158 protein-coding genes, 2 tRNA genes, 1 other RNA gene and 1 pseudogene are annotated in these 172431 nt (G+C 59.3%); 71 read left to right on the plus strand and 91 right to left on the minus strand.

All coding sequences use genetic code 11. The annotated features are described in order from the left end of the window. Positions 1-369 precede the first annotated feature (369 nt). Complete coding sequence (locus tag BMY73_RS10995) at positions 370-2769, plus strand: penicillin acylase family protein (protein WP_092407077.1); 2400 nt, start codon at positions 370-372, stop codon at positions 2767-2769. A gap of 269 nt (positions 2770-3038) precedes the next feature. Here BMY73_RS10995 and BMY73_RS11000 read toward each other — a convergent pair whose 3' ends face one another. From BMY73_RS11000 to BMY73_RS11035, 8 genes are all read right to left on the minus strand, one after another. Then, positions 3039-3929: an ABC transporter permease subunit gene (locus BMY73_RS11000; protein ID WP_092407079.1), complete on the minus strand. Its 891-nt coding sequence runs from the start codon at positions 3927-3929 to the stop codon at positions 3039-3041. Continuing rightward, complete coding sequence (locus BMY73_RS11005) at positions 3926-4846, minus strand: ABC transporter permease subunit (protein ID WP_062379374.1); 921 nt, start codon at positions 4844-4846, stop codon at positions 3926-3928. The genes BMY73_RS11000 and BMY73_RS11005 overlap by 4 nt, the downstream gene beginning before the upstream one ends. Continuing rightward, entirely contained in the window at positions 4843-5985 is a 1143-nt protein-coding gene (potA, locus tag BMY73_RS11010) for a polyamine ABC transporter ATP-binding protein (protein ID WP_062379376.1), read from the minus strand. Before potA ends, BMY73_RS11005 begins: the two co-directional genes overlap by 4 nt. A 55-nt stretch (positions 5986-6040) precedes the next feature. Then, positions 6041-7135 carry a polyamine ABC transporter substrate-binding protein gene (locus BMY73_RS11015; protein ID WP_062379378.1) on the minus strand — a complete coding sequence of 365 codons (1095 nt, stop codon included), beginning with the start codon at positions 7133-7135 and terminating at the stop codon, positions 6041-6043. Positions 7136-7444: 309 nt separating this feature from the next. Further along, on the minus strand, positions 7445-8542 hold the full coding sequence (locus BMY73_RS11020; protein WP_062379380.1) for a polyamine ABC transporter substrate-binding protein: 1098 nt from the start codon (positions 8540-8542) through the stop codon (positions 7445-7447). A gap of 185 nt (positions 8543-8727) precedes the next feature. After that, complete coding sequence (locus BMY73_RS11025) at positions 8728-10092, minus strand: aspartate aminotransferase family protein (protein WP_062379381.1); 1365 nt, start codon at positions 10090-10092, stop codon at positions 8728-8730. 72 nt (positions 10093-10164) lie between these two features. Beyond that, positions 10165-11523 carry a glutamine synthetase family protein gene (locus BMY73_RS11030; protein WP_062379383.1) on the minus strand — a complete coding sequence of 453 codons (1359 nt, stop codon included), beginning with the start codon at positions 11521-11523 and terminating at the stop codon, positions 10165-10167. A 42-nt stretch (positions 11524-11565) separates the two neighbouring features. Continuing rightward, the gene (locus BMY73_RS11035) at positions 11566-12360 is read right to left on the minus strand and encodes a gamma-glutamyl-gamma-aminobutyrate hydrolase family protein (RefSeq protein WP_062379385.1); all 795 of its coding nucleotides are present in this window, start codon (positions 12358-12360) and stop codon (positions 11566-11568) included. A 277-nt stretch (positions 12361-12637) separates the two neighbouring features. Here BMY73_RS11035 and BMY73_RS11040 point away from each other — a divergent pair, with 277 nt between their 5' ends. Further along, positions 12638-14014 carry a glutamine synthetase family protein gene (locus BMY73_RS11040; RefSeq protein WP_062379386.1) on the plus strand — a complete coding sequence of 459 codons (1377 nt, stop codon included), beginning with the start codon at positions 12638-12640 and terminating at the stop codon, positions 14012-14014. A gap of 129 nt (positions 14015-14143) precedes the next feature. After that, positions 14144-14782 (plus strand): TetR/AcrR family transcriptional regulator, encoded by a 639-nt coding sequence (locus BMY73_RS11045; RefSeq protein WP_092407081.1) that lies wholly within the window; start codon positions 14144-14146, stop codon positions 14780-14782. 94 nt (positions 14783-14876) lie between these two features. Here BMY73_RS11045 and BMY73_RS11050 read toward each other — a convergent pair whose 3' ends face one another. The 7 genes from BMY73_RS11050 to BMY73_RS11080 all read right to left on the minus strand — a co-directional run bounded on the left by BMY73_RS11050 (position 14877) and on the right by BMY73_RS11080 (position 21651). Further along, positions 14877-15092, minus strand: a complete 216-nt coding sequence (locus BMY73_RS11050) for a TOBE domain-containing protein (protein ID WP_062379390.1) — start codon at positions 15090-15092, stop codon at positions 14877-14879. Between the two features lie 50 nt (positions 15093-15142). Continuing rightward, complete coding sequence (gene ssuB / locus BMY73_RS11055) at positions 15143-15952, minus strand: aliphatic sulfonates ABC transporter ATP-binding protein (RefSeq protein ID WP_092407083.1); 810 nt, start codon at positions 15950-15952, stop codon at positions 15143-15145. Then, positions 15949-16737, minus strand: coding sequence for an aliphatic sulfonate ABC transporter permease SsuC (gene ssuC, locus BMY73_RS11060; RefSeq protein ID WP_092407085.1), 789 nt, complete (start codon positions 16735-16737; stop codon positions 15949-15951). Before ssuC ends, ssuB begins: the two co-directional genes overlap by 4 nt. Before the next feature lie 27 nt (positions 16738-16764). Then, the gene (locus BMY73_RS11065; protein ID WP_092407086.1) at positions 16765-17730 is read right to left on the minus strand and encodes a sulfonate ABC transporter substrate-binding protein; all 966 of its coding nucleotides are present in this window, start codon (positions 17728-17730) and stop codon (positions 16765-16767) included. Between the two features lie 262 nt (positions 17731-17992). Continuing rightward, the gene (locus BMY73_RS11070) at positions 17993-18631 is read right to left on the minus strand and encodes a peroxiredoxin (RefSeq protein ID WP_062379400.1); all 639 of its coding nucleotides are present in this window, start codon (positions 18629-18631) and stop codon (positions 17993-17995) included. A 150-nt stretch (positions 18632-18781) separates the two neighbouring features. Then, positions 18782-20161, minus strand: coding sequence for an OprD family porin (locus BMY73_RS11075; protein ID WP_092407088.1), 1380 nt, complete (start codon positions 20159-20161; stop codon positions 18782-18784). A gap of 1049 nt (positions 20162-21210) precedes the next feature. Beyond that, on the minus strand, positions 21211-21651 hold the full coding sequence (locus tag BMY73_RS11080) for a hypothetical protein (protein WP_092407090.1): 441 nt from the start codon (positions 21649-21651) through the stop codon (positions 21211-21213). Here BMY73_RS11080 and trmL point away from each other — a divergent pair. Beyond that, positions 21650-22105, plus strand: coding sequence for a tRNA (uridine(34)/cytosine(34)/5-carboxymethylaminomethyluridine(34)-2'-O)-methyltransferase TrmL (gene trmL / locus BMY73_RS11085; protein ID WP_062379405.1), 456 nt, complete (start codon positions 21650-21652; stop codon positions 22103-22105). The two genes, BMY73_RS11080 and trmL, sit on opposite strands and share 2 nt — an antisense overlap. Before the next feature lie 290 nt (positions 22106-22395). On the opposite strand, the gene secB is transcribed toward trmL, so the two are convergent. From secB to BMY73_RS11100, 3 genes are read right to left on the minus strand one after another with little or no spacing between them, the layout of a single operon-like run. Further along, entirely contained in the window at positions 22396-22881 is a 486-nt protein-coding gene (secB, locus tag BMY73_RS11090) for a protein-export chaperone SecB (protein WP_074758056.1), read from the minus strand. Positions 22882-22926: 45 nt separating this feature from the next. Then, a complete protein-coding gene (gene grxC / locus BMY73_RS11095; protein WP_062379408.1) occupies positions 22927-23181 on the minus strand; it encodes a glutaredoxin 3 in 255 nt (84 codons plus the stop codon). 1 nt (position 23182) lies between these two features. Continuing rightward, a complete protein-coding gene (locus BMY73_RS11100; protein ID WP_062379410.1) occupies positions 23183-23596 on the minus strand; it encodes a rhodanese-like domain-containing protein in 414 nt (137 codons plus the stop codon). Between the two features lie 145 nt (positions 23597-23741). Between BMY73_RS11100 and gpmI the strand changes: the two genes are divergently transcribed. The 4 genes from gpmI (at position 23742) to BMY73_RS11120 (ending at position 28903) form a co-directional block, all read left to right on the plus strand. Then, positions 23742-25277: a 2,3-bisphosphoglycerate-independent phosphoglycerate mutase gene (gene gpmI / locus BMY73_RS11105; protein WP_092407092.1), complete on the plus strand. Its 1536-nt coding sequence runs from the start codon at positions 23742-23744 to the stop codon at positions 25275-25277. 139 nt (positions 25278-25416) lie between these two features. Continuing rightward, complete coding sequence (locus BMY73_RS11110) at positions 25417-26727, plus strand: murein hydrolase activator EnvC family protein (RefSeq protein WP_092407094.1); 1311 nt, start codon at positions 25417-25419, stop codon at positions 26725-26727. Positions 26728-26757: 30 nt separating this feature from the next. Next, the gene (locus BMY73_RS11115) at positions 26758-28089 is read left to right on the plus strand and encodes a S41 family peptidase (protein WP_062379415.1); all 1332 of its coding nucleotides are present in this window, start codon (positions 26758-26760) and stop codon (positions 28087-28089) included. A 40-nt stretch (positions 28090-28129) separates the two neighbouring features. After that, complete coding sequence (locus tag BMY73_RS11120) at positions 28130-28903, plus strand: divergent polysaccharide deacetylase family protein (RefSeq protein WP_371914970.1); 774 nt, start codon at positions 28130-28132, stop codon at positions 28901-28903. 202 nt (positions 28904-29105) lie between these two features. Here the strand turns inward: BMY73_RS11120 and BMY73_RS11125 are convergent, their stop codons facing one another. The 7 genes from BMY73_RS11125 to BMY73_RS11155 form a co-directional block, all read right to left on the minus strand. After that, complete coding sequence (locus tag BMY73_RS11125) at positions 29106-29861, minus strand: substrate-binding periplasmic protein (RefSeq protein WP_092407098.1); 756 nt, start codon at positions 29859-29861, stop codon at positions 29106-29108. 283 nt (positions 29862-30144) lie between these two features. Further along, positions 30145-30915 carry an imidazole glycerol phosphate synthase subunit HisF gene (hisF, locus tag BMY73_RS11130; RefSeq protein ID WP_062379423.1) on the minus strand — a complete coding sequence of 257 codons (771 nt, stop codon included), beginning with the start codon at positions 30913-30915 and terminating at the stop codon, positions 30145-30147. Between the two features lie 117 nt (positions 30916-31032). After that, on the minus strand, positions 31033-31770 hold the full coding sequence (hisA, locus tag BMY73_RS11135) for a 1-(5-phosphoribosyl)-5-[(5-phosphoribosylamino)methylideneamino]imidazole-4-carboxamide isomerase (RefSeq protein WP_062379424.1): 738 nt from the start codon (positions 31768-31770) through the stop codon (positions 31033-31035). 89 nt (positions 31771-31859) lie between these two features. Continuing rightward, the gene (locus tag BMY73_RS11140; RefSeq protein WP_062379425.1) at positions 31860-32117 is read right to left on the minus strand and encodes a DUF2164 domain-containing protein; all 258 of its coding nucleotides are present in this window, start codon (positions 32115-32117) and stop codon (positions 31860-31862) included. Next, positions 32117-32755, minus strand: a complete 639-nt coding sequence (gene hisH / locus BMY73_RS11145; RefSeq protein WP_062379427.1) for an imidazole glycerol phosphate synthase subunit HisH — start codon at positions 32753-32755, stop codon at positions 32117-32119. Before hisH ends, BMY73_RS11140 begins: the two co-directional genes overlap by 1 nt. Further along, complete coding sequence (hisB, locus tag BMY73_RS11150) at positions 32755-33348, minus strand: imidazoleglycerol-phosphate dehydratase HisB (RefSeq protein ID WP_062379429.1); 594 nt, start codon at positions 33346-33348, stop codon at positions 32755-32757. Before hisB ends, hisH begins: the two co-directional genes overlap by 1 nt. Positions 33349-33670: 322 nt before the next feature. Next, positions 33671-35332 carry an OFA family MFS transporter gene (locus tag BMY73_RS11155; RefSeq protein WP_062379431.1) on the minus strand — a complete coding sequence of 554 codons (1662 nt, stop codon included), beginning with the start codon at positions 35330-35332 and terminating at the stop codon, positions 33671-33673. A 322-nt stretch (positions 35333-35654) separates the two neighbouring features. On the opposite strand from BMY73_RS11155, the gene BMY73_RS11160 reads away from it, so the two are divergent. The 6 genes from BMY73_RS11160 to BMY73_RS11185 all read left to right on the plus strand — a co-directional run bounded on the left by BMY73_RS11160 (position 35655) and on the right by BMY73_RS11185 (position 40881). Next, positions 35655-37892: an AsmA family protein gene (locus BMY73_RS11160; protein WP_092407100.1), complete on the plus strand. Its 2238-nt coding sequence runs from the start codon at positions 35655-35657 to the stop codon at positions 37890-37892. 193 nt (positions 37893-38085) lie between these two features. After that, positions 38086-39153: an A/G-specific adenine glycosylase gene (gene mutY / locus BMY73_RS11165; RefSeq protein ID WP_092407102.1), complete on the plus strand. Its 1068-nt coding sequence runs from the start codon at positions 38086-38088 to the stop codon at positions 39151-39153. Continuing rightward, complete coding sequence (locus BMY73_RS11170; protein ID WP_062379437.1) at positions 39150-39422, plus strand: oxidative damage protection protein; 273 nt, start codon at positions 39150-39152, stop codon at positions 39420-39422. The genes mutY and BMY73_RS11170 overlap by 4 nt, the downstream gene beginning before the upstream one ends. A gap of 102 nt (positions 39423-39524) precedes the next feature. Next, positions 39525-39600: transfer RNA gene (locus BMY73_RS11175), tRNA-Phe, on the plus strand. Between the two features lie 156 nt (positions 39601-39756). Next, positions 39757-40248 (plus strand): hypothetical protein, encoded by a 492-nt coding sequence (locus BMY73_RS11180; protein ID WP_062379447.1) that lies wholly within the window; start codon positions 39757-39759, stop codon positions 40246-40248. A 90-nt stretch (positions 40249-40338) separates the two neighbouring features. Further along, positions 40339-40881 (plus strand): cytochrome b, encoded by a 543-nt coding sequence (locus BMY73_RS11185; RefSeq protein WP_175500169.1) that lies wholly within the window; start codon positions 40339-40341, stop codon positions 40879-40881. Positions 40882-40955: 74 nt separating this feature from the next. Here BMY73_RS11185 and gabP read toward each other — a convergent pair whose 3' ends face one another. Next, positions 40956-42347 (minus strand): GABA permease, encoded by a 1392-nt coding sequence (gabP, locus tag BMY73_RS11190; protein ID WP_092407104.1) that lies wholly within the window; start codon positions 42345-42347, stop codon positions 40956-40958. Between the two features lie 413 nt (positions 42348-42760). Between gabP and BMY73_RS11195 the strand changes: the two genes are divergently transcribed. The 8 genes from BMY73_RS11195 (at position 42761) to BMY73_RS11235 (ending at position 52690) form a co-directional block, all read left to right on the plus strand. Beyond that, positions 42761-43534 (plus strand): ABC transporter ATP-binding protein, encoded by a 774-nt coding sequence (locus tag BMY73_RS11195; protein ID WP_062379450.1) that lies wholly within the window; start codon positions 42761-42763, stop codon positions 43532-43534. A 13-nt stretch (positions 43535-43547) separates the two neighbouring features. Next, the gene (locus tag BMY73_RS11200; protein WP_062379452.1) at positions 43548-44312 is read left to right on the plus strand and encodes an ABC transporter substrate-binding protein; all 765 of its coding nucleotides are present in this window, start codon (positions 43548-43550) and stop codon (positions 44310-44312) included. Positions 44313-44380: 68 nt separating this feature from the next. Next, on the plus strand, positions 44381-45076 hold the full coding sequence (locus BMY73_RS11205; protein ID WP_062379454.1) for an ABC transporter permease: 696 nt from the start codon (positions 44381-44383) through the stop codon (positions 45074-45076). Continuing rightward, positions 45073-45762, plus strand: a complete 690-nt coding sequence (locus tag BMY73_RS11210) for an ABC transporter permease (RefSeq protein ID WP_062379456.1) — start codon at positions 45073-45075, stop codon at positions 45760-45762. The genes BMY73_RS11205 and BMY73_RS11210 overlap by 4 nt, the downstream gene beginning before the upstream one ends. A 190-nt stretch (positions 45763-45952) precedes the next feature. Further along, positions 45953-47158: a methyltransferase gene (locus BMY73_RS11215; protein ID WP_092407106.1), complete on the plus strand. Its 1206-nt coding sequence runs from the start codon at positions 45953-45955 to the stop codon at positions 47156-47158. A gap of 296 nt (positions 47159-47454) precedes the next feature. Beyond that, positions 47455-47530, plus strand: a tRNA-Thr gene (locus BMY73_RS11220). Positions 47531-49538: 2008 nt separating this feature from the next. Beyond that, entirely contained in the window at positions 49539-51911 is a 2373-nt protein-coding gene (locus BMY73_RS11230; RefSeq protein WP_092407108.1) for a TOTE conflict system archaeo-eukaryotic primase domain-containing protein, read from the plus strand. A gap of 263 nt (positions 51912-52174) precedes the next feature. Then, positions 52175-52690, plus strand: coding sequence for a potassium channel family protein (locus BMY73_RS11235; protein ID WP_092407110.1), 516 nt, complete (start codon positions 52175-52177; stop codon positions 52688-52690). A gap of 729 nt (positions 52691-53419) precedes the next feature. On the opposite strand, the gene BMY73_RS11240 is transcribed toward BMY73_RS11235, so the two are convergent. The 3 genes from BMY73_RS11240 to BMY73_RS11250 form a co-directional block, all read right to left on the minus strand. Then, positions 53420-54160 carry a hypothetical protein gene (locus BMY73_RS11240; RefSeq protein WP_092407112.1) on the minus strand — a complete coding sequence of 247 codons (741 nt, stop codon included), beginning with the start codon at positions 54158-54160 and terminating at the stop codon, positions 53420-53422. A gap of 66 nt (positions 54161-54226) precedes the next feature. After that, positions 54227-54862, minus strand: a complete 636-nt coding sequence (locus tag BMY73_RS11245; protein WP_092407114.1) for a DUF2335 domain-containing protein — start codon at positions 54860-54862, stop codon at positions 54227-54229. After that, positions 54837-55115, minus strand: a complete 279-nt coding sequence (locus BMY73_RS11250; RefSeq protein WP_139214203.1) for a hypothetical protein — start codon at positions 55113-55115, stop codon at positions 54837-54839. Before BMY73_RS11250 ends, BMY73_RS11245 begins: the two co-directional genes overlap by 26 nt. Positions 55116-56237: 1122 nt before the next feature. Here BMY73_RS11250 and BMY73_RS11255 point away from each other — a divergent pair. Continuing rightward, a complete protein-coding gene (locus tag BMY73_RS11255) occupies positions 56238-56558 on the plus strand; it encodes a DUF6124 family protein (RefSeq protein ID WP_062379469.1) in 321 nt (106 codons plus the stop codon). Positions 56559-56637: 79 nt separating this feature from the next. On the opposite strand, the gene BMY73_RS11260 is transcribed toward BMY73_RS11255, so the two are convergent. The 4 genes from BMY73_RS11260 to BMY73_RS11275 form a co-directional block, all read right to left on the minus strand. Further along, on the minus strand, positions 56638-57975 hold the full coding sequence (locus BMY73_RS11260; protein ID WP_092407118.1) for an MFS transporter: 1338 nt from the start codon (positions 57973-57975) through the stop codon (positions 56638-56640). Positions 57976-58080: 105 nt separating this feature from the next. Continuing rightward, a complete protein-coding gene (locus BMY73_RS11265) occupies positions 58081-59019 on the minus strand; it encodes a hydroxymethylglutaryl-CoA lyase (protein ID WP_092407120.1) in 939 nt (312 codons plus the stop codon). Then, entirely contained in the window at positions 59016-60209 is a 1194-nt protein-coding gene (locus BMY73_RS11270) for a CaiB/BaiF CoA transferase family protein (protein ID WP_092407122.1), read from the minus strand. The genes BMY73_RS11265 and BMY73_RS11270 overlap by 4 nt, the downstream gene beginning before the upstream one ends. Before the next feature lie 108 nt (positions 60210-60317). Then, positions 60318-61229, minus strand: a complete 912-nt coding sequence (locus BMY73_RS11275) for a LysR family transcriptional regulator (RefSeq protein WP_092407124.1) — start codon at positions 61227-61229, stop codon at positions 60318-60320. 249 nt (positions 61230-61478) lie between these two features. Between BMY73_RS11275 and BMY73_RS11280 the strand changes: the two genes are divergently transcribed. Then, positions 61479-61799 (plus strand): hypothetical protein, encoded by a 321-nt coding sequence (locus BMY73_RS11280; RefSeq protein ID WP_092407126.1) that lies wholly within the window; start codon positions 61479-61481, stop codon positions 61797-61799. A 149-nt stretch (positions 61800-61948) separates the two neighbouring features. Then, positions 61949-62698, plus strand: coding sequence for a substrate-binding periplasmic protein (locus tag BMY73_RS11285; protein ID WP_092407128.1), 750 nt, complete (start codon positions 61949-61951; stop codon positions 62696-62698). A gap of 416 nt (positions 62699-63114) precedes the next feature. Here BMY73_RS11285 and BMY73_RS11290 read toward each other — a convergent pair whose 3' ends face one another. The 6 genes from BMY73_RS11290 to BMY73_RS11320 all read right to left on the minus strand — a co-directional run bounded on the left by BMY73_RS11290 (position 63115) and on the right by BMY73_RS11320 (position 71504). Next, entirely contained in the window at positions 63115-64074 is a 960-nt protein-coding gene (locus tag BMY73_RS11290) for a quinone oxidoreductase family protein (protein WP_062379483.1), read from the minus strand. 40 nt (positions 64075-64114) lie between these two features. Next, complete coding sequence (locus BMY73_RS11295) at positions 64115-64288, minus strand: DUF1427 family protein (RefSeq protein ID WP_092407130.1); 174 nt, start codon at positions 64286-64288, stop codon at positions 64115-64117. Positions 64289-64422: 134 nt separating this feature from the next. Continuing rightward, a complete protein-coding gene (locus BMY73_RS11300) occupies positions 64423-65199 on the minus strand; it encodes an AraC family transcriptional regulator (RefSeq protein WP_092407132.1) in 777 nt (258 codons plus the stop codon). A gap of 122 nt (positions 65200-65321) precedes the next feature. After that, positions 65322-66590, minus strand: a complete 1269-nt coding sequence (locus BMY73_RS11305; protein ID WP_092407240.1) for an OprD family porin — start codon at positions 66588-66590, stop codon at positions 65322-65324. Between the two features lie 642 nt (positions 66591-67232). Then, entirely contained in the window at positions 67233-68339 is a 1107-nt protein-coding gene (gene aguA, locus BMY73_RS11315) for an agmatine deiminase (RefSeq protein ID WP_062379489.1), read from the minus strand. A 246-nt stretch (positions 68340-68585) separates the two neighbouring features. Beyond that, positions 68586-71504 carry an aminotransferase gene (locus tag BMY73_RS11320; RefSeq protein ID WP_092407135.1) on the minus strand — a complete coding sequence of 973 codons (2919 nt, stop codon included), beginning with the start codon at positions 71502-71504 and terminating at the stop codon, positions 68586-68588. Between the two features lie 280 nt (positions 71505-71784). Here BMY73_RS11320 and rfbB point away from each other — a divergent pair, with 280 nt between their 5' ends. The 7 genes from rfbB to BMY73_RS11355 all read left to right on the plus strand — a co-directional run bounded on the left by rfbB (position 71785) and on the right by BMY73_RS11355 (position 79000). Further along, positions 71785-72864: a dTDP-glucose 4,6-dehydratase gene (gene rfbB, locus BMY73_RS11325; RefSeq protein ID WP_062379493.1), complete on the plus strand. Its 1080-nt coding sequence runs from the start codon at positions 71785-71787 to the stop codon at positions 72862-72864. Next, positions 72861-73736: a glucose-1-phosphate thymidylyltransferase RfbA gene (gene rfbA / locus BMY73_RS11330; protein WP_062379495.1), complete on the plus strand. Its 876-nt coding sequence runs from the start codon at positions 72861-72863 to the stop codon at positions 73734-73736. The genes rfbB and rfbA overlap by 4 nt, the downstream gene beginning before the upstream one ends. Further along, positions 73733-74278 (plus strand): dTDP-4-dehydrorhamnose 3,5-epimerase, encoded by a 546-nt coding sequence (gene rfbC, locus BMY73_RS11335; RefSeq protein ID WP_092407137.1) that lies wholly within the window; start codon positions 73733-73735, stop codon positions 74276-74278. The genes rfbA and rfbC overlap by 4 nt, the downstream gene beginning before the upstream one ends. Continuing rightward, positions 74275-75156, plus strand: coding sequence for a dTDP-4-dehydrorhamnose reductase (rfbD, locus tag BMY73_RS11340; protein WP_092407140.1), 882 nt, complete (start codon positions 74275-74277; stop codon positions 75154-75156). Before rfbC ends, rfbD begins: the two co-directional genes overlap by 4 nt. A gap of 205 nt (positions 75157-75361) precedes the next feature. Beyond that, positions 75362-77173 (plus strand): sensor histidine kinase, encoded by a 1812-nt coding sequence (locus tag BMY73_RS11345; protein ID WP_062379692.1) that lies wholly within the window; start codon positions 75362-75364, stop codon positions 77171-77173. After that, on the plus strand, positions 77170-78549 hold the full coding sequence (locus BMY73_RS11350; protein WP_092407142.1) for a sigma-54-dependent transcriptional regulator: 1380 nt from the start codon (positions 77170-77172) through the stop codon (positions 78547-78549). Before BMY73_RS11345 ends, BMY73_RS11350 begins: the two co-directional genes overlap by 4 nt. Beyond that, positions 78536-79000 (plus strand): YiiD C-terminal domain-containing protein, encoded by a 465-nt coding sequence (locus tag BMY73_RS11355; protein WP_092407144.1) that lies wholly within the window; start codon positions 78536-78538, stop codon positions 78998-79000. Before BMY73_RS11350 ends, BMY73_RS11355 begins: the two co-directional genes overlap by 14 nt. Before the next feature lie 324 nt (positions 79001-79324). Here BMY73_RS11355 and cysQ read toward each other — a convergent pair whose 3' ends face one another. Next, positions 79325-80167, minus strand: coding sequence for a 3'(2'),5'-bisphosphate nucleotidase CysQ (gene cysQ, locus BMY73_RS11360; RefSeq protein WP_092407146.1), 843 nt, complete (start codon positions 80165-80167; stop codon positions 79325-79327). After that, entirely contained in the window at positions 80164-80730 is a 567-nt protein-coding gene (gene nudE, locus BMY73_RS11365) for an ADP compounds hydrolase NudE (protein WP_092407148.1), read from the minus strand. The genes cysQ and nudE overlap by 4 nt, the downstream gene beginning before the upstream one ends. Before the next feature lie 96 nt (positions 80731-80826). Between nudE and yrfG the strand changes: the two genes are divergently transcribed. Next, entirely contained in the window at positions 80827-81489 is a 663-nt protein-coding gene (gene yrfG / locus BMY73_RS11370) for a GMP/IMP nucleotidase (RefSeq protein ID WP_092407150.1), read from the plus strand. 113 nt (positions 81490-81602) lie between these two features. Here yrfG and lysM read toward each other — a convergent pair whose 3' ends face one another. Continuing rightward, positions 81603-82043: a peptidoglycan-binding protein LysM gene (lysM, locus tag BMY73_RS11375; RefSeq protein WP_092407152.1), complete on the minus strand. Its 441-nt coding sequence runs from the start codon at positions 82041-82043 to the stop codon at positions 81603-81605. A 165-nt stretch (positions 82044-82208) separates the two neighbouring features. On the opposite strand from lysM, the gene BMY73_RS11380 reads away from it, so the two are divergent. The 4 genes from BMY73_RS11380 to BMY73_RS11395 all read left to right on the plus strand — a co-directional run bounded on the left by BMY73_RS11380 (position 82209) and on the right by BMY73_RS11395 (position 87043). Continuing rightward, on the plus strand, positions 82209-83096 hold the full coding sequence (locus tag BMY73_RS11380) for a LysR family transcriptional regulator (RefSeq protein WP_062379512.1): 888 nt from the start codon (positions 82209-82211) through the stop codon (positions 83094-83096). Positions 83097-83191: 95 nt separating this feature from the next. Beyond that, positions 83192-84031, plus strand: a complete 840-nt coding sequence (fdhD, locus tag BMY73_RS11385) for a formate dehydrogenase accessory sulfurtransferase FdhD (RefSeq protein WP_092407154.1) — start codon at positions 83192-83194, stop codon at positions 84029-84031. Positions 84032-84033: 2 nt separating this feature from the next. Next, positions 84034-86364, plus strand: coding sequence for an FdhF/YdeP family oxidoreductase (locus BMY73_RS11390; protein ID WP_175500171.1), 2331 nt, complete (start codon positions 84034-84036; stop codon positions 86362-86364). Positions 86365-86569: 205 nt separating this feature from the next. Continuing rightward, the gene (locus tag BMY73_RS11395; RefSeq protein WP_062379517.1) at positions 86570-87043 is read left to right on the plus strand and encodes a glycine zipper domain-containing protein; all 474 of its coding nucleotides are present in this window, start codon (positions 86570-86572) and stop codon (positions 87041-87043) included. Between the two features lie 55 nt (positions 87044-87098). On the opposite strand, the gene BMY73_RS11400 is transcribed toward BMY73_RS11395, so the two are convergent. Next, positions 87099-87530, minus strand: coding sequence for an acyl-CoA thioesterase (locus tag BMY73_RS11400; protein ID WP_062379519.1), 432 nt, complete (start codon positions 87528-87530; stop codon positions 87099-87101). A 51-nt stretch (positions 87531-87581) separates the two neighbouring features. Next, a complete protein-coding gene (locus BMY73_RS11405; RefSeq protein WP_062379521.1) occupies positions 87582-89507 on the minus strand; it encodes a RecQ family ATP-dependent DNA helicase in 1926 nt (641 codons plus the stop codon). Between the two features lie 242 nt (positions 89508-89749). On the opposite strand from BMY73_RS11405, the gene BMY73_RS11410 reads away from it, so the two are divergent. The 3 genes from BMY73_RS11410 (at position 89750) to BMY73_RS11420 (ending at position 92757) form a co-directional block, all read left to right on the plus strand. Next, on the plus strand, positions 89750-90562 hold the full coding sequence (locus BMY73_RS11410) for a hypothetical protein (protein ID WP_092407158.1): 813 nt from the start codon (positions 89750-89752) through the stop codon (positions 90560-90562). A gap of 113 nt (positions 90563-90675) precedes the next feature. Next, complete coding sequence (locus tag BMY73_RS11415; RefSeq protein ID WP_062379525.1) at positions 90676-91809, plus strand: hypothetical protein; 1134 nt, start codon at positions 90676-90678, stop codon at positions 91807-91809. Positions 91810-92040: 231 nt separating this feature from the next. Next, positions 92041-92757, plus strand: coding sequence for a hypothetical protein (locus BMY73_RS11420; protein ID WP_092407160.1), 717 nt, complete (start codon positions 92041-92043; stop codon positions 92755-92757). A gap of 464 nt (positions 92758-93221) precedes the next feature. Here BMY73_RS11420 and BMY73_RS11425 read toward each other — a convergent pair whose 3' ends face one another. Both BMY73_RS11425 and hslO read right to left on the minus strand, forming a co-directional pair. Then, the gene (locus BMY73_RS11425) at positions 93222-94763 is read right to left on the minus strand and encodes a phosphoenolpyruvate carboxykinase (protein WP_092407162.1); all 1542 of its coding nucleotides are present in this window, start codon (positions 94761-94763) and stop codon (positions 93222-93224) included. A gap of 203 nt (positions 94764-94966) precedes the next feature. Continuing rightward, positions 94967-95869 carry an Hsp33 family molecular chaperone HslO gene (gene hslO, locus BMY73_RS11430; RefSeq protein ID WP_092407164.1) on the minus strand — a complete coding sequence of 301 codons (903 nt, stop codon included), beginning with the start codon at positions 95867-95869 and terminating at the stop codon, positions 94967-94969. A gap of 99 nt (positions 95870-95968) precedes the next feature. Here hslO and BMY73_RS11435 point away from each other — a divergent pair, with 99 nt between their 5' ends. Then, on the plus strand, positions 95969-96778 hold the full coding sequence (locus tag BMY73_RS11435) for a phosphatase PAP2 family protein (protein WP_092407166.1): 810 nt from the start codon (positions 95969-95971) through the stop codon (positions 96776-96778). A gap of 86 nt (positions 96779-96864) precedes the next feature. Here the strand turns inward: BMY73_RS11435 and BMY73_RS11440 are convergent, their stop codons facing one another. Continuing rightward, a complete protein-coding gene (locus BMY73_RS11440) occupies positions 96865-97266 on the minus strand; it encodes an RNA-binding S4 domain-containing protein (RefSeq protein ID WP_062379534.1) in 402 nt (133 codons plus the stop codon). A gap of 353 nt (positions 97267-97619) precedes the next feature. Between BMY73_RS11440 and BMY73_RS11445 the strand changes: the two genes are divergently transcribed. Continuing rightward, a complete protein-coding gene (locus BMY73_RS11445; protein WP_175500172.1) occupies positions 97620-98075 on the plus strand; it encodes a retropepsin-like aspartic endopeptidase RimB in 456 nt (151 codons plus the stop codon). After that, positions 98072-98977, plus strand: a complete 906-nt coding sequence (gene rimK / locus BMY73_RS11450; RefSeq protein WP_074757922.1) for a 30S ribosomal protein S6--L-glutamate ligase — start codon at positions 98072-98074, stop codon at positions 98975-98977. Before BMY73_RS11445 ends, rimK begins: the two co-directional genes overlap by 4 nt. Positions 98978-99113: 136 nt before the next feature. Here the strand turns inward: rimK and BMY73_RS11455 are convergent, their stop codons facing one another. Both BMY73_RS11455 and ompR read right to left on the minus strand, forming a co-directional pair. After that, positions 99114-100427 (minus strand): ATP-binding protein, encoded by a 1314-nt coding sequence (locus BMY73_RS11455; protein WP_062379539.1) that lies wholly within the window; start codon positions 100425-100427, stop codon positions 99114-99116. 165 nt (positions 100428-100592) lie between these two features. Beyond that, on the minus strand, positions 100593-101333 hold the full coding sequence (ompR, locus tag BMY73_RS11460) for an osmolarity response regulator transcription factor OmpR (RefSeq protein ID WP_062379541.1): 741 nt from the start codon (positions 101331-101333) through the stop codon (positions 100593-100595). A 279-nt stretch (positions 101334-101612) separates the two neighbouring features. Between ompR and BMY73_RS11465 the strand changes: the two genes are divergently transcribed. From BMY73_RS11465 to gshA, 3 genes are all read left to right on the plus strand, one after another. Beyond that, complete coding sequence (locus BMY73_RS11465) at positions 101613-103937, plus strand: Tex family protein (RefSeq protein WP_092407170.1); 2325 nt, start codon at positions 101613-101615, stop codon at positions 103935-103937. Then, a complete protein-coding gene (locus BMY73_RS11470) occupies positions 103937-104320 on the plus strand; it encodes a PaaI family thioesterase (protein WP_062379545.1) in 384 nt (127 codons plus the stop codon). Before BMY73_RS11465 ends, BMY73_RS11470 begins: the two co-directional genes overlap by 1 nt. A 211-nt stretch (positions 104321-104531) precedes the next feature. Further along, positions 104532-106118 carry a glutamate--cysteine ligase gene (gene gshA, locus BMY73_RS11475; RefSeq protein ID WP_062379547.1) on the plus strand — a complete coding sequence of 529 codons (1587 nt, stop codon included), beginning with the start codon at positions 104532-104534 and terminating at the stop codon, positions 106116-106118. A gap of 104 nt (positions 106119-106222) precedes the next feature. On the opposite strand, the gene argA is transcribed toward gshA, so the two are convergent. After that, positions 106223-107521 (minus strand): amino-acid N-acetyltransferase, encoded by a 1299-nt coding sequence (argA, locus tag BMY73_RS11480; RefSeq protein ID WP_062379549.1) that lies wholly within the window; start codon positions 107519-107521, stop codon positions 106223-106225. Between the two features lie 114 nt (positions 107522-107635). Continuing rightward, positions 107636-108784 (minus strand): acetylornithine deacetylase, encoded by a 1149-nt coding sequence (argE, locus tag BMY73_RS11485; RefSeq protein ID WP_092407174.1) that lies wholly within the window; start codon positions 108782-108784, stop codon positions 107636-107638. A 166-nt stretch (positions 108785-108950) separates the two neighbouring features. On the opposite strand from argE, the gene BMY73_RS11490 reads away from it, so the two are divergent. Beyond that, positions 108951-110318: a CYTH domain-containing protein gene (locus BMY73_RS11490; RefSeq protein ID WP_092407176.1), complete on the plus strand. Its 1368-nt coding sequence runs from the start codon at positions 108951-108953 to the stop codon at positions 110316-110318. A 154-nt stretch (positions 110319-110472) separates the two neighbouring features. On the opposite strand, the gene BMY73_RS11495 is transcribed toward BMY73_RS11490, so the two are convergent. Beyond that, a complete protein-coding gene (locus BMY73_RS11495) occupies positions 110473-110943 on the minus strand; it encodes an Lrp/AsnC family transcriptional regulator (protein ID WP_092407178.1) in 471 nt (156 codons plus the stop codon). A gap of 162 nt (positions 110944-111105) precedes the next feature. On the opposite strand from BMY73_RS11495, the gene BMY73_RS11500 reads away from it, so the two are divergent. Both BMY73_RS11500 and BMY73_RS11505 read left to right on the plus strand, forming a co-directional pair. Continuing rightward, a complete protein-coding gene (locus BMY73_RS11500) occupies positions 111106-111453 on the plus strand; it encodes a hypothetical protein (protein ID WP_062379557.1) in 348 nt (115 codons plus the stop codon). Between the two features lie 111 nt (positions 111454-111564). Further along, a complete protein-coding gene (locus tag BMY73_RS11505) occupies positions 111565-113349 on the plus strand; it encodes a type IV pilus assembly ATPase TfpB (RefSeq protein WP_092407180.1) in 1785 nt (594 codons plus the stop codon). Positions 113350-113466: 117 nt separating this feature from the next. Here the strand turns inward: BMY73_RS11505 and BMY73_RS11510 are convergent, their stop codons facing one another. Further along, a complete protein-coding gene (locus BMY73_RS11510) occupies positions 113467-114516 on the minus strand; it encodes an L-idonate 5-dehydrogenase (RefSeq protein WP_062379561.1) in 1050 nt (349 codons plus the stop codon). A gap of 14 nt (positions 114517-114530) precedes the next feature. Then, complete coding sequence (locus tag BMY73_RS11515) at positions 114531-115301, minus strand: glucose 1-dehydrogenase (protein ID WP_062379562.1); 771 nt, start codon at positions 115299-115301, stop codon at positions 114531-114533. 163 nt (positions 115302-115464) lie between these two features. On the opposite strand from BMY73_RS11515, the gene BMY73_RS11520 reads away from it, so the two are divergent. From BMY73_RS11520 to BMY73_RS11535, 4 genes are all read left to right on the plus strand, one after another. After that, positions 115465-116346 (plus strand): LysR substrate-binding domain-containing protein, encoded by an 882-nt coding sequence (locus tag BMY73_RS11520; protein WP_062379564.1) that lies wholly within the window; start codon positions 115465-115467, stop codon positions 116344-116346. A gap of 83 nt (positions 116347-116429) precedes the next feature. Next, the gene (locus BMY73_RS11525; protein ID WP_062379566.1) at positions 116430-117383 is read left to right on the plus strand and encodes an SPFH domain-containing protein; all 954 of its coding nucleotides are present in this window, start codon (positions 116430-116432) and stop codon (positions 117381-117383) included. Positions 117384-117386: 3 nt separating this feature from the next. Beyond that, positions 117387-117833, plus strand: coding sequence for an NfeD family protein (locus BMY73_RS11530; RefSeq protein ID WP_062379568.1), 447 nt, complete (start codon positions 117387-117389; stop codon positions 117831-117833). Between the two features lie 125 nt (positions 117834-117958). Next, positions 117959-118276, plus strand: a complete 318-nt coding sequence (locus BMY73_RS11535; RefSeq protein ID WP_062379569.1) for a DUF2388 domain-containing protein — start codon at positions 117959-117961, stop codon at positions 118274-118276. Positions 118277-118416: 140 nt separating this feature from the next. Here the strand turns inward: BMY73_RS11535 and gcvH are convergent, their stop codons facing one another. The 8 genes from gcvH to BMY73_RS11575 all read right to left on the minus strand — a co-directional run bounded on the left by gcvH (position 118417) and on the right by BMY73_RS11575 (position 127516). Beyond that, complete coding sequence (gcvH, locus tag BMY73_RS11540; protein ID WP_062379571.1) at positions 118417-118800, minus strand: glycine cleavage system protein GcvH; 384 nt, start codon at positions 118798-118800, stop codon at positions 118417-118419. 52 nt (positions 118801-118852) lie between these two features. Then, the gene (gcvT, locus tag BMY73_RS11545) at positions 118853-119935 is read right to left on the minus strand and encodes a glycine cleavage system aminomethyltransferase GcvT (protein WP_092407182.1); all 1083 of its coding nucleotides are present in this window, start codon (positions 119933-119935) and stop codon (positions 118853-118855) included. 155 nt (positions 119936-120090) lie between these two features. Continuing rightward, entirely contained in the window at positions 120091-121707 is a 1617-nt protein-coding gene (locus BMY73_RS11550) for an ABC transporter permease (protein ID WP_092407184.1), read from the minus strand. Between the two features lie 151 nt (positions 121708-121858). Continuing rightward, positions 121859-122860, minus strand: a complete 1002-nt coding sequence (locus BMY73_RS11555; RefSeq protein WP_092407186.1) for an extracellular solute-binding protein — start codon at positions 122858-122860, stop codon at positions 121859-121861. A gap of 234 nt (positions 122861-123094) precedes the next feature. Further along, positions 123095-124315, minus strand: coding sequence for a 2-octaprenyl-3-methyl-6-methoxy-1,4-benzoquinol hydroxylase (locus BMY73_RS11560; protein WP_092407188.1), 1221 nt, complete (start codon positions 124313-124315; stop codon positions 123095-123097). Positions 124316-124364: 49 nt separating this feature from the next. After that, a complete protein-coding gene (ubiH, locus tag BMY73_RS11565) occupies positions 124365-125552 on the minus strand; it encodes a 2-octaprenyl-6-methoxyphenyl hydroxylase (protein WP_062379581.1) in 1188 nt (395 codons plus the stop codon). Then, positions 125549-126883 (minus strand): Xaa-Pro aminopeptidase, encoded by a 1335-nt coding sequence (pepP, locus tag BMY73_RS11570; RefSeq protein WP_062379583.1) that lies wholly within the window; start codon positions 126881-126883, stop codon positions 125549-125551. The genes ubiH and pepP overlap by 4 nt, the downstream gene beginning before the upstream one ends. 81 nt (positions 126884-126964) lie before the next feature. Then, on the minus strand, positions 126965-127516 hold the full coding sequence (locus tag BMY73_RS11575; protein ID WP_062379585.1) for a YecA/YgfB family protein: 552 nt from the start codon (positions 127514-127516) through the stop codon (positions 126965-126967). A gap of 149 nt (positions 127517-127665) precedes the next feature. Here BMY73_RS11575 and BMY73_RS11580 point away from each other — a divergent pair, with 149 nt between their 5' ends. The 4 genes from BMY73_RS11580 (at position 127666) to BMY73_RS11595 (ending at position 129139) form a co-directional block, all read left to right on the plus strand. Then, entirely contained in the window at positions 127666-127875 is a 210-nt protein-coding gene (locus tag BMY73_RS11580; protein WP_062379587.1) for a TIGR02449 family protein, read from the plus strand. After that, positions 127872-128192 carry a cell division protein ZapA gene (locus BMY73_RS11585; RefSeq protein WP_062379590.1) on the plus strand — a complete coding sequence of 107 codons (321 nt, stop codon included), beginning with the start codon at positions 127872-127874 and terminating at the stop codon, positions 128190-128192. The genes BMY73_RS11580 and BMY73_RS11585 overlap by 4 nt, the downstream gene beginning before the upstream one ends. Positions 128193-128223: 31 nt before the next feature. After that, a non-coding RNA gene (gene ssrS / locus BMY73_RS11590) (6S RNA) lies at positions 128224-128402 on the plus strand. 110 nt (positions 128403-128512) lie between these two features. Further along, the gene (locus tag BMY73_RS11595) at positions 128513-129139 is read left to right on the plus strand and encodes a 5-formyltetrahydrofolate cyclo-ligase (RefSeq protein ID WP_062379592.1); all 627 of its coding nucleotides are present in this window, start codon (positions 128513-128515) and stop codon (positions 129137-129139) included. Between the two features lie 123 nt (positions 129140-129262). On the opposite strand, the gene BMY73_RS11600 is transcribed toward BMY73_RS11595, so the two are convergent. Continuing rightward, complete coding sequence (locus BMY73_RS11600) at positions 129263-129412, minus strand: hypothetical protein (RefSeq protein ID WP_092407190.1); 150 nt, start codon at positions 129410-129412, stop codon at positions 129263-129265. Between the two features lie 196 nt (positions 129413-129608). Between BMY73_RS11600 and BMY73_RS11605 the strand changes: the two genes are divergently transcribed. Then, complete coding sequence (locus BMY73_RS11605; protein ID WP_092407192.1) at positions 129609-130058, plus strand: EVE domain-containing protein; 450 nt, start codon at positions 129609-129611, stop codon at positions 130056-130058. Between the two features lie 113 nt (positions 130059-130171). Here the strand turns inward: BMY73_RS11605 and BMY73_RS11610 are convergent, their stop codons facing one another. Further along, the gene (locus tag BMY73_RS11610; protein ID WP_062379595.1) at positions 130172-130585 is read right to left on the minus strand and encodes a flagellar basal body-associated protein FliL; all 414 of its coding nucleotides are present in this window, start codon (positions 130583-130585) and stop codon (positions 130172-130174) included. A 135-nt stretch (positions 130586-130720) separates the two neighbouring features. Between BMY73_RS11610 and BMY73_RS11615 the strand changes: the two genes are divergently transcribed. Continuing rightward, positions 130721-131698, plus strand: coding sequence for an NADPH:quinone oxidoreductase family protein (locus tag BMY73_RS11615; RefSeq protein ID WP_092407194.1), 978 nt, complete (start codon positions 130721-130723; stop codon positions 131696-131698). Positions 131699-131802: 104 nt separating this feature from the next. Here BMY73_RS11615 and BMY73_RS11620 read toward each other — a convergent pair whose 3' ends face one another. Both BMY73_RS11620 and BMY73_RS28310 read right to left on the minus strand, forming a co-directional pair. Next, positions 131803-132339, minus strand: a complete 537-nt coding sequence (locus tag BMY73_RS11620) for a CbrC family protein (RefSeq protein WP_062379598.1) — start codon at positions 132337-132339, stop codon at positions 131803-131805. After that, the gene (locus tag BMY73_RS28310; protein ID WP_175500170.1) at positions 132336-132713 is read right to left on the minus strand and encodes a TonB family protein; all 378 of its coding nucleotides are present in this window, start codon (positions 132711-132713) and stop codon (positions 132336-132338) included. The genes BMY73_RS11620 and BMY73_RS28310 overlap by 4 nt, the downstream gene beginning before the upstream one ends. Before the next feature lie 288 nt (positions 132714-133001). On the opposite strand from BMY73_RS28310, the gene glpT reads away from it, so the two are divergent. Continuing rightward, entirely contained in the window at positions 133002-134351 is a 1350-nt protein-coding gene (gene glpT / locus BMY73_RS11630; protein WP_092407196.1) for a glycerol-3-phosphate transporter, read from the plus strand. A gap of 80 nt (positions 134352-134431) precedes the next feature. On the opposite strand, the gene BMY73_RS11635 is transcribed toward glpT, so the two are convergent. The 8 genes from BMY73_RS11635 to BMY73_RS11670 form a co-directional block, all read right to left on the minus strand. Further along, on the minus strand, positions 134432-134626 hold the full coding sequence (locus tag BMY73_RS11635) for a type II toxin-antitoxin system RelB family antitoxin (protein ID WP_092407198.1): 195 nt from the start codon (positions 134624-134626) through the stop codon (positions 134432-134434). 76 nt (positions 134627-134702) lie between these two features. Further along, positions 134703-135377 carry a gamma-glutamylcyclotransferase gene (locus BMY73_RS11640; RefSeq protein WP_062379605.1) on the minus strand — a complete coding sequence of 225 codons (675 nt, stop codon included), beginning with the start codon at positions 135375-135377 and terminating at the stop codon, positions 134703-134705. A 185-nt stretch (positions 135378-135562) separates the two neighbouring features. After that, positions 135563-136531: a CDP-6-deoxy-delta-3,4-glucoseen reductase gene (locus BMY73_RS11645; protein ID WP_092407200.1), complete on the minus strand. Its 969-nt coding sequence runs from the start codon at positions 136529-136531 to the stop codon at positions 135563-135565. Then, positions 136531-137997, minus strand: a complete 1467-nt coding sequence (gene ubiD / locus BMY73_RS11650) for a 4-hydroxy-3-polyprenylbenzoate decarboxylase (RefSeq protein ID WP_092407202.1) — start codon at positions 137995-137997, stop codon at positions 136531-136533. Before ubiD ends, BMY73_RS11645 begins: the two co-directional genes overlap by 1 nt. 73 nt (positions 137998-138070) lie before the next feature. Next, positions 138071-140035 carry an acyltransferase family protein gene (locus tag BMY73_RS11655; RefSeq protein WP_092407204.1) on the minus strand — a complete coding sequence of 655 codons (1965 nt, stop codon included), beginning with the start codon at positions 140033-140035 and terminating at the stop codon, positions 138071-138073. 89 nt (positions 140036-140124) lie between these two features. After that, positions 140125-141384, minus strand: coding sequence for a transcription termination factor Rho (gene rho / locus BMY73_RS11660; RefSeq protein WP_027979976.1), 1260 nt, complete (start codon positions 141382-141384; stop codon positions 140125-140127). Between the two features lie 227 nt (positions 141385-141611). Next, positions 141612-141941, minus strand: a complete 330-nt coding sequence (gene trxA, locus BMY73_RS11665) for a thioredoxin TrxA (RefSeq protein WP_062379612.1) — start codon at positions 141939-141941, stop codon at positions 141612-141614. A 477-nt stretch (positions 141942-142418) separates the two neighbouring features. Beyond that, positions 142419-143123, minus strand: a complete 705-nt coding sequence (locus tag BMY73_RS11670; protein ID WP_062379614.1) for a FadR/GntR family transcriptional regulator — start codon at positions 143121-143123, stop codon at positions 142419-142421. 256 nt (positions 143124-143379) lie between these two features. On the opposite strand from BMY73_RS11670, the gene BMY73_RS11675 reads away from it, so the two are divergent. From BMY73_RS11675 to ppx, 5 genes are all read left to right on the plus strand, one after another. Then, on the plus strand, positions 143380-144165 hold the full coding sequence (locus BMY73_RS11675; protein WP_092407206.1) for a transporter substrate-binding domain-containing protein: 786 nt from the start codon (positions 143380-143382) through the stop codon (positions 144163-144165). 28 nt (positions 144166-144193) lie between these two features. Further along, complete coding sequence (locus BMY73_RS11680) at positions 144194-144859, plus strand: amino acid ABC transporter permease (RefSeq protein WP_062379617.1); 666 nt, start codon at positions 144194-144196, stop codon at positions 144857-144859. Continuing rightward, complete coding sequence (locus BMY73_RS11685; protein WP_175500173.1) at positions 144856-145506, plus strand: amino acid ABC transporter permease; 651 nt, start codon at positions 144856-144858, stop codon at positions 145504-145506. Before BMY73_RS11680 ends, BMY73_RS11685 begins: the two co-directional genes overlap by 4 nt. Next, positions 145493-146227, plus strand: coding sequence for an amino acid ABC transporter ATP-binding protein (locus BMY73_RS11690; protein ID WP_062379619.1), 735 nt, complete (start codon positions 145493-145495; stop codon positions 146225-146227). Before BMY73_RS11685 ends, BMY73_RS11690 begins: the two co-directional genes overlap by 14 nt. Before the next feature lie 656 nt (positions 146228-146883). Next, the gene (gene ppx / locus BMY73_RS11700) at positions 146884-148386 is read left to right on the plus strand and encodes an exopolyphosphatase (RefSeq protein ID WP_092407212.1); all 1503 of its coding nucleotides are present in this window, start codon (positions 146884-146886) and stop codon (positions 148384-148386) included. Here ppx and ppk1 read toward each other — a convergent pair. Beyond that, positions 148373-150595, minus strand: a complete 2223-nt coding sequence (ppk1, locus tag BMY73_RS11705) for a polyphosphate kinase 1 (protein ID WP_092407214.1) — start codon at positions 150593-150595, stop codon at positions 148373-148375. The genes ppx and ppk1 overlap by 14 nt on opposite strands. 648 nt (positions 150596-151243) lie before the next feature. On the opposite strand from ppk1, the gene BMY73_RS11710 reads away from it, so the two are divergent. Continuing rightward, entirely contained in the window at positions 151244-151864 is a 621-nt protein-coding gene (locus BMY73_RS11710; RefSeq protein ID WP_238591758.1) for a DedA family protein, read from the plus strand. Positions 151865-151887: 23 nt separating this feature from the next. Here BMY73_RS11710 and BMY73_RS28575 read toward each other — a convergent pair. Beyond that, positions 151888-152100, minus strand: a pseudogene (locus BMY73_RS28575) (hypothetical protein); the annotation flags it as partial. 156 nt (positions 152101-152256) lie between these two features. On the opposite strand from BMY73_RS28575, the gene elbB reads away from it, so the two are divergent. After that, positions 152257-152937: an isoprenoid biosynthesis glyoxalase ElbB gene (gene elbB / locus BMY73_RS11720; protein WP_092407216.1), complete on the plus strand. Its 681-nt coding sequence runs from the start codon at positions 152257-152259 to the stop codon at positions 152935-152937. Positions 152938-152944: 7 nt separating this feature from the next. Here the strand turns inward: elbB and BMY73_RS11725 are convergent, their stop codons facing one another. The 5 genes from BMY73_RS11725 to BMY73_RS11745 all read right to left on the minus strand — a co-directional run bounded on the left by BMY73_RS11725 (position 152945) and on the right by BMY73_RS11745 (position 158740). Then, on the minus strand, positions 152945-153397 hold the full coding sequence (locus BMY73_RS11725; RefSeq protein ID WP_092407218.1) for a YaiI/YqxD family protein: 453 nt from the start codon (positions 153395-153397) through the stop codon (positions 152945-152947). 39 nt (positions 153398-153436) lie between these two features. After that, on the minus strand, positions 153437-155332 hold the full coding sequence (locus BMY73_RS11730) for a cytochrome c/FTR1 family iron permease (protein WP_092407220.1): 1896 nt from the start codon (positions 155330-155332) through the stop codon (positions 153437-153439). Positions 155333-155491: 159 nt separating this feature from the next. Next, positions 155492-156118, minus strand: coding sequence for a LysE family transporter (locus BMY73_RS11735; RefSeq protein ID WP_092407222.1), 627 nt, complete (start codon positions 156116-156118; stop codon positions 155492-155494). Between the two features lie 109 nt (positions 156119-156227). Continuing rightward, complete coding sequence (locus BMY73_RS11740; protein ID WP_092407224.1) at positions 156228-156830, minus strand: mechanosensitive ion channel family protein; 603 nt, start codon at positions 156828-156830, stop codon at positions 156228-156230. Then, positions 156830-158740 (minus strand): ATP-binding cassette domain-containing protein, encoded by a 1911-nt coding sequence (locus BMY73_RS11745; RefSeq protein ID WP_092407226.1) that lies wholly within the window; start codon positions 158738-158740, stop codon positions 156830-156832. Before BMY73_RS11745 ends, BMY73_RS11740 begins: the two co-directional genes overlap by 1 nt. 46 nt (positions 158741-158786) lie before the next feature. Here BMY73_RS11745 and BMY73_RS11750 point away from each other — a divergent pair, with 46 nt between their 5' ends. After that, positions 158787-159254 carry a TIGR02444 family protein gene (locus tag BMY73_RS11750; protein ID WP_062379640.1) on the plus strand — a complete coding sequence of 156 codons (468 nt, stop codon included), beginning with the start codon at positions 158787-158789 and terminating at the stop codon, positions 159252-159254. Here BMY73_RS11750 and BMY73_RS11755 read toward each other — a convergent pair. Then, positions 159251-160327, minus strand: a complete 1077-nt coding sequence (locus tag BMY73_RS11755) for an AlgP family protein (protein WP_092407228.1) — start codon at positions 160325-160327, stop codon at positions 159251-159253. The two genes, BMY73_RS11750 and BMY73_RS11755, sit on opposite strands and share 4 nt — an antisense overlap. A gap of 181 nt (positions 160328-160508) precedes the next feature. On the opposite strand from BMY73_RS11755, the gene BMY73_RS11760 reads away from it, so the two are divergent. After that, positions 160509-161186 carry an FKBP-type peptidyl-prolyl cis-trans isomerase gene (locus BMY73_RS11760; RefSeq protein ID WP_062379645.1) on the plus strand — a complete coding sequence of 226 codons (678 nt, stop codon included), beginning with the start codon at positions 160509-160511 and terminating at the stop codon, positions 161184-161186. A 63-nt stretch (positions 161187-161249) separates the two neighbouring features. Here the strand turns inward: BMY73_RS11760 and BMY73_RS11765 are convergent, their stop codons facing one another. From BMY73_RS11765 to BMY73_RS11795, 8 genes are all read right to left on the minus strand, one after another. Further along, positions 161250-161708 (minus strand): Rsd/AlgQ family anti-sigma factor, encoded by a 459-nt coding sequence (locus tag BMY73_RS11765; protein ID WP_062379647.1) that lies wholly within the window; start codon positions 161706-161708, stop codon positions 161250-161252. A 183-nt stretch (positions 161709-161891) separates the two neighbouring features. Next, a complete protein-coding gene (locus BMY73_RS11770; protein ID WP_092407230.1) occupies positions 161892-162419 on the minus strand; it encodes a disulfide bond formation protein B in 528 nt (175 codons plus the stop codon). Positions 162420-162667: 248 nt separating this feature from the next. Further along, the gene (locus BMY73_RS11775) at positions 162668-163915 is read right to left on the minus strand and encodes a heme biosynthesis HemY N-terminal domain-containing protein (RefSeq protein WP_062379651.1); all 1248 of its coding nucleotides are present in this window, start codon (positions 163913-163915) and stop codon (positions 162668-162670) included. After that, a complete protein-coding gene (locus BMY73_RS28580) occupies positions 163912-165054 on the minus strand; it encodes a uroporphyrinogen-III C-methyltransferase (RefSeq protein ID WP_256571170.1) in 1143 nt (380 codons plus the stop codon). The genes BMY73_RS11775 and BMY73_RS28580 overlap by 4 nt, the downstream gene beginning before the upstream one ends. A gap of 51 nt (positions 165055-165105) precedes the next feature. Next, the gene (locus BMY73_RS28585; protein WP_062379655.1) at positions 165106-165879 is read right to left on the minus strand and encodes a uroporphyrinogen-III synthase; all 774 of its coding nucleotides are present in this window, start codon (positions 165877-165879) and stop codon (positions 165106-165108) included. Beyond that, entirely contained in the window at positions 165876-166817 is a 942-nt protein-coding gene (gene hemC / locus BMY73_RS11785) for a hydroxymethylbilane synthase (RefSeq protein ID WP_062379657.1), read from the minus strand. The genes BMY73_RS28585 and hemC overlap by 4 nt, the downstream gene beginning before the upstream one ends. Positions 166818-167275: 458 nt before the next feature. Further along, positions 167276-168022, minus strand: coding sequence for a LytR/AlgR family response regulator transcription factor (locus tag BMY73_RS11790; protein ID WP_062379658.1), 747 nt, complete (start codon positions 168020-168022; stop codon positions 167276-167278). Then, positions 168019-169098, minus strand: a complete 1080-nt coding sequence (locus BMY73_RS11795; protein ID WP_092407232.1) for a sensor histidine kinase — start codon at positions 169096-169098, stop codon at positions 168019-168021. The genes BMY73_RS11790 and BMY73_RS11795 overlap by 4 nt, the downstream gene beginning before the upstream one ends. A gap of 157 nt (positions 169099-169255) precedes the next feature. Here BMY73_RS11795 and argH point away from each other — a divergent pair, with 157 nt between their 5' ends. After that, positions 169256-170650 carry an argininosuccinate lyase gene (gene argH, locus BMY73_RS11800; protein ID WP_092407234.1) on the plus strand — a complete coding sequence of 465 codons (1395 nt, stop codon included), beginning with the start codon at positions 169256-169258 and terminating at the stop codon, positions 170648-170650. A gap of 62 nt (positions 170651-170712) precedes the next feature. Here argH and BMY73_RS11805 read toward each other — a convergent pair whose 3' ends face one another. Further along, positions 170713-171381: a glutathione S-transferase family protein gene (locus BMY73_RS11805; protein WP_092407236.1), complete on the minus strand. Its 669-nt coding sequence runs from the start codon at positions 171379-171381 to the stop codon at positions 170713-170715. Between the two features lie 183 nt (positions 171382-171564). Here BMY73_RS11805 and BMY73_RS11810 point away from each other — a divergent pair, with 183 nt between their 5' ends. Beyond that, complete coding sequence (locus BMY73_RS11810) at positions 171565-171858, plus strand: hypothetical protein (RefSeq protein ID WP_062379664.1); 294 nt, start codon at positions 171565-171567, stop codon at positions 171856-171858. Positions 171859-172431: the final 573 nt, after the last annotated feature.

Raw genomic sequence — 172431 nt, forward strand, 5'->3', positions numbered from 1 at the left:
TTTTGATCGTTCCCACGCTCCGCGTGGTAAAGCAGCGACTGACGCTCTGCGTCAACGTGGACGCGGAGCGTCCTGGCAGGCATTCCCACGCAGAGCGTTGGAACGATCCTAAATCGTCTGCACCCCACCCGCGATTGTTGTAGCCGCCGGGGTGGCGCTCCACCTTGTCCCGCGATCTGCCGCGCAGCGGTAGCGAAATCAGGCGACTCGGTTGTACCTGATACACCGCATGCACCGGACTTGCTGCCGGTTCCCGGCAGATCGCGGGCAAGCGCGCTCCTACACCATCTGCTGTCCTCGCCACCTACCCAGCGCCGCGCCGATTCTGTAGCCTGCGAAACCTTCTCAATCACCTTTTGAGCCCTCTGGATGAAACGCAGCCTTTCCGTCATCGCTTTGCTGGTCGTTCTGATCGCTGGCGGCGGCGCCTGGTATATCCACAGCAAACAACCCGTGCGCAACGGCGAGCTGGCGCTGAACAGCCTCAAGGCACCTGTCAGCGTGCGTTATGACGAACGCGGCGTGCCGCACATCAAGGCCGAAAATCAGGACGACCTGTACCGCGCGCTGGGTTATGTACATGCGCAGGATCGCCTGTTCCAGATGGAGATCCTGCGCAGGCTCGCCCGTGGCGAACTGGCGGAAATCCTCGGTCCGAAGCTGGTGAACACCGACAAACTGTTCCGCAGCCTGCGCATTCGCGAGCATGCCGACGAATATGTGGCGCGTCAGGACAGGAACACCCCTGCCTGGAAAGCCCTGCAAGCCTATCTGGATGGCGTAAACCAGTTTCAGGCGACTCACCCCAAACCCGTCGAATTCGACGTGCTGGGCATCGACAAGCGGCCTTTCACCGCAGAAGACACCCTGAGCATTGGCGGCTACCTGGCTTACAGCTTCGCGGCGGCGTTTCGTACCGAACCGCTGCTGACCTATGTGCGCGATCAACTCGGGCCGGAGTACCTGAAAGTCTTCGATCTGGACTGGCAACCCCAAGGCGCGTTGGGCCAAGGACCTGCGCTGAGCAGCAAGGATTGGAAAGGTCTGGGCGATCTGGCCTTGCTCAGCCAGCAAGCCCTTGAGAACGCAGGCCTGCCACAATTCGAGGGCAGCAACGCATGGGCGGTGTCAGGCAGTCGCACGCAGAGCGGCAAGCCGTTGTTGGCGGGCGATCCGCACATCCGATTTTCGGTACCCGCGGTCTGGTACGAAGCGCAGCTGTCCGCTCCCGGCTTCGAGTTGTACGGACACTTCCAGGCGCTTAACCCGTTCGCGCTACTGGGCCATAACATGGATTTCGGCTGGAGCCTGACCATGTTCCAGAACGACGACGTCGACCTGATTGCCGAGAAGGTCAACCCCGAGAATTCCAATCAGGTCTGGTACCACGGTGCCTGGGCGGACATGACCTCGCGGCCCGAGCAAATCAAGGTCAAAGGCGAATCGCCGGTCACCTTCATGCTGCGCCAGTCGCCCCACGGCCCGATCGTCAATGACGTGCTGAGCGCCAGCGGCAGTCAGGAACACGCCGACACACCCGTTGCCATGTGGTGGTCGTTTCTTGAATCCGAGAACCCGATTCTGCAAGGCTTTTACGAGGCCAACCGCGCCAACACGCTGGACAAGATGCGCAGCGCCGCCGAGAAGATCCAGTCACCCGGCTTGAACATCGTCTACGCCAACGCCAACGGTGATATCGGTTGGTGGGCAGCCGCTCAGTTGCCCAAGCGTCCGGCAGGGGTAAACCCGACTTTCCTCCTCGACGGCAGCACAGGCCAGGCCGACAAGGACGGTTTCTATCCGTTCAGCGCCAACCCGCAGGAGGAAAACCCGGCGCGTGGCTATATCGTGTCGGCCAACTTCCAGCCCGTGTCGCCGACGGGGATGGAAATTCCGGGTTATTACAACCTCGCCGAACGCGGTCGCCAGTTGAACAAGCAGTTGAGTGACCCACGGGTGAAGTGGAATCTGGAAAACAGCCAGGCGCTGCAATTGGGCACCCGGACCGACTATGCCGAGCAGATTCTCAAACCATTGATTCCTGTGCTGCGCCGGGTGATCAGCGATCCGGAAGAGCACGACCTGATCGAACGTCTGGCCGCCTGGAAAGGTGATTACCCAGTCGATTCGGTAGGCGCGACGCTGTTCAACCAGTTCCTCTTCAACCTCAGCGACCAGACCTTCCGGGACGAGCTGGGCGACGGGCTGTTCGCGACCCTGCTCTCAACGCGCGTAATCGACATGGCGCTTCCAAGACTGGCCGCCGATGCCCATTCACCCTGGTGGAACAATCGCAACTCACCCGAACCGGAAGGTCGCGACAATACCGTGAAAGTGGCATGGCATGCAGCGGTGTCTCATTTGAAGTCGCTGTACGGGCTGAACCCAAACGAATGGACTTGGGGCAAGGCCCACACACTGACCCACGAACATCCGCTGGGCCGTCAACCGCCGCTGGACATGCTGTTCAACGTCGGCCCGTTTGCCGCGCCCGGAACCCATGAAGTGCCGAATAACCTGTCGGCAAGCATCGCCACTGCTCCGTGGCCTGTGACCTATGGACCGTCGACACGCCGCCTGATCGACTTCGCCGACCCGGCCCATGCGCTGGGCATCAACCCGGTCGGGCAAAGCGGCGTGCTGTTCGACAAGCACTACGCCGATCAGGCACAGCGCTACATCACCGGCCAGTACGTGCCGGAGCGGTTCAGCGAGGGGGATGTGGCGGGGAACAGCAAAGAGGTGTTGCGCCTGGTGCCGAGTCACTGACGACAAAACCTGACCGTGTGATCGTTCCCACGCTCCGCGTAACGATCACTCCCACAGGGTACGTGCTGTGATCGCATTCACAGGATTTGCTGCCGGTCCCCGGCAGATCGCGGGACAAGCCACGCTCCTACAGGGTCAACACAGTTGTGATCGTTCCCACGCTCCGCGTGGGAACGCTGCCCCGGACGCTCCGCGTCTATCCAGCAGTGACGCAGAGCGTCAGCGGATACGTCCCCACGCAGAGCGTGGGGACGATCAATGCCGCAGGTTTAAACTGACTCAACCACCTGAGCACGGCGCACATCCGGCTGTTTCCAGCCATCCGCAGCCGCTTCTTCGATGGCTTGCTGGATCGCTTTCCTGCGTTTCTCTTCTGCGCGACGGCTGAAGAACCACACCAGGAAGGTCGCGATCGACACCGCCAGCAGAATCAGGCTGGCAATGGCATTGATCTCAGGCTTCACGCCCAGACGCACGGCCGAGAACACTTCCATCGGCAAGGTCGTCGAGCCGGGGCCTGACACGAAGCTGGCCAACACCAGGTCATCCAGCGACAGCGCGAAGGACATCATCGCGCCCGCCGCCAGTGACGGCGCGATCATCGGGATGGTGATCAGGAAGAACACCTTCCAGGGTCGCGCCCCCAGATCCATGGCCGCTTCTTCGATGGACATGTCGAGTTCGCGCAGCCGGGCCGACACCACCACCGCTACGTATGCGGCACAGAACGTTGTGTGAGCGATCCAGATGGTCACGATGCCGCGCTCCTGCGGCCAGCCAATCAACTGCGCCATCGCCACGAACAGCAGCAACAGCGACAGACCGGTGATCACCTCAGGCATAACCAGTGGCGCGGTGACCAGGCCACCGAAGAAGGTCTTGCCCTTGAAGCGCGTGATGCGCGTCAGGACAAACGCTGCCATGGTGCCCAGTGCAACCGCCGCAACCGAGGTGTAGCAGGCGATTTCCAGCGAACGAGCCACTGCGCTCATCAGTTGGGTGTTGTCGAGCAGCCCGACGTACCACTTCACCGACCAGCCACCCCAGACCGTCACCAGCTTGGAGGCGTTGAACGAATAGATCACCAGGATGACCATGGGCGCGTAGATGAACACCAGCCCCAGTACCAGCATCAGGTTCGAGAATCGGAAGCCTCTCATGCTTTGCCCTCCAGTTCTTTGGCCTGGCTACGGTTGAACAGAATGATCGGCACGATCAGGATCAACAGCATCACCACCGCCAGCGAAGACGCCACCGGCCAGTCGCGGTTGTTGAAGAACTCTGTCCACAAGACCCTACCGATCATCAGCGTATCGGGTCCGCCCAGCAATTCAGGGATGACGAACTCACCCACCACCGGAATGAAGACCAGCATGCAGCCGGCAATGATGCCGTTTTTCGACAGTGGTACGGTGATCTTCCAGAAGCTGTTGAAGGTGCTAGACCCCAGGTCCGATGCGGCTTCCAGCAAGCTTGGATCGTGCTTCACCAGGTTGGCGTACAGCGGCAGAATCATGAATGGCAGATACGAGTACACCACGCCGATGTAAACCGCCAGGTTAGTGTTGAGGATCTGCAACGGCTCCTGAATCACGCCCAGCCACATCAGGAACGCATTGAGCAGGCCGTTATTGCTGAGGATGCCCATCCACGCATACACGCGGATCAGGATGGCCGTCCAGGTCGGCATCATGATCAGCAGCAACAGCACCGTCTGCATTTCCTTACGCGCAATGGAGATACCGTAGGCCATCGGATAGCCGATCAACAGGCACAGCAACGTACTGAAGAAGGCCATCTTCAAGGAGCCCAAGTACGCCGAGATGTATAGGTCGTCCCCGGTCAACAGTGCGTAGTTGGCAAAGTTGAGCACGATGTCGAGTTTCTGCTCGGCGTACGTGAAGATCTCGGTGTACGGCGGAATCGCGACATCGGCCTCAGCGAAGCTGATCTTGATGACGATCAGAAACGGCAGCGCGAAAAACAGGAAAAGCCAGAGGAAGGGCACCCCGATGACCGCCTGACGGCCATTGGGTGTTATTCGGTTGAGCGCTCGTTTGATTTTTCGAATTTTCATGACCGCAGTACCACGCCGCTGTCGTCTTCCCACCAGACGAACACTTCGTCATCCCAGGTCGGACGCGCGCCCCGGCGTTCGGCGTTGGCAACGAAGGACTGAACCAGCTTGCCGCACGCCAACTGCACGTAGAACACCGAGTGACCGCCCAGATAAGCGATGTCGTGGACCTTGCCGCGCGACCAGTTGTATTCGTAGGCTGGCTGCTCGGTGGTAATCAGCAGTTTTTCCGGGCGAATGGCGTAGGTGATGTGCTTGTCTTCCACCGAGGTACTGATCCCGTGGCCGACGTAGATATCGCGCTCCAGCTCAGGGCTGCGAATCAGCGCATGACCTTCCATGTCCTCGATGACTTCACCGTCGAACAGGTTGACGTTGCCGATGAACTCACAGACCAGACGGCTGGTGGGTGTTTCGTAGATGTCGACCGGGCTGCCGATCTGGGCAATCCACCCCAGGTGCATGATCGCGATGCGCTGGGCCATGGTCATGGCCTCTTCCTGGTCGTGGGTCACCATCACGCATGTCACGCCGACGCGCTCGATGATTTCAACCAGTTCCAGCTGCATTTGCGAACGCAGCTTCTTGTCCAGCGCACCCATCGGTTCGTCGAGCAACAGCAGCTTGGGTTTCTTGGCCAGCGACCGCGCCAGCGCCACCCGCTGACGTTGACCGCCGGACAGTTGGTGCGGTTTGCGCTTGGCGTACTGGGTCATCTGCACCAGCTTGAGCATCTCGGCCACGCGCGCGTCGATCTCCGCCTTGGGCAACTTGTCCTGCTGCAGACCAAAGGCGATGTTTTGCGCCACGGTCATGTGCGGGAACAGCGCATAGGACTGGAACATCATGTTGATCGGACGTTCGTACGGCGGCATGTCGGTGATGTCGACGCCATCGAGGAAAATGCGCCCCTCGGTCGGCCGCTCGAAACCGGCCAACATACGCAAGAGCGTCGACTTGCCTGAACCGGAACCGCCAAGCAGGGCGAAGATTTCACCCTTGTTGATCTGCAGAGACACATCGTCCACAGCAACCGTCTCATCGAACTTTTTCGTGACCCGATCGATTTTGACCAGCACCTGCTTAGGTTGCTGACCACCCTCAAGGGCTTTTTTGTAGGCGCCGGAGGCAACTGCCATGGGTGAAACTCCCAACTGTTCTTGCTCCCGGCCAATACGGCCGGGCGCCAGGTCTTTATTTACCGGATTTGATCTTGGTCCAGCTGCGGGTCATCACACGCTGAATTTTCGGCGGTAACTCGGAGTTGACGTACAGGCGCGCCTGCACTTCCTTCGAGGGATACACCGCCTCGTCGTTGCGAATGTCCTGATCCATCAGCTCGCCCGAAGCCGGGTTCGGGTTGGCGTAACCCACCTGGTCACTGATCTTGGCGATCACATCAGGCTTGAGGATGTAGTTGATGAAGGCATGGGCCGCCTTGACGTCGGGGGCGTCGGCCGGAATCGCCAGCATGTCGAACCACAGGTTGCCGCCCTCTTTCGGAATCGAGTACGCGATGTTCACGCCCTTGCCCGCCTCTTCGGCACGTGCTTTGGCCTGGAACACATCACCGGAGAAACCGGCAGCGATACAGATGTCTCCGTTGGCGAGGTCCGTAATGTATTTGGAGGAATTGAAGTAGGTGACGTAAGGACGGACCTTCAGCAGCTTGTCTTCGGCCTTCTTGTAATCTTTCTCGTCGGTGCTGTTGGGGTTCAGCCCCATGTAGTTCAGCACGGCCGGCATCATTTCATCCGCCGAGTCGAGGAAGGCGACACCGCACGTCTTCAGCTTCTTGATGTTCTCGGGCTCGAACAGCACAGCCCAGGAATCGATCTTGTCGACGCCCAGCACTTCCTTGATCTTGTCGACGTTGTAACCGATGCCGTTAGTGCCCCACAGATAAGGGACGGCGTACTGATTGCCGGGATCGTTCTTCTCCAGGCGCTTCATCAGCTCGGGATCGAGGTTGGCGTAATTGGGGAGTTGCGATTTGTCGAGCTTCTGAAACGCGCCGGCCTTGATCTGCTTGCCAAGGAAGTGGTTGGACGGCACGACGACGTCATAGCCGGTGTGTCCCGCCAGCAGCTTGCCCTCCAGCGTTTCATTGGAGTCGAACACGTCGTATTGGGTCTTGATCCCGGTGGCGGATTCAAAATCCGCCAGGGTCGTCGTCCCGATGTAATCGGACCAGTTATAAATGCGGACGGTAGAGTCCGCGTAAGCGCCGACGGCAAGCGTCAGGCCGGCTCCCAGTAGCAAGCCCTTGGAAAATAAAGAAATAGACACGTGTACAGTCCTTTTTTAGTAGGTGGGCCTGTTGCCCGTGCCGATGACAGTAACGACTGCCTGTGACAATTCCGGCGCGCAACTTACCTTCGATAAACCCTGCTCGCAAAAAAAACTTTTCTGACTCGTATGTCGCTGCCGCTGACACCGGGCCGCGGACCGCGGCCGGTGTGCGGTGAACATTGATCCTGTGGGAGCGAGCTTTGTCAGGGCGGCACTCCGACGAATGCCGGGTTTCAAACGACAGACGCTCGCCTGATGGAACACCCTCTTTGCGAGCAAGCTCGCTCCCACAGTGCCTGACCAGGCTTACTTGCCCGATTTGATGTTGGTCCAGGCGCGAGTCATTTCACGCTGGGTCGCTGCGGGCAGATCTGCGATCGCATACAGCTTGGCCAGAACATCGGCTGGCGGATAAACGCCTGGGTCAGACGTGATGTCTTTGTCGACGAACTCGGTCGCCGCCGCGTTACCGTTCGGGAAGTGAACGGCGTTGGTGATTTCAGCCATGACTTTAGGCTGCAGCAGGAAGTTCATGAACTTGTAGGCGCCTTCGACGTTTTCGGCGTCTTTAGGAATGGCGACCATGTCATAGAAGCTGCCAGCACCCTCTTTCGGGATGTTGTAGCTGACCTTGACCTTGCCACCCGCTTCTTCAGCACGCGCCTTGGCCTGATAGATGTCGCCCGAGTAACCCACGGCTACGCAGATGTTGCCGTTGGCCAGGTCCGAGATGTACTTGGACGAGTGGAAGTAAGTGATCGAAGGACGAATTTTCAGGAAAAGATCCTGAGCTTTCTTGATGTCTTCTTTCTTCTGGGTGTCGGTTGGCAAGCCAAGGTAATGCAGCGCTACCGGCAGCATCTCGGTCGGCGAATCCAGGAAACTCACGCCGCAGGCTTTCAGCTTGGCGATGTTTTCAGGCTTGAGCAGCAGGTCCCAGGAGTTGACCGGTGCATCGGCGCCCAGCGCAGCCTTGACCTTGTCCGGGTTGAAGCCGATACCGATCGAGCCCCACATGTAAGGGAAAGCGTGCTTGTTGTCCGGGTCGCTGATCGATACGGCCTTGAGCAGCTTCTCGTTCAGATTTTTGTAGTTGGACAGTTTGGACTTGTCCAGCTCCTGATACACACCGGCCTTGATCTGTTTGGCCAGGAAGTTGTTCGACGGAACGACGATGTCGTAGCCGGACTTGCCGGCCAGCAATTTGGCTTCCAGGGTCTCGTTGCTGTCGAAGACGTCATACACCACTTTGATGCCTGATTCCTTTTCGAAATCGGCAATGGTGTTCGGCGCGATGTAATCGGACCAGTTGTAGACATGCAGAACTTTATCATCAGCGTGCGCAGCGACAGACACTGCGCCCATCAGGGACAACGCGAGAAGGGTTTTGCCAAATTTCTTCATTCGTACAGCTCCAATGTTTTATGTTAGCGGCGACTAAAACAACCGTTAGTCTGGCAATTTCCTGGGCGGGCTTACAAGCAGACTGCCTGCCTTATTGCATACCTTTCAAAGATTTCATCTGCACACCAACACATCGAACCCTGCAGGGTGCGCCTTCAACCCGGCGCACGCCCGCCGCGACCACTTCAGCTCTGCAACGCCTCAAGGGTCAGGTCCAGGCATTTGCGCGCTTTTTCCACCAACTCGTCGATCTCCGCGAAGCTGATCACCAACGGCGGCGAAATGATCATCGTGTCACCCACCGCACGCATGATCAGTCCGTTATTGAAGCAGAACGTTCGGCAAATCATGCCCGCGCCTCGACCGACGTAACGCTCGCGAGTGGCTTTGTCTTTCACCAGCTCGATGGCGCCCAGCATGCCGACACCCCGAACTTCACCCACCAACGGATGATCGCTCAACTCACGCAAACGCTTCTGCAAGTATGGTGCCGTTTCCGATTTCACACGTTCGACAATCTTTTCGTCACGCAGGATGCGGATGTTTTCCAGACCGACCGCTGCCGCCACCGGATGGCCCGAATAGGTAAAGCCGTGGTTGAAGTCGCCGCCTTCGTTCAACACCTTCACCACCTCATCGCGCACAATCACACCGCCCATGGGGATGTAGCCCGAGGTCAGGCCTTTGGCGATGGTCATCAGGTCAGGCTTGAGGTCGTAGAAATCGCTACCGAACCACTCACCGGTACGACCAAAGCCACAAATCACCTCATCGGCGACAAACAGGATGTCGTACCGGGCGAGGATCTCTTTGATCTTCGGCCAGTAGGTATCAGGCGGAACGATCACACCGCCCGCGCCCTGAATCGGCTCGGCGATAAAGGCGGCCACGTTGTCTTCACCGACTTCGAGGATTTTCTTTTCCAGTTGCTCGGCCGCCCAGACGCCGAACGCTTCCGGGGTCATGTCGCCCCCTTCGCCGAACCAGTATGGCTGCGGGATGTGAACGATGCCCGGAATCGGCAGGTCGCCCTGCTCATGCATGTACGTCATGCCGCCCAGACTGGCGCCCGCGACCGTGGAGCCGTGGTAGCCGTTGATGCGGCTGATGATGACCTTCTTGTCTGGCTTGCCTTTGACCGCCCAGTAGTGACGCACCATTCGCAGCACAGTGTCGTTGCCTTCGGAGCCGGAACCGGTGAAAAACACATGGTTCATGCCTTCAGGGGCAATGTCGGAAATCGCCTTGGCGAGTTGCAACGCTGGCGGGTGAGCGGTCTGAAAAAACAGGTTGTAATACGGCAGTTCGCGCATCTGTTTGCTGGCTGCATCGGCCAGTTCGTCACGACCGTAACCGATGGCGACGCACCACAGACCCGCCATGCCGTCGAGGATCTTGTTGCCTTCGCTGTCCCACAGATAAACGCCCTTGGCGTGAGTGATAATGCGGGGGCCTTTCTCTTTGAGCTGCTTGAAGTCGCTGAACGGCGCCAGATGATGATCGCTGCTGAGCGCTTGCCATTCGCGGGTTTGCGGGTTGTTGGAACTCATGAACCACTCCATTGACGGATATCGCGTGTCAGGCGCCGCGGACCTCGCAAGGCCTGCGCGGCGCCTGGGGCTTCAGACGGCGAACAGCAGGAATTCCCGCTCCCACGAACTGATCACACGCTTGAAGTTTTCGTGCTCGGCGCGCTTGACCGCGACGTAACCGGTGATGAATTTTTGCCCGAGGTACTTTTCGATGGTCTTGCTGTTTTCCATCCGCTCAAGGGCGTCTTCGATGGTCAATGGCAAGCGCAGGTTGCGACGCTCATAACCCCGGCCCACGACAGGCGCGCTCGGATTGATGCCTTCGACCATGCCGATGAAACCGCACAGCAGGCTCGCAGCAATCGCCAGATAGGGATTGGCATCGGCGCCCGGCAGACGGTTTTCCACACGGCGGTTCTGCGGGCCGGCATCCGGTACGCGCAGGCCGACGGTGCGGTTTTCTTCGCCCCACTCCACGTTCACCGGCGCCGAGGTGTCCGGCAGGAAGCGGCGAAACGAGTTGACGTTAGGTGCGAAGAGCGGCAGCAGCTCGGGAATGAGTTTCTGCAGGCCGCCAATGTGCTGCAGGAACAACTGACTCATGGTGCCGTCTTCGTTGGAGAAGATGTTCTTGCCGGTTTCGATGTCGACGATGCTCTGGTGCAAGTGCATGGCGCTGCCCGGCTCACCGGTCATGGGCTTGGCCATAAAGGTCGCCGCTACGTCATGCTTGAGCGCGGCTTCGCGCATGGTGCGCTTGAACACCAGGATCTGATCGGCCAGCGACAGCGCATCGCCGTGACGGAAGTTGATTTCCATCTGTGCGGTGCCGTCTTCGTGGATCAACGTATCGAGGTCCAGGTTCTGCAGCTCGCACCAGTCGTAGACGTCTTCGAAGAGCGGGTCGAACTCGTTGGCGGCTTCAATAGAGAAAGACTGACGACCTGTCTCCGGGCGGCCCGAGCGCCCCACTGGCGGTTGCAACGGATAATCCGGGTCGTCGCTGCGCTTGGTGAGATAGAACTCCATTTCCGGCGCCACGATGGGCTGCCAGCCTTGATCGGCATAGAGTTTGAGTACTTTTTTCAATACGTTGCGCGGCGACAGCTCGATGGGGTTGCCTTGCTTGTCGTAGGTGTCATGGATCACCTGCGCAGTAGGCTCGATGGCCCAGGGCACCAGATACACCGCGTTCTGGTCAGGACGGCAAAACATGTCGATGTCCGCGGGGTCCAGCAACTCGTAATAAATGTCGTCTTCGACATAGTCCCCGGTCACGGTCTGGAGCAGTACGCTTTCCGGCAAGCGCATGCCCTTTTCGGCAATGAACTTGTTGGTCGGAGAGATCTTGCCGCGCGTGATACCGGTGAGGTCGGAGATCATGCACTCGACTTCGGTAATCCTGTGTTCTTTCAACCAATCGGTGAGCTGGTCGAGGTTGGTACTCATAAATACCTCAGGGGTTCATTGTCCTGACGGCCATCGTAGTCATCAGGCGTTTTTCGACGCATCGGCGTCGCGTTGTGTTGCACGTTTTCGACAGGCATCGCCAAAAGCCTGGAAGATTGAAAGATAGTCGGGGTTTTGCATGACCTGCCACTCCGGATGCCACTGAACGCCCAATGCGAATACATCAGCTGTAGCAAAAGGCGCGCCTGCGGGAACCGAAATCGCTTCAATCAGGCCGTCCGGCGCCGTCGCTTCCACGCGCAGACCAGGCGCGAGACGCTCGACACCCTGACCATGAATTGAATTGACACGAATTTCTTCTGACAACCCGAATCCCGCCAGCATGCCGCCCGGTTCGATGTGCATCGCATGACTGGGAGCGTACTGAGTTTCCACGGGTTCGTTGTCTGGCTCACGGTGATCCATGAAGGCGCCCGTCTCGTGAACCTTCTGATGCAGACTGCCGCCAAACGCTACGTTCAGCTCCTGAAAACCACGGCAAATACCCAGCACGGGCACGCCCGCAGCCACAGCGGCACGAATAAGGGGTAAGGTGGTGTGGTCGCGTGCAGGATCATGAGCAGTTCCCGGCGCGCTGGCCGGACCACTATAGTGATAGGGTTCGACGTTGGATGGAGAACCGGTGAAGAGCAAGCCATCGACCGCCGAGAGTATGTCGGCTGGATCGATCAGCTCTGCCAGTGACGGCAGAATCAGCGGCAGGCCCTTGGCAGCGACGGCGACTGCGCGGACGTATTTGTCACCACTGATGTGATAGGCATGCGAGCCGATTTGCTGAGTGCAGGCGGTGACGCCGATCAGCGGAAGGCGAGACATGTGACCCCCGGTATTGTTGCTGTTTTGGGTTGCGACCGAGCTTAGCCTTGTTCATTTTTTTACACAACAGCGCCGTAAAAAATAAAACACGCCCTGCTCAAGGTCGCAGTTCTAACGACTTCCAGGCGTCTAAATCCGCCCTAAAGTGCGGCAAAAATGGGCTCACGGCGCCCTTTTAGGGCAAAACAGAGCTCTCTTGACTTCATCTGGGCTTTCGGATTGACTGAACCCCGTAATGCTCGATGATTGATATTTTCAACAACAAAGGTGTTGCATCATGTCGGTACCCCCGCGTGCCGTTCAGCTCAACGAAGCGAACGCGTTCCTTAAGGAACATCCTGAGGTTCTATACGTTGACCTTCTGATTGCAGATATGAATGGAGTGGTGCGCGGCAAGCGCATTGAACGCACCAGTCTCCATAAGGTTTACGAAAAAGGCATTAACCTCCCAGCTTCTCTTTTCGCACTGGATATCAATGGCTCGACGGTGGAAAGCACCGGCCTTGGCCTGGACATCGGTGACGCTGACCGAATCTGTTATCCGATCCCTGACACTCTCTGCAACGAACCGTGGCAGAAGCGTCCTACCGCACAACTGCTGATGACCATGCACGAACTGGAGGGCGATCCGTTCTTCGCCGATCCTCGTGAGGTGCTACGCCAGGTGGTCAGCAAGTTCGACGAGATGGGCCTGACCATCTGCGCCGCATTCGAACTTGAGTTCTACCTGATCGATCAGGAGAACGTGAACGGCCGACCACAGCCGCCGCGCTCGCCGATTTCCGGGAAACGCCCGCACTCGACACAGGTCTACCTGATCGACGACCTCGACGAATACGTCGATTGCCTCCAGGACATTCTGGAAGGTGCGAAAGAGCAAGGCATCCCTGCCGACGCGATCGTCAAGGAAAGTGCTCCGGCGCAGTTCGAAGTGAATCTGCACCACACTGCTGACGCATTGAAGGCCTGCGATTATGCGGTCCTGCTCAAGCGACTGATCAAGAACATCGCCTACGACCATGAGATGGACACCACCTTCATGGCCAAGCCGTATCCAGGCCAGGCGGGTAACGGTCTGCACGTCCACATCTCGATCCTGGATCGCGATGGCAAAAACATCTTCACCAGTGAGGATCCCGAGCAGAACGCCGCATTACGTCATGCGATCGGCGGTGTGCTCGAGACCCTACCGGCGCAGATGGCGTTCCTTTGCCCGAACGTCAACTCGTATCGCCGGTTCGGTGCTCAGTTCTACGTACCAAACTCGCCTACCTGGGGTCTGGACAACCGGACAGTGGCCGTTCGTGTGCCTACCGGTACCGCGGATGCCGTGCGGATCGAACACCGCGTTGCCGGTGCAGACGCCAACCCTTACCTCTTGATGGCATCGGTGCTCGCGGGCATCCACCACGGTCTGACCAACAAGGTCGAGCCGGGGCCACCTGTCGAAGGCAACTCTTACGAGCAGCATGAGCAAAGCCTGCCAAACAACTTGCGCGATGCGTTGCGCGAGCTGGACGACAGCGAAATCATGGCCAAGTACATCGATCCGAAGTACATCGATATCTTTGTCGCCTGCAAGGAAAGTGAGCTGGAAGAGTTCGAACATTCCATCTCCGACCTCGAATACAACTGGTATCTGCACACGGTCTGACGGTGTGTGAAATAAAAAGAACGCCCCCAACCGCATGGCTGGGGGCGTTTTTTATTTTAGACGGCGCAGTTCATCCGAGCCTTGAAACCTCGCGTACAATGCGCGGACTTTCGCCTGCGAGACGCTTCAATGACCCGCCCCGCCACACCCCGCAAACCCCGTGCGCGCAGTCAGGCCCGGATCGATTCGATCCTTGATGCCGCGCGTACGCTGTTGGCGTCGGATGGGGTGGCGAGTCTGTCGATCTATAGCGTCGCCGAGCGCGCTGGGATCCCGCCCTCCTCGGTCTATCACTTCTTTGCCAGCGTCCCGGCGTTGCTGGAAGGACTGACCGCCGACGTTCACGCAGCGTTTCGCGAGAGTCTGCAACAGCCCATCGATCATGCGCAGCTCACGTCCTGGCATGACCTCTCGCGCCTGGTCGAGGCGCGCATGCTCACGATCTACAGCGAAGACGCCGCCGCTCGGCAGTTGATCCTGGCTCAGCACGGCCTGACCGAAGTCACTCAGGCAGACCGCCAGCACGACGTCGAACTGGGCAACCTCATGCACGCGCTGTTCGCCAAGCACTTCCAGCTGCCGGCCTTGCCAGACGACATCGAAGTGTTCGCCCTCGCCCTCGAACTCGCCGACCGCGTTTATGCACGCTCGATACAACTGCACGATGCGATCACGCCACGCATGGCAGAAGAAGGGCAGCGCGTGTTCGACGCTTATCTTGGCCTTTACCTGCCGCCGTTCCTCCCGAAGCGATCAATCGAGCAGTAACGCCGACAGCTCCCGGCAAGCCGGCTGACCAAATCGGACACAGCAAAAAGCCCCGAAGGGCTCGCACCCTTCGGGGTTGTTCACAACGCATCGATCACAACTTGGCGATCGACACCTCGGTGGATTTCACGAAGGCGATGACTTCGCTGCCGACCACCAGCTCAAGCTCTTTCACCGAACGGGTGGTGATCACCGAAGTGACGATGCCGGACGCGGTCTGTACGTCGATTTCCGACAGTACGTCGCCGGTGACGATTTCCTTGATGGTGCCTTTGAACTGGTTACGAACGTTGATGGCTTTGATAGTCATGACAGGTCTTCCTTTGAGTGCTCAGTCCAGACGCAACATTGCGCCTGGATTCAGTTGGCCCAGCGCAGCTGCGTGGGCAGGGGTGATGTCGGTTCAGGTTCGGGCGGACTGCCTGGCAGCGACAGCACGCGGTTAAGGACTTCGGTTTCCAGCGCGGCGAGCCGATGTGAACCACGCGCACGCGGTCGAGCCAGATCGACCTGCAAATCAAGCCCGATGCGGCCCTCTTCGATCAGCAAGACTCGGTCGGCAATCGCCACTGCCTCGCTGACATCGTGCGTCACCAACAACACCGTGAAGCCGTGCTTGCGCCAGAGATTTTCGATCAGCTGCTGCATCTCGATGCGGGTCAAGGCATCGAGCGCGCCCAGCGGCTCGTCCAGCAGCAACAGTCGCGGTTGGTGAATCAACGCACGCGCCAGCGCCACACGTTGTTTCTGGCCGCCTGACAACGACGCAGGCCACTCATCGGCACGCTCGGCCAGACCGACGGCTTCCAGTGCCTCCAGCGCTTTGCCACGCCAGTCTCCGCTAAGGCCCAGCCCGATGTTGTCGATGATCTTTTTCCACGGCAGCAGGCGTGCTTCCTGGAACATCAATCGTGTGTCTTCTCGTGCATCGGCCAGCGACGCCGACCCGGCCAGTAACTGACCGCTTGAGGGCTGATCAAGGCCTGCAAGCAAGCGCAGCAGGGTACTTTTACCGCAACCGCTGCGACCGACTACGGCCACGAACTGCCCGGCCGGAATGTGCAGGTCGATGTCCTTGAGGACTTCCCGCGAGCCAAAGGTTTTCTTCAGCTTGCGCACTTGCAGGGGAATGCCGCGCAGCAGGTTTGCCGGTTGTTGAAGGGTGCTCATCGCGCACCACCTTTTGCCCCTTGATACGCCGGGTGCCAACGCAGGCAGACCCGTTCCAGCCCACGCGCGGCAAGGTCCGCCAGTTTGCCGAGCACGGCGTACAACACGATCGCCAGCACCACCACGTCCGTCTGCAGAAACTCCCTGGCGTTCATCGCCAGATAGCCGATGCCGGAGCTGGCGGAGATGGTTTCAGCCACGATCAGCGTCAACCACATGAAGCCCAGCGCGAAGCGCACACCGACCAGAATCGAAGGCATCGCACCCGGCAAAATGACGTGCCAGAACAGCGCGAACCCCGACAGACCATAACTGCGCGACATCTCCACCAAGGCGGGATCGATGTTGCGAATCCCGTGATACGTATTCAGATAAATCGGGAACAGCGTGCCCAACGCCACCAGAAAAATCTTGGCGCTTTCATCGATGCCGAACCACAGGATGACCAGCGGGATCAGCGCCAGATGCGGCACGTTGCGAATCATCTGCACGGAGCTGTCGAGCAGGCATTCGCCCCATTTCGACAAGCCCGTGATAAACCCCAGGATCAGGCCGATGCCGCCACCGATGGCAAAGCCGATACCGGCGCGCCAGCCACTGATTGCCAGATGGGTCCAGATGTCGCCACTGCGTACCAGCGTCACACCGGCTTCGATCACCGCACTCGGCGCTGGCAGGATGCGGGTTGACAGCCAACCGGCGCTGACCGCCAGTTGCCAGATCGCCAGCAACAAAACCGGTAGCAGCCAGGGCGCCAGTTTGTGGGTTACGCTTTCCACGCTCATGGAGTTGTCTCCTCCCAAGGCCGAGGCTTACTGCGCTTTCGCAACAGCAGCGGGTGGCGTCCAGATCACATCGGCGATGCTGAGCGGTTTGGGGATCAGCTTGAGCTGGTAAAACGTGTCGGCGATCTTCTGTTGCGCCGCGACGGTTTCAGGCGTGATGAACAGCGCGCCGTAACCTTGTCGGTTAACCGAAGTCCGCGTGATGTCTTCCGGCAAGCCCAGCAACGGAGCGACCTGTCTGGTGACCTCTTCCGGATTGGCCTTGGACCACTCACCCACCGCGCGAACCTCTTCGACCAGGGTCTGAATCACGTTCGGATGCTGCTTCGCATAGGGCCTGGTCGCCAGATAGAACTGGTTGTTATCGACAATGCCTTTGCCATCACGCAGCGTGCGTGCCTGCAACTGTTGCTCGGCGGCCGCCTGGTACGGGTCCCAGATCACCCATGCATCGACACTGCCGCGCTCGAAGGCGGCCCGCGCGTCGGCGGGCGGCAGAAAGACGGTCTGGATGTCGGTGTATTTCAGGCCGGCTTCTTCCAGCGCCCTCACCAGCAGGTAGTGAACGTTTGAGCCTTTGTTGAGGACGACTTTCTTGCCTTTCAGGTCTTTGACCGACGTGATCGGCGAGTCCTTGGGCACCAGAATCGCTTCGCTGGTCGGCGCCGGCGGCTCGGACGCCACGTAGAGCAGATCAGCGCCTGCCGCCTGAGCGAAAACGGGAGGTGTCTCGCCGGTCACACCGAAGTCGATGGAGCCGACATTCAAGCCTTCCAGCAGTTGAGGTCCGCCTGGAAATTCGGTCCATTGAACCTGCACGCCCTGCTCTGCCAGTTTCTTTTCCAGCGACCCCTTGGCCTTGAGCAGCACCAGCGTGCCGTACTTCTGATAACCGATGCGCAAGGTATCGGCTTGAGCTTGCGTTAGGACGCCGAAAGACACCGCCGCAACAAACAGAGCGACCAGGCCTCGACGCAAAATGACAGTGCGCATCGCACGCTCCTTTGCTGAGTAGCTAACAGGTGGCACCTGCTTGTCCGATAGCGAACGAGTAAGGTGTTTGGGGGATTCATTGCTGGCTATAAATCGCCAGGACGGAGAGACCATAACAGGCGGCTGTTATTCACTAAAATCATATTTATTCATTTGGTTAGCACCGAATCGAATATCAAGTGTCTCGCCGATTGACCCTGAAGTGCTCCCCAAAAAAAGGGGCCGATAAATCGGCCCGAATGTCGTGGTTGAAAGCGAGGTATCAGCGATTGGGCTGCGGCGTCAGGCGCAGGTAAGGCGTGACGGCTGTATAGCCTTTTGGAAAGCGTTCCTTGATCTCGGCCTCGTCTTTGATCGAAGGCACGATCACCACGTCTTCACCGTCCTTCCAGTTCGCAGGCGTCGCCACTTTGTAGTTGTCGGTCAGTTGCAGCGAATCGATCACCCGAAGGATCTCGTGGAAGTTGCGACCGGTGCTGGCAGGGTAGGTAATGGTCAGGCGCACTTTCTTGTTCGGGTCGATCACGAACAATGAGCGCACGGTCAGCGTTTCGCTGGCGTTGGGATGAATCAGGTCATACAGCTCCGACACCTTGCGATCCGCGTCCGCCAGGATCGGAAAGTTAACGATCGTGTTCTGGGTGGAGTTGATGTCGTCGATCCATTTGATGTGCGAGTCGACCGGATCCACCGACAGCGCGATGGCTTTCACGTTGCGCTTGTCAAACTCATCCTTGAGCTTCGCGGTGAAGCCCAATTCGGTGGTGCAGACCGGCGTGAAATCGGCGGGATGGGAAAACAGCACCGCCCATTTGCCGTCCAGCCACTCGTGAAACTTGATGCGCCCTTCGCTCGAATCCTGCTCGAAGTCCGGGGCGATATCGCCGAGTTTCAGTCCCATGCAATCGTGCTCCTTTGGTGTGAGTTATCGGCCTACTGTGCATGCCGATGCCTCAAAACTGAAGGAACGAATGGTGATGATCCTCATCGTTTCAGGCATAAAAAAACCCCGCCGAAGCGGGGTTCTTTTTAACTCAACAACTCAACACACTTACTTGAATGCGTAGGTGTAGTTGAGGATAACGCGAGTCTGGTCGACGTTCTGCTGCAGCGGGTACAGATCGGAATCCGAACGCAGGTTCGCACGACGTACAGTCACACCGAAGCCTTTCAGGAAGCTATCCTGGAAGACGTAGTCGATACGCATGTCGCGTTCCCACTCGGAGCCGCGTGCACCCGTAGCGCTGGTACGGATCTGGTCACCGTGCAGGTAAGCGATCGCAGCTTTCAGGCCAGGAACGCCAACGCGTGCGAAGTCGTACGAGTACTGACCAAACTTGGTCTTCTCACCGGCGCGGGTGAAGTTGGTGATCATGCTGTCGGTGAACAGGTAAACGGAGTTACCACCTTCACCTTCGTTACGACCACGGCCGTCAACTACGCTGCCGTTGTTGATGATCGGCATGGCGCCGCTGTCGCTCGAGGACTGGTAACCCAGCATGAAGGCGTGGCCACCCAGGGTATAGGTGAACATCGCGGTCCACAGATCGTTGTCGATCTCGCCGGTATCGCTACCGGTACCCGAATAACCGTTGCCGGTCAGACGGTAGCCAACGTTGTTGGACTGGCCGTTCTTGCCATCGGAAGTGCTGTGGAAGTAACGCAGGTCGGTTTTGAACGACTGGTCTTCACCGATTGGCAGAACATGCAGCAAACCGAAGAAGTGCTGGTTGTAATAGTCTTCCAGGTTGGCGTAGTAGTACTGCAGGGTCAGGTCTTTGGTGAGCTTGTAGTCAGCACCGGCGAACTGGAAGTTGTTGGAGCCCTTGGTACCACCCGAAACCGACAGGTTGTCGTAGTTGGTGGAGGCACGGCCAGCAGCCTTGGTCAGCTTACCTGCAGTCAGGGTCAGGTTGTCGATGTCCTTGGAAGTGACGATCCCACCTTCAAAGGTTTGCGGCAGCAGACGACCGTCGTTCGATACCAGGATCGGCAGGTTTGGCTGCAGAGCGTTACCGATTTTCAGCTCGGTCTTGGAGATCTTCGCTTTGACGTTGGCACCTGCGCGAGCCCAGTTGTGCTCTGGAGTGCCGTCGGAGCTGGTTGGCGAAACGGTGTTCGCAGTGCTGCCGTTGGCGGCGCGGTTATCGATACCACCGCTCAGGTTGATACCGTACATACCTTGCACGTCGAGACCGAAGCCTACGGTGCCAGGGGTGTAACCCGAGATGAAGTTGAACAGGAAGCCCTGAGTGGTCTGACGCTGATCCTGACCTTTAGCACCGCTCGCAGACGGCTCACGTGGGTCTTGTTCGAAGTAAAGAGTACGGGAACTGAGGGTTGCCTTGCTGTCTTCCAGGAAACCAGCTGCACCAGCCTGAGTGGCCATTACACCTGCGTACACGGCCAAGGCCAGGGTGGATTTCTTCATTGTGTTTCGCTCCTCTTGAATCTAATTTTTGTAGTTCCTCGGTACTGAGACCTAAGGCTCAAGACCGCGGATGCGCGATTAGCGCTGGACCCGACTCAGAGAGTCAATGGCCCCCAGACTAATTGACTAGACCGCGTTTACAGCTGGCTGCAAGGTAAGGGAAATCCTTTAAACCTAAAACGACTTTTTAGACCTGCTTTTATGCTAAGCAGTTATATGTCACAAGCCGTTTCAGCCGTCCGTTGCGGAGTGTATCGGCGTCTTTACCTAATTCCCAAAAAATATTTCTGCGCCGTTCGTCAGATCGTTCCGTTTTGGCACATCGTACGACTGGAACTTGACTACCGAGTCACGGTCGTCGTGCGAAACAGCATGAGCATTCCAGTTATAACTCTTTGAAAGCAATGAAATTAATTAGCGCGTAGACGCGATTGTTACTGTTGTCACCCTGCTCGCGGTCGGTTTTTTATCTAGCCGACGAACAGGCTCATCAGTTAACTGGCGAAACGTGCCGGCGCGATTTCGTGGCCGAAGTCTGCTGACAATCCCCTGTCGCCGCTGCTGGCTCGGCCGTACACATGCGGAACGAAAGTAGCGACAGCTCTCGCAGGCGGACCGATCCTATTTACAGATTGTGACAATTCGATGAAAGGTCACCGGTCCGCCGCCATTTCTCTCCGCTGATGCCCTCAAGCGACCCCGTTCAAGCAGTAATTCTTCCAAGGGTTCGTCAGCACGACGCAGCTTCCACAAATCGGTAGCAGGTTCGCATCGGGTTCGGTCGTGCATCACTTTGGTCACTCGCGACCCAAAAATGCGCAAATAGCGTGCAAAACTGATCAATAAACACCCAAACGTGAACGTTGATCCGAACGACCTACATCACGCCTGTTTCTTGAGAGCGCCCGGTTAGCGCTTTAAACCGGGGCCTTACGAGATGTCTTCACCTTTCCTACCGAGAATTCTCAAAACTGGCACGCAGGCTGCAATAGGTTAAGCATCACCAGTTTTGGGGACCTTGGTACAGGCAGGCCGGGGATTCCCCTCTTTTATTCCTCTCGGAGACTCACCTCGAGTCTCCAGCGCCCGTCCAGCGTTGCGCCGTGCCACTCACCGCGCAATGGACGGGTCGCCAGCAGGTTCAGCAACAATCCCTTATCGCTTTTCTGCACCCTCCAGCGCACATCTCGACCGTTGAGCTTCAGTTCGCCCCGTTGCGCTTCGCCTGTTGCGTTGAACAGCAGCGCCACAGCGCCGTCAACGATTTCGCCGTGCAACTGTGGCTCACGGTTGAACCACACCGCCACGCCATTGGGCAACGCCTCGATCCGCTGCAGCGCTATGGGGTCCGGCGTGGTCAGACGGCCGATCATCAGCCCGACCATGACCCCGAAAATCGCAATCGACCCCAAAAACCGTGGCCATAGCTTCGGCCGCGGATCCTCTTCGGGGGTAGAATGCACCCCGCCCTTATGTTCGGAGCCGTGCATGTTTCACGTGATCCTTTTTCAACCAGAAATTCCGCCGAATACCGGCAACATCATCAGGCTCTGCGCCAACAGCGGCTGCAGCCTGCATTTGATCGAGCCACTGGGCTTCGAGCTGGATGACAAACGCCTGCGTCGTGCCGGCCTCGATTACCACGAGTACGCCACCCTGCATCGCCACGCCGATCTTGCCAGTTGCCTGGAAAGCATCGGTCATCCCCGCCTGTTCGCTTTTACCACGAAGGGCTCGAAACCTTTCCATGATGTGGCGTTTCAGGAGGGCGACGCCTTTGTGTTCGGCCCGGAAAGCCGTGGTTTGCCACCCGAAGTCCTGGACCCGCTGTCGAGCGAGCAACGCCTGCGCCTGCCCATGCGTGAAGGCTGCCGCAGCCTGAACCTGTCGAACACCGTGGCGGTGGCCGTTTACGAAGGCTGGCGGCAGCTGGGTTTTAAATAACCCTTCCGGCGCAGGATCGCTACACGGATGCCCTGCGGGCCTGATCGCGAGCAAGCTCACTCCTACACCGATCGCATCCACACCTGTAGGAGCGTGGCTTGTCCCGCGATCTGCCGGGCACCGGCAGCAAATGCAGCGACCACGGTATTTTTGGTACACCGCACATCACACGAATTTACGACGGGTTCCCCGCCGATCGCGGGACAAGCCACGCTCCTACAGCTCTTAGCGTCCGCCCATACAAAAAAAGCGCCCATCACAGGCGCTTTTTTTCATTCAGGCCGCAAGGCTTACTGAACGGTCGGCGTTTCGCCGGATTCCTGCATACGCTGCAGCTCTTGGGCGTAAAGGGCATCGAAGTTCACCGGGGCCAGCATCAGCGCAGGGAACGAGCCACGGACAACCAGGCTGTCGATGGTTTCACGGGCATACGGGAACAGGATGTTCGGGCAGAACGCACCCAGGGTGTGGCTCATCGACGCCGCGTCCAGCCCCTTGATCAGGAAGATACCGGCTTGCTGGACTTCAGCGATGAAGGCAATTTCTTCGCCGTTCTTCACTTCGACCGACAGGGTCAGCACGACTTCGTAGAAGTCATTTTCCAGCTGCTTCTGACGGGTGTTCAGGTCCAGGCTCACGCTTGGGGTCCATTCCTGACGGAAGATCGCCGGGCTTTTTGGCGCTTCGAAGGACAGGTCACGAACGTAGATGCGTTGCAGGGAGAACTGTGGTGCTTCTTCGTTGGAAGTGGCGCCGTTATTCGTTTGATCGGTCATCTCAGATCCTTCTTACTTTTAAGGTCTTGTGCGTAGGGTTCGAATTCAGGCGCTCAACAGTGCGTCGAGCTTGCCAGCGCGCTCCAGGGCGAACAGGTCGTCGCAGCCACCGACATGGACCGAGCCGATCCAGATCTGAGGCACCGACGTGCGGCCAGCCTTTTTGGTCATTTCAGCGCGAATCTGTGGCTTGCCATCGACCTTGATCTCCTCGAAGTCGACGTTCTTGCTCTCGAGCAGGTACTTGGCGCGCGAGCAGTAAGGGCAATAATCGCTGGAGTAGACGACGACTTCAGCCATTTCACTTCACCAGCGGCAGGTTGTCGCCGCGCCACGACGAAACGCCACCGGACAGCTTGGCAGCGGTGAAACCGGCCTTGAGCAACTCGCTGGCCACGTGCCCTGCGTGCTGGCCGGCGGCATCGACGATGATCAGGGTCTTGGATTTGTACTTCTCAAGCTCCGAAGTACGGGACATGACCTTGTCCTGCGGGAAGTTCAGGGCGCCGACGATATGACCGGTGGCATAGTCCTTCTTCGGACGCACATCGATGACCACCGCCTCGTCACGATTGACCAGCGCAGTCAGTTCACCGGTGCTCAGGCTTTTGCCGCCCTTGTTCAATTCTGTCGCGATCAGCAGTGCCAGCAGGATGACGAAAGCGCCAGAGATCAAATAGTGATTCGTGGCAAATGCAATCAGGTGATCAACCATCATTAGGTTCCAGGGCGTTAAAATGTCGGCCAGTATACACAGCACCCAAGGTCGGCCAAAGCCCGTACGGCAGTGACGCCGTCTGAACTTGTCCCTAAACTGTCGATCTTTTCTCTACTTCATCTTTTCACCAAGAGTGGGATTCATGACTACCACGCCTAAACCTTTGGTTCTGATCATCCTGGACGGCTTCGGTCACAGCGACAGCCACGACGGCAATGCGGTCTACGAAGCGAAGATGCCGGTCTTCGATCGCCTCTACAAGACCATGCCCAACGGCCTGATCTCGGGTTCGGGAATGGATGTCGGTCTGCCAGACGGCCAGATGGGCAACTCCGAAGTCGGCCACATGAACCTGGGCGCGGGCCGCGTCGTGTATCAGGACTTCACGCGCGTGACCAAAGCGATCCGCGACGGTGAGTTCTTCGAAAACCCGACGATCTGCGCAGCCGTGGACAAGGCCGTGGGCGCTGGCAAGGCCGTGCACATCATGGGCCTGCTGTCCGATGGCGGCGTCCACAGCCACGAAGACCACCTGGTGGCGATGGTTGAACTGGCCGTCAAACGTGGCGCCGAGAAGATCTACCTGCACGCTTTCCTGGATGGCCGCGATACGCCGCCACGCAGCGCGCATCAGTACCTCGACACCATGGAAACCGCCTACAAGCGTCTGGGCAAAGGCCGCACCGCAACGATCATTGGCCGCTACTTCGCCATGGACCGCGACAACCGCTGGGACCGTGTCGAATCCGCCTACAACCTGATTGTCGACGGCACCTCCGAATTTCACGCTGACAACGCCAAGGCCGCGCTGGACGCCGCTTACGCGCGCGACGAAAACGACGAATTCGTCAAAGCCACGAGCATCGGCGAAAAGGTCAAGGTCGAAGACGGCGACGCCGTCGTGTTCATGAACTTCCGCGCCGACCGCGCCCGTGAGCTGACCCGTGTGTTCGTCGAAGACGATTTCAAGGACTTCGCCCGCGCCCGTCAGCCAAAACTCGCTGGCTTCGTGATGCTGACTCAGTACGCCGCCACCCTTCCGGCGCCGGCTGCGTTCACCAAAGAAGGCCTGCACAATGTGCTGGGCGAGTACCTGGCGAACAACGGCAAAACCCAGTTGCGTATCGCCGAAACCGAGAAATATGCGCACGTCACCTTCTTCTTCTCGGGTGGCCGTGAAGAGCCGTTCCCTGGCGAAGAGCGCATCCTGATCCCGTCGCCGAAAGTCGCGACCTACGACCTGCAGCCAGAAATGAGCGCGCCGGAGGTCACCGACAAAATCGTGGACGCCATTGAAAACCAGCGTTTTGATGTGATCGTGGTCAACTACGCCAACGGTGACATGGTCGGTCACAGCGGCATCATGGAAGCCGCGATCAAGGCCGTTGAGTGCCTGGACGTGTGCGTTGGCCGCATCACCGAGGCGCTGGAGAAGGTCGGTGGCGAGGCCCTGATCACCGCTGACCACGGCAACGTCGAGCAGATGACCGACGAGAAGACTCACCAGCCGCATACCGCGCACACCACTGAGCCAGTGCCTTTCATCTATGTCGGCAAGCGTGACCTGAAGGTCCGCGAAGGCGGCGTCCTGGCGGACGTGGCTCCAACCATGCTGACGCTGTTGGGCATGGACATTCCGAAAGAAATGACCGGCACTTCGATTCTGGTTGCCAAATAAGCCGTCGCAACCGGCCTGCCGTTAACCGGCAGGCCGGTTTTTGTATGAAATGTCTGAAAGCGCGGCCCTTTGAGCGTTTTTTTTGCAGCCACTGCCGGGCATACTAAGCCCGTCTTCACTCCTGGTATCGCCCAACTCCATGCTTCGCGCCCTGATCGCCCTCGCTTTGATTTGTCTGCTCAATCCGGCTTTTGCCGACGACGAGCGCGCACAAACCCAAAAACAGCTGGATGCCACGCGTCAGGACATTACCGAACTGAAGAAGGCGCTGAGCCAACTCCAAGAGGAAAAGTCCGGCGTTCAGAAAGATCTGCGCTCAACCGAAACCGAAATGGGCAAGCTGGAAAAGCAGGTGGAGGCCCTGCAGAAAGAACTAAAAAAGAGTGAAACCGAGCTTCAACGGCTCGATGGAGAGAAAAAAAAACTCCAAAGCGCACGCGCTGAACAGCAACGCCTGATCGCGATCCAGGCCCGCGCCGCCTATCAGAGCGGGCGTCAGGAATACCTTAAACTGCTGCTCAATCAGCAGAACCCCGAGAAATTCGCGCGTACCCTCACCTATTACGACTACCTGAGCAAGGCCCGCCTGGAGCAGTTGCGCAGCTTCAACGAAACGTTGCGCCAATTGGCCGAAGTCGAAAAAGACATCGACCTGCAACAGGCCCAGCTCCTGGTGCAGAAGAGCTCGCTGGATGACCAGAAAGCACAGCTCGACACCGTTCGCCAGCAACGCCAGGTGGCGTTGGCCAAGCTAAATCAGGACTACAAGGCTCGCGACCAGAAACTCCAGGCTCGCCAGCAAGATCAGGCAGACCTGACTAAAGTCCTCAAAACCATTGAAGAAACCCTTGCGCGGCAAGCCCGCGAGGCCGAAGAGGCGCGTCAGAAGGCGCTACTGGCTCAGCAGGAAGCCGAAAAACGCCAGCGCGAGCAAGAAGCGCTGGCCAAAAGCCGCGGAAAAGACGACAGCAATGAGGCACCGCGTCGCCCCACCAAAGCACCCGGCGCACTGGTTTCCAGCGCCGGTCAGTCGTATGGCGGACCTTTTGACCAGGCAAAGGGAAAACTTCCTTGGCCTGTTGATGGTCGATTGTTGGCGCGTTTCGGTGAAACCCGCGGCGATGACGAGCGAACCAAGTGGGATGGCGTGCTGATCAGCGCTGCCGCGGGCAGTCAGGTACACGCTGTGCATGGTGGTCGTGTGGTCTTCGCCGACTGGTTGCGAGGCGCCGGGCTGCTGGTCATTCTCGACCACGGCAACGGTTATTTGAGTCTGTACGGTCACAACCAGAGTCTGTTGAAGGAAGCTGGGGACGTTGTAAAAGCCGGAGAAGCAATCTCCACCGTCGGCAACAGTGGTGGCGGTCAGGACACTCCGGCGCTGTATTTCGCTATTCGTCAGCAGGGTCGCCCTAGTGATCCGGCCCAATGGTGTCGCTCTCAAGGATAAGTCGACACCTCACTCAGGAGTTCGTAAGACATGCTGTTTTCGTCCCGCCTCACCTCGCTGGCCCTGACTATCGCCGTGGTTATCGGCGCGCCTCTCGCGCAGGCAGCCGGTGCCGCCCCCGCTGCGGCGCCTGCTGCTTCCGCACCTGCCAATGCCGCGAACATCAAGGCGCCGTTGCCGCTTGATGAACTGCGCACCTTTGCCGAGGTGATGGACCGGATCAAAGCCGCGTATGTCGAGCCGGTCGATGACAAGACCCTGCTGGAAAACGCCATCAAGGGCATGCTCAGCAACCTCGATCCGCACTCTGCCTACCTGGGCCCTGAAGACTTTCAGGAGCTGCAGGAAAGCACCAGCGGCGAGTTCGGCGGGCTGGGCATCGAGGTCGGCGTAGAGGACGGCTTTATAAAGGTCGTCTCTCCGATCGACGACACACCGGCTTCCAAGGCGGGCATCGAAGCCGGCGACCTGATCGTCAAGATCAACGGCGCGCCGACCCAGGGCCAGACCATGCAGGAAGCGGTCGACAAGATGCGCGGCAAGATCGGCGAGAAGATCACCCTGACGCTGGTGCGCGACGGCGGCAACCCGTTCGACGTGACGCTGGCCCGCGCGACCATTCAGGTCAAGAGCGTGAAGTCGCAGATGCTTGAGCCTGGCTACGGCTATATCCGTATCACTCAGTTCCAGGTCAAGACCGGTGAAGAAGTCGGCAAGGCGCTGGCCAAGCTGCGCAAGGAAAACGGCAAGAAGATGAACGGCCTGATCCTCGACCTGCGCAACAACCCGGGCGGTGTGTTGCAGGCAGCGGTCGAAGTGGCTGACCACTTCCTGACCAAGGGCCTGATCGTCTACACCAAGGGCCGCATCGCGAACTCCGAACTGCGCTTCTCGGCAGACCCGGCGGACGCCAGCGAAGGCGTGCCACTGGTGGTGTTGATCAACGGCGGCAGCGCCTCGGCTTCCGAGATCGTCGCCGGCGCCTTGCAAGATCAGAAACGCGGCATCCTGATGGGCACCGATTCGTTCGGCAAGGGTTCCGTGCAGACCGTTCTGCCGCTGGCCAACGACCGTGCGCTGAAGCTCACCACGGCGCTGTACTACACGCCGAACGGCCGTTCGATTCAGGCGCAAGGCATCAACCCGGACATCGAAGTCAAACGAGCCAAGGTCACCACAGAGGCCGATGGCGAGAACTACAAAGAGGCCGACCTGCTCGGCCACCTGGGCAACGGCAACGGCGGCGCGGACAAACCGACCACCAAGTCCAAAGCGGGTAAAGCGCGTCCGCAGGACGACGACTACCAGTTGAACCAGGCCCTCAGTCTGCTCAAGGGATTGAGTGTCACACGCGGCAATTGATATGCGCTTCCGGTTGACCGGGCTCGTCAGGGCCCTTGCAATGATGACGCTCGTTCTGACGGATGCCGCACACGCGGCCTCCGTCGAACCCTCGCAAACCGACGGCAAAGTGCCGAAGGTCGCCTACATCAGTCTGATCATCGATGACCTCGGGCAAAGTCCTCAAAAGGACAGCCGTGCGCTGGCCCTACCCGGCCCGGTGACGCTGGCGATCATGCCGGACACCCCGCACGCCACCGAATTCGCGCGTCAGGCCCACAAGGCTGGCAAGACGGTGATGCTGCACATGCCCATGGACCCAGCCACCGGGCCTTACGCCTGGCGTCCGGACCTTCCGCTGACGGAGCTCGAATCGCGGCTCAATGCGGCGCTGTTGAAAGTGCCGTATGCGGCAGGCATCAACAACCACGAAGGCAGTCGCATGACCGCCGAGCCTGAGGCGATGAGCTGGCTGGTGGGCGAGCTTCAGCGTCGGCATCTGTTTCTGGTCGACAGCCGCACGAGCGCCAAGACCGTCGCCGCAGCCGAGGCTCAGAAAATCGGCCTGGCCAGTCTTTCCCGGGATGTGTTTCTGGACGACGAGCGCACCGCAGAGGCCATCAGCGGTCAGCTACAAAGCGCAATCAAGCTGGCGCACAAACAAGGCACGGCGGTGATGATCGGCCATCCGTACCCGGTGACCATGGAAGTGCTGGAGCGTGAGTTGCCCAAGCTCAAGGCTCAAGGCATCGACTGGATCGAGCTTCGCCACATGATCAGCCTGCGCGGCAATCAGGCAATGGGCGGTCACGGGAAGAATGGGGTTTATCGGTAGATCTACCGGCTTACACGGCCCCCTTTAGCAGCAGTCCGAGGTTACGAGGGCCGCGAAGAGGCCGGTACATTCGATAAATCCCCAGCGCCTGACACCCCGCATTCGCGACCCTCGTAACCTCGGATTGCTCCTACAAGGGATAAGCGACTTCCTGGAATTGCACCTACAGGGGATAGGCGATGTCAGGGTCGGCCCCAACAGGTCATAGGTATTTACCCAAAATGCTGTCCACCGTCCCTTCCTTGCGTAACTGATCCAGCGCGGTCTGCAGCTTATTCACCACCTCATCCGGGGTATCCTTGTTCAGCGCCAGGAACAACTCGGCGCTGTTGAAGCGCAGCACGGTTTTCAATCCGGTCACGCCCTCTTGCCGCGCCAGATAACGCCCGGCCGGGTCGCCCGTGGCCCAGAGGTCGATCTGCCCGTCGACCAGCTTCTTGGCGTTGTCCTTGTCGCTGAGTACCAGAATCGGATTCAAGCCCTGACGCCCCAGCTCTTCGGCTATTGCATCACCTTTGTAGGCGCCGATCCTGTACTGACGCGCGTCGTCCAGGGTATTCAACTGAATCGGGCTGTCGGCTTTGCCCAGCATGATCCAGTCATCCGGCCCGATAGGACCGACCCATTTGAAGAGCTTCTCGCGCTCAGGCAACCGCGCAGTCACGAATACGCCGTAACCGGGTTTCTCCAGCGCAAGTTTGTAAATGCGGTCCCATGGGAAGCGCAGCGTCATGTTGTAGCCGATACCGGCACGCTTGAAGGTTGCGCGAACGATTTCGACGGCAATGCCCTGAATATTGCTTTCCTGGGCGAAGTTCTTGCCATCGACGGCCATGTTGTAGGGCGGGAAATTCTCAGTGAGCAGCACCATCGAATACGCCGGCGCATCACCAGCCCGGGCCGTCCCTGTCAGCAATGTGGCAATGCTGATCAGCGCAAGAAAAACACCTTTGAACATATCCCTGGCACCCGATCCTGACGACGGCAAGAGAGTGCCGGTAACACAGGGCGTTGTCCAGTTCGGGAAAGGGAGGAGTCGCTTTCAGGACAGAAGTGTCTCGAAGCGTCTGGGACGGGCAGTTCAGCGGCTCGATCGTCCCCCCATGATCGTTCCCACGCTCTGCGTGGGCATGCAGACAGGACGCTCCGCGTCCCTGTGATGCAGAGCGTCACGCGAGTCACTCCCACGCAGAGCGTGGGAGCGATCATCACTTCCACAGATGAGGGGCTTGCATCAGCTATCAGCGAATCACAATGCCTTGTTTGGCCATGAACGCCTTGGCTTCCGGCACGGTGTATTCACCGAAGTGAAAAATGCTCGCGGCCAGAACGGCGCTCGCGTGGCCTTCGAGCACACCGTCAGCCAGATGCTGCAGGTTGCCCACACCACCCGATGCGATAACCGGAATCCCCAGCGCATCGCTGATTGCACGGGTCACACCCAGATCGAAGCCGTTTTTCATGCCATCCTGATCCATGCTGGTCAGCAGAATCTCACCGGCACCCAGGCCTTCCATCTTCTTGGCCCACATCACCGCATCCAGACCGGTTGGCTTGCGACCGCCGTGGGTGAAGATCTCCCAGCGCGGTTCTTCACCCGGCCCGGACACCTTCTTGGCGTCGATCGCCACGACAATGCACTGCGAGCCAAAACGCGCGGCCGCTTCACCCACGAATTCAGGGTTGAAGACCGCAGCAGTGTTGATGGACACCTTGTCGGCACCGGCATTGAGCAGGTTACGAATGTCCTGCACCGTCCGAACGCCGCCGCCCACCGTCAGCGGGATAAACACCTGACTGGCCATGCGCTCCACGGTGTGCAACGTCGTGTCACGGCCATCGACACTGGCAGTGATGTCGAGAAAGGTAATCTCGTCGGCACCCTGCTCGTCATAGCGACGGGCGATCTCCACGGGATCGCCAGCGTCACGAATGTTCTCGAACTTGACGCCCTTGACCACGCGACCGTTGTCGACATCGAGGCAAGGGATGATGCGTTTGGCGAGGGCCATGGGCCTTATCTCCGAAAGTTTGGACACCTGAAGGAGCGCGCTTGCCCGCGAAAGCGTTCTACCTGTGACAGATGCATACCTGACCGGTTTTATCGCGAGCAAGCGCGCTCCTACAATTCAGATCGAGTACTGATCACAGAACGCCTGGGCTTCAGCCACATCCAGCGTGCCTTCATAGATCGCACGCCCGGTGATTGCGCCAATGATGCCCGGCGCTTTCGCGTCCAGCAGCGCCTTAATGTCGCCCAGGTTGTGGATGCCGCCAGAGGCAATGACCGGAATCTTCGTCGCAGCTGCCAACGCCGCGGTGAACGGGACGTTGCAGCCCTGCATCATGCCGTCTTTGGCGATGTCGGTATAAACGATGGCCGAGACGCCGTCCGCTTCGAAACGCTTGGCCAGGTCGATCACCTGAACGGAGCTGACCTCAGCCCAGCCGTCGGTGGCGACGAAGCCATCCTTGGCGTCCAGACCGACGATCACCTTGCCCGGAAACGCGCGGCAGGCCTCGGCGACGAACTCAGGCTCCTTGACCGCCTTGGTGCCAATGATTACGTAGCTCACGCCGGCTTTGACGTAGTGCTCGATGGTTTCCAGCGAGCGGATGCCGCCGCCGATCTGGATCGGCAGATTCGGATAACGTTTCGCAATGGCCGTGACCACCTCACCGTTGACCGGCTGGCCTTCGAACGCGCCGTTCAGATCGACCAGATGCAGACGACGGCAACCGCCTTCAACCCACTTGGCAGCCATGCTCACCGGATCGTCGGAGAACACCGTGGAATCTTCCATGCGACCCTGACGAAGGCGCACGCAGGCACCGTCTTTGAGGTCGATAGCGGGAATAATCAGCATGAGCTTTTCCTTCGTCAAAGAGCTGCGCGCTGCAAGCGGTAAGCTGCGAGCAGATACGCGTCAATCATTCTTGCAGCTTGAAGCCGCCTTTAATTTTTCTCGAGCGCCCAGACATCGCTTTCGATGCTTTCGAAGCGCTCTTTCAAGTGCGCCTGAACATCGAAAATCGCCCGGTTGTAATAGTGCGGCGCAATTTCACGGGAGAACAATTCAAGGATTTCAGCCGCTTCGAAGGAACCCAGGTCCAGTTCGAAGCGGTCTTCCATGAACCGCTTGATCTTGAGACACGCCTCACTCTCCTGCTCGGGAGTGAGGGTCAGGATCGGCGGTTTGTTCTTCTTGCTCATTACCAGCGGCCGTCCCACGCAGCGAAGTTCTGCAGCAGTTGCAGGCCATGGGTGTGGCTCTTCTCCGGGTGAAACTGCACGGCAAAACGCGAGCCATCAGCCAGTGCCGCCGCGAAATCGCGACCATAGTGACCACGACCAACGATCTGCCGAGGGTTCGGCGAGTCGATGTAATAACTGTGCACGAAGTAGAACCGCGCCTTGTCCGGAATGTTATGCCACAGCGGGTGATCCACGGCCTGCGTCACTTCGTTCCAGCCCATGTGCGGGACTTTGAGGTGTTGCCCGTCTTCGTGAAGGTCCTTGCCGAAAAATCGCACCTGACCGGGAAAGACACCGATGCAGTCGACGCCATCGTTCTCTTCGCTGCGGTCCATCAGCGCCTGCATGCCGACGCAGATGCCAAGGAACGGACGGTCCTGGCTAACCTCACGCACCAGCGCATCGAAACCCAGGCGACGGATTTCAGCCATGCAGTCGCGGATCGCGCCGACACCGGGAAACACGACCCGGTCGGCTTCACGAATCACGTCGGCGTCGCTGGTGATCAGTACACGGCCAGCGCCGACGTGTTCAAGGGCCTTGGCCACCGAATGCAGGTTGCCCATGCCGTAGTCAATAACGGCGACCGTCTGCATTACAGCACGCCCTTGGTCGAAGGCATCTGGCCGGCCATGCGGTCGTCCAGCTCGACGGCCATGCGCAGCGCGCGGCCGAACGCCTTGAACACGGTTTCGATCTGGTGGTGGGTGTTGTGACCGCGCAGGTTGTCGATGTGCAGCGTGACGTTCGCGTGGTTGACGAAGCCCTGGAAGAACTCCTGGAACAGGTCCACGTCGAAGCCACCCACGGTGGCGCGGGTGTACGGCACATGCATCTGCAAGCCAGGACGACCGGAGAAGTCGATGACCACGCGCGACAGCGCTTCGTCCAGCGGGACATAGGCGTGGCCGTACCGACGGATGCCCTTTTTGTCGCCAATGGCTTTGCTGAAAGCCTGACCCAAGGTGATACCGACGTCCTCCACCGTGTGGTGGTCGTCAATATGCAGGTCGCCTTTGCTTTCGATATCCAGATCGATCAGCCCGTGACGGGCGATCTGGTCGAGCATGTGTTCAAGAAAAGGAACGCCGATATCGAATCGGGCCTTTCCGGTGCCATCCAGGTTGATCGAGGCTTTGATCTGGGTTTCCAGGGTGTCGCGCTCGACGAACGCCTTACGTTCGGCCATCACCAGCTCCGCAAAATCATTGGGCGAAAAGGCGGACATTATAGGCGTGTAGGAGGGAAACAGAAACACGAGACGTGTTATGGCGGACGGGGGGGGGTAATGCGCCGAGGCGCTAGACATGTCTGCACAAGCAAGGACAGGACAACACAGAACCCTGTAGGAGCGCGCTTGCCCGCGATGGCGGCGTGTCAGTTCACAGATGCATCACAGACAAACCGTAATCGCGGGCAAGCGCGCTCCTACAGGAGATGCGGCGGCGCTGCGATTCAGGCCGCCTCTGTGCGGTATCAGCCTGAAGAGTCAGGCCAACACCGAAAGCGGCTTAGTGAAACAACACCGCTGTTTTCTGCAGGGTGATCCACACGCCCCACGCCAGCGGAATGCCCACGGCCAGCCAGGCCAGGATCGCCAGAGGCTTGGTGCCTGCGTCCGCTTTCCACTCAAGGGAAGTGGTGTGGTCGGCGCCAGCGTCGTGACCAATGGCCTGTTCCGCCTTCAATTCCGCGTCGGTCATGAAGTACTTGTCGGCCACCGGGCGCACCAGCAGGTTGCAGATGAAGCCCAGCACCAGCAGACCGGCGAGGATGTACAGCGTGATGTCGTAAGCGTCGGCACGTGCAACGCCGTGGCTCAGTTGATATTCACGCAGGTAGTTCACCAGCACCGGACCCAGCACGCCAGCCGCAGCCCACGCGGTCAGCAGACGACCGTGGATCGCACCGACCATCTGTGTACCGAACAGGTCAGCCAGATACGCCGGAACGGTCGCGAAGCCGCCGCCGTACATCGACAGCACGACGCAGAACGCTGCAACGAACAGCGCAACGCTGCCCAGGTGGCTCAACGTCGGCACCGATGCGTAAAGCAGGAAGCCCAGCGCAAAGAACACGAAATACGTGGCTTTACGGCCGATGTAGTCCGAGAACGACGCCCAGAAGAAGCGGCCACCAATGTTGAACAGGCTCAGCAGACCGGTGAAGCCGGCTGCGATGGCAGCAATAGCGGCCAGTTGCGAAGCATCCAGCTGACCAAACGCCTGATCGGTGCCCAGCAGCTTGCCGCCGAACACTTCCTGCAGCAAAGGCGAAGCCATGCCGAGGATCCCGATGCCCGCCGAAACGTTCAGGCACAGCACCAGCCACACCAGACGGAATTGCGGGGTTTTCCACGCAACGCTGACGTGTACGTGGCGGTTGGTGATCATCGCGCTGTTGGTTTTCTTCGCAGGAGCGGTCCAGCCCTCAGGTTTCCAGCCGGTTGGCGGAACGCGGTACGCCAGAGCGCCACCGATCATGAAGACGAAGTAAATCGCGGCCATGGCGACGAAGCTTTGCCATACGCCCACGCTGTCAGGCGTTGCGAAATGGCTCATCAACGCGGTCGCCAGTGGAGCACCGACCATCGCGCCGCCGCCGAAACCCATGATCGCCATGCCGGTCGCCATGCCGCGCTTGTCCGGGAACCACTTGATCAGGGTCGAAACAGGCGAGATGTAACCCAGGCCCAGACCGATACCACCGATCACACCCGAACCAATCCACATCAGCCAGATCTGGTGGGTGTAGACACCCAGCGCCGAGAGCATCAGACCGCCACACCAGCACAGGGCCGAGACGACGCCGGCTTTACGAGGACCGGCGTGTTCCAGCCAGCCGCCCCAGATGGCCGCCGAGCAACCCAGGAAGATGAAGAACAGGGTGTAGATCCAGCCGAGCATGGAGATCGGCCAGTCGCAACTGGACGAGAAGACTTGCTCGAAAAACCCCATGTCCGGAGCGCAGGCAACGGCCGTCTTGATGCCGATCGCCTTGGAAAGCGGCAACCAGAACACTGAGAAGCCGTACGCCATACCGATACACAGGTGAATCGCCAGTGCAGCCGGTGGAACCATCCAGCGGTTGAAGCCACGCTTGGCGATAATGCGTTCTTTGGACAAGAACGCAGGCTGAGCGAAGGAACCGCCCAGAGCAGTGCTTGTAGTCATCTTATGTTTTGCCCCTATTTATAGTTGTGTCCCGCAAGAACAACGGCATTGATTCCGCCACTCCTCTTCATGCACGCAAGCATCGGGAGTTTTATCGGCAGAAAGCCTCATTACGTGACATTTCGACGCAGCATGACCCGCGAAGGGCGAAAGATTACCATTTGACACGCCAAAGAAAGCAATCTGCTACTACCTTTTTTATGCCGTCTGTCACTGTACGAACGCCTCTACGGCACCTGTGACTATCCAGGGCCCGATGCCTGCCTGAGAGCGCTATACTCGCGGGCTAAATTTTGAACGACTCGATTACAAGGACTCGCCCATGAAAGCGTTCGGCAAAATCCTGGGACTATTCATTCTCGGGCTGTTGCTGATCATCGTGGCTCTCGGCTTTGCCCTGACCCATCTGTTTGATCCCAACGATTACAAAGACGAGATTCGTAAACTGGTCCGCGAAAGGGCCCACGTCGAGCTGACGCTCAACGGCGACATTGGCTGGAGCCTGTTCCCCTGGCTTGGCCTGGAGCTGCACGACGCCAGTGTCGCCACGCTGACCGAGCCGTCAAAACCGTTTGCCGACTTGCAGATGCTGGGCCTCTCGGTCCGCGTGCTGCCCTTGCTGCGCAAAGAAGTGCAGATGAGTGACGTGCGGGTTGAAGGGCTCAATCTGATGCTCACCCGAGACGAAAACGGTCACGGCAACTGGGAGGACATCGGCAAGGTGCCTGCCACTGCGGCCAGTCCCGCGCAGCCTCCCGTGGCTCAGTCCTCCCCGGACACCCCGGCGGACGCCGCGACCGCCAAGCCGGACAAGGCCTGGCAACCGCTCAAACTGGACATCGACAGCCTGACCGTGAACAACGCACGCGTGGACTTCAACGATGTGCAGAAAACCCGGCAGTTCACCGCCGAGAGCATTCAACTGAGCACCGGTCCGATCCACAACGCCACTGACATTCCGGTCAAGCTGACCGCCTTCCTCAGCACCAACCAGCCCGTGATCCGCACCAAGACGGAACTGACCGGCAAGCTGCGGTTCGACCGCGCGCTCAAGCGTTATCAGTTCGACGACATGCGCTTCTCGGGCGAAGCGGCAGGCGATCCGCTGCAAGGCAAGACCCTGACGTTCTCGGCGCAAGGTCAGCTGCTGGCCGACATGTCGGCCAACGTCGCCGAGTGGACCAACCTCAAGTTTTCCGCCAATCAGCTGCGCGCCCTGGGCGAGTTGCATGTACGCGACCTGGACAAGGCACCTCAACTGAGCGGCGGCATTTCCATCGCCCAGTTCAACCTGCGTGAGTTCCTCGACAGCGTCGGCCAGACCGCGCCAAGCCTGGGCGACAACAGCCTGACCCGACTGGAAATGGTCAGCCGTATCGCGGCGACGCAAAACAGTGTCTCGCTGGACGACCTCACACTGCGCCTTGATGACAGCACCTTCACCGGCCGAGTCGCCGTCGACGATTTCGCCAGGCAGTCCCTGCGCCTTCAGTTGAAGGCCGATACGTTTGACGCGGACCGTTATCGCCCGCCACAGAGCGAACAGGCCAAGGCCGCAGGCGCTGCGCGCAAAACCGAAGTTCAGGGCAACGAAGCCGAAGCCATGGCGGCGTCCGGGACCAGTCCGCTGCCTAATCAGCCGACACAAGTAGCATGGAGCGACACCCGGCTGCTGCCGCTGGAGCGCATGCGCAAGCTCGATGTCGACGCCGATCTGAGTTTCGGCAAGCTGACCGTCGAGAAACTGCCGATCCAGAACGCAGCGCTCAAAACCTCGGCGCTGGACGGCGTGATCAAGGTCGACAGCCTGCGCGGTGACCTCTACAACGGCAACTTCGAAGTCAAAGGCAATCTGGACGTGCGCCCGGATGTCCCGCTGGCCAGCGTGCAGACCCACATCGTCAAGGTGCCGGTCGAGCGTTTCATCCAGAGCCAGGGCACCACGCCTCCGCTGCGCGGCCTGCTGAATCTGAACAGTGACGTCACCGCCAAGGGCAATAGCGAGAAAGCGCTGGTCGAAAGCCTCAACGGCACCGCCAGCTTCGCGCTCAACGACGGCGTGCTGGTCAACGCCAACCTTGAACAGCAGCTGTGCCGTGGTATCTCGACGCTGAACCGCAAGACGCTGAGCGGGGAGCCGCGCGGCAAAGACACGCCGTTCCAGCAGCTCAACGGCAACCTGGTGTTCCGTAATGGCGTGGCGAGCAACCCTGACCTGAAAGTCCGCACGCCGGGCCTCACGGTCAACGGCGATGGCGACATCGACCTGCGCGTGCTGGGCATGAACTACCGGGTCGGCGTGATCATCGAAGGCGACAAGAGCGACATGCCGGACCCGGCCTGTGAAGTGAACCCGCGCTTTGTCGGCATCGAATGGCCGATCCTCTGCCGTGGTCCACTGGAGCTGGGTGCCAAGGCCTGCCGTCTGGATAACGAAGGTCTCGGCAAGGTGGCAGCGAAACTCGCCACTGACCGCATTGGCGACAAGATCGACGAAAAGCTGGGCGACAAGGTCAGTCCTGAACTCAAAGACGCCATCAAGGGATTGTTCAAGCGGTAACCGTCGGCTGCCAGTCCCGGACTGGCAAAACGACACAACATCTGTGGGAGCTGCCGGAGGTTACGACGGTGGCGAATGCGGTGTATCCATCACCTGATTCGGTGCAGACATACCGCATTCGCCGGCAAGCCGGCGCCCACAGAGATAGAGGGCAAACCTGCCTCAACCCTTTTCCCTGAACACCGGAACCATGATGCAACCCGAGCAGTTCTCCTCTGCGGTCCTCGACTGGTACGACCGCCACGGCCGTCACGACCTTCCCTGGCAACGCGACATCACGCCTTATCGCGTCTGGGTGTCGGAAATCATGCTGCAACAAACCCAGGTCAGCACCGTGTTGAGTTACTTCGACCGGTTCATGGAAGCGCTGCCCACCGTCCAGGCCCTGGCGGAAGCGCCGGAAGACGAAGTCCTGCACCTGTGGACTGGCCTGGGTTATTACACTCGCGCCCGCAACCTGCAAAAAGCCGCGAAAATCGTCGTCGCCGAACACGGTGGCGAGTTCCCGCGCGACGTCGAAAAGCTCACCGGGCTGCCCGGCATTGGGCTTTCAACGGCAGGCGCCATCGCCAGCATCAGCATGGGCATTCGGGCGCCGATCCTCGACGGCAACGTCAAACGCGTGCTGGCGCGCTTTACTGCCCAAGAGGGTTATCCGGGGGAGCCGAAGGTCGCGAAGCAAATGTGGGCGACTGCAGAACGCTTCACGCCTCACAGCCGGGTCAATCACTACACGCAAGCGATGATGGACCTGGGTGCCACGCTCTGCACGCGCAGCAAGCCCAGCTGCCTGCTATGTCCGCTGGAACGCGGCTGCGAAGCGCACATGCTCGGTCAGGAAACGCGCTACCCGATCCCCAAGCCGCGCAAGACCGTCCCGCAAAAGCGCACCTTGATGCCGATATTCGCCAACCACCAGGGCGAGATCCTGCTTTACCGTCGCCCATCGACCGGCTTGTGGGGCGGTCTCTGGAGCTTGCCGGAGCTGGACGAATTCGATGACATGCAGCATCTGGCCGATCAGCATGCGCTGGAAATGGGCGAGCATCAGGCAATGCCCGGATTGATCCACACGTTCAGCCATTTTCAACTGACCATCGAGCCCTGGCTGGTCCGGGTCGAGGAGTCCGCCCATCACGTGGCCGAGGACGACTGGCTCTGGTATAACCTCGCCACCCCGCCACGCCTGGGCCTCGCCGCCCCGGTGAAGAAGCTGCTGAAACACGCAGCCGACGTATTGAACGCAGGAGAGTCGTCATGACCCGCACCGTAATGTGCCGCAAGTACAAAGAAGAACTGCCCGGCCTGGACCGCCCACCGTATCCAGGCGCCAAAGGCGAAGACATCTACAACCACGTTTCCCAGAAAGCCTGGGCCGACTGGCAGAAACACCAGACACTGCTGATCAACGAGCGCCGTCTGAACATGATGAACGCCGAGGATCGCAAGTTCCTGCAGACCGAGATGGACAAGTACCTCTCCGGCGAGGAATACGCAAAGGCCGAAGGCTACGTTCCACCGGCCGAATAACCCTTTGCAGACGGTGTTCGTCGTAAGCGGAGGAAATAATTCAAATTTTTTTCCACAACACGCTTGACGACCTCCTGAAAAACACGTCTAATGCGCCCCGTTGCCCAGATAGCTCAGTCGGTAGAGCAGGGGATTGAAAATCCCCGTGTCGGCGGTTCGATTCCGTCTCTGGGCACCAAAATACCGAAAAACCCCTGCATCGAAAGATTCAGGGGTTTTTTATTGGCTACGATTTTTCGGGACAATCCCGCCCGGCTGCCCTTGGTAAATGCCAGCGGCTGCGATTCAATAGCCCACCGCCAAACCACCCTCGCCTGCAAAAGGACCGACGCGCATGGCCTCCCCAGACAAACAGCAAAAACGCGCCCAGCGGGCCAAAGCGAAGGCCAAGCAGAACCGCTCCGGCAAGGGCAAGCCAAGCCCGGTCCATCCGGTGCTGAATCATCCGTCCGTGAATGAGCCGTTCGACGATGTGTTCCTCGACCTGAGCAAATTCGACTTCAAGGACATCATGGAGAACGGCTTCGAGCCAGCCGACTACGACGACCTGTTCCAGGCGATGAAGGCCGCAGAGTCGATCAGCCTGCTGGCCATGTGTGTCGTGTTCCTGCAATACCCGGTGCTGGAGCTGGTGATCGCCGAGGAAGAAGAAGACCCGGCCACCGATTTCCTGATGGCTTTGCTGATCGTCTACCGCGGAATTTTCCACGACGAAGAAGAGGACGTGACCGTCGAATGGCTGGGCAGCGACGAATTCCAGGACGCCTACAACCTGGCCTCCGACATCCTTCAGCGTAAAAACGCTCGCGACGCTGGTCGGCGGTAACACACCAGTTTTAATTTGCATGACGCGGGTCAAGACGGTAGCTTTGCGCCACTACGAGAATGCAACTCCTTCTCAATAAAGGCTTCCGTTTTGACTGACCTTCACTCCCCTTCGCCCGCGACCTCGGCGCTCGAAGCGAACGCTTACTCCAAACCCCGAATTGTCCTGCACTGGCTTTCCGCTGCAGTCATCCTGTGGGCGACCTTCAGCGGCTTCGGCGTGGTGCTGCTCGACCCCAACCATCCGCTGCGCCAATGGGTCGAGTCGTTCAATCCGCAACTGACCAGCCTCTTCATCCCGTTCTTCGTCTGGCGCTTGTGGCTGGCTCTGCGCGCCGAACCGCGCCCCTCACGCAAACCACAGGAAAGGCTGGCCCACGCTGCCCACATGGGCATCTATGCAGCGGTATCGGGCGTCCTCATCACAGGCGTCTTGATGATGACCCACCCGGTCACGCTCCTGGCGTTCTTAACCCTGCCACAGCTGATTCACTCGAAGATCGCGCTGCTGGAACTGCATGACCTGCATCACATCCTGTGCGCGGTTTTGGCGGGACTGGTGGCGCTGCATCTGGCGGCAGTGGTGATGCATCACGTGCGAGGGAAGTCGGTGCTGGGGCGGATGATCAATTAGCTAAAAAAACGGCCACCCTCATCGCTAAGGGCAGCCGCCTTTCATCTCGCCAGCAGAGCCGACTCAATCACCTATCAATTGAGCGCAACCTTTCCTGCTTTTACCGCTTTGCGGCGGCTAGATACGATCAAGCCCGCTGAGACGACGAGGATGCTGAGCAGGCCGGTCGCGATGATTTCCATGCGGTGGCCTTCCTGGAACAGCATGATGGTCAGCACGGCGACGATGAACGCGATCACCGCCCAGGTCAGACCCGGGAACAGCCACATGCGGAAGTCGATCGGCTCGCCTGCGGACTCACGCTTGCGGCGCATGCGCAGTTGCGAAACGGCGATCACCAGGTACACCAGCAGCGCAATTGCGCCGGAACTGGCCAGCAGGAAGTCGAACACGGCAGCCGGGGCGACGTAGTTGGCGAACACGGCGGCAAACGCCGCGCCGGTCGACAGCAACACAGCCCAGTAAGGCGTACCGGCTTTGCTGGTGCGCTGCGAGACAGCAGGCGCGTCCCCACGCTTGCCGAGAGAGAACAGCATGCGTGAAGCGGTGTAGAGCGCCGAGTTCAGGCAACTGGTTACCGCAACCAGCACGACCAGATCCACGATCAGCTTGGCGTTCGGAATCCCCATCAGGTCGAGCACGGTCTGGTAAGAACCGATGTCGGCCAGACGGCTGTCGTTCCATGGCACCAGCGCCACGACCAGAAAGATCGATACCAGATAGAACAGGCAGATCCGCCAGATCACCGAGTTGGTGGCTTTGGTGATTTGCTGTCCCGGATTCTTCGATTCTGCCGCCGCAATCGTGACGATCTCGGTGCCCATGAACGAGAACATGGTGGTCAGCATGGCAGCCAGTACAGCGCCCATCCCGTTCGGCAGGAAGCCCTGCGTGTCATACAGATGGCTGACGCCGCTGACCTGACTGTTCGGCAGCAGACCAAACACCGCCGCGACGCCCAGCACCACGAAACCAATGATCGCCAGGACCTTGATCAGCGCGAACCAGAACTCGAATTCGCCGTAGTTCTTCACGCTGAACAGGTTGGTCGCGGTGAGCAACAAGGTGATGACCAGCGTGAACGCCCAGATCGCAATGTTCGGGAACCAGGCATGAAGGATGGTGGCGGCAGCGTTGGCTTCCAGCGGAATCACCAGCACCCAGAACCACCAGTACAACCAGCCGATGGTAAAGCCCGCCCAGTGACCGATCGCCCGGTCGGCGTAGGTGGAAAACGATCCAGTGTCCGGCGAAGCAACGGCCATCTCGGCCAGCATGCGCATCACGAGGACCACCAGCGTACCGGCCGCGGCGTAGGCCAGCAGCACGGCCGGGCCGGCTTCGGCGATGGCGTGGCCAGAACCGACGAAAAGACCCGCGCCAATAACACCTGCAATCGACAGCATGGTGATATGCCGCGATTTAAGTCCTTGATCGAGATTTGAAGCGATTTCGGTACTGCTCATGAAAGCAACCTTTGAGGATTTTGTACGAATCAGGCCTGTTTGTGATGTTTCGTAAAAAGATCACAACGGTCCTGTTATTTATTTTTTACGCAAGAACTACGCCAAAATATTTCAAAAGCGACGTCGCGCGTGGATAGGCCTGCTCTACAGCCGCTCAGTAAGTCTCTGAGGCAAATAGCATTTCGCCATTCACGTAGGAAATGTTACCGAGCGGAACAGGATAAAGACGTTCGACTGCACCGAAAATACACAGAGGCGACTCATTAGCACCAAATAAGCGCACTGAAATGACCTTTGATCGCAGCGATGGCCGAAATACCCTTCCCGACGGCGTTTAAAGCTGGCACCATCGCGCCCTTTTTGCGCACGCCCGCCTGATCGCGGGTGAGATCCAACGACATTGAGGAGCCCACATGGCTGAGGCCACGCCCGCCCTGGAAATCCGCAACCTGCATAAACGCTACGGTCAGCTGGAGGTGCTTAAGGGCATTTCGCTGAGCGCGCGGGATGGCGACGTGATTTCAATTCTGGGCTCATCCGGCTCCGGCAAATCCACGCTGCTGCGCTGCATCAATCTGCTGGAAAACCCGCATCAGGGCCAGATTCTGGTTGCCGGTGAAGAACTCAAGCTTAAAGCCACCCGCAAAGGTGAACTGATCGCAGCCGACAACCGTCAGATCAATCGGCTGCGCAGCGAGATCGGTTTCGTTTTCCAGAACTTCAACCTTTGGCCTCACATGAGCGTGCTCGATAACATCATCGAGGCACCACGCCGTGTGCTCGGCAAGACCAAGGCCGAGGCCAGCGAAATGGCGGAAGCCCTGCTCGCCAAGGTCGGGATCGCGGACAAACGCCACGTCTATCCGGCGCAACTGTCGGGCGGTCAGCAACAACGTGCTGCCATCGCGCGCACGTTGGCGATGCAGCCCAAAGTCATCCTGTTCGACGAACCGACTTCAGCGCTGGACCCGGAGATGGTGCAAGAAGTGCTTGGTGTGATTCGGGGTCTGGCCGAAGAAGGCCGGACCCTGTTGATGGTGACCCACGAAATGAATTTCGCCCGGCAGGTGTCCAGTGAAGTGGTCTTTCTGCATCAAGGGCTGGTAGAAGAACAAGGATCGCCGCAGCAGGTCTTCGATGACCCGCAATCGGCGCGCTGCAAACAATTCATGTCCAGCAATCGCTAACGGAGCAACATCGATGCAGACCCTGAAAACATTCCTGTTGGCCGCCGCCGCTACCCTGGCCGTCGTCACCGGTGCTTTTGCTGACGACACCCTGAAAATGGGCGTTGAAGGCGCCTACCCGCCGTTCAACAACAAGGACGCCAGCGGTCAGGTCGTGGGCTTCGACGTCGAAATCGGCAACGCCTTGTGCGCGAAGATGAAGGTCACCTGTGAAGTCGTGACGTCCGACTGGGACGGCATCATCCCGGCCCTGAACGCGCAGAAGTTCGACTTCCTGATCTCCTCGATGTCGATTACGGAAGAGCGCAAGCAGGCGGTCGACTTCACCAACCCGTACTACTCGAACAAGCTGCAGTTCATAGCCCCCAAAGCGACCAACCTCGGTGCGGACAACGAGTCCATCAAGCAAGCGCTGACCGGCAAAACCATCGGCGCACAGCGCGCAACACTGGCCGGCACCTGGCTGGAAGACAACTGGGGCGATGCCGTGACCGTCAAGCTCTACGATTCGCAGGAGAATGCCTTCCTCGACCTGGCGTCCGGTCGCGTCGACGCGCTGCTGGGTGACAAATACGCCAGCTATGAGTGGCTGAAAAGCAAAGAAGGCCAAAACTTCGAATTCAAGGGCGAGCCATTGCCGGGTGACGACAAGATCGGCATTGCCGTGCGCAAAGGCGACCCGCTGCGCGAGAAGCTGAACGAAGCACTGAAAGAAATCATCGCCGACGGCACCTACAAGAAGATCAACGACAAGTACTTCCCGTTCAGCATCCTCTGATCTGCCTGACCGACACCGCCGCATCGTCTCCCTGGGCGGCGGTGTCAGTCCTCTGACCAAGCAAAGCCATGAACCTCGATCTACAAGGATTCGGCCCTGCCCTCGCGGCGGGCGTGCTGATGACGATCCAACTCGCGCTGTCGGCCCTGTGCCTGGGCCTCGTCCTCGGACTGCTCGGCGCGCTGGCCAAGACCTCACCGCATCGAACCCTGCAATGGCTGGGCGGTACTTACTCGACGCTGGTGCGCGGCATTCCTGAATTGCTGTGGGTGCTGCTGATCTATTTCGGCACGGTCAGCAGCATGCGCGCCATCGGCCATCTGTTCGGCATCCCCAATCTGTCGCTCAGCGCGTTCGCGGCAGGCGTCATCGCGCTCGGCCTGTGCTTCGGCGCGTACGCCACTGAAGTGTTCCGTGGCGCCATGCTGGCGATCCCCAAAGGTCATCGCGAAGCGGGGCTGGCGCTGGGCATGTCGCGTTCGCGGATCTTCATCAAGCTGGTCATGCCGCAGATGTGGCGCATTGCGCTGCCGGGGCTGGGGAATCTGTTCATGATTCTGATGAAGGACACCGCACTGGTGTCGGTGATCGGCCTTGAAGAAGTCATGCGTCACGCGCAGATCGCCGTCACCACCACCAAACAGCCTTTTACCTTCTATATGGTCGCGGCCTTCCTGTACCTGGCCATGACCGCGCTGTCGATGGTCGGGCTGGCGTGGCTGGAAAAACGGGCATCGATCGGATTCGTCAGGAGCGCATCATGAGTTGGGAATTCGCCCTCAAGTGGCTGCCCAAACTGCTACAGGGCGCCACGCTGACGCTGGAGTTGGTCGCCATCGCCGTCGTGGCTGGCCTGATACTGGCGATCCCGATGGGCATCGCACGCGCGTCGCGCAATCCCTACGTACGCGCCCTGCCCTACGCGTACATCTTCTTCTTTCGCGGCACGCCGTTGTTGGTCCAGCTGTTCGTGGTCTATTACGGCCTGGCGCAGTTCGAGGTCGTCACCCAAGGCCCACTGTGGCCCTATCTGCGTGAGCCGTTCTTCTGCGCCGCGCTGACCATGACCCTGCACACCACGGCCTACATCGCCGAAATCCTGCGCGGCGCAATCCAGGCCGTGCCGCCGGGCGAAATCGAAGCGGCCCGCGCGCTCGGCATGTCCAGAGGCACGGCACTGATCTACATCATCCTGCCCCGCGCCGCGCGCATCGGCCTGCCCGCTTACAGCAATGAAGTCATCCTGATGCTCAAGGCCAGCGCCCTGGCGAGCACCGTCACGCTGCTGGACATCACTGGCATGGCCCGCACCATCAACGCACGGACCTACATGCCCGAACAGACATTCCTGCTGGCGGGGCTGATCTACCTCGTGATGTCCTTCGTGCTGGTGCAAGGCTTCAAACTGCTGGAGCGTTACTTGCGGGTGGATGCGAGTCAGGGTCGTTAATCGATCAGCCGTAGGGTGTAGCCGTATGACCTGTCCTCGGCTGCATCCTCGGCAGCCACACCCCCACCGCTGAAACTCAACACAGCCCCGTGGGAGCGAGCTTGCTCTGGGCCGCATCCGGAACGAAGACTGACGTCCAGACACCAAAGCCCGTAAGCTTCCCCAACATCCAAAAACCGCCGCCCATCCAATGCCACTCCACCCCGCCAACCTACAGTCCCGCTTCCTCGCCCTCGACGCCTTCCTGCTCGAGTATCAGGACCTGTGGCGGCCAAAACCCTTCACCCATCGCCATCTGCCATGGGAAGCGCAACACCCCGAGTTATCCTCCTGGCTGCGTCAGCGCTCTTTAGATGAGGCGGAAGCCGCCCACAACCACCCCGAACACCTCGACGCCCCACAGCCCTTCGCAGCCATCGCCCGGCAATCCAAAGCCCTGAGCGAGATCGACGCCCTACCCCGCATCGACCTGGAAAGTGTGTCATCACGCATGAGCGTCGACGTCCCCGGCCGCAAATGGCAACAGATCGAAGCCTTCGCCAGCAGCCTCAGCTTCAAAGATACCCCGACACACTGGCTCGACTGGTGCGCCGGCAAAGGCCACCTCGGCCGCCGACTCGCGCACAACGGCCAGGCCCTCACCTGCCTTGAATACGATGCAAAACTGGTCCAGGCAGGCGAACAACTCAGCCACAAAATCGGCATCAGCGCCCAGCACCTGCATCAGGACGTCATGGCCACCGATGCCGCCGCCCGGCTAAACGCCAACCACACCCCGGTCGCCCTGCACGCCTGCGGCGATCTGCACGTGCGCCTCATGCGATTGGCCAGCGACGCCCACTGCCAAAGCATGGCCATCGCCCCGTGCTGCTATAACCGCACCGCCAGCGATCACTACCAACCGTTGTCCAGCGAAGGCCTGGCATCGTCGCTTCAACTGTCACTCGACGACCTCGGCCTCCCCCTGAGCGAAACCGTCACCGCAGGCGCCCGCGTCCGTCGCCAGCGCGACACCTCCATGGCCCGCCGCCTCGCCTTCGACCTGCTGCAACGCCAACTGCGCGGCATCGACGACTACCTGCCCACACCTTCACTGCCCAGCGCCTGGCTCGACAAACCCTTCGCCGACTACTGCCGCGACCTCGCCGAACTCAAACACCTGCCCCCACCCGGCACACAGGATTGGCTCGCACTCGAAGCCAGCGGATGGCAACGCCTCGCCGAAGTCCGCAACCTCGAACTGCTGCGCAACCTCTTCCGCCGCCCCCTCGAACTCTGGCTCATCCTCGACCGCGCGCTCTACCTCCAACAGCGCGATTACCACGTCCGCATCGGCACCTTCTGCGACAGCCACATCACCCCCCGCAACCTCCTCATCCTCGCCGAACGAAAATGACGCACCTGAAGCACACTACCCTGTGGATAACTCTGTTGACGAAATCCCACCGAACCTACAGAAAACGCGCCTCACAAACGACTTAACAAATTGTTCACTTTTTATACAGGTGTTAAATTTTCGACAAATCAGTAGCTTGCGAACCAATGAGAACCGTTCCACAAATGAACCGCTTATCGCCTTGCGGTAGGGCCCATTGTGAATAACGGTCATCGCGTTCCGACATAAGCAACGCAAAAAAAGTGAAATTAAGGCTTTACTCGACAGACCAAATCCCTATAATCAGCGCCCACAACGCCGGTATAGCTCAGTTGGTAGAGCAACTGACTTGTAATCAGTAGGTCCCGGGTTCGACTCCTGGTGCCGGCACCAAACATCAAAGCCCCGCTATGCGGGGCTTTGGCGTTTCTGGAGTGTCCGTTTACGGAATCGATACATCCCCACCACGTCCATAAAGTGTCCACACGTCCGTTGAGCACCCGATTTAACCGCTTCTGAATCGCTTCTCCCGAGAGAATCGCGCTTGGGGCGACGCGAGAACTCACCTTTCGCAAAGAAAAAGCGTTCGAAAACTCCTTACCCCCTCCCGCCGACGGGCTTTGCGTCTCTTTTTTGGCAAATACGGGTGGCGTTGCAATCCGAGCGCTAGGCCAAGCCGGCCGGGGGCCTCAGCAGGACAATGGCACTTGCACGGAATGAAAAGTAATGCGCTCTATGGAAATAAACAGGGGCCGGGACCGTTAGTACTCAGCCAGTAGTAGAGCTGTAAGCAGACCGATTTCACGGGGACTACAGCCAGGAAAACTCATTAAATGACGTATTTTCCTGGCTAGGCTTATAGAAATCATGAACCCCCAACTTGGGGGCTTATGACAACGTTAGGAAGGCTCTGCCGTCCCGGCAAATAGGAGCTGAAAAGCGAAAGACAGTGGTATTGCGATTTCAGAATTCTACAGTGAGCTTCGGATGACCTCAGAGCAGGTCTGCCCGTGAGGTGAAACGTACGTGCGACCCTAGGGCTTTGCCTGAATCAAAGAAAGGGCCATTTGGTTTTGAGCCAACCATGCCGCTGAGACGCTGCACCGACTCTCCACAAGGCTACAGATTTTATGGAAATCATCCTGGAGGTTACGAGTAAAGATCGGCTCATGGTGGGCTATGCGATTTCTGAGCTTTCGGATTTGCTCCAACTCGTTGTATATCTCCTGCCGAAGCTGACCTATTGCTTTACCCTTCTGAAGATTCGGAAGAACTCGCAACAGATGGGGCCCCCATAATCGACCATCGTACCGACTCGTGAACATTTTTTGCCAGAATACGAACTTCAATTCAGGGATTACTTTACCCGCAGAGCCAGCTCCTCGGCGTGCGTTTTGAAGATCCTTCAACGGGCTATAGCCTGTCCTAGGATCTGGTAGGCTCCTCTCAAATCCGGGGGACCAAGGCCAGCGAGCGCCATATTGAGCCTCTATCGCGTTCGCAACCGCGTTCCGTACGACTACTTCACAGAGATGAAGTGGTGCCAAAAGCGCACCGGAAACTTGGGCGTTCCACGCGTATAGAGTCAACGCGGAAATGTCTTCATCGCCTTTCCGGCCAGTGGCCCCTTCATACGTCGCGAGACGAGCTGCTGACAGGGCTTCCCTTACTGCTTGAACCACGATTTGAGTTGACACCAATATCATCTTTCCCTAGATTGATCTCACTAGCCACGGGACTTGTTGGTGCAAACCTCCCCCCGAGGACAGATGATAGTAAAAACCCACCTTCCGAGGTGGGTTTTTTTTGCCCTCCTTTTCAAGAGCTCCCAACGCGTTTCATGCGGGCTCGTACCAACCCAAATATAGGTTATCCCAAGCTGAATCCACTCGCTTCCGAGGAAGGTTCGGTGGTCGAAGGGCGCATGCGAGTGTCCACAAACTGGTATGCGTCCGGCCAAGTCATCTACCTAACCCCGCAAGGCCACAAGAAGGTGTCCACTTAAATTTAAGTGGGCAACAGGGGCAGGAGCAAGCACCTCGATCCACGCATTGATAAAGAAACGAACTCACAAATCAGCCATGAGCTGGGACACGGTCAAATCGACGTGGTATCGGGTACATCGTTAGTTGTGTATGAATAAACCATTCGATATGGATTTCATTGGCTGGGGCAATGACTGAAGCACATTCCAGACGAGGTCGTCACGTCCGCCAGACCAAGGCTATTTTCTGAGCGCTGGAACCGAGATAATCCATCAAGGATTTGATTGGGATGAGGGCGGGCGTCTTGAGCACCTGAACCTAGCCTCTTTTGTTTGATAACCTCCATGCTTTACTGATGGACTGAGGGTGGTAGCTCAAGGCTACAGGCTTCATCTGAGACGTAGAGGCTGGAGGCGGTGAAAGACACTAATCTGGTAGCGAAGCTAAGGGCTGAGAATGCAAGATTGACTGCCTTGCTGGATGCTCATGGCATCGAATGGCGCCCGCCTGCTGAGCCGGTCAAGATAGCGATTGCCCAAGCAGAACACTCTCGGCAACTCAATACTGATGGAAAGCTTGCCCTATTCCGAAGCTTGTTTCGTGGTAGGACGGACGTTTATCCCATTCGCTGGGAAAGCAAAACAGGCAAATCAGGATACACACCCGCTTGCGCAAACGAATGGAGGCCTGGAGTTTGTGAGAAGCCCCGAATTAAATGTGGCGACTGCGGTAACCGCCAGCTTCTTCCGCTGACCGATGAGGTGGTCTATCGCCATCTGGCGGGCGAAGTGGTCGCAGGTATCTACCCCCTACTCTCTGATGACACTTGTTATTTTTTGGCGGTCGACTTCGATGAGGCCGAATGGCGTGATGATTCCAAAGCTTTTGTTCAGTCATGCCATGAGCTAAACGTCCCGGTGGCACTGGAAGTATCGCGATCGGGCCAAGGGGCTCATGGCTGGATCTTCTTTGAACGTAATGTTCCTGCCTGCGAGGCGCGCCGCCTCGGTGCCGCAATCATCAGTCATGCCTGTGAACGCACCCGGCAGTTGGCGCTCAGCTCCTATGATCGACTGTTTCCAAACCAGGACTATATGCCCAAAGGCGGCTTTGGGAATCTCATCGCGCTCCCTTTGCAAAAGCGAGCCAGAGCCCAGAACAATACTGTATTTGTAGACGACTCGCTTGAGCCTCACCCTGATCAATGGGGCTTCTTGGCATCGATTCAACGCATGAGTCCACAAGATATCCAGCCCGTAATTATCCAGGCGATGGGTAATCGGGACCCTTTAGGGGTCGCCTATGTCGATGACGAAGGTGATGCAGAACCTTGGAAAGACCGTGAATCGAGATCACGTAAATTGACATGCCCGTTGCCTGCTGCTGTCAACGTCACGCTGGCTAACTTAATTTACTTTGAAAAGTCGGAATTGCCACAGCCATTGTCGAACCAGCTTATCCGGCTCGCTGCCTTTCAAAATCCTGAGTTCTACAAAGCTCAGGCCATGCGCATGTCAGTGTGGAACAAGCCAAGGATAATCGGCAGTGCCCAGAACTTCCCCAAACATATTGCGTTACCACGTGGCTGTCTGGATGCTGCGCTGGAGCTTTTAGAGGAAAGCGGGATTACCTCTATTCTTAAAGACGAACGCTTTGCCGGCGACTCTATCGATGTCAGCTTTCTCGGAACCCTACGTTCTGACCAGGAGACTGCCGTCAGCGCAATGCTGAGTCATGACACCGGTATCCTCTGCGCACCGACAGCCTTCGGTAAAACGGTGAGTGCTGCTGCGTTGATTGCAGCACGCGGCATTAACACTCTGGTACTTGTACATCGAACGGAACTGTTAAGGCAGTGGCAAGAACGATTGCAGGCGTTCCTGGGAGTAGGGAATGGTGTCGTTGGTACTCTCGGGGGCGGAAAAGCGAAGCTCACAGGCATTATCGACATTGCCGTAATGCAGTCGTTATCGCGAAAAGGCGAGATCAGCGATCAGGTAAAAAACTACGGCCAAATCATCGTTGATGAGTGTCATCACCTATCAGCAGTGTCATTCGAGGCTCTTCTGAGAAGCGCGACCGCGCGGTACGTACTGGGGCTCACTGCAACCCCAGTGCGCCGAGATGGGCAGCAGCCCATTATTTTCATGCAATGTGGACCGATTCGACATTCTGCTGCTCGACCTGCGAGTGCGCCCCATGACCTATCTGTCGTACCTCGATTGCTGCCCAAACCAATAGTGGTCCCCGACGGGCTTGGGATACAGGACGTTTTTCGGCGTTTAGCCGACGACTCTGAGCGGACAGCCAGAATCGTCTCGGAGATTGAGCTTGCGTACAACGAGGGTAGAAAAATTCTAGTACTAACGGAGCGGACGGAACATGTGGATGCCCTTGAATTAGAATTGAAGCAGCGTGTGCATAACCTTTTCACGCTTCATGGGCGATTGCCTAAGAAACAGCGGATTTCCCGTATGCATGAGCTTGAGTCCCTTCCACCCGATGCTCCACGAGTGCTGTTGGCAACGGGAAAACTAGTAGGTGAAGGCTTCGATCATCCGCCGCTGGACACGCTGGTGCTGGCAATGCCCATCTCATGGAAGGGAATCCTTCAGCAATATGCGGGGCGGTTGCATCGATCACACGCCGATAAGGCCGACGTGCGAGTCATCGACTTTGTTGACGAGGGTAACGTTGCGCTGCTGCGGATGTGGAATAAGCGCCAAGCGGGTTACAAAGCGATGGGCTACCGCATGGCTGATTCACAGGCAACCATGAAACTACTCTAACGCTAATGTGGTAGAGGTTTGCCACATCAACGGCCCCAGTTTCATCGACGACTCTCCTAGAGATAACGCTGGTAAAAACAGCGTCCCCCTATTAGCTGCCCATCCTGACCGACCACATTATTGCTACCCGCTCGCCTAATCGGGCTGGGCCAATAAATGGTTTCCTCGGAATTTTACCCAGCGAATACTCGGAATCACCCTCAAGCGAATCCTGTCGCCGCCGATACTGAGGTTACACTTTGATAACAGGATCCAATTTCTCAATGGAAAGTCTTGCGAAAACGCTTTGTAAACCCGAGGCTCGGCACCTCATGATGTCTTTCTTACCGGCCCTCGTCGTTATCGTGTTGAGCTTTTTATTAAGCGATTTGTTCAACCATGGTTTCCTGGTAGCGGTAGACATCATTGCTATATTAATTAGTTACGCCTTCGGAGCCCATACGATCTATAAGAATATTGAATTCGATTCAAATCAGATACCTTTAGGTGCGGTGCTGTATGTGGTCCTGGCTGCTATGTATATTATGTTTTACTCGATGCTCTATGGCCTCTTCGATCTCGCCTCACCAAGTTCCGAGATGAACATTCGCAGCCTCAACATGACTGATTCCATTTACTTTTCAACGGCAACATTTACCACTCTGGGCTTCGGCGACTTCTTGCCAAACAGCACCGCAGGTAAATGGACAGTCATAACTCAATCCATTCTCGGCACAGTCCACACGGTTTTTTTCGTCTTGATTTTTCTGCGCAATGGGCAACCTACACGTGTAGCGTGAAATCACCCGCTGCCTGGTAAAAGGATCAACGCTCTATGACCCACCTCTTAAAGGTGCGGTTCATGGAGCGCTTTCGAAGAAAACCAATGTGATGAGCACCGTTGTCCGTCTCTCCACTCCACTTGCTTGATGCAAAAAGCTCATAACTGCCGGACAGGTTCTAAATATTTCCTGCGAGCTGTACTGGACTTCTGCGTAAATCAAATCTACGCCATGACTAGGGGGTAACACGGGGCCGTTCGTGGAAAGATGCAACTGCCGCTCAAATATCACCTGTGCCTAATACTTTACATAACCACCAACGAGTATTAGAGCCCCAAAAAAAAGGCACATAGCCAACCATTTCACGAATAGTATTCGCCACAACCCGGCCAGAAAGTCTCGGACCTCTGCGAGATTTACAACACCTTTCTTATGAGAAATACCAGGCATCATAAGAACCATGATTAGAAAGCCGTTACGGATAACTTTTCCTATCAAACCTGCTTGAGAGTAGGTATCTATGTTGGCTTGTGTTCAAAAACCTATGCGTGGCTGCGCCAAGCCCTTTAGTGTTTTCCACAAGCCTCGAAAGTAGGAGACTTCGAGTCCTTGCTACGTTGGAACTGCACACCGCGAATTTAAAATTAGTCGTAGATCCCAACATTTAAATGCAGAGTTCTTGGGCCCCTTACGTAGATCCATCCGCTAAATAAAATTCGTATATTTCCGACTACAATAAAACGACAATCATAAGCCGATATCACAACTCCTTCCCTCTCGGGAGTTAACTTCCAAGTCCTGAGATGGCTCAACCATTGAAAACTTCATTTTTTCGCCACACGTAGCCAACAGATACTTACCATTAACGCTTCCAATCAGAATAAAAAGCTTTCCATCTTTCGACTCTGCCAAGGAAGCATCTCCTTGCGTCCCCTTCAGTCTATTAATCGAGTTTTCACCGAGTAGACCATCAGAAAGCAAGCAGATAAATATGAAGCCAGACACGAACGCAAATGCACCACTGCGCCTAGCATTACCTTCATGTACAATTCTAATTCCTGCCGCAAAAAAGCAGCCAGAAAACACATAAAATAGCGAATAACCTAGCGTAATCAGTTTACCTTGGTCTACTTTATAAATCCCCTTTGCGTCCAGCACTGCAAATATAAGATTTGCGATCATTATAATTACACCGACAACCGAAACTAGCCGATATAAAACACCTCCTTTAAATCCACATAAATACCACAACGCCCCTACTGCAGTGGAAAGTAATAATGGGTAGAACCCTTGAACAGCAAAATCTTGAAAACTATGAAAATCCAAAACCCACGCAGCATCAAGACGAATATAAACTATCGCAGTTTTAATGAACCCAACTATATAAGCCAAAAATACGAATATCGCTCCGGCGCTTGCTAGCCTAGAGATTCCATCGATTGCTGCTACAACATGGGTGTTTTCATCAGCCATAGCAAGCTTTCCCATAACTACTCACCTTACGCGCAGGCTGTATGCAGGATATGACCGAAGCGACTCCTAACCTAGGGATGATTATTTTTTTGCAGGATCTTCTGGGCTTGCTTCATTTGTGCTCGAATTAGCATCACCAACCTCATCCGACCCACTTGTAGCGCGTTGTCGCGTTACGAAAACGCCAGCCAACCCCACAAGAGTTCCGCCAGCAAGCACCCCAGCGGTGGTAGCGAACCCTAAAGCAACCATATAGAAGCTTAAAGCTATCACGCTCAGCGAAAGGATCGTCCCAAAGATCTGCCCCCGAAAGTCGCGGGTTTTGACGTGTTCGAGCGTGTTATTGCGAAAATCACCGAACCGGGACGATATCTCATGCCTGTGAGCTTGCTCGCGCTCAGCCATAGCAACGATTCGCTCGGCAACCCCAGGAAGACAGTCCTCATACTCACGGAGTTGGCGTGGGGATGGAAGTGGACCACGATGGCGCTCACGCTGCATAGTCATAGCGGACATGACGACTCTCGCAACCGCAGCTTTGGTTTCTGGCTGCTCAAGCAGTTCACCGAGCACACTTCCATCCGCCTCAAGGGCCGAATCCACGACCTCCTTCACTTCTGTTTCAAGGTCAGCATCAGCGATGGCTTTAGCCAAAAAATCCGCCCTCCCTTCGTCACAGTCGAAGTCGTCTTCAGGCTCGTGCTTTGGTGGTTCCATCTTCCTGTTTCATCCGTGCTTTAACCACATCTTTCCAGCGTTTATTCGCTGAGAGTTGAGCCATCTCAGGCTCGTCCTGGAAATAACCAAAGGCTTTTGAGAAATCGGACCCAATCATCTCGGCGTCGCAGCTCAAAGCTTCTGTATCGCGCGCCAGCGTGTCTCGCCCGTGGGCGAAATTGGAGACAAAAACCTCCCGAAAGCCACGGTTCTTAAGCTCTACAGGATCGCCACAAGACAAGGCGAAGCGCATCAGCCTCTCCATTTCTTGCTCGATAGTAGCGGTACGGCCTACCTCGAGTATCGAGGTTACCGCATCTAGGCTCATGGAAAATTTCGATTTAGGTTTCACATTGGTTGCCTCAGGGGAAGCGATGACTCAAGTCTTTCCAATCGGAGCCTCTTTATACACTGACGCTCAGCCAGTGCATAGAACACCCCTGATAGGCTTTTTACAACTGGGAGGATAGCACCAGACTGCAGCTACGCCACCCACCACCATATGATGTGGATATTGAGCGGACAGGCTCTAGATGTAGGGTTCTAGGGGCGTCAGGTGCATTCATGCAGCACCTTGGTGTTCAATATTTGTTGCATCATGCGACGTACAATTAAGCTTAACATCTATGTCCTGCTCGTCTTTTTCTTAATGTTCCTCGTGCATTAGAGACTCTTACTTATAATTTTTTGTGCTAAAGAAACCGAAATATGATCACGTGGTTCTTGAGCAACTCCATCCATCAATACCTGCCAAACCATCGCTGCGACCCCTTTCGACATAAGATTAGCCAAACATCCCACGCTGCCAATACGCTTCACCAACAATAGCAACCGGTGCACCCGCTTCTCGCAACGCCACTGCTCGTTAACGATGCTCCCTCACCCCAGTAAGAGGGAGAAGCTTGAAGCGTTTGCCGATCACTGAACACTCGAAGCCTCCGAGGGCCGTGTAAGGTGATTCCGAAACGCTCGCTGCTCATTTCTTACAACCGGACACGCTGTGCGTTGTTCACTTATTGAGCCCCTACATCCTCAACCAGACACATTCCTCCACAAAAACAAACCAGATCCTGTAGGACGCTTCTGAATTTAGCCGCTATCCTCCCCGGCGCGTTGCGACTGCTTGGATCACGGCATAACCTCCTCCCGTCGCTGAGTTCAGCGACCGGTTTTGACAGACCGAATCCACTAAGAAGCAACACTCGCTAATAGGCCTGCTGATAACTGATCCGCAGGCTGCTCTATGGCGGCTGTATGTGGGGCACACTCGTGTGCGCCAGGTTTCTTGGTGACTGGTCTGTCAACCCGCCTACAGCCGCCACCCACTTCGTTTGACAGCGAAGCGTGGCAGCTCCACTCACCAAGGAATGTAGCCATGATCAGATCCACCCCACACCCACCCGAAATCCCCGTCACCAAAGCCACGCCCTTCAGAGTCAATCTCGGCAATCTCAGCCTCTTCCGCGTTCAGCCTGAAATCCGGGTAGACGATGCCCTCGCCCTCGCGTCCGAATACCTGTCGTGCGCGGCAGCGACGGCGTATGAAGCCGCCGATAACAGCCCGTTGGAGTTCCGGCCATTGGCGCGGGCGGTGGTGCATCAGATCGAGGCGGCGAAGGCCTTGGTGGAAGCGTCGATTGCGGGGCTGGATAACGGGGCGCAGGGCGCTCCCGAGCGCGCAGGGCCATGTTGTTGACCGGTTAGCCGTTGCCAGCGGCGCAGTTGAAATCGCAACCGCTGGCAAGGTTTACGCCTGACGTGTCTAGAGGAGCGGATCAGCCCTCACTCTTATCCAGCGTCCGCAACTTCTGCGGCAAGCCCCACATCAACAGCCCCGCCGCGATCACGCTGGTGACGCCGATCACGTAGAGCGCGGGGGTGGTGCTGCCGGTGATGTCTTTGATGTGCCCGACCATCACGGGGCTGACGATGCCGCCGAACTGACCGAGGGTGTTGATCAGGGCGATGCCGCCTGCGGCACCTGCGCCTGCACCGGCGAGGAGTTTGGGTGGCAGGGTCCAGAACGCGGGGATGGAGGCGACGATGCCGCCGCCGAGCATGGCCAGGGAGAGGATGAGCATGCTGGTGTGTTGGGCGAAGATGCCGGCACTGAAGAAGCCGATGGCGCCCAGGACCACGAGGCCGCAGACGAATTTGCGTCGTTCGCCGCTGGCGTCGGAGAGGCGACCGACGACGACCATGCTGATGGCCCCGCAGATGTAGGGAATGGCGGTGAGCAAACCGATGATGACCGGGCTTTCGACGCCGGCGCTGCGGATCAGCTGCGGCGCCCAGAAGTTGAGGCCGTAGGACGCGACCTGGATCAGGAAGTAGATCAGGCCGAGCATCAGAAAGCCGGGCATTTTCAGGGCGGTGAGCAGCGAGCCGCCATGTTTGTTGGGCTCGTGCTGAGCGATGCGACTGGACAGGTAGGTCTTCTCGTCATCGGTCAGCCAGTGGGCGTCGGCGACGCGGTCTTTGAGCAGTTTGAGAACGGCGAAGCCCAGTGCGACGCACGGCAGGCCGCCGAGCAGGAACAGCCAGTGCCAGCCGCGCATGTGCATCACGCCGTCCATGCCGCCGAGCACCAGGCCGGAGATCGGCGCGCCGAGCAACCCTGCGAAAGCCGAGGCCAGGAACAGGGTGGAGGTGATACGACCGCGGTAGGTCTGCGGGAACCAGAGCGTCAGGTAGAACAGCACGCCCGGTGCGAAACCGGCTTCCATGGCGCCGATGATGAAGCGCAGCACGTAGAACTGCCATTCGGCGGTGACGAAGACCATGAGCGCCGTGGCGACGCCCCAGGAAATCATGATGCGGGCGATCCAGCGGCGTGCGCCGACCTTGTACAGCATGATGTTGCTCGGCACTTCGAACAGCACATAACCGATCACGAACAGGCTCGCGCCCAGGCCGTAAGCGGTGTCGCTCAGGCTCAGGTCGGCTTGCAGCTGAAACTTGGCAAAACTGATGTTGATGCGGTCGAAAAACGCAAACAGGTAGCAGACCATGATCAGCGGCATCAGGCGCCACGCGACTTTGCGGATCAGCGCCTTTTCAGCGCTTACAACCTCGGCGAGGCTGCTGTTCGGGGTCAGAACAGAGATTGTCATTGCGGTTACTCCAGTGGGACTTCCCAGGGGGAGCCCTATTGTTTTTGTTGTCTGGACGAACATCCGCGAGCGGTGTGTTCGTACGGGGTTGCGGCGTTTCGGAATTCAGGTCGGCAGGTTCTCCGGCGCGGGATGCAGGTCGCAGTTGCGGCCGGCCTTGGCCACTTGCCCCGGCATGTCATGGCCGAGCAGCGCGGGCAGGCGACGAGACATCGCGAGCAAGTGCGGCAGGTCGATGCCGGTGTCGATGCCCATTTCTTCGCACATGTTCACCAGATCTTCGGTGCAGATGTTGCCCGATGCACCCGGTGCGAACGGGCATCCACCCAGCCCGCCGAGCGAGGCATCGAAGCGCCGCGCGCCTGCTTCGTAGGCCGCCAGTACGTTGCTCAGGCCCAGGCCACGGGTGTTGTGAAAGTGCAGGGTCAAGGCCGATGCGGGAATGCGGGTCAGCACGCGCTGCACCAGTCGGTGGACCTGGCGCGGGTTGGCCATGCCGGTGGTGTCGGCAAGGGAAATGCCCTGCATGCCCAGTTCGAGATACGCGTCGACGATCTGCAACACGCGGTCTTCATCGATCTTGCCTTCGAACGGGCAGCCGAACGTGGTGGCGATGGAGCCATTGAGAGAAACCGGGTGGCCAGCGGCGAACGACACCACATCGGCAAAGGCGGTCAGCGACTGCTCGCAACGCATGCGCATGTTCGCCAGGTTGTGGGTCTGACTGGCGGACATCACCAGGTTCAGCTCATCGGCACCGGCGTCAATCGCACGTTGCGCGCCGCGCAGGTTGGGGATCAGGGCGACGTAGATCACGCCCGGATGGCGCTTGATGCCACGGAACACGTCGTCGCCGTCGCGCAGTGCCGGAATCGCCTTGGGGGAAACAAAAGAGCCGGCTTCGATACGGCTGAAACCGGCGAGAGAAAGCTGGTCGATCAGCGCGATCTTGTCAGGCGTATCGACCCAGGTCGGCTCGATCTGCAGACCGTCGCGCGGCGAGACTTCCTGAACGATCAGGCGCTCGGAGAAATCGGTAATCATTGCACCACCCCATTCGTTTTGAGTTGCGCGATATCGGCGGCGGTCATGCCCAGATCGCCGAGGACGCTGTCGGTGTGCTGCCCCAGCGCAGGCCCTTGCCAGCTCACCGAGCCAGGTGTTTCGGACAGCTTGGGGACGATGCCGGGCATTTTGACGTGCGTGCCGCCCGGCAACTGGGCGTCGAGAATCATCTCGCGCGCCTGGTAATGAGGATCCGCCACGATGTCGGCAACGTTGTAGATGCGGCCCGCGGGCACTTCGGCCTGCTCCAGCGCCTGCAACACGTCGTTGATCGGCAGACTGGACGTCCAGGCGCTGATCGCGGCATCGAGCATTTCGCTCTGTGCAGCCCGGCCGTCGTTAAACGCAAACTCGGGCGCCTCACCCAGATCAGGACGGCCGATGGCTTGCATCAGGCGCTTGAAAATCGGGTCGCTGTTGCCGGCGATCACCACGTACGCGCCATCGGCGGTCGGGTAGGTGTTGGACGGCGCGATGCCGGGCAAGGCGCCACCGCTGCGCTCACGCACATGGCCGAGCATGTCGTACTCGGGCACCAGGCTTTCCATGAGGTTGAAGACGCTCTCGACCAACGACACGTCGACGATCTGCCCGTCGCCTTGCCCGGTTTTTACGCGCAGCAAGGACATCAGCGCGCCCATCACGGCGTGCATGGAGGCCAGCGAGTCACCGAGGCTGACGCCGACGCGTGCAGGCGGAGAACCCGGCGTGCCGGTGGTGTAACGAATGCCGCCCATGGCCTCGCCGATGGCGCCGAACCCTGGTCGATCTCGATAAGGACCGGACTGACCGTATCCGGAAATGCGCACCAGCGTGAGTTTGGGGTTCAGGGCGTGCAGAACGTCCCAGCCCAGGCCGAGTTTTTCCAGCGCGCCGGGGCGCAGGTTTTCAATCAGCACGTCGGCGCTTTCAGCCAGACGTTTGACGATCTCGATGCCTTCGGGGGATTTGAGGTTCAGCGAAAGGGATTTCTTGTTGCGAGATTGCAGGTACCACCACAGCGACGTGCCCTCGTGCAGCTTTCGCCATTTACGAAGAGGGTCGCCCTGCCCCATCGATTCGATCTTGATCACCTCGGCGCCGAACTCGCCCATCAGGCGTGCGGCGAAGGGCGCTGCGATCAGTGTGCCGATTTCAATCACGCGCACACCGTTCAGGGGGCCTGTCATAGCGGATACCTCAAGTGTTTCTTGGAATTTGCGTCCAAGACTAGAGGACCCGCGTCCGGCAAATCCAACCGTATGTTGGCAAGTAGTGTTCGCGAAACGCGAACGCTCTTATTGAAGGTGTCTGCGCAGGTGGTCGAAGAGCAACAGGCTGACCGGCGACAGGGCCGTTGTGTCGCGCACGACCAGTATCAAGGTGCGCTGTGCCCATGAATCGCTCAATGAAACGGCTGTGAGCCCTAACGGCGAGCCCAGCAATTCGAAGGCTTTACGTGGCAGTACACCAATGCCCATGTTCGCCTGAATCATCCGGCACATGGCGTCGAAACCCGGCACGTGAATCCGCACGCGCAGCGGTATGCCGTGGGATCGGGCGGCGGTGTGGGTACGCATGTTGATGGAACTGGCCGCGTGCAGGCCGATATGGTCGCTGCCCAGCGTGTCCTCGAACGCCACGTGATCCCGCCCGGCCAGCGGATGATCGGGACGCATCACCACGACCAGCTCGTCGCGACGATAAGGCACGCTGTACAGGCCCTGGACGTCGGTGTCTTCCGAGCAGATGCCGATGTCGGCGACGCCATCGATCAGGCCCTGCACCACGCCCGCGCTGGGCCGTTCCTCGAGGTCGACCTTTACCCGTTCGTGGTCGGAGGTGAACTCGTGAAGGTCTTCGGGAAGGAACTGAATGATCGCCGAGAGGTTAGCGAGCATGCGCACGTATCCGCGCATGCCTTGCAGGTGCTCGTCGAGTTCGAGGCCCATTTTTTCCAGGTCGAACAACATGCGACGAGCGTGATGCAGCAGTGTTTCACCCGCGGCGGTCAGCACCATGCCTTTTGCGTTGCGCACGAACAGGCCGATGCCCAGCACTTCCTCCAGCTCCATCAACCGCTTGCTTGCCGCCGACGTTGCGATGGCTTCACGGGCGGCCGCGCGGGTCAGGGTGCCTTCTTCGTAGACCGCGACGAACAGCTTGAGGGTGATCAGATCAAGGCGGCGAATGAGGTTTTTGTGCAGCATGGAATGATCTCAGCGACTGAGCGTGGGCAAGAATACACGCAAACCGACCCGTGAACGTCCGTCTGCTGGTTTGTCCAATGGCTGCACGACGCAGGTTAGCGCCTCGTCCGGCCGCGTTCAGATGGAGAAACAGCCAGCCCCCTCCCCGATCCCGTCGCCTTCGAGTAACGTATAGCGATGTCCGACGGACCATCGCCTCCTCATCAGGCGACAGAGACCCGCAACCGAAACACGATAGAAGGCCCCACCGTGCACAATGTCCGCTTGATCAAATACGTCTGGACCCATCAAACCCCCGAAATTTCATCGGAGTGGTCGAAGTTTCTGCTTGAAGTCGAGCTACCGTTCGTCCCTTTTCACGGCTTGAACATCCAGCTCCCCGATCAGCGCGCCTGGCGCATCCGTGACGTTGAATGGAACGTGGAAGAGCAGACCTTCCGTTGCCACATCGAGGATCAGTTCATGAACCTGCTGGATGTTGACGACTCGTACGAAGACTGGATCGATACGCTGCTCGAATGCGGCTGGGAACTGAGCGGGCGCTACACCAATGAGCACAACAACACCTGATTCAAGGGTTTTGTTGATTGAGGATTTCAGGGAAGCAAGCAGGATGCTGTACCTTCTCCCGCAACATCGCGAACGGCTCCCAGACTGATTGATGAGCCAGACCAGAGGCTTGCGCTGACAGGCCCTGTATTACCTTGAGCATTACTGCCATGAAATGGATTTCCGGTTTGACCTGTTGCGCGATTGTCGCGTGCTGCGCGTGGGCGTCCGCCACGTTTGCGGCAACGACCGTCGATTTTTACTTCCCCGAAGCACCACCGCTGACGATGGCCAATCAGGGTGACGAGCATGGCATCGTGGGCGACATCGCACTCAAGGCGATCGCGCTGGCCGGGTATTCACCCAACATCGTTTCCCCACCCTGGCCCCGCGCGCAACGGGAGGTCTCCACCGGCAAGAACATGCTGATCGCACCGCTGAGCCGCACGCAGAGTCGGGAAGACAATTTCACCTGGATTGCTCCGGTGATGACGATGGACCGCACGTTTTTCAGCCTGGATCAGCGCGTTGAAAGCTTCGATGAGGCCAAAAAAACCTTCAAGCTGATCGCCGTAGGCATCGGCAGCGCGCAAGAGACGCGCCTGCGCGAGGAAGGCTTTCCGGCCTCCCAGATTTACCCGTTGAAAATTGGCGAAAACCCGGCGCAGATGCTGCTCAAAGGCCGCGTCGATGCCTGGTTCAACGGCGTGCCGGAGACGCGATACATCTGGAAGCAGCTCAGTGACCGGCCACTGGTGATGAGTCGCGTAGTGATGACCGCCAATCTGTACCTGGCCTGCTCCAAAACCTGCGACCCCCACATGGTCGATCGCCTGCAAGCCGCAATCGACACGCTTCAGGCAAACGGAACCGCGGACAAGGTCGAGGCAGGGTATTTGAAGGATTTACCGGAGTGGTGAAGCGGGCTTGTATGTGACCCACAACCTGCAGGAGTGAGCCTGGTCTGGGCGGCATTCCGACGAATGCGGTGGGCCGGCAACATCAACGGTGAATGACCCACCGCATCGCGGCCCTCGTAACCTCGGACGGCTCCTACAGTGACCGGGGTGAAGCACGAACGTGTATCCAGACCACAGACCCGTTGATGCACAAACCTGTGGCCAGACCTCAGATCTGTTGATGCACAAACCTATGGCCAGACCTCAGACCTGTGGGAGCCGGCTTGCTGGCGAATGCGGTGGGTCAGCAACATCAAGGTGACTGATACACCGCATTCGCGGCCCTCGTAACCTCGGACGGCTCCTACAAGGTTCGCCTTCATGCCTGGAGGCTTGTGCTGCACCTGCAGGGTCCTCGGTGTGTCGGGGGATTGCTTTCAGGGCAGCAAAATCACCTTGTCTGCGCCGCCCTGATTCACTTCGGCGTAACGCGCCGGGCCGTTTTCAATGGGCGATTCGATCAGGCCAGTCGGCAACGGGAGGGTGCCGTCGTCGAACAACTTGCCGAACTGTTCCAGCATTCGGGCACAGGCTTCGACGCCGTAGAGCAGGGAGTTGATGCCCACCACCGAGCCACCTTTGCGATAAAGCGCCAGTGCGGGTAATTGCACGTGGCCGTCGACCGGAGCGGCGATGATCGCGATGCGTCCGAAGGGCGCGAGGGCCTGAACCGAGGCGGGAAGCCAGAAGCCGGTGGTGTCGAAAATAACGTCCGCGCCGCCCGCAAATATGGCGTTGACCTGCCCCGCGAGTTCTTCAGCTTTGCCCAGCAGAATCGCCTGGAAACCCTGAGCCTGCAGTGCCTCGACCTGCTCCGGACGACGCACTGCCGCCAGTACCTGCGCGCCGCGCACCTTGGCCAGTGCGATCGCAGCGCTGCCGACCGCGCCGTTAGCCCCGATCACCACCAAACGTGTATTCGCATCGACGAGGCTGCGTTCAAGGGCGTCCCACGCCGTGGTGTAAGGCACGCCGAGGCTGGCGGCCTGCACGAAACTCAAGGATTTGGGCTTGAGCGCGACGCCTTTGGCCGAGAGGGTGATGTACCCGGCATGAGAGCCGTTGCGCGAGAAGCCGATCTGGTTGCCGGTGCCCCAGACCTCCTGGCCGACCAGCGCCTGCGGCCCTTCAACCACCACACCCGCGAAATCACGGCCTGGCACGCGAGGCACCGTGGTGTACGGGAAACGCCCGAGCACGTTTTTGACATCGCTGGGGTTCAAGCCGGCGGCTTTGATCTGTACCAACACCTCACCTTCTGCGGGCACGGGCGTTGGCAGCTCGACGACTTCCAGCGCAGCCAGGTCGCCGGTTCGGGAAAATTGCAGTGCTTTCATAAAGTCAGATCCAGGTCTCAGAGAGGGAAATTCGTACGAATCAAGAGATCAGGTTGGCAATCAACTGACGCCCCATGGGCCAAAGTTTTTCGCCAGCCTGCATGCCCAGCAGGCCGACCAGCGCCACCAAAGGCGGTGCAGGCGAACGGAAGTCGAGTGCGCCGTAAAACAGCCCGACGGCGATGCCGATAGCGAGGGAAATGAGGTAGCTCATGGTGAACTCCGGAAATCTGCGGCGTGTGGCACGATTGCGACACGGCGGCGTTAAGCGATGACCAGAGTGTAGGGAGAGGCCGGAAAAGCTACCGGCCAAGTACTTCTGAATTTCGGACAGGCTGACGGTTGCGCCTAGTTCGCCTGCTCGCCGAGGGGGTATTGCGATGGCGCCACGCCCAACTCGCGGCGGAACATGTCGCTGAAGCTGCTGGGCGAATACCCCATCGAACGGGCGATGGCGCTGACCGGCACGCCCTGAATGATCTCGGCCACCGCCGTCGCCAGTTGCACCTGTCGCCGCCATTCCGCGAATCCCATGCCCAGTACGCCCTGAAACAGCCGGGAAAGGGTGCGCACGCTAGCGCCGGCGTTTTCAGCATGTTGTTCGAACGGAACGTCGATAGAAGGCTCGATCATCACCGCCTGACACAGGTTCATCAGCCGACGATCGCTGTCATCGGGCATCGGCACCTTCAGCAGCGAACGCTTGGCCTTCTTGAGTTCGAGCAACGCCAGATTGACGAGCGCGCCGTAGTAGTCGGAATCCTTGTCCTGCTCGGCGACCAGGTTCACGATCAGCTCGCGCAGCAGGCGGGCAACTTCGAAGACCTGGACCGTGCCCTCCAGCGTCTCGGCCAGCGCCGGGCGCAGGTAGATATTGCGCATCTCCAGATCCGACACCACGCGAATGCCGTGAGGAACACCGGGCGGCAGCCAGACCGCACGCTGCGGCGGAACCACCAGCGCCTCGTTCGGCGTCTCGACCCACATCACGCCCGACATCGCATACAGCACCTGTCCCCAGTCGTGCTGGTGCGGCTCGATGTACAAGCCACGCGGGTACGTGCGGGACAATGGCTGCACCGGGACAGCGGTATCGGAGAGGTCAGGCGGAGCGGCAAGGGCCATGGAAGTGACCGGTCGGGTTTGAGTTCGGCCATGTTAACGGAATACCGGCAGGGGAAACAAAAACGCCCCAATCTCTCGACCAGGGCGTGTTTCTGCAGCGTCAGCTCAACCGTGATTCAACATCAGAAGACGTTGATCGGGTAGTCGATGAAGATACGGGTTTCGTTACCACCGACGTTGTACTGATCAACATCGTTGGACACGCGCAACCACGAGTTGCGCAGGCGCAGGGACAAGTCCTTGGCAGGGCCGCTTTGTACGACGTAGCTCAGTTGGCTGAACAGCTCGCGCTCTTCGCCACGACCACGATCGGTGCCGTCGTCGATGTTATCACCGCGTACGTAGGCCACTTTGTAGCTCAGACCCGGCGTCACGACGGTCGACAAGTTGACCCCGTAGCCCAACTGCCAGGAACGCTCGTCCTTGCCGTTGAAGTCAGACCAGTACGAGTTGGCCAGGTAGATGCTGTTTCCGCCATCGCCGGTACCGCCGTTGTTACGGTAGCCGCCATAGGCGTAGCCGGTCTCGCCGGTGCTGCGCTGATGGGCCAGGGTGAAGGAGTGAATGCCGACGGCCCAGGTCGCCGCCAGGCTCCAGATCTTGTTGTCACGCGCGTCGTTGACCGCAAAATCCTTGTCCAGCCTGGTTTTGTAGCCGTTGAAGTCGAACGTCAGCGACTGGTCTTTTGGCAGCGCCCAGACATAGTTCAGGTTCACGTACTGCTTCTTCAGCACGTCTTCGTCGTCGGAGGAGTAGTACGCACCGCTGAAGGCGTCGGTGAATTTGTACGCGGCACCCCAGACGTTGATGCTTTTCAGGTCGCCGCTGTCACGGCCTTCGGCACTCTTGCGGGTCTGGGCGGTGAAACGGCCGGCCACCAGCTTGAGGTCCTTGATCTCTTCGGAGGTGATCATGGTGCCGGTGTAGCTCTCAGGCAGCAGACGCGAGTTGTCGTAACTCAGCACCGGCAGCTCGGGCATCATGTCGCCGTACTTCAGGACAGTGTTGGACACGCGGAATTTGACCGCGCCGCCGAAACGCTGCAGGTCGTCGGCGGCGTTACCGCTGTCACCCTGTTTGAAAAAGTCGATACCGCCCGCGCCGCTCTTACCCTTGCCACCGTCCAGACGAACAGCATACAAACCGAACGCGTCGACACCGACACCCACGGTGCCCTGGGTGAAGCCGGACGCATAGTTGGCCATGAACGCCTGACCCCATTCAGAGCGGTCTTCAGGGCCATTCTTGTAGTCGCGATTGATGTAGGCGTTGCGCAGATTGACCTTCAGGCTGCTGTCTTCGACGAAGCCCTGGGCGTCTGCCTGGCCGTCCGCCATGGCGTGAGTGGCGGCGATGATGCCCAGAGTGAGCAGGCCGATACGCTGTTTCATCTTGTTGTCCTTGTTGAGCAGATTGATCGCGCGCTGTGGCAAATACCCGGGCAGGTAATTGCGTCTTCCGAATCTGATGGCAGTTTCGGAAGCCCGCACGAAATCATCGCAGTGGACTACTGATGCACGTACATGGCGCGTGGCCACAGGCGGTGGAGGCGCGAATGCTATCCCCGGCCCAAAGGAGTGTCAATTTGACGAAAGCCAAAACGACGCGCGCAGAGCCTCCCCAGACCTGGGAGAGGCAAACTCATCAGTTGTGAAGTATGGCCAACAGCGCTTCTATCTCGGCGTCATTGATCAAGCCGCATGGATAACGCTGAGTCAGCAGCGCGCGGTAGTCTGGGTTTTGCTGCTCCTGTGGGCGTGGAGCCTGGGTTATCCGTAACCAGTCCGCCATTATCTGCCGTGCTTCACTGCTGGCAGACAAACCTCGAGTCACACGTGACTCATACACTGCGTTCATAGGGATAACCTCGTGTGTCCTGAACTGCGAAATCTAACCAGCTTTTGTTACAGACGGAGGAAGGGGTAACCATTTAGCACGCCCTGCGCGCGGTATCGCCAGGTAAAGGTGAAAACGCTACCCACAAAAAAGCCCATCGTCCGATGGGCTTTCAAGACAGCAAGAAGCGAACCAACTCAGCGACGGTGTGGCGCCGGTTGTTGTTGGGTCAGGCAGTGAATATTACCGCCGCCCAGCAGCAGCTCACGGCCGGGCACCATGACCACCTCATGCTCCGGGAACAGACGCTGAAGGATCTCGCGAGCGGTTTCGTCGAGCGGATCGTTGAAACTCGGCGCGATGATGCCGCCGTTGACGATCAGGAAGTTCACATAGGAACCGGCGAGGCGCACCGAAGGGTTGCGCTCCTGGCTGCCGTGCACCTGATCAACGCCAGCGCACTCTTCTTCCGTGGCGAACAGCGGGCCGGGAATCGGCATCTTATGGACGACGAACGGCCGCCCTTTGGCATCGCGAGCATTCTCCAGCACGCCCATCGCCGCCTGGCAGCGGGGGAAGTTGGGATCTTTCGGGTCGTCGGTCCAGGCCAGCAGCACTTCACCCGGGCGCACGTAGCAGCAGAAGTTATCCACATGCCCGTCGGTTTCGTCGTTGTACAGACCGTCCGGCAACCAGATGATCTTCTCGACAGACAAGTGATCGCGCAGCACGGCTTCGATTTCTTCACGGGACAAGTGCGGATTGCGGTTGCGATTGAGCAGGCATTCTTCCGTGGTGATCAGCGTGCCTTCACCGTCAACATGGATCGACCCGCCTTCCAGCACGAAGCCTTCAGTGACGTAGCGCGGGCAACGTTCGATTTCCAGCACTTTGCTGGCCAGGGCGGAATCCAGGTTCCACGGCGAATACAGGCCGCCATCGAATCCACCCCAGGCATTGAACGCCCAGTCCACGCCGCGCACTTCGCCCTGATCGTTGATGACAAAGGTCGGGCCAGTGTCGCGCACCCAGGCGTCGTTGTTGCTGATCTCGACGACACGGATATTCGGCACGTCCAGCCGGGCACGGGCGTTGTCGAACTGTGCCGCCGAGACAGCGACGGTCACCGGCTCGAAACGCGCGATCGCCTTGGCGACGGCAACGTGCGCGGTCTGCACCGGCTTGCCGCCCAGACGCCAGTTGTCAGGGCGCTCTGGCCAGACCATCCAGGTCTGGGTTTGCGGCGCCCATTCAGCGGGCATGTAGAAGCCATCGGCGCGCGGTGTGCTCTTGAGCGTGGTCATGACAATCAGGACTCCAGTGAACCGTCGAGGGTTTTCAATGCGCCATATCACCCTGAAAGGTGAGCGGTGACAATCGGGCCGTCTTTATAGCCGATAAAAATCGGTGTTAGAAGCCTTAAAATCTTAAAAGCTGATAGGAGGCCCTAATTTAGTCGATATTAATCTGGGCCTATGCGTTCTTGCCGCTGCAGAATGGTGGGGTGAGCTTGCCCACCCGCACACATCAATGAGCGACAGAAAGCGCCGTCAGCCCTCCAGCTCGCTCAACACCTTCGATACCTGATCGACAAAGAAGTCGACACTGCGTCGCGAGGTAACCATCGGCGGCTTGATCTTGAGGATATTCAGGTAATCGCCGGTGGGCTGCATGAAGATGCCCAGCTCGCGCAGACGCTCGCACAGGTAGGTGGTTTCTTCCGTAGCAGGCTCCAGCGTCTCGCGATTGCGCACCAGCTCAAGTCCCAGATAGAAGCCGGAGCCATGAGCCGCGCCAACCAGTGGATGTTTATCGATCAGCGCCAGCAGCCGTTCCTTGAAGTAACCGCCGACCAAACGGGTGTTTTCCCAGAGCCGTTCTTCTTCCATGACGTCCAGCACCGCCATGCCGATCCGGCAGCTGACCGGGCTGCCGCCAGAAGACGAGAAGAAATAACCCTCAGCTTCCAGCGCTTCGGCGATTTCCCTGCGTGTGATGACTGCCCCCAGCGGATGCCCGTTGCCCATGCCCTTGGCCATGGTAATGATGTCCGGCACCACGCCCTGCTCTTCAAAACCCCAGAAGTAATGGCCCAGGCGGCCGTACCCGACCTGCACTTCATCAGCGATGCACACGCCGCCCTGGGCGCGGACCTTCTGATACACCTGTTGCAAGTAACCCGGCGGCAGCGAAATGCCGCCCGCGTTGCCGTACACCGGCTCGCAAATGAATCCGGCGAGCTGACGGCCCTGTTCGGCCAGTCGAGCCAGATGTGCATCCACGCTCTTCAGGTAGAACGGTGTGCTGTCCTCCCCACGCGCTTCGCCACGGTAGGTGTTCGGCGCCACAACCGGATGCACCCATTCAGGACGCGTGCTGAGCGCTTGCGGGTTGTCTGCGATGGACGTCGAGATCGCGTCGGTCGCCACCGACCAGCCGTGATAAGCCTCAAGCACGCTCAGGACATCTCGCCCGCCGCTGTAGGCCCATGCCAGACGAATCGCCAGATCGTTCGCTTCGGTCCCGCTGTTGACCAAAAAAACCCGATCCATGCCCTCAGGCGCGAGCTTGAGCAGACGCTCGGAGAACTCGGCAACGGCGGCATAATGGAAGCGCGAGTTGGTGTTGAGCAGCGACCACTGTCTGGCCGCCACCTGCGCCATGCGAGGATGACCGTGCCCAAGCACGGCTACGTTGTTGAGCATGTCCAGGTACGAGCGGCCCTGCATGTCGATCAAATGGTTGCGCCAGCCGCGCTCGATCTGCGGCGGCGCCTGGTAATAGTGTTTCTGCGAGCGGGCAAAACTGGCGTCGCGGCGCGCGAGCAGGTGTGCGGCGTCCTGCAAAGGCGGCGCGTCGCAATCGAAGCCCAGCAGACTCCGGGGCGATGGACACAGACTGCGCCATGCTGCAGCGCGCGAGGGTGTACAGAACAATGGCGGGCTGACGTCCGGCTCCGAACACAACTGCACAATCAGCGAACCACCGCCCTGCCCGATCACGTCACCGGCGGCAAACTCCACGCCGGAGTCAAAATCCGAGCGCACACCCCACACACGCAGGTTGGACTCCTCGCCCACCAGCATCAGCGCACCATCGGCGGTGTGGCGCAACGAGCCATGGAACGGGGCGTGCACAGCGGTGCCATGAGGGATGATCACTTCAACATGCAGCGCAAAAGTGTCCGGTTCACGAGCGCTGTCGGGCAGGGTTCTCGACAGCCGGTATTCACCGTATCGGCTCGCCGCCAGGCCGTGTGCGTGAGCGGTCTCGTTGAGCAACTGCTCGTCAATATCGCTTTGCTCCCAGTTCCCCGCATCGAAATGCTCACTGAGCACGCCCAGGTCCACCATCGTGAATGCCTGCCCGCTCAGGCTTGGCAATAGGGGCGAACAGGGCCCTGCAGGGGCTGGCTCTTCAAGCAGGCCGACGGCGTCTAGAATCGCTGCCTCCATCAGCGCCATCGGCACAGAGGTCGCGACGTCAAAGATGTTCCATTCGCTGGCAAGGTTGGCCTGGATATAGGTGTTGTCGGGCTCGATGCTGGCTTGCTGCTCGCTGCTGAGCACCAGTACGGCGGAGCGCGCGACGATCAGCGGCCACAATGCTTGCAACTCTTGCGGCTGCAGGGGGTTGATGGCGTGATACGCCTTGATCGCGGGCAGGATGTACAAGGGATCGCCCTCGGCGTGGTGCAGCAACGCGGCGCATGTCACCGACAAATCGGCGATGCGCCAGGTGCGCACCAGATCACCGAAGTCGATCAAGCCCTGCAACTGCCACATGGCATGTTCGTCGCGCGCCCAGACAACGTTGTATTCGGTGATATCCATGTGGATCGCCTGCACCGGTAGCGCGGCGATCAGCGGCAGCAAATGCGCGTGAGCCTGCTGCGCAGCCTCGGCGATACAGTCGCGTTTCTCGGCGTCGTCGATCACCGGCAGCAAATGTTTGATCAGTGCGCTCGCATGACGCGGATCCCACTGCAGGATGCGCTCAAGCCCCGGATGCTCGAAGTTCGCCAACGCCACATCGACCTGGGCGCAAAGCTCGGCCAACCCGACCATCACGTGCCGGCTCAGATGCTCGACATGAGCCATCGACTGACCTTCGATAAACTCCAGCAAACGTACATGCACGGGATGACCGTCGACCTCCACGGACAACAGATCCTGGCCGTTCAGGGCGCTCATCACGCCCGGAACCCGAACGTTTGACTGACCGCCCAGGTGTCGCAACGCTGCGTGTTGGGCGTCCAGCTCGGCCGTCGCGTAGTCACCGTGGCAGATCTTCAACACATAGCGCCGACCGTCGCCGCCATCGACAAGAAAGTTGCGGTCCTGGTGGCTGCCCAGCTCTTTCAAGGAGCCCGCCAGCCCATAAAGCGTCGATAGCAACTCGGCAGCGTCATTCATGCTGATTTCCGGGCAAGGCAGACTGGATCGACGAATCAAGGTGGCGAGCGGCATGTTGGAAAGCCCCAAGGACAAGGATGGACGCGCACTATCGCCAGTTGCTGGCTGCATAAGCAACCCCGGCAGCATGCGAGTAAAGAATTTCAAGGAATGACCGACAGATAGCGTATTCGTTAAGCAAATGAAACAGTCGCGACGGTTTTATGACGCTTCAAGGGTCTGGCCATCAATTAATTTCATGGCCTCTGGGCGGTTTGTGCCTTGCGCCTGTCACCGACCCGCCACAAGCTATGCTTCGTTATCTTGTCGTCCATCCAGGGAAGAAGGTTTAGCCATGCGAATACTTGTCACCGGTGGCGCCGGTTTTATCGGTTCTGCGCTGATCCGCCATTTGATCAACAACACCGACCACGACGTACTGAATTTCGACAAGTTGACCTACGCAGGCAACCTCGAATCACTGCAGAGTATCGTCACCAATACCCGTTACGAATTCGTGCAGCAGGACATCGTCGATCAGGCCGCCGTCAGTAAGGTGCTCGCCCGCTTCAAGCCCGATGCGATCATGCACTTGGCAGCCGAGTCTCACGTAGACCGCTCTATCGATGGACCCGGCGAGTTCATCCAGACCAACATCGTCGGGACCTACAGCCTGCTGGAAGCGACTCGTGGCTACTGGCAAACCTTGCCGGAAGCCGAACGTACTGCGTTCCGCTTCCATCACATCTCCACCGACGAAGTGTACGGCGACCTGCATGGCGTCGATGATCTGTTCACCGAAACCACGCCGTATGCCCCCAGCTCGCCGTATTCCGCCAGCAAGGCAGCATCCGACCACCTGGTCCGTGCGTGGCAACGTACCTATGGTTTGCCGGTCGTCGTGACCAACTGCTCCAACAACTATGGGCCGTTTCACTTCCCGGAAAAACTCATCCCGTTGGTCATCCTCAATGCACTGGCCGGAAAACCGCTGCCTGTTTATGGCAACGGCCTGCAAGTGCGTGACTGGTTGTTCGTGGAAGACCACGCCCGCGCATTGCTCAAGGTCGTGACCGAGGGCAAGGTCGGCGAGACGTACAACATCGGTGGCCACAACGAGCAGAAAAACATCGACGTGGTGCGCGGCATCTGCGCGTTGCTCGAAGAGCTGGCGCCGGAGCAGCGCAAGGGCGTGTCCCACTACGCGGACCTCATCACTTACGTGACAGACCGTCCGGGCCACGACATGCGCTACGCCATCGACGCCAGCAAGATCGAGCGCGAGCTCGGCTGGAAGCCGGAAGAAACCTTTGAATCAGGACTGCGCAAAACCGTGCAGTGGTATCTCGACAATCTGGAGTGGTGCCGTCACGTGAAGGACGGCAGCTACCAGGGCGAACGACTGGGCACCAACGTGAAGGATCTGATCGCATGACTAAAGGAATTGTACTGGCGGGCGGCTCAGGCACTCGCTTGCACCCCATTACGCTCGGCGTCTCCAAGCAACTGCTGCCGATCTACGACAAACCGATGATCTACTACCCGATCTCGGTGCTGATGCTGGCAGGCGTCAAAGACATCCTGATCATCTCCACTCCGCTGGACCTGCCCCAATACCGGGCTCTGCTCGGCGATGGCAGTCAGTTCGGCGTGCACTTCCATTACGCGGAGCAGCCCAAACCGGACGGCCTGGCGCAAGCATTCCTGATTGGCGAAAGCTTCATCGGTGATGACTCCGTGTGCCTGATCCTGGGCGACAACATCTTCCACGGTCAGCACTTCAGCGATCAGCTCAAGCGCGCAGCGAGCCATCCATCCGGTGCGACGGTATTCGGGTACTGGGTCAAGGATCCAGAACGGTTCGGCGTGGTTGATTTCGACGAGAACGGCCAGGCGCTGTCGATCGAGGAAAAACCCAAGTCACCGAAGTCCAGCTACGCGGTGACCGGCCTGTACTTCTACGACAATGAAGTCGTGCGGATCGCCAAGGACGTCAAGCCTTCGCCACGCGGCGAGCTTGAAATTACCGACGTCAACAACGCTTATCTCAAACGCGGCGATCTGCGCGTCGAACGTTTCGGACGGGGCTTTGCCTGGCTCGACACCGGGACGCACGACAGCCTGCTGGATGCCTCGCAATACGTGCAGACCATCGAACATCGCCAAGGCCTCAAAGTCGCGTGCCTCGAAGAGATCGCCTACCAGAATGGCTGGATCGACAAGACTCACTTGCTGACACGTGCTGACTATTTCGGCAAGACAGGCTACGGTCAGTACCTGTTCAAAATTGCAGGGGAAAGCCAGTGAATGTGATCGAGAGCGAGTTGCCTGAAGTCCTCATCCTCGAACCGAAGGTATTCGGTGATGAACGTGGCTTCTTCTACGAAAGCTTTAACGCCAGGACGTTTGCCGAAAAAACCGGGATCAGCGCTCAGTTCGTGCAGGACAACCACTCACGCTCGCAAAAGGGCGTGCTGCGGGGCCTGCATTATCAGATCGAAAACGCCCAGGGCAAACTCGTGCGCGTGACCGCAGGCAGCGTGCTCGACATCGCGGTCGATATCCGCCGCAGTTCACCGCATTTCGGCAAGTGGTTCGGCCTGGAGCTGTCCGCGCAAAACGCCAGGCAGCTGTGGATTCCGCCGGGTTTCGCTCACGGTTTCGTCGTACTGAGCGACTACGCCGAATTTCTCTACAAAACCACTGACTACTACACCCCCTCGGCCGAGCGCTGCATTCGCTGGGACGATCCAGAGCTGGCCATCAACTGGGGGTTGAGCGAGCCGCCAACGCTGTCCGCCAAGGATCAAGTCGGCAAGCTGCTCAAAGACGCGGATCTGTTTCCATGAGCCGACCGCTGCGCATTTTGATCAGCGGCCAGCACGGCCAGGTGTCTCAAGCACTGCAGCAGAGCCTCAAAGGGCTTGGCGAACTCATCGTGCTGGGGCGCGACCAGATGGATCTCGGTCACCCTGAGTCGATCCGGCCTGCCGTGGACGAGATCCGGCCGGACCTGATCATCAACGCCGCCGCGCACACGGCTGTCGATCAGGCTGAAAGCGAGCCTGAGCTGGCCTATGCCATCAACGCGACGTCTCCTGGTGTGTTCGCCGAGGAAGCGTCGCGGTTGGGCATTCCGTTGATTCATTACTCCACCGATTACGTCTTCGATGGCAGCAAGGACGGATTGTGGACGGAGACGGACACGCCCAACCCTTTGGGCGTTTACGGCAGCAGCAAACTGGCCGGAGAACAAGCAATCACGGCGACGGGTGCGCAGGCACTGATCCTGCGCACCAGTTGGGTGTACTCGCTGACCGGTCGCAACTTCCTGCTGACCATGCAACGCCTGCTGCAAGAGCGCGAAAAGCTGACCATTGTTGCCGATCAGATTGGCGCGCCGACCTGGGCAGGCACCATTGCGCAGAGCACACGCGCACTGATCGAGCGCTGGCGAGAAGGCCAGCCAGGTCAATGGGGTGTTTATCACCTGACCGCCAGTGGCGAAACCTCCTGGTTCGGCTTTGCCCAAGCCATTGGTCAGGAACTGATCAAAGCAGGCAAACCCTGCGCGACCCTGGAGCCGATTCCTTCCAGCGCCTATCCGACCCCGGCCAGACGTCCGCTCAACTCCCGCCTTGACTGCAGTCGTCTGCAACGTGAGTGGGGTGTCAGCCAGCCAGACTGGCACGAAGCAATGCTGGAGTGCTTAGCTCAGCAGCGGTAGGCATAATGGGCTGACTCGATGCTGAGCGGCCCCGGTCTGAATCACTGCATCGTCTGAATTGACGCCTTCGCGAGCAAGCTCACTCCTACAGGGCGTTACTACATCCGCCTCTGTGGGAGTTAGCTTGCTCGCGAAGAGGCCGGCGCAGACGACCATGTTCCGCAGACCTCACGCAGGCATCGCAACGGACCCACCGGGCGATTTCATGACCAGTTCCTCTCTTCCTCGTCGCCCTCGTTGGCGCAGCCTCGCATTGCTGGCATTGATTCTGGCGCCACTGCTGTGGCCGCTCGAACGCCTGGCGGAGCACTACTACCGCAATGAACTGCTGAGCCAGAACCGTCAGACGCTGGACCTGTACGTCGCCAACTTGCTGGGGACCTTGCACCGCTACGAAACCCTGCCGCAGATCCTTGGCGATCTGCCCGGTCTGCGCGCGACCCTGGCCAACCCTCAGGACGCCGCAGCCCAGAGCAACGCTAACCAGTTGCTGATGAACATCGCGCGGCAGACCGGTGCCGAAGTCATTTACCTGATGGCGCCCAACGGCGACACGCTCGCCGCGTCGAACTGGGACAAGCGCGACAGCTTCGTCGGGCGCAATTTTGCGTTTCGACCTTATTTCAGCAACGCGATGGCGGGCAACCTCGGGCGCTTCTTCGGCCTGGGCACAACGTCAGCCAAACGGGGTTATTTCTTCGCCGCCGCCGTGCGCGAGGGCAGTACTGTCATTGGTGTGTTGGTGGTCAAGGTCGACCTGGACCTGACCGAAACCCTGTGGGGCAAGACGCCTGAACAACTGTTGGTCACCGACCACAATGGCGTGGTGATCCTGACCTCCAATCCGAACTGGCGTTTCCGTGCGACGCGCCCGCTCAGCGAGGAAGAGAAGCAGGCCATCGTCGCCATCCAGCCCTACCCGACCCGTGATCCGCGCCCCTTGCAGCTGGATGACAATGGCTGGCTGACCCAGACGCAACACATCGACGAAACCGGCTGGAGCGTCAGCATCCTGGCCCCTCAGGTGCTGGTTTCGCGTCCGGTGCGCACTGTCGTCGCCGTCGGCGGCGCCACCTTGCTGGTGGTGATGCTGTTGCTGGGTATCCTGATGCAGCGGCGGCGTCATTACCTGGACCGCATTAATTTCGAGGGCAAGGCGCGGCGGGAACTGGAAGTGCGGGTGGTCGAACGTACGGCTGATCTGGAGGGGCTGAACCGACGGCTGCGCCAGGAAGTGCTGGAGCGTGAACATGCGCAGCAGGAACTGTTCCGCGCACAGGACGAACTGGTTCAGGCCGGGAAATTGTCAGCGCTGGGCACCATGTCGGCCAGCATCAGCCATGAGCTCAATCAGCCGCTCGCGGCCATCCGCAGTTACGCCGAAAACGCCGAAGTCTTGCTCGATCATCAGCGCATCGATGACGCACGGGGCAATCTCAAGCTGATCAGCGAACTGACCGGACGCATGGCGTCGATCATCGCGCACCTGCGTGCCTTCGCCCGTCGTGATCGCCATGCGCCGGAGAGCGTGGCGCTGCAACCGGCCCTGGACGATGCGCTGGCCCTGCTCGCCAAGCGTCGCAGGGCGATGGAGGTCGAGCTGATTCGCGACCTTCCGGACGCCACGCTGTGGGTTCAGGCGGGCGAAACACGGTTGCGCCAGGTACTGGGCAACCTGCTGGCGAACGCACTGGATGCACTGACCGAAAAAGGCCCGCCGCGCAAATTGTGGATCAGTGCCGAACACAACGCCGAGGGCGTCAATCTGTACATTCGCGACAACGGACCGGGCTTCTCACGTGAGGCGCTGGAGCATGCACGCGAACCGTTTTTCACCACCAAGACCCGCACGCAAGGGTTGGGCCTTGGCCTGGCGATCTGCGATACCCTGATGCGCGCCCTGGGCGGCGAACTGCTGTTCGCCAATCACCCCGAAGGCGGCGCCCTGTTGACGCTGCGAATGCGCACAGGCGCCTCAGGGGTCAATCTTCAACCGCCAGAGGACCTATCTGCATGACCACGGACACCGCCATCGACAGCCGGATTCAGGTTGTGCTGATCGACGACGACCCGCATCTGCGTCAGGCGCTGAGCCAGACACTGGATCTGGCCGGACTGAAAATCCTTCCATTGAGCGACGCCACCGGTCTGCAGGCACGCATCGAGCGCGACTGGCCGGGTGTGATCGTCAGCGATATCCGCATGCCCGGCATCGACGGGCTCGAACTGCTGAACCAGTTGCACGCTCAAGACCCTGAATTGCCGGTGCTGTTGATCACCGGTCACGGCGATGTGCCGCTGGCGGTACAGGCCATGCGCGCGGGCGCTTACGATTTCCTTGAAAAACCGTTCGCCAGCGATGCGTTGCTTGATAGCGTGCGACGTGCCCTGGCGCTGCGCCAACTGGTGCTGGACAACCGAAGCCTGCGCCTTGAACTCAGTGATCGTCAGCAATTGAGCACGCGTCTGGTCGGGTTATCGGCCCCGATCCAGCGCTTGCGCGATCAGATTGGCGCACTGGCGGCGACCAAAGCCGACGTGTTGATTCTGGGCGAAACCGGCGCAGGCAAGGAAGTCGTTGCCCGCGCACTGCATGATCTGTCCAATCGCCGGGCCGGGCCGTTCGTGGCCATCAATGCCGGCGCGCTGGCGGAATCGGTCGTGGAGAGCGAGCTGTTCGGGCACGAACCCGGCGCGTTCACGGGCGCGCAAAAGCGGCGCATCGGCAAGTTCGAGTTCGCCAACGGCGGCACGCTGTTTCTCGATGAGATCGAGAGCATGAGCATGGACGTGCAGGTCAAACTGCTGCGCCTGTTGCAGGAGCGTGTCGTGGAGCGTCTGGGCGGAAACCAGCAGATTCCGCTGGATATCCGGGTCATCGCGGCGACCAAGGAAGATCTGCGTCACGCGGCCGATCAGGGCCGGTTTCGCGCCGACTTGTATTACCGGTTGAACGTGGCGCCATTGCGCATTCCTCCGCTACGCGAGCGTGGCGAGGATGCGCTGGTGCTGTTCCAGCACTTCGCCGACGCCGCGAGCCTGCGCCATGGGCTGCCTCGCCATGAACTGCAGCCCGGCCATCGGGCGATGCTGCTGCGCCACACGTGGCCAGGCAACGTGCGTGAACTTCAGAACGCCGCCGAACGTTTCGCGCTGGGCCTCGAACTGGAACTGGAAGGCGCCGCCCACGCGAACATGCCGTCGTCGAGCGGCGGCCTCAGCGAACAGGTCGAAGCCTTCGAGCGCGCGCTGATCGCCGCTGAACTCACACGTCCTCACAGTTCGGTCCGCAGCCTCGCTGAAGCGCTCGGTGTGCCCCGCAAAACCCTGCACGACAAACTCCGCAAACATGGCCTGAATTTCAGCGGGGGTGGTTCCGATGACAACGAATGACTCAACCTCGCAAATGCTGGAAGACGTCCTGCATCAGGACATTCCCCTGACCCGCGACATGGGCATCAAGGTCGTCAGCTGGCACGACCGCTCGCTGCGCCTGCACCTGCCGCTTGAGCCCAACATCAACCACAAGAGCACGCTGTTTGGTGGCAGCCTGTATTGCGGCGCCGTGCTGGCAGGTTGGGGCTGGTTGTATCTGCGCTTGAAGGAAGCCGGGATCGACGACGGCCACATCGTCATTCATGAAGGTCAGATCAGCTATCCCCTGCCCGTCAAACGCGACGGCGTGGCGATCTGCGATGCGCCGGATGAGGCGACCTGGGACAAGTTCCTGAGGATGTACCAACGCCGCGGTCGTGCGCGGCTGGCGTTGAATACCCGGATCGTCGCCGAAGGCTCGGAAGATTCAGCAGTGGAGTTCGTGGGGCAATACGTGCTGCACCACTAAAACCAGACGTAGGTCACCGCCCCTGTAGGAGCGCGCTTGCCCGCGATCGGCTGCGAAGCAGTCGCCAATCCGGCAATTGCGGTATTTCTGGATGATCGCGACTGCCTCTTTTGCTGCCGCTTCGCGCCAGATCGCGGGACAAGCCACGCTCCCACGCCCTCCGGGCAGAAGCAGAGTCGCGATGGCCCCAGGATTGCGATCCAACGGTACACCGCCCGCTTCAATTTTCGCCGAGACGGTAGGAGCGTGGCTTGTCCCGCGATCTGGCGCGAAGCGGCAGTAAACCCTACCAACGCGATCAGCCTGATGCACCGCCATTGCCGCTTACGCCTTGGCTAGATCAATCAACGCATCACGCCAAGTGGCCTCGGCCGGCAGCGCCAGAAAGAACCCATTAAGCAGCGATTCCCGCGCCGGATAGTCAAACGTTTCGCCGGCCAGATTCAGCACCACGCCACCCGCGCCTTCCAGCACGCCTTGCGCGGCGGCCGTGTCCCACTGCGAAGTCGGCGCCAGACGGGGATAGCAATCGGCAGCCCCCTCGGCCAACAGGCAAAACTTCAACGAACTGCCGATGTTGGTCAGTTGCAATTCACCCACCACTGCGGACAATCCGGCGAGCAGTTTTTCCTGCTCCGGGCTTGAATGACGACGACTGGCCACCACCGTGAACGACTTGTCAGTTGCCGGTGCGCTGCGAACGCTGATCGGCATGATGTGAGCAGCATCGTCACTGCGCCACGCACCCAGACCCGCCCCACCGAAGTAACAGCGATTATTGGTCGGCATCGACACCACGCCGAACACCACACGACCGTTTTCGATCAGCGCGACGTTGACGGTGAACTCTTCGCTGCCGGAAATGAACTCCTTGGTGCCGTCCAGAGGGTCGACCAGCCACCAGCGCCGCCATTGACTGCGTTCGCTCAGCGGAATGTTGGCGTCCTCTTCAGACAGGATGTGAATACTTGGGTCCAGCGCCTTCAAACCTGCAACCAGCAGCTCGTGAGCCGCAATGTCAGCCGCCGTGACAGGCGAGTCGTCTGACTTTGCTGTGACCTCAACGCCCGAGCGCCAGAACGGCAGGATGGCTTCCCCGGCGCGGCGACACAGGTCGATCACCGGTGCGAGCAATGGGTGCGGGAGGTCTGTAAATACGTCGGTCATGGCTGGAATGCTCCGCGCTGAGTCAACAGGTCACGTGCCAGATACAGCGCGGCCAGGGCCCGGCCTTCCGAAAATTGAGGGTGTTGAACGAGGCTGGAAAGCTCGCGCAAGTTGATCTTGTCCACTCGCATCGGCTCAGGCTCATCGCCCGGCAAACGCTCTTCATACAGGTCGGTCGCCAGCACCACCTGGATCTTCTGGCTCATGTAGCCGGGCGACAGCGACAGCTCCGTCAGGTGTTCAAGCTGGCGTGCCCCATAACCGGCCTCCTCCTTGAGTTCACGGTTGGCAGCTGCCAGCACATCTTCGCCGGGCTCGACGAGGCCTTTGGGCAGGGACAACTCATACTCGTCCGTGCCGCCGCAATACTCTTCCACCAACACCGCGTGTTCGGCATCGAGCATCGCGACGATCATCACCGCGCCATAGCCATTGCCGCGTCCGACCAGACGCTCATACACACGCTCCACGCCGTTGGAAAAGCGCAACTGCACTTCTTCAACGCGGAACAGACGGCTGCTTGCGACGATTTCGCGGGCAAGTACGGTGGGTTTCTGGCGCATGACGAGCTCCTTGGCGTAGACGGGGTACTATACCGTGGCTTTTCCGAATGTCTTTGTCGGAAAGCCCAGTGACTTCTTCATCGCCGAGAGACCCGTATGCCTTCTTTGCCCTGGCGCGACATCGACACCGTTCTGCTGGATATGGACGGAACGCTGCTCGATCTGCACTTCGACAACCATTTCTGGCTGGAGCACCTGCCCCAACGCTATGCCGAACTGCACGGTGTCAGCCGCGCCATGGCGCACATGGAATTGATGCCGCTGTTCGAGAAAAACGCCGGCACGCTGAACTGGTATTGCACGGACTTCTGGAGCGCAGAGCTGAAACTCTCGGTGAAAGACCTGAAGGTCGAAATCGCGCACTTGATCGCCTTGCGCCCGGATGCCGAGACGTTCCTGGCCGCCGTGAAACAGGCCGGCAAGCGCGTGATCATGATCACCAACGCCCACCGCGACTCACTCTCGTTGAAAATGGAGCGTCTGCAACTGGCGCCTTATTTCGAGCGGTTGATCAGCTCTCACGACTACGGTTACCCCAAGGAAAACCCGCAGTTCTGGGATGCCCTGCACGCCGACATCGCGTTTGATCCCGCACGCAGCCTGTTCATCGACGATACCTTGCCGATCCTGCGCAGCGCGGGACATTTCGGAGTCAGACATTTGCTCGCGGTACGTGAGCCCGACAGCAAGAAAGGGCCCAAGGATACGGAGGAGTTTGCGGCGCTGGAGGATTATCGGGAGTTGATTGCAGGGCTGTAGATTTTTATCAAATGGACCGACGCCATCGCGGGCAAGCGCGCTCCTACAGAGATCGCAGTCCTTTGTAGGAGCGCGCTTGCCCGCGAAGACGTACATTCAGGCGACGATAATCCTCACTCCGGAATGCGCAAGGTCTGTCCTGGATAAATCTTGTCCGGGTGCGACAACATCGGCTTGTTCGCTTCGAAGATCTTGTTGTACTGGTTCGCGTGGCCATAGACCGCCAACGAAATCGCACTCAGCGTGTCACCCTTTTTGACGACGACGAATCTGGCCGCAGCGATGGCCGGTCCGGTGACAGTCATCTGATCATCCACACTCCCGACACCCTCGATATTGCCGGCGGCGAGAATGATTTTTTCCTTCTCTTCCTGACTGGCTACCTCGCCCGTCAGCGTGACCTTGTCGCCCTCCACCGTCGCCTGAACGTTTGGGTTTCCAAGACCGACTTTTGCGATGTGCTCCTTCAACTGCTCGCCAGCATTCGCGTTGCCCGGCGTAAGAAGGTCGATGAGTTTTTCACCTGCTTCTTTGACGAAACTTAAAAGGCTCATAACCCGTTCTCCCTGCGTTTTTTGTGATATCCGAACTCCAACCATAGCCGTGTCGCGCAAACCGCTCCAGGCATCCGACCAATGACCCCTTCGGCGCTCAACGTCCCATGCGTCATCCTGTCGCGCTAGAATCGCCGGGCCTGCCCTGTGCCTTGCGGAGTGACAATGGACATCAAACAGCTGAAATTCCTGATCGCCCTCGACGAAACCCGTCACTTCGGGCAGGCGGCTGCGCGTTGCCATATCACGCAACCCACGCTGTCCATGCGTTTGCGCAGCCTCGAAGAGGAGCTGGACCTGCCATTGGTCAATCGGGGCCAGCGATTCGAAGGGTTTACGGCGCCGGGTGAGCGCGTATTGGCCTGGGCACGCACCGTATTGGCGGCCTATGACGGCCTGCAAGCCGAAGCCGCCGCCTGTCGCGGGCACCTGGTCGGTACGTTGCGTCTGGGCGTGGTTCCGCTGTCGAACTTCGACCCGTTGCCCTTGCTGCAGCGCCTGCACGCTGCTCACCCGAACATGCGCTTTGAACTGTCCTCACTCAGCTCCGAGCAGATCCTCGATCAACTGGCGAGCAATCGGCTGGACCTGGGCGTCTCGTACCTGGATCGCCTCGACACGGAACGCTTCGATTCCCACGAGCTGGCTGAAACCCGCATGGGCCTGATGTACGACCAGCGCCATTTCAGCTTTGGCGACGAGCCTTTGAGCTGGGAAAGCCTGATCGAACTGCCGCTCGGGCTGCTGACCAGCGGCATGCACTTTCGCCAGTCCATCGACCACAACTTCCACAGCCGCGGGCTACAGCCTCAACCGCTGATCCAGACCGACGCGGTGCATCAACTGCTGCAAGCGGTTTACGGCGGGTTCTGTTGCGCGATCATGCCGCTGGACGGCGGACTGGAAACGCTGACCGAGCATCTGCGCCTGCAACCCATTGAGCAGGCCCAGACACTCGCCCGTCTCGGACTGATCATGCGCCGCGCCGCACCGCGTTCAGCCTTGGCCGAGGCCTGCTTTGGCCTCTATCAGAAAATGATCGAGCCATCTTGATCGACGTCATCTATCAGGGCATCAGTACTAGCGATTAGACGTTATCCGACCAGAGGCCTAGGCTTAGGGTCTGAAAACTCTGCCGGTACTTCCCGATGCATTCCAAGCACACGGAGAGCACGGCGCCCGCAAAACAACTGCCCGCGCCTGCCGCAAGCCAGTCTTACAGCTACTCGAACCTGGAACACGACACCTGCGAACCTAACGTGCTCGCCGAAGAAGTGGCGTTGGCCATTGCCTATAACGGCATCAGCCAGGCCGTGATGCTGGTGACGCCCACCGATCTGGAGGACTTCATTGTCGGCTTCAGTATCGGCAGCGGCATCATCGAATCCCCTGACGAGATTTACGACATCAAGCTGGGCGGCTGCGGCTCTGCGCAAACCGCAGAAGTCGAAATTGCCAGTCGCGCCTTCTGGAACCTCAAGACCCAGCGTCGACAACTGGCAGGCACCAGCGGCTGCGGGCTGTGTGGCGTGGAAGCCGTGGAGCAGGCCCTGCCCGAACTGAATGTCCTGCCCGGCGCGCCGTTGCCGCCCGCCGAATGGCTGAAAGGCCTGCGTGAGCGCATGAGCGAATTTCAACCGCTGGGCGAACACTGCGGTGCCGTCCATGCGGCGATGTTCATGAACGATCAGGGCGAATTGCTGATGGGCCGCGAAGACATTGGCCGCCACAACGCACTCGACAAGCTGATCGGCGCCTTGATTCGCCAGAGCATCCCGACCTCGGGCGGTCTGGCGATCGTGACCAGCCGCTGCAGCCTCGAACTGATTCAGAAAGTCCTGCGTGCCGGCATACAAACCCTGGTCAGCCTGTCCTCGCCCACGGGCCTGGCGCTGCAATGGGCCCGCCGTCACAACCTCAACCTCATTCATCTGCCTAAACACAGTGCGCCGCGGGTCTACAGCCCTGCCTTGGAGAAAAAAGCGTGAGCATGCACAAACAAGCCGACAAAACCCCCGTTCCGCGCTACAAGCCCTACAAGGGTCCGGCCGGTGGATGGGGCGCGCTGATCAGCGTTACACAAGCCTGGCTGACCAGCGACAACGCGCTGAAGAATTTGCGCGCGATGCTCAAGACCAACCAGAACGGCGGCTTCGACTGCCCGGGCTGCGCCTGGGGTGACTCGCCGGAAAGCGGCATGGTCAAGTTCTGCGAAAACGGCGCCAAGGCGGTCAACTGGGAAGCCACCAAGCGCCGCGTCGATCCGTCGTTCTTCGCCCGTTACAGCGTCAGTTCCCTGCTGGAACAAAGTGACTACTGGCTGGAATACCAGGGTCGTCTGACCGAGCCGATGGTGTATGACGCCGACTCCGATCGCTATAAGCCGATCGCCTGGGACGATGCGTTCGCGCTGATCGCCAGACACCTCAACAACCTGCCAAGCCCGAACATGGCCGAGTTCTACACCTCGGGTCGGGCCAGCAACGAAGCGGCGTACCTGTACCAGCTGTTCGTGCGCGCCTATGGCACCAACAACTTTCCGGACTGCTCGAACATGTGCCACGAAGCCAGCGGCGTTGCCCTGTCTCAAAGCGTGGGCGTCGGCAAAGGCACGGTGACCTTCGACGACTTCGAACATGCCGACGCGATTTTCGTATTGGGTCAGAACCCGGGCACCAACCACCCGCGCATGCTCGAACCCCTGCGTGAAGCCGTTCAACGCGGTGCCCAGGTAGTGTGCGTCAACCCGTTGAAAGAGCGTGGCCTGGAACGCTTCCAGCACCCGCAACACCCGCTGGAAATGCTCAGCAACGGCTCCGAACCGACCAACACCGCTTACTTCCGCCCGGCACTGGGTGGCGACATGGCGCTGCTGCGGGGCATGGCCAAGTTTCTGCTGCAATGGGAACGCGAAGCACAGGCCAAGGGCGAACCGGCCATGTTCGATCACGCATTCATCAATGAACACACCAACGGTGTGCTGGATTACCTGGCGAAAGTCGACGAGACCTCCTGGGAGTTCATCATCGAGCAGTCCGGCTTGCCGCTGGAGGACATTGAACGCGCTGCGCGCATGTACGCCAAAGGCAAGAACGTGATCATGTGCTGGGCGATGGGCATCACCCAACATCGTCACTCGGTGCCGACCATTCAGGAAGTCGCCAACCTGATGCTGCTGCGCGGCAACATCGGCAAACCGGGCGCGGGGCTGTGCCCGGTGCGCGGCCACAGTAACGTGCAGGGCGACCGCACCATGGGCATCAACGAGCGCCCACCGGCGTTCTTCCTGGATGCCCTGGAAAAACGTTTCCAGTTCAAAGTGCCTCGCGAGAACGGCCACAACGTCGTCGAAGCGATTCACGCCATGCTCGAAGGCCGCTCGAAAGTCTTCATTGGCCTGGGCGGCAACTTCGCCCAAGCCACCCCAGACAGCCCACGCACCTTTGAAGCACTGCGCAATTGCGACCTGACCGTGCAGATCAGCACCAAGCTCAATCGCAGTCATCTGACCCACGGCAAGGAAGCGCTGATACTGCCGTGCTTCGGTCGCACCGACATCGACATCCAGGCCGAGGGCCCGCAAGCGGTGACCGTGGAAGACTCCTTCAGCATGGTTCACGCCTCCAACGGCCAGCTCAAGCCGCTGTCCCGTCACATGCGTTCGGAGCCAGCGATTCTGGCCGGCATCGCCAACGCGACGCTCGGCAAGCAACCGGTGGACTGGCTGTGGCTGGTGGAAGATTACAGCCGCATTCGCGACCTGATCGCGGACACCATTCCGGCGTTCAAGGACTTCAATGAGAAGATCAAGAACCCGGGCGGTTTCTACCTGGGCAACACTGCGGGTTCACGCAAGTGGAACACGCCGAGTGCGCGCGCCAACTTCAAGTCCAACCTGTTGCCGAGCGACCTGCTCCACGAAAGCATCCGGGGGACAGGCATCGTGCCGGACCTGATCATGCAATCCATGCGTTCCCATGATCAGTACAACACCACCATCTATGGCCTGGACGACCGTTATCGCGGCGTGAAAGGCCAGCGTGACGTGCTCTTCCTCAACGAAGCCGACATCGTTCGTCTGGGCTTCGTCCCAGGTCAGAAAGCGGACATCGTGTCGATCTGGGGCGATGAGATCGAACGCCGGGTCAAAGGCTTCACGTTGCTGCCTTTCGATATTCCCGCCGGCCAGGCCGCAGCCTACTACCCGGAGGTCAACCCCTTGGTGCCGCTGGAAAGCGTGGGCGACGGTAGCCACACACCCACGTCGAAATTCGTGGCCATCAAGCTGGAGCGGTACAGCGAAACGGCTCGGATTATCTAAGCACCCAGAGACGACAAAAAAAGGCCCGAATCGCGTGATTCGGGCCTTTGTGAAGTAACGTCAGACTGGTCAAATGGCCATAAGTTCCCGACTGAAAACAATAACTTAGTGATTTGTATACAACTCGTGTTATTCGTCGGATTTCGATTGTGACATTTTCTTCATAATTGCAGGATCGCGTCGTCATCCCTATGAGCATCCATATATGAAGTATTCCTCGATTCTGTTGTTGTCCCTCTCCCTGGCCACCGGTTTCGCCTCTGCTGGCGACAACGTGACGGCCGGTGTGGGCGGCGCATTGGGTGGGGTACTGGGTTCGGTTGTTGGCCAGCAAATCGGCGGCAGCACCGGATCCGCGATTGGCGCGGGACTTGGTGGCGCGGCGGGTGGTGCAGTCGGTGCAAACCGTCACAACCGTACCGAAGCAGCCATCGGCGGTGGCCTTGGCGCAGCAGGCGGTAACGTCATCGGCCGAAGCGTCGGCGGCAGCACCGGCAGCCTGGTCGGCGCGGCAGCAGGCGGTGGCGCTGGCGGCGCGCTGGGTAACTATATGGGCGAGCAAAGCCGTCGTGACGACGATTACCGCCGTGGCTACCGTGGCGACCGTCGTGATTACCGCCATGGTCATGGCCCCCGTCATCACGATCACGGCCGTCATCGCGGCTGGCGTCATCGCTGATATTCAGCGCAATATCGCTTGCACACCGGCCGCCTCCTTGCGGCCGGTTTTCGTTTCAGGCGACCAGTTGTTCCATCGCTTCACGCAATCCGTCAGGGATCGGCACCGGTTGATTCGATGCGCGATCCACGAACACATGCACGAACCGCCCCGCCGCACTGGCCTCATCCTCGCCTGCCTTGAAGACGGCCAGCTCGTATTGCACCGAACTGTTGCCCAACTTGCCCACACGCAAACCCACCTCGATCAGGTCTGGATACGCGATCGACGCAAAGTAGTCGCACGATGAGCTCACCACAAACCCGACAACCGCCCCCTCATGTATATCCAGCCCGCCTCGCTCGATCAGATAACGGTTCACAGCACTGTCGAAGAAGCTGTAGTAAGTGACGTTATTCACGTGCCCATAAATGTCGTTGTCATGCCAGCGCGTGGTGATGGCCTGGAAATGGCGGTAGTCGGCACGTTGCGGCATCGGTTGGGGCATTCAGTCTCTCCTTACTGTCGATGAATTCTGCGGAAACGGCTTTAACATCCATCAGCGGCTCAGCACCCAATCCCGCACTGCGGCATAGGGATAGTCCTCGAGCACCGCAAACCCGGCGATAGTTCTTGCCTTGAGCCTGGTGAACTGCGGCACGCTGATACCGCAAAGAAACCGGGTCAAGCATTCAGCGCTCGGATCATGGCCTCGCGCCCCGCGATGCTTGCCGATGAAATCGCCACACAACGCCTCGAAGTTTTGTTGCTCCAGCGGCATCAGTGCCGGAGGCTCGGGCAAGCGAGCCACCTGACCGGCACACACCGAACAATGTCCGCAGCGTTCGGGCGCCTGGGCGTCGCCGAAATACTGCGCCAGACGATGGCTTAAGCACTGCTCACTGGCAAACAGATCCAGCATGGCGTGGATGCGCGCCACTTCGGTCGTTTCGTGGTGCACGAAATAATCATGCAGTTCTTCGCTCAGTGCCTTTGCATCGAAATCGCTGACCAACAGGCTGTACACCTCGGTCATCTGTTTGCTCTCCAGCTCGATCCAGCCCTTTTCCTGAAAGAAGTCCAGCGCTGTGACGACGCGTGAGCGCTCGGCGTGATACTGCTGATACATCGCGTCGAAATTGACCGTGGCCCACGTGCGGGCGCGACTGGAGGTTTCGACCAGAGCCTGCACAAACTGCTGCCGCTCGCCCTGAAAGCGCGCCACGAGCTCGTGCGGTTCGATCAGGTACTTGAAACGGTATTCAGCGAAGTAGGAATAACGCGGCGCGATGATGCCTCGCAGCTCCAGTTGCACCAGGAGGGTCTTGAGCGGCAACTGGCGAATATTGCTCATCTCCGAGAGCGGCAGCGGCAAGAACTCCCATTGCCCGTCGTGACGCGCACTGAGCAGGTCATCCAGCACCCGAGCAATACCTTCGCGCTCCGGCGTGTCGCCGTACACGAAGTTCTCCAGCACATTCAGGCTGTCACGATTAGCTAGCACCAGGCACTCCGAGCCGGCACCATCGCGCCCCGCCCTTCCGATTTCCTGACTGTAGTTTTCAATGGATTTGGGCAGGTCGAAATGCACGACGTTGCGGATATCGCTCTTGTCGATGCCCATGCCGAAGGCGATGGTGGCGACGATGCAGTTCAGCCGACCGTCCATGAACTGCCGTTGGATGGACTCACGCTTATCGTGAGGCAGTCCGGCATGATAGGCGTGCGCCGGAATGCCGTTTTGTGCCAGATGAGCGGCGACGAATTCCGCTGTTTTTTGCAGCGTGACGTAGACGATGCTCGGCTGCCCTGCGCGTTCTCCAAGCCATTGCACCAGACGACGGCGTTTGTCGCGGCCCGGGGTCGGCTCGACCCGTAACGTCAGATTGGCTCGATAAAAGCCTGTCGACACCACGTCGTCGGGGGCAATGGCGAATTTGCTTTGCATGTCGTCGATGACGTGTGGCGTAGCGGTGGCGGTCAGCAGCAACGCCTGGGGGATCTTGAACTCGCGTTGGTAGTCCGGAAGCTTAAGGTAGTCGGGCCGAAAGTTATGCCCCCACTCCGAAATGCAGTGCGCTTCGTCAACCACCAGCAACGAGATAGGCACTTGCGAGATGAAGTGCCTGAAACGCTCGTTCTTCAGGCGCTCGACCGAGATCATAAGGATTTTCAGCTCACCCGACCGGGCACGCGACATCACGTCCGCGACCTCATCGCGACTCTGCGCCGAATCGATACTCGCGGCCGCAATACCATGACGCTGCAAAAAAGCCAACTGGTCCTGAATCAGCGCCAGCAGCGGTGACACCACGAGCGTCAGGTGTGGGAGCAGCAACGCCGGCAATTGATAACACAGCGACTTGCCCGAGCCTGTGGGGAAGATCGCGGCCGCAGAACGTCCCGCCAGCACCGCGCTGATCGCGGCCTCTTGTCCGGCACGAAACTGCCGATAACCGAAAACCTGTTCAAGGGTTTGATGCATAGCCGCCACTCCATGGACCGTCGCAAAGGTGAGCAACCTTAGCGCGGTGGGTTTGGGCGCAGTACACCGAAACCGTTACAGAAATGCCGATCAGGATACCTCTCTGACGCGGCATCGATACGCTGTACTAGCAAAACAACATCGCGGCATATAACCTCGCCACCACCCATGTTACGTTTTATGTCGTCCCTTCACCCTGTTCAGAGCACAGCCCGAAATACGCGATATGCCAAGGAGAGGCAATGCAGCCCACCCCACCACCAAAGGATGACGGACTCACCGTCATACAGCGTCTGGCACCGGATCAGTTCGATGTCGTGCTCGGTTCCCACCCAGCAAAACGAAAAGTCCCACCCTCAAAGACCAATTGGCCTTTCAGCAGCATCATCATTTGTCTGGCACTGCTGGCGGCGATCATCTATCTCGTCGTCCAGATGTTTCACACGCAGAAACCATCGAAGATCGCCATCGCGCCCACGCCAGCCGAACCCCAGGAGGCGTCCGCATCGGTTATATCGACGGCCGACTTACGCACAACCGAGCAAGTCGTGTATGTCGCGCCCAAACTTGAAACAGCGCCACCCGCCACCACCCAGCCGCTGAATAACTGCCTGAAAGACGGCAACGTGATTGATCGCGATGTGATCAACTGCCGCTTTGGCGAAGTGCAGCCGACGGACTATAACGCCCCACGCCCTCAAGGCATGGTCTCTGAACGCTACATGGCGCAATACAAATCCTCTGCTACCAAGCCCAAAGTCGATACCGGCCGCCGTTACGAGGTCGCAGGGGTATTCATCCGGGAAATAGATGGCCGCAACCGCTATGAAGCGCGCTATCGCATCTACAACAACCACATCGACAACAGCAGCGTGTGCATGAACTTTAAAAGCGACAGCGTCGAATACCGTGAATGCCGGCGCGCCGCTACTCCTTTCTTCAAAGACATGTGCAGTGACTGGACCAAACGCGTTGCCAAGGACAAAGACGAGAAGAACACGTTGGCGCAGGAACAGTACTGCGAGGCGGCGCGGACATATCAGGCAACTAATTGAAACAGAGTGGACATAGTTAAACGGGGCTCAACATCAAGTAACACAGTCCACCCACAACCGCCTTATTAATTAATCTAACCTCATGACTCCTACAAACCAATGAGGTTAGAAACATGACGGTATTTACGATTTTCTTTTGTGGAACAGGCTCCACGAAATATGACACGCTTCACGACAACTATTGGAACGGCGAACTGATTTCCACGCTTGCCAACAACATGGGCAGCCGCGAATTCGCCGACTGGATCGTGGTGGACGGCCCCGGCAGCGGCAACCTGCAGGCTGACGAACTATTCACCGAGCCCAAGAGTTATGGCTGGACAGGGACCTTGTTCGGTAAAGGCTGGCATGAAAACGTGCAACACGCGGTCAATATCGTGAAAGGGAAATTTGACTGGCAGCGAACCAAGCTGACTGAAGCGGAATATGTTCGGTTAAAAAATGCCGGATTACCCGTTCACAAGGTCGAAGAAAGCGACTCCTGGCTGTGGCGACATTATGACTTTGGCAACCGCAAAGTCAGCCAGCAGCAGCTGCAAGAACAGATCATCAAGACGCACCGCAAGGGCGGTATTATCCCTACTCAGATCAACCTGGTGGGCTGGAGCCGCGGCGGCGTGAGCTGCCATATGCTCGCGAACGCCTTGCTGGCCGATCCTGTGCTTAGGAAGATTCCCGTTAATATTTTCGCGGTAGACCCTGTTCCAGGCCCGCTGAACACTCAGCTTGAAAAGGTTTCTTTAAGCAGCAATGTGAAGCGGTATGTCGCTTTTTATGCGCGCGATGAACGCTCCAAAGGATTCGCCTGTGTGATTCCGAAAACCGCTCCCTCGACTCAAGTGAGTATCTTTCCAATGGCGGGAAGACACGCAACACTGGTGGGCAATGCTTCTCTAAGCGGCGAGTCGGGTCCCGGTGCGCTGAACGAGCCCGGCAAACTGGTCAGGCATTATGCGGAAGTTTGTCTCACCCGGTGGGGAGCGAAACTGACCAAAACACTCAATCTGTCACCGATGGACATCAGCAAACTTCACCAGAGTATGGTCATGCACGACGGTGACTTTGTGAAGATGCGCACGTTGTCGTACACGAAGATATCGGAGCATACGGCAAATGAACGCTCTGTCATTCATAACGGTGAAACAGTTGCATTCGGAACAGTAGCAGACCATCCCTTTAATCCAATAGAGGGACTGGCAGCCACACTTGCAAAAGGTAACGACGCTTACAAGGCCATTCTGAATTAAGCCTGCTTCATCTTTATCGTTGTACATCAATAGTTGTCGAGTCATGCGCCATTGCGGGTCTGTTCAAACCATCGAACATGTTCCCTCGCGCCCATTTTCCAGAGAAAACCGCCCGATGACCGGGCGGTTTTTTCGTTGTTTATTCCGCGGCCATTGACCCACTGGCTGATTCTGCGGTCATACCTTCCGCCAAGCAGAGGCCTTCACGCCGATCACTTCAGGAAAAACGTCATGAACCGCAACCGTTACCTACCGCTATTGCTGACCGCATTCATTGCCGCACTTGCTGGCTGCGGCGACAAAAACGCCGAAAAGACCAGCAGCGCCTCGGCCAACGCGCGAGGCTTGTCGAAGTCAATGACGGTGGACGTCACCGGTGCGTTGAATCTGCATTATGAAGCCAAGGGCGATGCGGTTGGCGTGGGGTTCTTGCCCGGCAAGCTGCCAGGCTCGAACTGGCTGACCCTGAGCGCGGATCAGGAAGCCGAAGGTGATCGCAACGAAGTCAGCATCGGCCCGATCCTGGGCTTCTCGTTCGATAATCCTGATCAGGAAAAGCAGGCCATCATGTTTCAGGGCGGTCGCGTGGAAGTCGCCCACGATGAGAACAGCGCCTCCTACGATACCGGCTCGTACTACCAGTACTTCGACACCGACAAAGGCGGCGCCAACAGCAACGTCAAGCTCGACTTCAGCAAAATCGAAAAACTGACCTCCAGCAACAAGCTATTGGATCGGTATCGGCTCGTGGGTACCTTCCAGTTCAACGCCGCCCTTTCACCGGAACAACCCACCGACGAATGCACCCGGGAAGCCGCGGCCTACGCCGCCGAACACGGCGAGCGCCATCCCGGCTTCGACGCGAAGTTGTGCAACGCCAAAAGCGTCGTCGCCAAAGGCAGCTTCGATATCACTCAGGATTTTCCGGTGACGAATAAGGCGAGGTGACATTGCCCCACCGCATCGTCCGAAATGCGGCCCATGCCCTCGTAACCTCGGACGTCTCCTACAGGGCCCCGGGTGGATGCACCAACTTGTGTCCAGACCGCAGACCTGTGGGGGCCGGCTTGCTGGCGAATGCGGGCGGTTAGCGACATCGACGGTGAACGACCCTCCGCGTTCGTCCGAGTGCGGCCCATACCCTCGTAACCTCGGACGTCTCCTACAGGGCCCCGGGTGGATGCATCAACTTGTGTCCAAACCTCAGACCTGTGGGAGCCGGCTTGCTGGCGAATGCGGTCGTTCACGCAACATCGATCTCAATGACCCACCGCACCGCAGCCCTCGTAACCTCCGAAAGCGCCCACACCCGCTGGGCAGAAGCGCACATCTGCGTCACGCCATCAAATATCGAAACGCGAACATAAAAAAACCGCCCCGAAGAGCGGTTTTTTACTTAGCTAAGTCCACGCTTACAGCTTTGGACCCGCTGCCTTGATCGCGTCGCTCACGTCGAACTTCTTGAAGTTCTCGATGAACAGACCGGCCAGTGCCTTGGCGGCTTCGTCATACGCTGCTTTGTCAGCCCAGGTGTTGCGTGGGTTGAGCAGCGCGGTGTCGACGCCCGGAACCGACTTCGGTACATCCAGATTGATGGTGTCCAGGTGCTCGGTTTCTGCACCGATCAACGCGCCGCTCTGGATGGCTGCAATCACGCCACGGGTAGTCGGGATGTTGAAGCGTTTGCCGACGCCGTAGCCGCCGCCGGTCCAGCCGGTGTTGACCAGGTACACCTTGGAGCCGAAGCCGCGGATACGCTTGATCAGCAGCTCGGCGTATTCACCCGCCGGACGCGGGAAGAACGGTGCGCCGAAGCAGGTGGAGAAGGTCGACTTGATGCCGGCACCCGAGCCCATTTCGGTCGAACCGACCAGTGCGGTGTAACCCGACAGGAAGTGGTAGGCCGCTTGTTCTTCGCTGAGGATCGACACGGGCGGCAGGACGCCGGTCAGGTCGCAGGTCAGGAAGATCACAGCGTTTGGCTCGCCACCGAGGTTTTTCTCGGAGCGTTTTTCAACGTGTTCCAGCGGGTAGGCCGCGCGGCTGTTCTGGGTCAGGCTGCTGTCGGCGTAGTCGGCGTGCTTGTTGGCATCCAGAACGACGTTTTCCAGCACAGCGCCGTGCTTGATGGCTTTCCAGATAACAGGTTCGTTCTTCTCGGACAGGTCGATGCACTTGGCGTAGCAACCGCCTTCGATATTGAACACAACGCCTTCGCCCCAGCCGTGCTCGTCGTCACCGATCAGGTAACGGCTCTCGTCTGCAGACAGGGTTGTTTTACCGGTGCCGGACAGACCGAAGAACAGGGTCACATCCCCCTCCTCGCCGATGTTGGCAGCGCAGTGCATGGGCAGCACGTCAGCGGCAGGAAGCAGGAAGTTCTGCACCGAGAACATCGCTTTTTTCATCTCGCCGGCGTAACGCATGCCTGCGATCAGAACTTTTTTCTGCGCGAAGTTGAGGATGACACAGCCGTCGGAGTTGGTGCCATCACGCTCCGGAACGCATTCGAAGTTGGCAACGTTCAGAACCTGCCACTCCTGGCGGCCAGCAGGGTTGTACTGGGCCGGATTGATGAACAGGCAACGACCGAACAGGTTTTGCCAGGCGGTCTGGGTGGTCATCTTGACGGGAAGGTAGTGGTCTTCGGCCGCACCTACGTGAACGTGGGAGACGAAGTGTTCCTGAGCGTTGTTGAACGCTTCGACACGGGCCCACAGGGCGTCGAACTTGTCGGCAGGAAACTTGCGGTTGATCGGGCCCCAGGCGATAGCGTCCTGAGTGGTTGGTTCTTCAACGATGAAGCGATCAACTGGCGAACGACCGGTGCGATGGCCAGTTTCCACGACGAGTGCGCCAGTATCGGACAGGACGCCTTCTTCGCGTTTGAGGGCTTCTTTAACCAGTTCGTCGACACTGAGATCGGTGTAAACGGCGTTATTGGCTTGCGTCATGAGATTCCCCGTCGGCCCGCTGGCCGAGTGCTCCAAACGTTTTGTAGTAGAAAAACCCAAACTACTACAGCTAAAAAGTGGGCCGGATTATGCCAGAAAAGCCCAAAAAAGGTAGGGCCCTCCTGTCAGAACTACATAATGAAGAACGCGGCCCGCTGGGCGGAAGCCATTCAGCAGGGTCCCGGCACTACATAAAAACTACATCAGTGACGGGTGTGAGATGGCGTATCGACACCACCACCTGCAAACAGCTGCGCTACATCGGTTGCGTCGAACAGGTAGCGTTGATTGCAGAACTGGCAGTCGATCTCAACGGTGCCGTTGTGCTCGATGACCAACTGCTGTGCATCTTCCAGACCAAGACTGACCAGAGCGTTGGCGGAACGTTCGCGCGAGCAGCTGCAACGGAACACCAGCGGCTGGATATCGAACATGCGCACGGCATCTTCGTGGAACAGGCGGTGCAGCACGGTTTCGTTATTCAGGCTCAACAGTTCTTCGGCTTTCAGGGTGTCGACCAGCGTATTGACGTGCTGCCAGCTGGCTTCGCGCTCTTCCGGGTCAGTCAGGCGAGCGGGTGGTAACTGTTGGAGCAGCAGACCACGCGCGCGCTTACCGTCGGCTTTGATCCAGAAGCGTGTAGGCAATTGCTCGGACATCACGAAGTAGCTCGACAGGCAAGCTGACAGATCAACGCCGTCCAGGCCGACGATTCCCTGGTAGCGTTTGCCTTGGCGCGGGTCGATGGTCATGGTCAGGTCGCCGTCAGGCATCAGCTGTTTCAGCGTGGCATCCGGGGTGACCAGGCTTTCGTCGTACCGGGCAATGCCACGAATCTCACGCTCGCTGGAGCATTCGACCATCAACAGCGACACGGGTCCCAGGGACCGCGCCTGAAGAACCAGCAAGCCGTCAAACTTCAGCGTACCGACCAGCAACGCTGCAGCAGCAAGCATCTCGCCCAGCAATTCGGCGACCGGCTCCGGGTAGGGATGTTTGGCGAGGACTTCAGCGTAACTGCGCTCCAATGCCACGATCTCACCGCGAACGTCGCTGTTGTCGAAGATGAAACGCTGGGTGTAATCGATATCCGGGAAATCATGCATAGAAAATAGGTATCTGAAGTAATGACAAGTTGATGACAAACGCCTATAAAACGCGGTTTAGCACCGTTTGGTGCATTGTCATGCCGATGGGGGCATTTTATGGACTATCCCGCGCTGTTCCAACCCAAGTGGAACACCAAAAAATTTCTGCTGTGCAATCTTGTGGCACTGGCGCTGCTGCTGGTGTGGATCTGGCCCACGGGTAACGCTGCTTTTACACACTTCGACGAGTGGTTTTTCCATCTGCTGAATCGCCCATTACTGGAAAGCGACGTATGGCTCTGGACCTGGACAGTCGCCAGTATGCGCCCCTTTGATGCGGTGGTAGGCCTGATCCTGCTGATGCTACTGATTAAAGGCGATTGGGTGTTCAAGTCGATTCAAACCCGTGCTGCCCTGATCGGCTTCGTGCTGACGCTGATCCTGCTGCTGATCATCCGTACGGTCTTCTCGAAAATCATCGATCACTCCGCGCTGCAGCATGACAGCGCGTCGGTGGTCATCCCCGACGCCATCAAGCTCAGCGAAATCTTCCCGACCCTCGAAGACAAATGGCAGCTCAAGGATCGCTCAAGCCAGAGCTTTCCCGGTGACCATGCCTCGGTGTTGCTGATCTGGGCAATGTTCATGACCGTCTACAGCCGCACCATCGGCCAACGCGTGATTATCTGGGCACTCGCCTTGCTGTTCATGATGCCGCGCCTGGTCGCCGGTGCGCATTGGGGACAGGACGACTACATCGGCGGCGTGATGATCGCACTGCTGGCGTTGGGCTGGAGCTGCTACACGCCTTTTGCGGCGATCGCGACCCGGTTCCTGCTGCGCGTGACGGCGCCCATCTTCAATCTGTTTGGCCGCTTGCCGCTGATTCGTTGCCTGAGCATCATGAAGCCCGGCGCACGCGCCTGAGCGCGTAACGTCGAGAGGGCGTTTCCCCTGTGGGAGCGAATCTGCTCCCACCCTGCGTCAGCCGCCAAAGACGAGTAGCGACCGGCTCAATCATCCCCGGAATGAAACTGGAACAACTGGCGGCGCTGTTTCTTGGTGGGTTTGCCATCGGTCGTGACCCCCAGGCTGCCCGCCTTGCGCATCTCGGCCGCCTGCTCACGCCTGGCCAGGCTTTCCGGGGTCTCGCTGTAGAGCAGCTGAGCTTCCGGCGCACCACGGCGCACGATGGACAGCGCCTTGACCACCACTGTCCGTTCATCGAACCCTGCACGGATCTGGAACTCGTCGCCAACGCGAGGCTCCTTGCCGGGTTTGCAACGTTCGCCTCGGCAATGCACCTTGCCGCTTTCGATTGCCGCTTTGGCCAGTGCACGCGTCTTGAAGAAACGCGCAGCCCACAACCATTTGTCCAAACGAACCTTGTCATCCTCATCTGACTTTTGTGTCATCTGAATTCCTCGATCTGGTGATAGTCAGAACTGTACTACGCAACGTCGAGCACGCAGTAATCCCAAGCCTTGGTTAGAATCCCTCGCATGCCATTCAGGGGAATGCGTTTTGGTGTCCGTCAGGCTATCGTTCCCGGCATTGTCACAATGTGGACCCCGGTGAGCGTTAGAGTCTCGCAGCAGGCGTCGCGCACGCCTGGAAACGCGACCTTTTCGCTGACCGCGGAATTTATTTGATGCGGGACACGGGTTATCAGAGCCGCATCCAACGCATTGGCCGCGCTTGAAACGGGTGCCAGGCAAAACGCGCAACGTACGGAATCGCTTTGAAAACATTCGACCATCTCACAGTCATCGGCCTTCGCGAATGGGTGGCACTGCCCAATCTGGGGGTTGCCGGTCTGCGCGCCAAGATCGACACCGGGGCCAGCACGTCCAGTCTGCATGCCACGGAAATCGAACCCTTCGAACGCGACGGCGAGAAGTGGGTGCGCTTCAACGCGCATCTGGGCACCGTGGTGCAACTGCGCCACCGACGTTGTGAAGCGCAACTGGTAGCCATGAAAACCATCAAAAGTTCCAACGGCCATGCGCAGGTGCGTTACGTGATCAGGACCACACTGGCGCTGGGTGATCGCGTCTGGCCGGTGGAGTTCACACTGGCGTGCCGCAAGGCCATGCGTTACCGATTGCTATTGGGTTCCAAGGCCCTGATTGACGGCCAGTTGGTGGTCAATCCAGGCGTTACTTATGTTCAGGACAAACCGGTATTTCCGGCTTCTAATTCCTCTGCCACAGGTGCTGCATGAAGATCGCTGTGCTTTCGCGAAACCCGCGTCTGTATTCAACTCGTCGCCTGGTCGAAGCTGGTATTCAGCGTGGCCACGAGGTCGTGGTGATCGATACCCTGCGCGCCTATATGAACATTGCCAGTCATAAGCCGCAGATTCACTACCGAGGGAAACCGCTGGAAGGCTTTGATGCGGTCATCCCGCGAATCGGCGCTTCCGTGACCTTCTACGGCTGCGCCGTGCTGCGTCAGTTCGAAATGATGGGCGTGTTTCCGCTGAACGAATCGGTTGCCATCGCTCGCTCCCGAGACAAGCTACGCTCGCTGCAGCTCCTGTCGCGGCGCGGCATCGGCTTGCCCGTTACCGGTTTCGCACACTCTCCCGACGACATCCCGGACCTGATCCAGATGGTCAACGGTGCGCCGCTGGTGATCAAAGTCCTTGAAGGCACCCAGGGCATCGGTGTGGTGCTGTGCGAAACCGCAACGGCGGCAGAGTCGGTGATTGAAGCCTTCATGGGCCTCAAGCAGGACATCATGGTTCAGGAGTACATCAAGGAAGCCGGTGGCGCGGATATCCGCTGCTTCGTGGTAGGCGACAAGGTTATCGCCTCCATGATGCGCCAGGCCAAGCCAGGTGAGTTCCGCTCCAACCTGCACCGGGGCGGCACGGCCAGCCTGATCAAGATCACGCCGGAAGAACGCATGACCGCCATCCGTGCCGCCAAGGTCATGGGGCTGAGTGTCGCGGGTGTTGACATCCTGCGCTCCAACCACGGCCCTCTGGTGATGGAGGTGAACTCATCGCCAGGCCTGGAAGGCATCGAAACCACCACCGGCAAGGACGTGGCGGGGATGATCATCCAGTACATCGAGAAAAACGGTGGACCGCACATGACACGGACGAAGGGTAAGGGCTGATTCGCTTAAAACATTCAAATGCTTTTGTAGGGGCTGGCTTGCTGGCAAAGCAGCGTGTCATACACCGTTGCTGTGGCTCAGCCTGACGCATTCGCCAGCAAGCCGGCTCCCACACTGGAAAAGTCACGCCTCAAACTCAAACCGCATCCCGCGGCAACATCAACCCGAGCGGCAGGCGCACACGTGCTTCAAGCCCGCCACCCGATCGATTACGCAATTCGACATTGCCGCCGTGCATCGCGGCAATGCGCTTGACGATTGCGAGCCCAAGTCCGGTGCCCTTGCCGCTGCGGGCGCGGTCACCACGGATGAACGGGTTGAAAATGCCTTCGAGCTCCGAAGGATCGATACCCATGCCACGGTCCAGCACGCTCAATACGACGTACGGAGCGCCGCTGTCTCCAGACACATAAGCGGCCACCTCGACACCGTCACCGGCGTGGTGCATCGCATTACCGATGAGGTTGTTGAGCAGACGCTTCATCGAAACCCGGCGCAACGGAAACGGAGGAATCGATTCCAGGCACAAGCGCACCTGTTCGACCGGGCTGTTGTAGGGCGCCACGACCTCATGCACCAGCTCGACGAGGTTGACCTCCTCGACTTCTTCGTCGCGACCATCGCGGATGAACGCCAGGAACTGATCGAGAATGGCGTCCATGTCCTCAATGTCGCGAACCATGCCTTCCATGAACTCATTGTCCTTGGGCATCAGTTCGAGGGACAACCGCAGACGCGTCAAGGGCGTACGCAGGTCGTGAGACACACCCGCCAACATCAATTCCCGTTCCTGCCCTGCCTGCTCGACGTCTTCGGCCATCTGGTTGAAAGCCCGGTAGACCTCAGTCATTTCACTGGGGGTATCGCTGACAGGCAATCGAACACTGCGCCCTTGCCCCAGTTGGCGTGCGGCAAAGACCAGACGTTTGAGAGGCTGATTGAGCTGACTGACAAAAATCCAGGCTGAGGCGGTGGATAGCAGGCCGATCGCCAGGAACCAGCCCAGAACGCTCCAGATTTTCTGGCCACGCAGTGGGTGCGGATACAGCGGGACCTTCAACCAGCCATCGCCCAGGCTCGGTGCTCGCACCCATAACGCAGGGGGTGCATGGACGCGCAGGCGCACTTCCGTGTCCGCGCCCAGTTCGTCCTGCATCTGCCGCTGATAGATTTCCGAATAGGGCCAATGCTGCTCACCTTCCGGGACCCCGCCTCCCACCACGCGAATCAGACCCGCCGCATCGGCGATGGTCTGCCGGTCGCTTTCGTCCGCTGCCCAGTACGCCCGCAAGGTCAAGGCCACGCCGTGACTGTACTGACGGTCAACCAGCACGTCCTCGTTCATCAACAGATAAACCAGGGTCAGCGCCTTGGAAAACAGCACGACGATGAGCACCAACCATAAGGTGCGGGAGAAAAAACTTTGCGGGAACCAGAGCGGTGTTTTCATGACAGCAGCTACACACTATGCAGGAGCGAGCCAGGCTCGCGGAATTTCGCGGATCACAAGAGACAGCAAAAACCAGTCACCCAATCGCTCCTTTCAAGAGCATTGAGGTGACTGGCTCGCTATGCAGGCGTGGTTGGCGCCTGACAGGCAATCTGTCTGTTGCTGTTACTGCTTGTTGGCGCCGTCTGGAACGAACACGTAGCCCACGCCCCAGACTGTCTGGATGTAACGCGGCTTGGCAGCATCGACCTCGATCAGACGACGCAAACGGGATATCTGGACGTCGATGGAGCGCTCCAGCGCGTCCCACTCACGACCGCGCGCCAGATTCATCAGTTTGTCGCGCGTGAGCGGCTCACGGGCGTGCATGACCAATGCCTTGAGCACCGCGAACTCACCCGTGGTGAGCATGTGAACTTCTTCGCCGCGCTTGAGCTCGCGGGTCGCCAGCGACAGCTCGTAGTCACCAAAGGTGACGGTTTCGTCTTCACTGGCAGGCGCTCCGGGAACCGGTACTGCCTGGCGACGCAGAACCGCTTTGACACGCGCCATCAGTTCATCGGGGTTGAAAGGTTTGGCGAGATAATCGTCCGCACCCAGTTCCAGGCCCTTGATACGGCTCAGCTCATCGCCCTTGGCGGTCAGCATGATGATTGGAACCTGATTGTTTGCGGCGCGCAGCCTGCGGCAAGCGGACAGCCCGTCCTCGCCTGGCAGCATCAGATCCAGCACCACGAGGTGGAAGACTTCGCGCGCCAAGAGCCGGTCCATTTGCTCAACGTTGGCCACAGCACGGGCGCGATAGCCTTTGCTGGTGAAAAAGCGTTCTAACAGGCTGCTCAAACCCGGGTCATCATCAACGATGAGGATTTTCTCGCCTTCAGCCGTTTGTGCAGTGCTGTTCATTGGAAGCTCCTTTGATCTCGGCGCGCATTATGGCGTAGCTGCTGTGATGCGCACCGTGTGCATTGTTAGCAGATTTTTCCTGAGCCGCCACTGGCGCGCGCTCGCACGGAATATGGACTGTCCGCCGTGGCCCGGTTGCCGGATTTCCGGCAACGGACAGGGCGATGCCCTAATCGGGGCTCACTGGGTATAATGCGCCGCCCTCAAGGTCAGGCAACACGCGCTTGCGGCGGTTCGCCAGCAGCTGATTTTTTGCACACACATTTGCCAGGTGGTTTTATGGACAGTATCAACAGCCGCATCGCCGAGGAACTCGGTGTCCGCCCGCAACAGGTCGAAGCGGCCGTCGCGTTACTGGATGAAGGCTCAACGGTGCCCTTCATCGCTCGCTACCGTAAAGAAGTGACTGGCAGCCTCGATGACACGCAACTGCGTCATCTGGAAGAACGCCTGCGCTATCTGCGCGAGCTCGACGAGCGTCGCATCAGCATCCTTGCCAGCATCGAAGAGCAAGGCAAGCTGACCCCGGAACTGGCGCGGGACATCAAGCTCGCCGACACCAAGACTCGCCTCGAAGACTTGTACCTGCCCTATAAACAGAAGCGTCGCACCAAGGGCCAGATCGCGCTGGAAGCGGGTCTGGGCGAACTGGCGGACGGCCTGTTCAACGATCCGACGCTGGCCCCCGAAACCGAAGCTGCACGGTTCGTCGACGCTGAAAAAGGCTTCGCCGACGTCAAGGCCGTGCTCGAAGGCGCGAAGTACATTCTCATGGAGCGCTTCGCCGAAGACGCCACGCTGCTGGAAAAACTGCGCAGCTTCCTCAAGCAGGAAGCCGTGATCAGCGCGCGCGTGGTGGCCGGCAAGGAAGAAGAAGGCGCCAAGTTCCGCGACTATTTCGAACATGACGAACCCCTGAAAAGCATGCCGTCGCACCGCGCGCTGGCCATCTTCCGCGGTCGCAACGAAGGCATTCTGAGTTCGGCGCTGAAAGTCGGTGAGGAACTGCCCGGCACGCTGCACCCGTGCGAAATGATGATCAGCGAGCGTTTTGGTCTGCAGAACCAGAATCGCCCGGCCGACAAATGGCTGGCGGAAGTCGTGCGCTGGACCTGGAAGGTCAAGCTGTATTCGCACCTGGAAACCGATCTGCTGGGCGAACTTCGCGATGGCGCAGAAACTGAAGCGATCAACGTGTTCGCCCACAACCTGCACGACCTGCTGCTCGCCGCCCCCGCCGGCCCACGCGCAACTCTGGGCCTGGACCCCGGTCTGCGTACCGGCTGTAAGGTCGCGGTGGTCGATGCCACCGGCAAGCTGCTGGATTACGCCACGGTTTACCCGCACGTACCCAAGAACCAATGGGACCAGACCATTGCAGTGCTCGCCGCGCTGTGCGCCAAGCACTCGGTTGACCTGATCGCGATCGGCAACGGCACTGCCAGCCGCGAGACAGACAAGCTTGCCGCCGACCTGATCAAAAAATACCCGGGCTTGAAAATGACCAAGGTCATGGTGTCCGAAGCCGGGGCGTCGGTGTATTCCGCGTCGGAACTCGCGGCCAAGGAGTTCCCGGACCTGGACGTGTCGATCCGTGGCGCTGTGTCTATCGCTCGCCGCCTTCAGGATCCGCTGGCGGAACTGGTGAAGATCGACCCGAAATCCATCGGTGTCGGCCAATACCAGCACGACGTTTCTCAGCTCAAGCTGGCGCGTGGCCTGGACGCCGTGGTCGAGGACTGCGTGAACGCCGTGGGCGTCGACGTGAACACGGCATCGGTCGCGCTGCTGGCACGCATTTCGGGCCTGAACACCACGCTGGCGCAGAATATCGTCACGCACCGTGATGAAAATGGCGCCTTCAAGACCCGCGCCGCCCTAAAAAAAGTCGCGCGCCTGGGTGAGAAAACCTTCGAACAGGCCGCAGGCTTCCTGCGCGTCATGAACGGCGACAACCCGCTGGACTCGTCCGCCGTTCACCCTGAGGCGTATCCGCTGGTGCAGCGTATTGCAGCCGAAACCGACCGCGACATCCGTTCGCTGATCGGCGATGCCAGCTTCCTCAAACGCCTGGATCCGAAGAAATTTACGGATGAGACCTTCGGTCTGCCAACCGTGACCGACATTCTTCAGGAACTGGAAAAGCCGGGCCGCGACCCGCGTCCCGAATTCAAGACGGCTGAATTCCAGGACGGCGTTGAAGACTTGAAGGACCTACAGCCGGGCATGATCCTGGAAGGCGTGGTCACCAACGTCACCAATTTCGGCGCGTTCGTGGATATTGGCGTACATCAGGACGGGTTGGTGCATATCTCCGCCCTTTCGGAGAAATTCATCAAAGACCCGCGCGAAGCGGTGAAGGCCGGTGACGTGGTCAAGGTCAAGGTCATGGAAGTCGACATCCCGCGCAAACGCGTCGGCCTGTCGATGCGTATGAGCGACACGCCCGGCGAGAAGGTCGATGGTGCCCGTGGTGCTCGTCCTGGCGCGGCACCGCGTCAGCAACAGAACAGCGCACCCCGCAAAGAAACCGCAACAGCCGCCCCGGCCAACAACGCCATGGCATCGTTGTTCGCCAACGCCAAGCAACTGAAGAAACGCTGATGGATATCCCTGAAGGCCTGACCGAGAGCGCTTACTTCAAGACGCTGGGCTGCAAACTGGTGAGGCTGGGCGACGGCGTTGCCGAAGTCACGCTGGCCCTGGAGCCTCACCTGCGCAATCGCGGCAATGTCATGCACGGTGGTGCATTGTTCAGTCTCGTCGACATCACCATGGGGCTGGCCTGTTCCAGCTCCCATGGCTTTGACAAGCAAAGCGTGACCGTGGAATGCAAGATCAACTACGTGCGCGGCGTTGCGGAGGGTGAAGTCACCTGCATCGGCACCGTGTTGCACGCGGGCCGGCGCACGCTGGTCGTCGAGGCTGAAGTGCGCCAGGACGACAAGCTCGTCGCGAAAGCGCAAGGCACGTTCGCGATCGTCTAGCTGTCAGATAGCGATATGAGTTAATTTCGGCACTGTGTATCAGTGTCGAAATTCCGTGACGGCATGTACACGACAGCCGTTCGGGAATGATCAGCGACAGGCATCGGCGTTCGGGCCAAAGACGAGGCGAAAACGCCAGTTCCTTTCTTCACCCTTGTAGACCGCCATATCGCCCCAATATAGGGCCGACTGACGCGTGAAGGAATCCAACTTGAGCAAACTTCTCAACCGCCGCCTGGCTTTGCTTGGCGAGCACTCTCACCTCTCCCTTCTGGAGAAGTGCCTGCACGGTATCGAGCGTGAATGCCTGCGCGTTACTGGCGAGGGTCGTCTGGCCCAGACTCCGCACCCGGAAGCGCTGGGCTCCGCGCTGACCAACGAACAGATCACCACCGACTACTCCGAGTCGCTGCTGGAGTTCATCACGCCAGCGCTGACCAATCCGGCCGAAACGCTGGAGAGTCTGGAAAAGATCCATCGGTTCGCCTACAGCAAGCTGGGAAGCGAGTACATCTGGAGCCCTTCGATGCCGTGCCCGCTGCCGGCCGAAGAAGACATTCCGATCGCGTATTACGGCACCTCGAACATCGGCAAACTCAAGTATGTCTATCGCCAGGGCCTCGCCTTGCGCTACGGCAAGACAATGCAATGCATTGCCGGAATTCATTACAACTTCTCGCTCCCCGAAGCCATCTGGCCGGTGCTCAAGCAGACCGAAGGCTTCGAAGGCAGCGACCGCGATTTCCAGTCCGAAAGCTACATCGGCCTGATCCGCAACTTCCGTCGTTACAGCTGGCTGCTGATGTACCTGTTCGGCGCATCGCCGGCACTGGACGCCAGCTTCCTGCGCGGCCGCTCTCACCGGCTGGAGCAGTTCGACGCCGACACGCTGTATCTGCCGTACGCCACCAGCCTGCGTATGAGCGATCTGGGTTATCAGAGCAACGCCCAGGCGGATCTGACGCCGTGCTACAACGATTTGCTGACCTACACCGACAGCCTGCGCAAAGCCGTGGCAACGCCTTATGCGCCGTACGTCGAAATCGGCACGCACAAAGATGGCGAGTGGATTCAGCTCAACACCAATGTGCTGCAGATCGAGAACGAGTACTACTCGACGATTCGTCCGAAGCGCGTCACCTATTCCGGCGAGCGCCCGATTCAGGCGTTGATGGCCCGTGGCGTGCAGTACGTAGAAGTGCGCTGCCTGGACATCAACCCGTTCCTGCCGGTCGGTATCGACCTGCAGCAATCGCGCTTCATCGACGCTTTCATTCTGTTCTGCGCCCTGCAGGACAGCCCTCAACTGGCCGATTGCGAATGCAGCAACGCCAGCAGCAACTTCCTCACGGTGGTGAAAGAAGGCCGTCGTCCAGGCCTGCAATTGAGCCGGAATACGGAAACCGTTGACCTGAAGAAATGGGCCCACGAGTTGCTGGACCAGATCGAGCCGATCAGCAAACTGCTGGACCAGAGCCAAGGCATCGAGGAGCACGTGAAGTCACTGGATGTGCAACGCGCCAAAGTCGCGGATTCGTCTCTGACGCCGTCGGCGCAAGTGCTGGCTGCCATGACCGAGCATAAAGAAGGCTTCACTGCGTTTTCCCTGCGTCAGTCGCTCGCACATGCTGAATACTTCCGCAGCCGGCCGTTGAGCGTCGAGGACCAGGCGGACTTTGAAACCAAAGCCCGCGATTCGCTGGCGCAGCAATCCGAAATGGAACAGACCGAAGAGCCTGTGGATTTCGACACGTTTGTCGGTGCGTATCAGGCGAGCATTCTGGCGATCAGTAACTGACGCGACGGAGATAAACACTGTGGGAGGGAGCTTCGCGAGCAAGCTCGCTCCCACAGACATTCCCATCAGGACTCAGGCCTCGTTTCACACCCGACGCACGTCGGTTAAATCGCCTTCTCGAAAATCTTCGAATTGCGCTGATAGTTGTACAGCGAGGCCCGGGCGCTCGGCAGGCGGTCTACGCTGCTTGGCTCGAAACCACGCTCGCGGAACCAATGGGCCGTGCGGGTGGTGAGCACGAACAAGGTTTTCAAACCCTGTGCCCGCGCCCTTTCTTCGATACGTTCAAGCAATTCATCCCCACGTCCACCGTGGCGGTATTCCGGGTTGACGGCCAGACACGCCAGCTCGCCCGCTTCGGAATCAGCGATCGGATACAACGCGGCGCACGCGATGATCAGCCCCTCACGCTCGACCACGCTGAACTGTTCGATCTCACGCTCCAGCACCTCGCGAGAGCGGCGCACCAGAATGCCTTGCTCTTCCAGCGGCGTGATCAGGTCGATCAATCCCCCGACGTCACCAATCGAAGCCTCGCGAACCAGTTCGAACTGTTCCTGGGCGACCAGCGTGCCGCCGCCTGCGCGGGTGAACAGCTCCGACAGCAAGGCGCCGTCTTCGGCATAACTCACGATATGACTGCGCGCCACGCCGCCACGGCAGGCCTGTGCGGCGGCGTCCAGCAGTTCAGCCTGATAGTTGTTGCCCAGACGCTGAAGGTGCGCCGGAACCTGCTGCGGACGCAGTTCGCGCACCAGACGGCCTTGTTCGTCGAGCAAGCCTGACTCCGCGCCGAACAGCAGCAGTTTCTCCGCGCCAAGGTCGATGGCCGCACGAGTGGCAACGTCTTCGCATGCAAGGTTGAAGATTTCCCCTGTCGGCGAATAACCGAGCGGCGACAGCAGAACGATGGAGCGCTCGTCGAGCAGGCGATTGATACCTTTACGGTCGATCCGACGCACCTCGCCGGTGTGCTGATAGTCCACGCCCTCCAGCACGCCAATCGGGCGCGCGGTCACGAAATTGCCGCCGGTCACACGCAACCGCGAACCCTGCATCGGGGACGCCGCCATGTCCATCGACAGACGTGCCTCGATGGCGATACGCAGCGCGCCGACCGCATCGATCACACACTCCAGCGTCGCCGCATCGGTCACACGCATGTCGCGATGAAAATGGGGCGTCAGGCCGCGCGCTTCGAGGCGACTTTCGATTTGTGGACGGGAACCGTGGACCAGCACCAGGCGAACGCCGAGGCTGTGCAGCAGCACCAGGTCATGAACGATGTTGCCGAAATTCGGGTGTTCAACGCCGTCGCCCGGAAGCATGACGATGAAGGTGCAATCCCGGTGGGCATTGATATAGGGAGACGCGTGGCGGAGCCAATTGACGTAATCGGGCATATCCGAAAGAGCCTGTAAAAAATGGACGAAGGGTGAAAGCACTCACAACGGCATGAGCTTTATCGTCGGAACAGGCATCGCAACACGCGGACTCTCCTCTGGGCTGAAACCTGCTCACACAGGAGTCAGGCAGTAATGTTCAATCAACGAACGCAATAGACGCACGGTAGGCTGCAAACGTGACATTTCGAGATATTCGCCCGGCTGGTGAGCACAGGCGATATCACCGGGGCCCAACACGATCGTTTCGCAACCAAGGCGCTGAAGATAAGGTGCTTCGGTTCCAAATGCCACTGCTTCGGCCGTATGACCTGTCAGACGTTCAGCAACGCGAACCAGTTCCGCATCGGCACTCTGCTCGAATGGCGCGACTTCCGAGAACAGTGGCGCGTAATCGATCTTCACCTGGTGCAGTTCGGCCAGCGGTTGCAGCTTCTGCCGGATCGCTGCACGGAGCATTTCCGGGTCCATGCCTGGCAGCGGACGCAGGTCAAATTCCAGCGAACACTGCCCGCAGATCCGGTTGGGGTTATCGCCCCCGTGAATGCAACCGAAGTTCATGGTCGGCGCCGGGACGCTGAATTGCGGATTCCGGTATTTCTCCTGCCATTGCTGACGCAGCCCCTTGAGCGCACCCATCGCGTCGTACATCGCCTCCAGGGCGCTGTGTCCCAGGCTCGGATCCGACGAATGGCCGCTTCGACCCAGAATCTCGATGCGCTCCATCATCACGCCTTTGTGCAGGCGAATGGGCTTGAGGCCCGTGGGTTCGCCAATCACTGCCGCGCGTCCCAACGGCGCACCCGCTGCGGCCAGCGCCTTGGCACCGGACATGGAGCTTTCCTCATCGCAGGTCGCCAGAATGATCAGCGGCTGCTTGAACGGCTTGTCCAGCAAAGGCTGCAGTGCCTCAATGGCCAGCGCGAAAAAACCTTTCATGTCGCAGCTGCCCAGCCCGACCCAGTTACCGTCGACTTCGGTCAGCTTCAGCGGATCGGTCTTCCACAACGCGTCGTCGTAGGGAACGGTGTCACTATGGCCAGACAACACCAGACCGCCAGGGCCTGTGCCATAAGTTGCCACCAGATTGAATTTGCCGGGGCTGACGTGCTGGATATCGCAGGCAAATCCCAGATCACCGAGCCAACCGGCGAGCAGATCGATGACCGCGCGGTTGGACTGGTCCAGCAAGGGCTGAGTACAACTCACCGAAGGCGCGGCGATCAGGGCCGCAAACTGGTCTTTCATGGACGGCAACGGCATGGACGACTCCTGAAATGCAGTGCGACTTGACGGTCATCATAGGGTGATTGGACAGCGGGAATAAACCGTCACGGGTGATGTCCTGTACACTGCACGACCCACGCAGCTGTGTCGATTCCGGCTGCGCCCCCTGTTTATCAGCGATAGAGCGCCTGGATTCCCGGCCATGCAGAAAGAAACCGAAATCAAACTCCGCGTCAGCCGCGAAACCCTCATTGCCCTGCGCGAGCACCCGTTGCTCAAAAAACGCAACAAAGGCGGCTGGCAACGTCTGGAGCTGTTCAATCAGTACTTCGACACGCCCGAGCGCGAACTCGCCCACGCCAAGGTCGCGCTGCGTCTGCGCCGTGATGGGGATGCGATCATCCAGACCCTCAAGACTCGCGGCCAGAGCGTCGCCGGCCTGTCCGAGCGTAACGAATACAACTGGGATGTGCCCAAAGCCAAGCTGGACCTGAAGAAGCTCGACGGCGAATGCTGGCCTGAGCAACTGGCGAATCTGGACAAGAAAACCATCAAGCCGCTGTTCACCACCGACTTCGTCCGTGAAAAGGCCGAGATTGCGTGGGGTCGCGGCAAGTCGAAGGTCGTGATCGAAGCAGCCCTGGATTTGGGCAATGTCATCGTCGGCAAGCAGAAGGAAGAAATCTGTGAGCTGGAGCTGGAACTGCGCGAAGGTGAACCGGCTGCCTTGTTGGAGCTGGCCGCCGAGCTGGCCGAGAAGTTGCCGTTGATGCCGTGTGATATCAGCAAGGCAGAACGCGGCTATCGCCTGTTCGACGCTGGCAGCTACTCGGTCAAGTTGCCGACGCCGGAGTTGCACGCTGAAACCTCCGTTGACGACGCCTACAGCGCGCTGGCCTGGTACCTGCTGGGCAGCAGTCAGCGTCTGGCCGAGCAGTACCGTTTCAACGGTCACTGGAGCCTGTTGCAGGAATGGGTCGAGGTGCTCGCCGAGCTGCGGGCACTGACCGGCAGTCTGGGCCAAGCTGCTCCGCGTGCCACCACCCACAATCTGCGCGCCGCGCTGGACGCCTTGCTGGAAGACTGGCGCACGCTGGTTCTGGCCGGTCAGGACGATGCTGACGTGCGCGCTGCTGCGCATGAGCAATTCATTGAAGAGCTCGAAGATCCGCGCTGGGGCCTGTTCTCGCTCACCACGTCGCGCTGGTTGATGGAGCGCAGCTGGACCGCCGAGCGCAACAACCGTGGGAATCGTCAGGGTAACGCGATGCTCAGCAGTTGGGTGCCGCGTTTCCTCGGTGACGAGGCAACCGCGCTTAACCTTGCGCGCTACCAGCAACAGCCAGAAGATCTGGCCGAGCAACTGCCGCGCATCGAGCGAATTCAGGTCTGGCTGCATTACGCGCGTCACACGCTGGAACTGCCGGAGCTGGATCGTTTGTACGGCGAGATGAACAAGCTCGAGCAACTGGCGCATCTGGACATCAGCGATGAGATCCTCGAAGCCCGTGTCCAGCAGACCATTACCGTGCTGCAAAGCCGGGCGTGGAAGACGTTGTTGAAGCTTTAAGCTCGACGCAGCACACATTGTAGGAGCGCGCTTGCCCGCGAATGCGGTGGATCAGTCACAGAGATGGCGGCTGACACCCCTCAATCGCGGGCAAGCGCGCTCCTACATGGGATAACGTCCTGCTTCAGCCTCATGGAAAAGATCCGGGCAACGATCACTTCACGATCGGCAAACTCGTCGTCGATTTGATCTCCGACAGCGCAACGGTCGAGTTCACTTCCTGAATACCCGGCACCATCGAGAGCTTCTCGAAGAAAAACCGCTCATACGCTTCGATGTCGGGTGTCACGATGCGCAGCAAAAAGTCCACCGACCCCATCAGCACATAACATTCCAGTACCTCCGGAAACCCGCGAATGGCTTCGGTGAATTCCGTGAAGTTGGAACGGCCGTGCGCGTTGAGCTTCACCTCGGCAAAGATCTGGGTGTTCAGCCCGATCTTCTTTCGATCCAGCAAGGTCACCTGCCGCCGAATCACGCCTTCGTCCTTCAATCGCTGGATCCTGCGCCAGCACGGCGATTGGGACAGGCCGACCTCTTCAGCGATCTGCGCGCTCGACAGTGAGGCGTCTTCCTGAAGAAGCGTCAGTATTTTGCGGTCGTAGGCGTCGAGCTCGATTTGCATAATCTATTTATCCAACCTCAAAAGCTCACATTAACAAGTCTAAACAGGCGCGAAAAGGACGATTTTAGACCAGAAGTTTCTCTTTCAGCATGTAAAACTTTCTCACACTCACACAGCTCATCGCGGTCCCGTTGACCGACGACGAAAACAGGAGAGTTCAGCATGCCGCACCTCGAATCAGTTCCCTGCGCTCCGCTTCGCCACGATGCCTGGTCTGTCAACAACGCCCACTGTCGGTCGCGTTTCCAGATCCTTGCCGAAGCCGAGCCTGATCTGATTTGTCGCGTGTTGAACCTGTTTGCCATGCAATATCTGATTCCTCAGCAGGTCAGCGTGCTACAGAAGGACGGCATGCTAATGATCGAGGCTGAAGTGGACGGCATGACTTGGCATCGCGCCCAAGTGATTGGCGAAAAAATGCGCAATTTGATCAATATTTGTTCAGTGGAACTGGAACCGATCGGCGATTTGCACGTCCTATCCGAGCCCGTCTCACTTGCTGTCGGTTGAGTGGCCGAAAATATTGGCAACGCTTCACTACCTGCAGGTCGCAACAACTGGCACGCTTGGGACTACTCTTGCTTACTCACGAAGTAAGTCGTCTCGTCCGAAGGAGCCCGCATGTCCGTCCTCGCCTCATCATCACAGGACCGCTGGCTGGATCTGAATGAAGTCCTGCGCGACCTCGTGGCGCAGGGATACATCGATCAGGACAATGCCGAATACGCATTGACCCTGCGCCGAACCGCGCAAAACCTGCAAATTCACCCGCTAGAGTTCATTTCCGCCCAGCAGTTTGACAACCTTAAACGCCCCGGCAAAAAGCTTGATCTGGAAACCCTCACCGCGTGGCTCGCTGAACAGGCCGGTCAGCCGTACATGCGCATCGACCCGTTGAAGATCAACGTGGCGGCCGTCACGCCGTTGATGTCCTATGCCTTTGCCCAGCGCCACAAGATTCTGGCGGTCTCCGTGGACCGAGACGCGGTGACCATTGCCAGCGCCCAGCCTTACGTGCAGGCGTGGGAAGCCGATTTGACCCACGTGCTGAAAATGCCGATCAAACGCGTGGTCGCCAACCCGGTCGACGTGCAAAAGCTGGCGGTGGAGTTTTACCGATTGGCCAAGTCGGTGAGCGGTGCCAGCGCGACCGATCAGAAAATAAGCAACATGGGCAACTTCGAACAGCTGCTCAAGCTCGGCGCCAGCGATCAGGAACCGGATGCCAATGACGCGCACATCGTCAACATCGTCGACTGGCTGTTCCAGTACGCGTACCAGCAGCGCGCCAGCGACATTCACATCGAGCCTCGCCGGGAAGCGGGGTCCGTGCGCTTCCGTATCGACGGGGTGTTGCACACCGTTTATCAGTTCCCGCCGCAAGTGACGATGGCGGTCACCAGCCGCCTGAAAAGCCTCGGCCGAATGAATGTCGCCGAAAAGCGCAAGCCACAGGACGGACGGGTCAAGACCAAAACCCCGGAGGGCGGCGAAGTCGAATTGCGCTTGTCGACGCTGCCGACGGCGTTCGGCGAAAAAATGGTGATGCGGATCTTTGACCCCGAGGTGCTGCTCAAGGACTTCGACCAGTTGGGTTTCTCCGGCGACGATCTGCGCCGCTGGGAAGGCATGACGCATCAACCCAACGGCATCATCCTGGTCACCGGGCCTACCGGTTCCGGCAAAACCACCACGCTGTACACCACGCTCAAGAAGCTGGCGACCTCGGAAGTGAACCTCTGCACCATCGAGGACCCGATCGAGATGGTCGAGCCGTCCTTCAACCAGATGCAGGTGCAGCACAACATTGACCTCACCTTCGCCAGCGGCGTGCGAGCGCTGATGCGGCAAGACCCGGACATCATCATGATCGGCGAGATTCGCGACCTGGAAACGGCTGAAATGGCAATCCAGGCAGCGCTGACCGGTCACCTGGTGCTGTCAACGCTGCACACCAACGACGCGCCGAGTGCAATCAGTCGCTTGCTGGAGCTCGGCGTGCCGCACTACCTGCTCAAGGCGACGATTCTTGGCGTCATGGCGCAGCGGCTGGTGCGGACACTCTGCCCGCACTGCAAGGCGCCAGTGGAGATCGATGAGGTGGATTGGCAGACCCTGACACGGCCATGGCAGGCCGCTGTGCCGACCGGCGCCCATCGCGCCGTCGGGTGCGCGGAGTGCCGCGACACCGGTTATCGCGGACGCGCCGGGGTGTACGAAATCATGCTGATGTCCGATGCGGTGAAATCGCTGATCACCGCGGACCTGGACCTCACCGCGTTGCGTCGACAAGGCTTCAAGGACGGAATGCGCAGTTTGCGGCTGTCCGGCGCCCAGAAAGTCGCGGCCGGGCTGACCACCGTCGAAGAAGTGCTGCGCGTCACGCCGCAGAGCGAACAGCGCTAGCGCTGGCTGCCCTGAACGCCTGTAGGAGCGTGCTTGCCCGCGAAATGCCGGTACATCCGACACAATTGTGTCGCCTGATACATCTATCGCGACAAGCGCGCCTTTACAGTTAGCTACTCACACATCCTTCACCCCGAAATCCAGCACGACTTTCATCGCTTGCTGCTTGTCACCCGCCAACTCGAACGCCTGCACCGCCTCGTGGAACGGAATGGTGTGCGAGATGACAGGCGTCACGTCGATCACTTTTCGATTGAGCAGGTCCACCGCTTGTGCGAATTCGGGATGAAAGCGGAATGTGCCGCGCAGATCGATTTCCTTGCCGACGACCAGATTCAGCGGAATCGACACATCACCGCCCAGTCCGACAGTCACCACCACGCCACGTGGCCGAACACAGGTCAGGCCGTCGCGCAGTGCCTGTGCGCTGCCCGAAGCTTCGAACATGACGTCGAAATGCCCTTTATCCGCGGTGTAGCGCGCCAAAGCCTCGGGTTCGTTCTTGAGGTTGTGGGTTTCGCTGGCGCCCATCCGGCGGGCGCACGCCAGCGCACTGTCGCTCAAGTCTGCGGCAACGATCTGCAACGCACCTGCCGCTTTCAGGCTGCCGATCAACAGATTGCCAATCGGCCCACAGCCGGTCACCAGAACACGCTTGCCGAACACGCCGCCCGCGCGCTGAATCGCATGCAAACCTACTGACAATGGCTCGGCCAGAGCACCTTCAGCCAACGTTGTCGTCGGCGCCAGCACATGCGCCTGACTGTTCTCGATCACCAGCGTTTCCCGGAACGCACCCTGGATATGGGGAAACGGCATTGCACTGCCGTAGAAGCGCATGTTCAGGCAGTGATTGGGCAGGCCCTCGTGGCAGAACTTGCAGCCTCCGCAGGGTCGGGAAGGCGAGACAGAAATGCGCTGCCCGACGCTAAACCCGCTTCGCGGATCGCCCACTTCCTCGATGACGGCCGAGATCTCATGGCCAAGCACCATCGGCTCTTTCAGACGCACCGCACCGAAACCGCCGTGCTGGTAGTAATGCAGATCCGAGCCGCAGATCCCGCCCCGGGCAACGCGCACCCGAAGCTGACCGGACGTCAACGCCGCGGCGTGCTCCTCGGCTTCTACGCGGAGATCTTTCGGGGCGTGGCAGACAATGGCTTGCATGAAGGTTCTCCGGATTACAACGACGCCGTGATGGCGCCGTCGACGTAAAGGATGTGGCCGTTGACGAAGCTGGCGGCGTCGGACGCGAGGAACACCGCCGCGCCTTTCAGTTCAGACACTTCGCCCCACCGACGGCTCGGCGTACGCTGCACCAGCCAGTCGCTGAACTCAGGATTGGCCACCAGCGCGGCGTTCAGCTCGGTCTTGAAGTAACCCGGCCCGATACCGTTGACATTGAGACCATGCGGCCCCCAATCAATCGCCATGCCTTTGGTCAGCATTTTCAAGGCGCCTTTGCTGGCGGTGTAAGGCGCGATGCCGGGTCGACCCAGCTCGCTTTGCACCGAACAGATATTGATGATCCGTCCGCGTCCGCGAGGAATCATGCAACGCGCTACCGCCTGGCCGACGAAAAAGGCGCTGTCCAGATTGGTCCGCATCAACTCGTGCCAGTTCGCTTCGGTGAAATCGGCCAACGGCCCGCGTCGCTGGATACCGGCGTTATTGACCAGAATGTCCAGCGGACCGACGCGGCTTTCGATCGCCTGAACGGCGGCGCCAACCGCTGCGCTGTCGGTGACATCGAAGCATTGTGTATGGACGTTATGTCCTTGCGCAGCCAACGTAGCCGCTGCGGCATTCAGGGTGTCGGCGTTTCTACCGTTAAGGACAACCGTGGCGCCCGCCTCGGCCAATCCCTGTGCGATCGCCAGCCCGATACCGGCGCTGGAGCCCGTTACCAGCGCGACTCTTTCGTTCAGACGAAAACTTTCGAGAACAGCCATAGTCGTTTCACCTCACTCGGCCGACATTGGATCATGCGTTGTGATGACTGCGCGCAAGGCTCATCATCCCTTTTAGACAGAACTTCAGCTCACGCAGGGTCCTCCGTCCAATGGTGATTGGTGATGGGCTGATCATGTTTTTTGATAACCAGCGGAACCGACCATGGAACTCAAACATCTGCGGGCATTTGCCACATTGGCCGAGGAGCTGCATTTTGGCCGGGCGGCTCAGCGGCTTGCGATCGTGCAACCGGCGCTGAGTATGCAGATCAAGGCACTTGAGGACTGGCTGGGCGTTCGTCTGCTCGATCGTAATCGACACTCAGTGACGCTCACGGACGTGGGCCGGCTGTTTCTCGAAGAAGCCCGTGCCACCTTGCACCAGGCGCAACGCTCGGCCGATGTGGCGCGTGGACTGGGCCGCGGAGAAACCGGTCGAATCCGTCTCGGTTTCGTGTCCTCGGTGTTGCCGGAGCTGCTGCCGACGCTGATTCGACACGCCCATCGGCGCTACCCCGGCATCAAGCTGGAACTCAAGGACATGCCTGGACCCGATCAAGTGCAGGCACTCAAGAGCGATCAGCTCGACTTCGGCCTGATGCGCCTGCCCGCTCCGCACGCTGGCGTGCAAACGCAGATCGTGTTGCACGAGTCGATCATCGTCGCGCTGCCGGCGGATCACCCGCTCGCCGCCCATTCAAGCATTGAGGTCGTGCAATTAGCCGAACAGCCTGTGCTGGTCCTCGCCCGGCGTTACGCCGCAGGCTTTCATGACGCGCTGCTTCGCGCGGTGTCCGAACACGGTGGCAGACTGGACATCGCCGACGAGCTGGGCGAGTTCACGACGATGCTTGCGTTGGTGTCGGCGGGTCTGGGGATCGGCCTCCTGCCTCAGCATGCGGGACGCGCGCTGCCGCCGAACGTGGTATCACGCCCGCTGAACCTCGGTGATTTCCGCGCCGTCACGGGTCTGGCCTGGACCTCGCTGGACACCGCCGTAAAGACCACGGTCTTCAATCTGATGCGCGAGCTATTCTTCAATTGATACAGAAAAAGTCGCAGAGCGGATTCCGATCACCGTACTCTCTGCCGGATCGTTCATTCATCAGCAGCCAACAGGGATACGTTATGCAAATCGGTAGTGTGGTTTTACTCTTCGTCGCGCTGGCCATCGCCATCGTGTTCATGGGGTTCAAAGTTGTGCCACAGGGTTATCAGTGGACCGTCGAGCGTTTCGGGCGCTACACCAACACCCTCAAGCCAGGCCTGAACATCATCGTGCCGGTGATGGATCGCATCGGGCACAAGATCAACATGATGGAAACCGTCCTGGACATACCGCCGCAGGAAGTCATCACGTCGGATAACGCCACCGTGCAGATCGACGCCGTGTGCTTCTACCAGGTCGTGAACTGCGCGCAGGCCGCGTACGAGGTCAATAACCTGCAGCACGCCATTCGTAATCTGCTGCAGACCAATATCCGCACCGTGCTCGGCTCCATGGAGCTGGACGCCATGCTCAGCCAGCGTGACGGCATCAACGAGCGTCTGTTGCGCATCATCGATGAAGCGACCGCGCCATGGGGCATCAAGATCACCCGGATCGAAATCAAGGACATCAGCCCACCGGCCGACTTGATGGCAGCGATGTCAGGGCAAATGAAAGCCGAGCGGATCAAACGCGCACAGATCCTTGAAGCCGAAGGCTCACGCGCGTCGGCCATTCTGACCGCCGAAGGCAAGAAGCAGGCCCAGATTCTGGAAGCCGAAGGTGAGCGTCAGGCTGCGTTTCTGGAGGCCGAAGCCCGCGAACGCCAGGCCGAAGCGGAAGCACGCGCCACGCAAGTGGTGTCCGAGGCAATCGCCGCGGGTGACGTACAGGCCATCAATTATTTCGTGGCGCAAAAGTACATCGACGCGCTGGGCAAATTGTCGTCGGCCAACAACAGCAAGGTGATCCTCATGCCACTGGAAGCGAGCCAGATGATCGGTGCCATCGGCGGCATCGGCGAGATCGTCAAAGCCACGTTCGACAAAGGGGCTCCCGACAAGAACCGGCCCGATGCCGGCAGGCGAGTCTGAGCCATGTGGGACTACCTGCAAAACCTGTCGTTCTGGGACTGGCTCGGACTTGGCACCGTGCTGCTGATTCTGGAGGTGTTCGGTGCGGGCGGGTATCTGCTGTGGATCGGCGTGGCCGCGGCCGGGGTCGGCATCCTCACGTATGTGATTCCGACGATGAGCTGGGAGGTGCAGTTTCTGCTGTTCGCAGTGCTGTCGGTGCTGACCGCGCTCTACTGGTGGCGACGCCAGCGCAGCGTGTTGCGCAAGTCTGATCAGCCGGGCCTGAACATGCGGGGTTCAGAGCTGATCGGCAAAACCTTTGTGGTGCACGATGCGATTGTGGGAGGACGCGGCAAGATCAAGGTTGGAGATGGGGTCTGGATGGTGGTCGGCCCGGATACACCGGCGGGCAATGAGGTGAGAGTCATCGAACAGGACGGCGCGATCCTGAAAGTCGTGGGGGTGTGATCCGCTCTCGTCACGATGAATGTTCTGACCCGATGGGAGCTGGCCGGTTTTCACCGCCCCATGGAACTAGATCGGCGGCGGGCGTATCAAATCATTTCAGAACAACCAAAGTCGGAGTGCCCGCCATGCGTCTCAAAATTGCTGTAGCCACGTTAGCTTTGCTTTCCCTGCCGGTCGGTTCAGCAATGGCTGACGGCTTCTTGCGCGACGTCATCTCGTCCGGCGCAACCACAGGCTCGACCTACCTGACCTTCCGCCACCACAAGCTGATTGTGGCGGCCCAAGATGACGCCGGTAGCTTCGTCGCCAGTAACGGCGCCATCCGCGGCCCTTACCTGGAGGCAGCCATGGATCAGGTTCGCAAGGACAATCCGGGCCTGAAGGCCTCGGACATGGACCTAGCCAACGCGATCCTGGCGAAGAACCTCGTCGCCGAAGAGTAATACCGATGCACGACCAAAAATGCCGCTCCCAGGAGCGGCATTTTTGTCTCGGGAAAGCCGTAATCCTTACAACCGTTTCGCAACGTCCTCGTCCGAATGCAACCTAGGGACAAGCCACGCTCCAGTCTGGAGTCAGCGGATTACTCGCCGATTGCGGCCTTGTAGCCGTCCGCATCCAGCAGCTTGGCCAGATCGGCGTCGGCGTTGCTTGGTTTGACCTTGAAAATCCACGACTCGTAAGGCTTGTTGTTCAGCTCTTCCGGTGCGTCACCCAAGGCTTCGTTGACTTCGACCACTTCACCCGCCACCGGCGAGTAAATGTCGGAAGCGGCCTTTACAGATTCCACGACACCGGCTGCATCGCCAGCGGCGAACACCTTGCCGACTTCCGGCAGTTCGACGAACACCACATCGCCCAGCGCTTCTTGCGCATGATCGGAGATGCCGACAACGATCAGATCAGCCTCTTGCTTCGCCCATTCATGGCTTTCGGCGAAACGCAGTTCGGCGGGAATAGTGCTCATTTTTTATCCTCTCTACATCATCAGGTCAGCGGAGAAACCCGCCAGGAAGTTGTTAAATCAGGGCCTTTCCGTGGCGCACAAATGCCGGCTGGACCACGCGAACGGGGTACCACTTGCCGCGAATTTCCACCTCGGCACGGTCAGCAGTCGCCATCGGAACACGTGCCAAGGCGATCGACTTGCTTAGCGTAGGAGAGAAACTACCACTGGTGATCTCCCCTTCGCCAACTTCCGCTATCCGGACGACCTGATGCGCCCGCAGAACGCCTCGTTCTTCGAGCACCAGCCCGACAAGCTTGGAGGCGATACCCCCGGTGCGTTCGGCCTCCAGAGCAGCACGGCCGATAAAATCCCGGCCTTCTGGCTTCCAGGCCACCGTCCAGCCCATGTTGGAGACCAAAGGCGACACCTGCTCGTCGATTTCCTGACCGTACAGGTTCATGCCGGCTTCCAGACGCAACGTATCGCGCGCCCCCAGTCCGATCGGCGAAATGCCGGCACCGACCATGTCGTTGAAGAAGCTGCAGGCTTGATCGGCCGGCAATATGATCTCCAGCCCATCCTCGCCGGTGTAGCCTGTGCGGGCAATGAACCAGTCGCCCTCCTGCTGACCTTCGAACGGTCGCAGGGTATGGATAAGTTCAGTGCGGGCCTGGGTCACCAGTTCGGCGATCTTCTGCCGCGCGCGCGGCCCCTGAATGGCCAGCATGGCCAACTCGGAGCGGTGAGTCACGTGCACGTCGAAACCGGCAAGATGGTCATTCATCCAGGCCAGATCCTTGGCGCCGGTGGCCGCGTTGACCACCAATCGGTAACCCTGGTCAGTCAGGTAGACGATCATGTCGTCGACAATCCCGCCATGAGTGTCGAGCATTGCGCTATAGAGCGCTTGCCCGGTGCGCTGCAGTCGGCCGACGTCGTTGGCCAGCAGGTGTTGCAGCCAGGGTTTGGCCTGACTGCCTGAAACATCGAGGACGTGCATGTGCGACACATCGAAAATCCCACAGTCGCGGCGCACCTGGTGGTGTTCTTCGACTTGTGAACCGTAGTGCAACGGCATATCCCAACCACCAAAATCGACCAGCTTCGCGCCAAGCGCGAGGTGCAGGTCAAAGAGGGGCGTACGCTGTCCCATGGGTGTCTCCTTCCGGGCTTGGCGAAGACACGGTCGCTGACAATAACGGCAAATCCCCCATGACTCGGGGTCTGGAACCTTTGCTGGTTTGCGGAATTGTCTGACAGACCGTGTCGATTGCGGCGCATTGTAGCCGCAAGGTTGTGACCCCGCACCTAGCCGATCGGTCTGGCCGAACGTCTGATCAAGCCAATCACCGGTAGTAAACCGACCATCACCAATGTCAGTGCAGGGAGAGCAGCACGCGCCCACTCGCCTTCACTGGTCATTTCGAAGATGCGTACCGCCAGCGTGTCCCAGCCAAACGGGCGCATCAGCAAGGTGGCGGGCATTTCCTTGAGCACATCGACGAACACCAGCAAGGCCGCGCTCAACGTACCCGGAATGAGCAGGGGCAGATAAATCTTGAAAAACAAACGCGGCCCCCCGACCCCGAGGCTGCGCGCCGCCTCGGGCAACGACGGGCGAATTCGAGACAGGCTGTTCTCCAAAGGACCGTAAGCCACCGCAATGAAGCGCACCAGATACGCCATCACCAGCGCCGCCAGACTCCCGAGGAGCAATGGCTTTCCCGCACCGCCGAGCCAACTGGACAATGGCACGACCAGCTCACGGTCCAGGTAACTGAACGCAAGCATGATCGATACCGCGAGCACCGAACCCGGCAACGCGTAACCGATGTTCGCCACACTCACGCCTGCACTGATCGCACGGGTCGGCGCCAAACGACGCGCGAACACGAGGATCATCGCCACGCCCACGGTGACCAGCGCGGCGATCCCGCCGAGGTAAAGGGTGTGCAGGATCAGGCCGGTGTAGCGTTCGTCCAGATCGAAGCGACCCCGCTGCCAGACCCAGACGATCAGTTGCATCAGCGGTACCACGAACGCGCAGGCAAAGACCAACCCACACCAGGCGCTTGCCGCAGCAGCCGTGACGCCACGCAAGTGATACAAGGCTTTTACACGAGGCCGCTCGTTACTCGCCCGGCTGGCGCCTCGTGCGCGGCGCTCGCCGTAAAGCAGCAGCATCACCACCAACAGCAGCAGGCTGGCCAGCTGTGCCGCGCTCGACAGGCTGAAAAACCCATACCAGGTCTTGTAGATCGCCGTGGTGAAGGTGTCGAAGTTGAACACCGACACCGCCCCGAAATCGGCCAGCGTCTCCATCAACGCCAACGCAACACCAGCGCCGATGGCGGGCCTTGCCATCGGCAACGCCACGCGCCAGAACGCCTGCCAGGGCGATTGCCCAAGAATCCGCGCCGCCTCCATAAGGCCCTTACCCTGCGCAAGAAACGCCGTGCGGGCCAACAGGTAGACGTACGGGTAAAACACCAACACGAGGACGACGATTACACCACCCGTGGAGCGGACTCGCGGCAAGCGAACGCCCGTACCGAACCAGTCACGCATCAGTGTCTGGACGGGGCCTGCAAAATCGAGCAGGCCGACGAAGACGAATGCGAGAACGTAAGCCGGAATGGCAAATGGCAACATAAGCGCCCAGTCCAGCCAGCGTCGACCGGGAAACTCGCAAAGCGCGGTGAGCCAGGCAAGGCTAACGCCCAACAGTGTCACGCCCAGCCCGACGCCCACCACCAGCGTGAGCGTGTTGCCGAGCAGCCGGAGCATCTGGGTTTCCCATAAATGGGACCAGATCTCATGGTCGATGGTCTGCCAGGAGAACAGCAGCACGCTCAGCGGCAGCAACACCAGCGCGGCAATGGTGAAAACCAGGGGATACCAGCGACGCTGGGCGGGATGGGCCACGGGGATTCTCGGTGTCACGTGAGTGCAAATCTGTAGGAGTGAGCTTGCTCTGGGCGGCATACCGACGATTACGATGTGTCAGACGACATCTTCTTCGCTGACAGCCCCCATCGCGAGCAAGCTCACTCCTACAGCTGAGAGACGCTGTTAATCAATTCCAGCCAGCGCGATCCATCATGCGAATCGCTTCGGCCTGACGTCGTCCGGCCACCTCAACGGGAATGGTGTCCGCCTTGAAGGCGCCCCAGCTCGCAACTTCTGCCGAAGGTGCAACCTTCGGGTTGGCCGGAAACTCCTGATTGGTGCCGGAAAAAATCGTCTGCGCCTCCGGCCCGGTCATCCACTCGACCAGCGCTTTGGCCGCCTCGGGGTGGGGTGCGTACCGGGTCAAACCGATACCGGACAAATTGACGTGAACGCCCCGGTCCGACTGGTTCGGCCAAAAAAGGCGCACGGCCAGATCCGGGTTTTGCTGGTGCAACCGGCCGTAGTAATACGTGTTGACGATACCGACATCGCACTGCCCGGCATTGATGGCCTCCAGTACCGCAATATCGTCGGAGAAGACATCAGTGGAGAGGTTGTTGACCCAACCTTTGAGGATCTTTTCCGACGCCTCTGGTCCATGGGTTTCGATCAGCGTGGCGGTCAGCGACTGGTTGTAGACCTTCTTCGCAGTACGCAGACACAGACGCCCTTCCCACTGCTTGTCTGCCAAAGCCTCGTAAGTGGTCAGCTCCTCGGGTTTAACCCGGTCGGTCGAGTACGCAATGGTCCGGGCGCGCAGGCTAAGGCCGGTCCAGGCGTGAGCAGAGGATCGGTATTGCGGCGGGATATTCGCGTCGATCACCGGGGACGTGAACGGTTGCAGGATACCCATCTGCTCCGCTTGCCAGAGGTTACCGGCGTCCACCGTCAGCAGCAGGTCGGCCGTCGCGTTTTGCCCTTCAGCCTTGATGCGCTGCATCAACGGCGCCTCCTTGTCGGTGATGAACTTCACCTTTACACCGGTCTTGGCGGTGTAAGCATCGAAAACCGGTTTGATCAATTCGTCGATCCGGGAGGAATACACCACCACTTCATCAGCCGCCTGGGCAGTACTGCCAATGACGGCCAGTGACAGGGCAGCCAGAAAACGCTTGCTCGCCTGCATGCTGAGATCTCGCTTGAAAAATGAGGCGAAATGATAGTGAATCGCATCAACGAAGTCTGAGCTGAGCCGTTACGAGATGTTGCGAGAGCATCCTCCCGCGTTCTTCTGTAGGAGCGCGCTTGCCCGCGAAGGCGTCGGTACACCCCTCACACCTTTGGCGGCAGAAACTCAGTCTTCGCGGGCAAGCGCGCTCCTACAATGGATGCGGTTTCCCCAGCAGACACTTCGGCAAAGTCAAATCCGGGCCAACTCCGGCAAATCCCCGGTCAGTCCCAGCGCCTGGCGCACAAACATCGCCTTGGCTTCGGCGGACTGATCGACAATTTTCAGGCCGGTATTTCGCAACCAGCGCACCGGCAGCGGGTCAGCCTGGAACAACCGCTCGAAACCTTCCATCGCCGCCATCAGCGCAAGGTTATGCGGCATGCGCCGGCGCTCGTAGCGGCTCAGCACTTTGGGATCGGCCAGACGCTCGCCGCGCTCGACGGCACTGTGCAGCACCTCGGCCAGCACGGCCGCATCGAGGAAACCCAGATTCACGCCCTGCCCGGCCAACGGGTGAATGGTATGCGCGGCATCGCCAATGAGCGCCAGACCTTCCGCCACGTAACGCTTGGCATGACGCTGACGCAGGGGCACGCACAATCGCGGATCAGCAGAAATCACCTGGCCAAGACAGCCTTCGAACGCCTTTTCCAGCTCGCGACAAAACGTCTCGTCTTCCAGCTTCATCAAGCGTTCGGATTCCGCCGGCGTGACGGACCAGACGATCGAACACCAGTGTTCACCTTCACGTTCAAGCGGCAGGAAGGCCAATGGGCCGTCATCTGTGAAGCGCTGCCACGCCGTCTTGCGGTGGGATTCTGCCGTGCGCACGCTGGTGACGATGGCGTGATGCATGTAGTCCCATTCACGCGTCGCAGTACCGGTCATGCGCCGCACCGTGGAATTGGCACCGTCGGCGGCCACCACCAGTGGAGCGCGCAGGGTACGACCGTCGGACAGCGTCAGCAGCCAGTCATCACCGGAACGACGCATCTGCTCCAGACGTGCGTTGGCCAGAAGGCCGATGTCACCGTCATGCAACCGCTCGATCAGCGCATCCTGAACCACGCGATTTTCAACGATATGGCCGAGCACCAGGGCGTGCACGCTCGACGCCGAGAAATGCACCTTGCCGGTCCCACTCCCGTCCCACACATGCATCTCGCTATATGGGCTGACACGGCGGGAAACGATTCCGTCCCAGACATTCAAGCGTTCAAGGACACGCTGACTGGCCGCAGACAGTGCGCTGACCCGTGGCTCAAACGGTGCGGTGTGGTCGAACGGCTTGACGCTCATTGGGCTGCCGTCCACCACCAGAATATTCAGCCCGCTGTTTTGCAACGCCAGCGCCAGCGCGCTGCCCACCATTCCGGCCCCGACAATCAGCAGATCTGCGCGCGTTTCCATGCTTTAAATCGTTCTCGCGTGTGGCAGCAGCCACGAATGAAAAGAGGGGTTAGACATCGGCCCGTGTTCCAAGCCCCATGGCCTGACGGGCGAACCAGCTTTTGGCCGAGGGCAACAGGTCCAGGCCGAGTAAGCCGATGGTGCGGCCGGTGGTGATCACAGGTTGCTGGCTGCCAAACAGGCGGGTGACCTGATCGGAGAAGCCGACCGTGAGTTTCTGATCAAGGCGCTGCCGATCCCGATACGCTTGCAGCGTCGCCAGATCCCCCGGCATGGCATCGCTGGCGAGCAACGCTTCGGCCAGTGACGCCGCATCGCGCAGAGACAGGTTGAAGCCCTGCCCGGCGATCGGGTGCAGGCTGTGTGCCGCGTTGCCCAACACGACCAGATGAGCGCGCACTTGCTCCTCGGCTTCGACGAGCGACAGCGGATAGGTATGACGCACACCCACCTGCTTCAACGCGCCGAGGCGATAACCGAATACACCTTGCAGCTCGGTCAGGAAACTGCGGTCGTCCAGCGCCATCAGGCGTTTTATCTCATCGGGCTTGCGCGTCCACACCAGCGCACAGCGATTGTCCGGCAGCGGCAGCAGCGCCATTGGGCCTTCTTCGGTAAACCGCTCGAACGCCTGACCACAATGGGCCTCACCGGGTGTGATATTGGCAATCAGCGCGCTTTGATCGTAGGGCGTCGTACGCACGCCAATACCCAACTGCTCGCGCAGGCTGGAGCGACCGCCATCGGCGAGTACCGCCAGATCGCAGTCGACTTGCGTTTCATCGTTCAAGGTCAGTCGATAACCGTCGGCCAACGCCTGCAGGTGTTTGACTTCGGCCGGCACGCGCCAGCTGATCACTTCTTTATCCAGCCCTTGCCACAGGCATTGGCCAAGCCAGGCGTTCTCGACGACATAACCCAGCGCGGGCACCCCTTCCTCCATCGAGGACAGACGCGCCGCGCCAAAGCGGCCTTTGTCGGACACCTGAATCTGCAGAATAGGTTCGGCACGGCGACCGATCTGCTGCCACAACCCCAAACGCTCATAGATTTGCCGCGCGCCGAAGGACAGCGCTGAAGAACGCGCGTCGTAGCTCGGCTGATACGTGTCGCCCGGTGCAAAAGGCTCGATCAGGACGATCTTCCAGCCGCGCGCTTTGGCGCCGGCCTGCAACGCCAGCGCCAGACTCGCGCCCACCAGACCGCCACCGACAATGGCCAGATGGAAACGGCTCATGCCGCTTCTGCTCGCGCTGCGGCCATCAAGGCCTCGATTTCCGCGACGGATTTAGGCACGCCGCCGGTCAGGATTTCACAGCCTTTTTTGGTTACCACGACATCGTCCTCGATTCGTACGCCAATCCCGCGCCATTTCTTCGCGACGTTCTGATTGTCCGGCGAAATATAAATACCGGGTTCGACCGTCAGCGCCATACCGACCTCCAGCACGCGCCATTCGCCACCCACCTTGTACTCACCGACGTCATGCACATCCATCCCCAGCCAGTGACCGGCGCGGTGCATATAAAAAGGTTTGTACGCTTCAGCGGCGATCAGTTCATCGACCTCGCCCTGCAACAGGCCCAGCTCCACCAATCCGGTCGTGATCACGCGCACCGTCGCCTCATGCGCCTGGTTCCAGTGATTGCCTGGCTTGATGACAGCGAAAGCCGCTTCCTGGGATTTGAGCACCAGTTCGTAGATCGCTTTCTGCTCGGCGGAAAAGGTGCCGCTGACCGGAAAGGTGCGGGTGATGTCGCTGGCATAACAGTCAATTTCACAACCGGCATCAATCAGCACCAGATCCCCGTCCCTGAGCACAGCGTCGTTCTCCTGATAGTGCAGGATGCAGGCATTGCGACCCGAGGCGACGATTGAGCCATAGGCGGGCATCTTCGCGCCGCCCTTACGAAACTCATAATCCAGTTCGGCCTCCAGACTGAACTCATACAGGCCGGCACGACTGGCCTGCATCGCACGAACATGGGCACGCGCTGAAATCTGCGCCGCCTCACGCATGACTTTCACTTCGGCGGCTGATTTATACAGACGCATGTCATGCAGCAGGTGATCCAGCGCAACAAATTCTTTCGGCGGCTGAGCGCCCAGGTGTGCCTTGGAGCGGATGACGTTGATCCACTCCATCACATGACGGTCGAATTCGGGATTGCTGCCCATCGACGAATACACACGATCCCGGCCCTCAATGAGGCCGGGCAAAATGTCGTCGATGTCGGTAATGGGGAAGGCATCGTCGGCGCCGAAATCGCTGATCGCGCCGTCCTGGCCGGCACGCAGCCCATCCCACAGTTCACGCTCAGGATTGCGCTCGCGGCAGAACAATACGTACTCGCCGTATTCACGGCCCGGGATCAGAACGATGACGGCCTCAGGTTCCGGGAAGCCGCTCAGGTACTGAAAATCACTGTCCTGGCGGTACACATGCTCGACATCACGATTTCGAATGGCCACAGCCGCCGCGGGCAGTATGGCGATGCTGTTAGGCTCCATCTGCTCCATCAAGGCCTTGCGGCGACGGGCGTATTCGGCTTTCGGGATATGGATCATGGGCAACTGCGGTCCTCCGGATGAGCGCACCGATCATTGACGCGCGCGGGCGACAACGACCGGGTCGGCGACAATGAGCAATCAATGCAAAGAAGGTTTCGCTTCAGGTTCCGCTTTGCTGTTGAACTCGGTGAACAGGAGCAGCGGCGCGACGCGCAGGTATTCCATGACTTCCATGTAGTCGCTCTCACCGTCTTCGGACTCTTCCAGCGTGTCCTGAATCTGCGCGATGGCCGCCAGATCCTGCAACACGTCCCTGGCGTCCTCACTCAACGACTGACCGCCCACACGGGCGAAGCCGTTGAGGAAACCCTGACACCACTGGCCCATCGCCGTGGTCCGGGCAGTCAGCGACTCGTCGTCACCGGGCAACAGCAGCACGACCGTCATGTCGTCGCCGGTCAGTTCATTTTTCACCATTTCCTGCAAACCGATCAGCGCTTGGCGCACGTTGGCTTCAGGATCGGTTTCCAGCAACATCTTCGCATCGTCAATCCAGTCAACGGCGTCAAAACCTGCGCCTGCGCAACTGCGGCCGAGCAACAGCCCGTGCAGTTCTGCAGGAGAAACCGGGTGGCCACTGCTGCTGAGCAGGGCGGCGAATGCGTTATACGGGGAATTCTGATTAGGCATGGGCAACTAGGCGCCAAGCGGCGCAATGTCTAGAATGAAGGCCTTGTATCCTAGCACCGGCAGACGCGCCCAAGCTATCAGGCGATATTCAAGGCGAATCCAGACGCCAGTTCCTGCACCACTCATCTGAAAGTAATCAGTGGAAAACAATGGAAGACAACGACCTGCAAGCGCTGATGGCTCGACTGGAGTTATTGATCAATCGTGTCGAGCAACTAAAAAGTCAAAACGGACTCTTATTAGCTCAGGAAAAAACCTGGCGCGAGGAACGCGCTCACCTCATCGAAAAGAACGAAATCGCCCGGCAAAAGGTCGAGTCCATGATTTCGCGCCTCAAGGCCCTGGAGCAAGACTCATGAGTAATGGCAACAGCATCACCGTGCAAATCCTCGACAAAGAGTATTCGATCATCTGCCCTCAAGAGGAGCGCACCAATCTGGTCAGCGCAGCGCGCTACCTGGATGGCAAGATGCGCGAGATCCGCAGCAGCGGCAAAGTCATCGGCGCCGACCGCATCGCGGTGATGGCCGCGCTGAACATTACCCATGACCTGCTGCATAAACAGGAGCGTCCCGAGGCGAATCAGGCTAGTGGCTCGACCCGCGAGCAGGTTCGCGATCTTCTGGACCGCGTGGACCTGGTCCTTGCCACGGATGAGCCAAAAGCACAAGGCTGATTGTTCCGACATGATTCGGTATACTTGCGACCGCTCCCTGGAGTGCTTGCCAGTCGGTCATGTCCCTGAGCCGATACGCACAACCACGGGGGTTGCACGTTGGGGTTGGTGTGCATGTCCGCTCGACGGAAAGCCTTAAAACCTCCTGCAATCTCCACCTTGAACTTTCGGGTTCAAGGGCTACACCGACAGCGGTTCGTCGGGGAGTCTCGAATTTTCAAGCCATCGCCAGGCGCCTTGCCTGGCGGCGGAAATGGGGACAGCCATCGAGAATCAGCCCGATTGCTCGATCCCCCTTTAGATCGCACGGACCCGCCTGCATGACTTCTTCCGGCGCCGCTTCCCCGCACGACTCTTCCACCCTCTCTCGCCCACAATTACGTCGCCTTTTGCGCAAAGTCCGTCGTGCGCTCAACCGTGCAGAACAGCGACAGGCGGCGCAGGGTTTGTATCGTCAACTGGCGCAAAACCCGCTATTTCGTCGGGCCAGGCACGTTTCGCTCTATCTTCCGATGGACGGCGAAATTGATCCGCGCCTGCTGCTTCGCGAGGCTCAGCGACGGGGCAAAAAGACATATTTGCCGGTGCTAAGCGCCTGGCCTCGAACCAAGATGGTATTTCAACGGGTGAAGCCGGGAGAGAAGTTTCGACCGAACCGATTCCGTATTCCCGAGCCACGGATCGATGCCCGAAAACAGCGCAAGATCTGGGCGCTGGACCTCATTCTGATGCCGCTGGTGGGCTTCGATGATCAAGGCGGTCGATTGGGCATGGGCGGCGGATTCTACGACCGCAGCCTGGCGTATCAAGCGCGTCGGAAAGCCTGGCAGAAACCCGTGCTGCTTGGCTTGGCGCACGAGTGTCAGAAAGTCGGAAAGCTGGCCGTGGCCAGTTGGGATGTACCGCTACAAGGAACGGTGTCGGACAAGCGATGGTATCTGGCCTGACCAGGGTTTTGGCTTTGTAGGAGCGCGCTTGCCCGCGAAAATTCTTCCAGGCCAACACATATGCGTCGACTGCGCCGCCCTCATCGCGGGCAAGCGCGCTCCTACAAGGGAGGGTGACTCCAATCAGCGGCGAGTTGGTTGCTGCTGTTGCTGAGTGATCTCAACCGGCGCGTCGACCTTGGCGGACCACAGACCCTGCGCGTACCCGGTGGTGACAATGCCCAAGCCGAACAAAATGACCAAAATCCATAGTAAATCCGGCTTGCGTTGCATTGATTGCCCCCCTTTGGCGAATCAAAAAACTGACGTCCGCAGCATCTTTCTGTCGGCGGCGTGACGGTGTAGCCCTTAAAATCCCGGCATTCTGCGATAACGTGAACCAACACGCAAATACTGGCGTCAGCCGACTGTCGGTTTGTCATAAAAACGTAGGACAACCTGTCCAGTTACCCTTCTGGAGACATCACAAATGGCCTATTGGCTGATGAAATCCGAGCCCGATGAGTTCTCGATTACGGATTTGCAAAAACTCGGCCAAGCCCGTTGGGACGGCGTTCGCAACTATCAGGCGCGTAATTTTCTGCGCGCGATGGCGGTGGGCGACGAGTTCTTCTTCTACCACTCCAGTTGCCCTGAACCCGGCATCGCGGGCATCGGCAAAATCGTTCAGGCCGCCTACCCGGACCCCACCGCTCTCGACAACAAGAGCCACTACTTCGACGCCAAAGCCACCCAGGAAAAGAATCCCTGGACTGCGATTGACGTCGCCTTCGTCGAAACCTTCCCCAAGGTGCTGAGCCTGGGCTACCTGAAACAGCAAACGGCACTGGAGCAGTTGCCTTTGGTGCAAAAAGGCAGCCGTTTGTCAGTCATGCCGGTGACCGCCGAACAATGGGCGGCGGTGCTGGCGTTGCGCTGAAGCAGGCAGTGCAACCCCCTGTAGGAGCGCGCTTGCCCGCGATTGCTTTTTGTCTGATGAGATTGAATCCACTGACACAACGCGATCGCGAGCACGCCTGAAAGGGAGCCGTCTTACTGCGCAATAAAGTTATTGAACAGCAGGTCATCCACCACAGGCTGGCCGGTTTCCTGGCTGAGCACCTGCTGGGTCTGCTTCAAGGCTTCCTGACGAAGCTTTTCCTTGGCGTCGACGTTGCTCATGCTGTCAACCGTCTGCTGCGAGAACAGCGCGACCAACTGATTACGAATCAGCGGCTCGTTCTGCTTCACCAGCTTCTGCGCCTCGGCACCTTTGACCCGCAACGCCACGTCCGCTTTATAGACGTGCAGCTTCGGACCGCCGTCCAGCGCGTAGTTGCCCACGAACGGTGGGGTCAGCGCCACGTAAGACACCTTGTTCGGGTCGTCCTTCTCGCCACCGCCCTCCTCGGCAAGGGCCACGACAGGCATCGATAACGCCAACAGCATCAGAATCCACGCTTTCACATTCCACTCCTCAATCCGGTTCGCGGCATAGCTGACTTCGGCTTATGCACGCCTATCAGGCCGGGGCATGCTCATTGACCCCACACCCCCTCTACCTACACTTATCGGCCATCACTGGAAAAGGAATAGTCCCCGATGAAAGCCGTGCTCTGCAAAGCCTTCGGTACCGCCGAAACGCTGGTGCTGGAAGATATCCCAGCCCCCGAACCCAAGAAAAATGAAATCCTGCTGGACGTGCACGCCGCCGGGGTCAACTTCCCCGACACCCTGATCATTGAGGGCAAATACCAGTTCAAACCGCCCTTCCCGTTCTCGCCGGGTGGAGAAGCCTCGGGCGTCGTGGCCGCCGTGGGTGAAAAAGTCAGCCACCTCAAGGTCGGCGACCGCGTGATGGCCCTCACCGGCTGGGGCAGCTTCGCCGAACAAATTGCCGTCGCGGGCTACAACGTCCTGCCCATTCCCGAGGCCATGGACTTCACCACCGCCGCAGCCTTCAGCATGACGTACGGCACCTCCATGCACGCGCTCAAACAACGCGCCCACCTGCAACCGGGCGAAACCCTGCTCGTGCTCGGCGCATCAGGCGGCGTGGGCCTGGCCGCCGTAGAAATCGGCAAAGCCATGGGCGCACGCGTCATCGCCGCCGCGAGCAGCGCCGACAAACTCGACGTCGCCAAAAACGCTGGCGCCGATGAACTCATCAACTACAACGAAACCAGCCTCAAGGACGAAGTCAAACGCCTCACCAACGGCAATGGCGTCGACGTCATCTACGACCCCGTCGGCGGCGACCTCTTCGATCAGGCGGTCCGCTCCATCGCCTGGAACGGCCGCCTGCTGGTCGTCGGCTTCGCCAGCGGCCGCATCCCCGAACTGCCCGTGAACCTCACGCTGCTCAAAGGCGCCTCCGTCGTCGGCGTATTCTGGGGGTCTTTCGCACAGCGCCAGCCACAGGACAATGCCGCGAACTTTCAACAGTTGTTCACCTGGTACGGCGAAGGGAAGTTGAAGCCGCTGGTGTCGAGGGTTTACCCGCTGGAACAGGCGGGAGAAGCGATTGATTCGTTGGGGCAGAGGAAGGCGGTTGGGAAGGTGGTGGTTGGCGTCAGGTGAATTGAGAAAGTGCATATGAACCCGCCGATTTGGCGGGTTTTATTTATTGCTCAAAAAAGGAAACTCGGTATGGCATGACGCTTACAGGCTCGCCACCCTCCATTTCAGCTGTACTCGTACGTCAGCAGCACCATCCGACAATGCCTGCATTTGTACTTGTAAAAAACCAAGTCTTCATTGGGCTGATAGTTCGTGAACTCTGATAGCCAGTGCTCCCTAAATTCCTCCTGCCCCTCCAAAAACGCTTCAAAAGTCGAAGGGACTGCATTGCGCACATCGTCAGCCGACGCATCACCATGAAACTCACAGGCATCCGAACAGTGATAAAGCCAAACCACTTCTTGCCACGAACTGTAGCTTGGTGTTCGCTCATTGACCTCTTGGACCACTGATGCAGGTATCCCCCTCCCAATCATTGAATTTACATCGTTGAATGAACCTTCAAATTTCTTTGCAGCTGAGCCGTCGCTGATACACCAAGGGCAGAGCAAAGTCTCGACGTCATACGTGGTGTACATGGCCCCTCTATAGATGTAGCCGCGAGCCCTCTCACAACAAGTGCAGCGCTCATCGCTAATCTCAATCGCACCTGTCGCAATCGGATCTGGGTGATAGCGAAACAATGGTAGTTCTTCTTTCATACCTCCCCCCTCCGCACCCACGAAATCACCATCCTCAACCGACGCTCACGTCGTTCCTGATCGAAGACGAAATGCACGGACTCGCCGATGGTTGCCGGCATGCCCTCGGTCACCTCCCATGGCTTGAACCGCCAGCGCTTGACTGCCGAAAGCACGGCATTGGCTGACTTTTGATCGGTTTGCTCGGTGACCCTGATTCCACTGACAGACCCGTCGTGGTGAATGTCGTAGTTCACCCGCACGCTCGCAAACAGCCGTCCACCGCGCAGCGCGGACGGGTAAGCAGGGGAGACGTACCGATCAAACAACGGATGGGCCTCTCTTCCTGCTGCTGTGCCACTGAGCGCGAGCAGGCAAAGCCCGAGACCGCTCACGTACTTTCGCCACCCACCCACATTAACCTCGTCCCTAAACGCCACTACGGCTGAAGGCGCGATGGTAGGAGCGCGAGTCACTACGGGTAAGGTGATCGAATCCTGTTCTAACGTAGGACGGATCCTAAAGGCCGGGCATTGACGTACACATTTCCGCCATGTTCGTAATCCAACACGGCAAAGGGCCTGAATTCGGGATATTTCCCGATGAGACGCCTTCCTATTTTCTGTAACGAAAATGTAATATTCGCTTTCGCATAAGAAAATAAAAACCCTTGGAGTGTCTCGATGTTTTCCTTCTTCCGACCTGCCGCGCATCAGGCCCCGCTGCCTGCAGAGCGCGTCGACAGCACCTACCGCCGCCTTCGCTGGCAGATTTTCGCGGGTATTTTCTTCGGTTACGCTGGCTACTACCTGCTGCGCAAGAACTTCTCGCTGGCCATGCCATACCTGATCGATGAGGGGTACACCCGAGGTGAACTGGGCGTTGCGATTTCAGCCATTGCGATCGCCTACGGTCTGTCGAAGTTCTTGATGGGGCTGGTTTCGGATCGCTCGAACCCGCGCTATTTCCTGCCATTCGGTCTGCTGGTGTCAGCGGCAGTGATGTTCGTGTTCGGTTTCGCGCCCTGGGCAACCTCGAGCGTGACCATCATGTTCATTCTGCTGTTTATCAACGGCTGGGCGCAGGGCATGGGCTGGCCACCGAGCGGTCGCACCATGGTGCATTGGTGGTCGCAGAAAGAGCGCGGTGGCGTGGTGTCGGTGTGGAACGTGGCGCACAACGTGGGAGGCGGCCTCATTGGTCCGCTGTTCCTGCTCGGTCTGGGCTGGACCAACGACTGGCACGCGGCGTTCTATGTGCCCGCTGCAGTGGCACTGTTTGTGGCGCTGTTCGCATTCATCACCATGCGCGACACCCCTCAATCCGTGGGTCTGCCACCGGTCGAGGAGTACAAGAACGACTACCCGGAAGGCTACGACGCGAGCCACGAAGAAGAATTCAGCGCCAAGGAAATCTTCGTCAAATACGTGCTGCGCAACAAAATGCTGTGGTACATCGCGCTGGCGAACGTGTTCGTCTATCTGCTGCGCTATGGCGTGCTGGACTGGGCACCGACCTACCTGAAGGAAGCCAAACACTTCGACGTCGACAAAACCTCGTGGGCGTATTTTTTCTATGAGTGGGCGGGCATTCCGGGGACGCTGCTGTGCGGCTGGATGTCGGACAAAATCTTCCGTGGCAATCGCGGCCTGACGGGCATTGTGTTCATGGCGCTGGTGACGGTCGCAACGCTGGTGTACTGGCTTAACCCGCCAGGCAACCCGACGGTCGACATGATCGCGCTGGTATCCATCGGCTTCCTGATCTACGGCCCGGTGATGCTGGTCGGCTTGCAGGCGCTGGAGCTGGCACCGAAGAAAGCGGCCGGAACGGCGGCAGGCTTCACGGGCTTGTTCGGGTATCTGGGTGGTTCGGTCGCGGCCAGTGCGTTGATGGGCTACACCGTGGACCATTTCGGCTGGGATGGCGGCTTCGTGATTCTCGTGGCGTCGTGTGTGCTGGCCATGGCATTCCTTGCTCCGACCTTGTGGCATACGCGGGTGGCGAGTCAGTCGCGTGAGGCTGTGGCTTAACCTTGCTCAAAAAATCGGCTTGGTAAGTCTGGATACTTATCAAGCCGGACTGCGATCAAGCCCTTGCCTTTGGCCGCCACTCAACGATCATTACGACGCTGGTCACGCTTGGCAGCCAACCGCTGCCTCATCTCTGCCATGACATCATCGTGAGCAATGTTTGGTCTGTTATCGTCAAGAGAAGCCTGCACTTTGGTGCGGAACCAGGCGTCGTATCTGGCCGCCTGCTCTTCTGACTCAAACTCGGAAACCAGTGGGGAAAGTTGGGCGCTCATTGGATATCTCCTTTGCGGGTCTGCGCAGTCTAGCTGCTGAGCACACAGGACTGAAAATGCGCTTCGCAACCGAATGTTAAACCGCCAGCAAAACCGGCTTACACCGTTTGAACCGCTCTTCCAGACTCAAGTCCGGCATGGCGTGGCTGCGCAGGGCCTGAATGGTTTGTTCGACGTATTCCCACGTGGTGCCATAACGACCGCTGGCGCTGGCCAGGACTTGAGTCAGTACGCTGTCAGGCAGGTTGCCGGCGTAGCTGGGCAGGTGGCGTTCAAGCACAAAACCCAACGCCTGGACCTTGGTGCCATCTTCGAGTCGACAACTGAGCCAGTGCGGGCGATAGGACGGAAAAGGCATTTCCCGCTGCCACAGCGCCAGCAATGACGCTTCGATGTTTTCTTCCGGCAGGCGATAAGCGAAACCGCTGCAGGAGCCGCCACGGTCCAGGCCAAAGACCAGCCCCGGCTGCTCGGGTGTGCCGCGATGCTCGTGGGACCATAGGTAGAGGCCACGATGGTAGCCATGAACCCGACCCCGCTGACGCTCCACCGCGGAGCACTCCGGGCGCCAGATGAGTGACCCATAGGCAAATAACCAGACGGGACCGCCTTTGTGACGGGACAGGGTGGCATGCATGGAGGCAAGGAGTTGATCGCGGGTCAGCTTCGGCCCAAGGTCGATAACGGGTGGGTAGGACAGCCCGAGGCCATCGTGCACGGCCTCCACCAAGCTATTGATTTGATTCCCCATCTGGCTCCCCCATTGGCCTGGATAACACCAATGTCGTGCTGAACACTTCTAAAGCGGCTCACGCAACAGCGAATCAACAGTCAGGCACCGTTGCGAGCAATGTGCAGGCGGTGACGCCTTGAAACCGGCTCCGCACATATTCTGATGCAATTAACTCTCCACCGAATCTGCCATCGGGCGGACGGTCAGGAACGCGGCGCGTAAGCAAACACATCCGCGCGCATCTGATGGGCATCCATGCCGGCGACCACCAGAGCATCCAGGGTGGAATAGACCATGTTGGGCGAGCCGCTGGCGTAGACCTGAATCGATTTCAGGTCGGCGAAGTCTTCGCACACCGCCTCATGCAGCATCCCGCAACGCCCCTCCCAACCGCATACATCACTGACAATCTTGTGCAAATGCAGGTTAGGCAGCGTTTTCCACTCGTCCCAATGCTTGAGCTCATAGAAGTCTTCAGGCCGGCGAACGCCCCAATAGACATGAACCGGGTACGGGAACCCCTTGGAACGGCAATGTTCGATGAGGCTGTGCATCTGCCCCATGCCGGTCCCTGCGGCGATCAACACCAGCGGACCGTCAGGCAGTTCGCCCAGGTGCGTGTCGCCGAAGGGCAACTCCACGCGGGCCATGCCTTCACGCTGCAACTGTTTGATCAGATTCTGCGCGCTGAATTCGCGGGCCAGCACATGAAACTCCAGATCGCGGCCGCTTTCGGGCGCTGAGGCCATGGAGAAGGCCGACTTCTCGCCGTCGTCCCGCTCGATCATCAGGTACTGACCGGCGTGATAACGCGGCGGCTTGCCTGCGGGCGCGCGCAACATCACGCGCCAGACGTCCCCGCCGACCTCGACGCACTCGGTCACCTGACAGGCAAACGTACGCACCGGCAATTCTCCCAGTGCCAGTACGCTGTCCCAGAGCACCACGCAGTCTTCCTGCGGGACGGCCAGACACGTGTAGATTTCGCCGTGGCCCTGCAACTCACCGTTTTGCACGACACTGCCCTCGACCAGCAGCGCCGAGCAGATATGGCAGTTGCCATTACGACAGCTTTGCGGGCATTCGTAGCCCAGCCGCTGGGCGGCATCGAGGATTCGCTCGCCGGGCAATGTCTCAAGTACAGCGCCCGATGGCTGCAAGGTTACGCGCATCAATCTATTCCCAGCTGATTCCAGATGTCGTCGATCCGGCGAGTGACGGCTTCGTCCTTGACGATGGCACGCCCCCATTCACGGGTCGTCTCGCCCGGCCATTTGTGCGTAGCATCGAGCCCCATTTTCGAGCCCAGCCCGGAAACAGGCGAGGCGAAGTCCAGGTAGTCGATCGGCGTATTGTCGATCATCACCGTATCGCGCTTGGGGTCCATGCGCGTGGTGATTGCCCAGATAACGTCATTCCAGTCACGGGCATTGATGTCGTCGTCCGTGACGATAACGAACTTGGTGTACATGAACTGTCGCAAAAACGACCACACGCCCAACATGACGCGCTTGGCGTGGCCGGGATACTGCTTCTTCATCGTCACCACCGCCATGCGGTAAGAACAACCTTCAGGCGGCAGGTAGAAATCAGTGATTTCCGGGAACTGCTTTTGGAGGATCGGTACGAACACTTCGTTCAACGCGACACCGAGAATGGCTGGCTCATCCGGCGGACGGCCGGTGTACGTGCTGTGGTAGATCGGTTTGATGCGGTGGGTGATGCGTTCGACAGTGAACACCGGAAAGCTGTCGACTTCGTTGTAATAACCGGTGTGGTCCCCGTAAGGACCTTCATCGGCCATTTCGCCCGGATGAATAACGCCTTCGAGCACTATTTCAGCACTCGCTGGCACCTGCAGGTCGTTACTCCGGCATTTGATCAACTCGGTCCGGTTGCCACGCAGCAGGCCCGCGAAGGCATATTCGGAAAGGCTGTCCGGCACGGGTGTCACGGCACCGAGAATGGTCGCCGGGTCAGCCCCCAGGGCGACGGAAACCGGAAATGGCTGTCCGGGATGCTTGGCGCACCATTCCTTGAAGTCCAGCGCGCCGCCACGATGGCTAAGCCAGCGCATGATGACCTTGTTGCGCCCGATCACCTGCTGACGATAGATACCCAGGTTCTGGCGCTCTTTATTCGGGCCTTTGGTGACGGTCAGTCCCCAGGTGATCAAAGGGCCGACGTCGCCAGGCCAACAGGTCTGCACTGGGAGCATGCCGAGGTCGACGTCGTCACCCTCGATCACGATTTCCTGACAAGGCGCGTCCCTCACGACTTTCGGCGCCATGGCGATGACTTTTTTGAAAATGGGAAGCTTTGACCAGGCGTCCTTAAGCCCCTTCGGTGGCTCGGGCTCTTTGAGAAAGGCCAGCAGCTTGCCGATTTCACGCAACTCTTCGGTCGATTCGGCGCCCATGCCCATCGCCACGCGCTCCGGCGTGCCGAACAGGTTGCCAAGGACCGGAATGTCGAAACCGGTCGGGTTCTCGAACAGCAGGGCCGGTCCCTTGTTGCGCAGGGTCCGGTCGCAGATTTCGGTCATCTCCAGTACGGGAGAAATCGGTACCTGAATGCGTTTCAACTCTCCGCGCTGCTCAAGCTGCTGCACGAAATCCCGTAGATCCTTGAATTTCATTAACCCGGCCACTTAACAAATAGATGCACATCCTACCTGCTCTGACGGCCGACAGCAGCAGCCTGAAGCGTAATCACCCGCCTTGAACGGCGTTTTCGCCAAGGAAGATCGGCGCCAGCAACGGCTTCATACGCTCGCCCCCTTGGTCCGACAGGTGATTTTCATCCATGTACTGCGAATAGCCGTCGAACTCCGCACGGCATATGCCGCCAGGGCACATCAATGCTGTCGGGTCGATCACTCGCACCTTGGGGTCTTCATTGCTCAACCGAGTGAACAGCGAATTCAAGAACTGCTGGCGAGCGAGGTGTTCGGCGATCGGTCGTCCCAGTCGCTCTGCAGACCGCCCGACCATCGCCAGACTCGCCAAACGCGCCACGGTACCCTGCCGTTGCAGCGGCACTTCCTTGAAAATCCACACGCGTGCGCCTGTCGCCCGCAGGTCGTGAACCATGGCCGTCAGATCCTTCGCCACTTGCTGTTCGGCGACAGGGCGGCTGTCGTCGCGATACAGAACGTTCTGCATGTCACCGTCCTCTTCGCCATACAGGTACAAACTCCAGCGCGCGGCCAGGACGACATCGCGGATCTTGTGTTCGCGAATGGATTGCAGCGTGGCCTGATTGAAATCCTGACATTGCCGGCGGGTTTCGTGCCCCAGAATCGGCGGACAGCCCGAAAGGCTGGCAAGCCAGACAGGAACTCCGTAACGCTCGGCATCCGCCTCGATCGCGGGCTTCAATGCGGCGGCATGGCTGTCGCCCCACACCAGTTGCACGGGCGGTGTGCGTTCGTCACCGCCGAAGCGACACACCTTCGTCAGGTCCTCGCTTTTACGCTGCAGCAGGCACTCCATCTGCCCTTGCTGCCAATCCCGGGCTTTTGCATATTGCATCGCCTGGCCGGAAAGACGTGATGGCACGCCATCCCCTTCACGCACAAGCTGCCCGGCGGCGCCGATGATCAGCAAAGCAGTCAATCCGGCAACCAGTACAGGCTTGCGCCCGGCCAGCAACCGTTTTTCGCGAAAGGGCAGCTCGATGAAACGCCAGCTCATCCATGCCAGAAGCAGGGTGAACACCACCCAGCCAGCGGCTTCGAATGCCTGCATGCCATCCACGGAAACGGCATTGGCATACACAAAAACCGGCCAGTGCCACAGGTACCACGAGTAGGAAATCAGGCCGACGCCGACCATCGCCCGCACGCTCAACACGCGTCCCACCAGGGTCGAGGCATGACCGTTGGCCCAAATCATCGCTGTAGCGCCCAACACCGGGAGCAGCGCTGCCCAGCCGGGGAATCGCGTGTACTTATCAAACCCGAAAATGGCGTACAGCACTGCGCAAAGACCCAGCGTGCTGACCAGTTGATACACCCACGCAGGCCCCTTGCGTCCGCCAGCCGGAATCACCGCCAGCATCGCCCCGCAGAGCAGCTCCCAGGCCCGCATGGGCAGCAGAAAGAACGCTGCATCGGGCTCACGCTTGACGGCCCACACGTTAACCGCGAATGACACGACCAACAGCCCGAACAATATCCAGCGCCAGTGTCGCAGGAAGCGAATCAACGCCACCATCAACAGCGGAAACAGGATGTAGTACTGCTCTTCGACCGACAGCGACCAGGTGTGCAGCAGTGGTTTGAAGTCGGAAGCGGGATTGAAATAGCCGTCCTGGCGCATGAACAGGATGTTGGACGCGAACATCGCCTGATAGCGCACGGCTCGGCCCAGTTGCGAGTAATCATTGGCCGGCATGATGATCCACCCCACCACCAATGTGGCGAGCATCATGACGCCCAGGGCGGGAATGATTCGGCGCGCACGTCGCGCCCAGAAATCGACAAAGCTGAAGCGTCCGGCGCTGATTTCGCGAAAGATGATCGAGGTGATCAGAAAGCCCGAGATGACGAAGAATACGTCGACACCGACGAAGCCACCGCTGAAGGCGCCGAAGCCGAAGTGGTAGAGAACGACCGGAATAACGGCCAGCGCCCGCAGACCGTCAATGTCACGACGATTACCAAAGGTGTGCATGACACTCCTTGTCTCTGGTTAATGGCTAGAAAAAGTCAAAAAAAATGGTGCCCCAAAGGAACACCATTTTTCTACAGACGCTCAGCGCGTTATTTGCGCTTCATCGACAGGAAGAACTCATCGTTGGTCTTGGTCTGTTTCAACTTGTCGACCAGAAACTCGATGGCAGCGACCTCATCCATAGGATGCAGCAGCTTGCGCAGGATCCACATACGCTGCAATTCGTCATCGGCGGTCAGCAACTCTTCACGGCGGGTGCCGGAACGGTTGATGTTGATGGCCGGGAACACACGCTTCTCGGCGATCTTGCGATCCAGAGGCAGTTCCATGTTGCCGGTGCCTTTGAATTCTTCGTAGATCACTTCGTCCATCTTCGAGCCGGTTTCAACCAGCGCGGTAGCGATGATGGTCAGCGAGCCGCCTTCTTCGATGTTACGAGCCGCACCGAAGAAACGCTTCGGTTTTTCCAGCGCATGAGCGTCGACACCACCGGTCAGTACCTTGCCGGAGCTCGGGATGACGGTGTTGTAGGCACGAGCCAGGCGGGTAATGGAGTCAAGCAGGATGACCACGTCTTTCTTGTGCTCGACCAGGCGCTTGGCCTTCTCGATCACCATTTCGGCGACTTGCACGTGACGGGTCGGTGGCTCGTCGAAGGTGGAAGCAACCACTTCGCCGCGCACGGTACGCTGCATTTCGGTCACTTCTTCCGGACGTTCATCGATCAGCAGAACGATCAGGTGAACTTCAGGGTTGTTTCGAGTGATGTTGGATGCAATGTTTTGCAGCATGATGGTCTTGCCCGCCTTCGGCGGCGCAACGATCAGGCCACGTTGACCTTTGCCGATCGGCGCACACAGGTCGATCACGCGACCGGTGAGGTCTTCGGTGGAACCGTTACCGGCTTCCATCTTCATGCGCACGGTCGGGAACAACGGCGTCAGGTTTTCGAACAGGATCTTGTTCTTCGCGTTTTCCGGACGGTCGAAGTTGATGGTATCGACCTTGAGCAGCGCGAAGTAACGCTCGCCTTCCTTCGGTGGGCGAATCTTGCCAACGATGGTGTCGCCCGTGCGAAGGTTGAAACGGCGGATCTGGCTCGGCGAGACGTAGATGTCGTCTGGACCGGCAAGGTAGGAGGCGTCTGCAGAGCGAAGGAAGCCGAAGCCATCCTGGAGGATCTCCAGCACGCCATCACCCGAGATTTCCTCGCCGCTTTTAGCGTGCTTTTTCAGCAGGGAGAAGATCACATCCTGCTTGCGCGAACGGGCCATATTTTCTATGCCCATCTGTTCGGCCATTTCGAGCAGATCGGTAATAGGCTTTTGCTTGAGTTCAGTCAGGTTCATATAGGAATGACGTAATCATGTATGGAGGGGGAAATTAAGCTTTTGGCTTAATGAGGCCGCGCCGCAGAGAAGGCGACAGGATCGCGTACAAATCGAAAGGAGAGCGTCGGCGACGGCTAGCAGGGGGCAACGGAGAAGCCGTTGCGGGGCCGAATGTACCACTTGATTTTCCGAGCGTCTAGTGCAACCCGGAAAAAAGCCCCGCTATTTGCGGGGCTTTACCGCCATCAGATGTTGGCGTCGAGGAATGCTTGCAGCTGGGACTTGGAAAGTGCGCCGACCTTGGTCGCTGCAACTTCACCGTCCTTGAACAGCATCAGGGTCGGAATACCACGAACGCCGTGCTTGGCTGGCGTTTCCTGGTTTTCGTCGATGTTCAGCTTGGCAATGGTCAGCTTGCCTTGGTAAGTGCCAGCGATGTCGTCCAGGACCGGAGCGATCATCTTGCATGGGCCACACCACTCAGCCCAGTAATCAACCAGCACAGGACCGCTAGCCTTCAGGACATCGGCTTCGAAGCTCGCGTCGCTGACGTGTTTGATAAGGTCGCTACTCATGAGATGTCTCCGAGGTCATAGGCAAAAAAACGTGGACCATCATAACTGTGTCACGCCGCGACAGGAAGGCGCGGGCGATTGTCTCTTGCTATGAACGTTCATGACTAGCTTTATTGAAGTGACTTGGCGGACCCACCTATGCCGCCTCTGCCAAAGGCGTAGGAGCGTGGCTTGTCCCGCGATCTGCCGGGAACCGGCAGCAAACCCAGCGAATGCGGTCTAGCTGACACACCGAAATACCTGACGTTACTGCCGCTGCGCGCCAGATCGCGGGACAAGCCACGCTCCTACAACGTACGAAGTGCCAGATACAGAGCGCGAGACGCCCGGTGCGACGCCCTTTGAGAGCGAATTCATTCGCGATTCGCTGGTGAGTCCAGTCAAGATGCGTCGGATGTAACGGCCAATCGCGAATGAATTCGCTCTCACTGGGTCATGCGTTTCGCCTAACAGGACGGGGGTTGGCTGATAAGTCCGCTAAGCCGAAGGCGCGACGAATACGATTCCGGTCCGCAGCGCTGCGCCTCTGATGTGCTCTTGCATGGCTTTTTGCGCCGGGCCCGAGGCGTTGCGAGCCAATGCGCGCAGGATCTTGCGGTGTTCCTGCCACGTTTCCATTGCTCTGCCCGCCCGAATAAAAGGCAGCTTCTGGCTCTCCAGAAAAATGTCGGCGCTGGCCGTGATGATCCCAAGAATGGCCTGATTGCCACTGGCGATCAGAATGCGCCGATGGAAATCGAAATCCAGTTTTGCCGCGCAGTCGAAATCCCCGGCCTTCAACTCCAGACGCATGGCTTCAACGTTGTCTTCCAGCACATCGCGTTCATCGGCGGTCAGCGTGACTGCCGCGAGCCCCGCCGCAAAGCCTTCCAGCGCATAACGCAGTTGAAACGTCTCCGAAGGCGAAGCGTGGGCCGCATAAGGCCAGGAAAAACCGCTCGTGCTCTGTTGTGGTTCAGAAACCGCCTGAACGAACACACCCTTACCCGGCTGCACGCTGACCACGCCCAACGCGCTTAATGATGAGAGCGCCTCACGCAACGAGGCCCGGCTCACACCCAGGCGAACCGCCAGATCCCGCTGCGAAGGCAAGCTGTCGCCCGGGCCATAGCCCTGCTCGGCGATCAGTTTGCGGATCGCTTGAAAGGCGGCTTCGGGTACGGCGACAGGGCTCGGGTGCATGGCGATTCAAACGAAATACCGTGGAAAAATCCTCTTGTAGCGCCATCGCGAAGTTTCAGCAAGTGACGCCCAAGCACGGGGCGCTGCGGCTTTCAGGCGCGCCAAAGCAGGGCGGTGGAATCGCTGACTGTTCAGACCAGTTAGACCGCAACGCACTTGCAACCCGCATTCCATGGTCGCGAATTCAGGGCTGGCATGAGCTGTGCACTGGAGGTTCGTCATCACCCACGACTCGTCCTGACTTCGGAGACGTCACATGACCAAGCGTTACAGCGCCCTGCTTGCCGCCCTGTTTGCCAGCTTCATGCTCGGCCAGGCCCCTGCCCATGCCAACGGCCTGGATGACGTGACCGCACGGGGTGTCCTGAAAGTCGCCGTACCGCAAGACTTCCCGCCCTTTGGCTCGGTCGGCCCGGACATGAAGCCTCGCGGCCTGGACATCGACACCGCCCAACTGATCGCCGATCAATTGAAGGTCAAACTCGAACTGACGCCGGTCAACAGCACCAACCGCATCCCGTTTCTCACCACCGGAAAGGTCGACCTGGTGATTTCCAGCCTCGGCAAGAACCCGGACCGTGAAAAGGTCATCGACTTCTCGCGCGCCTATGCGCCGTTCTACCTCGCGGTGTTCGGCCCACCTGACGTCGCCATCAGCGGTGTGGACGACCTCAAAGGCAAGACCATCAGCGTCACCCGTGGCGCCATCGAAGACATCGAACTGACCGCCGTGGCGCCCAAGGAAGCGACCATCAAGCGCTTCGAAGACAACAACTCGACCATCGCGGCCTACCTGGCCAACCAGACCGACCTGATCGCCAGCGGCAACGTGGTGATGGTCGCGATCAGCGAAAAGAACCCCAAACGCATCCCGGCGCTGAAAGTGAAACTCAAGGACTCGCCTGTGTACGTCGGCGTGAACAAAGGTCAGCCCGAGCTGCTGGCCAAGGTCAACGAAATCCTCGAAGCGGCGAAGAAAGATGGCGTGCTGGAAAAGAACTCGCAGACATGGCTCAAGCAGCCTCTGCCGGCCGATCTTTGATCTTCGATTGCTGACCCGAGGCGTTTAGATGGCTTATCAGTTTGACTTCATTCCGGTGCTGCAAAATGCTGACTTGCTGCTTCGCGGGGCCTTGTTCACGCTGGAGCTGACAGCCATTGGCACCTTGCTCGGCGTCAGCGTGGGCATCGTGGGCGCGATCGTCAGAGCCTGGAAGATCCAGCCGTTCTCGGCGATCTTCGGGGTCTACGTCGAGCTGATACGCAACACACCATTTCTCGTGCAGCTTTTCTTCATCTTCTTCGGCCTGCCTTCATTGGGCTTGCAGATTTCCGAGTGGCAGGCCGCGGTGCTGGCGATGGTGATCAACCTGGGCGCTTACTCCACGGAGATCATCCGCGCCGGCATCCAGGCGATACCTCGCGGACAACTGGAGGCGTCGGCCGCGCTGGCGATGACGCGTTTCGAGACCTTTCGCTACGTGGTGCTGGTGCCCGCACTGGGTAAGGTCTGGCCGGCACTGAGCAGCCAGATCATCATCGTCATGCTCGGTTCGGCCGTCTGTTCGCAGATTGCCACCGAAGAGCTGAGCTTCGCCGCCAACTTCATTCAGTCGCGCAACTTCCGTGCCTTCGAGACGTACATCATTACCACGCTGATTTACCTGTGCATGGCCCTGCTGATTCGTCAGTTGCTGGCATGGATCGGGCGTCGCTACATCGCGAGGAACAGCTGATGGATTTCACGCTTTGGGACATCGTGCGCAACCTGCTCACGGGCCTGCAATGGACGCTGGCGCTGTCGCTGGTGGCCTTCATCGGCGGAGGCGTGATCGGCTTGCTGGTCATGACCATGCGCATCTCCGACACCTCGGCCTTTCGCACCCTCGCCCGTTGCTACATTGAGCTGTTTCAGGGCACGCCGCTGCTGATGCAGCTGTTTCTGGTGTTCTTCGGTGTGGCATTGATGGGCGTGGACATTTCGCCATGGTTCGCCGCAGCGCTGGCGCTGACGCTATTTACCAGCGCCTACTTGGCCGAGATATGGCGGGGGTGCGTCGAGTCGATATCCAACGGCCAGTGGGAAGCTTCCGCCAGCCTGGCGCTCACGCCATTGGAGCAGCTGCGCTACGTGATCCTGCCGCAAGCGCTGCGCATCGCGGTGGCACCGACGGTGGGCTTCTCGGTGCAGGTCGTCAAAGGCACCGCCGTGACCTCGATCATCGGGTTTACCGAGCTGACCAAAACCGGTGGCATGCTCGCCAACGCTACGTTCCAGCCTTTCATGGTCTACGGCTTCGTCGCCCTGGGCTACTTCCTGCTTTGCTACCCGTTGTCGCTCAGCGCGCGCTACCTGGAAAGGAGACTTCATGCCTCTGCTTAGAATTTCCGCCCTGCACAAATATTACGGCGACCACCACGTTCTAAAAGGCATCGACCTTAGTGTCGAGGAAGGTCAGGTCGTGGCGATCATCGGTCGCAGCGGTTCGGGCAAAAGCACCTTGCTGCGCACGCTCAACGGCCTTGAGTCGATCAATGACGGCGTGATCGAAGTCGATGGCGAATACCTGGACGCCGCGCGCGCGGACCTGCGCAGCCTTCGGCAGAAGGTCGGCATGGTCTTCCAGCAGTTCAACCTGTTTCCACATCTGACGGTCGGCGAGAACGTCATGCTCGCGCCACAGGTGGTCAAGAAGGTCTCCAAGGCTGAAGCGACCAGACTGGCCAAGGAAATGCTCAACCGTGTAGGGCTCGGTGAAAAATTCGATGCGTTTCCGGATCGCCTGTCGGGCGGCCAGCAGCAACGCGTCGCCATCGCTCGCGCCCTGGCGATGTCGCCTAAAGTGCTGCTGTGCGACGAAATCACCTCGGCGCTGGACCCTGAACTGGTCAACGAAGTGCTGAGCGTGGTTCGCGAGCTGGCGAAAGACGGCATGACATTGATCATGGTGACCCACGAAATGCGCTTCGCCCGTGAAGTCGGCGACAAACTGGTGTTCATGCATCAGGGCAAAGTGCACGAAGTGGGCGATCCGCGGGAATTGATGGCTAACCCGAAAACGCCAGAGCTGGCGAATTTCATCGGTTCAGTCGAGCAGGCCTGAGCGCACCACAACCTCGTGACGGCTTGCTGGCGGATGCGGAGGGTCAGCGCCATCCACAGTGGCTGATACTCCGCATTCGTCCGAATTGCGGCCCATACCCTCGTAACCTCGGACGTCTCCCACAGGATCTGCGCCGTTCTGAGGACTTAAGAATGCCGCCGATACTGTAGGAGCCGGCTTGCTGGCGGATGCGGAGGGTCAGCGCCATCCACAGTGGCTGACACACCCCATTCGCTGCCCTCGTAACCTCGGACGTCTCCCACAGAGTCCGCGTCGTTGACGAGCTCGAGGCCATCCCTCAGATCCTGTCCAACCTCGGACCGGTGGGAGCCGGCTTGCTGGCGGATGCGGAGGGTCAGCGCCATCCACAGTGGCTGACACACCCCATTCGCTGCCCTCGTAACCTCGGACGTCTCCCACAGAGTCCGCGTCGTTCTGAGGACTAAGAACGCCGCCGATACTGTAGGAGCGCGCTTGCCCGCGAATTGCAATGGGTCAGCGCCATCCACAGTGGCTGATACTCCGCATTCGCTGCCCTCGTAGCCTTCTACAGCGTCTACAGAATATCTGCACCAGGCCCGGATATCCGTTTCCCCGTTTGGCGGCAGGGATGGATCGTGGCACGATGTCGGAGTTATCAACCGAGACCTCTGATCATGCCTTCATCCACCGCCAAAAATCTCTCGCTGATCGCCGCGATCGACCTGGGCTCCAACAGCTTTCACATGGTTGTTGCCAAAGCCAATCAGGGCGAAATCCGCATCCTTGAGCGGCTTGGGGAGAAAGTGCAGCTGGCCGCCGGGATCGACGACGAGCGCAAGCTCAGCGAAGAATCCATGCAGCGCGGGCTCGATTGCTTGAAGCGTTTTGCCCAACTGATCAACGGTATGCCCACCGGCGCCGTACGGATCGTGGGCACCAATGCCCTGCGCGAGGCTCGCAACCGCAACGAATTCATTCATCGCGCCGAAGAAATCCTTGGCCATCCGGTCGAAGTGATTTCCGGTCGTGAAGAAGCGCGCCTGATCTATCTGGGTGTTTCCCATACCTTGGCGGACACGCCGGGCAAGCGACTGGTCGCCGACATTGGCGGCGGCAGCACCGAATTCATCATCGGTCAGCGCTTCGAACCCTTGCTGCGTGAAAGCCTGCAGATGGGCTGCGTCAGTTTCACTCAGCGCTATTTCAAAGACGGCAAGATCACCCCGGCCCGCTACGCCCAGGCGTATACCGCAGCACGGCTGGAGATCATGAGCATCGAGCACGCGTTGCACCGCTTGAGCTGGGACGAAGCGATTGGTTCGTCCGGGACGATCCGCGCCATCGGTCTGGCCTTGAAAGCCGGAGGCCACGGCGCCGGCGAAGTCAACGCCGAAGGCCTCGCCTGGCTCAAGCGCAAGCTGATGAAGCTCGGTGATGTCGACAAAATCGACTTCGAAGGCCTCAAACCGGACCGTCGGGCGATTTTTCCGGCAGGTCTGGCGATTCTCGAAGCGATCTTCGACGCGCTCGATCTGCAACGCATGGACCACTGTGAAGGCGCCCTGCGAGAAGGCGTGCTGTATGACCTGCTCGGTCGCCATCACCATGAGGACGTGCGTGAGCGCACCCTGAGCTCGCTCATGGACCGTTATCACGTTGACCTTGAACAGGCGGCGCGCGTCGAGCGCAAAGCGTTGTCTGCCCTGGAGCAAGTGGCAAAAGCGTGGGACCTGGAAGACGACCTGTACCGCGAACTGCTGAGTTGGGCGGCGAAGGTGCATGAAGTGGGTCTGGACATCGCCCACTATCACTACCACAAGCACGGCGCTTACCTGATCGAGCATTCCGATCTGGCCGGCTTCTCACGCGAAGACCAACAGATGCTCGCGCTGCTGGTGCGCGGCCATCGTCGTAACATCCCCAAGGACAAGTTCGCCGAGTTTGGCGACGAAGGCATCAAGCTGATTCGTCTGTGCGTGTTGCTGCGCTTTGCGATCCTGTTCCATCACATTCGCGGCACCCAAGAGATGCCGCAGCCGGTGTTGACCGCCGATGGAAACAACCTCGACATCCTGTTCCCGGATGGCTGGCTGGAAAACAACCAGCTGACTCAGGCCGACTTCGGCTTGGAAGCCGAGTGGCTGACCCGAGTCGGCATCGTCCTCAGCGTACGCTGAGGACCGGGTTGCTCAGTTTTTCCAGCAGCGACGCCTGCACGTTGCGGGCGTTCTGGTTGCCGGTCGGCGTGCTGCGGATGTAGCGCCCGTCCGGCTGCAACAGCCAGCTATGGGTGTTGTCAGTCAGATACCCTTCCAGCTCCTTCTTCACGCGCAGAATCAGCTTCTTGCCTTCCACCGGGAAGCAGGTCTCGACACGTTTGTCGAGGTTACGCTCCATCCAGTCGGCGCTGGACAGGTACATCTGCTCGTCGCCGCCATTGAGGAAGTAGAAGACGCGCGTGTGCTCCAGAAACCGCCCGATGATCGAACGCACCTGAATGTTGTGCGACACGCCCGGCACGCCTGGACGCAAGCAGCACATGCCACGCACCACCAGGTCGATCTTCACGCCGGTCTGGCTGGCCTTGTACAGCGCGCGGATGATCTTTGGATCGGTCAGCGAGTTGAACTTGGCGATGATGTGCGCAGGCTTGCCCTCGGCCGCGAACTGGGTCTCGCGGGCAATCATGTCGAGCATCCCTTTCTTGAGGGTGAACGGCGCATGCAGCAGCTTCTTCATACGCAGCGTCTTGCCCATGCCGATCAACTGACTGAACAGCTTGCCAACGTCTTCACACAAGGCATCGTCGGAGGTCAGCAGGCTGTAGTCGGTGTACAGACGCGCGTTACCGGCGTGGTAGTTACCCGTGCCCAGATGCGCATAGCGAACGATCTCGCCCGCCTCGCGACGCAGTATCAGCATCATTTTGGCGTGGGTCTTGAAGCCGACAACGCCGTAGATCACCACCGCGCCCGCCGCTTGCAGCCGACTGGCAAGTTGCAGGTTGGACTCTTCATCGAATCGAGCACGCAGTTCGATGACGGCGGTGACTTCCTTGCCGTTACGCGCGGCGTCCACCAACGCATCGACGATTTCCGAATTGGCGCCGCTGCGATACAGCGTCTGACGCACGGCGAGCACATGAGGGTCTTTCGCTGCCTGACGCAGCAAATCCACGACCGGGGTGAACGACTCGAACGGATGCAGCAGCAGAATGTCCTGCTTGCTGATCACGTTGAAGATGTTTTCGCTGTTCTGCAGCAACTTCGGAATGGCCGGCGTGAACGGCGCGTATTGCAGCTCTGGATGACTGTCCAGGCCGGTGATACTGAACAGACGCGTCAGGTTCACCGGACCGTTGACCTGATACAGCTCGGTCTCGCTCAGGTTGAACTGCTTGAGCAGGTAGTCAGACAGGTGTTTCGGGCAGGTGTCCGCCACTTCCAGGCGCACGGCGTCGCCGTAACGGCGCGAGAACAGCTCGCCACGCAACGCGCGGGCCAGGTCTTCGACGTCTTCGGAGTCCAGCGCCAGGTCAGCGTTACGGGTCAGACGGAACTGGTAGCAGCCCTTGACCTTCATGCCCTGGAACAGGTCGTCAGCGTGCGCGTGAATCATTGACGACAGGAACACGTAGTTGTCGCCCGGGCCGCCGACGTCTTCGGGCACCTTGATGATGCGCGGCAACAGACGTGGCGCAGGAATGATCGCCAGACCGGAGTCACGACCGAACGCATCGACACCCTCCAGCTCAACGATGAAGTTCAACGACTTGTTCACCAGCAGCGGGAACGGGTGCGTGGGGTCCAGACCGATTGGCGTGATGATCGGTGCGATTTCATCGCGAAAATAGCGACGAACCCAGGTTTTCAGCTTGGTGGTCCAGTAACGACGACGAATGAAGCGCACCTGATGCTTCTCAAGCTCGGGCAGCAGGATGTCGTTGAGGATGGCGTACTGGCGGTCAACGTGGCCGTGCACCAGCTCGCTGATGCGCGCCAGCGCCTGGTGTGGCTGAAGACCGTCGGCACCCGCCTGTTCACGGGCGAAGGTGATCTGCTTCTTCAGGCCCGCGACACGAATCTCGAAAAACTCATCCAGGTTGCTGGAGAAGATCAGCAGGAACTTGAGCCGCTCAAGCAGTGGATAAGACTCGTCCAGCGCCTGTTCCAGAACGCGAATATTGAACTGCAGCTGCGACAACTCGCGATGAATGTAGAGACTGCTGTCGTCCAGGTTGGGAATCACCAGGGCAGGTATGGCCGGCGGCGGGGGTTCGGGCGCGGGCACCACCTCAATGCTTGGCTCGACCATCGAGGTGATTTCCTGAGTCAGGGCCTGGGGTTCAATTTCAACGGCGGCTTCGGTAGATCCTTCGGTGCTCATGAATAATCCTGTAAGGCAAACGCCCTTGTAACAGTTGGGCCGCGCGAACGGCGAGTGAGGTCGACATGCCGTCCGCGCCACAACAGTGGTGACGTCCAGCGTTCTGAGCCAGTCACGCCCTCTGCGGGGTGGTGATCACGATGGCCCTGTTCCGGGCAGAAGAATGATCTGACAGACCCAAGGGGCGACGCTTGACGCGCGTTGACTCCCCACGCTACGCATTTCTCGGCGTCCTGCAAGTCCAAATCGTAGTGTTCGGTATTGACACTGGCCGGCATCCGCGGGATTTCAGGCATTACGTGCGACAAACCAAAAAAGGAAAGGTTTGCCGACAGCAGGTCGCGTCGGAGCGCCGGGCAGGACGGATCCGCGCGAGCGGATAAGCGAAATCGTCGGGATCGAGGGGTGTGGGCAATGCGCACGAAATGCTCCCAGGCCCATGCAGACGGGCAAGCGTGACATTTATAAGCCGGCATTATGACGCTTACGTGACAGTCCCGATTTCGACAAATACTGCGGGACGCAAACCCTCTTCCTAGACGACGATTCCCTACCGACTGTAGGAAAGTTTAACGCGGTGACACATTTCCACACTTTCCTGAATGTCTTCGGCGAGTTAGGCTGCGCGTTCATTTCGCCAGCACCCAAATGATGCTCCAGCATTTTTTACAAGAATTCGGCTACTTCGCCCTTTTCCTCGGCACCTTTTTCGAAGGCGAGACCATTCTGGTTCTTGCCGGATTTCTTGCGTTTCGTGGGTACATGGACATCAATCTGGTCGTGGTGGTTGCCTTCTTCGGCAGCTACGCGGGCGACCAGCTCTGGTATTTCATGGGGCGCAAGCACGGTCGCAAGCTTCTGGCTCGAAAACCGCGCTGGCAGTTGCTTGGCGACCGCGCGTTGGAGCATATCCGCAAACACCCGGACATCTGGGTTCTGAGCTTCCGCTTCGTGTACGGGCTGCGCACGGTCATGCCGGTGGCGATTGGCTTGTCTGGCTATCCGCCAGGACGCTATCTATTGCTCAACGGCATCGGAGCGGCGGTCTGGGCGGCCGCACTGGGCGTGGCGGCCTACAAGTTTGGCGCCGTGCTGGAAGGCATGCTGGGCAACGTCAAGAAGTACGAGCTATGGGTCCTCGGCATACTGCTGGTGATCGGCGTTCTGCTGTGGGTGCGCCGTCGCATCAAGAATGCGCGCATTGCCCGGGAAGCCAGACTGGCCTCCGTACCGGCCACCGTCGACGTCAAGAACCGCCCAGACGAGTGAATCGCCCCGAGCGAAGTACGCCTGTCGAATTTTCGAAATTGACTTAAACCCGGCTTGCTCAGCGGGTATCGCGCCGCCACGTCGGCCAGCCGCCATCCCCTGCGCAGGAACCAGATCCTCAGCGTGTCCCGCCACGACGTCGTACGCCGTGCATCCGCCGCCAGTCGCGCATAGAACGGCACGTTGGCCCACAGCGGCTTCCAGCTTCTCGACCGCGTGGTCACGCCGAAGATCATGGCACGACCACAGGAACCCCCTATGGCAACAAATGACAAATTAGTAGACATTTGACGACATCGTTGGCCCGGCGCACGACTCGCCCGGCGCCATGGAAAACGACAACACCGGCGTCCCCAGAGCGGACTGGATCGCCCACGAAAGGGAGCACCTGCATGAGCAAGAAAGTGGCCGTCATTCTTTCAGGTTGCGGCGTCCAGGACGGCGCGGAGATCCATGAGAGTGTGCTCACCCTGCTGCGCCTGAACCAGCGCGGCGCCGAGGTAAAGTGCTTTGCGCCGAACATTGCGCAACATCACGTCATCAACCACCTGACTGGCGAAGAAATGCCCGAAACCCGCAACGTGCTGGTGGAATCGGCACGCATCGTCCGTGGCGCCATCGAAGACATCCGCGAAGCCGACATCACCGAGTTCGACGCATTGATCATCCCCGGCGGATTTGGCGCCGCGAAGAACCTTTCGAACTTCGCCGCCGAAGGCTCAAACTGCAGGGTTCAGGCAGAGGTTCTCGCCATGGCTGAAGCGTTTGCCGAAGCGGGCAAACCTGTAGGCCTGATTTGCGTGTCACCGGCGCTCGCCGCGAAGATCTACGGCCCCGGTGTCACCTGTACCATCGGCAACGACCCTGACACCGCCGCCAAGATCGCCCGAATGGGCGGCAACCATGAAGAATGTGACGTTACCGACATCGTCGAAGACAAAGACCGCAAACTGGTCAGCACGCCAGGCTACATGGTCGCCAAGTCCATCGGTGAAGCGGCCGCAGGCATCAACAAGCTCGTGGATCGAGTGCTGGAGTTGGTGCAGGAAAACGAAGAGCAGCCTTCGACCTGACAGACCGTCAACCCCGCGCCAATCGCGTCAAAATGCGGTCCAGCGAGTTGGCGAAGGCCTGCTTTTCACGATCACCGTACGCGCCCTGACCTCCGCCTGCCTGCCCTTGTTCGCGCAGGTCGGTGAACAGGTTACGCACCGCCAGCCGCTCGCCCATGTTCTGGGCATCGAATTCTTTGCCTCGCGGGTCCAGCGCCGCCACGCCCTTCTTCACCAGCCGATCAGCCAGCGGTACGTCGCTGCAGATGACCAGCTCACCCGGCACTGCATGCTCCACCAGATAGTCGTCGGCGGCGTCGGGGCCGCTGGGCACCACGATCAGCTTCACGAGCGCAAACGCCGGTTTGGGCACGGCCTGACCGGCGACCAGCACCACTTCAAACTGACGCTTTAGGGCAAATTTGACCACCTGATCCCTGGCCACTTTCGGGCAGGCATCGGCGTCGATCCAGACACGCATAGGTTTGATCTCAGATTAAATGCAGATCCTACAGATTATTCAGGCGGCTTCCGCCCGACGCCGCTCCGCCCATCGGCTTCTGCCATACAGCACCGCAATCGCGACCAGCGCAACAGCTTGTGCCGCCAATGAGTAAGCGTCGGCATGGATACCCAGCCAGTCAAACTCGAAGAACGGCACTGGGCGGGTACCGAAGATGCCGGCCTCTTGCAGGGCCTTGACGCCATGGCCGGCGAATACCACCGACAAGGCACACAACAGCGCCGCATTGATGCCGAAGAACATGGCCAGCGGCAATTTGGCCGAACCGCGCAGAATCACCCACGCCAGCCCGATCAGAAGCACGAGCGCCGTCGCACCGCCAGCCAATACCGCGTTATGTCCGGCCGGGCCTGCCTGCAACCACAAGGTCTCGTAAAACAGGATCACTTCGAACAGCTCGCGATAGACCGAGAAGAACGCCAGCACTGCGAAGCCGAACCGTCCGCCCCCGCCGACAAGGCTGGTCTTGATGTAATCCTGCCAGGCGGCGGCATGACGCCTGTCGTGCATCCACACGCCGAGCCACAACACCATGACGCTGGCGAACAACGCAGTCGCACCCTCCAGCAGCTCGCGCTGAGACCCACTGACATCAATCACGTACGCCGCCAACGCCCAGGTGCCCAGTCCTGCCAGCAACGCAAGGCCCCAACCCAGGTTGACGCTCCGCACCGCCGATTGCTGTCCGGTGTTGCGCAGGAACGCCAGGATCGCCGCCAGCACCAGAATGGCTTCCAGACCTTCTCGCAACAGGATCAACAAGCCCGAAATGAAGCTCAACGACGTGCTCAGGCCGTCACTGCCCAAGAGATTTTCCGACGCTTTGAGTTTGAGCTTTGCCGCCTCAAGCTTTTGCGCGGCCTGAGCGACGGGCAAGCCGTCCTGCAACGATTGCCGATAGGCCATCAACGCCTTCTCAGTGTCCTTGCGCACGTTGGCGTCGACGTTATCCAGAGAACTCTCCACCAGCTCGAAGCCTTCCAGATAGGCCGCCACGGACAAGTCGTACGCTTGGTCACGATCACCGGACCGATACGCCGCCAGACTCTTGTCCAGCGTCATGCTGGTGTAGTCGAGCAACTGCGCCGGACCCCGCTGAACCTGCGGCGGCTGAGCACGCTGAGCGCGAAACGTCGCAGCAGCTTGAGGGCCTTCAGCGGCATTCACTTCAGTTGGCGTCTGGCGCGCCAGGTCCGCAAGATTGAAAGCTTTCCCCTGTGCCGCCGCAGGATCGGCGCTGAAGCTGGCGATATAAGTCGCCACGTCCCAGCGCTGGCGGTCATCGAGTTGATCGGCGAACGAAGGCATATCAGTGCCTTCAATGCCCAGCCCGAGGGTGTTGTAGATGTCGTAGAGACTTAGCCGGTCCAGTCGCGCCGCATCACGAAGGTTGGCCGGAGGCGGCGTCAGGCCGATCCCCGCAGGGCCGTCGCCCGCCCCCGCGTCGCCATGACAGACCGAGCAATGCTGCGCGTACAGCGGCGCGCCGCGTGCGGCATCCGGTGTAATCACCGGCGCCTGACTCACTTCGTATGCGACGGCCAGCTTCGCGCCCAGTTGCCGCGCCTGACGCGCAACCTGCGCCCCGTCCTGTTTTTGCTCGACCGCACTTTGCAGCGCCTTGACGCCCTGCTCCAGGCCCGCGCGTTCGGGACGCGCCGGCAGCGAAGCGGTCAGTGCCTGGAGCGCGCCGAGAAACTCCATCTGCTCCCTGTACTCGGCGTCATCAACGACCTTCCCGTCTGAAACGGTGGGCGGATAGTCCGCACTGACGTAATCCAACAGGTGCAATGCCTGAGCAGCACCGTCGACAGTATCTGCCCAGGCGTGGGTGCCGAGCAGGCTCAGCAAGGTCAGAACCAGACGGGCCATGAAGCGGGAGGGGGAAAACATGAGTACATCTCAGATTCAAATGCGAAGGGTTGTCATTGTTCATGTACAACGTCTCGCACTCAAGCATCGTGTTGCTGAATGACGAGTTCAGCGCCAATCAAGTGAGGGAGGAGCGCCGGCGCGAACGATGGCGCTCCTACGATGAATACAGGAGCCGCATCAAGCGCGATGCAACGTTGCCAGAAACGCTGCCGCGCTGACGAACAGGCCGGCAAACGTGCGGTTCATTCTACGTTGCTGCTTGGGTGTCTTGAGCAGACGAAGCACCCTGGACGCAAGCCCCGTATAGCCCGCCATGACGATCAGGTCCACCGTGACCATGGTCGCCGCGATGATCAGGTACTGCGGTACCAGCGGCAGGTGGGTGTCGATGAACTGCGGCAGAATCGCCAGCATGAACACCAGTGCCTTGGGGTTGCTGATGTTCACCAGAAAGCCGCGCGCGATCAGTGCCAGCGGTTGGCCCACAGGGCGAATGGTGGACTCGTCAGAGAGGTCGCTTGGCAATGCTCGCCATTGCTTCACGCCCAGATACAGCAGGTAAGCGACACCGAACCATTTGATCAGCGTGAACGCCAACGCCGAGGTGGCAAGCACCGCCCCCAGGCCCGCCGCGACAATTGCGATTTGAACGATAAGCGCCAACTGCAGCCCCAACGCGTTCCAGTAACCGCGCCAGAACCCATATTGCAGACCGCTGGACATCGATGCGATAGCACCGGCGCCCGGAGAAAGGCTGATAACCCAGCAGGCGGCAAAAAAAGCCAGCCATGTTTCGAGCGACATTACACACCTCAGGCATAAGCAAACCGTCGCCCTAACCTAGTAGTTCCGTGGCTCAAAAACCACTGGTTTCTAACTGTTGCGGCAAGTTCGAGGGTAGCTGTGCGGTGGTTCAGCGCTGAACCGGTTCGCCGGCACGCTTCTCACCCGAGACGATCGGTGTGCCGTCATTGCCACGCCAACGCCGGATCGATTTCTGGAAAAACTGGCTGTTGGGCACCTGCACCAACGTGCCACCCAACTCCGCAGGCTCGACCAGGGTGGTGAACATCAGGTTGATCGCCATGACACGGCCCTTGATGCCGGGTTTGTCGGTGGTATCGACCAACTCCACCACATCACCGATGCGGAACGGCCCCATGGTGAAAATGAACACCGCACACAGCAGGTTCGACAACACGCTCCACATGGCAAAGAAGGCCACTGCAGCGACGGCCACGAAACCCGACAAGGCGGCCCATAACACCGAGGCCGAAACACCCAGTCGACCGAGCACAGCCACGAACGCCGTACCCATGATCAACCAGCGCAACCCGCCGCGCAGCATCACGAGCAGCTCAGGCGGAAGCAGCGGATACCGCTCGGCCAGACGCGTCAGAAACCGCGCCACGAGCCGCTGCAGCGTGTAGCCGACCAACAGGATCAGGAGAATCTGCAACCCCACCAGAATCGGTTCGATCCAGTAAGCCGGCACCGGCAACGCCAGGGATTCCATCAAGAAAGCGCTTCCAGCTCGGCCTGCATCGATTCCAGCAGCTCCAGCGCCTCCATCCACGCCTCTTCAAGCTCGGACTCGCGGGTTTTCAGCTTGGCCTGATCCGCCAGCAGGTCACGAAGCTTGTCCTTGTTGGCCGCCTCGTAAATCGCGCTGTCGCCCAGCGCTGATTCGATCTTCGCCAGTTTCTCGTGCAAGGTGCCGAGTTCTTTTTCCAGCTTCTCGGCTTCGCGCTTGTGCGGGGCCAATTGCTGGCGCAACGCAGCGGCCTGCTGACGCTGGGCTTTTTTGTCGGTCTTGTCGGCATTCACCGGCGTGTTGCTGACCGGCGCATTGCGCAGGCGGTAATCCACCAGCCAGCGCGCGTAGTCATCCAGGTCGCCATCGAACTCCTGCACGACGCCATCGGCGACCAGCATGAAGTTGTCGGTGGTGCTCTTGAGCAGATGACGATCGTGAGAGACCACCAACACCGCGCCGCTGAACTCTTGCAGCGCCATGGTCAACGCCAGACGCATTTCCAGGTCCAGGTGGTTGGTCGGTTCGTCGAGCAGCAACAGGTTTGGCCTTTCCCATGCAATCAACGCCAGCGCCAGACGGGCTTTCTCGCCACCCGAGAAATTCAGCACCGGCTCGTCCAGTCGAGCGCCCCGGAAGTCGAAACCGCCGAGGAAGTCGCGCAGGGCCTGTTCGCGCTCTGTCGGGGCGATCCGCTGCAAATGCAGCAGCGGGCTGGCCTTGGCATCGAGCGAGTCCAGCTGGTGCTGAGCGAAGTAACCGACGACGGTGTTTTCGCCACGCACCATGCGCCCGCTCAAGGGCTCGAGTTCGCCCGCCAGGTTTTTGATCAGCGTGGACTTACCGGCGCCGTTCGGGCCGAGCAGACCAATCCGCGCACCGGGCGTGAGCTGAAGTTTGACCTTCTGCAGGATCGTCTTGTCGCCATAGCCCAGACGGGCGTCCGACAGGTCCAGCAGCGGGCTGGAAATCTTGCTGGATTCACGGAAGGAGAAATCGAACGGCGAGTCGACATGCGCCGCCGACAGTTCTTCCATGCGCTCAAGCGCCTTGATCCGGCTTTGGGCCTGCTTGGCCTTGGTGGCCTGGGCCTTGAAGCGCGTGATGAATTTCTCCATGTGCGCGCGCTGGGCCTGCTGCTTCTCGTACGCCTGCTGTTGCTGGGCGAGACGTTCGGCACGCGCACGCTCGAAGGCGCTGTAGCCGCCGCGATAAAGCGTGATCTTTTTCTGCTCGACGTGGGCGACATGATCGACCACCGCGTCGAGAAAATCCCGGTCGTGAGAGATCAGCAGCAACGTCCCTGGATAGCTCTTCAGGTGGTCTTCCAGCCAGAGAATGGCGTCGAGGTCCAGGTGGTTGGTCGGTTCGTCGAGCAGCAACAGGTCCGACGGGCACATCAGGGCCTGCGCCAGGTTCAGACGCATCCGCCAGCCACCGGAGAAGTCGCCGACCTGCCGGTCCATCTGCTCATTGGTGAAGCCCAGACCCGCCAGCAGCTTGCGTGCGCGAGCATCGGCTGTGTAGCCGTCGGCGCCGTCGAGTTCCGCGTGCAGACGCGCCTGAGCCGCCCCGTCCTGGGCGGCTTCGGCAGCGGCCAGATCACGCTGCACCTGACGCAGACGCAGGTCACCATCGAGGACGTAATCCACCGCCAGGCGATCGAGCATATCGACCTCCTGCCGCATGTGCGCGATCCGCCAGTCGGCAGGCAGGGAGCAATCCCCGTTGTCGGGGGACAGTTCACCGCGCAGTAACGCGAACAGGCTGGATTTACCGGCGCCATTGGCGCCGATGAGGCCGGCTTTCTGGCCGGCGTGCAGGGTCAGCTCGGCGTCTTCTAGCAGACGTTGCGGACCACGCTGTAAGGTAAGGCTTTGAAGTCTGATCATAATGGCGGCGGAGTCTACCAGCTTCGTCCAAAACAGGTAGATGACGATGCCCTCGGACCTATGGAGTTTCACCCTGGATTTTTACGCACGCCCAGGCGTTGAGCAGGCGTGTCTGAGCCTGCAAACCCACGGCGGCAACGTCTGTGCGCTGCTGTGTGGCGTCTGGCTGGATCGACTCGACGTTCCTTTCAATCCGCAAAGGGCGCAGGAAATCAGACAATTGACCACCCCGTGGCACGATCAGGTGGTCGGGCCATTAAGAGCATTGCGCACACAATGGAAAGCTGCAGCGACGACCGATGTCGAACTCGGGGCATTGCGCGAACGGCTGAAGGTGCTGGAGCTGGACGCAGAGCGTGAGTTGCTGGTGAGGTTGCAGCGATTGACTCAACGCTGGCCTGAGCGGACTGCGCAGACGCCAGGCAACTGGCTGGAAGCGCTCGCAGGCGATGCCGCGAGCAAAGCCCCCGACGCGCTGCAGACCCTGCGGCGCGCCGGGGAAGACCTCGCTTAGGAAGCGCTGCTCGACGTCGAGCCGGTCGCGGAAGCGGCGGCCGGCGTAGCAGGCGCGGCTGGAGCGGTTGGCGTGGTGGTCGACGTCGCGGCTGTCGGCGCAGGCGTCGCTGGCTTGGCAGCAGTAGCCGTTGCTGGAGCGGCCGGCTTGGCTGCGGTTTTTGCAGCAGGCTTGGCGGCGGCTGGCTTGGCGGCCGGTTTCGCGGCAGGCTTGGCCGTCGCAGGCTTGGCAGCAACAGGCTTGGCCGCAGGTTTCGCTGCAGCAGTGGCCTTAGCAGCAGCAGGCTTGGCGGCAGCAGGTTTCGCCGGAGCCTTGGCAGCGGCAGGTTTCGCAGCCGGTTTGGCGGCAGGCTTGGCAGCAGCGGTTTTTGCAGCGCCCGTTTTTGCGGGCGCCTTGGCGGCAACCGAGGCTTTCACGGCCGGCTTGGCGGCGGGTTTGCTCGCGGCTTTAGTGGTGGGTTTCGCAGCCACAGGCGCCTTGGCCGCGGCAGGTTTGGCGGCTGCGGTCTTGGCGGCAGCAGGTTTTACAGCTGCTTTGGCCGCTGGTTTGGCAGCAGCTTTTGCGGTGGTATTTTTAGTGGGTGCTTTGGCGACTGGCTTGGCAGTGACTTTCACCGCGGTTTTAGCGGGTGCCTTGGCAACTGCAGCTTTCGCCGGCGCCTTGGCTTTGGCAGCACGGTCGCTCAGCGCTTTGCCCACGGCTTCTTTCACACGACCCACACCTTGCGCCAGCTTCAGGCTTTCCTGAGCATCGCGCTTGAGGTTAAGGATATAGGTGCGGGTTTCAGTCTGACGATCTTTCAGCGCATCGAGCAGGGCTTCGAGTTCACCCACGCTGTCTTTTGCTTTGGCTTGCGCCTTGGCTTTGCCGGCAGCGGCGGCGTCCTGAAGTTTGGTGCGGGATTTGTGCAGTTTTTCCTGAGCTTTACCGCGTTGTTTTTCAAGCTTGGCGAGCAGCTTTTCGGCATCAGCCAGGGCTTGAGAGCAGGCGTCTTCAAGATGTTCAAGCAAGCTGCTCGACAGTTGTTGGAGCAAATGCAACGGAGTGTTTACTGGCTTCTTGGTGGCCGACATGACTTACCTCCTGGCTGATTTGAATGCGGCTCATACTAGACCTCTGCCCGCACTGCCGCTAGGGCATCTTGACACTACAAATTACGGTCTGTTGCAACTTGGGCAAAATCCCCTCACATCATCATCACATTAAGCACGCGGCACTGGCATAATCGCTCACTTCCCAGGCCGGAGAGCATTCATGTCGCGCTATTTGTTAACGTCGTTGTTCCTCTTGGTATCCCTTGCTCACGCGGCCGACGCTCCATCTTCCGATAACACCCATGACCTGTCCTACAGCCTGGGAGCGAGCCTGGGTGAACGCCTGCGCCAGGAAGCTCCGGACCTGCAATTGCCGGCGTTGATCGAAGGTTTGCAGCAGGCGTATCAAAACAAGCCGCTGGCGTTAAAGCAGGAGCGCATGGAGCAGATCCTCAGTGATCATGACGCCGCCCTTGCCCAAGCCGAAAACTCTGGCCAGTCCGAGCCGCAGACCGAAGCCGCGCTGAAGGAAGAGCGCCGCTTCATGGACGCTGAAAAAGCCAAACCCGGTGTGCGTCAGCTGGCCGACGGCATTCTGATGACCGAACTGACGCCGGGTACCGGGCCCAAGCCAGATATCAACGGTCGCGTTCAGGTGAAGTACGTCGGACGTCTGCCTGACGGCACGATCTTCGATCAGAGCCAGCAGCCTCAGTGGTTTCGTCTCGATAGCGTGATCGCGGGCTGGACCACCGCGCTGGTCGACATGCCCGTCGGGGCGAAATGGAGGCTGGTCATTCCTTCGGCCCAGGCGTATGGCGCTGAAGGCGCGGGTGATCTGATCGACCCATACACGCCGCTGGTCTTCGAGATCGAGCTGATTGCGGTATCGCAGTAGCGATCCTTTCTATAGCCAATAAAAAGGGTGCCCAAGGCACCCTTTTTTGCATCACCCGACCGGTCAGGCCTGAACCGCATCCGGTGTCTTGTGCGCGTTGTGCAGCACTTCGATCAGACAGTCTTCAAGCTCGAAGCGCTCGTGCAGCAAACCACCCAGCTCCTTGAATTTCTCGGCGACGCATTTTCCTTCATCGCAGAGATCGTTGAACGCCAGCAGCTTTTCAGTGATGACATCGATACGAGGATAGAGCGTGTCGGCAAGTTCAAGACCGCGTTTGTCGTTGAAGGCCTTCGCCTCGCCGGTGAGTTGTTCGTAGATTTCGAAATGACCTGCTGACACGTAGTCGACCAACGTGCCGCAGAATTCCTGTAGCGGCTTGCGCGTCTCGGACAACGCGTCCGGCTGAGCACCCAGATCATCGTAAGCCTTGATCAAATCGTTGCGCTCCTGGAGCCAACGATCGATCAGCTTGTGAACCCCACCCCAGCGTTCCTGAGCGTTCTGACAACTTTCCAGCATGATGTTCTCTCTTCCCTTCAGGGGCATGCTGCCTTGAATCGCTTCAAGATCCGGTTTGATGCTTATGAAAACCGGCTCTGAAAAACGTCGACAGCAGCATTATTCCGATGATGCGTGCGGCCCAGATTATGCCCGCTCGACCAGGCCTTCAAGGTACGCAGGAGATAAAGTTCATACAAGCGTTTAATCCGGCGTCGCGTTCTGCGGTGTGCCAGATCGGCGAAATTCGATGAGCAGGTAGTACAACGCGAACAGGCTCAAGCCAGAAAATGCCAGCAGACTCCATTCAGGAATGCTGATGCCGAAGAGTGACCAGGTGATTTCAGAGCAGTCAGCGTGGCCAGCCAGAATCTCGCTGATGACTTTCAAGAAGGGCATGGTATCGAGCATGTTTTGCAGATTGCCGAGACACGAAGCGATGTCTTCGGGCGGCGATGCCTGCAACCAGACCTGTCTGGCCGCAGTGGCCACGCCAGCCAGCGAGACCACCACAAGCGCTGCGGAATAGAGACGCCATCCTCTGCGCTGTGGGCAATGGGCGGCAGCGACCAGGCAAACGGCGGCAAAAAGCCCGAAAAGAACGCGTTGCACCAGACATAACGGACAGGGCGCAAAGACGACCATGTGCTCCAGATAGAGGGCAGCTCCCACAATCGATACGCAGGCGAAAAACGCCAGAAAGAACAAGGAGCGCGTGCGGGCCAGATGCATGGAAAATCCGTAACAAAAGACGAAGGCGGTACGGTAGAGGAAAGCGAGACCCGCTTTCAAGGCAACCGGAGGAGGATATTTCTTAGTTTGGGTAGGGATTTACCGACCACACCCATAGGAAAATATACCGTTAGGCATAGGACACAAATACAACGCTCACGGAGTACGGGAAGACTCCTACAAGCCTTGGCGAAACGTTAACAAAAAGGCCCTTTAAGGGCCTTTTTGTGTGTGGCGAACGCTTGCGTTCATGCGCGCGCCAAAGCCGGGAGTGGTCGAGCCAGTAAACGCTCGTCAAGCAAGCCCAATCCCTCCTGGAAGAGCTGGTTGCTGCGGTCGGTTTCACCCAACTGCCCCAGCAAACGCGCCAGCTCGGCGCACGCTTCGGGGTTGCGCTGTAAACGCAGACTCGCTTCCAGATAATCTCGCGCCTTACCCCACAGGCTGCTCTGCAGGCAAAGACGCCCCAGCGTCAAAAGCAGCCCGGGGTCATCAGGATGACTTTTCAGCCAGCCTTCTGCGGTCTGCAACTGTTTACCGGAATCACTGCCACGCACCAAACCATACAGACGCGCCAGATGCGTGTTGTATTCACGTTTCATGGCCGTGCGCAGGACCTCTTCGGCCTGGACATCGGCGCCATGACGACGCAACTGTTCGGCATACGCCAGAATCAAGGCAGGCTCCTGACGCTGCGCCGATGTGAGTTGCTGCCAGGCTTTCTCAAGCGCAGGTAACCCGGCCGGGCCGTCCTCACCTTCCCTACCTCTGTACGGCGCAAGGGAAAGATTCTCCCCCCAGGCGCGCTTTTCGAGTTCCGCCAGTTCTTGAGCGGGCAGCACCTTGTCCTTGCGCAGCTCGGGCATCAGGCGAATCAGTTCGGACCAGTCGCCACGCTGACGATAGAGTCGCTGCAACTGACGCAGCACCTGGGGATTGTGCGGATGACGCTCCTGCATGGCTTGCAGGGTGGCCAGCGAACCGTCACTGTCGCCACGGTCAAGTTGCAATTGGGCGTGGTTCAGCGCAATGGCGAGCTCTGCATGAGGCTGTCGCTCAAGGGCACGCTCCAGCAAATTATCGCTGTCTTCGTATCGACCCTGCTCATTGGCCGCACGTGCGGCACCGAGGTAATAAAGCAGCGGTTGACGCTCCGCTTCGGCAGCGCGGTGCAGATGACGTTGAGCGCTGGCCCAGCGGCCTTCGGCGAGGTCCATCTGACCCTGCTCGATGGCCACCTGAATCCGACGACTGCGGTTGCGGCGCGACCATGGGTTGACCACCCCGCCCGATGTCGTCAGCAGCCTCACCAGTGCGCGAACCAGCCAGACCAGCAATACGAGCGCGACCAGCAAGCCCAGTGCAGCCCAAAGACTGGACTCGAAGCGGAAGCCTTCGTAGGCGATCAGCACGTAACCGGCATGCCGGGAAATAGCCAGCCCGACCAGCGCCGCCACCACGATGACGACAAAGACAATCACGTAGGCGCGTTTCATGGCTGATTCCCCGATTGCGCCCCGTCAGCCTGCTTGTCCAGCGCACCGCCCACCGGCTTGTGTCGTTGTTCAAGATAAGCCTGCACCGCGCTCAGGCTTTGGGTCAGGTCCGGCGTCACCACGGACACTGGCATCTTCGCCAGCTCGTCCAGCCGCTCACCCAGCATCTTGCTCTGCGGATTGTCCTTGTTGAAATTGGCATCCAGCACGCTTCGCGCCTCGGTCACCGCCTTCGCGTAGACCTCGGGTTCGCCGTTCAGGGCAGCCCATTGCGCCTGTTCGAGCGCCAGACTCAGCGCCAGACGCACCTGAGTCAGACTCTGCCCCGCCAACAACGGCCGAATATTCTTGTCGGCATGAAAATCAATGCGAATGTACTGGGAAATCTTGTCCCACCAGGTCGCCCAGTAGCTGTCCTCAGTACCGTCTGTGAGGCCGAACAAGGATTCACCCTTGTCCTTGTATTCCGGCGCCAGCGCATTCAACTGGGCGGCCTGATCACGCAACGCGGCCAGTTGCAGAAACAGCCCGGTACGGTCAGGTTGATCAACGCTTTGCAACGCAGCCAGACTCTTGGCCAGTTGCTCGCGAGCGCCGAATGCCCCCGGATCGTCCTGCTCTCGAAGAATCTCGTCGGCCCCCTGAACCAATGCCTTCGCGCTGTTAATGTCTTGCAGCGCGGACAGTCGCAGACTGGCGAGGCGCAACAGATGCTCAGCTTCGGCCAGACGCCAGTCTTTGCGGCTGGCGCCCAGAACGGTTTCGACACGCTGGCTCAGACGCTGCTGATCGCCTTGCAGTTGAGTGACCAGTCGACGGCGATCTTCCAGCTCCTGCGCGGGAGGCAGTTGCGCCAGCCGGGCCGCCAGTTGCTGCTCGCTCTGTTGCAGAATCCGGGTCTGCGAGCCGATGTCTTCCAACTGACCCGACTGTTGCTGATGGCTCGACTGCATCGCCCGTAACTGCCACACGCTCCATCCACCGACCGCGACACCCGCGGCGCCCAGCAACAGTGCCAGGATGGCCAGACCATTACTGCCACGACGGCTCGAAGGTTCTTTTTGCGCTGGATCCGGCAGGGGCTCAGGTTTGGCCAGTACCGGTTCAACGTCATCTTTTGGCAAGACTGTTTCGCTCACGTATCCATCCTTTGCATTTGGGCGTCATCGCGTAATCCGACTCGTCGATCATTACGCCTGGGAAGCAGGCTCGGGTTGTGCCCGTAACGCTGCCAGCAAGGCCGAAGCGCTGGCGCCGCGGCAGTCCACTACGGTCAGGGCCCCGGCGTCGCGCGCCAGCTCGGCGACCCGAGGGCTCGGTACGAATAAAGGCAACCGCGCAAGCTCAGGCCAGGCATCGCCCGCCAGCTCGCGCAGATGTTGAAAACCCTGTCCACTGCTGACCACCAGCCCGTTCAAGCGTTCCGCCTCGACTCGCCGCGGCAGTGCGAAAGCGGGATAACTCGGCAGTTGCCGACGGTACAACGGCAGATAATCGACAGTAACACCCCGTTCGCGCAAGCGTTCAGCCAACAATTCACGACCGTCTTCGCCGCGCATGATCAGCACCTTCGGGTCGTAACCGCAAATGGCCTCCTGAAGGCGCGGCAGGTTAAGCAACGCTTCACTGTCGTCGCCGTGCTCGGGGAAAAACACACGCAGGCCATAGTCGTCCAGAATCTGCGCGGTGGCCGCGCCGACGGTAAACCAGTCCTGCATCGGTGGTTGCGGCCAGACCTCGTCGACCATTTCCAGACCCAACCGCGCAGCGGGCTTGCTGACGACAATCACGGCGCAGTAAGCCGCGAGGTTGTAAACGATGGACCGGTTTTCTTCCGAGACGGGCAGCGGTTCGATCTCCAGTAGCGGCAGACTGGCGCTGAACACGCCCTCATCGGCCAGGACCGTTGCGAGCGCTTGCGACTCTTCAGCCGGGCGCGTCAGCAGCAAACGCCACCCCATCACTCCTCGCCCGCCTCGCCGTACACCGCCTTGAGAATCTTAGCGGCGCCCTGCTCGAGCAGCACCTCGGCAACCTGAACGCCCAATGCCTGTGCGTCAGCCTGCGGCGCCCGGGCCTCGGCACGAAGCAGCAGACTGCCCGCAGGATCGCCTACCAGACCCCGCAACCACAGCTCATCGTTTTCCAACACCGCATAACAGGCAATCGGCACTTGGCAGCCACCGTTAAGGTGCTTGTTGAGCGCACGCTCAGCGGTCACCCGCACGGCCGTGTCCGCGTGGTGGAGGGGAGCCAGCAGCGCGTGGAGGTCGGTGTCGACACTGCGGCACTCAATGCCGACCGCGCCTTGCCCACCCGCGGGCAAGCTATGGTCGATGCTGATGGGAGACGTGATGCGGTCCTCGAACCCCAGACGGATCAGGCCCGCAGCCGCCAGGATGATGGCGTCGTACTCACCGGCGTCCAGCTTGGCCAGACGCGTGTTGACGTTGCCGCGCAGAAAGTTGATTTTCAGATCCGGCCGACGTGCCAGCAACTGCGTCTGACGACGCAGGCTCGATGTGCCGACGACGCTGCCAGCCGGCAGTTCGTCGAGGCTGGCGAATGTGTTGGAGACGAACGCATCGCGCGGGTCTTCGCGCTCGCAGATGCAGAACAATCCCAATCCTTGCGGGAAATCCATCGGCACGTCTTTCATCGAATGCACCGCGATGTCCGCTTCGTTTTCCAGCAGCGCGGTTTCCAGCTCTTTAACGAACAAGCCCTTGCCGCCGATTTTCGACAAGGGCGAGTCCAGCAGCTTGTCACCGCGACTGACCATTGGAACCAGGGTCACGATCAGGCCGGGGTGAGCGTCTTGCAAACGAGCCTTGACGTACTCGGCCTGCCAGAGGGCCAGTGCACTTTTGCGCGTAGCGATGCGGATTTCGCGAGAGGACATGAATCAATCCGTACTGAGTGAATGCGGCGGATAATAACAGCTCGCCCCAATCGGGCCGAACGACTGTCTTCAATCTGCGCACATCATGGTCTCAATCGCCCCACGGATACCATGCGACGGCGTGTCGCTTCGGCGCTACTCATTTCAAACTGTTGGAGCTGGCTTGCTGGCGAATGCGTCACGTCAGCAATATCAGTAGTGACTGAACCCACCGTTCGCTGCCCTCGTTACCTCGGACGTCTCCCACAGGGTTCGGGTTGACGCGGGAACCTGTGTCCAGACCGCAGACCTGTAGGAGCCGGCTTGCTGGCGAATGCGTCAGGTCAGCAACATCAATAGTGAATGACACAACGCATTCGTCCGAATCGCGGCCCATACCCTCGTAACCTCGGACGTCTCCCACAGGGTTCGGGTTGACGCGGGAACCTGTGTCCAGACCGCAGACCGGTGGGAGGTGCTTACAACTGCTGCATCATCTTGCGCACACCCGCCACATGACGACGGCTGACGATCAGCGCATCGCCGTTGAGCCCTTTGAGGAACAACTGGAAATGCCCCAAAGGCGTACGCTGCAAGCGCTCGATACGATCACGCGCCACCAGCGCATTTCGGTGGATACGCACGAAACGATCGCCGAACTCATCCTCCAGCGCTTTGAGTGGCTCATCGAGCAGCACCTCACCGTCCTCGTGGCGCAGGGTCACGTACTTATGGTCGGCGATGAAATAGATCACATGATCCAGCGGGATGAGCTCGATACCTTTGCGCGTCCGCGCGCTGATGTGGCTGCGTGGCCCGCTGCCGCTTTCGGCAGCGGGCCGGGTCATCGCCGCCAACTGCACACGGTTCGGCCGTTCGGCTTTGCGCAAGGCTTCGAGGAGGTTCTCCGGACGCACGGGTTTGACGAGGTAGCCCACGGCACTGACCTGGAAAGCCTCCAGGGCGAACTCATCGTGAGCGGTGCAGAACACCACGGCAGGTGGCGTATCGCGCTCGCATAATTTGGCTGCAACCTGCAGCCCATCAAGACCCGGCATGCGGATGTCGAGTAACACCACATCGGGTTTCAGACTATCGATCAGCGTCAAGGCTTCTTCGCCATTGGTGGCGCTGGGTTCAAGGACCCGATAACCCTCAAGATCACCGACCAGACGGCTCAGGCGATCGCGGGCTAGGGGTTCGTCATCAACGATCAGGACATTCATATTGCTCTGGCTTCCTGCGTGAGTCTCGCACAAGGATAGCGTAGACAGGTGAAGTGACGACCGTCACGGCGCTCCACGCTCAGACTCGCGAGAGGACCAAAAAGTGCCGTGATTCGGGCGCCGATATTTGCCAAGGCCTGCTGAGTGCCGCTTGAAGTCTGCCGATGGGCGACTTCGTCGTAGGGATTACTGACACGCAATATGAATACTCCCCGTTCATAGTCCGCCTCGACCCTGACCACCCCGCCTTCGACACGGGGCGCAATCCCATAGATCAACGCGTTCTCAAGTAATGGCTGCAAGGTTAGCTGGGGAATCGGCAAGTCGTCGGGAATTGCGCTGACGTCCCAGTCCAACTGTAGACGCTCGCCAAGTCGATATTGCTCAATCGATAGATAACGTTTGGCCAACGCCAGTTCTTCGCACCATGTCGTCAGGCTTGCGGACGTGCCCAGACTGGCGCGAAACAGGTCCGACAGATCCAGGACAGCCTGTTCCGCCTTGCCCGGATCGCTGGTGACCAGACTGGCAATGCTGTTCAGGGTGTTGAACAGAAAGTGCGGCCTGATCCTTGCCTGCAGGGACTCGATTCTGGCCCGCAGTTCTGCCTGCTGTTGTTTGCGCCACTGACTCTGCAAATAAAAGTAGCGCAACATCAGCGCGGACATGATCAGCGCAATCAACGAATAGCGCAGATAACGTTCCACGACCCCGTCGGGCGGCGTGCCCACCAACTGGCAATAATCAGTGACCGCCGTGCACACCAACGTCACGGCTACCACCAGCAGACAGCCCAATGCGCCCGCCAGACCCGCGTTCAGGCGCGCGAGCCAGGGACGCAAACCACAGAGCAGCGCGGCCGAGAGCAACACGATCCACTGCACGAACAGTGAGATCAGCGCGAGCCTCACCCAGTCGAAACCTGGATGCATGGGTTCGATGAGCACCAGCACCAACACCAGCAGTTCCGCCAGCACGACCAGAACCAGCAGCGCCTGCGGGAGGCACAGTTCCGGAAGGAAGAACTCTTTGCCGGGCGAAACGCTCTGGCCCGGATTATTGCGCTCGTTTTGCATGGGACCAGTCTCTGCGCTCACATCCCGACGGGCAAGGTGCCCGGAATAAAAAACCGGCAATACTGTTATCATCGCCCGCGCCTTTTAAAATGGGCCGCGCCACTTCTTCACTCAAACCGTCATCAGTACAGTAATCAGCAGAGCAGCGAGCGAATCCATGAGCACCGACAAGACCAATCAGTCCTGGGGCGGCCGCTTCAGTGAACCCGTCGACGCCTTCGTCGCACGCTTCACCGCCTCCGTCACTTTCGATCAGCGCCTTTATCGCCACGACATCATGGGCTCTGTCGCCCACGCCACGATGCTGGCCAAGGTCGGCGTCCTGACCGATGCCGAGCGCGACACCATCATCGATGGCCTGAAAACCATTCAGGGCGAAATCGAAGCCGGCACTTTCGACTGGCGCGTGGATCTGGAAGACGTGCACATGAACATCGAAGCGCGTCTGACCGACCGCATCGGTATCACTGGCAAAAAGCTGCACACCGGCCGCAGCCGCAACGATCAGGTCGCAACCGATATCCGTCTGTGGCTGCGTGACGAGATCGACCTGATCCTGGCCGAAATCACTCGTCTGCAAGAAGGCCTGCTGGGCCTGGCCGAGCGCGAAGCCGACACGATCATGCCGGGTTTCACTCACCTGCAGACCGCGCAGCCGGTGACCTTCGGGCATCACATGCTGGCCTGGTTCGAAATGCTCAGCCGCGACTACGAGCGTCTCGTCGACTGCCGCAAGCGCACCAACCGCATGCCATTGGGCAGCGCTGCGCTGGCGGGCACCACGTACCCGATTGACCGCGAGCTGACCTGCCAGTTGCTGGGCTTCGAAGCCGTCGGTGGCAACTCGCTGGACAGCGTGTCGGATCGCGACTTCGCCATCGAGTTCTGCGCGGCCGCCAGCGTCGCGATGATGCACTTGTCGCGCTTCTCCGAAGAGCTGGTGCTGTGGACCAGCGCGCAATTCCAGTTCATCGACCTGCCGGACCGTTTCTGCACCGGCAGCTCGATCATGCCGCAGAAGAAAAACCCGGACGTTCCCGAGCTGGTTCGAGGCAAAAGCGGTCGCGTGTTCGGCGCCCTGATGGGCCTGCTGACGTTGATGAAAGGCCAGCCGCTGGCGTACAACAAAGACAACCAGGAAGACAAAGAACCGCTGTTCGATGCCGCCGACACTCTGCGCGATTCGTTGCGCGCCTTTGCCGACATGATTCCAGCCATCAAGCCCAAGCACGCGATCATGCGTGAAGCTGCGCTGCGCGGTTTTTCGACCGCGACCGATCTGGCCGATTATCTCGTTCGCCGTGGTCTGCCGTTCCGTGACTGCCACGAGATCGTCGGTCATGCGGTGAAATACGGCGTGCAAACCGGCAAGGACCTGGCCGAAATGACGCTCGACGAGCTGCGTCAGTTCAGCGACCAGATCGACCAGGACGTGTTTGCGGTGCTGACGCTGGAAGGCTCGGTCAACGCCCGTAATCACGTTGGCGGAACCGCTCCGGCCCAGGTCAGGGCGGCTGTGGTGCGTGGTCAGCAGTTGCTGGCTACCCGTTAAGTGGGCACAAAGGGTGATGGCCGCAGCCATCGCCCTTTTTATCCTCAAGGCACGACTTCTCCTCAACGCACGATGACGGGACGCACACGCTCCAGAAAAATCGGAAAGTCAGCCTCTCGATCTGCAGCGACACGTTGTGCGCAACGCCGCTCATTCAGCCTTTTCAGCAAATCCCTGGCGCCTGCAACCTCATCCAGCAGGTTCAAGCCGAACAACCGCTGCCCCACTTGCTGCGCCAGGTCCACGCTGTACATGAAATAGATATCCGCCAGCGTAAACGCATCGCCCGCCACATAGGGCGCAAACTTTCCCCGCCGCGCCAGTGCGGCAAATCCCTTGATCAGATCCCGCCGGGCCTTGGCTTTCAGTGCCTCAGGCGTCGCTCTGCCCCCAAACAACACTTCGACATAGCACAAGCGTGCGGGCAGCTCGATGTACAGCTCGATCTCCTTGGCCGTCGTCCACACCTGTGCCCGAGCGAACGGATGAGCGGGCAAAAGCGGGATGTCTGGATGGGTGTCTTCGAGATAGCGCAGAATCACGTCGGTTTCGCTGATGAACCCTTCTTCCGTCTCCAGCACCGGGACTTTGCCTCGCGCGCTGACAGCGAGGGTTTCCGGGTTCTGGCAGCCATGCATCGAAACGACTTCAAACGGGATCTGCTTTTCCAGCAGAGCCAGTTTGACCATATTGAAATAGTTACTCGCGGCGAATCCGTAAAGCTTGAACATTCACAGGCCTCCTTGGCCTCTTGGGGGTCATTGCAACTCACATCGGCATGTGAAAGCCGATCCAGAGCGTCGTAAACCCTATCAGCGCCGCTTAACACGTGCGTTGACGTGCGTCATGCATGCGCCCGCATCACACGACATCCGATTGCAGTTAAACTGCGGGCCTTTCCCGAGGAGTCCGCCATGAGCGACCGCATCGACAACGACGAAGAAGAATTCGCTGAATCGACCCTGATCCAGGCCATCGAGAACCAGATCGAAAGTGACAACCCGCCTGCTGCCAAAGCCACCTTCAACAAGCTGACGCTGGTGGGCTACGAGCGTGACGACATTCTGGAAATGATGGCGCACGTCCTGGCCGTGGAGATCGACGGCATTCTCGAAGACGACCGCCCGTTCAACACCGAATGGTACGAAAAAGCCCTGCGCGCCCTGCCGGAGTTGCCGCCGGGTGTGAAGCTGGAAGACGAAGCGTAATACCCTCCCCGGTCTTGGTTCTGCCCAAGAGTGCATGCCCAAGAATGTAGGAGCGCGCTCCGCCCTGCGGGCAGAAGCAAGATCGTGCCTGACCGAACCTGCCCTGCGGTCAGAAGCGGTGCCTCGATAAACCCAGGATCGTGATCTGGCGGTATGCCGCGTGCAGCTGGTTCATGCCGAAACTATAGGAGCGTGGCTTGTGCCGTGATCTGCCGGGAACCGGCAGCAAACCCGGTGCATGCGGAGTGTCAGGTATAACCGGGTCGCCTGACTTTGCTGCCGCTTCGCGCCAGATCGCGGGCAAGCGCGCTCCTACAGGTTGGCGTGCGAAGGATCGATGCACGCATCAAAGAAAGCGAGGAGTGTTAGCTCCAGCCCGCGCTGTTCATATGCGCGACAGTCCAGACACCGCAAATCGCGACTTGGGTGCAGGCCAAACGCAGACGACGCGCAGTGGGTCGAGCGGCATGGATGCCGCGAGAGCGCCGTCAGGGCATGGATGCCCGTTCGGCGCGGGCCCACGGAGCGTCGTCGGAGTGCGGGTACCCGACGAAGTCGGGCCAAACCAGGAGC

The sequence above is a fragment of the Pseudomonas sp. NFACC02 genome (assembly GCF_900110765.1).
Taxonomy (GTDB): Bacteria; Pseudomonadota; Gammaproteobacteria; order Pseudomonadales; family Pseudomonadaceae; genus Aquipseudomonas.

What these genes read in the sequence shown, in the direction of transcription:
- BMY73_RS10995 (WP_092407077.1), top strand. Translation starts at nt 370, where the DNA reads ATGAAACGCAGCCTTTCCGTCATCGCTTTGCTGGTCGTTCTGATCGCT.
- BMY73_RS11000 (WP_092407079.1), bottom strand. Translation starts at nt 3,929, where the DNA reads ATGAGAGGCTTCCGATTCTCGAACCTGATGCTGGTACTGGGGCTGGTG.
- BMY73_RS11005 (WP_062379374.1), bottom strand. Translation starts at nt 4,846, where the DNA reads ATGAAAATTCGAAAAATCAAACGAGCGCTCAACCGAATAACACCCAAT.
- potA (WP_062379376.1), bottom strand. Translation starts at nt 5,985, where the DNA reads ATGGCAGTTGCCTCCGGCGCCTACAAAAAAGCCCTTGAGGGTGGTCAG.
- BMY73_RS11020 (WP_062379380.1), bottom strand. Translation starts at nt 8,542, where the DNA reads ATGAAGAAATTTGGCAAAACCCTTCTCGCGTTGTCCCTGATGGGCGCA.
- BMY73_RS11025 (WP_062379381.1), bottom strand. Translation starts at nt 10,092, where the DNA reads ATGAGTTCCAACAACCCGCAAACCCGCGAATGGCAAGCGCTCAGCAGC.
- BMY73_RS11030 (WP_062379383.1), bottom strand. Translation starts at nt 11,523, where the DNA reads ATGAGTACCAACCTCGACCAGCTCACCGATTGGTTGAAAGAACACAGG.
- BMY73_RS11035 (WP_062379385.1), bottom strand. Translation starts at nt 12,360, where the DNA reads ATGTCTCGCCTTCCGCTGATCGGCGTCACCGCCTGCACTCAGCAAATC.
- BMY73_RS11040 (WP_062379386.1), top strand. Translation starts at nt 12,638, where the DNA reads ATGTCGGTACCCCCGCGTGCCGTTCAGCTCAACGAAGCGAACGCGTTC.
- BMY73_RS11045 (WP_092407081.1), top strand. Translation starts at nt 14,144, where the DNA reads ATGACCCGCCCCGCCACACCCCGCAAACCCCGTGCGCGCAGTCAGGCC.
- BMY73_RS11050 (WP_062379390.1), bottom strand. Translation starts at nt 15,092, where the DNA reads ATGACTATCAAAGCCATCAACGTTCGTAACCAGTTCAAAGGCACCATC.
- ssuB (WP_092407083.1), bottom strand. Translation starts at nt 15,952, where the DNA reads ATGAGCACCCTTCAACAACCGGCAAACCTGCTGCGCGGCATTCCCCTG.
- ssuC (WP_092407085.1), bottom strand. Translation starts at nt 16,737, where the DNA reads ATGAGCGTGGAAAGCGTAACCCACAAACTGGCGCCCTGGCTGCTACCG.
- BMY73_RS11065 (WP_092407086.1), bottom strand. Translation starts at nt 17,730, where the DNA reads ATGCGCACTGTCATTTTGCGTCGAGGCCTGGTCGCTCTGTTTGTTGCG.
- BMY73_RS11070 (WP_062379400.1), bottom strand. Translation starts at nt 18,631, where the DNA reads ATGGGACTGAAACTCGGCGATATCGCCCCGGACTTCGAGCAGGATTCG.
- BMY73_RS11075 (WP_092407088.1), bottom strand. Translation starts at nt 20,161, where the DNA reads ATGAAGAAATCCACCCTGGCCTTGGCCGTGTACGCAGGTGTAATGGCC.
- trmL (WP_062379405.1), top strand. Translation starts at nt 21,650, where the DNA reads ATGTTTCACGTGATCCTTTTTCAACCAGAAATTCCGCCGAATACCGGC.
- BMY73_RS11080 (WP_092407090.1), bottom strand. Translation starts at nt 21,651, where the DNA reads ATGCACGGCTCCGAACATAAGGGCGGGGTGCATTCTACCCCCGAAGAG.
- secB (WP_074758056.1), bottom strand. Translation starts at nt 22,881, where the DNA reads ATGACCGATCAAACGAATAACGGCGCCACTTCCAACGAAGAAGCACCA.
- grxC (WP_062379408.1), bottom strand. Translation starts at nt 23,181, where the DNA reads ATGGCTGAAGTCGTCGTCTACTCCAGCGATTATTGCCCTTACTGCTCG.
- BMY73_RS11100 (WP_062379410.1), bottom strand. Translation starts at nt 23,596, where the DNA reads ATGGTTGATCACCTGATTGCATTTGCCACGAATCACTATTTGATCTCT.
- gpmI (WP_092407092.1), top strand. Translation starts at nt 23,742, where the DNA reads ATGACTACCACGCCTAAACCTTTGGTTCTGATCATCCTGGACGGCTTC.
- BMY73_RS11110 (WP_092407094.1), top strand. Translation starts at nt 25,417, where the DNA reads ATGCTTCGCGCCCTGATCGCCCTCGCTTTGATTTGTCTGCTCAATCCG.
- BMY73_RS11115 (WP_062379415.1), top strand. Translation starts at nt 26,758, where the DNA reads ATGCTGTTTTCGTCCCGCCTCACCTCGCTGGCCCTGACTATCGCCGTG.
- BMY73_RS11120 (WP_371914970.1), top strand. Translation starts at nt 28,130, where the DNA reads ATGATGACGCTCGTTCTGACGGATGCCGCACACGCGGCCTCCGTCGAA.
- BMY73_RS11125 (WP_092407098.1), bottom strand. Translation starts at nt 29,861, where the DNA reads ATGTTCAAAGGTGTTTTTCTTGCGCTGATCAGCATTGCCACATTGCTG.
- hisF (WP_062379423.1), bottom strand. Translation starts at nt 30,915, where the DNA reads ATGGCCCTCGCCAAACGCATCATCCCTTGCCTCGATGTCGACAACGGT.
- hisA (WP_062379424.1), bottom strand. Translation starts at nt 31,770, where the DNA reads ATGCTGATTATTCCCGCTATCGACCTCAAAGACGGTGCCTGCGTGCGC.
- BMY73_RS11140 (WP_062379425.1), bottom strand. Translation starts at nt 32,117, where the DNA reads ATGAGCAAGAAGAACAAACCGCCGATCCTGACCCTCACTCCCGAGCAG.
- hisH (WP_062379427.1), bottom strand. Translation starts at nt 32,755, where the DNA reads ATGCAGACGGTCGCCGTTATTGACTACGGCATGGGCAACCTGCATTCG.
- hisB (WP_062379429.1), bottom strand. Translation starts at nt 33,348, where the DNA reads ATGGCCGAACGTAAGGCGTTCGTCGAGCGCGACACCCTGGAAACCCAG.
- BMY73_RS11155 (WP_062379431.1), bottom strand. Translation starts at nt 35,332, where the DNA reads ATGACTACAAGCACTGCTCTGGGCGGTTCCTTCGCTCAGCCTGCGTTC.
- BMY73_RS11160 (WP_092407100.1), top strand. Translation starts at nt 35,655, where the DNA reads ATGAAAGCGTTCGGCAAAATCCTGGGACTATTCATTCTCGGGCTGTTG.
- mutY (WP_092407102.1), top strand. Translation starts at nt 38,086, where the DNA reads ATGCAACCCGAGCAGTTCTCCTCTGCGGTCCTCGACTGGTACGACCGC.
- BMY73_RS11170 (WP_062379437.1), top strand. Translation starts at nt 39,150, where the DNA reads ATGACCCGCACCGTAATGTGCCGCAAGTACAAAGAAGAACTGCCCGGC.
- BMY73_RS11180 (WP_062379447.1), top strand. Translation starts at nt 39,757, where the DNA reads ATGGCCTCCCCAGACAAACAGCAAAAACGCGCCCAGCGGGCCAAAGCG.
- gabP (WP_092407104.1), bottom strand. Translation starts at nt 42,347, where the DNA reads ATGAGCAGTACCGAAATCGCTTCAAATCTCGATCAAGGACTTAAATCG.
- BMY73_RS11195 (WP_062379450.1), top strand. Translation starts at nt 42,761, where the DNA reads ATGGCTGAGGCCACGCCCGCCCTGGAAATCCGCAACCTGCATAAACGC.
- BMY73_RS11200 (WP_062379452.1), top strand. Translation starts at nt 43,548, where the DNA reads ATGCAGACCCTGAAAACATTCCTGTTGGCCGCCGCCGCTACCCTGGCC.
- BMY73_RS11205 (WP_062379454.1), top strand. Translation starts at nt 44,381, where the DNA reads ATGAACCTCGATCTACAAGGATTCGGCCCTGCCCTCGCGGCGGGCGTG.
- BMY73_RS11210 (WP_062379456.1), top strand. Translation starts at nt 45,073, where the DNA reads ATGAGTTGGGAATTCGCCCTCAAGTGGCTGCCCAAACTGCTACAGGGC.
- BMY73_RS11215 (WP_092407106.1), top strand. Translation starts at nt 45,953, where the DNA reads ATGCCACTCCACCCCGCCAACCTACAGTCCCGCTTCCTCGCCCTCGAC.
- BMY73_RS11235 (WP_092407110.1), top strand. Translation starts at nt 52,175, where the DNA reads ATGGAAAGTCTTGCGAAAACGCTTTGTAAACCCGAGGCTCGGCACCTC.
- BMY73_RS11240 (WP_092407112.1), bottom strand. Translation starts at nt 54,160, where the DNA reads ATGGGAAAGCTTGCTATGGCTGATGAAAACACCCATGTTGTAGCAGCA.
- BMY73_RS11245 (WP_092407114.1), bottom strand. Translation starts at nt 54,862, where the DNA reads ATGGAACCACCAAAGCACGAGCCTGAAGACGACTTCGACTGTGACGAA.
- BMY73_RS11250 (WP_139214203.1), bottom strand. Translation starts at nt 55,115, where the DNA reads ATGCGCTTCGCCTTGTCTTGTGGCGATCCTGTAGAGCTTAAGAACCGT.
- BMY73_RS11255 (WP_062379469.1), top strand. Translation starts at nt 56,238, where the DNA reads ATGATCAGATCCACCCCACACCCACCCGAAATCCCCGTCACCAAAGCC.
- BMY73_RS11260 (WP_092407118.1), bottom strand. Translation starts at nt 57,975, where the DNA reads ATGACAATCTCTGTTCTGACCCCGAACAGCAGCCTCGCCGAGGTTGTA.
- BMY73_RS11265 (WP_092407120.1), bottom strand. Translation starts at nt 59,019, where the DNA reads ATGATTACCGATTTCTCCGAGCGCCTGATCGTTCAGGAAGTCTCGCCG.
- BMY73_RS11270 (WP_092407122.1), bottom strand. Translation starts at nt 60,209, where the DNA reads ATGACAGGCCCCCTGAACGGTGTGCGCGTGATTGAAATCGGCACACTG.
- BMY73_RS11275 (WP_092407124.1), bottom strand. Translation starts at nt 61,229, where the DNA reads ATGCTGCACAAAAACCTCATTCGCCGCCTTGATCTGATCACCCTCAAG.
- BMY73_RS11285 (WP_092407128.1), top strand. Translation starts at nt 61,949, where the DNA reads ATGAAATGGATTTCCGGTTTGACCTGTTGCGCGATTGTCGCGTGCTGC.
- BMY73_RS11290 (WP_062379483.1), bottom strand. Translation starts at nt 64,074, where the DNA reads ATGAAAGCACTGCAATTTTCCCGAACCGGCGACCTGGCTGCGCTGGAA.
- BMY73_RS11295 (WP_092407130.1), bottom strand. Translation starts at nt 64,288, where the DNA reads ATGAGCTACCTCATTTCCCTCGCTATCGGCATCGCCGTCGGGCTGTTT.
- BMY73_RS11300 (WP_092407132.1), bottom strand. Translation starts at nt 65,199, where the DNA reads ATGGCCCTTGCCGCTCCGCCTGACCTCTCCGATACCGCTGTCCCGGTG.
- BMY73_RS11305 (WP_092407240.1), bottom strand. Translation starts at nt 66,590, where the DNA reads ATGAAACAGCGTATCGGCCTGCTCACTCTGGGCATCATCGCCGCCACT.
- aguA (WP_062379489.1), bottom strand. Translation starts at nt 68,339, where the DNA reads ATGACCACGCTCAAGAGCACACCGCGCGCCGATGGCTTCTACATGCCC.
- BMY73_RS11320 (WP_092407135.1), bottom strand. Translation starts at nt 71,504, where the DNA reads ATGCCGCTCGCCACCTTGATTCGTCGATCCAGTCTGCCTTGCCCGGAA.
- rfbB (WP_062379493.1), top strand. Translation starts at nt 71,785, where the DNA reads ATGCGAATACTTGTCACCGGTGGCGCCGGTTTTATCGGTTCTGCGCTG.
- rfbA (WP_062379495.1), top strand. Translation starts at nt 72,861, where the DNA reads ATGACTAAAGGAATTGTACTGGCGGGCGGCTCAGGCACTCGCTTGCAC.
- rfbD (WP_092407140.1), top strand. Translation starts at nt 74,275, where the DNA reads ATGAGCCGACCGCTGCGCATTTTGATCAGCGGCCAGCACGGCCAGGTG.
- BMY73_RS11345 (WP_062379692.1), top strand. Translation starts at nt 75,362, where the DNA reads ATGACCAGTTCCTCTCTTCCTCGTCGCCCTCGTTGGCGCAGCCTCGCA.
- BMY73_RS11350 (WP_092407142.1), top strand. Translation starts at nt 77,170, where the DNA reads ATGACCACGGACACCGCCATCGACAGCCGGATTCAGGTTGTGCTGATC.
- BMY73_RS11355 (WP_092407144.1), top strand. Translation starts at nt 78,536, where the DNA reads ATGACAACGAATGACTCAACCTCGCAAATGCTGGAAGACGTCCTGCAT.
- cysQ (WP_092407146.1), bottom strand. Translation starts at nt 80,167, where the DNA reads ATGACCGACGTATTTACAGACCTCCCGCACCCATTGCTCGCACCGGTG.
- nudE (WP_092407148.1), bottom strand. Translation starts at nt 80,730, where the DNA reads ATGCGCCAGAAACCCACCGTACTTGCCCGCGAAATCGTCGCAAGCAGC.
- yrfG (WP_092407150.1), top strand. Translation starts at nt 80,827, where the DNA reads ATGCCTTCTTTGCCCTGGCGCGACATCGACACCGTTCTGCTGGATATG.
- lysM (WP_092407152.1), bottom strand. Translation starts at nt 82,043, where the DNA reads ATGAGCCTTTTAAGTTTCGTCAAAGAAGCAGGTGAAAAACTCATCGAC.
- BMY73_RS11380 (WP_062379512.1), top strand. Translation starts at nt 82,209, where the DNA reads ATGGACATCAAACAGCTGAAATTCCTGATCGCCCTCGACGAAACCCGT.
- fdhD (WP_092407154.1), top strand. Translation starts at nt 83,192, where the DNA reads ATGCATTCCAAGCACACGGAGAGCACGGCGCCCGCAAAACAACTGCCC.
- BMY73_RS11390 (WP_175500171.1), top strand. Translation starts at nt 84,034, where the DNA reads ATGCACAAACAAGCCGACAAAACCCCCGTTCCGCGCTACAAGCCCTAC.
- BMY73_RS11395 (WP_062379517.1), top strand. Translation starts at nt 86,570, where the DNA reads ATGAAGTATTCCTCGATTCTGTTGTTGTCCCTCTCCCTGGCCACCGGT.
- BMY73_RS11400 (WP_062379519.1), bottom strand. Translation starts at nt 87,530, where the DNA reads ATGCCCCAACCGATGCCGCAACGTGCCGACTACCGCCATTTCCAGGCC.
- BMY73_RS11405 (WP_062379521.1), bottom strand. Translation starts at nt 89,507, where the DNA reads ATGCATCAAACCCTTGAACAGGTTTTCGGTTATCGGCAGTTTCGTGCC.
- BMY73_RS11410 (WP_092407158.1), top strand. Translation starts at nt 89,750, where the DNA reads ATGCAGCCCACCCCACCACCAAAGGATGACGGACTCACCGTCATACAG.
- BMY73_RS11415 (WP_062379525.1), top strand. Translation starts at nt 90,676, where the DNA reads ATGACGGTATTTACGATTTTCTTTTGTGGAACAGGCTCCACGAAATAT.
- BMY73_RS11420 (WP_092407160.1), top strand. Translation starts at nt 92,041, where the DNA reads ATGAACCGCAACCGTTACCTACCGCTATTGCTGACCGCATTCATTGCC.
- BMY73_RS11425 (WP_092407162.1), bottom strand. Translation starts at nt 94,763, where the DNA reads ATGACGCAAGCCAATAACGCCGTTTACACCGATCTCAGTGTCGACGAA.
- hslO (WP_092407164.1), bottom strand. Translation starts at nt 95,869, where the DNA reads ATGCATGATTTCCCGGATATCGATTACACCCAGCGTTTCATCTTCGAC.
- BMY73_RS11435 (WP_092407166.1), top strand. Translation starts at nt 95,969, where the DNA reads ATGGACTATCCCGCGCTGTTCCAACCCAAGTGGAACACCAAAAAATTT.
- BMY73_RS11440 (WP_062379534.1), bottom strand. Translation starts at nt 97,266, where the DNA reads ATGACACAAAAGTCAGATGAGGATGACAAGGTTCGTTTGGACAAATGG.
- rimK (WP_074757922.1), top strand. Translation starts at nt 98,072, where the DNA reads ATGAAGATCGCTGTGCTTTCGCGAAACCCGCGTCTGTATTCAACTCGT.
- BMY73_RS11455 (WP_062379539.1), bottom strand. Translation starts at nt 100,427, where the DNA reads ATGAAAACACCGCTCTGGTTCCCGCAAAGTTTTTTCTCCCGCACCTTA.
- ompR (WP_062379541.1), bottom strand. Translation starts at nt 101,333, where the DNA reads ATGAACAGCACTGCACAAACGGCTGAAGGCGAGAAAATCCTCATCGTT.
- BMY73_RS11465 (WP_092407170.1), top strand. Translation starts at nt 101,613, where the DNA reads ATGGACAGTATCAACAGCCGCATCGCCGAGGAACTCGGTGTCCGCCCG.
- BMY73_RS11470 (WP_062379545.1), top strand. Translation starts at nt 103,937, where the DNA reads ATGGATATCCCTGAAGGCCTGACCGAGAGCGCTTACTTCAAGACGCTG.
- argA (WP_062379549.1), bottom strand. Translation starts at nt 107,521, where the DNA reads ATGCCCGATTACGTCAATTGGCTCCGCCACGCGTCTCCCTATATCAAT.
- argE (WP_092407174.1), bottom strand. Translation starts at nt 108,784, where the DNA reads ATGCCGTTGCCGTCCATGAAAGACCAGTTTGCGGCCCTGATCGCCGCG.
- BMY73_RS11490 (WP_092407176.1), top strand. Translation starts at nt 108,951, where the DNA reads ATGCAGAAAGAAACCGAAATCAAACTCCGCGTCAGCCGCGAAACCCTC.
- BMY73_RS11495 (WP_092407178.1), bottom strand. Translation starts at nt 110,943, where the DNA reads ATGCAAATCGAGCTCGACGCCTACGACCGCAAAATACTGACGCTTCTT.
- BMY73_RS11500 (WP_062379557.1), top strand. Translation starts at nt 111,106, where the DNA reads ATGCCGCACCTCGAATCAGTTCCCTGCGCTCCGCTTCGCCACGATGCC.
- BMY73_RS11505 (WP_092407180.1), top strand. Translation starts at nt 111,565, where the DNA reads ATGTCCGTCCTCGCCTCATCATCACAGGACCGCTGGCTGGATCTGAAT.
- BMY73_RS11510 (WP_062379561.1), bottom strand. Translation starts at nt 114,516, where the DNA reads ATGCAAGCCATTGTCTGCCACGCCCCGAAAGATCTCCGCGTAGAAGCC.
- BMY73_RS11515 (WP_062379562.1), bottom strand. Translation starts at nt 115,301, where the DNA reads ATGGCTGTTCTCGAAAGTTTTCGTCTGAACGAAAGAGTCGCGCTGGTA.
- BMY73_RS11520 (WP_062379564.1), top strand. Translation starts at nt 115,465, where the DNA reads ATGGAACTCAAACATCTGCGGGCATTTGCCACATTGGCCGAGGAGCTG.
- BMY73_RS11525 (WP_062379566.1), top strand. Translation starts at nt 116,430, where the DNA reads ATGCAAATCGGTAGTGTGGTTTTACTCTTCGTCGCGCTGGCCATCGCC.
- BMY73_RS11530 (WP_062379568.1), top strand. Translation starts at nt 117,387, where the DNA reads ATGTGGGACTACCTGCAAAACCTGTCGTTCTGGGACTGGCTCGGACTT.
- BMY73_RS11535 (WP_062379569.1), top strand. Translation starts at nt 117,959, where the DNA reads ATGCGTCTCAAAATTGCTGTAGCCACGTTAGCTTTGCTTTCCCTGCCG.
- gcvH (WP_062379571.1), bottom strand. Translation starts at nt 118,800, where the DNA reads ATGAGCACTATTCCCGCCGAACTGCGTTTCGCCGAAAGCCATGAATGG.
- gcvT (WP_092407182.1), bottom strand. Translation starts at nt 119,935, where the DNA reads ATGGGACAGCGTACGCCCCTCTTTGACCTGCACCTCGCGCTTGGCGCG.
- BMY73_RS11555 (WP_092407186.1), bottom strand. Translation starts at nt 122,860, where the DNA reads ATGCAGGCGAGCAAGCGTTTTCTGGCTGCCCTGTCACTGGCCGTCATT.
- BMY73_RS11560 (WP_092407188.1), bottom strand. Translation starts at nt 124,315, where the DNA reads ATGGAAACGCGCGCAGATCTGCTGATTGTCGGGGCCGGAATGGTGGGC.
- ubiH (WP_062379581.1), bottom strand. Translation starts at nt 125,552, where the DNA reads ATGAGCCGTTTCCATCTGGCCATTGTCGGTGGCGGTCTGGTGGGCGCG.
- pepP (WP_062379583.1), bottom strand. Translation starts at nt 126,883, where the DNA reads ATGATCCATATCCCGAAAGCCGAATACGCCCGTCGCCGCAAGGCCTTG.
- BMY73_RS11575 (WP_062379585.1), bottom strand. Translation starts at nt 127,516, where the DNA reads ATGCCTAATCAGAATTCCCCGTATAACGCATTCGCCGCCCTGCTCAGC.
- BMY73_RS11580 (WP_062379587.1), top strand. Translation starts at nt 127,666, where the DNA reads ATGGAAGACAACGACCTGCAAGCGCTGATGGCTCGACTGGAGTTATTG.
- BMY73_RS11585 (WP_062379590.1), top strand. Translation starts at nt 127,872, where the DNA reads ATGAGTAATGGCAACAGCATCACCGTGCAAATCCTCGACAAAGAGTAT.
- BMY73_RS11595 (WP_062379592.1), top strand. Translation starts at nt 128,513, where the DNA reads ATGACTTCTTCCGGCGCCGCTTCCCCGCACGACTCTTCCACCCTCTCT.
- BMY73_RS11600 (WP_092407190.1), bottom strand. Translation starts at nt 129,412, where the DNA reads ATGCAACGCAAGCCGGATTTACTATGGATTTTGGTCATTTTGTTCGGC.
- BMY73_RS11605 (WP_092407192.1), top strand. Translation starts at nt 129,609, where the DNA reads ATGGCCTATTGGCTGATGAAATCCGAGCCCGATGAGTTCTCGATTACG.
- BMY73_RS11615 (WP_092407194.1), top strand. Translation starts at nt 130,721, where the DNA reads ATGAAAGCCGTGCTCTGCAAAGCCTTCGGTACCGCCGAAACGCTGGTG.
- BMY73_RS11620 (WP_062379598.1), bottom strand. Translation starts at nt 132,339, where the DNA reads ATGAAAGAAGAACTACCATTGTTTCGCTATCACCCAGATCCGATTGCG.
- glpT (WP_092407196.1), top strand. Translation starts at nt 133,002, where the DNA reads ATGTTTTCCTTCTTCCGACCTGCCGCGCATCAGGCCCCGCTGCCTGCA.
- BMY73_RS11635 (WP_092407198.1), bottom strand. Translation starts at nt 134,626, where the DNA reads ATGAGCGCCCAACTTTCCCCACTGGTTTCCGAGTTTGAGTCAGAAGAG.
- BMY73_RS11640 (WP_062379605.1), bottom strand. Translation starts at nt 135,377, where the DNA reads ATGGGGAATCAAATCAATAGCTTGGTGGAGGCCGTGCACGATGGCCTC.
- BMY73_RS11645 (WP_092407200.1), bottom strand. Translation starts at nt 136,531, where the DNA reads ATGCGCGTAACCTTGCAGCCATCGGGCGCTGTACTTGAGACATTGCCC.
- ubiD (WP_092407202.1), bottom strand. Translation starts at nt 137,997, where the DNA reads ATGAAATTCAAGGATCTACGGGATTTCGTGCAGCAGCTTGAGCAGCGC.
- BMY73_RS11655 (WP_092407204.1), bottom strand. Translation starts at nt 140,035, where the DNA reads ATGCACACCTTTGGTAATCGTCGTGACATTGACGGTCTGCGGGCGCTG.
- rho (WP_027979976.1), bottom strand. Translation starts at nt 141,384, where the DNA reads ATGAACCTGACTGAACTCAAGCAAAAGCCTATTACCGATCTGCTCGAA.
- trxA (WP_062379612.1), bottom strand. Translation starts at nt 141,941, where the DNA reads ATGAGTAGCGACCTTATCAAACACGTCAGCGACGCGAGCTTCGAAGCC.
- BMY73_RS11670 (WP_062379614.1), bottom strand. Translation starts at nt 143,123, where the DNA reads ATGCACCCGAGCCCTGTCGCCGTACCCGAAGCCGCCTTTCAAGCGATC.
- BMY73_RS11675 (WP_092407206.1), top strand. Translation starts at nt 143,380, where the DNA reads ATGACCAAGCGTTACAGCGCCCTGCTTGCCGCCCTGTTTGCCAGCTTC.
- BMY73_RS11680 (WP_062379617.1), top strand. Translation starts at nt 144,194, where the DNA reads ATGGCTTATCAGTTTGACTTCATTCCGGTGCTGCAAAATGCTGACTTG.
- BMY73_RS11690 (WP_062379619.1), top strand. Translation starts at nt 145,493, where the DNA reads ATGCCTCTGCTTAGAATTTCCGCCCTGCACAAATATTACGGCGACCAC.
- ppx (WP_092407212.1), top strand. Translation starts at nt 146,884, where the DNA reads ATGCCTTCATCCACCGCCAAAAATCTCTCGCTGATCGCCGCGATCGAC.
- ppk1 (WP_092407214.1), bottom strand. Translation starts at nt 150,595, where the DNA reads ATGAGCACCGAAGGATCTACCGAAGCCGCCGTTGAAATTGAACCCCAG.
- BMY73_RS11710 (WP_238591758.1), top strand. Translation starts at nt 151,244, where the DNA reads ATGATGCTCCAGCATTTTTTACAAGAATTCGGCTACTTCGCCCTTTTC.
- elbB (WP_092407216.1), top strand. Translation starts at nt 152,257, where the DNA reads ATGAGCAAGAAAGTGGCCGTCATTCTTTCAGGTTGCGGCGTCCAGGAC.
- BMY73_RS11725 (WP_092407218.1), bottom strand. Translation starts at nt 153,397, where the DNA reads ATGCGTGTCTGGATCGACGCCGATGCCTGCCCGAAAGTGGCCAGGGAT.
- BMY73_RS11730 (WP_092407220.1), bottom strand. Translation starts at nt 155,332, where the DNA reads ATGTTTTCCCCCTCCCGCTTCATGGCCCGTCTGGTTCTGACCTTGCTG.
- BMY73_RS11735 (WP_092407222.1), bottom strand. Translation starts at nt 156,118, where the DNA reads ATGTCGCTCGAAACATGGCTGGCTTTTTTTGCCGCCTGCTGGGTTATC.
- BMY73_RS11740 (WP_092407224.1), bottom strand. Translation starts at nt 156,830, where the DNA reads ATGGAATCCCTGGCGTTGCCGGTGCCGGCTTACTGGATCGAACCGATT.
- BMY73_RS11745 (WP_092407226.1), bottom strand. Translation starts at nt 158,740, where the DNA reads ATGATCAGACTTCAAAGCCTTACCTTACAGCGTGGTCCGCAACGTCTG.
- BMY73_RS11750 (WP_062379640.1), top strand. Translation starts at nt 158,787, where the DNA reads ATGCCCTCGGACCTATGGAGTTTCACCCTGGATTTTTACGCACGCCCA.
- BMY73_RS11755 (WP_092407228.1), bottom strand. Translation starts at nt 160,327, where the DNA reads ATGTCGGCCACCAAGAAGCCAGTAAACACTCCGTTGCATTTGCTCCAA.
- BMY73_RS11760 (WP_062379645.1), top strand. Translation starts at nt 160,509, where the DNA reads ATGTCGCGCTATTTGTTAACGTCGTTGTTCCTCTTGGTATCCCTTGCT.
- BMY73_RS11765 (WP_062379647.1), bottom strand. Translation starts at nt 161,708, where the DNA reads ATGCTGGAAAGTTGTCAGAACGCTCAGGAACGCTGGGGTGGGGTTCAC.
- BMY73_RS11770 (WP_092407230.1), bottom strand. Translation starts at nt 162,419, where the DNA reads ATGCATCTGGCCCGCACGCGCTCCTTGTTCTTTCTGGCGTTTTTCGCC.
- BMY73_RS11775 (WP_062379651.1), bottom strand. Translation starts at nt 163,915, where the DNA reads ATGAAACGCGCCTACGTGATTGTCTTTGTCGTCATCGTGGTGGCGGCG.
- hemC (WP_062379657.1), bottom strand. Translation starts at nt 166,817, where the DNA reads ATGTCCTCTCGCGAAATCCGCATCGCTACGCGCAAAAGTGCACTGGCC.
- BMY73_RS11790 (WP_062379658.1), bottom strand. Translation starts at nt 168,022, where the DNA reads ATGAATGTCCTGATCGTTGATGACGAACCCCTAGCCCGCGATCGCCTG.
- BMY73_RS11795 (WP_092407232.1), bottom strand. Translation starts at nt 169,098, where the DNA reads ATGCAAAACGAGCGCAATAATCCGGGCCAGAGCGTTTCGCCCGGCAAA.
- argH (WP_092407234.1), top strand. Translation starts at nt 169,256, where the DNA reads ATGAGCACCGACAAGACCAATCAGTCCTGGGGCGGCCGCTTCAGTGAA.
- BMY73_RS11805 (WP_092407236.1), bottom strand. Translation starts at nt 171,381, where the DNA reads ATGTTCAAGCTTTACGGATTCGCCGCGAGTAACTATTTCAATATGGTC.
- BMY73_RS11810 (WP_062379664.1), top strand. Translation starts at nt 171,565, where the DNA reads ATGAGCGACCGCATCGACAACGACGAAGAAGAATTCGCTGAATCGACC.